General features: G+C 51.2%; 209 protein-coding genes, 2 tRNA genes, 2 other RNA genes and 4 pseudogenes (2 of these 217 only partly in view). 119 read left to right on the forward strand and 98 right to left on the reverse strand.

Going from position 1 to position 230686, the window contains the following annotated elements:
• Window positions 1-706, forward strand: the 3' portion of a protein-coding gene (locus BKD14_RS10650; protein ID WP_075655945.1) for an HlyD family secretion protein. Its footprint begins 527 nt before the window's first position; only the last 706 of its 1233 coding nucleotides appear in the window; its start codon lies off the left edge, out of view; its stop codon occupies window positions 704-706.
• A gap of 469 nt (window positions 707-1175) precedes the next feature.
• Here the strand turns inward: BKD14_RS10650 and BKD14_RS10655 are convergent, their stop codons facing one another.
• Window positions 1176-2393, reverse strand: a complete 1218-nt coding sequence (locus tag BKD14_RS10655) for a site-specific integrase (protein ID WP_022709084.1) — start codon at window positions 2391-2393, stop codon at window positions 1176-1178.
• A gap of 3 nt (window positions 2394-2396) precedes the next feature.
• On the reverse strand, window positions 2397-2936 hold the full coding sequence (locus BKD14_RS10660) for an Arc family DNA-binding protein (protein ID WP_116087857.1): 540 nt from the start codon (window positions 2934-2936) through the stop codon (window positions 2397-2399).
• A 26-nt stretch (window positions 2937-2962) separates the two neighbouring features.
• Here BKD14_RS10660 and BKD14_RS10665 point away from each other — a divergent pair, with 26 nt between their 5' ends.
• The 4 genes from BKD14_RS10665 to BKD14_RS10685 all read left to right on the forward strand — a co-directional run bounded on the left by BKD14_RS10665 (window position 2963) and on the right by BKD14_RS10685 (window position 7291).
• Window positions 2963-3151, forward strand: a complete 189-nt coding sequence (locus BKD14_RS10665; RefSeq protein WP_022709082.1) for a hypothetical protein — start codon at window positions 2963-2965, stop codon at window positions 3149-3151.
• Complete coding sequence (locus tag BKD14_RS10670; RefSeq protein WP_139316400.1) at window positions 3148-3552, forward strand: hypothetical protein; 405 nt, start codon at window positions 3148-3150, stop codon at window positions 3550-3552. Before BKD14_RS10665 ends, BKD14_RS10670 begins: the two co-directional genes overlap by 4 nt.
• Before the next feature lie 100 nt (window positions 3553-3652).
• The gene (locus BKD14_RS10675; RefSeq protein WP_075655949.1) at window positions 3653-4468 is read left to right on the forward strand and encodes a hypothetical protein; all 816 of its coding nucleotides are present in this window, start codon (window positions 3653-3655) and stop codon (window positions 4466-4468) included.
• An 879-nt stretch (window positions 4469-5347) separates the two neighbouring features.
• Window positions 5348-7291: a cation-translocating P-type ATPase gene (locus tag BKD14_RS10685; protein WP_075655953.1), complete on the forward strand. Its 1944-nt coding sequence runs from the start codon at window positions 5348-5350 to the stop codon at window positions 7289-7291.
• Between the two features lie 90 nt (window positions 7292-7381).
• Here BKD14_RS10685 and BKD14_RS10690 read toward each other — a convergent pair whose 3' ends face one another.
• The 3 genes from BKD14_RS10690 to BKD14_RS10700 are packed head-to-tail and all read right to left on the reverse strand — an operon-like array spanning window position 7382 to window position 9067.
• On the reverse strand, window positions 7382-7795 hold the full coding sequence (locus BKD14_RS10690) for a DUF2177 family protein (protein ID WP_028233176.1): 414 nt from the start codon (window positions 7793-7795) through the stop codon (window positions 7382-7384).
• Window positions 7796-7835: 40 nt separating this feature from the next.
• Window positions 7836-8492 carry a ChrR family anti-sigma-E factor gene (locus BKD14_RS10695; RefSeq protein WP_075655955.1) on the reverse strand — a complete coding sequence of 219 codons (657 nt, stop codon included), beginning with the start codon at window positions 8490-8492 and terminating at the stop codon, window positions 7836-7838.
• Window positions 8489-9067, reverse strand: coding sequence for a sigma-70 family RNA polymerase sigma factor (locus tag BKD14_RS10700; RefSeq protein WP_051138947.1), 579 nt, complete (start codon window positions 9065-9067; stop codon window positions 8489-8491). Before BKD14_RS10700 ends, BKD14_RS10695 begins: the two co-directional genes overlap by 4 nt.
• A gap of 221 nt (window positions 9068-9288) precedes the next feature.
• Between BKD14_RS10700 and BKD14_RS10705 the strand changes: the two genes are divergently transcribed.
• The 3 genes from BKD14_RS10705 to BKD14_RS10715 are packed head-to-tail and all read left to right on the forward strand — an operon-like array spanning window position 9289 to window position 12720.
• Complete coding sequence (locus BKD14_RS10705; RefSeq protein ID WP_022709073.1) at window positions 9289-10638, forward strand: NAD(P)/FAD-dependent oxidoreductase; 1350 nt, start codon at window positions 9289-9291, stop codon at window positions 10636-10638.
• A 2-nt stretch (window positions 10639-10640) separates the two neighbouring features.
• Complete coding sequence (locus BKD14_RS10710) at window positions 10641-11483, forward strand: DUF1365 domain-containing protein (RefSeq protein WP_075655957.1); 843 nt, start codon at window positions 10641-10643, stop codon at window positions 11481-11483.
• A gap of 7 nt (window positions 11484-11490) precedes the next feature.
• On the forward strand, window positions 11491-12720 hold the full coding sequence (locus BKD14_RS10715) for a cyclopropane-fatty-acyl-phospholipid synthase family protein (RefSeq protein ID WP_075656354.1): 1230 nt from the start codon (window positions 11491-11493) through the stop codon (window positions 12718-12720).
• On the opposite strand, the gene BKD14_RS10720 is transcribed toward BKD14_RS10715, so the two are convergent.
• Window positions 12717-13496 carry an SDR family NAD(P)-dependent oxidoreductase gene (locus tag BKD14_RS10720; RefSeq protein WP_238481779.1) on the reverse strand — a complete coding sequence of 260 codons (780 nt, stop codon included), beginning with the start codon at window positions 13494-13496 and terminating at the stop codon, window positions 12717-12719. The two genes, BKD14_RS10715 and BKD14_RS10720, sit on opposite strands and share 4 nt — an antisense overlap.
• Window positions 13497-13576: 80 nt before the next feature.
• On the opposite strand from BKD14_RS10720, the gene BKD14_RS10725 reads away from it, so the two are divergent.
• A complete protein-coding gene (locus BKD14_RS10725) occupies window positions 13577-14995 on the forward strand; it encodes a deoxyribodipyrimidine photo-lyase (RefSeq protein WP_075655959.1) in 1419 nt (472 codons plus the stop codon).
• A 178-nt stretch (window positions 14996-15173) separates the two neighbouring features.
• On the forward strand, window positions 15174-16220 hold the full coding sequence (hemH, locus tag BKD14_RS10730) for a ferrochelatase (RefSeq protein ID WP_022709068.1): 1047 nt from the start codon (window positions 15174-15176) through the stop codon (window positions 16218-16220).
• A 570-nt stretch (window positions 16221-16790) separates the two neighbouring features.
• Here hemH and BKD14_RS19535 read toward each other — a convergent pair.
• The 7 genes and pseudogenes from BKD14_RS19535 to BKD14_RS10765 form a co-directional block, all read right to left on the reverse strand.
• Window positions 16791-16921 (reverse strand): annotated as a pseudogene (locus BKD14_RS19535) (transposase); the annotation flags it as partial.
• A 66-nt stretch (window positions 16922-16987) separates the two neighbouring features.
• Complete coding sequence (locus BKD14_RS10740) at window positions 16988-17311, reverse strand: ribose-phosphate pyrophosphokinase-like domain-containing protein (protein WP_075655961.1); 324 nt, start codon at window positions 17309-17311, stop codon at window positions 16988-16990.
• An 80-nt stretch (window positions 17312-17391) separates the two neighbouring features.
• Entirely contained in the window at window positions 17392-19782 is a 2391-nt protein-coding gene (locus BKD14_RS10745) for a phosphoketolase family protein (protein ID WP_075655963.1), read from the reverse strand.
• A gap of 16 nt (window positions 19783-19798) precedes the next feature.
• Complete coding sequence (locus BKD14_RS10750) at window positions 19799-20983, reverse strand: acetate/propionate family kinase (protein ID WP_075655965.1); 1185 nt, start codon at window positions 20981-20983, stop codon at window positions 19799-19801.
• Window positions 20984-21045: 62 nt separating this feature from the next.
• On the reverse strand, window positions 21046-22158 hold the full coding sequence (locus BKD14_RS10755) for an ABC transporter permease (RefSeq protein WP_075655967.1): 1113 nt from the start codon (window positions 22156-22158) through the stop codon (window positions 21046-21048).
• A 1-nt stretch (window position 22159) separates the two neighbouring features.
• Window positions 22160-24943: a ribosome-associated ATPase/putative transporter RbbA gene (gene rbbA, locus BKD14_RS10760; RefSeq protein WP_139316412.1), complete on the reverse strand. Its 2784-nt coding sequence runs from the start codon at window positions 24941-24943 to the stop codon at window positions 22160-22162.
• A gap of 2 nt (window positions 24944-24945) precedes the next feature.
• On the reverse strand, window positions 24946-26025 hold the full coding sequence (locus BKD14_RS10765; RefSeq protein ID WP_083647043.1) for an HlyD family efflux transporter periplasmic adaptor subunit: 1080 nt from the start codon (window positions 26023-26025) through the stop codon (window positions 24946-24948).
• Window positions 26026-26316: 291 nt separating this feature from the next.
• On the opposite strand from BKD14_RS10765, the gene BKD14_RS19115 reads away from it, so the two are divergent.
• From BKD14_RS19115 to BKD14_RS10780, 3 genes are all read left to right on the forward strand, one after another.
• Window positions 26317-26541, forward strand: coding sequence for a hypothetical protein (locus BKD14_RS19115; protein ID WP_139316401.1), 225 nt, complete (start codon window positions 26317-26319; stop codon window positions 26539-26541).
• Window positions 26542-26750: 209 nt separating this feature from the next.
• Window positions 26751-27290 carry a hypothetical protein gene (locus BKD14_RS10775; RefSeq protein ID WP_075655971.1) on the forward strand — a complete coding sequence of 180 codons (540 nt, stop codon included), beginning with the start codon at window positions 26751-26753 and terminating at the stop codon, window positions 27288-27290.
• Between the two features lie 98 nt (window positions 27291-27388).
• Entirely contained in the window at window positions 27389-27799 is a 411-nt protein-coding gene (locus BKD14_RS10780; protein WP_022709461.1) for a hypothetical protein, read from the forward strand.
• 1236 nt (window positions 27800-29035) lie between these two features.
• On the opposite strand, the gene BKD14_RS10785 is transcribed toward BKD14_RS10780, so the two are convergent.
• Window positions 29036-29112 (reverse strand) — tRNA-Met (locus BKD14_RS10785).
• Between the two features lie 171 nt (window positions 29113-29283).
• Between BKD14_RS10785 and BKD14_RS10790 the strand changes: the two genes are divergently transcribed.
• The 3 genes from BKD14_RS10790 (at window position 29284) to BKD14_RS10800 (ending at window position 32990) form a co-directional block, all read left to right on the forward strand.
• The gene (locus BKD14_RS10790; protein ID WP_075655973.1) at window positions 29284-30243 is read left to right on the forward strand and encodes a Gfo/Idh/MocA family oxidoreductase; all 960 of its coding nucleotides are present in this window, start codon (window positions 29284-29286) and stop codon (window positions 30241-30243) included.
• Between the two features lie 361 nt (window positions 30244-30604).
• Window positions 30605-31723: a DegT/DnrJ/EryC1/StrS aminotransferase family protein gene (locus tag BKD14_RS10795; RefSeq protein ID WP_075655975.1), complete on the forward strand. Its 1119-nt coding sequence runs from the start codon at window positions 30605-30607 to the stop codon at window positions 31721-31723.
• Window positions 31724-31904: 181 nt separating this feature from the next.
• Complete coding sequence (locus tag BKD14_RS10800; protein WP_075655977.1) at window positions 31905-32990, forward strand: siderophore-interacting protein; 1086 nt, start codon at window positions 31905-31907, stop codon at window positions 32988-32990.
• 91 nt (window positions 32991-33081) lie between these two features.
• Here the strand turns inward: BKD14_RS10800 and BKD14_RS10805 are convergent, their stop codons facing one another.
• A complete protein-coding gene (locus BKD14_RS10805; RefSeq protein WP_075655979.1) occupies window positions 33082-34041 on the reverse strand; it encodes a hypothetical protein in 960 nt (319 codons plus the stop codon).
• A 197-nt stretch (window positions 34042-34238) separates the two neighbouring features.
• Window positions 34239-34823, reverse strand: a complete 585-nt coding sequence (locus tag BKD14_RS10810; protein ID WP_075655981.1) for an EipA family protein — start codon at window positions 34821-34823, stop codon at window positions 34239-34241.
• Between the two features lie 517 nt (window positions 34824-35340).
• Between BKD14_RS10810 and BKD14_RS10815 the strand changes: the two are divergent.
• A pseudogene (locus BKD14_RS10815) lies at window positions 35341-35967 on the forward strand (histidine phosphotransferase family protein); the annotation flags it as partial.
• A gap of 224 nt (window positions 35968-36191) precedes the next feature.
• On the opposite strand, the gene ctrA reads toward BKD14_RS10815, so the two are convergent.
• Window positions 36192-36893, reverse strand: a complete 702-nt coding sequence (gene ctrA, locus BKD14_RS10820) for a cell cycle two-component system response regulator CtrA (RefSeq protein ID WP_022709454.1) — start codon at window positions 36891-36893, stop codon at window positions 36192-36194.
• 446 nt (window positions 36894-37339) lie between these two features.
• Here ctrA and BKD14_RS10825 point away from each other — a divergent pair, with 446 nt between their 5' ends.
• Entirely contained in the window at window positions 37340-37726 is a 387-nt protein-coding gene (locus BKD14_RS10825) for a hypothetical protein (protein WP_022709453.1), read from the forward strand.
• Between the two features lie 409 nt (window positions 37727-38135).
• On the opposite strand, the gene BKD14_RS10830 is transcribed toward BKD14_RS10825, so the two are convergent.
• Window positions 38136-38411, reverse strand: coding sequence for a DUF1153 domain-containing protein (locus tag BKD14_RS10830; RefSeq protein WP_075655983.1), 276 nt, complete (start codon window positions 38409-38411; stop codon window positions 38136-38138).
• A gap of 309 nt (window positions 38412-38720) precedes the next feature.
• Here BKD14_RS10830 and mnmA point away from each other — a divergent pair, with 309 nt between their 5' ends.
• On the forward strand, window positions 38721-39932 hold the full coding sequence (gene mnmA, locus BKD14_RS10835) for a tRNA 2-thiouridine(34) synthase MnmA (RefSeq protein ID WP_175576091.1): 1212 nt from the start codon (window positions 38721-38723) through the stop codon (window positions 39930-39932).
• Window positions 39933-40442: 510 nt separating this feature from the next.
• Here mnmA and BKD14_RS10840 read toward each other — a convergent pair.
• From BKD14_RS10840 to BKD14_RS10850, 3 genes are all read right to left on the reverse strand, one after another.
• Window positions 40443-41270: an RNA methyltransferase gene (locus BKD14_RS10840; RefSeq protein WP_075655985.1), complete on the reverse strand. Its 828-nt coding sequence runs from the start codon at window positions 41268-41270 to the stop codon at window positions 40443-40445.
• Between the two features lie 9 nt (window positions 41271-41279).
• On the reverse strand, window positions 41280-41615 hold the full coding sequence (locus BKD14_RS10845; protein WP_022710093.1) for a metalloregulator ArsR/SmtB family transcription factor: 336 nt from the start codon (window positions 41613-41615) through the stop codon (window positions 41280-41282).
• Between the two features lie 468 nt (window positions 41616-42083).
• Window positions 42084-42581 carry a pyridoxamine 5'-phosphate oxidase family protein gene (locus BKD14_RS10850; protein WP_075655987.1) on the reverse strand — a complete coding sequence of 166 codons (498 nt, stop codon included), beginning with the start codon at window positions 42579-42581 and terminating at the stop codon, window positions 42084-42086.
• A 342-nt stretch (window positions 42582-42923) separates the two neighbouring features.
• Between BKD14_RS10850 and BKD14_RS10855 the strand changes: the two genes are divergently transcribed.
• The 5 genes from BKD14_RS10855 (at window position 42924) to BKD14_RS10875 (ending at window position 48215) form a co-directional block, all read left to right on the forward strand.
• The gene (locus BKD14_RS10855) at window positions 42924-44531 is read left to right on the forward strand and encodes an ABC transporter substrate-binding protein (RefSeq protein ID WP_075655989.1); all 1608 of its coding nucleotides are present in this window, start codon (window positions 42924-42926) and stop codon (window positions 44529-44531) included.
• Window positions 44532-44594: 63 nt separating this feature from the next.
• The gene (locus BKD14_RS10860) at window positions 44595-45602 is read left to right on the forward strand and encodes an ABC transporter permease subunit (protein ID WP_022710096.1); all 1008 of its coding nucleotides are present in this window, start codon (window positions 44595-44597) and stop codon (window positions 45600-45602) included.
• Window positions 45603-45610: 8 nt separating this feature from the next.
• A complete protein-coding gene (locus BKD14_RS10865) occupies window positions 45611-46519 on the forward strand; it encodes an ABC transporter permease subunit (protein WP_028233427.1) in 909 nt (302 codons plus the stop codon).
• Between the two features lie 2 nt (window positions 46520-46521).
• Window positions 46522-47376 (forward strand): ABC transporter ATP-binding protein, encoded by an 855-nt coding sequence (locus BKD14_RS10870; RefSeq protein WP_075655991.1) that lies wholly within the window; start codon window positions 46522-46524, stop codon window positions 47374-47376.
• Window positions 47373-48215, forward strand: coding sequence for a dipeptide ABC transporter ATP-binding protein (locus BKD14_RS10875; protein ID WP_022710099.1), 843 nt, complete (start codon window positions 47373-47375; stop codon window positions 48213-48215). Before BKD14_RS10870 ends, BKD14_RS10875 begins: the two co-directional genes overlap by 4 nt.
• 73 nt (window positions 48216-48288) lie before the next feature.
• Here the strand turns inward: BKD14_RS10875 and choV are convergent, their stop codons facing one another.
• From choV to BKD14_RS10890, 3 genes and pseudogenes are all read right to left on the reverse strand, one after another.
• Window positions 48289-49326: a choline ABC transporter ATP-binding protein gene (gene choV / locus BKD14_RS10880; protein WP_075655993.1), complete on the reverse strand. Its 1038-nt coding sequence runs from the start codon at window positions 49324-49326 to the stop codon at window positions 48289-48291.
• Between the two features lie 2 nt (window positions 49327-49328).
• The gene (gene choW, locus BKD14_RS10885; protein WP_022710101.1) at window positions 49329-50165 is read right to left on the reverse strand and encodes a choline ABC transporter permease subunit; all 837 of its coding nucleotides are present in this window, start codon (window positions 50163-50165) and stop codon (window positions 49329-49331) included.
• 123 nt (window positions 50166-50288) lie between these two features.
• Window positions 50289-51167, reverse strand: a pseudogene (locus BKD14_RS10890) (choline ABC transporter substrate-binding protein); the annotation flags it as partial.
• Window positions 51168-51878: 711 nt separating this feature from the next.
• Between BKD14_RS10890 and BKD14_RS10895 the strand changes: the two are divergent.
• Complete coding sequence (locus tag BKD14_RS10895; RefSeq protein WP_075656364.1) at window positions 51879-53120, forward strand: DUF2333 family protein; 1242 nt, start codon at window positions 51879-51881, stop codon at window positions 53118-53120.
• 168 nt (window positions 53121-53288) lie between these two features.
• A complete protein-coding gene (locus tag BKD14_RS10900; RefSeq protein ID WP_075655995.1) occupies window positions 53289-54260 on the forward strand; it encodes a small ribosomal subunit Rsm22 family protein in 972 nt (323 codons plus the stop codon).
• Between the two features lie 52 nt (window positions 54261-54312).
• Here BKD14_RS10900 and BKD14_RS10905 read toward each other — a convergent pair whose 3' ends face one another.
• On the reverse strand, window positions 54313-55011 hold the full coding sequence (locus tag BKD14_RS10905; RefSeq protein WP_075655997.1) for an OmpW family protein: 699 nt from the start codon (window positions 55009-55011) through the stop codon (window positions 54313-54315).
• 148 nt (window positions 55012-55159) lie between these two features.
• Window positions 55160-56140 (reverse strand): glutathione S-transferase family protein, encoded by a 981-nt coding sequence (locus tag BKD14_RS10910; protein ID WP_075655999.1) that lies wholly within the window; start codon window positions 56138-56140, stop codon window positions 55160-55162.
• Between the two features lie 398 nt (window positions 56141-56538).
• Between BKD14_RS10910 and BKD14_RS10915 the strand changes: the two genes are divergently transcribed.
• The gene (locus BKD14_RS10915; RefSeq protein WP_075656001.1) at window positions 56539-57063 is read left to right on the forward strand and encodes an N-acetyltransferase; all 525 of its coding nucleotides are present in this window, start codon (window positions 56539-56541) and stop codon (window positions 57061-57063) included.
• Between the two features lie 203 nt (window positions 57064-57266).
• Here the strand turns inward: BKD14_RS10915 and BKD14_RS10920 are convergent, their stop codons facing one another.
• Genes BKD14_RS10920 through BKD14_RS10935 form a run of 4 tightly spaced genes read right to left on the reverse strand, consistent with a single transcriptional unit; the run spans window position 57267 to window position 64161 of the window.
• Window positions 57267-59354 carry a glutamine amidotransferase gene (locus BKD14_RS10920; RefSeq protein ID WP_075656003.1) on the reverse strand — a complete coding sequence of 696 codons (2088 nt, stop codon included), beginning with the start codon at window positions 59352-59354 and terminating at the stop codon, window positions 57267-57269.
• 2 nt (window positions 59355-59356) lie between these two features.
• Window positions 59357-62242, reverse strand: coding sequence for a DUF4159 domain-containing protein (locus tag BKD14_RS10925; RefSeq protein ID WP_075656005.1), 2886 nt, complete (start codon window positions 62240-62242; stop codon window positions 59357-59359).
• Window positions 62243-63157, reverse strand: a complete 915-nt coding sequence (locus BKD14_RS10930; RefSeq protein ID WP_075656007.1) for a DUF58 domain-containing protein — start codon at window positions 63155-63157, stop codon at window positions 62243-62245. It lies immediately after the preceding gene.
• Window positions 63157-64161 (reverse strand): MoxR family ATPase, encoded by a 1005-nt coding sequence (locus BKD14_RS10935; protein WP_075656366.1) that lies wholly within the window; start codon window positions 64159-64161, stop codon window positions 63157-63159. The genes BKD14_RS10930 and BKD14_RS10935 overlap by 1 nt, the downstream gene beginning before the upstream one ends.
• A gap of 253 nt (window positions 64162-64414) precedes the next feature.
• On the opposite strand from BKD14_RS10935, the gene BKD14_RS10940 reads away from it, so the two are divergent.
• From BKD14_RS10940 to blaOXA, 4 genes are all read left to right on the forward strand, one after another.
• The gene (locus tag BKD14_RS10940) at window positions 64415-64978 is read left to right on the forward strand and encodes a DUF1285 domain-containing protein (protein WP_245293630.1); all 564 of its coding nucleotides are present in this window, start codon (window positions 64415-64417) and stop codon (window positions 64976-64978) included.
• Between the two features lie 16 nt (window positions 64979-64994).
• Window positions 64995-65669 (forward strand): CoA pyrophosphatase, encoded by a 675-nt coding sequence (locus tag BKD14_RS10945; RefSeq protein ID WP_075656368.1) that lies wholly within the window; start codon window positions 64995-64997, stop codon window positions 65667-65669.
• A gap of 20 nt (window positions 65670-65689) precedes the next feature.
• Window positions 65690-66931 carry a CCA tRNA nucleotidyltransferase gene (locus BKD14_RS10950; protein ID WP_075656370.1) on the forward strand — a complete coding sequence of 414 codons (1242 nt, stop codon included), beginning with the start codon at window positions 65690-65692 and terminating at the stop codon, window positions 66929-66931.
• Between the two features lie 128 nt (window positions 66932-67059).
• Entirely contained in the window at window positions 67060-67869 is an 810-nt protein-coding gene (gene blaOXA / locus BKD14_RS10955) for a class D beta-lactamase (protein ID WP_075656012.1), read from the forward strand.
• A gap of 55 nt (window positions 67870-67924) precedes the next feature.
• Here the strand turns inward: blaOXA and hemF are convergent, their stop codons facing one another.
• Window positions 67925-68839, reverse strand: coding sequence for an oxygen-dependent coproporphyrinogen oxidase (hemF, locus tag BKD14_RS10960; protein WP_075656014.1), 915 nt, complete (start codon window positions 68837-68839; stop codon window positions 67925-67927).
• Between the two features lie 336 nt (window positions 68840-69175).
• On the opposite strand from hemF, the gene BKD14_RS10965 reads away from it, so the two are divergent.
• Window positions 69176-69436 carry a hypothetical protein gene (locus BKD14_RS10965; protein WP_022710117.1) on the forward strand — a complete coding sequence of 87 codons (261 nt, stop codon included), beginning with the start codon at window positions 69176-69178 and terminating at the stop codon, window positions 69434-69436.
• A gap of 145 nt (window positions 69437-69581) precedes the next feature.
• On the opposite strand, the gene BKD14_RS10970 is transcribed toward BKD14_RS10965, so the two are convergent.
• Window positions 69582-70040, reverse strand: coding sequence for a tRNA (cytidine(34)-2'-O)-methyltransferase (locus tag BKD14_RS10970; protein ID WP_028233436.1), 459 nt, complete (start codon window positions 70038-70040; stop codon window positions 69582-69584).
• Between the two features lie 216 nt (window positions 70041-70256).
• Between BKD14_RS10970 and BKD14_RS19315 the strand changes: the two genes are divergently transcribed.
• The 7 genes from BKD14_RS19315 (at window position 70257) to BKD14_RS11005 (ending at window position 78804) form a co-directional block, all read left to right on the forward strand.
• On the forward strand, window positions 70257-70409 hold the full coding sequence (locus tag BKD14_RS19315) for a hypothetical protein (protein WP_175576092.1): 153 nt from the start codon (window positions 70257-70259) through the stop codon (window positions 70407-70409).
• Between the two features lie 353 nt (window positions 70410-70762).
• Window positions 70763-72631 (forward strand): ABC transporter ATP-binding protein, encoded by a 1869-nt coding sequence (locus BKD14_RS10980; RefSeq protein WP_022710120.1) that lies wholly within the window; start codon window positions 70763-70765, stop codon window positions 72629-72631.
• 213 nt (window positions 72632-72844) lie between these two features.
• A complete protein-coding gene (locus tag BKD14_RS10985; protein ID WP_075656018.1) occupies window positions 72845-74722 on the forward strand; it encodes an ABC transporter ATP-binding protein in 1878 nt (625 codons plus the stop codon).
• A 581-nt stretch (window positions 74723-75303) separates the two neighbouring features.
• On the forward strand, window positions 75304-75867 hold the full coding sequence (gene petA / locus BKD14_RS10990) for a ubiquinol-cytochrome c reductase iron-sulfur subunit (protein ID WP_028233437.1): 564 nt from the start codon (window positions 75304-75306) through the stop codon (window positions 75865-75867).
• Window positions 75868-75887: 20 nt separating this feature from the next.
• Entirely contained in the window at window positions 75888-77165 is a 1278-nt protein-coding gene (locus BKD14_RS10995; protein ID WP_022710124.1) for a cytochrome b N-terminal domain-containing protein, read from the forward strand.
• Between the two features lie 29 nt (window positions 77166-77194).
• Entirely contained in the window at window positions 77195-78055 is an 861-nt protein-coding gene (locus BKD14_RS11000) for a cytochrome c1 (RefSeq protein ID WP_022710125.1), read from the forward strand.
• A 203-nt stretch (window positions 78056-78258) separates the two neighbouring features.
• Window positions 78259-78804, forward strand: a complete 546-nt coding sequence (locus BKD14_RS11005; protein WP_022710126.1) for an adenine phosphoribosyltransferase — start codon at window positions 78259-78261, stop codon at window positions 78802-78804.
• Window positions 78805-78988: 184 nt separating this feature from the next.
• Here BKD14_RS11005 and BKD14_RS11010 read toward each other — a convergent pair whose 3' ends face one another.
• From BKD14_RS11010 to rplY, 5 genes and pseudogenes are all read right to left on the reverse strand, one after another.
• Window positions 78989-79474: a MaoC family dehydratase gene (locus tag BKD14_RS11010; RefSeq protein ID WP_075656373.1), complete on the reverse strand. Its 486-nt coding sequence runs from the start codon at window positions 79472-79474 to the stop codon at window positions 78989-78991.
• 2 nt (window positions 79475-79476) lie between these two features.
• Window positions 79477-79944, reverse strand: a complete 468-nt coding sequence (locus tag BKD14_RS11015; protein WP_075656020.1) for a MaoC family dehydratase — start codon at window positions 79942-79944, stop codon at window positions 79477-79479.
• Window positions 79945-80114: 170 nt separating this feature from the next.
• Window positions 80115-81218, reverse strand: a complete 1104-nt coding sequence (gene ychF / locus BKD14_RS11020; protein ID WP_075656022.1) for a redox-regulated ATPase YchF — start codon at window positions 81216-81218, stop codon at window positions 80115-80117.
• Between the two features lie 194 nt (window positions 81219-81412).
• A complete protein-coding gene (pth, locus tag BKD14_RS11025; RefSeq protein ID WP_075656024.1) occupies window positions 81413-82153 on the reverse strand; it encodes an aminoacyl-tRNA hydrolase in 741 nt (246 codons plus the stop codon).
• 124 nt (window positions 82154-82277) lie between these two features.
• Window positions 82278-82571: pseudogene (gene rplY / locus BKD14_RS11030) on the reverse strand (50S ribosomal protein L25); the annotation flags it as partial.
• Between the two features lie 373 nt (window positions 82572-82944).
• Between rplY and BKD14_RS11035 the strand changes: the two are divergent.
• Window positions 82945-84459, forward strand: coding sequence for an ATP-binding protein (locus BKD14_RS11035; RefSeq protein WP_075656028.1), 1515 nt, complete (start codon window positions 82945-82947; stop codon window positions 84457-84459).
• Here the strand turns inward: BKD14_RS11035 and BKD14_RS11040 are convergent, their stop codons facing one another.
• The 7 genes from BKD14_RS11040 to lgt form a co-directional block, all read right to left on the reverse strand.
• Window positions 84460-85080, reverse strand: coding sequence for a glutathione S-transferase family protein (locus BKD14_RS11040; protein ID WP_075656030.1), 621 nt, complete (start codon window positions 85078-85080; stop codon window positions 84460-84462).
• Window positions 85081-85188: 108 nt separating this feature from the next.
• Window positions 85189-86121 (reverse strand): ribose-phosphate pyrophosphokinase, encoded by a 933-nt coding sequence (locus BKD14_RS11045; RefSeq protein ID WP_075656032.1) that lies wholly within the window; start codon window positions 86119-86121, stop codon window positions 85189-85191.
• A 396-nt stretch (window positions 86122-86517) separates the two neighbouring features.
• Window positions 86518-87018: a hypothetical protein gene (locus BKD14_RS11055; RefSeq protein WP_139316402.1), complete on the reverse strand. Its 501-nt coding sequence runs from the start codon at window positions 87016-87018 to the stop codon at window positions 86518-86520.
• Window positions 87019-87123: 105 nt separating this feature from the next.
• Entirely contained in the window at window positions 87124-88275 is a 1152-nt protein-coding gene (locus BKD14_RS11060; RefSeq protein WP_075656377.1) for a Xaa-Pro peptidase family protein, read from the reverse strand.
• 90 nt (window positions 88276-88365) lie between these two features.
• Window positions 88366-89145, reverse strand: a complete 780-nt coding sequence (pgeF, locus tag BKD14_RS11065) for a peptidoglycan editing factor PgeF (protein WP_075656036.1) — start codon at window positions 89143-89145, stop codon at window positions 88366-88368.
• Between the two features lie 25 nt (window positions 89146-89170).
• Window positions 89171-90271, reverse strand: a complete 1101-nt coding sequence (locus BKD14_RS11070; RefSeq protein WP_075656038.1) for a class I SAM-dependent methyltransferase — start codon at window positions 90269-90271, stop codon at window positions 89171-89173.
• Between the two features lie 3 nt (window positions 90272-90274).
• The gene (gene lgt / locus BKD14_RS11075) at window positions 90275-91117 is read right to left on the reverse strand and encodes a prolipoprotein diacylglyceryl transferase (protein WP_075656040.1); all 843 of its coding nucleotides are present in this window, start codon (window positions 91115-91117) and stop codon (window positions 90275-90277) included.
• A gap of 263 nt (window positions 91118-91380) precedes the next feature.
• Between lgt and BKD14_RS11080 the strand changes: the two genes are divergently transcribed.
• The 3 genes from BKD14_RS11080 to BKD14_RS11090 all read left to right on the forward strand — a co-directional run bounded on the left by BKD14_RS11080 (window position 91381) and on the right by BKD14_RS11090 (window position 93358).
• Window positions 91381-91674 carry an accessory factor UbiK family protein gene (locus BKD14_RS11080; protein WP_022710141.1) on the forward strand — a complete coding sequence of 98 codons (294 nt, stop codon included), beginning with the start codon at window positions 91381-91383 and terminating at the stop codon, window positions 91672-91674.
• A gap of 462 nt (window positions 91675-92136) precedes the next feature.
• Entirely contained in the window at window positions 92137-92637 is a 501-nt protein-coding gene (locus tag BKD14_RS11085) for a YbjN domain-containing protein (RefSeq protein ID WP_022710142.1), read from the forward strand.
• Window positions 92638-92995: 358 nt separating this feature from the next.
• Entirely contained in the window at window positions 92996-93358 is a 363-nt protein-coding gene (locus BKD14_RS11090; protein WP_075656041.1) for a tRNA-binding protein, read from the forward strand.
• Between the two features lie 46 nt (window positions 93359-93404).
• Here the strand turns inward: BKD14_RS11090 and BKD14_RS11095 are convergent, their stop codons facing one another.
• From BKD14_RS11095 to BKD14_RS11105, 3 genes are all read right to left on the reverse strand, one after another.
• Window positions 93405-94700 carry an ATP-binding protein gene (locus tag BKD14_RS11095; protein WP_075656378.1) on the reverse strand — a complete coding sequence of 432 codons (1296 nt, stop codon included), beginning with the start codon at window positions 94698-94700 and terminating at the stop codon, window positions 93405-93407.
• An 89-nt stretch (window positions 94701-94789) separates the two neighbouring features.
• Entirely contained in the window at window positions 94790-95497 is a 708-nt protein-coding gene (locus tag BKD14_RS11100; RefSeq protein ID WP_022710145.1) for a response regulator transcription factor, read from the reverse strand.
• Window positions 95498-95636: 139 nt separating this feature from the next.
• Window positions 95637-96140 (reverse strand): MarR family transcriptional regulator, encoded by a 504-nt coding sequence (locus tag BKD14_RS11105; protein WP_022710146.1) that lies wholly within the window; start codon window positions 96138-96140, stop codon window positions 95637-95639.
• Window positions 96141-96468: 328 nt separating this feature from the next.
• On the opposite strand from BKD14_RS11105, the gene BKD14_RS11110 reads away from it, so the two are divergent.
• Window positions 96469-96750 carry a hypothetical protein gene (locus BKD14_RS11110; RefSeq protein WP_022710147.1) on the forward strand — a complete coding sequence of 94 codons (282 nt, stop codon included), beginning with the start codon at window positions 96469-96471 and terminating at the stop codon, window positions 96748-96750.
• 364 nt (window positions 96751-97114) lie between these two features.
• Window positions 97115-97756: an MBL fold metallo-hydrolase gene (locus tag BKD14_RS11120; protein WP_075656045.1), complete on the forward strand. Its 642-nt coding sequence runs from the start codon at window positions 97115-97117 to the stop codon at window positions 97754-97756.
• 75 nt (window positions 97757-97831) lie between these two features.
• On the opposite strand, the gene BKD14_RS11125 is transcribed toward BKD14_RS11120, so the two are convergent.
• From BKD14_RS11125 to BKD14_RS11155, 8 genes are all read right to left on the reverse strand, one after another.
• A complete protein-coding gene (locus BKD14_RS11125) occupies window positions 97832-98323 on the reverse strand; it encodes a BA14K family protein (RefSeq protein WP_075656380.1) in 492 nt (163 codons plus the stop codon).
• 530 nt (window positions 98324-98853) lie between these two features.
• Window positions 98854-99069 (reverse strand): cold-shock protein, encoded by a 216-nt coding sequence (locus tag BKD14_RS11130; protein WP_022710150.1) that lies wholly within the window; start codon window positions 99067-99069, stop codon window positions 98854-98856.
• Window positions 99051-99386: a hypothetical protein gene (locus tag BKD14_RS19120; RefSeq protein WP_139316403.1), complete on the reverse strand. Its 336-nt coding sequence runs from the start codon at window positions 99384-99386 to the stop codon at window positions 99051-99053. The genes BKD14_RS11130 and BKD14_RS19120 overlap by 19 nt, the downstream gene beginning before the upstream one ends.
• 309 nt (window positions 99387-99695) lie before the next feature.
• Window positions 99696-100619 carry a transglycosylase SLT domain-containing protein gene (locus tag BKD14_RS11135; RefSeq protein ID WP_075656047.1) on the reverse strand — a complete coding sequence of 308 codons (924 nt, stop codon included), beginning with the start codon at window positions 100617-100619 and terminating at the stop codon, window positions 99696-99698.
• Between the two features lie 239 nt (window positions 100620-100858).
• Window positions 100859-103627 carry an excinuclease ABC subunit UvrB gene (gene uvrB, locus BKD14_RS11140; protein ID WP_083647052.1) on the reverse strand — a complete coding sequence of 923 codons (2769 nt, stop codon included), beginning with the start codon at window positions 103625-103627 and terminating at the stop codon, window positions 100859-100861.
• A gap of 209 nt (window positions 103628-103836) precedes the next feature.
• On the reverse strand, window positions 103837-104376 hold the full coding sequence (locus tag BKD14_RS11145) for an SH3 domain-containing protein (protein ID WP_075656049.1): 540 nt from the start codon (window positions 104374-104376) through the stop codon (window positions 103837-103839).
• Between the two features lie 358 nt (window positions 104377-104734).
• Window positions 104735-105910, reverse strand: coding sequence for an alpha/beta fold hydrolase (locus tag BKD14_RS11150; protein WP_022711702.1), 1176 nt, complete (start codon window positions 105908-105910; stop codon window positions 104735-104737).
• Window positions 105911-106103: 193 nt separating this feature from the next.
• Window positions 106104-107030: a DMT family transporter gene (locus BKD14_RS11155; protein WP_075656051.1), complete on the reverse strand. Its 927-nt coding sequence runs from the start codon at window positions 107028-107030 to the stop codon at window positions 106104-106106.
• 808 nt (window positions 107031-107838) lie between these two features.
• Here BKD14_RS11155 and greA point away from each other — a divergent pair.
• Window positions 107839-108312 (forward strand): transcription elongation factor GreA, encoded by a 474-nt coding sequence (greA, locus tag BKD14_RS11160; RefSeq protein ID WP_022711704.1) that lies wholly within the window; start codon window positions 107839-107841, stop codon window positions 108310-108312.
• 3 nt (window positions 108313-108315) lie between these two features.
• Entirely contained in the window at window positions 108316-109395 is a 1080-nt protein-coding gene (locus tag BKD14_RS11165; RefSeq protein WP_075656053.1) for a glycosyltransferase family 4 protein, read from the forward strand.
• A gap of 49 nt (window positions 109396-109444) precedes the next feature.
• Here the strand turns inward: BKD14_RS11165 and BKD14_RS11170 are convergent, their stop codons facing one another.
• Window positions 109445-109915 carry an Lrp/AsnC family transcriptional regulator gene (locus tag BKD14_RS11170; protein WP_022711706.1) on the reverse strand — a complete coding sequence of 157 codons (471 nt, stop codon included), beginning with the start codon at window positions 109913-109915 and terminating at the stop codon, window positions 109445-109447.
• A 253-nt stretch (window positions 109916-110168) separates the two neighbouring features.
• Window positions 110169-111569, reverse strand: coding sequence for a TrkH family potassium uptake protein (locus tag BKD14_RS11175; RefSeq protein WP_075656384.1), 1401 nt, complete (start codon window positions 111567-111569; stop codon window positions 110169-110171).
• Window positions 111570-111946: 377 nt separating this feature from the next.
• Between BKD14_RS11175 and trxB the strand changes: the two genes are divergently transcribed.
• Window positions 111947-112906: a thioredoxin-disulfide reductase gene (gene trxB / locus BKD14_RS11180; protein WP_022711708.1), complete on the forward strand. Its 960-nt coding sequence runs from the start codon at window positions 111947-111949 to the stop codon at window positions 112904-112906.
• A 340-nt stretch (window positions 112907-113246) separates the two neighbouring features.
• Window positions 113247-114152: a LysR family transcriptional regulator gene (locus BKD14_RS11185; RefSeq protein WP_022711710.1), complete on the forward strand. Its 906-nt coding sequence runs from the start codon at window positions 113247-113249 to the stop codon at window positions 114150-114152.
• Between the two features lie 417 nt (window positions 114153-114569).
• Here the strand turns inward: BKD14_RS11185 and BKD14_RS11190 are convergent, their stop codons facing one another.
• Together BKD14_RS11190 and BKD14_RS11195 are read right to left on the reverse strand one after the other, a co-directional pair.
• A complete protein-coding gene (locus tag BKD14_RS11190) occupies window positions 114570-115772 on the reverse strand; it encodes a pyridoxal phosphate-dependent aminotransferase (RefSeq protein WP_075656055.1) in 1203 nt (400 codons plus the stop codon).
• A gap of 475 nt (window positions 115773-116247) precedes the next feature.
• The gene (locus BKD14_RS11195; protein ID WP_022711712.1) at window positions 116248-116457 is read right to left on the reverse strand and encodes a cold-shock protein; all 210 of its coding nucleotides are present in this window, start codon (window positions 116455-116457) and stop codon (window positions 116248-116250) included.
• A gap of 70 nt (window positions 116458-116527) precedes the next feature.
• On the opposite strand from BKD14_RS11195, the gene BKD14_RS11200 reads away from it, so the two are divergent.
• A complete protein-coding gene (locus BKD14_RS11200) occupies window positions 116528-116827 on the forward strand; it encodes a hypothetical protein (protein WP_210215509.1) in 300 nt (99 codons plus the stop codon).
• Between the two features lie 15 nt (window positions 116828-116842).
• Here the strand turns inward: BKD14_RS11200 and carB are convergent, their stop codons facing one another.
• Window positions 116843-120334, reverse strand: coding sequence for a carbamoyl-phosphate synthase large subunit (carB, locus tag BKD14_RS11205; protein WP_075656059.1), 3492 nt, complete (start codon window positions 120332-120334; stop codon window positions 116843-116845).
• A 322-nt stretch (window positions 120335-120656) separates the two neighbouring features.
• Between carB and BKD14_RS11210 the strand changes: the two genes are divergently transcribed.
• Window positions 120657-121568, forward strand: a complete 912-nt coding sequence (locus BKD14_RS11210) for a neutral zinc metallopeptidase (protein WP_075656061.1) — start codon at window positions 120657-120659, stop codon at window positions 121566-121568.
• A gap of 334 nt (window positions 121569-121902) precedes the next feature.
• On the opposite strand, the gene carA is transcribed toward BKD14_RS11210, so the two are convergent.
• Window positions 121903-123123 carry a glutamine-hydrolyzing carbamoyl-phosphate synthase small subunit gene (carA, locus tag BKD14_RS11215; protein ID WP_075656063.1) on the reverse strand — a complete coding sequence of 407 codons (1221 nt, stop codon included), beginning with the start codon at window positions 123121-123123 and terminating at the stop codon, window positions 121903-121905.
• A 719-nt stretch (window positions 123124-123842) separates the two neighbouring features.
• Here carA and BKD14_RS11220 point away from each other — a divergent pair.
• Complete coding sequence (locus BKD14_RS11220) at window positions 123843-124298, forward strand: GatB/YqeY domain-containing protein (protein ID WP_022710976.1); 456 nt, start codon at window positions 123843-123845, stop codon at window positions 124296-124298.
• Window positions 124299-124353: 55 nt separating this feature from the next.
• On the opposite strand, the gene BKD14_RS11225 is transcribed toward BKD14_RS11220, so the two are convergent.
• Window positions 124354-126030 carry a Na/Pi cotransporter family protein gene (locus BKD14_RS11225; RefSeq protein WP_075656065.1) on the reverse strand — a complete coding sequence of 559 codons (1677 nt, stop codon included), beginning with the start codon at window positions 126028-126030 and terminating at the stop codon, window positions 124354-124356.
• Between the two features lie 530 nt (window positions 126031-126560).
• On the opposite strand from BKD14_RS11225, the gene dnaG reads away from it, so the two are divergent.
• From dnaG to BKD14_RS11255, 6 genes are all read left to right on the forward strand, one after another.
• Window positions 126561-128534, forward strand: coding sequence for a DNA primase (dnaG, locus tag BKD14_RS11230; protein ID WP_075656067.1), 1974 nt, complete (start codon window positions 126561-126563; stop codon window positions 128532-128534).
• A 459-nt stretch (window positions 128535-128993) separates the two neighbouring features.
• Window positions 128994-131015, forward strand: coding sequence for an RNA polymerase sigma factor RpoD (gene rpoD / locus BKD14_RS11235; protein WP_022710979.1), 2022 nt, complete (start codon window positions 128994-128996; stop codon window positions 131013-131015).
• Between the two features lie 159 nt (window positions 131016-131174).
• Window positions 131175-131468, forward strand: a complete 294-nt coding sequence (locus BKD14_RS11240; RefSeq protein WP_022710980.1) for an HlyU family transcriptional regulator — start codon at window positions 131175-131177, stop codon at window positions 131466-131468.
• Between the two features lie 89 nt (window positions 131469-131557).
• On the forward strand, window positions 131558-132028 hold the full coding sequence (locus BKD14_RS11245; RefSeq protein ID WP_245293624.1) for a YcgN family cysteine cluster protein: 471 nt from the start codon (window positions 131558-131560) through the stop codon (window positions 132026-132028).
• Window positions 132029-132140: 112 nt separating this feature from the next.
• Window positions 132141-132506: a hypothetical protein gene (locus BKD14_RS11250; RefSeq protein WP_075656386.1), complete on the forward strand. Its 366-nt coding sequence runs from the start codon at window positions 132141-132143 to the stop codon at window positions 132504-132506.
• 248 nt (window positions 132507-132754) lie between these two features.
• A tRNA-Ile gene (locus tag BKD14_RS11255) sits at window positions 132755-132831 on the forward strand.
• Window positions 132832-133064: 233 nt separating this feature from the next.
• Here the strand turns inward: BKD14_RS11255 and BKD14_RS11260 are convergent.
• From BKD14_RS11260 to BKD14_RS11275, 4 genes are all read right to left on the reverse strand, one after another.
• Complete coding sequence (locus tag BKD14_RS11260) at window positions 133065-133397, reverse strand: DNA adenine methylase (RefSeq protein WP_348625524.1); 333 nt, start codon at window positions 133395-133397, stop codon at window positions 133065-133067.
• A 216-nt stretch (window positions 133398-133613) separates the two neighbouring features.
• A complete protein-coding gene (locus tag BKD14_RS11265) occupies window positions 133614-134009 on the reverse strand; it encodes a hypothetical protein (RefSeq protein WP_175576093.1) in 396 nt (131 codons plus the stop codon).
• The gene (locus tag BKD14_RS11270) at window positions 133970-134182 is read right to left on the reverse strand and encodes a hypothetical protein (RefSeq protein WP_175576094.1); all 213 of its coding nucleotides are present in this window, start codon (window positions 134180-134182) and stop codon (window positions 133970-133972) included. Before BKD14_RS11270 ends, BKD14_RS11265 begins: the two co-directional genes overlap by 40 nt.
• Window positions 134182-134547, reverse strand: a complete 366-nt coding sequence (locus BKD14_RS11275; RefSeq protein ID WP_075656069.1) for a hypothetical protein — start codon at window positions 134545-134547, stop codon at window positions 134182-134184. The genes BKD14_RS11270 and BKD14_RS11275 overlap by 1 nt, the downstream gene beginning before the upstream one ends.
• Before the next feature lie 235 nt (window positions 134548-134782).
• Here BKD14_RS11275 and BKD14_RS11280 point away from each other — a divergent pair, with 235 nt between their 5' ends.
• On the forward strand, window positions 134783-135148 hold the full coding sequence (locus tag BKD14_RS11280) for a hypothetical protein (protein ID WP_075656071.1): 366 nt from the start codon (window positions 134783-134785) through the stop codon (window positions 135146-135148).
• A 33-nt stretch (window positions 135149-135181) separates the two neighbouring features.
• Here the strand turns inward: BKD14_RS11280 and BKD14_RS11285 are convergent, their stop codons facing one another.
• Entirely contained in the window at window positions 135182-135670 is a 489-nt protein-coding gene (locus BKD14_RS11285) for a hypothetical protein (protein WP_075656073.1), read from the reverse strand.
• 114 nt (window positions 135671-135784) lie between these two features.
• Here BKD14_RS11285 and BKD14_RS19320 point away from each other — a divergent pair, with 114 nt between their 5' ends.
• Window positions 135785-136048 (forward strand): hypothetical protein, encoded by a 264-nt coding sequence (locus tag BKD14_RS19320; RefSeq protein WP_075656075.1) that lies wholly within the window; start codon window positions 135785-135787, stop codon window positions 136046-136048.
• 147 nt (window positions 136049-136195) lie between these two features.
• Here BKD14_RS19320 and BKD14_RS11295 read toward each other — a convergent pair whose 3' ends face one another.
• Window positions 136196-136375: a hypothetical protein gene (locus tag BKD14_RS11295; protein WP_075656077.1), complete on the reverse strand. Its 180-nt coding sequence runs from the start codon at window positions 136373-136375 to the stop codon at window positions 136196-136198.
• Entirely contained in the window at window positions 136372-136701 is a 330-nt protein-coding gene (locus BKD14_RS11300) for a helix-turn-helix domain-containing protein (protein ID WP_075656079.1), read from the reverse strand. Before BKD14_RS11300 ends, BKD14_RS11295 begins: the two co-directional genes overlap by 4 nt.
• A 107-nt stretch (window positions 136702-136808) precedes the next feature.
• Here BKD14_RS11300 and BKD14_RS11305 point away from each other — a divergent pair, with 107 nt between their 5' ends.
• Window positions 136809-137309, forward strand: coding sequence for a helix-turn-helix transcriptional regulator (locus tag BKD14_RS11305; protein ID WP_075656081.1), 501 nt, complete (start codon window positions 136809-136811; stop codon window positions 137307-137309).
• Between the two features lie 556 nt (window positions 137310-137865).
• Here the strand turns inward: BKD14_RS11305 and BKD14_RS11310 are convergent.
• Complete coding sequence (locus BKD14_RS11310) at window positions 137866-138111, reverse strand: hypothetical protein (RefSeq protein ID WP_175576095.1); 246 nt, start codon at window positions 138109-138111, stop codon at window positions 137866-137868.
• A gap of 27 nt (window positions 138112-138138) precedes the next feature.
• On the reverse strand, window positions 138139-138339 hold the full coding sequence (locus BKD14_RS11315) for a hypothetical protein (RefSeq protein ID WP_075656085.1): 201 nt from the start codon (window positions 138337-138339) through the stop codon (window positions 138139-138141).
• Window positions 138340-138463: 124 nt separating this feature from the next.
• Here BKD14_RS11315 and BKD14_RS11320 point away from each other — a divergent pair, with 124 nt between their 5' ends.
• Window positions 138464-138823: an MmcQ/YjbR family DNA-binding protein gene (locus tag BKD14_RS11320; RefSeq protein WP_075656087.1), complete on the forward strand. Its 360-nt coding sequence runs from the start codon at window positions 138464-138466 to the stop codon at window positions 138821-138823.
• A 29-nt stretch (window positions 138824-138852) separates the two neighbouring features.
• Here the strand turns inward: BKD14_RS11320 and BKD14_RS11325 are convergent, their stop codons facing one another.
• The 6 genes from BKD14_RS11325 to BKD14_RS11350 all read right to left on the reverse strand — a co-directional run bounded on the left by BKD14_RS11325 (window position 138853) and on the right by BKD14_RS11350 (window position 144727).
• Window positions 138853-139224 carry a hypothetical protein gene (locus BKD14_RS11325; RefSeq protein WP_075656089.1) on the reverse strand — a complete coding sequence of 124 codons (372 nt, stop codon included), beginning with the start codon at window positions 139222-139224 and terminating at the stop codon, window positions 138853-138855.
• 229 nt (window positions 139225-139453) lie between these two features.
• Window positions 139454-140140 carry an outer membrane protein gene (locus BKD14_RS11330; RefSeq protein ID WP_075656091.1) on the reverse strand — a complete coding sequence of 229 codons (687 nt, stop codon included), beginning with the start codon at window positions 140138-140140 and terminating at the stop codon, window positions 139454-139456.
• A gap of 179 nt (window positions 140141-140319) precedes the next feature.
• Window positions 140320-141501, reverse strand: a complete 1182-nt coding sequence (locus BKD14_RS11335) for an NAD(P)/FAD-dependent oxidoreductase (protein ID WP_075656093.1) — start codon at window positions 141499-141501, stop codon at window positions 140320-140322.
• Window positions 141502-141609: 108 nt separating this feature from the next.
• Complete coding sequence (gene pncA, locus BKD14_RS11340) at window positions 141610-142224, reverse strand: bifunctional nicotinamidase/pyrazinamidase (RefSeq protein WP_022710989.1); 615 nt, start codon at window positions 142222-142224, stop codon at window positions 141610-141612.
• 67 nt (window positions 142225-142291) lie between these two features.
• Complete coding sequence (locus BKD14_RS11345; protein ID WP_075656095.1) at window positions 142292-143374, reverse strand: hybrid-cluster NAD(P)-dependent oxidoreductase; 1083 nt, start codon at window positions 143372-143374, stop codon at window positions 142292-142294.
• Between the two features lie 108 nt (window positions 143375-143482).
• The gene (locus BKD14_RS11350) at window positions 143483-144727 is read right to left on the reverse strand and encodes an aromatic ring-hydroxylating dioxygenase subunit alpha (protein WP_075656097.1); all 1245 of its coding nucleotides are present in this window, start codon (window positions 144725-144727) and stop codon (window positions 143483-143485) included.
• A gap of 373 nt (window positions 144728-145100) precedes the next feature.
• Here BKD14_RS11350 and BKD14_RS11355 point away from each other — a divergent pair, with 373 nt between their 5' ends.
• Window positions 145101-145790, forward strand: a complete 690-nt coding sequence (locus tag BKD14_RS11355; RefSeq protein WP_075656099.1) for a D-lyxose/D-mannose family sugar isomerase — start codon at window positions 145101-145103, stop codon at window positions 145788-145790.
• Window positions 145791-145797: 7 nt separating this feature from the next.
• On the opposite strand, the gene BKD14_RS11360 is transcribed toward BKD14_RS11355, so the two are convergent.
• The gene (locus tag BKD14_RS11360; RefSeq protein ID WP_075656101.1) at window positions 145798-146727 is read right to left on the reverse strand and encodes an alpha/beta hydrolase; all 930 of its coding nucleotides are present in this window, start codon (window positions 146725-146727) and stop codon (window positions 145798-145800) included.
• 258 nt (window positions 146728-146985) lie between these two features.
• Between BKD14_RS11360 and ettA the strand changes: the two genes are divergently transcribed.
• From ettA to BKD14_RS11375, 3 genes are all read left to right on the forward strand, one after another.
• Window positions 146986-148635: an energy-dependent translational throttle protein EttA gene (ettA, locus tag BKD14_RS11365; RefSeq protein ID WP_022710994.1), complete on the forward strand. Its 1650-nt coding sequence runs from the start codon at window positions 146986-146988 to the stop codon at window positions 148633-148635.
• Window positions 148636-148900: 265 nt separating this feature from the next.
• Window positions 148901-149674 (forward strand): trans-aconitate 2-methyltransferase, encoded by a 774-nt coding sequence (tam, locus tag BKD14_RS11370; protein WP_075656103.1) that lies wholly within the window; start codon window positions 148901-148903, stop codon window positions 149672-149674.
• Window positions 149675-149681: 7 nt separating this feature from the next.
• Entirely contained in the window at window positions 149682-150296 is a 615-nt protein-coding gene (locus BKD14_RS11375; protein ID WP_075656105.1) for a hypothetical protein, read from the forward strand.
• A 39-nt stretch (window positions 150297-150335) separates the two neighbouring features.
• On the opposite strand, the gene BKD14_RS11380 is transcribed toward BKD14_RS11375, so the two are convergent.
• The 3 genes from BKD14_RS11380 to BKD14_RS11390 are packed head-to-tail and all read right to left on the reverse strand — an operon-like array spanning window position 150336 to window position 151848.
• Complete coding sequence (locus BKD14_RS11380) at window positions 150336-150923, reverse strand: hypothetical protein (RefSeq protein ID WP_075656107.1); 588 nt, start codon at window positions 150921-150923, stop codon at window positions 150336-150338.
• A gap of 31 nt (window positions 150924-150954) precedes the next feature.
• Window positions 150955-151476: a hypothetical protein gene (locus BKD14_RS11385; RefSeq protein WP_075656109.1), complete on the reverse strand. Its 522-nt coding sequence runs from the start codon at window positions 151474-151476 to the stop codon at window positions 150955-150957.
• Window positions 151477-151530: 54 nt separating this feature from the next.
• Window positions 151531-151848, reverse strand: a complete 318-nt coding sequence (locus BKD14_RS11390) for a DUF2293 domain-containing protein (RefSeq protein WP_075656111.1) — start codon at window positions 151846-151848, stop codon at window positions 151531-151533.
• Between the two features lie 142 nt (window positions 151849-151990).
• On the opposite strand from BKD14_RS11390, the gene BKD14_RS11395 reads away from it, so the two are divergent.
• Window positions 151991-152977 carry a metalloregulator ArsR/SmtB family transcription factor gene (locus BKD14_RS11395; protein WP_022711000.1) on the forward strand — a complete coding sequence of 329 codons (987 nt, stop codon included), beginning with the start codon at window positions 151991-151993 and terminating at the stop codon, window positions 152975-152977.
• Between the two features lie 176 nt (window positions 152978-153153).
• Window positions 153154-154050, forward strand: coding sequence for a methylenetetrahydrofolate reductase [NAD(P)H] (metF, locus tag BKD14_RS11400; RefSeq protein WP_075656113.1), 897 nt, complete (start codon window positions 153154-153156; stop codon window positions 154048-154050).
• Window positions 154051-154415: 365 nt separating this feature from the next.
• Here the strand turns inward: metF and BKD14_RS19125 are convergent, their stop codons facing one another.
• The 3 genes from BKD14_RS19125 to BKD14_RS11410 form a co-directional block, all read right to left on the reverse strand.
• Window positions 154416-154658: a hypothetical protein gene (locus BKD14_RS19125; protein ID WP_139316405.1), complete on the reverse strand. Its 243-nt coding sequence runs from the start codon at window positions 154656-154658 to the stop codon at window positions 154416-154418.
• 148 nt (window positions 154659-154806) lie between these two features.
• Entirely contained in the window at window positions 154807-156081 is a 1275-nt protein-coding gene (locus BKD14_RS11405; protein ID WP_075656115.1) for a lytic murein transglycosylase, read from the reverse strand.
• A 160-nt stretch (window positions 156082-156241) separates the two neighbouring features.
• Entirely contained in the window at window positions 156242-157069 is an 828-nt protein-coding gene (locus BKD14_RS11410) for a GH25 family lysozyme (protein WP_022711005.1), read from the reverse strand.
• Window positions 157070-157385: 316 nt separating this feature from the next.
• Here BKD14_RS11410 and BKD14_RS11415 point away from each other — a divergent pair, with 316 nt between their 5' ends.
• The 26 genes from BKD14_RS11415 to BKD14_RS11545 all read left to right on the forward strand — a co-directional run bounded on the left by BKD14_RS11415 (window position 157386) and on the right by BKD14_RS11545 (window position 188953).
• Window positions 157386-157811 carry a hypothetical protein gene (locus BKD14_RS11415; RefSeq protein ID WP_022711006.1) on the forward strand — a complete coding sequence of 142 codons (426 nt, stop codon included), beginning with the start codon at window positions 157386-157388 and terminating at the stop codon, window positions 157809-157811.
• A 183-nt stretch (window positions 157812-157994) separates the two neighbouring features.
• Entirely contained in the window at window positions 157995-158732 is a 738-nt protein-coding gene (locus BKD14_RS11420) for a DnaJ family molecular chaperone (protein ID WP_075656117.1), read from the forward strand.
• Window positions 158722-159552 carry an N-acetylmuramoyl-L-alanine amidase gene (locus tag BKD14_RS11425; protein ID WP_083647055.1) on the forward strand — a complete coding sequence of 277 codons (831 nt, stop codon included), beginning with the start codon at window positions 158722-158724 and terminating at the stop codon, window positions 159550-159552. Before BKD14_RS11420 ends, BKD14_RS11425 begins: the two co-directional genes overlap by 11 nt.
• Window positions 159553-159795: 243 nt before the next feature.
• On the forward strand, window positions 159796-160497 hold the full coding sequence (locus BKD14_RS11430; protein WP_022711010.1) for a lytic transglycosylase domain-containing protein: 702 nt from the start codon (window positions 159796-159798) through the stop codon (window positions 160495-160497).
• A 214-nt stretch (window positions 160498-160711) separates the two neighbouring features.
• Window positions 160712-161124: RNase P RNA component class A (gene rnpB / locus BKD14_RS11435), an RNA gene on the forward strand.
• 394 nt (window positions 161125-161518) lie between these two features.
• Entirely contained in the window at window positions 161519-162613 is a 1095-nt protein-coding gene (rsmH, locus tag BKD14_RS11440; protein WP_280949119.1) for a 16S rRNA (cytosine(1402)-N(4))-methyltransferase RsmH, read from the forward strand.
• On the forward strand, window positions 162610-163047 hold the full coding sequence (locus BKD14_RS11445; RefSeq protein ID WP_075656119.1) for a hypothetical protein: 438 nt from the start codon (window positions 162610-162612) through the stop codon (window positions 163045-163047). Before rsmH ends, BKD14_RS11445 begins: the two co-directional genes overlap by 4 nt.
• Before the next feature lie 113 nt (window positions 163048-163160).
• Entirely contained in the window at window positions 163161-164858 is a 1698-nt protein-coding gene (locus BKD14_RS11450) for a penicillin-binding protein 2 (protein ID WP_033316096.1), read from the forward strand.
• An 87-nt stretch (window positions 164859-164945) separates the two neighbouring features.
• On the forward strand, window positions 164946-166400 hold the full coding sequence (locus tag BKD14_RS11455) for a UDP-N-acetylmuramoyl-L-alanyl-D-glutamate--2,6-diaminopimelate ligase (protein ID WP_075656121.1): 1455 nt from the start codon (window positions 164946-164948) through the stop codon (window positions 166398-166400).
• Window positions 166397-167836 (forward strand): UDP-N-acetylmuramoylalanyl-D-glutamyl-2,6-diaminopimelate--D-alanyl-D-alanine ligase, encoded by a 1440-nt coding sequence (locus tag BKD14_RS11460; protein ID WP_075656123.1) that lies wholly within the window; start codon window positions 166397-166399, stop codon window positions 167834-167836. The genes BKD14_RS11455 and BKD14_RS11460 overlap by 4 nt, the downstream gene beginning before the upstream one ends.
• Before the next feature lie 149 nt (window positions 167837-167985).
• Window positions 167986-169068, forward strand: a complete 1083-nt coding sequence (gene mraY / locus BKD14_RS11465; protein ID WP_022711362.1) for a phospho-N-acetylmuramoyl-pentapeptide-transferase — start codon at window positions 167986-167988, stop codon at window positions 169066-169068.
• A gap of 226 nt (window positions 169069-169294) precedes the next feature.
• Window positions 169295-170704 (forward strand): UDP-N-acetylmuramoyl-L-alanine--D-glutamate ligase, encoded by a 1410-nt coding sequence (gene murD, locus BKD14_RS11475; RefSeq protein ID WP_075656392.1) that lies wholly within the window; start codon window positions 169295-169297, stop codon window positions 170702-170704.
• The gene (ftsW, locus tag BKD14_RS11480; RefSeq protein WP_022711365.1) at window positions 170704-171855 is read left to right on the forward strand and encodes a putative lipid II flippase FtsW; all 1152 of its coding nucleotides are present in this window, start codon (window positions 170704-170706) and stop codon (window positions 171853-171855) included. The genes murD and ftsW overlap by 1 nt, the downstream gene beginning before the upstream one ends.
• Before the next feature lie 75 nt (window positions 171856-171930).
• Window positions 171931-173058 (forward strand): undecaprenyldiphospho-muramoylpentapeptide beta-N-acetylglucosaminyltransferase, encoded by a 1128-nt coding sequence (gene murG / locus BKD14_RS11485; protein ID WP_075656394.1) that lies wholly within the window; start codon window positions 171931-171933, stop codon window positions 173056-173058.
• Window positions 173055-174461, forward strand: a complete 1407-nt coding sequence (murC, locus tag BKD14_RS11490) for a UDP-N-acetylmuramate--L-alanine ligase (protein WP_075656127.1) — start codon at window positions 173055-173057, stop codon at window positions 174459-174461. The genes murG and murC overlap by 4 nt, the downstream gene beginning before the upstream one ends.
• Before the next feature lie 290 nt (window positions 174462-174751).
• Complete coding sequence (gene murB, locus BKD14_RS11495; protein WP_075656129.1) at window positions 174752-175717, forward strand: UDP-N-acetylmuramate dehydrogenase; 966 nt, start codon at window positions 174752-174754, stop codon at window positions 175715-175717.
• Window positions 175718-176264: 547 nt separating this feature from the next.
• The gene (locus BKD14_RS11500; RefSeq protein ID WP_075656396.1) at window positions 176265-177191 is read left to right on the forward strand and encodes a D-alanine--D-alanine ligase; all 927 of its coding nucleotides are present in this window, start codon (window positions 176265-176267) and stop codon (window positions 177189-177191) included.
• Between the two features lie 35 nt (window positions 177192-177226).
• Window positions 177227-178117 carry a cell division protein FtsQ/DivIB gene (locus BKD14_RS11505; protein WP_028233741.1) on the forward strand — a complete coding sequence of 297 codons (891 nt, stop codon included), beginning with the start codon at window positions 177227-177229 and terminating at the stop codon, window positions 178115-178117.
• Complete coding sequence (ftsA, locus tag BKD14_RS11510) at window positions 178114-179436, forward strand: cell division protein FtsA (protein WP_022711371.1); 1323 nt, start codon at window positions 178114-178116, stop codon at window positions 179434-179436. The genes BKD14_RS11505 and ftsA overlap by 4 nt, the downstream gene beginning before the upstream one ends.
• A 237-nt stretch (window positions 179437-179673) precedes the next feature.
• Window positions 179674-181437 (forward strand): cell division protein FtsZ, encoded by a 1764-nt coding sequence (ftsZ, locus tag BKD14_RS11515; RefSeq protein ID WP_075656143.1) that lies wholly within the window; start codon window positions 179674-179676, stop codon window positions 181435-181437.
• Between the two features lie 157 nt (window positions 181438-181594).
• Window positions 181595-182455, forward strand: coding sequence for a UDP-3-O-acyl-N-acetylglucosamine deacetylase (gene lpxC / locus BKD14_RS11520; RefSeq protein ID WP_075656145.1), 861 nt, complete (start codon window positions 181595-181597; stop codon window positions 182453-182455).
• 385 nt (window positions 182456-182840) lie between these two features.
• Complete coding sequence (locus BKD14_RS11525) at window positions 182841-183677, forward strand: outer membrane protein assembly factor BamD (RefSeq protein WP_051139041.1); 837 nt, start codon at window positions 182841-182843, stop codon at window positions 183675-183677.
• A 119-nt stretch (window positions 183678-183796) separates the two neighbouring features.
• Window positions 183797-185476, forward strand: a complete 1680-nt coding sequence (gene recN, locus BKD14_RS11530; protein ID WP_075656147.1) for a DNA repair protein RecN — start codon at window positions 183797-183799, stop codon at window positions 185474-185476.
• A 70-nt stretch (window positions 185477-185546) separates the two neighbouring features.
• Window positions 185547-187700: an NAD-dependent DNA ligase LigA gene (gene ligA / locus BKD14_RS11535; RefSeq protein ID WP_075656149.1), complete on the forward strand. Its 2154-nt coding sequence runs from the start codon at window positions 185547-185549 to the stop codon at window positions 187698-187700.
• Window positions 187701-187868: 168 nt separating this feature from the next.
• On the forward strand, window positions 187869-188654 hold the full coding sequence (locus BKD14_RS11540; RefSeq protein ID WP_075656398.1) for an AzlC family ABC transporter permease: 786 nt from the start codon (window positions 187869-187871) through the stop codon (window positions 188652-188654).
• Window positions 188654-188953 carry an AzlD domain-containing protein gene (locus tag BKD14_RS11545; protein WP_022711379.1) on the forward strand — a complete coding sequence of 100 codons (300 nt, stop codon included), beginning with the start codon at window positions 188654-188656 and terminating at the stop codon, window positions 188951-188953. Before BKD14_RS11540 ends, BKD14_RS11545 begins: the two co-directional genes overlap by 1 nt.
• Before the next feature lie 69 nt (window positions 188954-189022).
• Here BKD14_RS11545 and BKD14_RS11550 read toward each other — a convergent pair whose 3' ends face one another.
• The 4 genes from BKD14_RS11550 to BKD14_RS19655 all read right to left on the reverse strand — a co-directional run bounded on the left by BKD14_RS11550 (window position 189023) and on the right by BKD14_RS19655 (window position 192598).
• Window positions 189023-190846: an aminopeptidase P family protein gene (locus tag BKD14_RS11550; protein WP_075656151.1), complete on the reverse strand. Its 1824-nt coding sequence runs from the start codon at window positions 190844-190846 to the stop codon at window positions 189023-189025.
• A gap of 39 nt (window positions 190847-190885) precedes the next feature.
• Window positions 190886-191764: a 50S ribosomal protein L11 methyltransferase gene (locus tag BKD14_RS11555; RefSeq protein WP_075656153.1), complete on the reverse strand. Its 879-nt coding sequence runs from the start codon at window positions 191762-191764 to the stop codon at window positions 190886-190888.
• A 106-nt stretch (window positions 191765-191870) separates the two neighbouring features.
• Entirely contained in the window at window positions 191871-192458 is a 588-nt protein-coding gene (locus tag BKD14_RS11560) for an SCO family protein (protein WP_022711382.1), read from the reverse strand.
• A gap of 11 nt (window positions 192459-192469) precedes the next feature.
• Complete coding sequence (locus BKD14_RS19655) at window positions 192470-192598, reverse strand: hypothetical protein (RefSeq protein ID WP_255560626.1); 129 nt, start codon at window positions 192596-192598, stop codon at window positions 192470-192472.
• 159 nt (window positions 192599-192757) lie between these two features.
• Between BKD14_RS19655 and BKD14_RS11565 the strand changes: the two genes are divergently transcribed.
• From BKD14_RS11565 to BKD14_RS11575, 3 genes are all read left to right on the forward strand, one after another.
• Window positions 192758-193405, forward strand: coding sequence for a DapH/DapD/GlmU-related protein (locus tag BKD14_RS11565; protein WP_083647057.1), 648 nt, complete (start codon window positions 192758-192760; stop codon window positions 193403-193405).
• Between the two features lie 78 nt (window positions 193406-193483).
• Window positions 193484-193951 (forward strand): CreA family protein, encoded by a 468-nt coding sequence (locus tag BKD14_RS11570; protein WP_245293633.1) that lies wholly within the window; start codon window positions 193484-193486, stop codon window positions 193949-193951.
• Between the two features lie 210 nt (window positions 193952-194161).
• A complete protein-coding gene (locus tag BKD14_RS11575; RefSeq protein WP_075656400.1) occupies window positions 194162-195523 on the forward strand; it encodes an Nramp family divalent metal transporter in 1362 nt (453 codons plus the stop codon).
• 35 nt (window positions 195524-195558) lie between these two features.
• On the opposite strand, the gene BKD14_RS11580 is transcribed toward BKD14_RS11575, so the two are convergent.
• The 3 genes from BKD14_RS11580 to BKD14_RS11590 all read right to left on the reverse strand — a co-directional run bounded on the left by BKD14_RS11580 (window position 195559) and on the right by BKD14_RS11590 (window position 200938).
• Window positions 195559-196935 (reverse strand): dicarboxylate/amino acid:cation symporter, encoded by a 1377-nt coding sequence (locus tag BKD14_RS11580; protein WP_075656402.1) that lies wholly within the window; start codon window positions 196933-196935, stop codon window positions 195559-195561.
• A 190-nt stretch (window positions 196936-197125) separates the two neighbouring features.
• Window positions 197126-199744: a UvrD-helicase domain-containing protein gene (locus BKD14_RS11585; protein ID WP_075656159.1), complete on the reverse strand. Its 2619-nt coding sequence runs from the start codon at window positions 199742-199744 to the stop codon at window positions 197126-197128.
• 117 nt (window positions 199745-199861) lie between these two features.
• Entirely contained in the window at window positions 199862-200938 is a 1077-nt protein-coding gene (locus tag BKD14_RS11590; RefSeq protein ID WP_028233748.1) for a serine/threonine protein kinase, read from the reverse strand.
• 306 nt (window positions 200939-201244) lie between these two features.
• Here BKD14_RS11590 and BKD14_RS11595 point away from each other — a divergent pair, with 306 nt between their 5' ends.
• The gene (locus BKD14_RS11595; protein WP_075656161.1) at window positions 201245-205081 is read left to right on the forward strand and encodes an AsmA family protein; all 3837 of its coding nucleotides are present in this window, start codon (window positions 201245-201247) and stop codon (window positions 205079-205081) included.
• 39 nt (window positions 205082-205120) lie between these two features.
• Here the strand turns inward: BKD14_RS11595 and BKD14_RS11600 are convergent, their stop codons facing one another.
• The 3 genes from BKD14_RS11600 to BKD14_RS11610 all read right to left on the reverse strand — a co-directional run bounded on the left by BKD14_RS11600 (window position 205121) and on the right by BKD14_RS11610 (window position 206269).
• Window positions 205121-205393: a ribbon-helix-helix domain-containing protein gene (locus tag BKD14_RS11600; RefSeq protein WP_075656163.1), complete on the reverse strand. Its 273-nt coding sequence runs from the start codon at window positions 205391-205393 to the stop codon at window positions 205121-205123.
• Window positions 205390-205599 carry a DUF4169 family protein gene (locus BKD14_RS11605; protein WP_075656165.1) on the reverse strand — a complete coding sequence of 70 codons (210 nt, stop codon included), beginning with the start codon at window positions 205597-205599 and terminating at the stop codon, window positions 205390-205392. Before BKD14_RS11605 ends, BKD14_RS11600 begins: the two co-directional genes overlap by 4 nt.
• Before the next feature lie 73 nt (window positions 205600-205672).
• Complete coding sequence (locus tag BKD14_RS11610; protein WP_075656167.1) at window positions 205673-206269, reverse strand: SspB family protein; 597 nt, start codon at window positions 206267-206269, stop codon at window positions 205673-205675.
• Window positions 206270-206740: 471 nt separating this feature from the next.
• Here BKD14_RS11610 and BKD14_RS11615 point away from each other — a divergent pair, with 471 nt between their 5' ends.
• Window positions 206741-207958: a multidrug effflux MFS transporter gene (locus BKD14_RS11615; protein ID WP_075656169.1), complete on the forward strand. Its 1218-nt coding sequence runs from the start codon at window positions 206741-206743 to the stop codon at window positions 207956-207958.
• A 62-nt stretch (window positions 207959-208020) separates the two neighbouring features.
• Here BKD14_RS11615 and ssrA read toward each other — a convergent pair.
• Window positions 208021-208387: a transfer-messenger RNA gene (gene ssrA / locus BKD14_RS11620) on the reverse strand.
• A 280-nt stretch (window positions 208388-208667) separates the two neighbouring features.
• Here ssrA and BKD14_RS11625 point away from each other — a divergent pair.
• The 7 genes from BKD14_RS11625 (at window position 208668) to BKD14_RS11655 (ending at window position 214868) form a co-directional block, all read left to right on the forward strand.
• A complete protein-coding gene (locus BKD14_RS11625; RefSeq protein ID WP_022711394.1) occupies window positions 208668-208979 on the forward strand; it encodes a DUF2853 family protein in 312 nt (103 codons plus the stop codon).
• 132 nt (window positions 208980-209111) lie between these two features.
• Window positions 209112-209906 (forward strand): thymidylate synthase, encoded by a 795-nt coding sequence (locus BKD14_RS11630; RefSeq protein ID WP_075656171.1) that lies wholly within the window; start codon window positions 209112-209114, stop codon window positions 209904-209906.
• Window positions 209903-210415, forward strand: a complete 513-nt coding sequence (locus tag BKD14_RS11635) for a dihydrofolate reductase (RefSeq protein WP_175576096.1) — start codon at window positions 209903-209905, stop codon at window positions 210413-210415. The genes BKD14_RS11630 and BKD14_RS11635 overlap by 4 nt, the downstream gene beginning before the upstream one ends.
• 187 nt (window positions 210416-210602) lie before the next feature.
• Window positions 210603-211754 carry an FtsH protease activity modulator HflK gene (gene hflK / locus BKD14_RS11640; protein WP_075656173.1) on the forward strand — a complete coding sequence of 384 codons (1152 nt, stop codon included), beginning with the start codon at window positions 210603-210605 and terminating at the stop codon, window positions 211752-211754.
• On the forward strand, window positions 211754-212677 hold the full coding sequence (locus BKD14_RS11645) for a protease modulator HflC (protein ID WP_022711398.1): 924 nt from the start codon (window positions 211754-211756) through the stop codon (window positions 212675-212677). The genes hflK and BKD14_RS11645 overlap by 1 nt, the downstream gene beginning before the upstream one ends.
• A 15-nt stretch (window positions 212678-212692) precedes the next feature.
• Window positions 212693-212890, forward strand: a complete 198-nt coding sequence (locus BKD14_RS11650) for a DUF2065 family protein (RefSeq protein WP_022711399.1) — start codon at window positions 212693-212695, stop codon at window positions 212888-212890.
• A gap of 385 nt (window positions 212891-213275) precedes the next feature.
• A complete protein-coding gene (locus tag BKD14_RS11655) occupies window positions 213276-214868 on the forward strand; it encodes a Do family serine endopeptidase (RefSeq protein WP_245293625.1) in 1593 nt (530 codons plus the stop codon).
• A 110-nt stretch (window positions 214869-214978) separates the two neighbouring features.
• On the opposite strand, the gene BKD14_RS11660 is transcribed toward BKD14_RS11655, so the two are convergent.
• Window positions 214979-215536: a GNAT family N-acetyltransferase gene (locus BKD14_RS11660; RefSeq protein WP_075656175.1), complete on the reverse strand. Its 558-nt coding sequence runs from the start codon at window positions 215534-215536 to the stop codon at window positions 214979-214981.
• Entirely contained in the window at window positions 215533-216432 is a 900-nt protein-coding gene (gene serB / locus BKD14_RS11665) for a phosphoserine phosphatase SerB (RefSeq protein WP_075656177.1), read from the reverse strand. Before serB ends, BKD14_RS11660 begins: the two co-directional genes overlap by 4 nt.
• A gap of 37 nt (window positions 216433-216469) precedes the next feature.
• Here serB and miaA point away from each other — a divergent pair, with 37 nt between their 5' ends.
• Window positions 216470-217381 (forward strand): tRNA (adenosine(37)-N6)-dimethylallyltransferase MiaA, encoded by a 912-nt coding sequence (gene miaA / locus BKD14_RS11670; protein ID WP_075656179.1) that lies wholly within the window; start codon window positions 216470-216472, stop codon window positions 217379-217381.
• A 91-nt stretch (window positions 217382-217472) separates the two neighbouring features.
• Complete coding sequence (locus tag BKD14_RS11675; protein WP_075656181.1) at window positions 217473-218225, forward strand: GGDEF domain-containing protein; 753 nt, start codon at window positions 217473-217475, stop codon at window positions 218223-218225.
• 105 nt (window positions 218226-218330) lie between these two features.
• Here the strand turns inward: BKD14_RS11675 and BKD14_RS11680 are convergent, their stop codons facing one another.
• Window positions 218331-218567, reverse strand: a complete 237-nt coding sequence (locus BKD14_RS11680; RefSeq protein WP_075656183.1) for a hypothetical protein — start codon at window positions 218565-218567, stop codon at window positions 218331-218333.
• A gap of 131 nt (window positions 218568-218698) precedes the next feature.
• Between BKD14_RS11680 and BKD14_RS11685 the strand changes: the two genes are divergently transcribed.
• From BKD14_RS11685 to BKD14_RS11735, 11 genes are all read left to right on the forward strand, one after another.
• Window positions 218699-220513 (forward strand): acetolactate synthase 3 large subunit, encoded by a 1815-nt coding sequence (locus tag BKD14_RS11685; RefSeq protein ID WP_022711403.1) that lies wholly within the window; start codon window positions 218699-218701, stop codon window positions 220511-220513.
• A 22-nt stretch (window positions 220514-220535) separates the two neighbouring features.
• Entirely contained in the window at window positions 220536-221108 is a 573-nt protein-coding gene (gene ilvN, locus BKD14_RS11690) for an acetolactate synthase small subunit (RefSeq protein ID WP_022711404.1), read from the forward strand.
• Between the two features lie 86 nt (window positions 221109-221194).
• A complete protein-coding gene (locus tag BKD14_RS11695; RefSeq protein WP_075656185.1) occupies window positions 221195-221797 on the forward strand; it encodes a LysE family translocator in 603 nt (200 codons plus the stop codon).
• A 58-nt stretch (window positions 221798-221855) separates the two neighbouring features.
• Window positions 221856-222983, forward strand: a complete 1128-nt coding sequence (locus BKD14_RS11700; protein WP_022711406.1) for an ATP-dependent RecD-like DNA helicase — start codon at window positions 221856-221858, stop codon at window positions 222981-222983.
• Window positions 222984-223007: 24 nt separating this feature from the next.
• Window positions 223008-223745, forward strand: a complete 738-nt coding sequence (locus BKD14_RS11705) for a pyridoxine 5'-phosphate synthase (protein WP_075656187.1) — start codon at window positions 223008-223010, stop codon at window positions 223743-223745.
• Window positions 223746-224130: 385 nt separating this feature from the next.
• Complete coding sequence (locus BKD14_RS11710; protein WP_225688486.1) at window positions 224131-225975, forward strand: potassium transporter Kup; 1845 nt, start codon at window positions 224131-224133, stop codon at window positions 225973-225975.
• Between the two features lie 291 nt (window positions 225976-226266).
• A complete protein-coding gene (locus BKD14_RS11715; protein ID WP_028233755.1) occupies window positions 226267-226899 on the forward strand; it encodes a TetR/AcrR family transcriptional regulator in 633 nt (210 codons plus the stop codon).
• A 76-nt stretch (window positions 226900-226975) separates the two neighbouring features.
• On the forward strand, window positions 226976-227995 hold the full coding sequence (gene ilvC / locus BKD14_RS11720; protein WP_022711410.1) for a ketol-acid reductoisomerase: 1020 nt from the start codon (window positions 226976-226978) through the stop codon (window positions 227993-227995).
• A 193-nt stretch (window positions 227996-228188) separates the two neighbouring features.
• The gene (locus tag BKD14_RS11725) at window positions 228189-228695 is read left to right on the forward strand and encodes a GNAT family N-acetyltransferase (RefSeq protein WP_075656191.1); all 507 of its coding nucleotides are present in this window, start codon (window positions 228189-228191) and stop codon (window positions 228693-228695) included.
• A 206-nt stretch (window positions 228696-228901) separates the two neighbouring features.
• Complete coding sequence (locus BKD14_RS11730; RefSeq protein WP_075656193.1) at window positions 228902-230122, forward strand: PLP-dependent aminotransferase family protein; 1221 nt, start codon at window positions 228902-228904, stop codon at window positions 230120-230122.
• A gap of 276 nt (window positions 230123-230398) precedes the next feature.
• Window positions 230399-230686, forward strand: partial view of an ABC transporter substrate-binding protein gene (locus tag BKD14_RS11735; RefSeq protein WP_083647063.1) — the start only. 1335 nt of this gene lie beyond the right edge of the window; 288 of the gene's 1623 nt are visible here — the first part of the coding sequence; its start codon is at window positions 230399-230401; its stop codon lies off the right edge, out of view.

Consider the following 230686-nt stretch of genomic DNA (forward strand, 5'->3'; position numbering starts at 1 on the left):
TCGCCTGACATCCAGCCTTGAAGGGCGCAAAGGCGCACTGGCTGAGGCAATTGCCAGAAAGCAGACACTACAGACCAAGATCAGCACTTTATTGCCTGCGCAAAAAGCCAGTGCAGAGGCCGCACTGGAGGAAGCACGGGTGCAATTGGATAAAACCACTGTGCGTGCCGGTGTGTCCGGCACCGTGCAGCAGTTTACCTTGCGCACGGGTGAGGTGGTGAACCCGCTGCTGCGCCCTGCAGGAGTTCTGGTGCCGGATGATGCCGGACGGGGCAGGCTGGTTGCCGGTTTCAACCAGATTGAGACACAGGTCATCAAGACCGGCATGATCGCCGAAGTTACCTGTATCGGTCAGCCTTTTACCGTTGTGCCGATGGTGGTGACTGAGGTTCAGGATGTGATTGCAGGCGGGCAGGTGCGTGCCAGCGATCAGCTGGTTGATGTGCAGCAGCTGAGCCGTCCTGGTACGATTACCGCGACGCTGGAACCTCTTTATGAAAATAGTTTTGGCAATGTGCCTCCGGGCAGCAATTGCATTGCCAATGCCTATACCAGCAATCATGAAGAACTGCAGGCAGGCACAGCAGGGCCATTACGTTCGGCATTCCTGCACGCAGTGGATGCCACCGGCCTCGTTCATGCTGTCATTCTGCGCATTCAGGCGATTATGATGCCGGTACAGCTGCTGGTGCTCGGCGGACATTGATGCTGCTGAAAAAGACTAGAGCGGTTTACGTCCATGTTGGATCGCAGTGCTCGCTCTAGATTTCTTAGTTTGTCGCATTATCCCGGACTGTCCAAGTTAATCCAACTTGACTGTGAAATGCTCTAGTCAGCCGAAATGAAAAAACGGTGCCGGACTTATACTCCGGCACCGGTCTTGTGAAATTTACAGGTCTATCCGATTGATTCTCAAGTGATTCCCAAAACGAGAATAAATCGCTGATGCACGAGGCATTTTACAAAATGCCGTCGCAGTGAAGCAAATATCTCATACTTAAAACAGATGAGACATTCATAATATTGTTTTATGATTGGGAAAATTTGTTGGTAGCGGAGGACGGATTCGAACCGCCGACACAAGGATTATGATGCCTTATATCTTCATTGATTTTATAAGGTAATTTATATTCATGTTGCGCTCATGTCGCGTTTAATAGCTTTAACACCCGCAGTTAGCTTAAAAGGGCATGCTCGGCCGCTGCAAGCTCAGCAGCGTCATCACCACGGGGAAATAAGTGCCCATATGTATCTGCAGTCATGGTGACTGATGAGTGTCCCATGCGCTCTTGAACGACCTTGAGAGGTAATCCAAGGCCTCCATCTTCTAGGCGGTTAATGCACCACGACGCGTAGAAATGGCGCAGAGCATGAAGGCCTGTATATTTGGCTTTCACTTCCTGTCCGTCTTGTTGGGTGATGCCGGCTTTTATCTGAACGGGTATCAGGCCGCGATTGATGATGTTTGCGTGGCTCTCGATTTTACCTAAACCGTTCGGGAATACATAGTGAAGTTCCGTGACAGGATTGCCGTTAGGATCCAGTCTCACGGTTTCTCTGCGAGGGCAGGCTAATTTCCATTCACGCAATGTGTTTATGACAAGTGGTGGTACTGGAATAGTCCGTTCGCCTGCACCAGACTTCGGTCGACCAATTTCTCCAAATTCATCAGCGCGCTGATGTACATTGATAGCGCGCTTTTCAAAGTCCACATCCTGCCAGCGCAAACCTCGTAGCTCGGATGATCTCATGCCTGTAAAGATTGCAGTGATGAGCAATGGCTTCCAGCGGCCGTCTATGGCGTTAATAAGAGCTTTGATCTCTTCTCTGGTGGGAATGTCTATGCCGACCTTGATACGGCCATTCTGACGGCGCTCTGCCTGTCTATCTTTCCCCGTACGGCGTGTACCGCGCATATCTTTGACCGGATTGCGAATGGTAAGGCCGCGCTCCTGCGCATCGGCTAAGATTGAACCAAGAGAGCCAATGATTTTTTTAATCATGGCAGGCGATCGGTCTTCGTCGCGGAGCTTATCTTCAAACTCTCGAATAGCGGGAACATTCAAACGCGAAAGCAACGTATTGCCTATGAACGGGTCAATATGCAGTTTTACGTGTCTTTGGCGCTGGTTGATGGTGGAGCGCTCTAAGCTGTCATTTTCACCGCTAGCGATCCAGAAACCGCCTGCCTGTGCAACTGTTGCGCTTGCACTATCTGCAACGTGAACGCCTTCGCGCACTTCAATTTTAGCAGTGGCTGAGAATGCATCCGCTTCTTTTTTCTTCGCAAATGTTTTCAGGCGGCGTGTGCCCTGACTGTCAACGTAGTCGACAACCCACGCCTCTTTAATAATGCCTTTTGGGTTAGTCCATTTGCGTTTGCGTATCGACATTGCTTAATCAGTGAGGTCTGGATTTATTGTTTTGGGAGTATACTTCTCATCAATTTGATCGATGGAAAATTGAGCCTCTTCAATACGTGCAAGATGCCAGTCGTCGAGGCTTTCTCGAATGCGTTGTCGTGTTACCTCGTCGATGTCGGGGACACGGCCAGAGGCAATCCCTTCGACCGCTTCTAACAGACCGTCAGTTAATTCGTTGATAGCGTCTTCATGTCCTCTGACTTTACGAAGCGCTGTAAATAGGCCAAGCAACTCATTCAGTCTAACATCAAGAGGCATTGGCTCAGGGAACTCTTTTTCAAGAACACGCACTATTTCTGTGTTCATTGAGCGACCGTGTGCTTCCGCGAAGACTTTTATACGGTCTCTCAGCCCCGGAGGAAGTCGGAGTTGAAAGCGGTCAGCGATTTCACTTGGGTACTTATTTTTTTCATTCATTTGCAATGAGTGCAACTTGCCATCAAAAATGTCAAGAGTGCGACTTGATATCATGGTTAATTGATGGTAGCCATTGAATGTTGATGCGAGTTGCACCCATGAACATATAGGGAATTTAAGTCATGAGTAATAATACAAATTCAATGGAACTAATTTGGGAAGTTTCAGAAATTGGAAAGCTGATTGGGCGCAATGAGCGGCAGACGTTCCATTTGCTCAATACTGGCCAGCTTCCCGCGAAGAAGGTGGGTGGCAGATGGGTCGCTGAACGTAGCAAGCTGATTGCATTTTTCATGGATGATGCGGCATGAGCCAGAAATCAAAAGGCTCGGCAGAGGCGGCAACCTCAAAACCGAGCCAGAGTTCAAGCCAAACCATCGCAGGAATGAAGAACATGCAGAGGAATAACACAAAGGGTGTTCCGCAGGCAACTACGGGTGCAACGGTCAAGATAAACGAAGCTCTGTTCAATCTTGAGAATCCGATCAACGATTCAAAGAATATGGCTTCAATCCTCGGTGGGTTGCTCCATGATGTATTCGACAAAGATCATTCGTCCGTAACCGGCAATCGTGAGTTTTACTTTGTGTCTGAAAGTGATGCCTCGAATATCATTTTTGCGGCCGGCCAGCTGCAGCGCTTCATCAAGTCCAGTCTTGATACATGGAATGAAGCCCTTGATCACAGCGCGGGAGCAGGCCAATGCGCTTAATCCTCATTCTTATAGGTCGCGCTCACTTCGCTCTTGCCGATTGGCATCATAGACAGGCCACCCGCTGCGCCAAGTCCGCGCAGGCCAGAAAGAGGTCTGCATGAGTAAATCCGCAAAGGACTGGCTTAAGCGTCAAAAAATTGATGACAAGTCACTAAACACGATATTGGTAGGTTTGGTAGCCTCCTCTGTTGGTGGGGTATGTCAAATTACTCAGATGCGCCTTGCTAAGAAGGTCGGCATGTCCGAACGCCATGTTCGGCGTGGTCTGTCAGCATTAGAAGCGCTTGAAGTAATTGACCGATCAAAACAGTCTGAGTGGGGCAAGAGGGGGCGGTCGACAGACACGATTTACTTATCACTTGATCTCGACTTTAACCTACCGAAGGATGTCATTTTGTCCGCAAAAAACAACGCCGCATTAACCGGACATTTGTCCGGTGCTGCCCATGGCGTATTAAGCGGACAAATGTCCGGTGCGCCCACGATTTCCTATATAAGGAAGAATATATACGGTGATGACGGCGCACTACACCATCGCTGCATTGGGAGAATTTGGTGGGACAGTAATCGTGAACTTTGGCGCTCAATGCTTACGGTTGATGGCGAAGAACTTGACCTAGGACGGCACGAGACGAAAGGCCTCGCTGAAGCTGAAATTAACGTTGCTATTTGTGATTTAGAGTTCTGCTTCTCTCGCCCGGCAGGCACACCGGTAGATCCCCAAGTAGATCCTTTTCTCAAAAGCCTAACTGGTAAATGCCTTTGCGAGTTCGTGCTCGGTAGAAGCAAACACGCAGTCAACCAAAACGATCCGCGTAGCGGGTCGTCAGGGTCTGGGGGATTATCCCCCAGTCAGGAGTTTGAGGATGAAATCCTCATATTGCGAAGCAACAAGAACCTTGGTGCAGCATGAGTATAGATTTTTGTAAGATAATAATATTCCCACTCGATGCCAGAATTGGAAAGGTGCGGCGTACTGCCTCTCTGCTCTATAAAAAACATGGTGAAGATGCAGAGCTGTATTAGAAACAGGTCATTGCTGCTAACCGCAAACACCTCATCCGAATTGGTCTGACGGCCGAGCAGCAGCATGAACAGCTTTCAGGCTTTTCGCGCGCTGTCCAGCAAGAGTTGAATAGCATTGCAACATTATGGGGTGGAGGGTGGCATAATATTTATCAGTTTCATTGCCTTAGAAATGACAGCTTAGATTAATTAGAGTAAAACTCACCAATCCTTATAAAATTTGTAATTACAGTATTTAGGATGAGAGTTTTCCGCGGTTTAATCAACGTTGAAACTTCACCACAGATTGATCACAATCTACGCCGTAATATCCGCCCGTTATCATGGCGCAGGCAGGAATTAATGACTGCCACGAATGATAAAAAAATATTACGCACATTCTGAAATAACTATTAAATTTGAAGTCTCTTGCCAGTCATCGAGAGGTTTTGACCTGAAAAGGTCCTATCAGCAATTTTTCCAGTAACCGGTTTTGTTTTTGTTCTGCTTGCAATCAATGCAATAAAAAATATTCTGCATAATAAGTCCCGTTAACGGACGATGGCTGTGTTTCATACGACTTTATGGCAAACAACTAACCCTGTTGAATTTTTTAGTATGCTCAGTGACGCTGCGATTGCACTGTATGGTGTGATCATAGTCGCAGCCGGGATAACTTCTATGGAGTTGGTTCCAAAACGCCTTGCGGCGACTTTAGTTATGATAGGATCATTGGCGCAGCTGTTTGAACATTCTTAGTTCATTAGCGAAGTGGAGCAATGTATCAATGTATCGATTTTTAACTAATCCATCAGTTGCTCTTACTTCTGCAACCGTGTTGGGGCTTTTGTTGGCCTTGGTTGGGACATGGCTATTCAGTGGTGCATTGGCTTTCGCATTGACTAGTTTCGGCGTGGTATTGGTATATTTTGCTGGCGGTGTTCCCGCCGGATGGCGGGCGTTGAGTGTGTTGGTCCATGAGCGCGTACTCGACATCGATTTGTTAATGATTGTTGCAGCTATTGCTGCGGCGATTGTTGGTGCGTTTGTCGAAGGTGCTATTTTGCTGACGCTGTTTAGTTTGTCCACGACATTGGAAGAGCGTGCCATGGGGCGAGCGCGCCGCGCCATTGAAGCATTGATGGCGTTACGGCCTGAAATCGCTTTACTTAAACTAGCAGATAGTTCGATCAAAGAAGTGCAGGCAGCAAGTCTTCGTGTTGGAGATATTGTTATCGTTCGGCCTGGCGCACGAATACCCTCTGACGGAACAATAGCAAGCGGAAGTGGAGCGCTGGACGAGTCTACGATTACGGGTGAATCTATGCCTGTGCGCAAAGAAACTGGTGCTAAAGTTTTTGAGGCAACGGTCAATCTTGATGGCGTACTTGAGATTAGGATTACTAAAACTGTTGAACAAAGTACTGTGGCACGCATGATTGAGCTAGTCACACAAGCTCAGGCAGCGAAAGCTCCTTCAGAACGGTTCAGTGTTTGGTTTGGGCAACGTTATACAGTTGCCGTTTTAATGGTCTCGCTGATTGCTCTTGGCATTTTCTATTGGTTTGGGAATGACTGGGAAGCTGCATTATACTTTGCAGCAACTTTGCTTGTAGCCGCGAGCCCGTGTGCGATAGTCATTTCGGTGCCAGCAGCAATTTTGTCCGCTCTATCATCAGCTGCACGGGGAGGCGTTTTATTTAAAGGTGGGGCAGCGCTTGAGACACTTGCAGCAGTTAATATCTTTGCTTTCGACAAGACTGGAACGTTGACAACCGGGCGTGCAGAAGTAACTGGAGTTGTTCCTCTAGCTGATGATGAGATGAGTTTTTTATCCGCACTAGCTAGTATTGAAGCCAATTCCGAGCATCATATTGCCGACGCCCTGAGGCGCGAAGTGCTCCGTCGAGAGGTGAAACTACATGATGTTTATGATGTGAAAACAATTCCAAGCGCTGGCATTGTTGGACGTGATATGGACGGCCCTATTTGGGCAGGTAATCGTCGAATGGCCCATAATATGGGTGCTCTTCTTGATGATGAGCGCTTTAAAAACTTACAGGACGGAGCAGAGACAGTTGTTTATCTTGGGCGTGGGGCGCTTGTTTTAGGTGCGATCAGTATCGCGGACAAAGTACGTGAAACTTCAGCTGGAGCACTTGTCGCTTTGCGAGAAAACGGCGTTAAGACCATCGCAATGATGACAGGCGATAGACAGGCAGTGGCGCTGCGTATTGGCAAGCTGCTTGGATTCAAGCCAGATGAGATTCATGCCGAGATGTTGCCAGAGGATAAGGTGAGGCTGGTTGCAGAAATGGCTAGTGGTGGGAAAGTTGCATTTGTTGGTGATGGTGTGAATGATGCAGCGGCACTAGCGCGCGCCGATGTCGGCATTGCGATGGGGGCGGCAGGATCTGAAGTTGCTTTACAGGCTGCTGATGTCGCTCTGCTTTCAGAGAATATGGAAAGATTAGCGGCAGCCCATCGTCTTGCCAGGCGAACCGTATCAATAATTCGTCAAAATCTTATTTTTGCGATTTGTATGATGTGTGTTTTGGTTGTGGGTGCAGCTTTTTTTGAATTGCCATTGCCTTTGGCGGTACTTGGCCACGAGGGGGGCACGGTTCTTGTGGTGCTCAACGGGTTGAGACTCTTAAGCGACCCAATTAGAAGTACGATAAGCGTCTTTGCCGATCAAAATCTTCTGAAAGATAATACTCGTAATAAATAGCTGCGAAGATTGTTTAGGTCGGCGTCGGTTCACTCCACTAATGTTTTGGAATAAATAGTAATTCTGCAGCTAAAAAACACATCTAATTTGTTATATTTTGGGGAGAATAAACGATGTTGCAAAGTATCCTGCTGAACTAGCCATAGCAGTGAGAAGCAGACCCCACACCATATCAACTATACTTACTGATAAGGACCAATTTTTTAACGTAGCGAGATTTGTCATATCATAGGTGCCATAAGCAATAAGCCCAAGAATGGCACCATTAATAACAGCAGTAAGCCAGCTGTTTGAGTTGAGAGCAGGTATTACCGCAAAATAAATAATCCCGCCTACATAAACGAGATAGAAAAGACCCGCTACAGTGAAATTTGGCTGATCCATTAGGATGTTGGCCATTCGTGGGCGGTAAAACAAGCTTGTCATCTTTGACAGCCAGATAAAGTCAACAACAAAGAACACTATGGCAGTCGTAGTATATGCAATTATGGCCTGTTTTAACATTGCAGATCTCATCTTTGTTATATTCAGGATTCGTTAGCCGCTAAATTCCAAGCACAGGTTGCACTAAACGAACAATCCATGAGCGGAAACGTAACGGGGCATCTGTAACCGCCAGACAAATGCAATCAGCGTCCGATGTAGCTATAGGCTGATGAATAATATCGGAATTTGCCTCTTCGATATCGCCGCGAGTAAAACTCTCGTCGCCATCGATAAAACTTCCGCTAAGAACAAGTGTCAATTCCCGTCCGCCATGACCGTGCTCAGGAACCGGCTTGCCGGCAGGTATCTTGAGCAGGCGTACGGTTGATGAATTGTCGCTGGTCGGAATGACAATATGACTGGCTCCGCGACCAAGAGCGCGCCATTTCAGCTTATCGACATCTCCTCCGAGATAAGAGCGTAATGGCTGAGGTAAAACAGGTGCCTGAGGTTGTGGTTCCGGCCGTTCTTGCTTGGTCTTTAGTGATGTCTTTGCCAATCTCGACCGAACCGCCTCCCATGCTTTATCCACAGACGTATCAGCAGGTAGTTCCTCAAGCAATTTTCCGCCCAGACATTCATAGTTTTTAAGACGAAAACGGCATGAAGGGCACAATGATAAATGTGTGGCTACGGCAATGCTCCAGCCCTCGCTTAAGGTGCCGGCAGCATAGCTTTCAAGCAACGCATCGCTTAAATGATGATGTATATTCATGACGCTCTCCCTAAGTGTTTGAGGGAAAGACGCAATTTTTCAAATGCCAGTCGCATTCGTGATTTAACTGTACCAAGCGGAATATTCATTTTCTCGGCAATAGCACTTTGAGAGTGATTATCATAAAAAGACATTTTTATAAGCTCGAACTGTTCCTTCGGTAATTTTTCCATTGCTTGCTGTAATTCATTACTTGATTGCTGCATTATGATTAGAGCATCAGCGGGTATTGTTTCATCAGGAACAAAAGCCGGATCATCCGGGTCAAATTCGGGTCTTTTCTCTCGTCTTACAGCATCAATGCGCAAATTTCGTGCAATCGTAAAAATCCATGTTGAAAGCGCTCCTTTGAGCGGATCAAAACGGTCCGCTTTGTGCCATACAGTGATCATTGTTTCCTGCATCAGCTCTTCTGCGAGCTGTTCATCAGTCGTAAGCCGCAACATGTAAGATTTAACACGCGGCGCAAAGTATTTAAAAATCACCTCATAAGCATCAATATCGCGATCCAATGTGACAGCTTTCATTAATACTTCGAGTTTCCCAATCTCCGCATTGGGGGTGGTTTTTTTCATTTTGAAACATTCCCGCCTGAATCGGAGCAGCATAGATCTGCGCTCTGCAATTCCTTTGTATTTGTTGTGCCACGATTGCGGCTGGATGGAAATGTTTGTTTTCATGCCATCTTTACGGAGAAAATCAGCAAACGGATCACGACATCAAAATAATTTAAAAAAAGAGATCCGAAACGTCGTACGGCGCGTATTGGAATATATAAAAAACAAAAGGAATAGCCGTGAGCAGTTCTCACTCATTCTCTGAAAATAAAAAACACATTGCTGTCATCGGATCAGGTATTTCCGGATTGTCTGCAGCATGGCTGTTGAGCAAAACTGCGCGGGTCACCATTTATGAAGAGAATAACCGTTTAGGCGGGCATTCCAATACGATTATGGTTCCGTGCGGACAAAACGAGATTGCCGTTGATACGGGCTTTATTGTTTATAATGAGCGGAATTATCCCAATCTTGTCGCATTATTTGAAACATGCGGGGTTGAGACACAAAAATCCAATATGTCATTTGCCGTATCACTCAATGAGGGCGGGCTGGAATACTCCGGTTCTGGCATCAACGGTTTGCTTGGTCAGCGGCGTAATATCATTCGTCCCCGTTTCTGGTTTATGGTCAGGGATGTGTTGAGGTTTTACCGCGAGGCGCCTTCTGTTCTGGATAGTGAACATTACGCGCAGACTAGCCTTGGCGAATATCTTCGTTCTCATAATTATGGTAATGATTTTGTTGAAAATCATCTGCTGTCTATGGGGGCTGCAATCTGGTCTGCGGGCGCGGATGAAATGCGGGCTTATCCTGTGCAAGCCTTTGTGCGCTTTTTTGTCAGCCACGGATTGCTCAGTCTTAAAAATCGCCCGCAATGGCGCACTGTTACGGGTGGCAGCCGCCGTTATGTTGAGCGATTGGCACAGGCAATATCCGGTGACATCAGGCTTGATGCCAAGGTTGTGCGCATCAAGCGCACTCCTGACGGCGTCATGGTGACAGATAACAAAGGCCATACAGAGCGTTTTACCGATGTTGTTATTGCCGCGCATGCGGATCAGGCGCTTGCAATGTTGGATGATCCCAGCTTTGAGGAGCAGAAACTGCTTGGTGCTTTTCGTTACACAGCCAATAGCGCCGTTTTGCACTCCGATACGTCACTTATGCCAAGGCGCAGGCGGATCTGGTCGAGCTGGAATTATACCGGCGATCAAAAGAATGCAGAAAAGCAACCTTTATGTGTGACATATTGGATGAATAAGCTTCAATCTCTTGATAAGAAATACCCGCTTTTTGTTACGCTTAATCCGACTAAGCCGATCGTTGGTGAAAAAATTATCAAGGTGATTGATTATGAGCACCCGCTTTTTGACCTTCGAGCATTGGAAGCGCAGCGTGCGCTGCATGTCCTGCAAGGCAAGCGTAATACATGGTTCTGTGGTGCGTATTTTGGCTATGGTTTTCATGAGGATGGTTTGCAGGCAGGGCTTGCAGTGGCAGAAGGGCTGGCTGGTTTGAAACGACCTTGGAATGTACCAAACGCATCCTCCAGAATTTCACAGCCGTCTGAGAGTGAGGCATCATAATAATGCGCTCTAGTGAGAAGATACAGTCAGGTCTTTATATAGGCAAAGTTATGCATATGCGGTTGCGTCCTCAACGGCATCGCTTCACTTATCGTGTATTTTCATTGCTGCTGAATATTGATGAGCTTCCGTCATTAGACAAGGCAAAGCGTCTTTTTGCTTATAATCGCCGCGCAATTGTGAGCTTTCACGATAAAGATCACGGAGATGGCACAAAGGGCGGATTGCGCCATTGGGTTGAAGGGCAACTAGCCCGTGCTGGTCTTCAGGGGGCAGGGATGAGTATTTATATTCTCTGTTATCCGCGCATTTATGGCTATGTCTTCAATCCGCTGACACTCTATTTTTGTTATGACGCGCAAGGAGGGCTGCGCGCTGTTCTTTATGAGGTCAGCAATACATTCGCAGAACGTCATACCTATATTATGCGTGTTCTCGAGGGGAAGCTGACAGGACAGGGCTTTCACCAGCAATGTAAGAAGGATTTTTATGTATCTCCTTTTTTGCCGATGGACTGTTTCTATAATTTTTACATTGAGCCTCCCGATGAAAAGCTGCTGGTTCGTATCCATGAGGAAGATGCTGATGGCATGGTGCTTGTTGCAAATTTTGCAGCGACACGAAGCCCCATAAATGACCGCACGCTTGGTTTGGCATTGTTGCGTCACCCGTTGATGACCCTGAAAGTCAGCGCGAGCATTTATTGGGAGGCACTGCGCCTTTGGAGAAAAGGCCTTACCATTTATCGCTATAAGGCGGCGGCCAGCAAGGTCGACAGTACTGTTGTTTCAAACCCCACTCCGATCAATCAGCCCCGTGAGTTAAATCCTGATGAGCACCACTGAAGAGACAATGAACATCAAGAGGGAAGTCAAAGCAGGGCTCAACGAACGTCCGCCGCTATGGATGCGCATTGCGCAGAAATGGGCTGGCCGGATTGCTTTCGGCACACTGACTGTTGAGTTTCCTGATGGGCACAGTTTTTATGTCAAAGGCTCAAGACCGGGCCCTGATGCAACAATGATCATTCGTTCGCCGAAATTTGTGTGGCAAGTCCTCTCCGGAGGAAAACTCGGGCTGGCGCGCGCATTTATTGATAATAACTGGGATAGTCCAGATATTGGTGCTGTTTTGGATCTGGGAATTTTCAATGAGGATTATTTAAATTCGGTTCTCGCATTGCCGGCACTTGCAAGATTGATGACCAATTTGCGCCATCGTCTCCGTGCCAATACGCCTACAGGAAGCAAGCGCAATATTGCTTTCCATTATGATCTGGGCAACCAATTCTATGCTCAGTGGCTGGATGAGACCATGACATATTCTTCCGGCTTGTTCCAAACGGCCGGACAGTCCTTATCTGATGCGCAAAATGCCAAATATGACCGCATCGTCAGGCAATTGAATATTCAGAAAAATGACCGTGTTCTTGAGATCGGCTGCGGATGGGGCGGATTTGCGGAATATGCTGCGCGTAAAACCGGTTGCAGCATTGTAGCCCTGACACTTTCTCAGGAGCAGGCACATTTTGCGCGAGAGCGCATGATGAAAGCGGGCCTATCTGATCGTGTTGAAATTCGTATTGAAGATTACAGAAATTGTGAGGGGCATTTCAACAAAATCGTATCTGTCGAGATGTTTGAAGCTGTCGGCGAGGAGAACTGGTCTGTATATTTTGCAAGACTGCAAGCCTTGTTAGAGAGTGACGGCGAGGCTTTGCTACAGGTTATTACCATCGATGATAACCGCCTTGATGAATACCGGCGCAATGCTGATTTCATTCAGACCTATATTTTTCCGGGCGGTATGCTGCCTTCATGCAACGCACTTATTGATGTCGCACGAAGACATAATTTAAAGCTGACTGACCAGCTGATGTTTGGACGTGATTATGAGAAGACGCTGCTTCAATGGGATGATCAATTCATAAAGCAATGGTGCACTATCGAGCCACTCGGCTTTGATGCGCGTTTCAAGCGGATGTGGCGATATTATTTCCATTATTGCGCTGCCGGTTTCAGAGCGCAGCGCATTGATGTCGGGCAGTTTCATTTCCGTCAGCTCTGCGTCAATCAGGATTAACGTAACAATTTGCGCGTAATTGCAAATCGCAATCCAGCGGGCAGACATGCCAGACATTTGGTAAGCCAAACCATCTTCCACGGAAATGCAATTTCAAAACGATGTGAATTCAGGCCGCGAATGATGTGATCAGCGGCCTCATTCTCTGAAATTATAAAAGGCATAGGAAAGTCATTTTTTTGTGTGAGCGGCGTATCTACAAAACCGGGATTAACAACGCTGAGAAGCACATTCTTACGTCGCAGCTCAGGATAAAGGGCCTCACACATATTAATGAGACCGGCTTTGGTCGCGCCATATGCTGCTGCACCTGGCAGGCCGGTATATCCTGCAACGGAGGAGACGACCAATATGCGTCCCGATTGCCGCTTGAGCATGGGCTCCATAACGGCGCCCAGACAATAGGCAGTTCCTATAAGATTGACATTGACCGTTTCCTCAAAAAGCGCAGCATCAAAATTAAACGCATTGTCCCGCTTATATATGCCTGCATTGAGGATTGCGACACTAACAGGGCCAAGCTGTGCTTCAATCGCGGCATATGCAGCCGGTACCGCTGCGTGGTCCGTCACATCCATCGGAAAAGCAAAAATCTTGTCCGGTATTTGTGCGGCGACCTCTTCAAGATGCGCTCTTGTGCGGGCGCTGATTGCTACTTTCCAGCCTTGGCTGGCAAGCCTTATTGCCAAAGCGCGCCCCATTCCGGTGCCGGCACCCGTTATCCATACAAGTTTATTATGTATATGAGCTTCCATTACATTCACCTCATTAGACAAACTTTACATTCTCTATACGCAACAGGGGTGGCAGCGGTTCATCCATCATCCGCTCTTTCTCTTAGCTCTCAGGATTTTCTATGAAAAATCATAGTCTTATATGGTTGCGCAATGATCTTAGAATGCAAGATAATCCGGCACTTGATGCGGCATTGTTAGCGGGCGGATCTGTTACAGCCGTTTATATCCATGAGGAAACAGGAATTTCGCGCTGTTCTGGCGGCGCTGCGCGATGGTGGCTTGAGAGAAGCCTTGAAAAATTTGCTGCGCAATTGGCGCAAAAAAATATCGAATTAATAATTGAGACAGGTGATCCGGCGATTATCATAGAACATATCGTAACAACGGAGCATGTTAAAGCTGTCTTCTGGAACAGGCGTTATGCGCATACAGAGCGTGAATGCGACGCAGATATAAAACATAACCTCAAAGGCAAAGGTATCCATGTTGCCTCATTCAGGGGTAATTTATTGATCGAACCTTGGGAGGTTATGACTGGAAACGGTGACCCCTATCAGGTTTATACACCCTATGCCAAAGCCTTGCGCCGGCAAGGTGTTCTTCAGCCTCGTGCTATATCGGCTCAGATGGCAGCCTCCAGAAATTGCGTGCAGCACCAGCCGGTTATGATTTATAAACAACCGCACTGGTCACACACAATTGCCCAGCATTGGCAAACCGGCGAGGAGGTGGGTTACCAGCGTTTGACCGTATTTTTGAAAGATCTGGTCCGGTCTTATGCGGATGACCGCGACTGTCCTTCTCTTGACGGCACTTCAAAACTTTCGCCTTATATGCGCTTCGGGCAGATGAGTGTGCGCCAGATATGGCATGAAGTTGTTCAGTTCGCGCAGCAGCATCCGCATGTGGCAAATGGTGCTGATAAGTTTTTGTCCGAGTTGATCTGGCGTGATTTCCATTACCATCAACTTTATCACAGAGCAGATATTACCACGCATGATATGCGCCCGACACTTGAACCAATTGAGTGGCGCAAGGATCCCGCATCTTTCATTGCATGGACAAAAGGACAGACCGGCATACCGATTATTGATGCTGGAATGCGTCAATTGTGGGCAACAGGATGGATGCATAATCGTGTCAGAATGCTTGTGGCGTCATTTCTGACGAAAAATCTTATGATCGACTGGCGTCTTGGGGAAGAGTGGTTTTGGGATACGCTGGTTGACGCTGATGTGGCCAGCAATCCGGCCAGTTGGCAATGGGTTGCGGGATGCGGGATGGATGCTGCCCCGTATTTTCGGGTTTTTAACCCTGTGGTGCAAGGAAAACGCTTCGATCCAGAAGGTGATTACGTGCGTCAATGGGTGCCTGAACTGCGCTTATTGCCCTCAAAATGGATGCACAGTCCGGGGCAAGCGCCTGCTGATGTCTTGCGCGGAGCAAAACTGAAATTGGGCACCGATTATCCGTTGCCGATTGCGGATATTGCAGAAAGCCAGAGGTTCTTCAAGATGATTATGAAGAACGAGATTTAGAGCATAAAGCCTTATTCTGATTTCAGCTTAAGGTCGATTTTACGTAAATTTTAGTATGTCAGATGGGCGCACGGCACTCTGATTGTAATTATGCGTATTTTCCGGTGATCCGTTTTGTTCAGGCAAACGTAAAGGATGATTAGATAGTTACTTAACCAAAAAATCGGATGTATTTTCAGTGAAACATAGTCTTGTTTATAATGGCAATCCCGTACAACATCCTGATGTCAAAAACGGGAAAATCGGGGTTTTGCTTATTAATCTCGGCACACCTGAAGGGACAGACTACAAGTCACTTCGTGTTTATCTCAAAGAGTTCCTGACGGATAAACGGGTTATAGAATGGTCGCCTTGGAAGTGGTACCCAATTCTATTTGGCATTGTGCTCAATACGCGGCCGCAGAAGGTTGGCAAAGCCTATAAATCTATCTGGAATAACGAACTGAATGAAAGTTATCTTCGTACATTCACCAGAAATCAGGCAAGTCTTATTGCCGAGAAATTCAACGATAATGATAACATTATCATCGATTGGGCTATGCGCTACGGCAACCCTTCCATTGCAGACCGCATAGATGCACTGCAACGTGCCGGATGTGAGCGTATTATTATTTTCCCTCTTTATCCTCAATATGCGGCGGCTACAACAGCATCGGTTAATGATGCGGTGTATCGCAAATTATTAAATATGCGCTGGCAACCCGCCATAAGAACAGTGCCGCCTTATTATGATGATCCTGTTTATATTGACGCCTTGTATAATTCTGTAACTCAACACCTGAGCACTATTAGTTGGACGCCTGAGGTTATTGTAGCCTCTTTTCATGGCATTCCGCAGAACTACTTTGATAAGGGCGACCCTTATTATTGTCACTGTATGAAGACAGCTCGCTTACTGCGTGAAAGATTGGGCATGTCAAAACAGCAATTGATTGTTACCTTTCAGTCTCGCTTTGGGCCAGAAGAGTGGATTAAGCCCTATACAGACAAAACAATTCAGTCACTGGCTGAAAGTGGTGTTAAAAAAATCGCGGTTATTACCCCAGGTTTTGTTTCCGATTGTTTGGAAACACTGGAAGAAATTGCGGTGGAAAATCGGGAGTACTTTATGGAACACGGTGGGGAAGAATACACTTTTATACCATGTCTGAATGATAGTGAGGCGGGAATAAAGGTATTGGAATCTGTTCTATTAAAAGAAATGTGCAGTCTAGATCGGGTGTAAATGTAAAATTTATTCAGATTCCTATCTAGCAAGGTATCGTGATTTTTAGCGGCTTGCTCCGATGTTAAACAGACAATTGTAGACTGCATCAGGCAATCTTGCCTTCCTTTCAATCGTGTTCTACTTTGCGCCAAACACATTCTCTATCAAGTCGATTAGAAAAGCTATCAGCTAGATCAATATCGTGACAATTCCCAAGCCGGCTCATACTGTGCAGAAGTTGTGCTGTTTCAGGAATGAACCCAGTTCATACTTGTAAACAGGGAGCCTTGGTCGGAATGAATCAGTACTAGCTCTTTTGGTATACGTCGCCACACGGTAATCCAAAAAGCCTGTAAGACCAGGTCTGTGGTTTGGTGCGATTGTATTGAACAGCCAATAAAACGTCTGTCAAAATGTCGACTACGACAGCCAGAATAGCACCGTTCACATATGTTTTGATGTAGCCAATCTAAGCTACGATACCTGCCAGTCGAGTCAGTCTCGCAACTCGGTTTGGACAGCAAGTCCACTCCTGATCTCTGACAATTGATCATCCTGAGCAGCTGCTTTCTCAGGGGCGTTGTAATGCTTCATCCAGCTATAAAGTGAATGAGTGCTTACGCCCAAGCGACGCGAAACATCTGCTACGGAATAACCGCGCTCAGTTATTTGTTTAACAGCATCAATTTAAATTCGTCGGTGAAATTAGCTTTACTCATCGTAAGCTCTTTACCTTTTTTAAAGTCACAAGGTGTCTACAAATCTAGGGTTATTCAATGATCACATCACCGGATTTGAAGCGTTTGTCCTGTCGCAATAGGCCAGAAAGGGGGGGGCCAGATTGACAGAACGGTCTTTAAACTCGCGAGCTGCATCCGCCGCAAAAAATCACGATAGGAAGTTATGATTGGGATGTGCCGTGTGTAGATGAGATCCACATCGCGGCCTTCCACATCATCAAGAAACCGCAGATAACTCTCACCGTCCGGAAAATTGCGGGTTTCCAGCGATCCAAGCTGATAATTACCTGCGGCGGCAATCGCGCGTGCCAGATCTTCATTGCCGAACAGAGGAATGGTCAGACGTTTCTCAGCAGAGTGCAGAGCCATATTAACATATCCATTCACTGTTCATCAGAATAAAACTCAAAGACCGGAGGGGTATGTACCGCTCCGGTAAATATCTGCAATCAGCTCTTGGCTATGCGGCTATGCGGCCATTTCCAGTCACGGATTTCCGGCATATCCTCACCATACTCACGCACATAGTCATGATGCTGCTGAAGCTTTTTTTGAAGATACGCGATAATCGGGTCTGCTATACCGGCAGCCAAAGGTAGACGGTTAAGCGCTTCAATCGCCAGATTATAACGATCAAGTTCGTTCATCACAGCCATATCAAAGGGCGTTGTGGTTGTGCCTTTTTCGATAAAGCCACGCACATGGAAGTTCGGATGGTTGGTGCGCTTATAAACCAGCCGGTGGATCAGATACGGATAGCCGTGATAAGCGAAAATTACCGGACGATCAGTGGTGAAAAGCGCATTAAATTCACTGTCGGCAATACCATGCGGATGATGCTGCGGTGATTGCAGCGCCATCAGATCAACAATATTGACTACGCGGATGCGCAAATGCGGCAGCGCTTCACGCAACATTGCGGCGGCGGCCAGAGTTTCCATGGTCGGTACATCACCGGCGCAAGCCATCACCAGATCAGGCTCCATACCATCTTCGCTGCCTGCCCAATCCCATTTACCAAGACCGGCCTCACAATGCTTTTCTGCTTCATCCATGGTTAGCCATTGTGGTGATGGCTGCTTACCGGCAACGATCACATTCACACGGTTCCATGTTTTGAGACAGTGGTCACCCACCCAAAGCAGTGTATTGGCATCCGGCGGGAAATAAACGCGGACAATATCGGCGCTCTTATTGGCGACCAGATCGACAAAACCCGGATCCTGATGGGAGAAGCCGTTGTGGTCCTGCCGCCAGACATGGGAGGTCAGCAGATAGTTGAGCGATGAAACCGGTTTGCGCCATGGCAGTTCGCGCGCGACCTGCAACCATTTGGCATGCTGGTTGAACATTGAATCCACAATATGGATAAAGGCTTCATAGCAGGAGAAGAAGCCGTGACGACCGGTCAGCAAATAGGCTTCCAGCCAGCCCTGACACAAATGCTCACTGAGCACTTCCATCACGCGGCCGTCGGCGGCCAGATGATCATCACTGTTTAGCGTTTCAGCCATCCAGACGCGGTCGGTTGCCTCAAAAACACTGCCAAGGCGATTGGACGCCGTTTCATCTGGCCCGAAGACACGGAAGTTTTTATCCTCATCATTGAGGCGGAGGACATCGCGCAGATAATCACCAAGGATTTTGGTGGTTTGTTCCTGTACCGCACCCGGCACGCTAACATTGACTGCATATTTGCGGAAATCGGGTGTTTTCAGGTCTTTACGCAGCAAGCCACCATTGGAATGCGGAATAGCGCCCATGCGTTTTTCACCGCTTGGTGCGAGCGCGCGCAATTCCGGTTTCAGCTTGCCGCTTGCGTCAAACAGATCTTCGGGATCATAGCTGCGCATCCAGTCTTCAAGGATTTTGCGGTGGGCATCATCTGCGCGGCAATTGGCAACCGGCACCTGATGGGAGCGCCAATGGTTCTCCACCATTTTGCCGTCAACCACTTTTGGCCCTGTCCAGCCTTTGGGGCTGCGGAAGATAATCATCGGCCAGCGCGGACGCTCCGGAGATTTAAGATCGGCTTGCTCTTTAATGGCTTTGATACGATCAAAAGCACGGTCAAAAGTTGCAGCCATCAGTTGGTGCATGGCTTCCGGCTCGTGGCCCTCTACGAAAAATGGTTCATAGCCATAGCCTGTGAAAAGGCTGTACAAGTCTTCATCTGACATACGAGCAAGCAGGGTCGGATTAGCGATTTTATAGCCATTCAGATGCAGGATCGGCAACACCGCGCCGTCGCGCTTCGGGTTGAGGAATTTGTTAGAATGCCATGCAGCCGCCAAGGGGCCGGTTTCGGCCTCACCGTCACCGACAACACAGGCAACGACGAGATCGGGATTATCAAAAGCTGCGCCATAAGCATGCACAAGCGCATAGCCAAGCTCGCCTCCTTCATGGATGGAACCCGGAGTTTCCGGTGCCACATGGCTTGGAATACCGCCCGGGAACGAGAACTGGCGGAAGAGTTTTTGCATTCCGTCAACATCTTCGGTGATATCGGGATAGGTTTCCGTATAAGTGCCTTCCAGATAGGTATTCGCCACCATGCCAGGGCCACCGTGACCGGGGCCGCAGACATACAGCACATCTTTGTTGCGCTTTTTAATGATGCGGTTGAGATGTACATAGATGAAGTTCAAACCGGGTGTAGTGCCCCAATGGCCGAGCAAACGCGGCTTGACATGTTCAGGTTTTAAAGGCTCACGCAGCAGCGGATTTTGCATCAGATAAATCTGCCCGACGGAGAGGTAATTGGCCGCGCGCCAATAGCGGTCGGTCAGTTTCAGCTGATCCGGAGTAAGCGGCTGGGCGCCAGTCTGATTATTCATTCCAAAATTCCTTAACTTATTGGGAGGATTGGTTTAAAACAGTGAGGGTTTCCGCAGCAATCACTTGCTCTTCATCAGTTGCGAGCATGAAAGCCGCGATTTTGCTTGATTGTGTACTAATGCGGAAAGCATTTTTATCATTGGCCGCACCATCCAGTTCGACGCCCAGCCATTGTAATTTTCTGGCAATATGGGCGCGGATTTCGGGCTGATGTTCGCCAATACCTGCGGTGAAAATAATGGTATCCAACCCGCCAAGGCTGGTCGCCTGACGACTGATTTCACCGGCAATGCGTGTGGTGAAGAGATCAATAGCTTGCTTTGCTTCAGGTGCCTCACTTGCCAACAAGTCACGACAATCTCCGCTGATGCCGGATACACCGAGCAGACCGGAGCGATGATAAAGCATATCAGTCAACCCATCGGCGTTAATATTCTGCTGGCTCAACAGATGCAGCAGCACACCCGCATCTAGATTTCCGCAGCGCGTTGCCATCGGAATACCGTCCAGCGTGGAGAAACTCATACTGGTATCAACGCTTTTGCCTTCTCTAAGTGCGCAAAGGCTGGCGCCGCTGCCAAGATGGGCAACAACAAGTTTCTTACGGCCTAAATCCGGGTCAAGCTCGTTAAAATGTTGTGCAATGGATTGATAAGAGAGTCCGTGAAAACCATAGCGCTTGATGCCTTGGTCATGCATTTCCCGCGGAATGGCAAACCGGCGGTTCACATCCGGCATGGTGCGATGGAAGGCTGTATCAAAAGAGGCTGTTTGCAAAATATTAGGGAAAAGTTGGTGGATCGCTTTAATCAGCGCCAGACTTTTAGGCTGATGCAACGGCGCATAGGCCGACAAATCGTCAATGGCCTGAATTGAGCGTTCATCAATCAATGCAGGACCAGTAAAAACATCGCCGCCATGCACCACACGGTGACCAATGGCTTTGATACGGGTCAGGTCTATATGCGCAGAAAGCTTATCGAAAACCTCGCTCAACACGCTGACTATATCCGCAGAAGCCTCAGATTGCAGTTGCAAATCCAGCCGTTCTTTGCCGCGCTCCATATGAAAACTCAAAGGAGACGCGGCAAAATCAATGCCAGCCTTAGCGGATTTATGCAAAGACGAGCCGTTCCATTCAAAACTGCCGATTTTGACGGTCGATGATCCTGTATTGAATGTGAGAATTAAATCATTCATTCCAAGTCTTTCCATAATCAACAGCTTTGCAGGAAAAGTGAGGCAGGCTTTATTGTGTCAGCTCACCTCAGGAAGTTACGGAAACGTTTGAGTGCGAAGAAGAAGAGCACGGAACCGATAATCATGAGGGCGAGGAACTGCGGCCAGACCACGCTTAATCCTGCACCGCGGAACAGCACCGATTGCGCGAGAATCACAAAGTGCGTGTTTGGTGCTGCCAGCATGATATTCTGAATGATTTCCGGCATGCTCTCACGCGGTGTCATTGCACCGGAGAGAACCTGCAACGGCAGCAGGATCAGCACAATCAATAGTCCGAATTGCGGCATGGAACCGGCAATGGTTGCTAGATAAATGCCGAGACTGGTGGTGGCAAAAAGCTGGAGTGCCACCCCGAGCAGGAACAGGATGATCGATCCATTGATCGGTACCGACAGCACACCTTTGACGATGAACAGCAAGGACATTGCCGTGGCAACCAGCACCACAAGCCCCATAGACCAGACCTTACTGATCATGATCTCGATCGGGGTGACCGGCATCACCAGCAGATGTTCAATCGTGCCATGTTCACGCTCGCGAATGAGTGCCGCACCGGTCAGGATGATTGACAGCATCGTCACCGAGGCAATCACGTTGGTAACCGCACCGAACCAGCCTTTGTTCAGATCCTGATTGAAGCGCGCACGCAGGTTCTGCGCGACCGGCATTTTAGTGGCACTGCGATAATGATTGAGAAACTCGCTCACCTCATTGGTCACAATGGCCTGCACATAGCGCCCGCCGCTGAAGGCCTGACTCATACGCGTCGCATCAATATTCAGCTGAATAGTCGGATTGCGTCCGGCCAGAAGATCACGCTGGAAGTTCGGCGGAATATCCAGCGCAAATGTATCCAGACCGGTATCCATGCGCTTGTCCATCTCATAAGTGGAGATGAGTTTCGGCGGCACAAAATAAGGCGGATAAAATGCGGTGGTAATCCGGCCGGAGATCGGGGACTGATCCTCATCAATAATTGCGATCGCCGCATTGTTTAGGTTTTCCGGCATTGCTTTGGAAGCCGTATAGATTGCCAGTGTGAACGCATAAACAATCAGGATCATCAGCATCGGATCGCGGGCAAGACCGCGTAGCTCCTTGATGCCAAGACGGAATATATTGGAAATCCTCATCTCAGCGCGCCTGTTTCTTGAGAAGAACAATACCCAGCACCATCAGCACCGGAATGGTTATCAGCAACATCAGAAAAGGCATGCCCAGATCAGAGAAGCTGAGCGCTTTCGAGAACGTCCCGCGCGAGATGGTGGTGAAGTAGGTTGTCGGATAAATCTGACCGATCAAAGCCCCTGCACCACGCAAAGAAGAAACCGGATCAATGATACCCGAATATTGCACGGCAGGTATCAACGTCATCAAGGCGGTGCCGAAGATAGCGGCGATCTGACTGTTCATGAAAGTGGAGAGCACCAGTCCCATGCCTGTTGTGATAATCACATAGAGCAAGGCAGCCGTTGAATAGGTCAGAAAACTGCCGGTAAACCGCACCTGAAAGATGAACACTGCGAAGGCGGTCAGCATCAGGAAGTTGAAGAAAGCCAGCCCGATATAAGGCAGCTGCTTACCCATCAGAAACTCGAATTTCGTGACCGGTGTCACGTAGAAATTGATAATCGAGCCCAGTTCTTTTTCGCGCACAACACTCAGCACCGAGAGCATGGCCGGTATAACCAGCAGCAACAGCGGAATAACCGCTGGCACCATGGCTACCAGACTTTGCACATCCGGATTATAGCGATAGCGGATTTCCATATTGAAACTGGTGAGGGCCGTGGTGTTGCCATAGAGCTCGCGGGCTTTTTGCGACAACCAGTTGAGATGCGTGCCCTGCACATAACCCTGAATGGTTTCTGCCCGCGTCGGCATTGCACCGTCAATCCATGCGCCGACTTCAACAGGACGTCCATGTTCGACATCGCGGGCAAAGTTCGGTGGTATCTCAATCGCCAGACTGATCTCGCCGTTTCGCATGCGCCGGTCGAGATCGTCATAATCAAGGATCGGATCTTTTTCGATAAAATAGCGTGAGCCGGAGAATTGGAGGATATAGTCACGACTGATCGTTGTGTCGTCGCGGTCAATCACTGCAAAACTTAAGTTATTCACGTCGAGATTGATACCGAAACCGATCACAAACATCAGGATAACACTGCCAAGCATTGCCAGTGTGGCGCGGATCGGATCGCGCCGCAGTTCCAGCGTTTCGCGTCTGGTATAAGCGAGCATACGGCGCAGATCAGGCATCCAGCTTGCAGACGGAGCCGGAAGCTCTCGTACCCGTTTTACTGTTTGTGCTGTCTGTTCTGCAACTGCTGTATGGGCAGGTTGCGGCGCAGGTGCGGTTTCGCCAATGGCATCTTCAAGATAGCCGATGAACGCCTCTTCCAGTGTTGTTGCCGAACAGCTGGCAGTGATTGCAGCCGGTGTATCACTGATCAACACTTTACCGGCATGCATCAGGGAAATCCGGTCACAAAGCTCTGCTTCATTCATGAAGTGGGTGGAGACGAAAATCGTCACATTATCCTTGCGCGAAAGATCGGCGAGGATTTGCCAGAAGGCATCACGTGCCACCGGATCAACACCGGAAGTCGGCTCATCGAGAATGAGAATATCCGGCTGATGGATCAGGGCGACCGCGAGAGACAAACGCTGACGGATACCGAGCGGCATATCATCCGGATAAATATCCATCATCTCGGTCAGATCGAAACGCTGTGAAAGCTCTGTAATACGCTGTTTGGTTCTGGCCTCTTCCATGCCGAATAATTTGGCGTGGAGTTCCAGATTGTGATGCACAGTCAGTTCTGAATAGAGCGAGAAAGCCTGTGACATATAGCCGACACGACGGCGGATATCGATATCTTTGGTATCAACTTCACGGCCAAACAGGCGGGCAATACCATCACTTGCAGGCAGCAAGCCGGTCAGCACTTTCATGGTCGTGGATTTGCCGCAACCATTGGAGCCGAGGAAGCCGAAAATCTCGCCGCGCGGAATACGGAAGCTGACATTATCAACGGCTGTGAACTTACCAAAACGCACGGTGACATGCTCGGCTTCAATGGCAATATCCGTGATGCTTTCATCACGCGGCGGGATCACCACCTTATGATGGTCTTGGCGCAGTTCTTCCGGCAATAAGGCGATAAAGGCATCATCCACATTCGATGTGCCGGTTTGTTGCATCAGCTCTTTTGGTGTGCCACTGGCGAGGATCTGCCCGTCATTCATAGCAATAAGCCAGTCGAAACGCTCGGCTTCTTCCATATAGGCCGTGGCAACAATCACGCTCATACCCGGGCGATCTTTGCGGATATCGTCGATCAGCTCCCAGAACTGGCGGCGCGACAGAGGATCAACGCCGGTGGTCGGCTCATCAAGAATCAGCAGGTCAGGATCATGGATCAGCGAACAGCAAAGACTGGTTTTTTGCTTCATCCCGCCGGAGAGTTTGCCGGCAGGACGATCCGCAAAGGGCGACATGCCGGTGCGTGCCAGCAAATCCGTAATTCGGCGCTCACGTTCATGCTTGTTATGGCCGAATAATCTGCCGAAGAATTCAATATTCTCAAAGACCGACAGGGTCGGATATAGGTTTTTACCCAGCCCTTGCGGCATATAGGCAATACGAGGAAAAGCGGACTGGCGATGGCGCTTGTCAGCAATATCCCCGCCCAGCACGTCAATGCGCCCTTGCTGCATAATACGCGCACCAGCAACCAGTGACAGCAAGCTGGATTTCCCCACACCGTCAGGGCCAATGAGGCCGATCATGCGACCAGTCGGAATATCCAGCGTCAGATCACACAGGGCTTGTTTGGCGCCATAGGTCAGGCTGACATTCTGTATGCGGACGACAGGTTCATCGTCCGCGCTGTTATCGCTCGCCAGATCCATGTTCATTGTACAGGTTCCGCAAGGTTCTGTGGCCATGTGGCTTCAGAGTTCAGCTTAACATAGACAGTGCCCGGCAGACCGGTTTTGACCTGCTGAATATGTTTTTGCAGCAGTTCCTGCGGGATTTTGGCTTTTACGCGAAACACCAGCTTCTGGCGCTCTTCTTCCGTTTCAACGGATTTCGGCGTGAACTGGGCAACGTCGGCAACAAAACTGATTTTGGCCGGAATAACAAATTGCGGTGCAGCATCCAGAACGATACGGGCTTCAGCACCGATTGCGACCTGTCCGGCCTGTGCAGTTGGCAGGAAGAACGTCATATAAACATCGCTCAGGTCAACCAGATTGAGCACACGGCCACCGGCAGCAATCACTTCACCCGGCTGGGCAATACGATATTGAACGCGACCCGGTTTGGGTGCTTTCAAACTGGCATCATTGATCTCAACGGCAATTGTTGCAATCGCGGCTTTAGCAGCATCAACGGCTGCTTCCGCATCAACAACCTGCGCTTTGGCGGCGCTAATACCGGCTTCAGTTGCTGCCAGCTGCGCTTTGGCAGCACTTACGGCCGCTTCAACGCCACGGGCATTGGCACGGTCATCATCGAGAATTTGCTGGGAGACAGTACGGGATTCATTCAGCTGCTGCGAGCGTATCAAGCGGCGCTGCGCGGCATCTAGTTGTGCTTCGCGTTGTGCGATGATGGCAGCAGCTGCTTTTTGTTCTGCTTCACGCTGTGCTACAAGGCTACGGGTTGTTTCAATACTGATTTCTGCACGGCGCAACTGTGCTTCAGCCTGACGACGCTGGCTTTCGGCCTGATCGGTATCCATCTGCGCCAGAACATCGCCGGCATTCACAAAATCACCCTCATCCGCCAGAATTTGACGAATACGACCGGCACTTTTGGTGGAAATGTCGACCTCAACGGCTTCAATACGTCCATTTCCGGAGGCAATGCCTTCGGGTAGGTTGTCATTATTCAGTTGTTGCCATGTATAATATCCGCCTCCAGCAAGCAGGACTGTAACGACAACAAAAGTGTATTTCTTAAACCGAATCAATTTGCTTTTGATCATTTACTATGCCTGAGTTTATATGAAACTTTGTCTATGAGGTGTTATATGAATCAATAAATGTCATTGATTGCAGTCAATACTGTTTATTTCTTTTTGTTGTAATAAAAGTTACATTCTGCCCCAAAAAGCATCATTTTTTATTTATGTTGGTTCCAGTCTAAATCGGACAATATCTGTGCTATTATGGATTGAGTTTCTTCTTTTTTGACGCATGACGTGATCCTAGGCAATAATGGAAGCGATATTTGGATTTGAATTTTGCAAGACCAATTAAAGGCCAAGGTAGATCAAATGATTGCCGATCTGGACTTTAATGGCGCAATGACCTTCGCCGAACAGCATACAGCGAGTCGTGCGACTCTACATAAACGTCTTGAACTTGAACCTCAGGAGGAAGTTCTTATTGTTGTGACTGAAGTCAGTGGATGGCCAGTTACTCGACATGTCGATCTCTATCCGCGCACCCTTACTCGAATTGAACAATCCAACAACAAGCTTGCCCATTTGTGCGATTGAACGGGCTGTACAAGCGCGGAACGGTTCATGGTAGTAAATCATTCATTTGCCTCCCCCCCCTCTGTGCGCCTCTGCATCGCGACGTCAAGGGGCAAAGAAAAGGTACCTTACCCCATAGGCAAGCTGTGCGGTCACGCTGCACCCCTGAATATGAGCGTTTTCCAAATTTGGAAAATCGGAGTTTGCTTTGCATTTTGAGGAAAATCGAAATGGCAAAAAAGGCCACAACAACTTCGACCTCGTCCGCAATCATCGACCTTACGGGTGAAGAAATGCTGTCAACGAGTGGGGCATCTTCACTGTTGGGTATTACATCTCAATGGCTTCGTCAGCTATCGGCGAATGGTTATATCCCCGTGGCAATCAAGGGAAAGTACCCACTGGTTGCTGTAGTTCAAGGTTATGTCCGCTCCCTTAAAGACGAGGAACGGAGGTCGTCTAAAGTAGCGGCCGACAGCGGCCTTAAGGCCGCACGGCAAAGAGAGGTCGAACTCCGGATCGGGAAAGAGGAAGGTCGTCTCGTCGATATGGAAGACGTTGAAGCCATCGTCTCAAATGTTTTTGCAACACTACGCGCAGAACTTACCGGCATCCCCGCAGCGGTAACGCGCGATGTGAAATTGCGCGCGGAGATTGAGAAGGGATTAAATGGGGCGTTTGCTCAATCACAAGGCAAGTTCAGAGAAGCGGGTGAGGCTTTACGATCTGGCAGCGATCTTTTGGGAGCCGGCGGAGAAAACGACTCCTGACAAATGGGGGGGGCGGAGAACTGCGTCTATCCGTCAGCATAACAATATCCTAGAAGGTGGGAATACTGCCTGTAATAAACTAATATGAGAGGTGCTTTATGGCTAAAGGTCGTCTTGATAGTTTAATGGATCAATTGGGCGTTAAATTGGTGCCTACCTACCGGCGCAGAGCGCGCGGCCAGAGCCATGCACGGGGCACAATGAAAGCCATAAGGGACGCACACGGCGAAGGTCATTTGGTCTTTGTTGTGAAAACCATAAAGCAAAGCGCCGGTAATATTGATGAGCTGTGGTCTGAAACAATCGGTGCAGTCTCAGACATAGTGCTGCAGCGCCCAGATTGGGCAGAGAGGCGTGCTGGTGACTTTATGGCGGCTTTTGATCAGATAGACCTTGCCGTGCTCCGTGGTCGCTCTCTAGCGCTCAGGCCGTGGCCGGTACGCGGGACACTACGCACATTGATACTTTCGGAGCTTGAAGGATTGCTTGCGCCAGTGTGTGCGGCGTAGTTTATTCTGTAGCCAGTCGCCCCAACTGAAAGCACTCATGCGACCTACAAAAGCGAGAAAGCACGCCACACGGCAACCTCGAAGGAACCAGTCGCCATTTCAGACGAGAGGCCTATATTCCAGCCCTATACGCGCCACACAGAAGCGGAGCTGATCGAGATAGGGCAATTCTCATCCAGAATAAGCTATCGCTTCCGCACGGCGAATTTGGGCCGTGGGTACGCGATAAGACCGGACTGCCATATGAGACCGCGCTGAATGCCATGAGACTGGCGCAAGTGGCTTAAACGGCGTTCGTGGCTTTCTGATCGGTGAAGGCTTGAAGTTGCTATGACCGGTCAGCAATAAAAAAGCCGCCCGACTGGAACAGGGCGGCTAATCAGTTATTTATTCTAAGGCCGTTCCACTTTGGTAATAAGAATATTCTTTAACGCTCCGTACTGCTAACAAATTTGAAAGCACTACATGAGATCCGACCATCGGGTGATATTCTGTCTCTATTGTTTGCGCGCAGGCTCGAAACAATCAGATTTCTTGTGGCAATATCTCGGCACATATCTACTAAAATAAACGGGGCTGGTCTTTTCTCATCTTCGAGAAATATCCGTCCTTTGTATGTGTTGATGTTATAGCTACTGATCCGGCCGAACATATCATTTTGGTTATCGGAAGTCAGGAATGGGCGAAATTCGTACCAACCTTGGACGCATCTCCCACTCCATCATTTTATGGTGCGGACTTTTACTGAAATTTGAGTAAAAGGTATCACTGAATTGATGATGCCCCAAATTTAGGGCACGTCCACAAATTGTGGATGAACAATTCAACTTCCTTAAATTGAGGAAGTTGAATTACACTATTCGTTGGGCAGGTGAATTCCGCAAGCAGATTGTGCCGCAATAGGGGACTCGAAATGATCTTGTAACTTCTGATAGTCGCCGCCCCAAGTTATCCGCCAGCAAGTTGCCGCTCAAGCTGGCATGTCAGGCCAAACCAAATCTGGTTCGGCTGAATTCAACCCTTCGATTTGAGCGAAAGGTTGCTCAGTCCAAATCTGGGCTGAGTGTCACAACGATTCGACGGGGCATGTTGCACGGCATGTCGCGTGGAGCTACCGTGTACCAGTGTAACTCATTGAAATTTATAGAATGCCATTTGCAACACGATGCGACATGAAATTTACATCATGTTCCAGCTACGTGCTTTATAACTATTTGATTTTGTTTTGTAATTTTTTGGTAGCGGAGGACGGATTCGAACCGCCGACACAAGGATTATGATTCCTCTGCTCTAACCTACTGAGCTACTCCGCCCCACGATGCTTCAGAGCTTTTCAGCTGCTTCGCGAAGCAATGTTCTCGTTGGGAACGGGGGTCGTATAAGTCGGTATGCGCATAGCTGTCAAGCACTGTTATGCATTAATCGGTATTGAAATCCAACTTTTGCAAAGTTATTGAGTTTTCAACAAGCAAAGGCAGGAAAATATGGCACCGCGTATCGCAGTTCTCGGTTGTGGCTATTGGGGCAACAATCATATCCGCACTCTTAAAGGTCTGGGCGCACTCGTTGCTGTCAGTGATATTGACCCGGCACGCTCCGCAAAATTTGCTGCGGATTATGATGTGGCGCAAATCAGTGTTGATGATCTTTTTGTTTCAAAAGACATTGATGCGATTGTTATGGCACTGCCTGCGCAGTTCCATGCGCAATATGCCATCCGCGCGGTTGAAAACGGCAAGGATGTGTTGGTTGAAAAGCCGATCGCTCTGACTGTTGCTGATGGTGAGGCCGCAATACAGGCGGCTCAGAAACATGGCCGTGTGTTTATGGTTGGTCATATTCTGCGCTTTCATCCGGCATTTGAGAAATTGCTGGAACTGGCACAAAGCGGTGAACTCGGCAAAATCGGTTATATTCAGGCGCATCGCATTGGTCTTGGCAAATTCCACGGCCAGAATGATGCTCTTTGGGATCTCGCACCACATGATTTGTCGATGATTCTGGCACTGACCGGCTCTGAACCTACTGAGGTACGTGGTGAAGGTGCGGCAATGATCGATCATTTAAGCGATTTTGCCCATCTGCATATGGAATTCCCGAACGGTATTCGCAGCCATTTGTTTGCGTCACGCCTGAACCCGATCATGGATCGCCGTCTTGCGGTTGTCGGCGACAAGGCGATGGCTGTTTTTGACGATGCTGAGCCGTGGGAACGCAAGCTGACCTTGTATCGTCATAAGGTCTGGCAGGGGAACGGGCAGATTGCTTTCACCAAGGCTGATCCGGAATATGTGCCGGTACAGGAAGGCATGCCGCTGACCCGTGAGCTGGAACATTTCATTCATTGCATTGAAACGCGTGAAACACCGCGCACCAATGGTGAAGAAGCTGTGAGTGTGTTGCGGATTTTGACCAAAGGCACTGTGAACCATCCGGTTCGCTAACCAGAATCACAGATATTTGAGATATCCGGCTCTTTGTCATGCTGACGGTACTGATAGATTGGCCCATAGTCTGAGGGGCTGAACGGGATAATCAGACCGTATCCATGTGGACAGACTGCAGGATGCGAATAAAACAACGCGATTGAGCGGCTTTTCTGGTATAAGCACCGGCGAGCCGGTCTTCGCGACTGCTGTGCGGAACAAGGGAGACGCGATGTTCCGCCATTGCTTCAAGCTGTGTTACATTGTTTGCCAAACAGTGAAGAATGCACCATGGCGAAGTCTCTTATGAGGGACTACATACTACTCGATTCGCGGGTGTGCGCGTGCATGATGCGGATCAATTGATATTGGAGCCGACATGCAATTCATTGATCTTGTGAGCCAGCGCGCTCGCATTGAAGACCGTCTTAACGCTGCTGTTCTTAAAGTGGTCGCGGAAGGCAAGTATATTCTCGGACCTGAAGTTGCTGAGTTTGAGAAGCAGCTTGCTGATTATGTTGGCGTCAAACATGTTCTGGCCTGTGCCAATGGTACAGACGCATTGCAGATGCCGCTGATGGCTATGGGCGTCGGCCCCGGCGATGCAGTTTTCTGCCCGAGCTTTACCTTTGCAGCAACCGCTGAAGTGGTGGCGCTGGTTGGTGCGGAAGCGGTTTTTGTGGATGTCGAAGAAGACACCTACAATATGAATGTGGAACAGTTGCAGGCTGCTATTGATGCAGTGCGCAAGGAAGGCCGTCTGACACCAAAGGCGATCATTCCGGTTGATCTGTTCGGTCTGCCTGCTGATTACCGTGCCATTATGGCAATTGCTGATAAAGAAGGCCTCAAGGTTATTTCCGATGCTGCCCAGTCGATCGGCGGCAAGCGCGACAATGCCATGTGTGGTTCTTTCGGTCATGTCGGTGCAACCAGCTTCTACCCTGCCAAGCCGCTCGGCTGCTATGGCGACGGCGGCGCAATCTTTACCAATGATGACGAGCTGAACGATGTTCTGCGCTCCATCCATTTCCACGGTAAAGGCGAAACCCAGTATGACAATGTGCGCATTGGTCTGAACTCCCGTCTGGATACAATTCAGGCTGCGGTTCTGCTGGAAAAAATGGCTATTCTCGAAGACGAAATGGAAACCCGTCAGAAGGTTGCCAATCGTTATGCCGAAGGTCTGGGTGACATTGTTAAAGTAACCCGTCCGGCTGCCGGTATCCGTTCCGCATGGGCGCAATATTCGATTGAAACCGAACGCCGTGATGAGCTGAAAGCCCATCTGCAGGCGAAGGGTATTCCTTCGGTTATCTATTATGTGAAGCCGCTGCATTTGCAGACTGCTTATAAGCATTACACGATTGCACCGGGTGGTCTGCCGGTGTCTGAAGCTCTGCCTTCACGCATTCTCAGCCTGCCGATGCATGCTTACCTCTCCGAGGAAGATCAGGAACGCGTTATCGCTGCGATTCGTGAGTTCCACGGTAAATAACCGGAATTTTTCGGTTTTAGTTATGATCTTAAAGGCCGGATGGAAACATCCGGCCTTTTTGCTGTTTCAGACGGGCAGTCAGTGTGACTGCAAATTAAAATATGAATTGAAAATTCATATTATCAGGTATTAGCTGCATGTCACCAGCTGGTTCTAACCGGCAGAGATTGCAGGAGAGATGATGAATAAGCCTGTATTTATTGCGCAAACGGAAGTTTCCTCCGCGCAGGCAGAGATAATTTTCGAAAATCTGCTACGTGTTTATGGCGAACATTATGCCGTGGTGCGCACAGAGAATGAAGGTACAATTCCGCTGCTGATGGGTGTGGCAAAACTCAGGCTGGAACAGGAGCGTTTTACCGTAACCGCCGAGGCTGCCAATGAAAGCGATCTGTCTTATCTGAAATTTGCTGTCGCGGAAGGTATTGTCCACCATGCGGGTGCCGAAGCTGTGAGCTTCCGCTGGGAAGGCGATGGCGCAGGCGAGGGCAGTCTGCCGCCGTTTTTTCGCGAAATGAAGGTCATTGCCGTGCGCAATATTACGCCGCATATGCGCCGGATCAGATTGCAGGGCGATGATCTGGGACGCTATGCCAGCGGCGGGCTTCATATCCGCCTGATATTGCCGCCTAAACCGCCGCTCAAGCCGATATGGCCGCATCTGGGGGCTGATGGTCGTCCGGTCTGGCCGGATGGTGAGCACCGTCTGCAAAACCGTGTCTATACAATCCGGACCATTGATGTTGAGCAGGGCTGGGTTGATATTGATATGGTCGTGCATCCCAGCACGGTTGAAGCACCGGGAACAGAATGGGCCACGCAGGCGCAGACCGGTGATATTATCGGCATGACCGGCCCCGGTGGCGGGGATATGCCTGCGGGTGAAGATTTTATTCTGGTCGGCGATGAGACTGCCTTACCCGCTATTTCCCGTATTCTGGAAAGACTGCCGGCGACGGCATCGGCAATCGTGCGTATTGAAGTAGCTGACAGTGCGGAAGAGCAGCTACTGGAAACTCAGGCACAGCTTGATCTGAAATGGTTGCATCGTAATGGTGCGGAAGCCGGAACGACAACGCTGCTGATTGATGCGGTAAAACAGGCCATGCCGGTGCAAAGCGAAGGGCGCCGGTTGTTCGCATGGGCTGGCTGTGAGTTCGATGCTTTTAAAGCTATTCGCGGCTTCTGGCGTAAAGAATGCGGCCTGAAACGCGATGACCACATGGCGGTTGCCTATTGGCGGCGTGGCGTTACGGATGACCATTAAGCGGATGGCTTTGGCTGTGCGGTTTTAAGAAAAGCTACTGCCTGACGTTAGGGCGACCTATGTGCCAGGTCTGGCACACGGCGCTCTCAAGTCAGGCCGTGATCTTTTTAATGCGTCCGGCCAGACTTTTCTGTTTTGATGCTTTTGCTCTTTTGGTGCTTTTGGCTGGAGCATCCGGTTCTGTGTCCGGTTCTTTCAGCAATGTGTGGATAGGAGAGGTTTCACCTTCCTGAGCTGCCGTTCTGGCAACCATTTCAGCAGCGAGATCGCTGATGGTTTCCCGCAGCTGATTATCTTCGTCACTCAGCGTCCGGCTTTCATTCTCAGCGGACTTTTCGCCGGAGCGCATGGTTTTACTCTGTCGTTCGAGTTTTTCCTGCGTATCAGAGAGTTCTGAAATCAGACGATGCAGTTTCTCCTCAAGCGCCTGATTACGCTGTTTCTCGCTTTCAAGAGATGTTTTCAATGATGCCACCTGAGAAGCCAGTTCTGACTTCAAGCTGTTAAGTTGTTTCTTTTCCTGCCGCAGATCGCTTGCCTCACGCCGCAACCGGTCTGCTTCGCTTTCACGACGGGAGACCTCTTCACGCAGCGTATCACTGAGATGGCTCAATGCTTCATTCTGGCGTTGCATCCGGCCGTTTTCCTCAAAGGACGCCTGCTGTTTCTGCTGAAGCTTTTTCATCTGCTCCTGCGCAGCGTTTAAAGTCTGCCGGTCGTCTTTCTGCTGTATTCTGGCAATTTCAAGCTCCTGCTGCAAAGGCAGAATCTTCTCAATTTCATGACGATCCGTGCTGATTTTCAACAATGCCTGAGTGTGCTTCTCACGGATTTCCGAGGCTTGCATTTCCGCTTTACGGAGCGCGGCCGCATGGGATGCACGCAGCATATCCCTGTCGGCTTCAATAGCTGTCAGCGAAAGCGGCAGCTGGGCATTCATCTGTTTTTGCCACAGATAATTTGCGCGTCGCCAGAACAATGGCGCTGCCAGCAAAATCAGAAAGACTGCGCATAAAAAGCCCAGCAGGAAAACCAGTACGGATTGTATCACGATCTGCCGATCTCCGGTGCTTTCAGATTATGACATGAATGCATGAAATTTAAATCATTCAGAGTGCATTCCGGTCTGATTTAACCGGATTACTGCTCTGTCCCTTTGACTGAATGCGCATCTGATCCGCAAAATATACGGGATGCGTCTGTAAAAGAGAGAATTTTCCAATTCTCTCTCCGGTCATATGTCTGCGATCAGAACGGATTCCATGTCGCGCTTGGTGTCAGCTTGAGATAGCCGATATTGACGCCGAGACGGCCACCGACACCGGTACGGATTGGTACCAGCAGAATATTGCCGCGCTTCAGTACATTAAAACCTGCACCGGCAATAATATAGGCAGAGCCGGAAACGCCCGCATAGCGGCCATAGAGCATGTTTACATCATCAAGATTGTAAACGAGCATCATAACGCGCGAACCCTGACCGCCGAAATCCCAGCCAAGGGAAGGCCCCTGCCAGTAGGTTTTGTGATCGCCGGCATTTTTGGTGTAGAGCGTGCCTTCACCGTAAGTGAGGCCGCCTACAAAGGCGCCGGAACCTTCTTCACCCAGAATATAGCCGTTTGGCAGGCCGTAACTCTGGAACGCTTTTTCAATGGCGGAGGCAATGCCGCCTGAGGTTGAGCCAAAGAAACGGTGGCCGGAGGCAACAATTTCCTCCATGCTGAAGCCTTCATTGGCTTTGGCCTGCTGCGGTACGACGCTGATCAGAGCCAGTAATCCTATTATGACCGATGCAATATGCACACGGAAAGAGGACAGGTTTAGGGTAGCCATAAAAAAATCCTTCTGGCTGCTTGGCTCATTCTGTCTGACGGGACAATGAGCACCCTGAACAGGTGCTGTTGTCCGTATTTCCAAACATGCGCAAATGATTGCTGCACATGTTTAAATCCCTGTCCGGAGCAGCAATTCTGATGATTGCTTTGTCCGGTATGTATCTTGCCGGAACAGCAGGATACGGTGGTTTGGCGAAACGGCTGTTTGATTTTTAAAGTCTTCCGCACGGATATGACCCTTATTGTAGCGTCAAAAACCTTGTCGAATTGTTTATATGAAAAATTGTCCTTTCAATGGCTTAATGAAAAAGCATTAAAGCTGTTTTTGTCCTGTTATTTGGTAATCATTAAGCCTATTGGCGCATAATCACGGCACAAGGATGCCATGGCGTCCTGTTATCAGTTTATGTTCCGGTGATTCGTTTTGTGATGTGCCAGATTTTGCCCGCAAGGCTGAGCCGGAACTTTGATCGAAGCCTGCCGGCAGGCAGATATGAAATTTGGAGATGCAATCAATGTCCTTGCCTGTTGTTCTTTCTGCGGTTGATCTCGGCGCATTGCTGTGCAGCCGCATTTGCCATGACATTATTTCACCGGTCGGTGCGATTAATAATGGTCTGGAATTGCTGGAAGAGGGCGGTGCGGATGAAGATGCAATGGCGCTGATCGCTGCCAGCGCGCGCAATGCGTCTGCCCGTCTGCAATTTGCCCGTATCGCTTTCGGTGCTGCCGGTTCTGCCGGAGTGCAGATCGATACCGGTGATGCGCAAAATGTTGCCACCGCTTATATGGCGAATGAAAAGCCTGAATTTACCTGGACCGGCAACCGCGCTTTCCTGCCTAAAAATCAGGTGAAGCTGCTGCTGAACCTGATACTGATCGGTATTTCTTCCATTCCGCGTGGCGGAAATCTGGATGTGGTGCTGGAAGATGCGGAAACTGATCCGAAAATCAGCATTAAAACACGCGGCCGTATGCTGCGCGTTTCGCCGAAATTTAAGGAATTGCACGACGGTATCATTCCGGAAGAGGCAATTGATGCGCATTCCGTGCAGCCTTACTACACGCTGTTGCTGGCACAGGAAGCCGGTATGGAAATCATTATTGATGTGAGCGAAGAAGAAATCGTCTTCCGTGCGCAGAAAGCAGAAGTTGAACCGGCTTTTCAGGGGGATGTTCCTGAAGCCGATGACGGCACACTCGCTGCAGACGCCGGTACACTGGCTGACGATTAATCAGCTCTGACTATCAGTTGAATTTGAAAGCCGCGCAGTTTTGAATTGCGCGGTTTTTTAATATTGCTGACGCAGGGCAATAAAAAACCCCGCAGAAGCGGGGCTTTTTGAAACCTGAATTGCATAAGAACTTATGCGATTTCGCGGTGATCCATGCTGTCCTGATCGCGCAGCACATAGCCACGACCCCAGACAGTTTCGATATAGTTCTGGCTGCCGGAAACAGCATCGAGCTTCTTGCGCAATTTGCAGATGAAAACGTCGATGATTTTCAGTTCCGGTTCGTCCATGCCACCATAGAGGTGGTTGAGGAACATTTCCTTGGTGAGGGTTGTGCCCTTACGCAGGGAGAGCAGCTCCAGCATCTGATATTCTTTGCCGGTGAGGTGAACGCGCTGGCCGCCGACTTCAACAGTCTTGGCATCCAGATTAACGATCAGATCACCGGTGGTGATAACAGACTGTGCATGGCCTTTCGAGCGACGAACGATTGCGTGAATACGGGCAATCAGCTCATCTTTATGGAAAGGTTTGGTCATATAGTCGTCAGCGCCGAAACCGAGGCCGCGAACCTTATCTTCAATGCCAGCCATACCGGACAGGATGAGGATAGGTGTCTTTACCTTGGACAGGCGCAGTGTACGCAGCACTTCATAACCTGACATATCCGGCAAGTTCAGATCGAGCAGAATGATATCATAGTCATAGAGCTTACCCAGATCGATGCCTTCTTCGCCCAGATCTGTCGTATAAACATTGAAGCTCTCTGACTTGAGCATCAACTCGATGCTTTGTGCGATTGCACTATCGTCTTCAATCAAAAGAACGCGCATCTTCAGAATCCTTTTTTCCGCCGCTTAACCTGATCCAGCAGTTAATTGCCTAACAGCACTCGCTTTGAACCAAGTCTGCCACCGAATGGTTAACAAAATATGATTCTCATTGGCAATAGTAAATATGAGTCTTATAGAATTTTCAGTTAACTAATTGAATTTACAGGATGATCACTCGAAAAGTTTCTTAACAAATTAGTTTAAGAAATCGTTATAAGTGACTCATTGGATTCAAAGTTTTAATGTTGCTGAAAAAACACAGTTAATTTACCTAGCCTTAAGTCCTAACGGCTATGATTAACGCTGTACGTAAAGGAATGGTTACCAAAAACCCGAAATCTTAATTTTTTGTTTCGAAATTAAGTGATTTCTTTGCGTAGAGGGTGGTCGCAGGCAGCAAGTGTTGAAAAATTGCCTGGGAACTTGGTGTTCAAGGAGTAATGCGTATGAAGCCACGTGAGAGTCTTGTCCGGCTGAAACTGTTTCAGGTTAAAGAAAAGCGCCGGCAAATTGGTCAGCTGGACCTGATGATGGGCGAGTTTGAGCGGATGGCCGGTGAGCTTGATGCGCAAATCCAGTCAGAAGAGCGTAAAGCAGGGATTACGGATACCACGCATTTTGCTTATCCGACCTTTGCCAAAGCTGCCCGTCAGCGCCGCGACAATCTTTTTGATTCGATCCGCGATCTGATGTCTCAGAAAGAAGCCGCCGAAGCCGAACTTCTGGAAGCCGAAGCCGATCTCTCCCGCGCCGAAGCCCTCGAAACCCGTGACGGCAAGCTCAAAGAGATTGAAGAGGCACCTGTCTATGATCGTCGCGTCATGATCGGATAAAGATTTCGGCTCTGATGGCCTGCAAATGGCAATTTTCTCCGCTTCCGATGCTCACGTACTGTAAGTACGCTCCGCTTCGGGGCTCGAAAATCACCATTTTCGTCTCATCATAACCAAAATCTGACCGGTTCTGCTTCGTCGGGCATGATGAGAACCGCAGCCTCTGCGTTCTGATCAACAGGTCTCAGTTTTACAAATGCATAATTCCTTAAACCACGCGGTCTAAGGAATTATGCATTTTTGTTTTTAGGCTGGTGTTGGTGAAGGGGGGGAATGAGGCGTGGCGTTCTAAGCCCCTGAAAACAAAGAAAGCCGGAGAGCAGAACTCTCCGGCTTGATCTGTAGAATGCGCCGCGTACGGCATATCCTTATTTTGTTTTCATCAGCCCTTTAAAGAGGGGCGATGAATTTAGTGTCTGTATTGTTGAATGCGTGTTGTCCGCAAACCGGCGAGACCATGCTCGTCGATGGACAACTGCCAAGACAGAAACTCTTCGACTGTCAGCGTATAACGCTGACAGGCTTCCTCAAGACTGAGGAGGCCGCCGCGTACAGCGGCAACAACTTCAGCCTTGCGGCGGATAACCCAGCGCCGTGTATTAGACGGCGGAAGATCAGCAACGGTGAGCGGACTTCCGTCCGGACCGATGACGTACTTTACTCGTGGTCTTACCAGATCGGTCATTGTACTCTCTACACAACACTCAAGGACCTAATCACGCTTCACGATAGCGTCACAGCTTTAAAAAAGAGCTAAGCACTCGGTAAGGCTCTGGTAATAAATAATAATTTTCATTAAAGATTATGTAGAAAGAGCTTGAAAACGCCATATTTAAGCCGTTTTGAGGCTTTTTTACTCGTTTTCAGCTCAAAATATTTTATTAAAAAATCTCCTTTGCCCTGCGGCATCTTGGCAAGGCGGGTCACAATGGCCTATATAAGGGGAGAATTTGAAGCAAGATATCGGGTTTTGACCCCGGATATGGACCTAATCATGAAACTGAACAGCCTCGATTTGCCGGGAAAGCCGGAAGATACGCGCATTGTTGTTGCAATGTCAGGGGGCGTTGATTCTTCGGTTGTTGCCGGTATTCTCAAGCGTGAAGGCTATGATGTTGTTGGTGTAACCCTTCAGCTCTATGATCATGGCGCTGCCGTGCACCGTGCCGGTTCCTGCTGCGCAGGACAGGACATTGAAGATGCGCGCCGCGTTTCCGAAAGCCTTGGTATTCCGCATTATGTACTGGATTATGAAGCGCGCTTCCGTGAAGCGGTTATCAATCCTTTTGCCAACAGCTATGTAAGTGGTGAAACGCCGATCCCGTGCGTTGCCTGTAATCAGACTGTAAAATTTGCTGATCTGCTGGCCACAGCGCGCGATCTGGGCGCGGCAGCGCTTGCGACGGGGCATTATATCCGCAGCGGTGCAAACGGTGCTCACAGAGCTCTATTCCGCCCTGTTGATGCGGATCGCGACCAGAGCTACTTCCTTTTCGCCACCACGCAGGAGCAGATCGATTATCTGCGCTTCCCGCTTGGTAATCTGCCAAAAGCGCAGGTTCGTGAAATGGCTGAGGAAATGGGGCTGACTGTTGCCAAGAAGCAGGACAGTCAGGACATTTGCTTTGTCCCGCAGGGCAAATATTCCGATATTATTTCACGCCTGAAGCCGGAAGCGGCGACACGCGGCCATATCGTGCATATTGACGGCCGTGTTCTGGGTGACCATGACGGTATTGTTCATTACACGGTTGGCCAGCGCCGGGGTATTGGTATTGCCACCGGTGAACCGCTTTATGTTGTGCATCTCGATGCTGCCCATGCGCGCGTTATTGTCGGCCCGCGTGAAGCGCTTGAAACACATAAAGTATTTCTGCGTGATATGAACTGGCTTGGTGACGGTCCGCTTGCTGATCTGCCAGCGGAAGGTATGGAAGTCTTTGCCAAGGTGCGTTCAACGCGTCCACCAAAGCCTGCTGTTTTGCATCATGCAGACGGTCAGACCTGGGTTGAGCTGATTGATGGTGAGAGCGGTATCGCTCCGGGACAGGCCTGTGTGCTCTATTCCGACGACAGCAATACGGCGCGCGTATTCGGCGGTGGTTTTATTGCCCGTTCCGAACGTGCTCCGGAAGCAGAAAAAATGCTTCGTGAACTGACCGGCAATGGCGCAGGAGCGACATCAGGCTCAGTGTCCGCAGCCTGAGCTGCATATAAGTGTTGAAGACTATGATCCGGAGTAAACAGATGAATGATACATTTGTTTACTCCGGATTATTTATGTACTAAGCTTATCTTCAGAATATATATGCTTGCAAAGCTGTGTTTTGGATATATTCATCGCTCCTGTGATTGCGATAACCTGTCAGATAAGTATTTCATCTTGATCTGATATAACCGGCATCAAAAAACTCCTGAAATACACGGCACTGGAGCAGCAGCCAGAAGCTGAAGCCAATATTTTCAGAATTGATACGGTTCATCAATAAAATTGAGCTTAGATTCTCACTCTGAAAAGAGTGTTGAAATTCATATATTTGATGATTTATTGAACTGATAATTTAGAATTTAATAATTCTATTTCAGGTTGTATGTATCCAGTATTCTGTTCAGTCAATTGATGCTGAGGTTTTGCGGCATTGCCCGCGTTACAGTGAAATGATTTGTTTGTTTCCGGTGGTATGAAACGAGCGGCTTCAGTTTGAAATCAGGCAGTTTAATCAAAATTTGCGCGGCTCAGGCAGGATAATGCGATGCCGGAGGCTGTCGCTACATTCAGGCTGTCAAACCGGCGGGACATAGGAATGCGGGCGCTTTGCAGGGAGGTAAGCAGATGCTGCGGCAGTCCTTCGCCTTCAGTGCCCAGCAAAAGCGCGGTTCGCCCATGTACAGGCAGATCATAGAGCGATTGCGGGCTTTGCGGTGACAGTGCAATGAGGTTGATGCCCGCTTCGGCAACGGTTTTAACAATATCGTCAATCTTGCCGTTATGGGCATAGGGAACTTGTAATGTTGCGCCGACCGAAACACGGATTGCTTTACGGTAAAGCGGGTCGCAGCATGTTTCATCCAGCATTACACAACTGGCTTCAAAGGCGGCGGCATTGCGGAAAATTGATCCGATATTGTCATGGTTGGATATGCCGCAAAGGATCAGGATAAGGGCATTATCCGGCAAATTCTCTATGAGATTCTGGATGTTATGAAGGGTTTTTCTTTTCCCTACAGCGAGAATGCCACGATGGACATTGAAGCCCGCAATCTGATCCATATCGGATGGCGAAACTGCATAAACAGGGACGTGATCAGGAACCAGAGGCAAAATATCCTGAAGGCCGGCCAGTTTGTTTTCGGTGATAAGAAGAGATTCAGCTTCAAACTGAGATGAATTCAGCAGAACGCGTAAGACGACCTTGCCTTCTGCAATGAAGCGGGACTCGCGTCCTGTAAGGTCTTTTTCTTTAATATTGAGATAAGCGCCGAGGCGCTTATCTGCTAAGTCATTAATAAATATGACGGAATTATATTTAGTCTGATTATGCATCAGTTTAGTTTAAGCAAACGCTTCCCGTCTTTTCTCGCTGCGTGCCAGATACAGACTGCCTAATGTTGAAAGCACCAGCTCAATATGCGGAGATGAAACAACATAGTAGATTGTCTGGGCATCCCGTCTTGTGGAAACAAGATTGAGTGCGCGCAGTTTTGCAAGGTGCTGTGATAATGCAGACTGGCTGAGGTCGATTGCTTTTGCAAGACTCCCCACAGACATTTCATTATGCAACAGCTTGCAAAGGATCAGCAGCCTTTTATTGTTGGCGAGAGCCGACAGGAAGTCGGCAGCCTGATCCGCGTTATCGACAAGATTTGCGTAGATATTATCATGTTTCATGTGCAGTCCTACCCCCGTATGACAGCAATTTTGATAGTGCGCTTATAAGAAAGAAATCAGCGCACTATTACAACTACCAATAGAATTGATATTTGCAAGAATTATTTTAAAACGTACAGAATAATTACTCTTTTAGGGAGTGATAAATCGATTTCAAAATTATTTGTTTATTTTACATTTAGCGATTGCTAAAATATTGAAAATGTCATTTTAAACTAAAATATTAATAATAAATATTGGTCGCTTTTGTAAAAAAATAATCGTTGAATTTCAAAATTTATGAGCAGGCTTTTGAATAAGTACACATTTTTGTGATCTTGTTAATTTAGAGTATTGATAGAGAAAAAATCTAAGTCAAACACAGGCAGATAAGACGAAGCTCAATCAGATTGTGCTTCGCCGTATCATTCAAAAACTATTATATAAGTCGCAAATGTCGCAGGCTGGGCAGCGGGAAATCGTCGATATTTATTGCGGCAGTACAATATCTTCGGTTTTTAGATGGAAAGCTTTTCCGAAACCACCGTTGAGACCGGCACTTTCCACATTGAGGCGGAAAATAACAAAATCGCCGAGATCAATATAAAGTTTAACTTTAGGGCGTTTTTCGAGGAACAAATCCCGCAGGCGCTGATATCCCTCCTGACCACGCATGAATTTCTCTGCTGAACAGGCAAGGGTAATGCGCGGATGAACCAGCGGGTCACCTTTATCGGCCGGTTCGCCAAGCAGTAGCGAACAGACAGGATTGGCATCCAAGGCCGGTGTATGGGTGGCAAGGCCCGATGCCAGAAGCAGGGGGGTGTTATCCGTATCAGTGGTGATTGCAACGCGTGTTACACTCGGACGACCGGTTGCCGGATCAAGCACTGCGAGTGAGCCGTAAGTAGCATTTGAAATCAGCTGAACAGCGAGTACACGTGCTTCCTCTGTTGTCTGCTGGATGACGTCTTTCTTTTCACTCATAATCCTGCCTCATTTTCCGTGTCTTGTCCTGATCTATCAATAGCTTGCGTAACGTCCGGTACTGTTCCGATTCTGACAGGAACGGGCGCAAACAGGCTGATTACTAGCAGCTAATCACAAAAAAATCCTGTGTGCTTTGTGAAATTGAAACGGTTGAAAAGCCGAAATTATCATTAAAAATCAAATATATATTTTTTATGTCTAATTATGGAGCGGAATTATTTTTTCTGCGCCGTTGACCAAGACGTAAATTCAACTTGCCTTTTTGCCGCGCAAAATGCTTCTTTACGCCTCAGACTGCGACGTGAGGCGTTGCAGCTTGTTATCGGGTGGAGGCCTATAATGAAATTTCACACTAAACTTCTTGCTGCGACTGCGCTGACCGCTGCCATGATGGCGGGTTTTTCCGGCGCTGCATCCGCAAAGACGCTGGTATATTGCTCGCCGGCATCGCCGGAGGGATTTGATCCGGCACCTTACACTGGTGGTGATACTTTTGATGCGTCTGCGCATCCGGTTTATAACCGTCTGGTTGAGTTTGAGAACGGCACAACTGTTGTTGAGCCAGGTCTTGCTGAGAAATGGGAAGTGTCCGAAGATGGTCTGGAATATACATTCCATCTGCGTAAGGGCGTAAAATTCCAGACAACGGATTATTTTACACCGACCCGTGATTTCAATGCTGATGACGTTCTGTTCTCATTCGACCGTCAGCGCAACAAAGACAATCCTTGGCACCAGTATACTGCCGGTATTTCCTACGAATATTTCGACAGTATGGAAATGGGCACACTGATCAAGGATATCGTCAAGGTTGACGATAATACTGTTAAATTCGTGCTGACACGTCCTGAAGCACCATTCCTCGCCAATATTGCGATGCCTTTCGTATCCATTATGTCGAAAGAATATGCAGACAAGCTGGACGCAGATGGTAAAAGAGAAAACCTTAACCAGTTCCCAGTGGGTACCGGTGCGTTTACTTTTGTAGCCTATCAGAAAGATGCGGTTATCCGCTTCAAAGCGAATCCTGATTACTGGGGTGAAAAGCAGAAAATCGACGATCTGGTTTTCGCAATCACAACCGATGCTGCAGTTCGTGCGCAGAAGCTGAAAGCCGGCGAATGCCATCTGATGTCTTATCCGGCTCCGGCAGATATCAAAGGCCTGCAGGCTGACAGCAATCTGAAGGTTGATGAACAGGCCGGTCTGAATATTGCATATTTTGCATATAATACGCTTGTTGCACCTTTCGATAAGCCGGAAGTACGTAAGGCACTCAATCAGGCTGTGAACAAGCAGGCGATCATTGACGCTGTGTTCCAGGGTTCCGGTCAGGTTGCCAAAAACCCGATCCCGCCGACAATGTGGGGTTACAATAACGCGATTGAAGACGACAAATATGATCCTGAAGCCTCGAAAAAGGCTCTGGAAGCTGCCGGCGTTAAAGATCTGAAGATGAAGCTTTGGGCTATGCCTGTAAGCCGTCCTTATATGCCGAATGCACGTCGTACAGCTGAGCTGATGCAGGCCGATCTGGCCAAAGTGGGTGTAACAGCTGAAATCGTTTCGATGGAATGGGGTGAATATCTCAAGAAGTCGGGCGAAAAGGATCGTGACGGTGCGGTTATCCTCGGCTGGACCGGTGATAATGGTGATCCGGATAACTTCCTCGGCGTTCTGCTCGGCTGTTCCGGTGTTGGCAGCAACAACCGTGCACAATGGTGCTACCAGCCATTTGAAGATCTGATCCAGAAGGCTAAAGTGACTTCCGATCAGGCAGAGCGCGTTAAGCTTTACGAGCAGGCACAGGTAATTTTCAAGGAGCAGGCTCCTTGGAACACACTGGCACATTCCACAGTTTATGTGCCGATGTCTGCCAAAGTTACGGGCTTTAAGATGAGCCCGCTCGGTGATTACCGTTTCGACGGTGTTGATATTTCCGAGTAATTCTTAAAAGGAGAATGACCGGGCGCTGGATGAAATATTTCAGCGCCCGGTCTTGCTATATTCATGATACGATTCATTTTAAGCAAAATTGCCTATCTGATACCGACATTTTTCGGCATCACTATTCTTGCTTTCGGCTTCGTACGCGTTTTGCCGGGTGATCCGGTTCTGCTGATGGCAGGTGAGCGCGGCGTATCGCCGGAGCGACATGCGGAGCTGATGAAGCAGTTCGGTTTTGACAAGCCGATGTGGCAGCAATATCTGGATTATATCTGGAATTTGCTACACGGCGATTTCGGCATGTCCATGGTTACCAAAAAACCGGTTATTACCGAGTTTTTCACGCTTTTTCCGGCGACAGTCGAACTGGCGCTGTGTGCTATTGTGCTTGCGGTTCTGATCGGTATTCCTGCCGGTGTTTTCGCGGCGGTTAAGCGCGGTTCGTGGTTTGATCAGACATCGATGGGCGTAGCACTGGTCGGCTATTCCATGCCGATTTTCTGGTGGGGCCTGCTGCTTATCATTCTGTTTTCGGGTATTTTACAGTGGACACCGGTTTCCGGCCGTATTTCACTGATGTATTTTTTCCCGCCGGTTACCGGTTTTATGCTGATTGACAGTCTGCTGTCGGGACAGAAGGGGGCTTTTACCTCTGCGCTTTCGCATCTGATCCTGCCGACAGTCGTATTGGCAACAATTCCGATGGCGGTGATTGCACGTCAGACCCGCTCGGCTATGCTTGAAGTCTTGGGTGAGGATTATGTCCGCACAGCGCGCGCCAAAGGCCTTGGCCAGCGTCGTGTTATCGGGCTGCATGCTCTGCGCAATGCGCTTATTCCGGTTATTACCACAATCGGTTTGCAGGTCGGCGTTTTGCTTGGTGGTGCTATTCTGACTGAAACTATTTTCTCCTGGCCGGGGATCGGCAAATGGATGATCGACAGTATTTTCCGTCGTGACTATCCATCTGTTCAGGGTGGTTTGCTTCTGATCGCCATCCTTGTGATGGTCGTTAATCTGGCTGTTGATTTGCTTTACGGCTTAATCAACCCGCGCATCCGGCATAAGTGAGGCTTCCAATGAGTAATTCTACTGTACCAATGGAAAAGTCAGTTGATGTGTCTTTGCGACGCCAGCTTGCCGATTTCTGGTATTATTTCAGCGTGAACCGCGGTGCGGTTCTCGGCCTGATCGTTTTCGTAGCGCTGGTTCTGGTGGCTGTTTTTGCACCTTTGCTGGCTCCCCATGATGCGACACAGCAATATCGTGACGCATTGCTGACCCCTCCGGTCTGGCAAGAGGGCGGTAAAGCCGCATTTCTGCTCGGTACAGATGCGGTTGGCCGCGATGTTCTGTCCCGTCTGATTTACGGCTCGCAATATTCGCTGTTTATCGGTCTTGTGGTTGTTGTTCTGTCGCTGGTTTCCGGTGTGACCGTTGGTCTGATCGCCGGTTTCTTCGGTGGCGTGGTTGATACAATCATCATGCGCGTGATGGACATCATCCTGTCCTTCCCGTCGCTTATTCTGGCGCTGGTTCTTGTGGCAATTCTCGGACCTGGTCTGATGAATGCGATGATCGCTATCGCGCTTGTTTTGCAGCCGCATTTTGCGCGTCTGACCCGTGCGGCCGTGATGGCGGAAAAGAACCGTGAATATGTGATTGCTGCCCGCTTAGCCGGTGCCAGCCGTCTGCGTCTGATGTTCAAGACCATTCTGCCGAATTGCATGGCACCGCTGATCGTGCAGGGCACTTTGTCCTTCTCCAATGCGATCCTTGATGCTGCTGCTCTGGGCTTTCTTGGTATGGGAGCACAGCCACCGACACCGGAATGGGGTACAATGCTTGCTGAAGCGCGTGAGTTTATCACCCGTGCATGGTGGGTTGTTACATTCCCGGGTCTTGCTATCCTGATTACGGTTCTCGCGATCAATCTGGTTGGCGATGGTCTGCGCGATGCGCTTGATCCAAAACTGAAGAGGAGCTGATAATGGCTCTTTTAGAAATCAAAAACCTGACAGTTGCCTTTGATACGTCAACAGGTGCTTTCAAAGCCGTAGACGGCATCGATATTTCTGTCGATGCCGGTGAGGTTCTGGCTATCGTTGGTGAATCCGGTTCGGGTAAATCCGTTGGTATGCTGGCGGTGATGGGATTGTTGCCGAAGACTGCAACAGTCACTGCGGACAAGATGCTGTTTGACGGCCGTGACCTGCTCAATATGAGCGATAAAGAACGCCGCGCGATTATCGGTCGTGAAATCTCCATGATTTTTCAGGAACCGATTGCTAGCCTCAACCCGTGCTTTACCGTTGGTTTCCAGCTTGAGGAAGTTCTGCGCTTTCACCTGAATATGGGTAAAGCACAGCGTCGTACCCGTGCGATCGAGCTTCTGGAACTGGTGGGCATCCGTGATGCCTCTGAGCGTCTGGGCAGCTATCCGCATCAGATGTCCGGTGGTCAGTGCCAGCGCGTGATGATTGCCATTGCGATTGCCTGTAATCCGAAATTGCTGATCGCGGATGAACCGACAACTGCGCTTGATGTGACCATTCAGAAACAGATCCTTGATCTCTTGATGCGTTTGCAGGAAGAGCACGGTATGGGCCTGATTATGATCACGCATGATATGGGTGTTGTGGCAGAAACCGCAGACCGCGTTATCGTGCAGTATAAAGGTCATAAGATGGAAGATGCGGATGTGCTCTCATTGTTTGAGAATCCGCAGAACCCTTATACAAAAGCACTGCTTTCAGCCCTGCCGGAAAATGCAACCGGTGACCGTCTGCCAACGGTTTCGGATTTTGTCTTGCAGAATGCCGCATCGTCAGGAGCTGCCCAATGAGTGAGATCGTTCTTGAAGCCCGTAATATTGTGCGGGATTATCACACTGGCGGCGGTTTGTTTTCCAAGGCGAAAACTGTGCATGCGGTGAAAAATGTCAGCTTCTCGGTCGAGAAGGGCAAGACACTGGCTATTGTTGGTGAAAGCGGTTGCGGCAAGTCAACACTTGCCCGCATCCTGACTTTGATTGACCCGCAGACATCCGGTGAATTGCTGATTGACGGTCATCCGGTGAATATTGCCACCGATGGTCTGACCCGCGAAATGCGCCAGCGTGTGCAGATTGTGTTTCAGAACCCGTATGGCTCGCTCAATCCGCGTCAGAAAATCGGTGATGTGCTGGCGGAACCTCTGCTGCTGAATACCAATATGACAGCGGAAGAGCGTCAGGAAAAAGCGATGCAGATGCTGCTCAAGGTCGGTCTTGGCCGCGAGCACTTCAATCGCTATCCGCATATGTTCTCCGGCGGTCAGCGTCAGCGTATTGCGATTGCCCGTGCATTGATGCTCAGCCCGCGCCTTCTGGTGCTGGATGAGCCGGTCTCGGCACTCGATCTCTCGGTGCAGGCGCAGGTGCTTAATCTTCTTGCGGATCTGCAGGAAGAGTTTGAACTGACCTATGTTTTCATCAGCCATGATTTGTCTGTGGTACGCTATATCGCCGATGAGGTGATGGTGATGTATTACGGTGAGGTTGTTGAATATGGCACACGTGACGAGGTGTTTAATCATCCGCGTCATGACTATACGAAGAAACTGTTCGGGGCCACTCCGCGTTCGGATATCGAAAGCATTCGTCAGCGTGTGACTGAACGTGCGAAAAAACGTTCAGCAGCCTAAACCGCGATTACAGTGATAATAAAAACGCCGCGCTGATGAGATCAGCGCGGCGTTTTTGTTTGCAGGTTTTAAATTATCTTCGGTGGCGGGTGAGGCTGCGTACCACATCATCAGCCGAGATTTTGCCGACAATCGCACCATTATGCACAACGCCGACATCGCCATTATTGCGCACCATCGCCTGCATAATATCCTGAATTGCGGTTTCCGGTTTTGCCGTTGCTGCAAAAGGGCGGGGTGGCGCACTGCGGTCAAGAGGAGACATGATATCAGCCGCAAGCAACACACCCAGAGGGTTCATATTGGCCACAAAATCCGCCACATAATCATTGGCCGGATTAAGCAAAATATCCTGTCCGCTGCCGCATTGAATAATACGGCCGCCTTCCATGATCGCAATGCGGTTACCGAGTTTCATTGCCTCATCCAGATCATGGCTGACAAAGACAATGGTCTTTTTCAGATGATCCTGCAAATGCAGCAACTCATCCTGCAAGCGCGCGCGGATTAACGGATCGAGCGCGGAGAATGGCTCATCCATCAGCAGGATCGGTGCGCCGGTTGCAAAGGCACGGGCAAGACCGACACGCTGCTGCATGCCGCCGGATAATTCACCGACCTTGCGCTTTGCCCAATCCTGCAATCCGACCAGTTCCAGCTGGTTCTGTACCGCTTCCTTGCGTGCCTGTTTGTTTAAGCCTGCAATTTCAAGGCCGAAGCCGACATTGTCCTCGACCGTACGCCATGGCAACAGGCCGAATTGCTGAAACACCATGGAAACCACATGGGTGCGCAGAGCGCGCAATTGTGCAGTGCCGGCTGCGGTTACGTTGATTTCGTCACCCTGATTATAGACCGTGACGCAACCGCGGCTGATCGGGTTGAGGCGGTTAATCGCGCGCAAAAGCGTGGATTTTCCGGAGCCGGACAATCCCATCAGGACAAGCAGCTCACCCTCGCGGATATCGAGCGAGCAATTATGTACGCCGAGAATATGGCCGGTTTCTGCCTGAATTTCCGAGCGGGTAAAGCCCTGATCGGCAAGATCCAGTGCCTTGTCCGTTTTATTACCGAAAACAATACTGATATTCTGAAGACTGATAGAGGCCATGATTATTTTTCCCTGCCCGGACGGAAAATGCGGTCGAGGATAATGGCGACAACAACAATCACCAGACCAGCTTCAAAACCGAGCGCGGTATTGACCGAGTTAAGAGCACGCACAACCGGCACGCCCAGCCCGTTGGCTCCGACAAGCGCTGCAATCACCACCATCGACAAAGACAGCATGATGGTCTGGGTGAGACCAGCCAGAATTTGCGGCATGGCATAGGGCAGTTCAATCTTCCAGAGCAACTGGCGGCGCGAAGCGCCGAAAGCCTCTCCGGCTTCTCTCAGATGCTCCGGCGTTGAGGAAATACCGAGATGGGTGAGGCGGACAGGGGCGGGCAGTACAAAAATGGCTGTTGCCAGCAGACCCGGCACCATACCAATGCCAAAAAACACAATCGCCGGAATGAGATAAACAAAGGTCGGCAATGTCTGCATCAGATCAAGGATCGGGCGCACCACCGCATAAAGCTTTGGCCGGTGTGCCGTTGCGATGCCTAATGGTACGCCAAGCGCCATACAGATGAAACAGGCCGACAGAACCAGCGTCAGGGTTTCCAGCGTCTGATCCCAATAACCCTGATTGAGGATGAATAAAAACCCGATAATCGTCAGAATGACAGTCGAGATTTTTCTTTGCAACCCCCATGCGATCGCGGCAAAAATGGCAATCAGAATAAAGGGGTGCGGAAATTTGAGTGCGGCCAGTAAGCCGTCAATCAATGTCTGCATAATGGCGGCAATACCATCAAACAGCCAGCTCAGATTTTCAGTTAACCAGGTGACAACATTCTTCGCTGTACGCCCGACGGGAATTTTTTGTGATGTCAGCCAGTCCAAAAGTCAGGTCCCCGTTTTCCTGTCAGTCTATTTTTCAATCGGGTTTGGTTTGTGAAAACCATGAATAGTCGTACGGTAAATCTGCTGCCGGTGTGATACCGGCAGCAGATTGTCTGTGTGCGGTCAGAGACCGAAAGTTTGTTTGACAGCTGCAAGGCCGTCTTTACCGTCCAGAGTGGTAACGTCTTTCAGCCATGCATTCAGCGCATCCGGATTGGCTTTGATCCATGCCGTTGCCGCTTTGGCCGGATCTTCACCATCATCCAGAATTTTGCCCATGATCTGGTTTTCCATTTCAAGGGTGAATTCAAGATTGGTCAGGAACTTTCCGACATTCGGGCATTGTTCCGTATAGCCGTTCCAGACATTGGTCTCGACCTTCGCGCCACCGAGATTAGGGCCGAAAAAGTCGTCGCCGCCCTCCAGATAACGCATTTCAAAACGGGAATTCATCGGATGCGGTTCCCAGCCGAGGAAAACGACCGGTTTCTTGGCTTTAATATCTTTGGCAACCTGCGCCAGCATGCCCTGTTCGGAAGACTCCGCCAGTTCAAAGCCCTTCAGATCAAAAGCGCCTTTGGAAATCATGTCGAGGATCAGGCGGTTGCCGTCATTGCCCGGCTCAATACCGTAAATTTTATTGCCGAGCTGATCTTTGAATTTTGCAATATCGGCAAAGCTTTTCAGACCTTCATCATAGGTGAAAGCAGGCACTGCCAATGTGTATTTCGCGCCGGTCAGATTGGTGCGCAGGGTGATGACGGTCTTGTCATCAAGATATGGCTGGAGATCAGCGGCCATGGACGGATTCCAGAAACCGAGGAAAACGTCGATATCTTTTTTGCTGAGCGAAGCATAGGTCACCGGCACAGACAGGATTTTGATATCTGTTTTATAGCCAAGACCTTTGAGAATTTCTGTGGCAACGGCTGTGGTCGAGGTAATATCTGTCCAGCCGACATCAGAGAAGCGGATTGTGGAACAGGCTTCAGGTTCTGCCGCCCATGCACCGCCTGCGCTGCCCGCCATAAGAGCGGCACAGGTAAGCGCCAGCACGGATTTGCGGCTTTTGGCTAAGGACAGGTTGGCAGGGTACAGATGTTTCACTGGCAGAAAACGCATGAATATCTCCATTGACCGGATTATATTTATTTATAGCAGAGCATTTCCGCTTCCCCGAAACTGCTCTGTTGTTTGTTTTTATGCAGTTTGAACAGAAAACCGCAGCACTGTTTTGCGCGACATGTCCCGGCCCCAAATCTAAACAAGCATCAAAGTCCGGAGTCTTCAAGCAGTTTTGTGATCCTAGAATCCGCAAACACGACAATTAACGTCGGAATGAGGCAGGCTAAAAATAATATGCAGTAATTTCAAGGCTAAAGCTGAAAATTAAATTCAGACTCACCGGTTGAACCTGCGCTGTTGCGGTTTATATCAAAGTCGTAATGGCATTATTTATTTGTAAGGCGCCGGTGCCGGTTATGCGGAAGCTGCTTGTGCCGGTTTCAGGTAAAGCGTGCTGAGCGGCTTGTGCCGGATTGAATGATTGCTGTTTAAAAAATCCGGCGCTGTTGCGTATTTCTTTGAAACTATGCAAGGGTTTACAGGAAAAATACCTTTCGGGCTGCGTTCTGTTCAGGATGCGGGGCAAGAGCTGACACAAAGGACAAGATCGTGACGGTCATCGGAAATATCTTTGCTTTTATAGGGCGCATGATTGCAGCGCTGTTGCGGCTGATCGCTGTACCTTTCGGCGCTTTGTGGCGCGTTTATCAGAGCCTCAGCGTCTTGTGGAAAACCCTTATCGCCGTAGCCGTTATCGGTTGGGCGGGCCTGTATGGTTATTTCGTAGTGCAGACACAGGTCTGGACGAATTTTGATCCGGATTATCCGGCAAAATATGCCTATCAAAGTGCTGTCACACCCGGTGAAATTGTTGAGCCGTCAAAAGCGCTTACATCACCGGCAGCCCCATTACCATCATCGGCAGAAAACACATCGCCTGCCGATCCGACGGCACTGCCAGCGGAAGGTGCCACGGGGAGTAATGATAGCACGACAAATAATGCAGCGCCTTCGACTGAGCCAGCCAGCCAGCAGCCTGCGCCGCAAATGGCCTTATCTCAGCCCGCAGGGGCGCGGGTTTGTGCACCATCGGCTCTGGCTGAAGTGACCGCTGAACTGACGGATTTCAATGTGAACCAGAATGCATGGGTCTCTTCCATGCTGTTCTATAAAACAGGTTTCTTCGGACTGGATTGGGACCGGACACCGTTTCTGGATAATAAAGCCTCGTTCCAGCGCGGTGTGCATTCGGCAGTACGCCGCACAACGATTGAACTGGTGGATTCTCTCGGCCGCCTGCGCGGCACCTCGCAGATTGATAATGATCTGCAAAAAGCCCGCGGTAATATGCAGTTCCGTGAGGATACATGGTATTTCGGCTTAAGCCCGTTTGGCCCGAAAACGCCGACACCGAGCTATTATCGTTCCGCTATTAAAGAGCTGCGTGCTTTCAATGCGCGTCTTGAAAAATGCGAGGCAACTTTCGATGCCCGCGCAGACAATCTGATCCAGTATGTAGATCGTATTGCCAGCGATCTCGGTTCGACATCTGCCATTCTGAAAGACCGCTCTGATAATTATCATGCAGGCTGGTTTGACACACGGGCCGACGACCGGTTCTGGTTCGCCTATGGTCAGCTCTACGCTTATTACGGTCTGATCCGCGCAACGCATTCCGACTTTAAAGCCGTTTTGGCTGAGAAACATCTCGATGGTTTGTGGGATACAATGGAGCAGCAATTGCGCTCGGCACTGGATATGCAGCCAACCATCGTTTCCAATGGTCGTCAGGATGCATGGTTCACACCGTCCCATCTGACGACAATGGGTTTCCACATTCTGCGCGTACGCTCCAATCTGGTGGATATCCGTCAGGTTCTTGAACGCTGATTATCAGAGCAGATATGTTTTAAATCACTCTGCCGCGTGTTAGAGCGGTTCCCTTAAACAGGAACCGCTCTATTTATTTCTTTGTCGCATTATCCTACGCAAAACCGTTTCACACTTTTGCTGGAAATGCTCTATAGCGCGGCAGAGTTTTTTACGTGAGATAGAATTATGGAATTATCGGCAGCATTGAGACAGGCTGTAGATGCGCAGTTGCAAGGCGTGGCGCTGGCGGATCTGCAGCGGGCTTCCGGCATCCTCAGCCGTCGTTACCGTGCCGAGACGCGCGATGGAAAATGGCATCTATCCGATGAACTGGCAGCACATGCCTATCTGGCCGCGCGTTTGCCTGCTACTTTTGCTGCTGTGACCTCTGCTTTGCAACATGCGGCTGATATCATCCCAGACTTTGCCCCGCGCAGTCATCTGGATATTGGTGCAGGACCCGGAACCGCATTATGGGCGGCATCTGCCGTCTGGCCGGAGATTGAAACATCGCTTCTTCTGGAAGGCAGCAATGCAATCCGTGCTGTGGGCGAGAAGCTTTCCGCTCATGCACCGGTGGCCGATGTGCAATGGCGTGCCGCCGATGTGACAACGGGGCTGAAAGATGCCAAAGCTGCAGAACTTGTGACACTGGCCTATGTGCTGGATGAACTGAATGAGCCTGCGCGGCAAAAGCTGATTGCGCAATTATGGAACCTGACGGAAGGTATGTTTGTGATTGTGGAGCCCGGAACACCGGCAGGCTGGCAGCGCATTCTCGATGCCAGAGCACAATTGCAGGTTCTGGGCGCGCATATTGCAGCGCCTTGCACTCATAGTCAGGCTTGCGCTGTGCAGGCACCGGACTGGTGTCATTTCTCCCGCCGCGTGGCACGTTCCAAAATCCACCGTCTGACCAAAGAGGCAGATGTGCCTTGGGAGGATGAAAAATTCAGCTATCTGGCTGTCAGCCGTCAGCCGGTATCCCTTTCAGGTCAGCGGGTGCTGATGCAGCCGAAAACCGGTGGCGGGAAAGTTATTGCTAAACTATGCAGCACTGACGGACAGGTTGCAGAACATCTGATTACCAAACGGGACAAAGCCCTGTTTACGCAGGCTCGCCGTGCCGACTGGGGTGATCTGATCGGTGCGGAATAAGATTTGAGATACAAAAAAGCCCGCTTTTCAGCGGGCTTTTTAATGACACATATCAGAAGCGGTAGGTGATACCGGTACCGATCAGCCATGGGTCAAGTTTGGCTTTGCCGCTCATCTGTGCGCCGCCAACGGTTACATCAAAATCAGGACGCAGATAGAGTTTCTTCACGTCGAAGTTGAAGCCCCAATGATCGTCGATCATATAGTCGAAACCAACCTGTAATGCGCCGCCGAAAGTGTTTTTAACTTTCAGATAATTGGCATCATGAGATTTCTGGTTGTAGAAGATGCTGTAATTCACACCGGCACCGACATAAGGCTTGAATGCGCCGAAATCAGTGAAGTGATATTGCAGGGTCAGAGTTGGTGGCAACAGCCAGACTTTACCGACATCCAGACCGTCGATCGCGCCTTTACCGTCAACATTGGCATAGGTCGTACCGAGGATCAGTTCAGCTGCAATATTATTGGTGAAGTAGTAGGAAATATCGAGTTCAGGCACCACTGTGTTGGAATATTTCAGGCCGGAACCCGGAACTTCATTCACATGGCCTTTGTTTTCTGTGATGACGCCAAGCGCACGCACACGAACCTGCCACGGGCTGAGCGCTACCGGGAGCGGTTCCGATACCTGCGGTTCAACCGGTGCGATAACCGCATCTGCGGCCAGTGCAGGCTGCATAGCGATAGCGGTGAGAGCAGTTGCGGCCAGAAGAGCACATGTATGACGATTTGCCGGGAGGATAGCCATGTCTGTTTTCCTTAAAGTCTGAGAATGAAGGCAAACTGACAGCGGGCAGGCGGCTTTCCATTGATTGAAATCAATTGCAGATAATAAAACACCGCATAGCGGGATGTTCGCTATGCGGTGTGATAAAACTGTCACTTAATATGTGAGCTTAGCTGAAACGGGTACGGTCATGCGGTGCATCATAATCAAGCTGCGGGCCGAGAGGGACAACACCGGTCGGATTGATTGTCTTATGGCTCATATAATAGTGGTTTTTGATATGTGTGAAATTCACCGTACCGGCAACGCCCGGCACCTGATAAAGCTCACGCACATAGTTTGAGATATTCGGATAGTCGGCAATCCGTGCTTTGTTACATTTGAAGTGACCGACATAGACCGGATCAAAACGGATCAGTGTGGTGAACAGACGCCAGTCCGCTTCAGTCAGACGGGATCCGGTGAGATAGCGTTGTTTGCCAAGAATGGTCTCGATCCTGTCCAAAGCATCAAACACATTGCTATAGGCTTCTTCATAGGCCTCCTGAGAGGTGGCAAAGCCTGCACGGTAAACGCCGTTATTGATGTTCGGATAGACGAACTCATTCATTGCATCAATTTCTGCGCGGAGATCTTCCGGATAGAAATCAAGCGACGCGTCACCGAATTCATTGAAGGCGGTGTTGAGCATACGGATAATTTCAGCGGATTCATTGGAGACAATGGTCTGCTGCTGTTTGTCCCAGAGAACCGGAACAGTCACGCGGCCGGAATAGTTCGGGTCGGCACGGGTATAGATTTCATAGAGACGTTTGGCACCATAGAGATGATCCGGCGTTGCGCCGTCTTTGCCGGTCAGCGTCCAGCCTTCTTCCGCCATCAGATAATCAACAACTGAGACGCTGATGACATTTTCCAATTTTTTCAGCGCGCGGAAAATCAGTGTGCGATGCGCCCACGGACAGGCCAGCGATATATAGAGGTGATAGCGTCCGGCTTCAGCTTTGAAACCGTCGGTGCCGCTGGGGCCTGCGCTGCCATCTGCTGTGATCCAGTTGCGGAATTGCGAAGCGGAGCGGACAAAGCGGCCGTCTGTGGCTTTCGTATCATACCATTGGTCGTGCCATTTGCCGTCAACTAAGAGACCCATAAGAATATTCCTTATATTGGCCGCGTTAATCCGGATAACTCAACGGCAGCGGCAGAGAATTCTGATCCTTAATGTAATACATAATGCCGGAAAGTCTCGCCTGATCTGGCTGTTTTTGCGAAACACGCTGTCCTGAAAACAGGACGATGTTTTGTTTGGGCTGTTTTTCGGCGCGGCTCTTTACGATCAAAAAAAATGATGTTAAGCAAACACACCGCATCAGTTTGCGGCTATTCACCTTTCAGGAGAACGGAATTGACAGGTCTGCAGTTCATCCGACGATGAAATTGTAAACGGTGCGCGGCACCGGTGGATACCTGTTTGCGTTTTTATGCCCCATAGCGGCGACAAAACACGCGATAATTCTGAAGTCTAAATCTCTGAAATAGTGATGTGCCATGTTGCAGTCTGAACTGACTTACACGCAGGAAACCTGCGCCCACGATGCGGAAATCGAAGAAATCAATGCGCTAGCTTTTGGCCCAGGCAGATTTGTCCGCGCGGCAGCGCGTATCCGCGAGGGCGGGGCGCATGATCGCGATTTGTCTTTTGTGGCTCTTCATGGCGGCAGACTGATCGGCTCCATCAGAATGACACCGATTGCTATCGGTGCAACACCTGCGTTGCTGCTGGGGCCGCTGGTTGTGCGGGATGGCTGGAAAAGCCGCGGCATTGGCCGGATATTGATGAACCAGTCGATGGAAGCCTCAGCAAAAGCAGGGCACAGGCTGAGCCTGCTTGTCGGCGACGCACCTTATTATAATGCTTTTGGCTTTGTGAAAGTGGATGCCCATAAGGTGATTATGCCTGCACCGGTTAATCCGGAGCGGCTGCTTGCCTGTATTCTGCCGGGCGCTGAAACTCTGTCAGGCCCTGCGCTCAATGAGCTTGCGGGGCAGGTTAAGCATCTCAACCAACTTTGATGTAAAAAGCGGTTTCAGTGATCTGAAGCCGCTTCATTTCCTTATTTGCCGCGTATCTTTTCCGATCGAAGCAGGACGAGAAATCAGTCCAGTGAACTGATTTCCCTGCGTAGGCGCTTCACACTTTTCGGGATACGCTCTGGATTCTTGAGCGGTCGCATTATCACTGCCGTCAAGTTGATTCAACTTGACTGTGAAATGCTCTATCGCCCTTCACGATACCATGTGCCGCCGAGAATAAGCAGCAGTGCCGCTAAAGCCAGCAGGCTGGTGAAAAGCGGAATGCGATGCACCGCTACCAGACTTGTATCCTGAGTAGGTCGCAGCCCCAGAAGAGTGGCAGGGCTTTGTTTTTGCGACGGATTCATCAGCGAAACATCGGGCACGGAGATTGCAGCCTGTTCAGCCGTTTCTTTCAGACGCAGAACATTGCCGCCGCTGGCCTGCGCCACAGGCAGCAATTTTTGTGTTGTAGAAATACTGTCGCGCAGTTCCGGCGTGTCCACATTGCCGACATGGGCAAGCACGGAATAATCGCCGTTCTCAATCTTATACAGTCCCTGTTCATCGGCCGGTAATTGCGCTGTAAACTGTCCGGCAACGGATTGTGTCAGCGGCACTTCAATGATTTTGCCGGATGGCGTGGTGACTTTGGCCGGAGCGGCCTTGTCGCTCATGGTCTGGCGGGTAATCTCCAGACGATCCGCTGTGCCTTTGGCCGTCAGCGCTTCTTCTTCCAGCTCCGGTTCCTGCATCAGCCAGTGTGCCATACGGCGATAGAGCGATGCATAAGGTCCGCCACCTTCAAAATCGCGCGCCCAGAGCCAGCCCTGATCGGACAGTAACATGCCGACACGACCTTTGCCCTGATGACCGAGCACCATCAACGGCTTGTTGTCAGGCCCCTGCATGACAGTTTCGCCTTGCGGTGTGGCAATATCAATCGAGCGGAACCAGCGCCCCCATTGCGGCGGTTCCTGTTCACTGCCTTCCAGCCCGCGTGTAACAGGATGGCGTTTTCCGGCTTCAGTCAGACGCGGATAAAAGCCTTTTTCCGTGACATCACCGGTTGGCAATGCAGGCAAAACGCTGAGCAGCGGCGTGCGTGCAATCGACATACTGTCTGCATATTCAGGGCCTGCGGCGATCAGCAGAGCACCGCCATTTTGCACATATTGGGCGATATAATCATAATAGAGCAGCGGCAGCACATTCCGGTGCTGATAGCGGTCGAAAATAATCAGATCGAAATCTTCTACCTTATCGACGAATAATTCGCGCGTCGGAAACACAATCAGCGATAATTCATTGATCGGCGTGTCATCCTGCTTTTCCGGCGGACGCAGAATGGTGAAATGCACGAGATCGACAGAGGTGTCGGATTTCAGCAGGTTGCGCCATGTGCGTTCGCCATTATTCGGTTCACCGGATACCAGCAGCACACGCAGATTTTCGCGAATTGCATCAATCAGTGCAACGGCCTGATTATTGGCGGCGGTGACTTCACCACTCAGCGGTTCTGTGGCGATTTCCACAATATTGCGACCGGCATGGGGCAGGGTGATCTCGGTTTTGACATCCTGACCAATGGCTGCCGGAACTGTGGCGACCAGTTCGCCATTGATACGGATGGTGACGCTGGACTGTGATGCATCCACCGGAATTTTTCCGGCATCTTCCACACGGAAAACCAGTTCCTGCGGCTTGCCGCTGAGGCCGAAGCGCGGCACACGGATGAAGCGGATACTGCGGTCGAATTCATCGCCGGCACCGGTAATCAGCGCATGAAGCGGTGCCTTAAAGTTCAGCTCGTCTGCTTTCGCAGGCACATCATGCACCTGACCATCGGTAATCATAACCGCACCGCCGATGCGTGACGGCGGTACGTCGCGCAGGCCTTCATTCAGGGCTGTAAATAAGCGTGTATTGTCGCGGTTTTCCGTACCGGAACCGGCTTCGATAATCCGTGTTTCAATACCGGATTGTGCGCCGAGCTGTTGCTTTAAAGCTTCAAGCGCGGCATCCGTATCCTGTGTGCGGTTGCCCTGAGACTGGCTGGCGCTGCGGTCAACCACAATGCCGACAATGGTTTTGAGCTGCTCGCGCTGCTCACGTGTGATCTCCGGATTAAACAAAGCCAGAGCAAGCGCTGCAAAACCGCCAAAACGCAACCAGCTGCCGCGTTTGCATAAGAACAAGCCAGCCAGAGTAATGAGAGCCAGCGGAGCCAGACAAAGTCCGAGCCAAAGCGGTGAGAGCAGGGGTGAGAAATGCAGGGAAAACAGGCTCATTATCAGTTCCCCAGCCGTTCGAGCAAAGCGGGCACATGCACCTGATCTGCTTTGTAATTACCGGTCAGCACATACATAACCATATTCACACCGCCACGCAGCGCATAAATGCGCTGCATCGGATCATTCGGCACGGTCGGATATAGCGGTTGCCAGTTTTCATCCATCGCCCATGCACCGGCCAGATCATTGGCGGTGATAAGGATCGGGCTGACACCATCACCATTGCGCACAGGCCTGTCGGCGGGCTGGTCAGCAGCATCCGGATTATCGACAGGGGCTTCCGCCCAAAGCGGGCTGCCACGATAGCGTCCGGGAAAATCCGGCATCAGAAAGAAAGTTTTGCTCAGCACATGATTATCAGCAACGGGTGCAAGAGGCGGAACATTCATCGCATCCAGCATATCACGCAGCCGCTGCGTGGCAGGACTGGTGCCATTCAACCCACCGGTATCGCCGGAGAGCTGGTCGCGGGTGTCGAAAATCACCGTGCCGCCCTGCTGCATATAGGCATCAATGCGCTGCAGCGCTTTTTCACTCGGAAAAGGTGCTTTTTCATCAACCGGCCAATAGATCATCGGATAGAAAGCGAGCTCATCTTTTTCCGGATTAATACCGACCGGCGCACCGGGTTCCAGTGAGGTTTTATCCGCAACAAACTGATTGAGACCGCTAAGCCCGATACGGCTTACATCATCTGTCGCTTTGTCGCCGGTAATCACATAAGCCAGATGTGTGACATCCAGCACGTCAATCTTTGCCTGATCGTCGGGCTTGCTATCGTCTCTGGCCTGCGCTTCCTGTGCCATAACCGGCTGAACTATGAAGGGCATAGCTGTCAGACTTGCGGATAAAGCGAACAGGATAAGCAGGGATTTCACGGCGCCGGACGCTTTACCGGTGAAATTGCGCGATCTGTTCCGCGAGAAAGTGCCGCCGATCCACAAAATCAGCAAACCATCTAGCGCCAGCAATATTGCGGCCAGCGCAAAGAGCGAGCCTTGCAGATTAACGGTCTGTGCCTTGGTGGCTGGTACCATTGCAAGATTGGTCGTCATTTCCGGTTTGGTAAGCGGGTTCAGAACTGTGTCACTCTTCATCAGGTTCAGTGCTTTATAAGCCTGTTCTGTGCCGTAAAGTCCGGGCGGATTAAGCAGGGATGCTTCCGGTGTTTTACCTTTTTCAATCACCAGCGGCTGCGCAGCTGCGGGCTGGCCTGTCAGATTACCTGCGGCATCCAGCAGGCGATAGGCAGGTAGTGTCACTGTTTGCTCACCGGCTGCATTGGCAGCCTGTGCGCCGGATGTTTCGGTAAGCCTGCGCAGAAGATCAACAAATCCGCCTGAGAGCGGCAGGTTAGACCAGCCGATATCCGGTGCGATATGAAACAGAACCAAGCGCCCCGCGCCACGGTTTTCACCGGTAATCAGCGGTGTACCATCGGCAAGATTGAGCCAGCTTTTTTGCATCAGATGCGGTGACGGCTCTGCCAGAACCTGTCGCAATACTGTGACATCATCGGGCAGCTGAATATTGCGGAACGGGCTGTTTTCCGGTGCGGGAGCGACGGGTTGCGGCGTTGACCATGATAAAGTGCCGCCAAGATTGCGCTGACCGCTGCGCAACTGTACCGGCAGCAGCGGATCGCGTTTGGTGTCCGTATCGCTTTGTGCTGCCGCCAGACGCGGGCCGGCAAAGCGCAGCAATGTGCCGCCGTTTTCAACCCATTGCATCAGTTTTGCAGCTGTGCTTTCCGGTAGTCTGCCGATATCCGACAAGACAATGACGGAGGGTTTCTGCTCCAGCAGACGGTCAACTGACTGGCTCAGGTCGCGGTCATTGGCGTTGATAAGATCGGCAAAAGGTGCCAGTGCCGAGGAAATATAATGCAATGGCGACAACAGCGAATGTGCTTTGTCAGCATTGCTTGCATCCAGCAGGCCGACACGGCGGCGGCGGTTATTCTCATCCAGTAACCATGTGGCTGCGGCATGGCGCATCTGGTCTGCCCGCACCATGGCAATATCATTGCGCAACTCAACCGGAATGGTCATTTGCGCTATGGTCTTGGTTTCTTTCTCGGCAAAATCCGCCTGTGTCTGGGCTAAGACGCGCCCCTGATTATCATAGGCGCTGAGCTGAACTTTGGCTGCCTGCACATCATTGGACGGGCGCAACAGATCAATTACCAATGCATTCTGCTGATTGGCTACACCCTGAACGGCAAAAAGCTGCTGACTGTCCGGCATAATCAGCTGAATAGTTGTGGCTTTCAGCTTGTCGAGAGCCGTAAAGGCTTGCTGATCCTGCGCAGTCTCCAGTCCGTCATTCAGATAAAAAATACGGCTTTCCGGTGTATTGTTCAGAGCAGTGCCAAGACGTTCAGCGGCAGCCAGACGTTCAACCGGAACAGCACGCGGCTCCAGTGCCTGTAGACGTTCCAGCGCCTGCGCAGCGGTGAAAGGCCCGCTTGCTGTGTTTTGCGGGTCGGCGGTGGCAATCAGATAGACCGGAGCATCATTTTTCTCAGCATTGGAGATCAGCCATTGCGCCTGATTTTCATAGGCTGCCCATTGCGGGGCAGAAGCCCAGCCATTGTCGATCATGATGACAACCGGCTGCGCGCCGGTGAAAGTGATCGGCTGTGGTTTCCATACCGGCCCTGCAACGGCGAAGATCACCAGAGCGGCCAGAACCAGACGCAGCAGCGTCAGCCACCACGGGCTTTTGCTGGCTTCCTGATCGTGACGGGCAATTTTTGCCAGAATGGCCAGTGGCGGAAACGGTTCCTGTGCCGGTTTCGGCGGCGTTGCACGCAACAGCCACCAGATAACGGGCAGAGTGAGTAGACCGGCAAGCAGCCACGGGGCAGTAAAAATCAGCGGCATTTACGCGGCGCCTCCGCCGGTGGAAGAATGATGTCCGAGAAAGCCATGGAGTGTGGTCAGAGCCTGTGCTGCCGGTTTATCTGTGGTGCTGGTGATAAAACTCCAGCCAAAACGGGTACAGGTTTCACGCAGAAAATCGCGCTGTGCCTGATAGAGCCTGCGATAATCTTCCGCATAATTCTGCGCCCGACCGGCGACGAGAATTTGACCGGATACAGGGTCTCTGAATTCTGTGCGGCCGGAAAACGGAAAATCTGCCTCCGCAGGATCGGCAACGGCGATGAGATGCGCACGGATACCGCGTCTGGCAATCTGGTCAAGCTTCGCGCTGAGTATATCGGCAGGCTGCAGAAAATCGCTGATGAGCACCAGTTCATTAAAACGCTGCAAAGGCTGAAGATCAGGTTGCGCTGCTAAAGTACCGGTTTGCAACAAGGCTGTTGCCAGACGCTCTGCACCATTGCGGGCGAGCAATGGCGGCAGCACATCAGGATAGGCAATACGTTCACCGGAGCGGCTGAACAGTTCTGCCAGCGCCAGCGTCAGCACCAATGCGCGGTGCTGTTTGGAAACCGGACTGAAACGGGATTGATAGAGCATAGATGGCGACGGGTCGCACCACAGCCAGATCGTATGAGCGGTTTCCCATTCACGGTCACGCATATAGGTATGATCGTCACGGGCTGAGCGCCGCCAGTCAATGCGCGAGAGCATATCGCCCTGCGCATAAGGGCGGAACTGCCAGAAATTATCGCCGGTGCCGCGTTTGCGTCTGCCATGCCAGCCATTGATGACAGAGCCGGCAATATGGCGTGCCTGCGTAATCAGATCAGGCATCAGTGCCGCCTGCCTGCGCGATGGCGCCAGCAGGTCAACGGCCTGTTCAGAACGGGTTATGGCACCGGTTGCTGTCATCAGTTGAGCGCCTGTGTCAGTTTGGCAATCACATCACGCACGCCCACACCATCGGCACGTGCGGCAAAATTGAGAGCCATACGATGCTGGAGAACCGGTTCTGCCAAGGCTTTCACATCATCAACAGAAGGAGCAAGGCGTCCTTCATAGAGTGCGCGCGCACGGGTGCAGAGCATTAGTGCCTGACCGGCACGCGGGCCAGGGCCCCAGCTGATATGGTTTTTCGCATGGTCATTATCGGCATCAGGACGGGCTGAGCGAACCAGTTTCAGAATAGCTTCAAGCACAGTTTCCGGCACCGGCATCTGACGGATCAGCTGCTGGATTTCCTGCAGGCGTGTGGCTTCAATCACTTTGGCTGGCCGTGCCTGCATTGTGCCGGTGGTATTGAGCAGCACCGCACGTTCCGCATCAATATCCGGATAATCCAGATCAATCTGCATCAGAAAACGGTCGAGCTGTGCTTCCGGCAGCGGATAGGTGCCTTCCTGTTCCAGCGGGTTTTGCGTTGCCAGCACATGGAACGGGCTTGGCAGATCATGGCGCTGACCGGCTACGCTGACATGATATTCCTGCATTGCCTGCAACAAAGCAGACTGCGTGCGCGGCGATGCACGGTTGATCTCATCGGCCATCAGCAGCTGTGCGAAAACTGGCCCTTTAATATAACGGAAAGAACGGCGTCCGTCGCTGTCCTGATCCATGACTTCAGAGCCGATAATATCGGACGGCATCAGATCAGGTGTAAACTGGATACGTTTTTCATCAAGGCCGAGGACAGTGCCCAGCGTTTCTACCAGACGGGTTTTGGCAAGCCCCGGCACACCGACGAGCAGGGCATGGCCACCGGCCAGCAATGCGACCAGCGTATTTTCAACCGCTTGCTCCTGACCGTAAATAACCTGTCCGATTTGCTGACGGATCAGATTAATGTCACTGGCAGCCTGATCGGCAGCCCGTATCACGGCATCAGGATCAATTTTCGACGCAGCGGTAAAATTCATGATGTCCTCTTTATTCCAGATCAGATGCTTTATCTGGTTTACTTGAATCATCGGGCAAGACTATGTCATGCTGACGGGAGCGTAAATGGCACAGTTCGCATTAACCGGAATGCACCGGACTGTCAGGCACAGGTCTTAACAGGAAACTGAAATGAACAGCGGTAATATATCGAAAAATAAGGAAACTGCTGATGTTGATGCCGGTTCTGTCACCAGTTCTGCCACGAGCTCTGCAAGCGGGCTTGATGCGTTGATGCGCCGTGCCGCCAGCCAGTTGCCTGAAGGCAAAGAAGGCAAAGGTCTGCCACCGGTGGAGCGCTGGGAGCCGGATTTTTGCGGCGAGCTGGATATGGAAATCAAAGCCGACGGCACATGGTTCTATATGGGCACGCCGATCGGCCGCCCTGCATTGGTGCGTCTGTTCTCAACCGTGTTGCGCAAGGATGCCGACGGTAAAACCTATCTGGTAACACCGGTGGAAAAAATCGCCATCCGTGTGGAAGATGCGCATTTCAATGCCGTGGAGATGCATGTTTCCGGCGAGGGAGAGGCGCAGGTTCTCACTTTCCGCACCAATGTCGGCGATGTGGTTGAGGCGGGAGAGCAGCATCCGCTGCGTTTTGTAACGGATAGTGAAACCGGCGGTTTCAAACCTTATATATTGGTGAGAGGGCGGCTGGAGGCGCTGGTCAGCCGTGCGGTCATGTATGATCTGGCAGCACTCGGAGAAGAACTGATGATTGACGGAAAGCTGATGTTTGCCTTGCGCTCCAATGGCCGGATATTTCCGGTGATGCCGGTTGAACAATTACAGTGATACAATGAAAAACTTGATGACTGATACAGGTTTTACCGCACAGGATCTGATGCGGAGAGTTGAACAGAAACAAAGCTTTATGACGGTTGCTGATGAATTTGATTCAGGCGGCCTGCCTTTGTCCGGCGATCATGCACTCAATCCCCAATGGACTGCCTCTCATGTGATGGCGGGAGCTGATCCGCGGCTGAAAATTAAACTCAAACCGGCGGCGGTGCTGATCCCCGTGGTGGATCACGGCGACCATGCCAGTGTGTTGCTGACCACGCGCAATGCGCAAATGCGCAGCCATTCCGGTCAGGTTGCTTTTCCCGGTGGCAAGATTGATGCTGAGGATCTGAGTCCTGAACATGCGGCTCTGCGTGAAGCCCATGAAGAAATCGGACTGGATGCACGGCAGACGCAGACACTCGGCCGTCTGCCGCAATATATGACCGGCAGCGGCTATACGATTACGCCGGTGCTGGCAGTGATACGGACACCATTTGAGCTCCATGCCAATCCCGATGAGGTGGCGGATATTTTTGAAGTGCCGCTGCATTTTCTGATGGATCCTCAGCAGCATCAACGTGAGAGCCGGATGTTTGCGGGGCATGAGCGGTTTTTCTATGCCATCCATTATCAGAATCGGAATATCTGGGGCGCAACAGCGGGGATTATCCGCAGCCTCTATGAAAGGCTTTATGCGTGAGTGAAAAGACAACAACTGTGCTGAATATTGCAGATCGTGCGGAGTGGCTTGCCGTGCCGTCTTTGCAGCAATTGCTGGCAGCACTGGCTGAAGATGGTGAAGAAGCGCGGGTGGTTGGCGGTGCCGTGCGCAATACCCTTCTGGGCGAACCGGTGGGCGATATTGATATTGCCTCCACAACCCTGCCGGAAGAGACCAAAGCGCGTGCCGAGAAATGCGGTTTTAAAGTCGTGCCGACCGGCATTGACCATGGCACAGTGACTGTTGTTGCCCATGGTGTGCCCTATGAGGTGACAACTTTGCGCGCCGATGTGGAAACGCATGGACGGCAGGCCACGGTCGCTTTTGGCCGTGACTGGCAGGTTGATGCCGAGCGTCGGGACTTTACCGTCAATGCGCTTTATGTGCGTGCCAATGGCGATGTGGTGGATCATGTCGGCGGGCTTACGGATATTGAAAAGCGCGAGTTGCGTTTTATCGGCGATGCCGAGACACGGATTACGGAAGATTATCTGCGTATCCTGCGCTTCTTCCGTTTCTTTGCGTGGTATGGCTCGGGGCGGCCGGATGCGGCGGGGTTGAAAGCCTGCGCCAAGCTGAAAAGCCATTTGCAGACATTGTCCGCTGAACGGGTATGGTCAGAACTGAAGAAGCTGCTTTCTGCTCCCGATCCGTCACGTGCCTTGCTATGGATGCGCCAGTCCGGTGTGCTGACCCAAATTTTGCCGGAGAGTGAGAAATGGGGCATTGACGCTATTCATGCGCTGGTGCGCAGTGAACGCGATCTGGGCTGGAAGCCGGATGCTCTGCTGCGCTTGCAGGCGATTGTGCCGCCGGATGCAGCGCGCATGGCCGAGCTTGGCAAGAGACTGCGCCTGTCCAATGCCGATAAAGCCCGTCTGGAAAGCTGGGCGCTGGTTGATCTGCCTAAGCCGGAACTGTCGGAAACAGGTTTGATTAAGCTGATTTATAGCGGCTCACGGCAGGCTTTAGTTGACCGGATTAAGCTGGCGCTGGTGTCAGCGCGTGCAGAGGCTGAAAATGATAATCAGGCGATGATACGCGCAGGTCAGTACAGCCGTTTACTGGATGTGGCAGTGCAGGCTGAAATACCGGTATTTCCGGTCAGCGGAGCTGATCTGATGAAGCTGGGTTTTGAGAAAGGCCCTGAGCTTGGCAAGCAACTCAAAACACTGGAGGCGGCATGGCTGGCTTCCGGATTTGAGCTCAGTAAAGAAAATTTGTTAGCAACATTATCCTGACATATCGGGGCGGAAATTCCGCCCCGTTTTTGTTTTTAGCTGCCGGTTCAGATGATTAATGCGATTTCTGCAGGTCATGATTCATCTGAGGTGATTTAAATATTTTCAGAATTCCGGAGTTGCGTATCATGGATAAAAAATTGCGATCAGCGGCATTATTGGCTTTTGCGCTGACAAGCGTAGCGAGTTTTCAGGTTCAGGCCGGAGAGAAGGGGATTGTAACGGAATGTGCTGTGGTCATGGATGCCGCAACGCAGAAAATCCTTTCCCGTAAAGGTGTTTGCGACAAACGCTTTACACCGGCATCGACGTTTAAAGTGCCGCTTGCCGTGATTGGTTATGACAAAAATATCCTCCGCTCGGAGCATGATCCGGTCTGGCAGTGGAAGCCTGAAATGGAAGCGCCGGAACGTGACCGGATTGCAGTTGATCCGGCGCGGTGGCTGGAGCAGTCGGTTGTCTGGTATTCACGTGAGATCACAAAACAGTTGGGACAGAAGCAGTTTTCCGAAGCTGTTGCAGCGCTTGATTACGGGAATAAGGATGTTTCTGGCAGAGCCGGAAAACAAGACGGGCTGACAGGTTCATGGATCGGCTCTTCACTGGAGATTTCACCGGACGAGCAGGTACAATTTCTGAATAAGCTCGTGCATGAGACTTTGCCGGTTTCCAAGCAGGCGCAGCAGAAAACCAAAGCTGCCATGACGGTTTTTACATCGGAAAAAGGCTGGAAAGTTACCGGCAAAACCGGCGCTGCGCGGTTGCGTGATGCAAATGGCAAATTTGCAGGGGAGCAGCGCTTAGGCTGGTTTGTCGGTTGGGCGGAAAAGGATGGCCGTCAATTGGTTTTTGCCAATATGCAGGTCTTTGACAAGGCATTAAAGACCAGCCCTGGACTACTGATCCGCGGGCAGTTCCTGAAAAATTTTGATCAATAAAGAACGGCGCTCTCATAAAAAAAACGGGGGCTGGTGCCCCCGTTCTGATTTTATATTAAGGCCATTTCACCACTGGCGGCATGGAAGACAGGATCGAGGCGATATTACCGCCGGTCTTGAGACCGAAGATCGTGCCACGGTCATGCAGCAGGTTGAATTCTACATAGCGGCCGCGACGGATCAGCTGTTCCTCGCGGTCAGCATCTGTCCATGGCTGATTGAAGTTCTGGCGCACAATATGCGGATAGACCACGGCAAAGCAGCGGCCGACATCGCGGGTAAATGCAAAGTCTGCATCCCAGCCGCCCTGTTCATCGCCTGAATGCAGCCAGTCATAGAAGATGCCGCCAATACCGCGCGGTTCCTGACGATGCGGCAGATAGAAATATTCATCGCACCATTGTTTCATGCGGTCGTAATCGGCAATGCCTGCATGTTTGTTGCAGACGAAATTCAGCGCCTTATGAAAAGCCTGACTGTCGGTATCTTCCTGCGTGCGGCGACGGTCAAGCACAGGGGTCAGATCGGCACCACCGCCGAACCACTGGCGTGTCGTCACAACCATACGTGTATTCATATGCACTGCCGGTACATTCGGGTTTTGCGGATGGGCAATCAGCGAAAGACCGCTCGCCCAGTAGCGCGGATCTTCATCGGCACCCGGAATCTGGGCGCGGAACTCCGGCGAAAACTCGCCATAGACAGTGGAGACATGCACGCCGACTTTTTCAAAAACGCGGCCATGCATCATCGACATAACACCGCCGCCGCCACGGCCTTCGTCTTTTGCCCAAGGGGTGCGGACAAAGCGGCCAGCTTCACGGTCGCTGAGCGGGCCTGTCAGTTCGTCTTCAAGGGTTTCAAACAGGGAGCAGATACGGTCACGTAATTCTTCGAACCAGTTTTGTGCCAGTTGTTTTTTGTCTTCAAGATTATCTGGAAGATGAGCTGGAAGATCCGGACGTTGCATGCTTGGTTCCTTATTATGTTTTGGGAGCTTTGGGCGAAGCCGCAGCGCCAGCATATCAGCAGCTGTCAACAGGTTATATAGTCTTCATAAACCGGATTATGTTTATGAAAGCTTTCTGCTTTTCGGAAAATGACAGATTTCGTTCATACTTTACAGCGATAACAGGCGCGGAAATGACTCGTTTCGGATGAGATTCTGCTGTAAATTGCACTATAGAGTTGTAAGTCTCTGTGCAGCTTCTGCTTGTAGTGTGTGTAAACATATTTGAGTGTTGAGCGTGATGCTTATTCTGCTTTGTCTTTTTGCCCCATACGGGCGCTGTAAAGGAGATCGCTTATGACATCCATTCCGCCGAAACCGCCATTGGAAGGTTTGCGCAGGCAGATGCGCAAAGCAGCATCCGGCGTGAAGCCGAATATCAGCGACGGCTATATTCGCGAAACATTTTCACTGCCACGCAGCATAGCGCGGGTTAAGGCGCGGGAATGGTTTGAAACCTATCCGAAAGCTGCTTACTGGACAGAGATTGAAAGCTGGTATGTGCGCCCGAATGATGTGATTGAATTCACGATCAGACGTCTGCCAAGCTCGGACTAAGCAAGTTACCGCTGTTTGCTCATGTTCTGATTCAAGAGGGTCAGAATATGATTCCGCTTTTCTTTTTAATTGGCTGATATTTAAAGATTTATTCTAAATTTTACCCTGTCGAGCAGCCTCTAGCTTTTATTTTGTCGAATAGCTTCTAGCCTTTAACCTGTCGAATAGCTTCTCCGGCGGCCATCGCCACCGAAAGCGCGAGGTTGAGTGAGCGTGCGCCTTCGACCATCGGGATGATAATCCGCTCTTCACAGGTCTCATGTACGTAATCCGGCACGCCGGCAGATTCACGGCCAAACAGCAGAATGTCATCCGGCCGGTAGCTGAAATCCGTATAGGGTTGTGCTGCCTTGGTGGAAAGCAGCACCAGCCTGCGGTTTTCAGACAAGCGCCAGTTGTTGAAATGCTCCCAGTCGAGATGGCGGGTCAGCGCTGCCTGTTCCAGATAATCCATGCCCGCCCGTTTCAGCCCGCGATCGGAGAGGTCAAAACCGGCTGGTTCAATCACATGCACGGCCAGTCCGAGACAGGCTGCCATGCGCAAGATGGTTCCGGTATTGCCGGGAATGTCAGGCTGGAAGAGGGCGATATGTATTGTCATCAGGCTTTTGCTTCTGTTTCGGGTGGCATCAGATAAGCGGCCTATAGCATATAATTTCAAACAATAAGAATTGTGTGCAATCTGTCACAGTTTAATGTGTTCTCGGTAAAGTGAAGAGAAAAGAACGAGCAGTGACTAGCCGGTAAAATAACATGGTGCTATACGGATCATCCATTTTATCAGATTGGCCATGCCAGATTGACCAAGAAGGAGGCTGTGATGAATATTAAGATTTCTTTGAATCTTTGCCCAGTTGCAGCCGCACCTGTATCCGGCGTGATTAACCCCGCTCCGGTAGCTTTCATGGCGGGTACCGCACCAATCGAAGCTGTGGTATCTTCTCCCGAATTGTTTTTGCGGGCGTTGCGCTGAACGGGACTGTTAAAATGAGCGTATATATCAGATTGCTGTAGCAAACCACCTGATAGCCTGAAACCGATGATGAGTTGTGCCGTCGGATCCGCAGGTCAAATACGATTCTTCCATCTATCTTCCGGTTAAGTGTACTCACGCATTTAATCCTCAAACCGCATCTGAGTGTTTCGGGTTCTGTGCCCGTTGATTTTCCGATGCTTTAAAAATGCTGAAATTCTGCCTCATATTCAGTTGCTGAAGTGAATGGCAGAACCCAAATGAATCAAAACTGACCCCTGCCGTCTTCGTTTTACGAAAATGATGCGGGGGAATTGGTTTTCGCACGGGATAGCCCGTATTTGAGGTCGAAAATGTTTCGTTGGTTCGAAAAGAAGCTGAACGCCTATCCGGATGTTCCGCTTGAACAACCGCCGAAGGGCTTGTTCAAATTCTGTATGTATTACAGCCGCGGCGCGTGGGGCTGGATTATTGTGATGGCCTTTCTGACAGCGCTGATCGCAATCTTTGAAGTGTCGCTGTTTGCTTTTCTCGGTAATGTCGTGGACTGGCTGAGTGAGCATAATCGTGAAACCTTCCTGCAGCAGGAGGGCTGGAAACTGGCGCTGATCGGCGGCGTTGTTCTGGTGATTTTGCCATTGATTGTTTTGCTGCAATCTCTGGTTCTGCACCAGACACTGATCGGGAATTTCCCGATGCGCATACGCTGGCTGATGCACCGTTATCTGATCCGTCAGTCGATGACATTCTTTCAGGATGAATTTGCCGGACGTATCTCCACCAAGCTGATGCAGACAGCACTGGCTGTGCGTGAAACGGTTATCAAACTTGCGGATGTGATGGTCTATGTAGCGGTCTATTTTACCGGTACAATTTTCATCGCAGCCACGGCTGACTGGCGCCTGATGATCCCGTTCATTGTCTGGCTGCTGGCCTATGTCGGTCTGCTTCGCTATTTCATTCCGCGCCTGCGGGTGATTTCCGAAGCACAAGCCGATGCCCGCTCCGAGATGACCGGCCGTATCGTTGACAGCTATACCAATATTGCCACGGTCAAACTGTTCTCGCACACACAGCGCGAGGAAGGGTATGTCCGTGACAGTCTTGAGCAGTTTCAGGGTACAGTAAACCGCCAGATGCGTATGGTGACGCAGTTCTTCGGTTCACTCTATTTCATGAACTCTTTGCTGCTGTTCTCAGTCGGTGCATTGGGTATCATGCTGTGGATGGATAATGTTGCATCGGTTGGTGCGGTGGCCATCGGTATTGCGCTGTGTTTGCGTCTGAACGGTATGTCCCAGTGGATCATGTGGGAAATGTCGGCACTGTTCGAAAATATCGGCACAGTGGAAGACGGTATGCGTTCGATCGCGCAGCCGCGCAAAGTGATCGATCATGAAGGTGCAAAGCCGCTGCATGTGCGTTCCGGTGAGATCACCTTTGACCGCATCGGTTTCCACTATGGCAAAGGCAAAGGCATCATCAATGATCTGTCGCTGAATATCCGTCCGGGTGAGAAGGTTGGTCTTGTCGGCCGCTCTGGCGCGGGTAAGTCCACACTGGTCAATCTGCTGTTGCGTTTCTACGATCTGGAGCAGGGCAAAATCCTGATCGACGGTCAGGACATTTGCAAAGTCACACAGGACAGCCTGCGCGCCAATATTGGTATGGTGACGCAGGATACCTCGCTGCTGCATCGTTCCGTCAGGGATAATGTCGGCTATGGTCGTCCTGATGCAACGGATGAAATGATGCTGGAAGCGGTTGCACAGGCGCAGGCCGATCAGTTCCTGCCGCATCTGACTGACCCGAAAGGCCGTCAGGGCTTTGACGCGCATGTCGGTGAACGTGGTGTGAAACTGTCCGGCGGTCAGCGCCAGCGTGTGGCCATTGCTCGTGTGATCCTGAAGGATGCGCCGATCCTTATTCTGGATGAAGCGACATCTGCGCTTGATTCCGAAGTGGAAGCGGCAATTCAGGACAGCCTGTACAGGCTGATGGAAGGCAAGACTGTGATTGCCATTGCGCATCGTCTGTCGACCATTGCCGCGCTCGATCGTCTGATCGTGATGGATCAGGGACGCATTATCGAAGACGGCACCCATGAAGAGCTGATTGCGCAGGGCGGCATTTATGCTTCGCTTTGGGCGCGTCAGTCCGGCGGGTTCCTCGGCTTTGATGATGAAGAAGAAAAACAGGCGCTGCCTGAGCCTGCTGAATAATCACTGTTCAAGTAGAGAAAAACACCCGCCGCCGTACTACCCGAGCGGCGGCGGGTACGTTTTCAGTCTTTTAAATATGACGTCCGGCGTTAATCGCGGACGGAAAGTTTTTTATTTTATATATTAAAAACATCAGCAATTTGCTTGCCGATTCTGTTTGCATGCGCCTTCCTGCCTGTAATTATTGCGGGATGCTGCGGAAAGGCCTTCCCGATGAATATGATTTACCGTCTGTTTGAAAACTGGATTGATCCGTTGCAGGATTTCGACGGTAAACGCCCGCCGCAAACCACAATGCGGTTTCTCTGGCATTATATTTATCAGGCGCGCTGGCCTTTGCTGCTGGCTCTGATCGTTGGTGGTATTCTGCCGCTTCTGGAAGCCGGCCTGTTTTATTTTACCGGACGCATTGTGGATATTCTTGACCAGAGCGCAATGGAGCGTAGCTGGCACGGTCTTTATATCAGCGCCGGTTATGAATTGCTGGCGATGGGGTTTATCGTGCTGGTGGTGCGGGTGCTGATGACCGCGCTCAGCTCCTTGCTGGATGATCAGACAATTACGCCCGGATTTTACAATCTGATCCGCTGGCAGGCCAATTCCTATGTGTTGCGTCAGTCCTATGCGTTTTTCCAGAATGATTTTTCAGGCCGTATCGCTACCAAAGTCTGGCAGGCAGGGCAGGCGGCCGGTGATCTGATTACCAGTTTCATTCAGGTTGTCTGGTTTATGATTATTTACAGCATCACAACATTGCTGCTGTTCGGTCAGCTCGACTGGCGGCTTGCGGTACTGGTGGTGGTGTGGATGGTGTTATTCGCGTGGATCGCACGCCTCTATCTGCCGACCATGCGTAAACAGGCCGAGGCCAGTGCTGAGGCCGGTTCGCTGATTAACGGTCGTATCGTCGACAGCTACACCAATATTCAGACCATCAAGCTGAATACGCCGGATATGGATCAGGCCTATCTGCGGTCAGGCTTTGCCAGCTATATCAAGACCATGCTGCCTTTCATGCGCACGCTGACAGGAATGCGCGTTTCCATGACTGCACTTTCCAGCCTGATGATTGTGCTGGTTGCGGCATTCTCGATTGATCTGTGGACCAAAGGTCAGGCGACAGTGGGTGAGGTGGCTTTCACGCTCGGTCTGGTTCTGCGTTTGAATATGCTGCTTGGTCGTTTGATGATGCAGATGAACGGTATGCTGCGTTCCTATGGTGTGATTGAAAACTCCATGCGGCTGATCTCTGCACCGCTCGGCATGGAAGACAAACGCGATGCCAAACCGCTGCAGGTGACCTCCGGTGCCATTGATATTGAGCATGTGACTTTCCGTTATGGCTCCGAGAATGAAAACAAGGTGAAGGCCGGTGTGCTGAGTGATATCAGCCTTGCCATTCGCGGCGGCGAGCGTGTCGGTCTGATCGGTCATTCCGGCGCCGGCAAAACCACGCTGATCAATCTGATGCTGCGGCTCTACGATGTTGATACCGGCTCTGTGCGCATTGACGGGCAGGATGTGCGCGATGTGACGCAAAGCTCATTACGTGCGGCTTTTGCGGTGGTCAGTCAGGAGACAGCACTGCTGCACCGCTCTTTGCGCGACAATATTATGCTGGCGAAAGCCGATGCATCTGAGGAGGAGCTGCGTTTTGCCGCCAGTCAGGCCGAGGCTGAGGAATTTATCGGCGCGTTGGAGGATTACAAAGGTCGTAAAGCCTATGATGCTTTTGTCGGCGAGCGCGGCGTTAAATTGTCCGGCGGACAGCGGCAGAGAATCAGTATTGCCCGTGCCGTTTTGAAAAATGCGCCGATTCTTATTCTTGATGAGGCCACATCAGCTCTCGATTCAGAGGTCGAGGCAGCCATTCAGGAAAATCTGACGCGGCTGATGGCGGGTAAAACCGTGATCGCTATTGCGCATCGCCTGTCGACAATTGCACAGCTGGATCGTCTGGTTGTGCTGGATCATGGCCGGATTGCCGAAAGCGGTTCGCATGACGAACTGATTGCTTCGGGTGGTATTTATGCCGGTTTATGGGCGCGTCAGTCCGGTGGCTTTCTTGGTGAGGCCGATGAGGAAATCTGAATAGCGGGGAGAATTCTCCCCGCGTGAACTTTGCGCGTGATCGGTCAAAACAGAGTTCTTATGCCGGTTGATGACGGAAATGCAGTGTTTTATGACGTTTTTGTAACTCTTTATGCGGTTGTTGCATCTGCGACCTGCCGGTTCTTGTTTTATATTGCATATCAGTAAACCGGGTTTCCTGACCGGTTCGGGCAGAGCGCGGTTTTATTTTAAAAACTGTTCGCAGGTAATTTTATACAGGTGCGGAATGGCCGTTTGCCTGTTCTGCCCCGTGTGATTTTGCACGAAATGGTCACAGGTGCTTTGCCATTGATACGGGTGAGGAAAGCCGTTTTTTGACCATAGTGCGGCCTTCACTTTGCCGGTTTCCATGCCTGCGACATGGTGCCGTAAGTGCCTCAGATGACTGGACAAGCTTTTTTATCATGCCTAAACCTTGAACAAGGTGGGGGAGTTATGTCCGGTTTGTATCTGTTTTCAGGTCTTACAGCTCTCAGCACAAAACGTCACATAATTACGGACGAATGTGCTCGCGGACAACAGAGGACAGTTCAACATGCAAGTCAAAAAGGAAGTGGTACGTGAGCGCACACGACACAGCTGAGCCGACACGGCGTGATTTTCTGTACATAGCGACGGGAATGGCCGGCGTAGTCGGTGCTGCCGGCTTGGCATGGCCATTTATCGACCAGATGCGGCCGGATGCTTCAACCCTTGCGGCGGCATCCATTGAAGTGGACGTTTCGTCCCTCGCGGAAGGCGGATCGCTGACAGTAAAATGGCGCGGTAAGCCGGTATTTATCCGTAACCGTACGGCTAAAGAAATCGAAGATGCCAAAAACACGCCGATGTCTGCATTGAAGGACCCTCTGGCGCGTAATGCCAATCTGGCAGCAGACGCACCGGCTTCGGATCTGGAACGCACTGCCGGTGAAGGCAAAGAAAACTGGATCGTCATGATCGGCGTTTGCACCCATCTGGGTTGCGTGCCGCTTGGTGAAGCCGGTGAATTCGGCGGATGGTTCTGCCCGTGCCACGGTTCGACTTATGATACGGCTGGCCGTATCCGCAGCGGTCCGGCACCGGAAAATATGCACATTCCGGAATTTGCATTCATTTCCGATACCGTCATTAAAGTCGGTTGAGTGGTCTGAGGAGAAATTTTATGAGCGGCGGACACTCTTCATATACGCCAAAGACCGGTATCGAAAAATGGGTTGACGCAAGGCTGCCTCTGCCGCGCCTCGTCTATGACTCGTTTATTGCTTATCCGGTTCCGCGTAACCTGAACTATATGTATACATTCGGCGGCATTCTGGCCTTCATGCTGATCGCTCAGCTGTTGACCGGTATTGTGCTGGCTATGCATTATGCAGCATCCACCCAGCTGGCTTTCGGCTCGGTCGAAAAGATCATGCGTGATGTCAATTCCGGCTGGTTGCTGCGTTATATGCACTCCAATGGTGCATCCTTCTTCTTTATTGCGGTTTATCTGCATATCGCCCGCGGTATGTATTACGGTTCCTATAAGGCTCCGCGTGAGCTGTTGTGGATCCTCGGCGTGGTCATTTTCCTGCTGATGATGGCAACCGCATTCATGGGCTATGTGCTGCCATGGGGACAGATGTCCTTCTGGGGTGCGACCGTTATCACCGGCTTCTTTACGGCGTTTCCGATTATCGGTGAACCGATCCAGCAGCTGCTGCTTGGCGGTTTTGCCGTGGATAATCCGACACTGAACCGCTTCTTCTCGCTGCACTATCTTCTGCCGTTCATGATTGCCGGTGTTGTTGTGTTGCACGTATGGGCACTGCATGTGACCGGTCAGACCAACCCGACCGGTATTGAAGTGAAAACGAAGACAGATACACTGCCGTTCACACCTTATGCGACGATCAAAGATGCATTCGGCGCGGTCGTGTTCTTCATATTCTTCGCCTATTTCGTCTTCTATATGCCGAACTATCTCGGCCATCCGGATAACTATATTGAAGCAAATGCGATGGTAACCCCTGCGCATATCGTTCCTGAATGGTACTTCCTGCCGTTCTATGCGATGCTGCGTGCGATTACCTTCAATATCGGCCCGATCGACTCCAAGCTCGGCGGTGTTCTGGTGATGTTTGGTTCGATTGCTATCCTGTTTGTGCTGCCATGGCTTGATACATCGAAGGTACGTTCGGCGGTTTACCGTCCTTGGTTCAAGATGTTCTTCTGGGTATTTGTCGCCAATGCGATTTTCCTCGGCTGGCTCGGTTCCCGTCCTGCTGAGGGTGTCTATACCCTGATGGCACAGATCGGCACGCTGTATTATTTCGCATTCTTTATCATCATTCTGCCGGTACTCGGTTTGGTTGAAAAGCCGAAGCGTATACCAAACTCCATCACTGAAGCGGTTCTCGGTTCGGATGATGAAGTTGCAAAAGCAGATGCTAAAGCCTGATTGCAGCACCAGATAGGAAGAGTACAGTTATGAAAATGTTCTTTACCGGTCTTGCTGCTTTCGGTCTGGCCACAGCGCTCACACTGGGCGCTGTACAGGCTGAGACTGCGGGCAGTGAAGCAGAACCGGCACATTACCCGATCAAGCATCCGACACAGGAAAGCTGGTCATTCGCAGGGCCTTTCGGCACCTATGACAAGGCACAGTTGCAGCGCGGCCTGAAAATCTACAAGGAAGTCTGCTCCGCCTGTCATTCGATGAAACTGGTACCGTTCCGCACGCTGAGCGATCTTGGTTATAATGATGACCAGATCAAAGCTTTTGCTGCGGAATATGAAGTGCAGGACGGCCCGAATGCTGACGGTGAAATGTTCACCCGTGCAGCTCGTCCGGGCGATTATTTCCCGTCACCTTTCGCGAATGCGGAAGCCGCGGCCGCTGCCAATAATAATGCAGTCCCGCCGGATTTCTCGCTGATCGCCAAGGCGCGTGGTGTTGAACGTGGTTTCCCGACATTTGTGTTTGATATTTTCACACAATATGCGGAAGCGGGTCCTGATTATATTCATGCCCTGCTGACCAGCTATGATGAAACACCGCCTGCAGGTATGCAGATTCCTGAAGGTACGCATTATAACCCTGCCTTTATCGCCGGTAAGTCGCTTGCTATGGCCAAGCCACTCAGCGATGGTCAGGTGACCTATGATGACGGTTCGCCGGAAACAGTTGAACAATATTCGCGCGATATTTCTGCCTTCCTGATGTGGGCTGCTGAGCCGCATATGGAAGATCGTAAGAAAACCGGTTTCCGCGTTATCGTGTTCCTGCTGTTGCTGGGTGCAATTGTTTACGCAACGAAACGTCGTGTTTTTGCGGGTATTAAGCACTAATTGGCTTCACACTGATCGTGTGATCCTATAAATAAGAAAAAGGGCGCTTAGGGCGTCCTTTTTTATGTGAAGTTTGATCTGTTTTATCTGCTTACTGTGCGTAGCCGGTAAACAGAGCGCTATAACGCCGGATGGCGATTATCTGTCTCAACAGAGGATTGAACGGATAGAGCCAACCAGAGAGTTACAAATGAGGATTTGCCATGAATGATGAAACCAAAGAGTTTCTGAAGGCTTCGTTGCGTACAATTCCGGACTATCCGCGTCCGGGCGTAATGTTTCGCGATGTAACGACACTGATGGGCAATCCTCAGGCTTTCCGCCGTGCGATTGATGAACTGGTATTTCCTTTTGCCGGTGGCAAAGCTGACAAGATTGCCGGTGTAGAAGCCCGTGGCTTTATTCTCGGTGGCGCAATGGCGCATCAGTTGTCGGCCGGTTTCGTGCCGATCCGCAAAAAAGGCAAGCTGCCTTATGAGACTGTGCGTATTGCCTATAGTCTGGAATATGGCCTTGATGAAATGGAAATGCATAGCGATGCGATCCATCCGGGCGAACGGGTCATCCTCGTTGACGATCTGATCGCAACCGGCGGTACAGCTGTTGCTGCGGTCAATCTGCTGCGTCAGATGAAAGCTGAAATTGTTGCTGCCTGTTTCATTATCGATCTGCCTGATTTGGGCGGACGCAAGAAACTGGAAGAGCTTGGTGTGCAGGTTCGCACCTTGCTGGAATTTGAAGGCGATTAAATCTGCTTATCTCTGAGATGAGAGCATAATTTCTTCAACTTGGATCAGTTTAAGGTAAAAATTATGCTCTCATTTTTAAGTGTTAGAGCGACCTTGTGTAGCGCCCAATCGGGCGCACGGCGCACTAATAAAAAGCCTGCCTGAGCAATCAGGCAGGCTTTTTATATTTCTAATGTGCTTACGATCAGGGCAGCTTCACCAGAGCGGCACCGTCAAATTGCATCACACGCTCGCCATGCTGGTTTGTGCCTGTGGAGTGATGGCTGAGCATAGACCAGCCCGGTTTTGTCGCCAGCGGGCGAATGCCGGTAATCTGTGCTGTATAAGCGATCACATCACCTGCAAAGACCGGATGCTCCCAGCGCAGGTTTTCAAAACCGGGTGAGGGGCCGAAAACCGGCGGCGTTTCTCCGCGCTCCATGCAGGTTTTAATTATACCAATCATGGATTGCACATTCAGGCGCATCCAGACCGCAGTGGTGTGCCAGCCTGAGGCGCAGAGGGCGCCAAAGAAACTTTCTTTGGCTGCAACCGGATCAGTATGAAAGACCTGCGGGTCATATTTTTCTGCAAAGCGGATAATCTTCGCCTCGGTAAATTCATAAGAGCCGATGGTAACTGTTTTGCCGATATTCTCTTCAAGAATGGATGGCTTGCTGGTCTTTTCCATCATCACGCCTCCTGAATATTTACGCGCATGAAAATTGAACCCTGTGCCTCACAAACCGGAATGTCGTTCTGGTTGGTGATTTTGTGGTTCAGCCGGATGATGCCGAGTGCAGGTTGTGAGCGAGAGATACGCTTTTCCAGCACTGTTGTGGTTGCGCTGATTGTGTCTCCGGCCAATACAGGTTTCAGCCATTTGACATATTCCACGCCGGGTGCACCCTGACTGTCGGAATTGCTGATAAACCGGTCAGCCATCATGCGCATCAGCATGGCACAGGTATGCCAGCCGGAAGCGGAGAGGCCGCCGAGAATTGACGCTTTGCCTGCTTCTTCGCTCATATGAAAAGGCTGTGGGTCAAACTCGCTGGCAAAGGCAATGACTTCTTCCGCCGTCACCAGCCTGGAGCCGAGTTGCAGGCTGTCGCCGACGATAAAATCATTATAGGTGAAATGGGGCTGGCTCAACGGCACTCTCCTCCGTTTATATGACAAGCTGCCGTGCAATAGTGATATGTGGCTGCTTTGTTTTCGGTGTTGTATCCTATGATCTTTTACGTAAACGTCAAATGATGTTTTGTTAAATTACACAGATACAAAAAAAGCCCTGCAGAGCAGGGCTTTAAATTCGGTGATATATAAAATCAGGTGTTGAATTTGAACAGCATCACATCGCCGTCCTGCACCACATATTCCTTGCCTTCATCACGGGCTTTACCGGCTTCTTTGGCGCCGACTTCACCTTTGTAGGTAACGTAGTCATTAAACGCGATAGTCTGCGCGCGGATGAAACCGCGTTCAAAATCAGTATGGATCACACCGGCTGCCTGCGGAGCTTTAGCACCGCGATGCACAGTCCATGCACGGGTTTCTTTTGGTCCGGCAGTGAAATAAGTAATCAGATCAAGCAGGCTGTAGCCCGCACGGATCAAACGGTCGAGACCTGGCTCTTCCAGACCCATTTCACCAAGGAACAGCTGTGCATCTTCATCCGGCAGCTGCGAAACTTCCGCTTCAATCGCTGCGGAAATGATAACAGTTTCCGCACCCTGTTCTTTTGCCATTTTGGCGACAGCTTCGGTGTGCTCGTTGCCGTTTGCTGCATCGCTTTCTGCAACATTGCAGACATAAAGCACAGGCTTGGAAGTCAGCAGGTTCAGGCCTTTGAGGATCAGCAGATCGTCCGGTGCAATGCCTTTCAGCAGCATACGGACAGGCTCACCATTCTGAAGCAGCTTCAGGGATTCTTCCATCATCGGCAGAACGGTTGTTGCTTCTTTGTCTTTGCCGGTGGCGCGCTTGCGGATCTGGACGATGCGGCGCTCAAGGCTTTCGAGATCGGAGAGCATCAGTTCGGTTTCAACGGTCTGCGCATCGGAGACCGGATCAATACGGCCTTCAACATGGGTGATGTCATCATCTTCAAAGCAGCGCAGCACATGAACAATCGCGTCGACTTCACGGATATTGGCGAGGAACTGGTTGCCCAGACCTTCACCCTTGGAAGCGCCGCGTACCAGACCGGCAATATCAACAAAGTTGATACGGGTCGGGATCAGTTCTTTTGAACCGGCAATGTCTGCGATCTGGCGCATACGGCTGTCCGGCACTGCAACTTCACCGGTATTCGGCTCAATGGTGCAGAAAGGATAGTTTGCAGCCTGTGCGGCAGCTGTTTTGGTCAGTGCGTTGAAGAGGGTGGACTTGCCGACATTCGGCAGGCCAACGATACCGCATTTGAAACCCATGGTAGAACCTTATCCGGTCTGGTGCGAATTTTAAGAACGACCGGCAATGGCGCGGTTCAGCCCTTATCCTTCAGCATGAAACGTAATGAATATTGCCATTGCCTATGCGCTATGGGGCAAGCACAGGTCAAGGGCAGTGGTGTAAATTGCAGGAAAAAGCCGCTGAAATTTGCAGCTTGCAGCGCGTTTTGTGTTTAGTCGCCCTTTTTGCCGAAGAGTTTGGCCAGCATATCGGCCATAGGGCCGGTTGTTGGAACGTTGGGGGCAATCGTATTATTTTGCCGTGCCTGACGGATATGACTCTGGGCTTTGGGCGCAGCTTTTACCGGTGCCTCTGCTTTGGCATCCTGCTTGCCGCCCATGACAAGCGAGAGCTTATTCATGAAGCCGTTATCGTCTTTTTTGACGAGATAGGACAGATTGTCAGCAATGCCGGTAAAGAGCAGATCCAGCCATTCATTGTCGGCTTTGGCAAAATCACCCAGCACATAATGATGCACCAGATCTTTCGAACCCGGATGGCCAATGCCAAGGCGCATACGGCGATATTCCTTGGAGTTCAGCAACCCGTGCATATGCTGGTCGATGGACTTGATGCCATTGTGACCATTGGCACTGCCACCGGCTTTGACACGCAATTTAGCTGGCGGCAGATCAAGCTCGTCATAGACTACAATGAGATCGCTGATTGCCAGCTTATAGAAACGCATCGCTTCGCCGACAGACTGACCGGAAAGGTTCATAAAAGTTTGCGGCTTGAGCAGCAATACTTTCTCGCCGTCGATCATGCCTTCGGAAATCAAACCCTGAAACTTTTTCGACCATGGCGAAAAGCGATGGCGGGCATGAATTTCATCCACGGCCATAAAACCGATATTGTGACGGTTTCGCGCATATTGCGCACCGGGATTGCCGAGGCCGGTTATCAGCAGCATGGTCGTCTCCGAGAGTAAGATATGGCAAGCGTTTTATCAGGCTGTGCTGGTATCACAAACAAAAACATCTCCGGTTTGCACCGGAGATGTTTGATAAATCAGAAGCCGGAAGGCTCGAAATTTATGCTACGCGGATGAAGTCTACGTGCAGAGGCGTGTCTTTAACGCGATCCATCTGGTAGTCTTTAGGCTGAACTTTGATGGTCTGGCCGTCAACATCAATGTTGAAAACGGTAGACTTGAAGCCGCCGCCATAGATCAGGTAGTAAATGGTTTTATAGTCGATAGCGACCGAAATAGCAGGCTGCTTGTCACCATAGATGACTGCTGGAATCTGACCGTTGTCGCGAAGTGCACGGGAGGACCCCTTACCAGCCCGTTCGCGTTTTACGGCCTTGAGAGTTTTAACTTCGCTCATGGCTTTTCCTTATCAAGTAATTTGGAGTGTTCCGCAAAATCAGGTGAGATTCCGAAACATGATATATCCGCGAAATACGCAGCAAAAACAGCGATGATGCGGGCATATCATTCCGCGTTGCCTCCAAGGGTGTCTACGCGGATGCGCTCTCATAAGCGATAAAACCTGTGAGTGCAAGTTTTTGTGCACAAGACAGGCATTTTTGAGCCTTATATGGCCTGTCGCTGTGTATTCCGCCGCAGCCGTGATAAATGCGCGCGCTTCGTGACTTGGTGTTATGATACATAGCTGATAGACAAGTTCCATATCCCGAATCTTATTTTATCACACCCGTTCATCAGGGTGTTTTTTCACGTGTATTTCAGGAGGTCATATGAAGGTCGGCATCGACATGGGAGCCACAACGAACGGCACCGCGGCTATGCTCGATCTCGAAGAGCTTCTGGCCACACGTCTGCTGGTTCAGGGTAATTCCGGCTCCGGTAAATCCTATCTGCTGCGCCGCTTGCTGGAGCAGAGCGCACCGTGGGTGCAGCAGTGCATCATTGATCCTGAAGGCGATTTTGTCACGCTGGCCGATGTTTACGGCCATGTGGTGGTTGATGCTGCACGTACCGAGGCTGAACTGACCCGTATTGCCCAGCGTATCCGTCAGCACCGTGTGTCTGTGGTGGTTAATCTCGAAGGCCTGGATATTGACCAGCAGATGAAAGCCGCTGCGGCATTCCTCAATGGTATGTTCGATGCCGACCGTGATTATTGGTATCCGATGCTGGTGGTTGTCGATGAAGCGCAGCTTTTTGCACCTTCTGTCGGTGGTGAGGTTTCGGATGAAGCGCGTAAAATCTCGCTGAGCGCCATGACCAACCTGATGTGCCGTGGCCGTAAGCGCGGACTGGCCGGTGTCATTGCCACGCAGCGTCTGGCAAAGCTTGCCAAGAACGTGGCGGCTGAAGCTTCCAACTTTCTGATGGGGCGTACCTTTCTTGATATTGATATGGCGCGTGCGGCCGATCTGCTGGGTATGGATCGCCGTCAGGCAGAACAGTTCCGTGATTTGCAGCGCGGCCATTTTGTGGCGTTGGGGCCTGCCTTGTCGCGCCGTCCGCTGCCGGTGAAAATCGGCAAGGTGGAAACTTCTGCGCGCTCATCCAGCCCGAAACTGATGCCATTGCCGGATTCTCCGGTTGATGCGGCTGATCTGATTTTTACGCCAAGTGCGGCTGAAGCGAAGATGATTGTGCGTCGTCCGCCGCCACCGCCACCACCGCCGCGCCCGATTGCAGAAATTCTGGAACAGGTGGTGAAAGCCAAGCCGGAAGCCGAAGTGCCGGATGAGCCGCTGTTTCCGGGCTTGGTGGAAGCCGAGCGTGAAGAGCTGTTGGATAAGGTGATGACCGAGATCATCGAAGATCCGGAAGCCGCTTATCGCACTGTGGCAGTACTGTATCAGGATTTTCTGGTGCGCTGCCGTATTCATCGTGTACCGGGGGAACCGCTGGCGTTACCGGCATTCCGTCGTCGTCTTGCTGTGGCACAGGCCAGCGGCGGGGATGAGCTGATTGATGATGAGAAGTGGCAGACTGCGCTGCAATTGTCAGAAAGCCTGACCGATGATGTGCAGGGCGTGTTTCTGATTGTGGCGCAGGCTGCGGTTAAAGCTGCGCCATGCCCGTCTGATGCCACGCTGGCGCGTGCCTATGGCAGTCACTCCACCAGCCGCGCCCGTCGTCTGCTGACTTATTTTGAAGAGCGCGGCCTGCTGGTTGTACGAAATGACTTCAAGGGCATGCGTATTGTTGCATTTCCCGATATGGGCTGTGAAACCGCAGCCGGTGATCCGAACGGGCCTGATGAAAGCGCAGACAGCGCCGAGGCTGCGGAATAATCAGGTTTTCATTTTCGCCATATCGGCATCATCGAGCGCTGTTGCCCGTTGCAGGGCAGGGCGTTCCAGTAGTCTCTGGCTGTAAGCGATAAAGCTCGGGCGTTTTTCAATTGTATTGAACCCCAGACCGAAATTCACTTGCGCACCGACATAGACATCGGCTGCGGTAAAGCGGTCGCCGGTAATGTAAGGCGTTTCTGACAGCGCCTGATCCAGCACATCCATAACAGTTTCATAGGAGCCATAGCCGATAAACCGACCCTGTTCTTCTGTCGGATTAAAGCCGCTGGCATGGTTGCTGACAGCCGCTTCCACAGGTCCTGCGCCGAAAAACAGCCAGCGATAATATTTTGCCCGCTCGTCTGCGGTTGGCGCCAGTTTGGCATCCGGAAAAACATCAGCCAGATAGGCGATGATCGCAGCTGTTTCGGTGATGATATGATCGTTATGCTGCAATGCCGGTACTTTGCCCATCGGATTGATTGACCGGTATTCCGCATCTTTCATAACCGGACCGAAAGGGACGATCTGTGTAGTGTAGGGAGAGCCGGTTTCTTCCAGCATCCAGCGGGCAATGCGTCCGCGCGACATCGGATTTGTATAGAGTATGGGATCTGACATGATGCATTCTCCTCCGTTTGAGAAAAAGAATGCACTGTCTTTGTGAAGAAGAAAACAAAAAAGCCGGATCAATGATCCGGCTTTTTCAATTCAGATAACCAGCAGTTTTTAGTCAAACAGGCTGGATACGGATTCTTCCGCAGCGGTACGGGCAATCGCTTCACCGATCAGGCCGGAGATCGACAGGACGCGGATGTTGTGTGCCTGATCAATTGCAGCGGTTGGCTGAATGGAATCGGTGATAACCAGCTCTTTCAGCTTGGAATTGGTGATACGGGCAATCGCGCCGCCGGAGAGAACACCATGGGTGATATAGGCGGTAACGCTGGTTGCGCCTTTAGCCAGCAGAGCTTCAGCCGCATTGCAGAGTGTGCCGCCGGAATCAACGATATCGTCGAACAGCAGGCAGTCTTTGCCGGTTACATCACCGATGACGTTCATAACTTCCGATTCACCCGGACGGTCACGGCGCTTGTCAACGATTGCCAGCTGCGCATCAATGCGCTTGGCCAATGAGCGGGCGCGTACCACACCGCCAACGTCCGGCGAAACCACCATCACATTGGATGTATCGTAATTGGCTTTAACATCGCGGGCGATAACCGGAACAGCATAGAGATTGTCGGTCGGGATATCGAAGAAGCCCTGAATCTGACCGGCATGAAGATCAAGGGTCAGAACGCGGTTTGCACCGGCTTCAGTGATAAGATTGGCAACCAGCTTGGCGGAAATCGGTGTACGCGGGCCTGGTTTACGATCCTGACGGGCATAGCCGTAATAAGGCAGCACTGCAGTGATGCGGCGTGCTGAAGAACGACGGAATGCATCGATCATGATCAGCAGTTCCATCAGGTGGTCATTGGTCGGATAAGAGGTGGACTGCAGAACGAAAACGTCCTCACCACGCACATTTTCCTGAATTTCCACGAAGATTTCCTGATCGGCAAAACGCTTCACAACGGCTTTGCCGAGCGGAATATTCAGATGTTTTGCGACGGATTCTGCTAGGACACGATTGGAGTTGCCCGCGAAAAGTTTCATGCTTTTTTGCCTCTGGCGCTGGTTTGCCTAGCGCATAAACCTTGAATGCATTTTGCATTGGTCATGCGCGGATTCCCTGTATCCGGGTTTGATTGTGAGAGTTCAGGGTCTGCAACCCGTCCGTCTCATAGAATTTCAACTTCAGCAGCTATGCATCATTTCTTCATACAACACTGGCTGGATGAGCGGCCTTTTACAAAGCTTGGCCAGTATTGCAAGGGTACAAAAGCCGCAGGGCAGCATTAATGCCCCGATATTTCACAAAAGCTGCATTTTCATGCTCTCTATAGGCCAAAAAGACACGTTTGTGTGAAGTTTCTGAGAACAGGCTTAACATGACCGGCAGGATCAGGTGAAACTGAGTCTCACCTGATGTTTGATTGCGATTGAAGCTGTTTACGGAGCGTTGGCCGAGACCCAGCGGAAATAGTCTGCCAGCGTATCATCGGCAATTTTGCCCATCACAGTCGCAGGAACAGACGACCAGCCGTTTTTGCCGGAGACTTTCTCCTGACCTTGCAAGCGATGTACGCGATTGCCCTGCTTATCCATGACATCCCAGACATAAAGCACAGAAGTCTGATTATTCTCGGTGAGGTTGGACAGATAGCCTTTGAGAATATAATCGGCTTCGGTTTCCATATTCGAGGCGAGAGTGATGGATTGCGTTTTTATGATTGTGTCAAAACGCAATGAGAGCGGTGTCACAATCTCCAGCGGTGCGCCGATGATCGGTGCAATATAGAGTTTGTAATTACGCACCTTGGCCATATTCAAAGGTGCCTGAGCAGCCTGTGCGGGCTGACCAAAATCAGAGGTCAGCGGGGCAAGCGCCACGCTTTTCTCACTGGTCGTCTGCGAGGAGCAACCAGCCAGCAGAAGGGCTGATACCAGCAACGGTAATGTTGCGGAAGACTTAAAAAGCAACGGTAATGTTGCTTTCCGTTTTAAAGAAGCATCAACAGAGGCAGATAAAGTAACCGGCATCGGCTTCAGTTCCCGTTAAATAATCACCAGATCAAGGCTGCTTTTCGACAGGCTTTCGGCAGGGCCGTTGGTGGTCAGATAGGTCTGGCCTAAAGTCATGGCCGTATTGGTTTCAGAATCCATAATAATCATATGGGCAAACAGCGTCATATCCGGCTCAATGCGCTCGGCATTACCCGCATAGAACATCTGCGGATCCATCCATGACGGCGTAAAACGTGCACCCACGGAATAGCCGCAGGCATTGAGGCGGTGCCGCGTCAGGGAATGCGCTTCCAGTGCCTTGGCATGGGCTTCAAAAACATCGCCGAATGTCGAGGCAGGGGTGAGGGCGGCTTCAACAGCCATCAGGGCTTCATGTGCCGCCTGATACAGTTCCTCATGACGCTTGGTGGCTTTGCCGGTCAGTACCGTGCGCATCATCGGCGCGTGGTAATGGCGGTAAACGCCGGACCATTCAAGGGTCAGCTGGTCGTTTTTGTGTAATTGTCTGCGGCCGGATTTATAACGGCAGAGAAGAGCATCGGGGCCGGAGCCGATAATATATTCATTGGCCGGAAAATCACCGTCACCGAGGAAATTGGCTTCCATCATCGCGGCAAGAATATTCGCCTCATTGGCATTCTTACGCGTCTGATCAAGCGCAGCATCATAAATCGCATCGCTCAAGGCTGCGGCCTTGCGGGCATAATCGGCTTCCGCAGGGCTTTTCAGCAGACGCAGACGGTCAACCATGCCGGAAGCATCGATGACTTTGGCAAAGCTGTTCAGCTGCTCATCCAGTTTGCGGCCATTGGCGGCGGTCAGCCCGTGGGTCTGATATTCGACACCGATGCGGGCACCAAGCAGATCCATGTCATTGAGCAGATTGCGCAGATCAATCGCAGGATTGGCGTTTTCGCGATCTGTCCATTGCACGATATGTTCAATCGTAGAAGTGTGGCGCGCCTGACGCAGATCAGCGGAGCGCGTCATCAGCACCATGCTGCCGTCCTGCTTGACGACCAGACACTGGAAAAAACAAAAGCCGAAAGTGTCGTAGCCGGTCAGCCAATACATGCTTTCCTGAGAAAACAGCAGCAATGCATCAAGCTTGTTCTCAGCCATGCAGAGCATCAGCCGGTCACGGCGTGCCGCAAATTCTTCCGGTGCAAAGTGAAGTGCCATAATTATCTCCGCATTGAACAAACGACCGTGCCGGTTACCGCTCTGCGAGCAGTCCGGCAGGATCATGCATGTTTTCAGAACCGGAAGCGCTTACTTCCGGATGGCAATCGCGGCGATCTGGCGTCCGTAATCCGGCTCCTTGCGATGGGTGGTGCGGCGATAAGAGAAAAACCGCGCTTCATCGGCATAGGTACAGAGATCAAGAGACGCTGTCTGGATACCGCAGGCTGACAGACGATCAACGATAAAGCTCCAAAGATCAAACATTTTACGCGCCGGATCGCTTGAAGGGCGGAAATATTGTTCATAAGTCTGATCGCGGGCAGTGAATTCCGCAACGAATTCAGCGCCGACTTCATAATTGTCCTGACCGATGCACGGCCCCAGAACTGCGCGGATTTTTGACCTTTCACCACCCAGATTAATCATGGCTTCCACGGTGTTTTCCAGAACACCGGCAAGCGCACCGCGCCAACCGGCATGAGCGGAGCCGATAATGCCCGCTTCCGGCTCACAAAACAGCACAGGACCACAATCGGCGCTCAATGCACCCAGAATCAGTCCCGGCACATTGGTCACCATCGCATCCGCCTGCGGGCGTGGCGAAGGCAGGGCTTCGGTGATAGTCAGAACGGTTGGTGAATGCACCTGATAGAGAGTTTGCAGATCTTCCGGCTGGAGGTCGAAATAGGCTGCTACGCGACGGCGGTTTTCAGCTACAGCATCAGGATCATCTTTAGAACCTGCGCCGACATTGAGGCTGTCATAAATGCCGGAAGATACGCCGCCGAGACGGGTGAAAAACCCATGCGCGATGCGGTCATTGGTTTCGAGCAAAGGAGAGCGGATCGGATCAGGCATATTGGTCATGATAGTCTCTCTGGATAATGAAATATCAGATTGTTTTCAGGTCGGGATAAGTGACGCTTAAGACTTTAAACAGGCTGCCCATCTGGTTTGGTGCAGCCAGCCGCTCCACATCATCACGGATTTGTTCCTGCACACTGGCAGATTTACCGGCACCAAGCTGACCGGCGCGGCTGAGCAGCCCCATTCTCAACAGGAAATCGCCCTGTTCTTCAGCTTTTGTCGTGCAGCCGAGGGCGGAAGCGATTTGTGCGAGAGCGGCAAAATCTACATGTGTAGTAATATCGGCCTGACCGGGAGCGGTAAAAACATCCTGATAGGCATGCTGATAGAGCGCCTGCAAAGTGTCACCAAAACCGGCTTCATGAGAGCCATAGTCAATCAGCAGCGCTGCGCCTTTGTGCTTGCTGATATGTTCGCTGATCTGCTGCATCAGCGCAGAACGCGCCGGTGAGGCCTCGAAAATTGTACCTTCCGGTGCTGTTTCATGGCCTTGAGGCAGAAGGGCGGGATCAATGCCGCCGGTTCCGGTGGTAAAGCAGAGTTCCGGTGCTGCCTCATTGCGGGTCGCTACCATGCGCTCAACAAAGCGACCCTCATGTTTGACATATTGATGATCCGGCAGCGCGTCGAACAATTCATTGGCGACGAGGATCAGCGTATTTTGCGGGATTTCCCCGAAGCTTTTGTACCAAGCCATGTGAGGGGCGGCACCCTCAAGTTTTTTCTTTTGCACGCCTGTCAATCGGTCGCTGGTTTCCACCATCGCGATATGGGCGGTACGCAGCAGTTCCGGTGCCAGTTTGCCAGCCGCGCGCAGCAGATCGCTCATCAATGTGCCGCGACCACCGCCAATTTCGCAAATGGTGCAGTTTTCCGGTTTACCCAGAGCTTCCCAATGGCTGACGACCCAAATGCCGATCAGTTCACCAAACATCTGACTGACTTCCGGCGCGGTGATGAAGTCACCTTTCGCCCCGAACGGCTCACGGGTCATGTAATAGCCGCCGTCATGATCGGCGAGGCAGAAAGCCATATAATCTGCCACGCTGATCGGCCCGCCATTGCTGATAAGACGGATCAGACGCTGCTTCAGTCTGTCTGCGGCGGGGATTCTCGTTTCTGCCATTGTTTATGCCTTTGCCGCAGCGCGGTTTCCGCGCCACATTGCCCAGACACCAAGCAGTACCATCGGAACAGACAGAACCATGCCCATGGTCATCCAGCCGCCGACGAGATAGCCGAGCTGTGCGTCCGGTTCGCGGAAGAATTCCACCAGAATACGTGACAAGCCGTAACCGGCGACAAAGGCACCGGCGATGAAACCCGGAGCTTTGAGTTTATTGCCCTTCCAGATCAGCAGAGCCAGCACGAAGAACAATACAAAACCTTCGAGCGCTGCTTCATAAAGCTGGCTCGGATGTCGTGGCAGCGGGCCGCCATTCGGGAAATAGACCGCCCATGAAACATCGCTGACACGACCCCAGAGTTCTGAATTGATGAAATTGGCAATGCGCACGACGCCAAGGCCGATCGGCACACCGGCGGCGATAGTGTCGAACATGCTCCAGACAGGAATGCCGCGCTTGCGTGCAAACAGGATCATGGCAACGGTCGTGCCGAGAATGCCACCGTGGAAAGACATGCCGCCGTCCCAGACGGCCGGTATTTCCAGCGGGTTGCTGATATAGAAACCGAAATTATAAAACAGCACATAGCCGAGACGTCCGCCGATTACGACACCAAGCGCCGCCCAGAGTACAAAATCGTCCAGAGCCAGCGGATCCATCGGCGCATTATTATTCGGCCACAGACGCGCTGTGTTTACGAGTTTCTTGCCATACCACCACGCAAACAGAATGCCGATGACATAGCCGATACCATACCAATGCACGGAGAGCGGCCCTATGGAAAACAGCACAGGATCAATATTCGGGAAGGGCAGTGCAGCCATCATGATCTGCGGTTCGGTCATTCTTCACTCCGTTATGGCTGCGTATGCTATTATGCGTTCAGCACTGGTTGATGCTGTTGTTAATGAGGCATAGCGAATTTTTGTTCAGGATAAAAGTCCGTTGCTTTTATGGCTTTATTCGGGTTTTAGCCTTAAGCTGGTCTTAAATCTCCGGCAAAGTCGTTTTGTTTTTAAAGCTTCGCAGTCTTGCATCATTTATAATGCGGGCTTATCTCAGAAGCAGAAATTATTTCCGCCTGTGGCGGCTAAAAAGAGGTGATCTAATGAGTAATGCAACCGGTAAAGTTCTTGATGAACTCGCAAAACTCGTCACTGATGCTGCGGGTGCCGCGCAGGGCGTGCGTCGTGAAGTCGAGACAGCAATGCGCTCTCAGGGTGAAAAGCTGCTTAACACTTTGGATGTTGTGCAGCGTGAAGATTTTGAAGCCATGCGTGAAATGGCCGTTAAAACCCGCACCGAAAACAGTGCCCTGACGGTCAAAATTGCCGAGCTCGAAGAGCGTATTGCTAAAATCGAAGCAGCACTGGCAGAAAAACCAGCGAAAAAAGGCGCTTAAGGTCTAAAAATCTCAAAGATTTTTTAACTTTTTATTCACAGGGGCGAATGCCTAAAAGCCCTTATTCCAGAATCGGTTACAGCGGCGCCCACTCGGGTGCCGTTTGTTCTTTCCACATGGTTTCTTAGAGTTTTGACAAAAAGGACTGGTACTCTGACTCAGCATCAATAGACTGAAAACACTGCATGATTCGTAATTGAGTCATGAAGCATGGCAGAAGCGGGGAGTGGCAGGGCAGTGAGTTCAGCCGCACAGATCCGGTTGATGTGCCAGTGTAACAGTCATGTGTTTGCGCGTGTGTTGGAGGCGGGGTTGCAGCGTTTGGCAACATTTGTCTCGGCCTATTAACCAGTGTGTCTTTTTTGTGGCGATTGCTGCGGGGGATACATTCCGGCTGCGTGTTTATGACAGCCGGAATCCGGGTTTTACTCTTGCGGGTAAGCCCAAAAACAGGGAACGAACATGAACCTTCTTGAGCTCGATATCGCTCGCGATGCACATCCGGTGGATGTCATTGAACAGGTTGCGCATGCCAATGACTGGGCTTTTGACCGTACCGGTGACGATGAGATTGCTGTCTCTGTTGTCGGTAACTGGACGGATTATCATCTTTCATTCTCGTGGATGGAAGAGTTTGAAGCGCTGCATCTGGCCTGCGCCTTTGATGTAAAGGTGAGTGAGCCGCGCGTGAATGAAGTCATGCGTCTGCTCTCGCTTATTAATGAGCAGCTGCTTATGGGGCATTTTGATCTGTGGCGTCAGGAAGGGGCGATTATGTATCGCCAGTCCCTGTTGCTGGCGGGCGGCGCTAAGCCAACCAGCCGTCAGGTCGAAGTATTGCTGGCCAGCGCGCTGGAAGCCTGTGAATGCTATTATCAGGCTTTCCAGTTTGTGGTCTGGTCGGGGGTGCCGGCGAAAGAAGCTTTGCAGGGCGTGCTGTTTGAAACGGTTGGCCGGGCTTAAGGTGATAAAACAAGCGCTGCCTGTTTAAAATGGCAGCGGTAGAGCGGTTTACGTCCAGATTGGATCACAGTGCTCGCTCTAGATTCTTTAATTTGCCGCATTATCACGGGCGTCAAGTTTATCTAACTTGACTGTGAAATGCTCTAGAGCGCCGTGTGCCAGACTTGGCACACAAAATTCGCTCTAACACTTTAAAATTAGAGCATAATTTTGTCTTAAACTGATCTAAGTTTAAGGAATTATGCTCCAGAGCATGTCGCGGAAAAGCGGCTACCGGTTTTCCGATAGTGACATGTGTAAAAACTTGGAGACAGAGCGGGCGCAGTGGATAAAATTACACGCGACACGCTCTACAAGTATGGGCGAGGGTGTCGTGTCTGAGCAGCAGGAAATCAGTTTTGCGGATTTTGAAAAAGTCGACATCCGCACCGGTACGATTATTGAAGCGGAAGTTTTCGCCAAAGCCCGCAAGCCTGCCTATAAGCTGAAAATTGATTTCGGTGATGTGATCGGTATTAAAAAATCATCCGCACAGATTACTGTTCATTATACGCCGGAAACGCTGGTCGGCCGTCAGGTTCTGGCCGTTGTCAATTTCCCGCCGCGCCAGATCGGTCCGTTTATGTCCGAAGTTTTGACGCTCGGATTTGCCGATGAAAATGGCGATATTGTCTTGGCGGCAACAGAGCGGAATGTGCCGAACGGGCAGAAGCTGATCTAGTCTTATACCGCGTTACGCTGTCTCATTTAAACCGCTTGAGAATGCATCAGGCAGGAATACTGACAATGGCGCGCAGACCGCCGGTCGGACTGCTGTCCAGTGTGATATCGCCGCCGTGATTGCGGGCGATGTCGCGGGCAATCGCTAGACCCAGACCAGTGCCGCCTGCATCCTGATTGCGGGCTTCATCCAGACGGACAAAGGGTTTGAAAACTTCTTCCCGCTTGTCTTCCGGTATGCCTGCGCCGTCATCATCGACAACAATGGTCAGCCAGTCATTCTCATGGGTTGCCGTTAAATGCACGGATTGCGCATAGCGGAAAGCATTGCCGACGAGATTGCTGACCAGCCGTGTGAACGCATTCGGGCGGACGTGAATATTGCTGTTGCCGTGTATCTCGGCGGAGAAACCGCGATTGCGCAGCCGTGCTTCTTCTTCCAGTTTTGTGATGAGGATTTGCAGATCCAGAACGCCTTGCTCCTCACTGCCTTCACCGCGTGCAAAAGCCAGATAGCCTTCCAGCATATTCTGCATGTCGGTAATATCCTGATTAAGCGGCACCGTATCAATCTTGCTGCCTGCAATGGCCAGCTGTAATTTAAAGCGCGTGAGAATGGTGCGCAGATCGTGGCTCACGCCGCTGAGCATGGCTGTACGCTGTTCAATCTGCCGTTCAATGCGTTCGCGCATCTGGATGAAGGCAATGCCCGCCTTGCGCACTTCTTCAGCACCATGGGGACGGAAACCGGCAGGCATCGGCTGGCCTTTACCGAAACTTTCCGCCGCTTCTGACAATTGCTGGATCGGTTTGATCTGATTGCGCAGGAAGGCAATCGCAATGGTCAGCAAAACCAGTGCCGTACCGATCATCCATGTAAGGAAGATCAGCGTATTGGATGCATAGGCCTGACTGCGCTTGGCAAAAACACGTAAGACTTTGTCATCCAGCTGAATGCGGATTTCTACCAGATCAGAATCCCCGACCGTATCAATCCAGAACGGACGATTGATCTGGCGGGTGATTTCCTCATTGAGAAAATAATCAAGGATGGAGAAAAACGGTTTTGGCCCCGGCGGCGGCAGCGGCGAGGGTGGCAGAACAGATACGTTGAGATCCAGCCGCTGTTGCGCAATACGGATGATATTCGCGTAATCGGGTTCCTGCGGATAGGTTTCCAGAATATCAATAATAGCAGAAATATCGCGCACAACCGCAGTGGACAGACGCTCTGTGACCATCTGCCAGTGCCGCTCCATAAAAACGAAGGCAATAACCGACTGCAACAGCACCATCGGAGCGATGATGATGATGAGCGAGCGCGCATAAAGCCGCTTGGGCATACGCAATGCCAGCCAGTCGGAAAACCTTTTCCAGAGCAACTGCTATTTTCTCCTGTCCGTCAGGATTATGTTATTGGCGACGAGCGCTTTTATTGCTCAATGCTCAGCTTGTAGCCGATGCCGCGCACTGTTTGCAGCCAGATCGGATTGGCAGGATCAACTTCAATCTTGCGGCGCAGACGGTTGATCTGCACATCGATTGTTCTTTCTCCAACTTCCCCGTCCTGACCTGTCAGTTCATGACGCGGTACTGTCTCACCGGCGCGTTCAGCGAAGATCGTCATAATATCCTGTTCACGATCTGTCAGTTTGATAACTTCGCCGCCCTGTTTGAGTTCCTTGCGCGGAATGGAAAAAGTGTAGGGGCCGAAAACAATCTGCTCAATAATATGCTGTGTCGGCTGGGCACCGCGGCGCAGAATATTATTGATACGCAGGGTCAGTTCACGCGGATCAAACGGCTTGGAGAGATAATCATCGGCACCGGCTTCGAGGCCGCTGATACGGCTGTCAGTTTCTGAAAGCGCGGTAAGCATCAGAATGGGCACATTCTTCTGCTCTCGCAGCGAGCGGGTCAGCTCCACGCCGCTTTCGCCCGGCATCATAACGTCGAGAATAATGAGATCGAAATCAATGCCTTCGAGCTTGCGGCGGGCTTCCTGTGCATTGGCTGCCATTGTGACACGGTAACCGGTGGTGCTCAGATATTGCGAGAGCAGGCTGCGGATACGGGTATCATCATCAACCACCAGCAGGTGCGGGGCATCGTCGGACAGAATTGTGTCTTCGCTGGTCATTGGTTTACCCTTTCAGTACAGAGCTTTTCCTGCCTCAGGCGAGGCGTGTATTCAGCTTGTTATCTCGGCTTCTGCAGTCTGTTTATCTGTGTGCACGGCCTTCGGATATACACACTATGTGAATGAAGGCTGTTTATATTTACCGGCTGAGCGGCAGGCTGTCGATCTGATCGCGCTGGTCGCTGTTGACCATGGCTTTCAGGAAATTCTGGATAATTTGTTTTTCCGTGACATTGCTTTCAGCCAGAGCGGCGGCAATGCGGTTTGACTGTGGTTGTGTCAGAGAAAGAATAAGCTCGCGGCCGGAAACAGTCGGATATAATTCCCGCTGGCGGCGGTCGGTTTCACCGGTCAGCTGAATAATATGGCCGTTATCAACCAGTTGTTTCAGAACGCGGGCAAGGCTTTGCTTGGTGATTTTTAAAACATCCAGCAGTTCCGCAACACTCATGCCGGGCTTGCGGTTGACGAAATATAACACACGGTGATGCGCGCGGCCGAAGCCCATGGTTTCAAGCTGCTTATCGGGATCAGCTGTAAAATCACGATAGGAAAAGAACAGAAGTTCAATGATGCCCAGATCGTTGACCTCATCTTCTGAGAGGGCAGCACGAATAGTAGTATCATTGTGATTGAAACGCACGTCCGGTCTCCGGTTCATTCATATTTCAGCCTGCTAGTTCTATCAGCCTGTTTGCTATGCGGATAGATTATCTGCATCTTACTTTCCATTATCTGCTTTAGAAACAACCATGGCAATATTTTGCGGCGCAACATGCTGCATTTTCACACTATCTGCCGTTTAAATCTGATTCTGTGTGAAACCGCATGATTGCGGGCAGCGCCGAGGGATGAAACATGCTGAATTTATCAGGTAATAATTATAAGAATTGACAGTCTCCTTTTTCTTGTCATCATCAAGATGTCAAGGCGTTCTACTTTGATGTTTAACATTAATTGGGGTGACAATTATGGATGCCATTATTCCTATTCTTGTACAGTTAGTCGCCGGTGCTGTCGGCGGCAATCTGGCCGGTGCAGTTAAGAATCTCAGCCTTGGAACAACAGGCAATACAGTTGCCGGTGGTATCGGCGGTCTGATCCTCGGTCAGCTTCTGCCAATGCTGGCCGGTGGCGGTGTCGATTCTGCTTTGAGCGGTATTGTCGGGCAGCTGATCGGCGGCGGTGCCGGTGGTGCCGTTCTGACAGCCGTGATCGGTCTGATTAAAAACAGCATGGCTAATAAAGCCTGACATAAAAACTCGGGATTAATTACCTTATGACCGGCAGGGCGGGATGTCATGCCGGTCTTATGAATATGTTTTTTCTTCAGGCGGTGCGCGATGCACTGCTTTTTTGATTTATCCGGCCTATATAAAGGACAGCTACGGCTGTCCTTTTTGTTTGCACCAGAGTGTGCCGCGCTTAATTATTCGCATGGCACTTACTCTGGATCCTTCTGTGGCGCATGTTCGCGGGAACTCAAATGAATCCATTTGAACCAGACATGTACGAATTTTAAAGTGTTAGAGCGTCCTTTGTGTGCCAGATCTGGCACACGGCGCTCTAGGCAAAACGAAAACCGGTCAGAGCACGCAAACGATAATCGGGTGATAAATGAGCAAGCTTCAGGCAATCATAGTGGCAGTCACGCCTTTTCGGCAGAATTGCACAATCCTGTTCGATAAGGACAGTAAAAAAGGCGTTGTTGTTGATCCGGGCGGTGATGTTGATGCGCTGAAAGAAGTGATCGAGAACAATCAGCTGAAGATCGAAGAGATCTGGATCACCCACGGTCATGTCGATCATATCGGTGCTGCTGCTGATCTGCGTGATGCATTGCAGGTGCCGATCATCGGCTCTCAGGAAGAGGATGCGTTTCTCTACGACAATGTGGAAGCCTCGGCGGCCAAATTCGGTCTGGGAGAGGGCTTCCGCAATTTTCAGCCGGATCGCTGGCTGAAAGAAGGTGATGTTTTACAGGTTGCCGGTGAGAATTTTGAAGTCCTGCATTGTCCGGGACACTCACCTGGGCATGTGGTTTTCATCAATAAAGCCATGCATTTTGCAATTGTCGGTGATGTCTTGTTCAACGGATCAGTGGGGCGTACGGATTTGCCGGGCGGAGATCATGATACATTGATCCGCTCCATCAAGGAGAAACTGCTGCCGCTTGGTGATGAATTCAGCTTTATCTGCGGTCATGGTGCAGGCAGCCGCTTTGGCGATGAGCGCAGAGGCAATCCGTTTCTGGTGTGAATGAGTTGCCACAGGCACTCAAAACTCTAATAAAAAACCGCCGGAGTGACCGGCGGTTTTTTCATCTGAACGGGATCAGTTTGCGACGCAGAAGTGATCCTGACCATCATAGCCACGGAATGTACCGGACTGGGCATTAAAGGAGCGGTATTTCTGGGAGCACCAGTTATACCATTCGCGTGTCCATGGCTGGTAAGAGCCACGGTAGTCGCGGCCATAATTTCCGCGTGCCGGCTGGGCAGGGTAGAAAGTCTGCGGTGGCGGTGCGTTGTAAATCGGTTCACGATAAACAGGCTGCGGTTGCGGCTGCGACATGGCACCGGCGATAATCGCACCGGCTGCAAGCCCAAGCACGCCTGCGGCTATCGCATTGTTGCGATCACGGCGGCGGTCGCGGCGATCCCAGTCTCTGTCACGATTGCGCCAGCCATTATCATGATTCCAGCCGCCATTGTTCCAGCCCCCGTGGCGGCGTCCCCAGTCATCAGCGGATGCAACTGAAAGATTGCCGGCTATCGTGGCAATGGAGAGGCCTGCGATCAGAGCGGTCTTGGTCAACTTATTCATCATAATCTGTGCCTCCTTACGAAGCTATACGCATTCGATAATGCCGGTTTTGGTCTTCTCTCAGCAGCAACTTTATGTGCTGTGATAAGATGATGACCAATCATTAGAGCAGGGCATATGAATGCTTGCTGAACAGAAAATAGGGGGAATGTTCAGCTTTTTAAATATCTCCGTATGTCACGATTAATGACAGGCAGCGTGGATTTGAAAACATGGCTTCATGTGCCTTGAGAGTGTGCGGACACATTGCTTAGAGGGAGGCGGGCTTCAGCTGTAAGACATTCATGAAAACAACGGGATAGGAGACTCTCTAATGAAAGGATCAATCCCGTAATGCTCTGCGTGCTGGTTTGAACCGTCTTTTTTGGTTTTCAGACTGTATCAGAAAGTGAACAGCGAGCGCTCACAGGAGCCGCTCTGCAGATAATAAAAAACCCCGGCGTAACCGGGGTTTCTGGATAAAGCACTGCTTGCAATCTGACTTCTGTGAGAATGTCACGCAGAAATCCTATATAGGCAGTTGGTGCTTTTTACTCGGTAATGCTGATGTCTACAGCTTTAGGGCCTTTGCCGCGACGATCCGGTTCAGTTTCGAAAGAAACTTTCTGATTGTCAGCGAGGTTTGTGAGGCCGGAAGCCTGAACAGCAGAGATATGTACGAAAATATCTGGTCCGCCATTATCCGGTTTGATAAAGCCAAAGCCTTTTTCACCATTAAAGAATTTGACTACGCCGGTTTGTGCCATGGGATACGTTCCTTTTCCTTGGCGCCGTCTTGGCCTTTCAGCCGCAACGGAATTTTTCGAACCGCTATGCGCACCACACGCCCAGCGGTAGGGGTATGCAGGCAGTTATCGAAATCAGGAAAGGAGCCGATCATTGTCAGTTGCCTGACCCGGAGCTTATAGCGGTTCCGGCGCGCCGTTCTTCCAGTCTTCCATTGTTCGCCAAATGCCCGAACATTTGAAGACTGATCTATAGAGAGGTATTTGGCAAGCAAATTTTTGTTATGACGCTGTTTTTTCTTTGCCAAGATGGGCTGTAATAAAAAATAAATAGTCATAAATACAAAGATACTTCACTAAAAAGAAATTCAAGATGACTTAAGTTTTATTTAGTTTTGAAAATTGTTGTATAATAACTGAATTATGTAGTTCTTTATGGTTGGAAGAAGTCGGATCACTTAAAAAATCGCATATTTTGAGAAAAAAATACACGAAAAGGCTGCTTTCGATTTTAAAGAGCGTTGTTTTCACTGCTGAAATTGAACAATTGCTGGCATTCCGGTTGTGTATTCGCGTTGTCGCTTATTCCGGAAAGTGATGCAGCCCCGTGTATTTCACTTTCATTGTCGCCAAAGGCTCTGAAAGTTTCAGCGGTTTCTGCGAATGATGCACGAGCCGCCACTGATTCTGATGGTCTGGCAGAGATTATCCGCTGTCTGACGGCTGTTCGCACCGAGGCGGGCGACATAGATTCCTCTTCTGCCGATCGGGCTGCGCACACGCGATATATAGATTTCCCGACCGGCGAACAGTTTCGGATTCTGTTTGCGCAAACGGTTCCATTGCGCGCTGACAACACTTTGACGGAAATTCCCTGCCACCTGAACCGCCCATGGAAACGGATTAAGCTGTGCCATAGAGATTGAGCGGGATTTGATGACGGGTAAAAGCTGGCAGGCTTGCTGAAAGGGCAGCTTGTCATCCAGCGGCGTGTCAGTCAGCTCTTGTCCGGTGCTGAAATGATCCACGCTTTTGCCGGTAATGGAGAGAACATAATTTTCTGTCTCCAATGGCAAAAATCCGCCATTCTTCATCCAGTTGGACAGGCGTGTCGGCCCTGCATTATAGGCTGCTGCTGCCAGCCCCCAATTGCCGAAACTGCCATGTAAATCTTTCAAGAATGATGCCGAGGCGGGCAGAGCCAGTTCAATATTAAAAGCATCGGTCAGGCCGCGTTCTTTGGCTGTGTAAGGCATGAATTGCGCAATGCCCTGCGCACCGACAGGGCTGACAGCCAGATGGTCAAAACGGCTTTCTTTCCAGATCAGGCGAGCAAAGAAATTCGGTGGGATGCCATGTTTTTCAGCCGATCCAGCGATCAGGCGGCAGATTTGCGCAACATCCGGGGCAGGTTTCGCAGCGGTGTCAGACTTCTCGCGCTGTTTTTTCTCCGTTACGGGAGGGGCGGATTCGGTTGGTTTTTCCTGCTGCTCCTGTGCAAAGGCAACAGACAGACCAGAGACCGGAACAGACAGCATGAGTGCAGCAAATAATCCGGCCGGAAGGCGCATAGGCTGATCCTGTCAGAATATATCGCAAAAGTCCTGCGCGGGTTTTGAGACATATGTTAATGCCAGAGCATAATTTCTTAAACTTGAATGAGTTTAAAGTGAAATTATACTGCAAATATAAAGTGTTAGAGCGATTTTTGTGCGCCAGAATGGGCGCGCGACGCTCTCAGAAATGGAAAACGCACATCGCTTTCATGCGTTTTCCGTCTTGTGCTGTCAATACGGACAAGAAGCAGACGTTATTTGCCGGGACGTCCGGTCTTGCCGGAGCGGCGGGTTTTACGCTTTACATCCACCGGATCTTCATAGGAGCCTGCAGCGGCACGATGCCGTCTGACCGGAGTCGGATCGTCGTCGCTCTGCGGGCCGAGCGGTTTCGCCATATCTGTTCCCGGTCCCATATTGTCGAGCGACGGTTTTTTAAACAGTGATGGTGACGGTGATGTTCTGCCACCTCTGGATGGTCGTTCAAGGGACAGCTCCGCTTCTCGTGCCAGCGGATCATCGGCAATAGCCAGTTCTTTTTCTCGCAGACGTTTGATTTCGTCACGCAGTCTTGCAGCCGTTTCAAAGTCGAGATCGGCCGCGGCGTCACGCATCTTCTTCTCAAGATGTTCAAGATGCGCGCCGAGATTATTGCCGACCATGCCGCCTTGTTCGGCAAAGCCGCTGATATCCGCGCGCACATGATCCCGCTCATAAACGGAATTGAGAATATCAGAGATATTCTTGCGCACTGATGCCGGTGTAATGCCGTGTTCGGTATTATAAGCGACCTGCTTCTCACGGCGACGGCTGGTTTCCTCCATCGCGCGTTGCATAGAGCCGGTGATCGTATCCGCATAAAGAATAACGCGGCCATCGACATTTCGCGCTGCACGGCCGATTGTCTGCACCAGTGAGGTTTCCGAACGCAGGAAGCCTTCTTTATCCGCATCGAGAATAGCGACAAAGCCGCATTCCGGAATGTCCAGACCTTCGCGCAGCAGGTTGATACCGATCAGCACATCAAATGCACCAAGGCGCAGGTCGCGGATAATCTCGATACGCTCCAGCGTATCAATATCCGAGTGCATATAGCGAACGCGTACGCCCTGTTCATGCAGATATTCTGTCAGGTCCTCGGCCATACGCTTGGTCAGCACTGTGACCAGCGAGCGGTAACCGTTCTTTGCGGTTTCTCGGATTTCTCCCAGCACATCATCGACCTGCGAACGGGCTGGGCGCACTACAACCGGCGGATCAATCAGGCCGGTCGGGCGGATCAGCTGCTCGGCAAATACACCGCCGGATTGCTCCATTTCCCACTTGCCCGGCGTTGCCGATACCGCAATGGTTTGCGGGCGCATGGCATCCCATTCTTCAAAGCGCAGCGGGCGGTTGTCCATGCAGGATGGCAGGCGGAATCCGTATTCCGCGAGCGTTGCTTTACGACGGAAGTCGCCGCGATACATGCCGCCGATCTGCGGAACGGTAACGTGGCTTTCATCAATGAAAACCAGAGCATTATCCGGAATATATTCGAACAAAGTCGGTGGCGGCTCACCCGGCTGGCGGCCGGTGAGATAACGCGAGTAGTTTTCAATACCGGCGCAGGAGCCGGTTGCCTCAAGCATTTCCAGATCAAAGGTTGTGCGCTGGTCAAGACGCTGAGCTTCGAGCAGACGTCCGGCATTATTCAATTCGACGAGGCGGTGCTTCAGTTCTTCCTTGATGGATTTGATCGCCTGATTAAGGGTAGGGCGCGGCGTTACATAGTGCGAATTCGCATAGATTTTTACGGATTTGAGATCGCCGGTTTTCTGACCGGTCAGCGGGTCGAATTCGGTGATGGTTTCAATCTCATCGCCAAAGAGCGAGATACGCCATGCACGGTCTTCCAAGTGGGCAGGGAAGAGTTCAATCGTATCGCCGCGCACACGGAAAGAACCGCGCACGAAATTGATATCCTGCCGTTTATATTGCTGCGCCACCAGATCGGCAAGCAACTGACGCTGATCGAGACGGTCGCCGATCGTCATTTCAAAGGTCATTGCCGTATAGGTTTCGACCGAACCGATACCGTAAATACAGGAGACCGAGGCGACGATAATCACATCATCGCGTTCCAGCAGTGAGCGGGTTGCGGAGTGGCGCATCCGGTCGATTTCTTCATTGATCGAGGATTCTTTCTCAATGAAGGTATCGGAACGCGGCACATAGGCTTCCGGCTGATAATAGTCATAATAGGAAACGAAATATTCAACCGCATTATTCGGGAAGAAGCTTTTGAACTCGCCGTATAGCTGGGCTGCCAGTGTCTTATTCGGTGCGAGGATCAGAGCAGGGCGTTGCGTGCGTTCAATAATATTGGCAACGGTAAAGGTTTTACCCGAACCGGTCACGCCAAGCAGAACCTGTGTCTGGTCGCTGTTTTCAATACCTTCTACCAGATCGGCAATAGCTGTCGGCTGGTCACCGGAAGGGGTATATTCGGTTTCCATTTTAATCTGGATGCCGCCCTCAGATTTGGCAGGGCGTTCCGGCCGGTGCGGTGTCCAGAGTTTACCGTTTTTGAACAGCGGATTGCCGGATTCAATCAAGGCAGACAGAGCTTCCACGGTTGCGGTGGCACCGCTGGAAGGCATGTTGGCTGCATCTTCCATGGTGATATCCATGCCGGAGACAGGATTAAGTCCTGCCGCGACGCGTTCTTTCAGCGTGGCGGCTTTGGCTCTGGAAGACGGTGTTTTTTTGGTTTCTGTCTTTTTTGCTGCCGGTTTTTTAGCGGCTGGTGCGGAAGGCAAAGCTTCCGGCTGTTCAGCCATTTCGCTGATCATACGCGACCAGTCACCAACCGAAGAGGAGAGCGGAATGCCTGAAAATTCTGCCTGAGGCGCTTCGCCGAAACCTGAGCTATGAGGTGTTTCACCGAAACCATCAACTTGCGGTGCTTCGCCGAAACCAGCGTCCTGTTGCTGCTTGTTCAAATCAGCAGGGGGCTGTGATGACTTATCTTTTTTGGACATGTCAGAACTCTCTCGGCAAGCAGAAGCGAAGGACAGGTGATGGATACAGCCAGTCTGTAACCCGATCAAAAGAAAGCGGGTAGCCCGACATTAGCGAATATAGGCATATAAGTATAGAACGAAAAGGGTACGTTTTCATTCTGGTCGATAATTATCAGAAACAAAAAACGCCGCAGAAAATCTCTGCGGCGTTTTTAGAGGCTCAGCTCTTACTGGCCGTGCGGACCATCACCGCCGCGACGCGGGCGATTCCAGTGCGGACGTCCCGGACGATGGCCGTTTTCCCAGCCCGGACGACCCGGACGGTATCCATCCCAGCCCGGACGATAATTCGGCCGGTAATATGGGCGGTGCGGGCGATAATACGGACGATCCCAGCGGTCATACCTGTCATTGTTGATCGCCGAGCCGATAACTACACCGGCAATCAGCGGAATGCCGATGGCGGCAGCTGTGTTGCCGAAATTATTATTGCTGTAGTTACCGGATGATCCTTCACGCACTGCGAGATAGCGTGAAGATGCCCAGCCCGAGCGCCCTGCGTAATTGACCCGACACCAGCCATAGCCGCTGGTGCAGCCGTTCACATCAACGCGTGCACCGTTCGGAATAGAGCCGAGCGTACGATAATTCGTGCCGGGGCCGGTACGCAGATTAAGATTGGTTGTTACAATCGCATTCGCAGCCTGTGCGGCTGTGGCGGAGAATAAAGCAAGGGCAATAATTGCCGATTTGATACCAAGTTTCATTTTTCGGTCTCCCCGTGATGAATTGTCTGTTTTTGCAGCAGAACAATCTGCGCGCTTTTCATGTCAGAGGCTTTCTGAGCTCAGAGCATCAAAGGGCGCCATGAATTATAAACGAATAAGCACCTGTTCCGGTTCCGTCATACATCCATTCGGAATGTGGACGGACGGATAGCGGAGCTTTTTCGTTTGTCAGAATCTATACGGAATTATGTGAATGCAGCCTGAATGCTTACCGGCTCAATATAGGTTTTTATTGATAGGGATAAAATCAAAATTGCAAAATGTGGTTACTGCAGAAAACAGATTTTACACCACCCCCGAAGTCAAAACAGGTCGGGGATGGTGTGAGAGCTTGACACTATTGCTGAAAGCCTGTGGCAGCCGCAGTTAAAATACGTCCCGGCAGATAGATAACCATAGAAGCGGCACCTGTAATCACATTTGTACCATCGGCCAATATGGCCTGACCGGATGTCTGACCTTCGCCTTTCAAAGTATTGAAGGACAGGCTGCCATCACTAACCAGTGCCATCAGCGTTGGCGAAGAGGCAAAGACACTGTGATCTCCGCCGTCAACCGTGCTGGCATCCAGCACGGCAATGCCATATTTCTGCAGCGTTTCAATGCTGGAACCGTCGCCGACGCGGGAATGTCCGCCGGTAATGCGGCCTGAAATATTCAGCGCGCTGTCATTGCGCGAAACCAGAACGGCCATAGGAGGCAGAGGCTTCACATCTTTGACCTGCTTTTCAAACACATCCAGATCAATATCAGGGGCGGCCAGCAGAACATTGGTCAGGCGATTCAGTGCAGTCCGTTCTTCATTCAGTGCCAATGTGCGCAGGGCTTCCATGGTGACGAAACTGCCCATGGAGTGCCCAACCAGCAAAATCCGTTTGGCTTTGGTCTTTGATGCCAGTTTCAGCAATTCTGCCAGACCGTCACGCGCAAAATTGGCACTGTCGCGGTCATAAACATAAAGGCCGAGCGAGGCCGCAGACGGCCATGCATAATGCACGGTCACGGATTTTAACCCGTAATCATGGGTAAACTGGGCAGCGCGGAACGTGCTGTCCGCAAAATTATTGTTATAGCCATGCACAAAGATCAGCAGTTCCTGATCTTTTGCCGAGTGCTGATCCAGAGCCTGATTCAGCTGATTGACGAATATCTGGCTGTTATCAAAAGGCTGGAAGCTGACTGCTGCGAAATGCTTGGCCGGATCCGGCTTGTAGCCGGTCTTTTCCACAACGCCTTTCACATGGGATTTCGGGATGCCGATATCAACGCGTGAAAAATTCAGCTTATCTGAACGTTTCGCATTGTAAGGCATTGAAAAATCATCACTGCGCTGACGGCTTGTGGCTACATAAACAGGGACGACGGAAGCTGGCTGAGCCGGTTTGATGATGGCGGCATTGGCCGCAGCTACAGAAGCCGGATTGGAATTGGGGCCGTGCCAGAGCACTGCGCGGGAGCCGGTGCAGCCGCTGATAATGATGGAAACGAATGCCAGAAACAAAATACGAGTCATTCGCTGCTCTATCCTTGCCAAGCCTGTTACTGTTCAACCAAGCGGAACATCTTCCGTGTACGTAACCGGATGTTCAGTGTTTTTAAAAGCAGTAATTAACAAGTCTGGCAATCTGTAAAACTAAACCGCACAGATAAATCCGGCGGTTTAACGCGCTGTCGTGTCTTTTAAACCATAGCTGTGATGGCTTGGCTTACAGGTTTTCTGCCGGAACCTCTGAAAGACTTGTCTTGCCGGTTGCCGGTTTTTTGAAGCGCAGACGGGGTACAATTTCGACCATCAGCATAGACAGGAAAATCAGCGCACAACCGGCAAGGCCGATGAATGGCAGACGTTCGCCAAGCAGAATTGCACCGAACAGGGCTGCGAATAAAGCTTCGGAAGACAGGAAAATAGCTGCCTGCGGTGCGCTGGTGTAACGGGTGCCGATGGCTTGCAATGTAAATGCCACGCCAGATGAGAACATGCCGGTAAACAGAATTTCCGGCGCTGCGGCCTGAATGGTCTGCCATTCGATCTGTTCAAAAATCGCAGCGCAAACAATGCCGGCAAATGCAACGACCGCGAACTGAACGCAGGCCATAGTGACTGGTCTGCCGATGCGCAATGCATAGCGGGCAATGAACAGTCCCTGCAAAGCCCAGAAAAATGCACCGGCAATCATCATCCAGTCGCCCTGACTGAAACCGTCAAGCGAACCGCCGGACAGCATGAATATGCCTGTAAGGCTGAGCACGGCGCAAATCCAGACGACCGGATGCGGCCATTGGGAAAACAAAATCACGCCTAAAATCGGCACCAGCACAACATAAAGGCCGGTGAGAAAGCCTGCATTGGTGACGGAAGTGGTGAGCAGGCCGGTTTGCTGCAGAACCATACCGGAAAACAACATGCTGCCGAGAATCATGAAGGCTTTATGATCGGAAAAGGAAAGCGGTTTGGATGCGCGTCCGGCTTCCATAAAGGCAAAAGGCGCAACTGTTGCCGTGGCCACGATAAAGCGCAGGCCGATAAAGGTCAGCGGGCCGATATTTTCCATGGCGGTTGACTGGGCAACAAAGCCAAGACCCCAGATCAGGCCGGCAAAAAGAAGCAATAAATTAGCGCGTGACTGGGTCATGATATGCCTGCGGAATGCAATAAACGTGGATCGTTACAGTTCAGATCATGTTTGTCTTGCGGGAGACGGAACTGTCCGGCAGGCCGGAACTGCTTTTCTCTGTATGCTACGCGACAGAGCTGAGGGCAAACCGGATCTGAGCAGGCTGAGACTATGTGCTGAACCGCGGTCACTATGCTGTATTATTGCAGGAAAGCAAGCCGGATTTCAGCATAATATATGATGTTACAACGTATATCCGAAATGATTCTCACGCTGTCAGCTGTAGTTTTTTTGAAATTTTCGGACTTATAATACTTTATACTGAAGTCTTATATATTGTTTCAGCGTTTTCATGCTGTTGTGTTCATGTAAAAGCTGTCACAGGTTTTCAGTAAAAAAGATCTGTTTTTTTTAAAAAATGTTTCAGAAAAGCTTGGCGCGGGGCGGGCAGGCTCCGAGTTTTTCACAAGTTTTTTGCCGATGCTTTTTGCTCTTTCTTTTTGTTTGCAAAGCTGGCACGATAACTGAAACAGATGATGAATGATGAACGGTTCCGAAGCACCGCTTCGGCGACCGTTTTATTTTTGAGTCTCGGGGGTGTTCTCCGGCTGCTGCAGCATAATTTCTTAAGCCTGAAACAGCTTAGGGTAAAATTACGCTGTAAATATAAATGTTAGAGCAACCTTTGTGCGGCCAGCAGGGCGCATGGTGCTCTGCTAGCCGGAAGATAGTCTCATTTTTTGTTTCTGCATTTTCGTGGTTTTATGACTGCGGAGTGCTTTAGCGCGATTGAAGACCGCGCATCAGGCATGAGAAAGGACAGGGCATGGAAAAGTTCCCTATGACACAGGCTGGCTTCGATCAGCTGAAAGAGGAACTGCGCTGGCGTCAGCAGGAAGAGCGTCCGCGCATTATCGAGGCGATTTCGGAAGCGCGCGCGCACGGCGATCTTTCTGAAAATGCCGAATATCATGCAGCCAAAGAAGCGCAGAGCCTCAATGAAGGCCGTATCGGTGAAGTTGAAGACTTCATCGCCCGTGCTGAAGTGATCGATATTTCAAAGCTGACAGGCACGACCATCAAATTCGGCGCGACTGTTACGCTCATTGATGAAGACACCGAAGAAGAGCGCATTTATCAGATCGTCGGCGATCAGGAAGCGGATGTTAAAAAAGGCCGCATTTCTATCTCGTCACCGATTGCGCGTGCCTTGATCGGTAAAAGCGCAGGCGATACTGTGGAATTCAATGCACCGGGCGGCGCCCGTTCCTATGAAATCCTTGGTATGAGATTTATTTAACCAGTGCGCGTATCCCTTTCTGACACTGATATTCTGGCTCCGAATTTTAAAAAGCGTCTCTCCGGCGTCACCTCGACGATTGTCCAGCTGGTGCCGGTGCAACGCAAAATGGGGATCAGGATTGCAGCTGTCGGGCGGGGATTGCCGGATGATCTTCCGCATGTGAATTTGCGTGATCTTGCCGGATTGTGGCGCAGGCCTGCGTCCGGCAAAAAATTCCGCATCTGGCATGCCCGCCGCAATGTTGAAATGCTGGCCGGTATTGTGATGCGCGATGTGCTGCGGATGAAGCTGAAGGTGATTTTTACCTCGGCTTCACAGCGCCATCATAAGAATTTCACCAAATGGCTGATCCGTCGTATGGACGGTGTTCTGGCAACCAGTGGCCGCACGGCGAGCTACCTGGAAGTGCCGAATACTGTCAGCATGCACGGTATTGATCTGGAACAGTTCCGCCCGCCGCAAAGCGCGCAGGATCGTTTCGCGGCAACCGGTCTGCCCGGAAAATATGCTATTGGCTGTTTTGGCCGTGTGCGGCATCAGAAAGGCACAGACCTTTTTGTCGATGCGATGATTGAACTGCTGCCGCGCTATCCTGACTGGACGGCCGTGGTGGCAGGGCGTGCTACAGCTGAGCATGTTGGCTTTGAAAAAGAACTGCAGGAAAAGGTCAGAAAAGCGGGTCTTGCTGACCGGATTATTTTTCTGGGTGAGGTGCCGTTTGTCAGTGCCGATCCTGCGGGCGACAGTATCAGTGCATGGTATCGCCGTCTGGATGTTTATGTGGCGCCGTCTCGCACCGAAGGTTTTGGCCTGACGCCGCTTGAAGCCATGGCTTCACAAACCGCAGTGGTGACCAGCGATGCCGGTGCCTATCCGGAAATCGTGATTGAAGGTGAAACCGGTTATGTTGTGCCGTCCGGTGCGACTATGGCACCTGCGATTGAAAATTATCTGCGTGACCCCGCACTTGCCGCACAACATGCGGAAAAAGGCTTGCAGCGTGTGCGTGAGTTTTTCCCGCTGGAACGCGAAGCGAAGACGATTGGTGATTTCTACCAACGGATTTTCGAGCAGACATAAATAAAGCCGGTTTTCACCGGCTTTTTTAATATTCAGAGATATGTCGCTTTTAAATTGCGATCAGAACTTCGTCTTTGACCGGCTTGATGGTCAGTGCTGTGCGCACGGAATCCACATTCGGCGTCGCGGTCAGTTCTTCAATCACAAAAGTCTGGAACGCGTTGAGATTTGGTGCAACGCAATGCAGCAGAAAATCGGATTCACCGGACACCATCCATGCGCGGCGCACCAGCGACCAGGATTTGGTTTTCTCGGCAAAGGCTTTCAATTCGCCATCGGACTGGTGTTTCAGACCGACTGAGCAGAAAGCCACCAGATCCTGACCGACAGCTTCACCTTTAATGATCGCCTGATAGCCCTGAATGATGCCGCTTTCTTCAAGCTTGCGTACACGGCGCAGGCATGGCGGTGCCGAGATACCGACGCGTTCCGCCAGCTCGACATTTGTCATCCGCCCGTCATTTTGCAGTTCCCGCAGAATTTTCCAGTCAATATCATCAAGATCAACCTTAATCGGCATAGGAACTCCGTAAGAGGGGGGCAATAAAAGGGCTGTGAACTGCCGGAGGCAGAATGGAAGTCTCAGAAGTGCATAAAGCAATTATATAACAACAATGCAAGGCTCAGTGCCTGTGACGGGCTTTCCAAGAATTGCTTTAGAGTCATTGCATTATATCATGAATGAAACAATGAGAATGGTTAATTGAAATTATCAACCATTCTGCATCATTTTCTTTTCCGGAACCGGATCAGTTTTTCGTGATTGTCACTGTTCAGCGTACCCAAAAGGCACGGGTGAACAGAATGACCACAGTAATCAGTTCCAGACGTCCGGCGAGCATCAGATAGCTCAGCACCCAGAGCGCATTGTCATTGATGGTGGAGAAGTTGCCTGCAGGGCCGATGGTTTCGCCAAGGCCGGGGCCGACATTGGAGAGGGCGGTAAGCGCGCCGGTAAAGGCGGAGACAAAATCCAGCCCGAAGATGGACAATGCCATCGTGCCCAGCACCAGCGAGGCAAAATACAGAAACAGATAGAGCAGGGCGCTCTGGGCAATATCCGGTGTGATTTCCGATGAGCCGTAGCGGGCTTTGACGACGGCGTGAGGCATGACCAGACGGGTGAGGCTGGCTTGTGTGGTGCGCCACAAAATGATGATGCGGTTGATTTTCATACCGCCGGAGGTGGAACCGGCACAGCCGCCGATAAAGGAGGCAAGAAAGAATACACCGACAGCCGCAGGGCCCCAAAGTGTGTAATCTTCCATTGCAAAACCGGTGGTGGTGATAACGGAAATGAAATGAAAGCCTGCGGTCAGCAAAGCAGTACCGAAAGGCATATCGGAGCTGATGCGCAGCATCACTGCCAGCCCGAATGTGAAGATAAGGATCAATGACAGGAAAAGCTTGACCTGCGGATCAAGCAGATTGGGCATTTGCTGCGGAATGACAGCTTTGATGAAAAGAATGAACGGCAGGGAGCCGAGTGTCATAAAGACCATAGCCACAATCAGGATGGCTTTATTACCGTCAAAAAAGCCGAAAGAACTGTCATGAGTCGAATAACCGGCCGTGGAGATCGTGGTCAGCCCGTGATTGATGGCATCAAACATGCCCATTCCGGCGGCAAAATATGCAACAATGCACAGGATAGTCAGGCCGCAATAAGCGACAATGATGCCGATCGCCAGCTGATTGACGCGTGGCAGAATTTTCTCGGATTTGTCCGAGGATTCCATATGGAAAAGCTGGACGCCGCCGATACGCAGAGACGGTAGCAGCAACAGCGCCAAACCGATAAACCCGATACCGCCGATCCAGCATAGCAATGAGCGCCAGATCAGAATGCCGCGCGGCATCTGGTCGAGACCGGTCAATGCTGTGGAGCCGGTGGCGGTAATGCCGGATGTGGATTCAAACAGGGCTGTCGCAAAGCTGATCGGCAGATGGGAGAAGTAAAACGGAATCGAGCCGAGCAGGGCAGCCGTTACCCAGAGCGAGACAGTGAGCAGAAAGCCGAGACGCGGCGAAAAGCGGATATGGCTGTTTTGCGTGGAGAGAAAGACCAGTGACGATACAACGGCGGTAAACAGGGATGAGCGGATGAAAATCAGCCAGTCCGGTGTGCCGTCGCGCAAGTCAAACATTGCAGGAAACAGCATGGCGACGGCCATCATCATGCCTAAACGCGCGCAAATATTACTAACGAAGCGAAATATGATCCTGCCCTCTCGGCTGTAATAACTCTTCCCGTCAGCAGGACTGCCTGTTTATGCGTAAAGGAGCACGGGTTTGGTAACTCTATAGGAAAACTATAGGAATCTAGCAAAATTTTTATGCATTTCCTATGGGGGGCAGACACAAAAGCCGATTTGTGACTTCTCAGAAACACAAGCGCGGTTTTCTGACCGATGGATAAACTTGCCTGTGATTAAGCCCCGCTTCAGCTTGTAATCGGAGACTGCGAAACCTAGTTTCACACTATCTGGGTGCAATACGGATTTTATTCTGTAATGCGCGGCAATGAAGTTACGCGGAAAGAGAAAAGTCTATGACACAGCGCCATGTTCCTGTCCTCATTATCGGTTCAGGACCTGCCGGTTATACGGCAGCTATTTATGCGGCTCGTGCCATGCTGAAACCGGTTATCATCACCGGTCTGGAGCAGGGCGGTCAGCTGATGATTACCACCGATGTTGAAAATTATCCGGGCTATGCAGAAACCGTGCAGGGGCCGTGGATGATGGAGCAAATGGCCAAACAGGCTGAAAATGTCGGCGCTGAAATTGTCTATGATCTGGTGTCGGAAGTTGATCTGTCGAAGCGCCCGTTCACGGCGAAAACCGACAGCGGTGCGGTGTTTACCAGTGATGTTGTGATTATTGCGACCGGGGCTCAGGCCAAATGGCTTGGTCTTGAAAGTGAACAGCATTTCATGGGCGGCGGTGTGTCTGCCTGTGCAACCTGTGACGGCTTCTTCTACCGCGGCAAGGATGTGATTGTTGTCGGCGGCGGTAATACTGCTGTCGAAGAAGCACTGTATCTTTCGCATATCGCTCAATCAGTTACTGTTGTGCATCGCCGTGACAGTTTCCGTGCCGAAAAAATTCTTCAGGAACGTCTGCTGAAGCGCGAAAATGTAAAAATCATCTGGAATCATGCAGTTGAAGAAATCACCGGTAATCCTGCCAATCCGCCTATGGGGCCGGTTGTAACCGGCGCAAGGCTTAAAGATACGGTGAGCGGTGCGATTACCGAGGTGAAAACTGATGGTGTGTTTGTCGCAATCGGTCATGCACCGGCGGTGTCATTGTTCAAAGATCAGCTGAAGATGAAGGATAGCGGTTATTTGTGGACTGCACCGGATTCAACCGCGACAAGCATTGAAGGTGTATTTGCTGCCGGTGACGTGACGGATGATATTTTCCGTCAGGCTGTAACTGCGGCAGGTATGGGCTGTATGGCTGCGCTTGAAGCTGAGCGCTGGCTGGCAGCACAACCGGAAGCCTGAGCCGTTAAGCTCGTGGTTTAAACAACCGGCACCTGATAATTCTGCACTGCAGAGCGGTTTTGAATGACCCTGAATCGCAAAATCGCTTTGTTTCTTTGTTTCGGCTACATTTTCTTTGCAAAACCGGTTTTCGTTTTTGTTGAAAATGCTCTGGCTCTTTAAAGTTGCCACAAAATTTAGTTCTTTGTCTTGTGGCAGTTATAAGCTGATTCTGATTTACTGTCGGACATCGGCGAGAAGTTGAAATGGGAAGTGCATAGCGGATGAACCGCATTGTGCCGGAGGATGAAAAGCAATGTCCGTTGCTATAAAGGCGGGCATTGTATGAAAAGGGGATAGTGTGGTGGCACCACTTGACTGGGATAAGCTACGCATTTTTCATGCCGCTGCTGAGGCCGGCTCGTTTACCCACGCGGCGCAGACATTGCATTTGTCGCAATCTGCGATCTCGCGTCAGGTCAGCGCGCTTGAGCAGGATGTCGGTGTGGCGCTGTTCTATCGTCATGCGCGTGGCCTTATTCTGACTGAACAGGGCGAAGTTTTGTATCGCACAGCACATGATGTGCTGATGAAGCTGGAAAATGTCCGCTCCAAACTCAATGAAAACCGTGAAAAGCCTTCCGGTCGCCTGCGTGTGACGACAACGGTCGGGCTTGGTTCCGGCTGGCTGATCGAGCGGATGGAAGAATTTGCCGATCTCTATCCGGATGTGCAGGTGCAGCTCATTCTCGATGATGAAGAGCTTGATCTGACCATGCGTCATGCGGATTGTGCTTTGCGTTTGCGCCAGCCGCAGCAGCCGGATCTGATCCAGCGCCGCATGTTTACCGTGCATATGCATGTTTATGCATCTGAAGGCTATATTGCCAAATATGGCAAGCTCAATGCTATTGAAGAGCTGGATGAGCATCGCATTGTAACTTTTGGTGAATCTGCGCCGTCCTATCTGATGGGGCTGAACTGGCTGGAAACAGCAGGCCGCACTGATGGCGGTGCGCGCATTCCGACCTTGCAGGTCAATAATCTGCTTTCCATTCGCCGCGCGGTTCTCAGCGGTGTCGGGATCGGGGTTCTGCCGGACTATATGGTTGATAAAACATCAGGGCTGGTGCGTTTGCTGCCGGCTTTGGGAGAGATTCCTTCCTTCGATACATTCTTCTGTTATCCGGAAGCGTTGAAAAATGCGGCCAAGCTGCATGTTTTCCGTGATTTCATTTTCTCCAAAGCGAGAAACTGGTCCTTCTGAAACAGACCAATTGACGTTAAAAAGAGCCGGTTTTACCGGCTTTTTTGTTGTTTAACGCCCATCTGTGCAGAAAAACCGGTTTCAAGATGCTGAGCTATCTGAAAATGCATGGCTGCTTTGCAATATCGGGCGTTGTGAAATCAGGCTTAAAGGAGCATATACAACTCATCTTAGTGATGCGTCTCCTCCTCCCATTGCGCATCCTAAGTGTTCCCCTCTGAAGGCTTGTCCATATGACGCCTTCAAAATTCCAAGCCGGGCTTATGTCCGGCTTTTTTTTGTCCAAATTTCAGGGCGACAAAAGCCATCCCTTTTTCCGTATTCTATGTGAGCCTGCTTATGCAGGCAGAGTTTTGTGCGCAATAAAAAAGCCCCGAACGATATGTTCGGGGCTTCAGGCACTTTATGTGTTTCGTATTAGCGCAGGGAAGCGCAGAAACGCTGAATGCGGATGCAGGCTTCTTCCAGCAACTCTTCGGAAGTTGCATAGGAGATACGGAAGTTTGGTCCGAGACCAAAGGCTGAACCGTGAACAACGGCTACGCCTTCAGCTTCCAGCAATTCGGAAACGAAATCTTCGTCGGTTTCGATAACCTTGCCCGAAGGTGCGATTTTGCCGATCAGACCTGCACAGGACGGATAGACGTAGAATGCGCCTTCCGGTGTCGGGCAGGTGATGCCGCTGGCCTGATTGAGCATGGAAACAACGAGATCGCGGCGACCCTGAAAGATTGCCTTGTTCTTTTCGATGAAATCCTGCGGGCCGTTGAGAGCTTCAACCGCTGCCCATTGTGCGATGGAGGAGGCACCGGAGGTCTGCTGACCCTGAACCATATCCATAGCTTTAATCAGCTGCAGCGGGCCAGCTGCATAACCAATACGCCAGCCGGTCATGGCATAGGCTTTGGAAACGCCGTTCATAGTCAGTGTGCGGTCATAGAGCTTTGGCTCAACCTGCGCAGGGGTCATGAATTTGAATTCGCCATAAACGAGATGCTCATACATATCGTCGGTCAGGATCCAGACCTGCGGATGACGCAGCAGCACATCGGTCAGCGCTTTGATTTCGCTTTCAGAATAAGCAGCACCTGTCGGGTTGGAAGGCATATTGAGGATCAGCCATTTGGTTTTTGGTGTGATCGCAGCTTCCAGATCGGCAGCCTGCAGCTTGAACTGGTTATCCATTGTGGTTTCAACAGTCACCGGTGTTGCACCGCACAGAGCAACGATTTCCGGATAGCTTACCCAATAAGGCGCAGGGATGATAACTTCATCACCCGGATTGAGGGTTGCCATCAATGCATTGAACAGGATCTGCTTGCCGCCGGTACCGACAATGGTCTGTTCCCAGGTGTAATCCAGACCATTTTCACGCTTGAACTTTGCAGCAATTGCCTTGCGCAGTTCAGGAATACCGGAAACAGGGGTGTATTTGGTTTCGCCGCGGGTGATTGCGTCGATGGCTGCCTGCTTAATATTATCAGGGGTATCAAAATCCGGCTCACCTGCACCAAGGCTGATAACATCTTTGCCCTTAGCTTTCAGCTCACGTGCTTTCTGGCTGACAGCGATTGTGGCAGATGGTTTTACGCGGGACAGTGCGTCGGCGAGGAATGCCATGATCATTACTCCTGAATGGAACTGGCGATCCGGCTGAATAGCCGGAGGATAAAAGAAAACCTAAAACACAGCGCAATCTCCTCAACCGCGTGTGTTTAAGCGTTGCTGCCGGTGCCTGAGCAGCCGCTATAGCGACGTTGTTGAGCCCTTCGCGAGCGCAGATTGATCTGGTCGCATATGATATCCGGGGAGTTTACAGTTTTGAGGCTGTTTATGCCGGTGGGGAGCAACGCTGATATAGAGCCGGACTGTTCAGTCAGAGGCTACAGCTTTATGTCGCAATCACAGGCAAAGTGCAAGGAAAGCTTTTGCGTCACAGCGTAATTGCGGTGTTTTATATTTGGGATGGACAGAAAAAAGAAAAGGCGGGAAAACCCGCCTTTTATTCGATCCCAGATTGTCAGTCAGTGTGACCTCAACGCCCTGTATCTCAACCCTGAGCCGCATGAAATGCAGCTCTTAACCTTATCGCAAATTACATTGCAACGAGGTTGTCGGCAGATGAACGACCAGAGCGGCGGTCCTGCACGATTTCATAGGTGACTTTCTGGCCTTCATCGAGCTGAGCCAGGCCAGCGCGCTGTACAGCGGAGATATGAACGAACACGTCTGTGCCGCCCTGATCAGGCTGAATAAAACCGAAACCCTTGGTCGTGTTGAACCACTTAACTGTTCCCGTAGCCATGGGAAATTCCTTCAAGTTCATAGTAAATTCAGGTTCGCCTTGCGACGTTCCCGGTGGATCGAAGTTGTTGATGGAAGATCATGAGAAGCAAGGCGTTGCCGTGCGGGCCGCAAAATCACTCGACCGAAAATTCGATGAACTCAACATATGCGACATTTTTGACCAATACAAGGCAGCTTCTCAGGAAATCGCACATGGACAGAGAATAAATCTCCGGGAAACCTTTACAACGCGTGAGAATATTTCTGCAAATCACCGCTCTCCGAAAAGTATCTCTGTAGAGTTCAAAGCAGAGATACGATGTATCCGGAGCAGGAATTACAGTGCTGAAAACACAAAAGGCAGCCTTATAAGACTGCCTTTTGCTTGATTGTTTATGTGCTTATCAGGCTTTCTTGAAGTAATCCTGCAATGGACGAACTTCCAGTGATCCGGCCTTGAGTGCGGCAATCGCTTCAGAAACCGCCTCTGCACCAGCCAGTGTGGTGTAATATGGCAGTTTGTGCATCAGGGTCGCACGGCGGATCGACTTGCTGTCGGAAACCGCGCTGACACTGTCTGTGGTGTTGAAGACAATATGCACCTGACGGTTGCGGATGGCGTCTTCAATATGCGGACGGCCTTCCAGAACCTTGTTGACCTTGGTGGCTTCGATGTCCTGTTCAGCCAGATAGCGCTGTGTGCCGCCGGTTGCCAGAACTTTAAAACCGAGGTCTGCCAGACGCTTAACAGGCGCTACGATGCGTGCTTTGTCTTCATCGCGGACGGAGACAAACACTGTACCATCGCGTGGCAGATCAACGCCTGCGCCGAGCTGTGATTTTGCAAAGGCCAGTGCATAGTCATAGTCGAGACCCATGACTTCACCGGTCGAGCGCATTTCAGGTCCGAGCAGGGTGTCCACACCCGGGAAGCGGGCGAACGGGAACACGGCTTCCTTCACGGCGATGTGGCGCTGTGCTTTCACATCAGGCTTGCCGCCATAGGCAGCCAGTGCCTGTTCGAGGCTTTCACCGGCCATAATGCGTGCTGCAACCTTGGCAATCGGTGTGCCGTTGGTTTTAGCCACGAAAGGCACGGTACGCGATGCACGCGGATTGACCTCAAGCACATAGACCACATTGTCTTTGATCGCATATTGCACGTTCATCAGACCGCCGACATTGAGCGCTTTGGCCATGGCAATGGTCTGGCGTTCAAGTTCAGCAACGATTTCATCGCTCAGAGTGTGAACCGGCAGGGAGCAGGCTGAGTCACCGGAGTGAATACCGGCTTCTTCAATATGTTCCATGATACCGGCAACATAAGCGTCTTTACCGTCGCAGAGACAGTCCACATCCACTTCGATAGCATCGGTCAGATAGGTATCAAACAGCAGCGGATTTTTGCCCAGCAGTGTGTTGATCTGGCCGGTTTTATCATTCGGATATTTGGCTTTAATATCTTCGGTCACCAGTTCAGGCACAGTTTCCAGCAGATATTTCTGCAGCATGCGCTCGTCATGAATGATCTGCATGGCGCGGCCACCCAGAACATAAGACGGGCGAACCACCAGCGGGAAGCCGAGGTCAGCAGCGATCAGGCGAGCCTGTTCAACGGAATAGGCAATGCCGTTTTTCGGCTGGTTGAGGCCGAGCTTGATCAGCAGCTTCTGGAAGCGGTCACGGTCTTCCGCCAGATCGATCGCATCCGGTGAGGTGCCGAGGATTGGAATATTGGCTTTTTCCAGTGCATTGGCGAGTTTCAGCGGGGTCTGACCGCCGAACTGTACGATCACGCCGTGCAGAGTGCCTTTTTCCTGCTCTTTACGCAGAATTTCGATCACATCTTCATCGGTCAGCGGCTCGAAATACAGACGGTCTGACGTGTCATAGTCCGTGGAAACCGTTTCCGGATTACAGTTGATCATGATCGCTTCATAACCGGCATCGCTCAGCGCGAAAGCCGCATGGCAGCAGCAATAATCGAACTCGATACCCTGACCGATACGGTTAGGACCACCGCCGAGGATCACAACCTTTTTGCGCTCGGATACATCCGCTTCACAGGCTTCAACACCTGCAAACGGCGTTTCATAGGTCGAATACATATAAGCCGTTGGCGAAGAGAATTCCGCAGCACAGGTATCAATGCGCTTGAAAATCGGATGCACGCTCAGTTCTGCACGATGTTTGGCAACATCCTTGGCATCTTTGCGGATCAGACTTGCAAGGCGGCTGTCTGAGAAGCCCATGGCTTTCAGATAGCGCATATTTTCCGCATCCTGCGGCAGACCATGTTCACGGACACGATCTTCAGTCGCAACGATCTCGGCCATCTGCTCAAGGAACCAAGGATCGATCTTGCAGGCTGCATGAATTTCATCAAGCGGCATGCCGAGGCGCATGGCCTGTGCAACCATACGCAGACGATCCGGTGTCGGTGTGCCGATAGCTGCGCGGATTGCGCCTTTTTCATCGCCGTCTTCAATATTCGGGATTGCGATTTCATCAAGACCGGTCAGGCCTGTTTCCAGACCGCGCAGAGCTTTCTGCAGGCTTTCCTGGAAGGTACGGCCGATAGCCATCACTTCACCGACCGATTTCATCGCGGTGGTCAGAACATTATTGGCGCCCGGGAATTTCTCGAAAGCGAAACGCGGGATTTTAGTAACAACATAGTCAATGCTTGGTTCAAACGAAGCAGGTGTTGCACCGCCGGTAATATCGTTTTCCAGCTCGTCCATGGTGTAGCCGACAGCCAGTTTGGCGGCGACTTTAGCAATTGGGAAGCCGGTTGCTTTGGAGGCCAGTGCTGACGAGCGGGACACGCGCGGGTTCATTTCAATAACGATCAGACGACCGTTTTCAGGATTAACCGCGAACTGTACGTTCGAACCACCGGTTTCAACGCCGATTTCGCGCAGCACTGCGATCGAGGCATCGCGCATGATCTGATATTCTTTATCAGTCAGCGTCAGAGCAGGGGCAACAGTGATACTGTCACCGGTGTGAACGCCCATTGGGTCGATATTTTCGATCGAGCAGATGATAATGCAGTTGTCCGCTTTGTCGCGTACAACTTCCATTTCATATTCTTTCCAGCCGAGCACGGATTCTTCAATCAGTACTTCGGTGGTTGGCGAAGCATCAAGGCCGCCTTCGACGATTTCAAAGAATTCCGAACGGTTATAGGCAATGCCGCCGCCGGTGCCGCCGAGGGTAAAGCTCGGGCGGATAATGGCTGGCAGACCAACATGATCGAGCGCCTGTGCTGCCAAACCCATAGCATGGGTCATGTAGCGCTGCTTGCGGTCGGTTTCGCCGAGCTGCCATTCGGTTTCCAGCTTGTCGAGTGCTTTGTCGAGATCGTCGCCGGAGAGCTTGGCTTTCAGCTCTTCACGTTTGATCTTATGGGCTTTGCGGTCTTCATCTTTTACATCCGTGGCATTGGCCAGCATGGACTTTGGAGTTTCAAGGCCGATTTTTGCCATGGCTTCGCGGAACAATGCGCGGTCTTCGGCTTTATCAATGGCTTTGGCGTCTGCGCCGATCATTTCCACATTGTAGCGGTCAAGCACGCCCATGCGCTTCAGCGACAGCGCGGTGTTCAGTGCAGTCTGGCCGCCCATGGTTGGCAGCAGCGCATCAGGGCGCTCTTTGGCGATGATCTTGGCAACCACTTCCGGTGTGATCGGCTCAATATATGTAGCATCCGCCAGATCAGGATCTGTCATGATCGTGGCCGGATTGGAATTCACCAGAATGATCCGGTACCCTTCTTCTTTCAGGGCTTTACAGGCCTGTGTGCCTGAATAGTCAAATTCACATGCCTGACCGATAACAATTGGTCCCGCTCCGATAATCAGAATCGATTTGATGTCTGTGCGTTTTGGCATGGTCTCATCCTGTGTTTAGCGCTTATTCGGCTCTGCGACAAAAGCCCGAACGGTATGACCGTCGGGTTCAGAGGCTATATGATGCGTCTGGGCTAAGCGTGTCTTATAGGTAATCAATTTGCGGAAAGTAACCCCTTAAATACGTTATTTGGGAGAAAATATGCGTTTATAACAATTCTTATTGAAATTTGACCGGTTGTCAGCCTGTTTTGAAATGTCCTGTGTTTTATCTTTGCTAAATAGACCGCGGGCAGAGTAGCGGGCAGAGCATTTCCGTTTTATTATAGCTGCCAAAGAATTATGTAAAATAAGGAGAGCGCTGATGCGCTGGCAAGGTCGCGAAGAGAGTGACAATGTTGAGGATCGCCGTGGGAATGGCGGCGGTGGTCTGAGAGGTGGTGGCGGACTCGGCGGGCCGGGTTTCCGTGTTGTGCGCGGCGGCGGGCTTTCCGGCATTCTTATTCTGGGTGTTATGGCACTTGTTTTGTGGATGGCCGGTATTAATCCGCTGCCTATCCTGTTCGGTGACGGCTCCATCCAGAGCACACAGACATCCAGTGGTTCTTCCAATATTGGTGCTTCCACGCCGCGTGCCGATGATGAAGCGGCCAGTTTCAGTCGTGTTGTCTTGAAAGAAACAGAAGAAGTCTGGAGCGGTATTTTCCAGTCTGCCGGTCAGACCTATAAAAAGCCGGTTCTGGTGCTGTTTGACGGTCAGGTAAGATCTGCCTGCGGATTTGCTTCTGCTGCCTCGGGACCTTTCTACTGTCCGGGCGACCAGAAAGTTTATATCGATCTGAGTTTCTACCGTGAACTGGACAAGCGTTTCGGCGCTTCCGGTGATTTTGCACATGCCTATGTACTGTCGCATGAAGTCGGCCATCATGTGCAGAACCTGCTCGGTATTCTGCCGAAATTTAACCAGATGCGTCAAAGCATGAGTGAAGCGCAGTCCAATGCCATGTCCGTGCGCGTGGAATTGCAGGCCGATTGCTTTGCCGGTGTCTGGGGTAAATTCACCGAGCAGAAGGGACTGCTGGAACAGGGGGATCTCGAAGAAGCTCTGAACGCCGCCCATCAGATCGGTGACGATACTTTGCAGAAGCGTTCGCAGGGCTATGTCGTGCCGGAAAGCTTCAATCACGGTACCTCTGAACAGCGTGCCAAATGGTTCAAGCGCGGCTTCGATACGGGACGGGTTGATGCCTGTGATACTTTCAACAACCCCATTTAATATATTCGGGTGCTGACGGTCTGCAAATAGCGTCTTCCTGTGCTTCCGGTACTCACGTACACACGGCACCGCACGTCCAATAGGACGTGCAAAGGTTGCCGTGATCTTTAAGGCTGCATAATCTTATCTTTCATCAGCCGATGAAAGGATTATGCAGGGTACGCTCCGTTCCGGTTCTCGTAAGACACTATTTTCGCCACGTCATCATCCCGAATATGACGTAGCGCTTGATAGAAAAATCAAACTACGAGTATAGAAAAAGGCCGGTGAAAATCACCGGCCTTTTATTTTGTCTATGAATATTTATCTCAGGCCGCTTCGCGCCCTTTTAAGCTCAGGCCGCTTCGCGTTCCGGCAGAGGTTCCTGACCCTTGCGTGCGCGGATCAGGTTGATAAAGCGGCGGAACAGGTAGAACGAGTCTTCAGGACCCGGAGAAGCTTCCGGATGGTGCTGTACCGAGAAGACCGGCTTGCCGATAATCCGCAATCCGCAATTTGTACCGTCAAACAGCGAGATGTGAGTTTCTTCCACGCCTGAAGGCAGGCTGTCCGCATCCACCGCAAAGCCATGGTTCATCGATACGATTTCAACTTTACCGGTTGTGTGGTCTTTCACCGGATGGTTGCCGCCGTGATGACCCTGATGCATCTTCACTGTCTTACCGCCTGTTGCCAGTGCCAGCATCTGGTGGCCGAGGCAGATACCAAACAGCGGAATGTCGGTTTCAATCAGTTTTTTAATGGTTGGTACTGCATATTCACCGGTAGCCGCCGGATCGCCAGGGCCGTTGGACAGGAATACACCGTCCGGATTGTGCGCCAGAATATCTTCAGCGCTTGCTGTCGCCGGAACAACCGTTACCTTGCCGCCGAGATCTGCAAACAGACGCAGAATGTTACGTTTGATACCATAGTCAACCGCAACGACATGGAACTGTTCTTCTGTCTGACTGCCATAGCCTTCATTCCAGACCCATGATTTTTCTGTCCATACAGATGACTGGCCGGAAGTAACATCTTTGGCGAGGTCGAGGTCTACGAGACCTGCCCAAGCGCTAGCGCGTTTTTTCAGAGCCGGAATGTCGAAATTGCCGCTCGGATCGTGAGCGATCACGGCATTGGCTGCGCCTTTTTCACGGATCAGGGCGGTCAGTGCGCGTGTATCAACATTGCTGAGGCCGATAATGCCGTGCTGCTTCAGCCACTTGTCGAAATCCTGAGTGGCGCGGTAGTTTGAAGGGGCAGTAATATCAGCCTTAATAATTGTGCCGACTGCGCCGGAGCGGCTGGCCGGATTTAGGCGCTCGCTGTCTTCTTCATTGGTGCCGACATTGCCGATATGCGGGAATGTGAAAGTCACGATCTGGCCTGCATAGGACGGATCGGTCAGAACTTCCTGATAACCGGTGAGGGAGGTGTTGAAGCAGACTTCCGCTTCAATCGCGCCGACTGCGCCGACACCTTTGCCTTCGATCACTGTGCCATCCGCCAAAACAAGAACAGCTGTTGGCTTGGAAGTCGTCCAGGGTGCGGTTTTGGGTGTGGTTTCGGTCATTGAGGCACTCCTGATCAAAATTGCGCGCTGTGCTGTTAGAGCATAATGCCTTAAACTTGAATCAGTTTAAGGATAAATTATGCTCCAATTTTAAAGTGTTAGAGCGAGTTTTGTGCGCCCAACAGGGCGCACGGCGCTCTAAGTATGTCGCGTCCGGAACCGGCTTTGTGGTCGGCCATCTGAACGGCAACTATGTGTTATATGTGCAGATGCAACCCGGTATGATAAACACCAGATGTGCAAAAACGCGCCGGATACAATGAGCTCCGTCGCGAGAATGAAAAAAATCTTCTGCTAAGATTAATAATGTAAAGAAATCTTGCCCTGCGGTCAATTGCTGTGACGGATATTTTCGCGGGAAAAGCGGCGGTCAATATGCGGCTAGTAATTTGGGCTTATCAAGACAGCCAGAAAAAGCCGGTTTCTGCTTGCATATTGCGGAGGCATAATGGGGTTGCGGGAAGAAAATAATCTGATGGTTTTGCCAAGACTGCAAATTGCGCTATAAGGCCTTTGATTTGCTTATTCCGGCCAGCTTTATTGCATTCAGGAGCGTATCGCCTTTATTCTGTTTTGTGCGCACGCTCTGATTTCTGTAAAATTTGCATCATGCGCGTGTTTATAAAAAGACAACTGACCGCGCCTTGCTCTGACCGGATTTTATAAATTTAACAGGCCGGATACGAATATATAATGCTGTCCTGCCAAGGAGATAAGAAATGCTGCGTCAGGAAATTTCGCAAGCTCTGACAACGGCTATGAAAGCCCATGAAAAAATGCGTGCTTCAACGCTGCGCCTGATTATGGCTGCTCTGAAGGATCGCGACATTGCCAATCGCGGTGCAGGCAAAGACCCTGTATCGGATGATGAAATTCTGGCAATTCTTGCCAAGATGATCAAGCAGCGTGAAGAATCTGCCAAAATGTACGAAGAAGGCAATCGTATTGAACTGGCTGAAAATGAACGTGCTGAAATCGAGATCATCAGAGAGTTTCTGCCTCAGCAGTTGAGCGATGAAGAAATCCGTGCCAACAGCGCCGCTGCCATTGCCGAAGTCGGTGCAGAAGGCCTGCGCGATATGGGTAAGGTAATGGCGGTTCTTAAAGAACGTTATACCGGCCAGATGGATTTCGCCAAGGCCAGCGGTGTGCTGAAAGAACTGCTCGGTAGCTGATCCTGAATAATTGAGAAAAAAGAAAAAGCCCGCGATTAACGCGGGCTTTTTTGTTTCAGCTTTCCGTTACCGTTTTCAGGCGGGTGCCGCCGAGCATGCCTTTTTCTTCCAGTACCGGATAGGCCATTGAAGCCAGCAGCGAATTGATCTGCTTGAGATCGCGGATCGTATCCAGATGGATCGAACTGGTCTCGACACTGCGCACAGTTCCTTCACGCAGGCGCTGGAAATGCATTTCGCTGGTGCGTTTCTCCATGTCACGCAGATGGTCTTTTTCATGCACGAGCTGGCGCGCCGTATAGCTGTCACGCGATACCAATACGTTGAAGGCCAAATGCGCATTGGAAACAACCATAGCGTGGAATTCGGTCAGTTCGTCCCAGCCTTCTTCTGTGAACTCCAGCTTACGATCCATCTTCTTCTGCACATGGGCAAGCATATTGCGCACAATAATATCGCCGACCTGTTCCAGTTTAACGCAGGCGCCGAGCAATTCCTGCGTGCGCAGAGCTTCATCTTCGCTCAGGTTTTTGGTCGCCAGTTTCGCCAGATAAAGCTTGATGGCGGCATGGCGGGCATCCAGACGATCATCCAGTTTTGCCAGTTCATTAATGCCGACCTGATCCGGTTTTTCATAAAGGTCCATAATCCGTCGCAGCATCACGTCAACGGTTTCACAGGTGCGCACAACTTCACGGGTTGCATTGCCGAGGGCAAGCGGCGGGGAGTTGATGACACTCATATCCAGCGCGCTGATTTCCTGTGTGAAAACAGTTTCTGCCGGTGCTTCCGGTTTGGCTTTAAGATTGACCAGTGCTTCTGTAGCGCGCAGCACAAGTCCTGACAGCGGAATGCCTGCAATCAGAATAATCGTATTGAACAGGATATGCGCATTCACAACCTGACTGACCGGATCGGAGCCGAGAAACTCGACCGGAGGCTTAAAGGACAGAAACAGGATCAGGATAACGAGAGAGCCTGCGCCGCGCATCAGCAGATTGCCGAGCGGTACCACGCGGGTTTCCGGCGGGGCATTGCGTGTGAGCAGGGGGGCGATGATAGAAGAGCCAAGATTGACGCCAAGCACCATTACCACAGCCAGATCCGGCTGAATGAGGCCGCGTGAAGCGAAAGATGTCAGCAAGATGATTGCGGCAATTGATGAATGGAACAGCCATGTCATCAGCGCTGCAAGCAGATAGGTGGTAACCGGATCGCTCGCCAGATAATTGACAATCACCGGCAGCAGCTGACTGTCGCGCAATGGCGTTGTCGCTTCCCCTGTGAGTTCAAGCGAGAGAATAAGCAGACCAATGCCGACCAGAATCTTACCATTCTGTCGCCAGAACAAGCGCTCGGAAGACATAGAAATGAATGTGCCTGCCACAAGTGCCAAAGGCACCAGCAAAGTCAGGTCATAGCTCAGGATTTTAACGACAAGGGCAGAGCCGAGCTCGCCGCCGCGCACGGCCATAAGGCCTGCCACACCGCTGACAAAGCCTGCGCCGACAAAAGAGCCGACCAGCAAAGTGACTGCCGTGGAGCTTTGAAGGGATACAGCCAGCAAAACACCGAAGCTGACCGCCAGAAGCGGTTTTTGCATATATTTGCGCAGTCGTCGGCGTAAGCGGTCGCCATAGGCGCTTTCAACGCCTGCCCGAACCATACGGGTTGCCCATAAGAGCAACGCGACTGCCCCTGCAAGATGCAGGAGGACGACTGAACCATTCAAATGCGTATTCCTTTTTTATTACCGGATGATTAGCTCATCCTTTGTGGTTCCCCGGATTGTCTCCGGATGCTCCGTTCCTGTTCGCGCATGCACAGCATTGCTGCAGTGATTTCGCGGAATGATCAGGACGGATAAAAGTGCAGTGCGAAAATCATGCACTGGCTAATCAATCTAGGCACATTATGCTTAATTTGGAAGAGGAATTTTACCTCTAACAGATGGTATTTAAAGTTTTTATGACAAATTTATGACAGTTAGCCGACTAAATCAAAATCCTGCATTTTCAGGTGCTGAAGGATAATATTGCTGTCCCGTTGTATAAGATGATAAGCGATAATTATGACAACTGTGCTACCCGCTTATAGGAGAGGCTGCACTTGCACAGGAACCGGCATGTGAGTATCGGGGAAAGATGCGTTGTTGAGGCGTGTTTTTCTGTATTCCGTGCTATTAAGGTGAGGGGACAAGTCTGATGTCCCCCGAAGTCAGTATTGTTCTGGCAAGAGAACTGAGAGAGAATTTAAAGGCGCATGCGTTTCCCCCCGTCCTTCCTTGATGAAATCCGCGACCGCGTTCCGATATCGTCTGTGATCGGGACACGCGTGAGTTTTGATCGCAAGAAAACCAATGCGTCCAAGGGGGATTTCTGGGCGTGCTGTCCTTTTCATGGTGAAAAAAGCCCGAGCTTTCACTGTGAGGATCGCAAAGGCCGCTATCATTGTTTCGGCTGTGGTGTGACGGGCGATCATTTCCGTTTTCTCACCGAGCTTGAAGGTTTGAACTTTCCCGAGGCTGTCGCACGTATTGCCGATATGGCCGGTGTGCCGATGCCGGTTATGGATGCCGAGCAGCAGAGACGCGAGGAAAAGCGCGGCACGCTCTATGATGTGATGGAACTGGCCGCAGCATTTTTTGAAGATCAGTTGCAGGCATCAGTTGGTGCCAAAGCCCGCTCTTATTTGCGCGACCGCGGCTTAAATGCGCAGACGCAGGCCGAGTTCCGTATCGGTTATGCGCCGGAAGGCCGCAATATTCTGAAAGAATATCTGGCCTCAAAAGGTGCAACCCGTGAGCAGATTGAAGCCTGCGGCATGGTTGTGCATGGTGAAGGTATTGCAGTGTCTTATGACCGTTTCCGCGACCGCATCATGTTTCCGATTACCGACAGCCGCAATCGCGTGATCGCCTTTGGCGGACGTGCAATGTCACCGGATGCGCCTGCGAAATATCTCAATTCGCCGGAAACCGAACTGTTTCACAAAGGTCGGGTGCTTTACAATATGGTGCGCGCGCGCCGTGCCTGTCAGGCGCAAAATGGCGAAGAAGCCAAGCCGGTCATTGCCGTTGAAGGCTATATGGATGTGATCGCACTGGCTCAGGCAGGTTTCAACGAGGTGGTGGCGCCGCTTGGCACGGCACTGACCGAGGAGCAGATGGCTTTGCTTTGGCGGATCAGTTCTGAGCCGGTTTTGTGCTTTGACGGCGATCAGGCCGGTCTTCGCGCAGCCTATCGTGCGGTGGATACCGGTTTGCCGAATTTGCAGCCGGGTAAATCGCTGGCTTTTGCTCTGTTGCCTGAGGGCAAGGATCCTGACGATCTGGTCAAGGAGCAGGGTGCTTCCGCATTTCGTGTCGTGTTGCAGGATGCCAGGCCGCTGGCGGAAATGCTGTGGATGCGGGAAACTGCTGGCGGGAATTTTGAAACGCCGGAGCGCCGTGCTGAACTTGATGCACGGATGCGCACCCATGTGGCGCGTATCAAGGACGAGAGCGTTAAGCATTATTACAGCCAGCATATGCGTGAGAAATCGCAAAGCTTCTTCGGCCCTAAATGGGGGCGGCAGAATGCCGGTAAGCAGGCAGGTGGCTTCGGCGGCAAGGGTAATTTCCAGCCGCAGCGCGGTAAAGGTAGCGGTTTCGGTGGTGGCTTTGGCAATGCGGCCTCAACCAAGGCTTCTGACAGTCTGACCCGTTCCGCGATTGTGAAGGGCGGTTCATCCGCACCAAGTCTGCGCGAGGCGACGATTGTTCTGACGCTGATTAATCATCCGGCACTGATCGATGAGAATTTTGAGGTTGTAGCTACGCTGGAACTGACCCATGCGGGGCTGACGGCGCTTCATGCCGCGGTTCTGGATGTGATGGCCAGCCATCTTGCCGAAGACGGTAAGATGATGCGTAAAATCCTCAATGAAAACGGTTTTTCTGAATTGCTGGATGAGCTGGAACTGGTGGTACGCCGTGCGCGTCTGTGGCCAGCAACACTGCTGGCTGCCGAAGATGATGCCCGCGAAGCCCTCAAACAGGCGATGCACTTGCATCTGCGCGCACGGACACTACATAAGGAACTAAGAGCTGTAGAAGAGGCTCTTTCCACTGAAGCGTCAGCCGAGGTTTTTGCGCGTTTGATTGATATTCAGAGCGAAATTCGCAAGGCCGATGCAACCGAAGCGCTTATTGAAGGTTTCGGTCAGTCTTCAGGACGCCCGCCCGGCGGTTTCTGAGGATAAGCAGATACGTGAATAAGGTCGCCAAACAGAGATAATTTGAACAAAAACTGCTCAGAACTGCATTGTTCGGTGCTTAACCGGCGTCACTCTGTCGCGAATCTGCATAAATGATTCGCTTTTTCCATGCGAATCATATGAGTCGCATTCTTTAATTGTATCGGTGAGAGCTTGTCCGTCGCTGAAAGGCGATAATACACAGCATCTGAACAATGTCATGACCGGAGCTTATGACCGGTATGAGGTCAATACGGGGCTGAGAAGGCTCTGTAAATATGAAATTTGCAAACCGTTGTTTTAATTGCCGCAGCCGGTAATCAGCACGGTTAATCCGGTTTTAACGCGAAAGCGCTATTGCCGATACTATCGATAGTCACGGGGCATAACGCGAATCGTTTGTTTTGTTGTTCATTCTGCCCGATGGACAAAACAAACCGATCGTCTGGAGATAAATATATGGCAACGAAGGCAAAGGAAAACGAAGAAGCTGAAGTCGAGCGCGATGGCGCGACCGATGGGCCGCTTCTCGACCTTTCGGACGACGCTGTCAAGAAGATGATTAAGCTCGCCAAGAAGCGTGGCTATGTCACGATGGACGAGCTGAATGCCGTGCTGCCTTCTGAGGAAGTCACATCCGAGCAGATCGAAGATACAATGTCGATGTTGTCCGATATGGGCATCAATGTTGTTGAAGATGACGAGCAGGATGCCGACGCAGAAGAGCGCGACGATGACAGCGAAGAAAGCGGCGGTGATCTGGTAGAAGCCGGCGGTACCGCGCTGGCGACAACGACCACCAAAAAAGAGCCGACAGACCGTACCGATGATCCGGTGCGTATGTATCTGCGCGAAATGGGTTCGGTTGAACTCCTGTCGCGTGAAGGTGAAATCGCGATTGCCAAGCGTATTGAAGCTGGCCGCGAAACCATGATTGCAGGGCTTTGCGAAAGCCCGCTGACATTCCAGGCTCTGATTATCTGGCGTGAAGCACTGAACGACCAGCAGATTTTGCTGCGCGAAATCATTGATCTTGAAACCACTTATGCGGGTCCTGAAGCCAAACAGGCGCCGGTTATCGAGCGTGTGGAAGAGCAGCCTGCGCGCGGTGATGACAAGGGTGGTCGCCGTTCACGCGATGACGATGATATCACCAATGTCGGCGGTGAAATTCAGGAAGAATATGACGAGGATGAAGACGATGAGGCCAATCTGTCGCTTGCTGCGATGGAAGCCGAATTGCGTCCTCAGGTCATGGAAACCCTCGATCTGATCGCTGATACCTATAAGAAACTGCGCAAATTGCAGGATCAGCAGGTTGAAGGCCGTCTGGCTGCTGCCGGTGAATTGTCGACCTCGCAGGAGCGCCGCTACAAGGAACTGAAAGATCAGCTGATTAAGGCCGTTAAGTCGCTGTCGCTGAACCAGAACCGTATTGAATCGCTGGTTGAGCAGCTCTACGACATTAACAAGCGTCTCGTTCAGAACGAAGGTAAGCTCCTGCGTCTTGCGGAATCTTTCGGCGTGCGCCGTGAAGAATTCCTCAAAGAATATCAGGGCAATGAACTTGACCCGAACTGGACTGACCGACTTGCAACCCTGACAGCCCGCGGCTGGAAGGACTTTGTTGCCAAGGAAAAACGCGGCATTGATAATCTGCGTTCGGAAATTCAGAATCTGGCCACTGAAACCGCGATTTCGATCGGTGAATTCCGCCGCATCGTTAATCAGGTGCAGAAGGGCGAGCGCGAAGCAACCATTGCCAAGAAGGAAATGGTTGAAGCAAACCTGCGTCTCGTGATTTCCATCGCCAAGAAATATACCAACCGTGGTTTGCAGTTCCTTGATCTTATTCAGGAAGGCAATATCGGCCTGATGAAGGCGGTTGATAAGTTCGAATATCGCCGTGGTTATAAGTTCTCGACCTATGCGACATGGTGGATCAGGCAGGCGATTACCCGTTCTATCGCGGATCAGGCACGCACTATCCGTATTCCGGTGCATATGATCGAAACGATCAACAAGATCGTTCGTACATCGCGCCAGATGCTGCATGAAATCGGCCGTGAACCGACACCGGAAGAACTGGCTGAAAAGCTGGCTATGCCTTTGGAAAAAGTGCGTAAGGTTCTGAAGATTGCCAAGGAGCCTATCTCCCTTGAAACGCCGGTGGGTGATGAAGAAGATTCACATCTGGGCGATTTCATCGAAGATAAGAATGCGCTGCTGCCGATTGATGCAGCCATTCAGGCAAACCTGCGTGATACCACGACCCGCGTTCTGGCATCGCTGACCCCGCGTGAAGAACGTGTTCTGCGTATGCGTTTCGGTATCGGTATGAACACCGACCACACGCTGGAAGAAGTCGGCCAGCAGTTCTCGGTTACCCGTGAGCGCATCCGTCAGATCGAGGCGAAAGCACTGCGTAAGCTCAAGCATCCGAGCCGTTCGCGCAAGCTGCGCTCGTTCCTGGATAGCTAATAAGCATAAGAAAGTGCCGTCATCCCTGTGGTGGCGGCATTTTTTAGAGCGTGTCGTGTTTAATACTAGCCGCTGGGCTCACTCTAAATTCTTTTAACTGTCGCATTGTCGCGGACGTTAAATGATCTCATTTAACTGCGAAATGCTCTAGGGGATAGAATGTCTTTTCTTAAACGCCTTTTTGGGTTTGGTGGTTCTGAAGCTGCTGATAGCAAGGCTCAGGCTGAGCCGGTCAGCAGTGAGCATAAGGGCTTCATCATTCTGGCAACGCCGTTTGCCGAAGCCGGACAGTTTCAGACCTGCGGCCTGATCCGTAAGGAAATCGCTGGCGAGATGAAAGAACATAAATTCATCCGCGCAGATCGTTTCGCAACCATGGATGATGCGGTAAATATTACCCTCATCAAAGCCCGTCAGATTATTGATGAGCAGGGCGACAATTTATTTCGTTAAACCGAGGCGAAATTGACGAGACATAAGGCCCGGTTTACCGGGCCTTTTATTTTGAAATTGATTTATCCGGCCGCAGTAAGTTTGCTAAAATGCTGCGGGAAGGTGAGGGCGTTATGAAGAAACCATTCTGGCAAACCAAAACATTGCGTGAGCTGAACAAGCAGGAGTGGGAAAGCCTTTGTGATGGCTGCGGCCAGTGCTGCCTGCATAAATTGCAGGATGATGATACTGACGAAATTTATGGCACCAGTGTTGCCTGTACTTTGCTGGACGGCACAAGCTGTCAGTGCTCGGATTATCCGAACCGCAGAAAAACCGTGCCGGATTGCGTATTTCTGACACCGGAAATCATTGAGACCGTGCGCTGGTTGCCGGAAACCTGCGGTTATCGCCGTGTATCAGAGGGCAGGGATCTGGAGTGGTGGCATCCGCTTGTTTCCGGCTCCAAAGAAACAGTGCATGAAGCCGGTATTTCCGTGCGTGGCAAGATCACTGCTTATGATCATGATCTGCCGGATGAAGAGGCATATCTGAAACATATGACCGGTCACATTGCCTGATAAAAAGTGATCAGATGAACTGCAAATGAATGATTGATTGCTGCTGCATTCAGAAATAGCCTGCTAAATATTGGATATCGCAACAAGCAAAGAATTATCCAAGGAGGACAATATGTCGGGTTTCTCAATGAAGGCAGCAATTGTTTCCGGCCTGATTGGTCTTGCCGGTGTTTTCTCGGCCGGTGCATCGGCACAAGCCGCATCGCCTGCAGTATCGCTCACAGTCAGCGGTGTGGCGGCAACCGGTGCGCCGGTGGTGCAGGTGAACCATCGTCATGGCCATTATAACCGTCCGCAATATCGTCCGAACCGTTATGCCTGCACACCGCGCAATGCGGTCTCCAAAGCATCGCGTATGGGCATTCGCGGGATGCGCGTGCATAGCAACCGCTCAACGATCCGCGTCTCCGGTTATCGCCATGGCCGTCCGGTGAGTGTGCTCTTCGGTAAAGCGCGTGGTTGCCCGATCTTGCGTTAATCCGGCATTGACCGGTTGAATTGATTTCCTGTCAGGCTGTGAATCGAACAGATTCGCAGCCTGATTTTTTATGCGGATGAGAAGGCGGCTTTTGGCGCTAAAATTACGGAAATATCTTGTTTTACAGAATGATATGCTGTGCCGTCCTTAATATCCGGTATGTCTTTAAACACTGATTGATAATGTTTTGGCTGATAAGCGAGTTAGTCTTGCGATCATGTTTCGATTCAGGTAGATCGGGATTGCGTGGGCCTGTAGCTCAATTGGTCAGAGCCGGCGGCTCATAACCGCTTGGTTGGGGGTTCGAGTCCCTCCGGGCCCACCATCCTCACTTGGGTTTGTTAGCGTTATTATTGTAGCGTGACGCGATTTTTCGGAATTTTGTCATGAAGCACTGGAATTTTTTAAATTCCAATCATGGTGTCAAATCATCTTCAAAGGGTCTTTAAAGGAACTTCAAAGCTGTAGCGCTCAATATCGCGTGGCAGTGAGTGCAAGATCAAGTGGCAACAGTTTTATGAACTATAGCTGCCACTTGATCGCTACTTAACAGCCTCTTTAACGACCTGTAATGATCAGCTCTTTTGCGGCAGTTCCCTTACCAGAGATCGAATAGGTCAGGCCAACTTCACGGAAGTCAAACGCGATGAAGATTTCCCTTATCTGCGGCACATCATTAATCGACATAATAAACCGGCCTTTGATACGTCCCAGACGATCAGCCATCAGGGCAAACTGATCTCGGCCGAATAAGGTTTTGCCGTAGTCATCTTCTGATCCCCAATATGGCGGGTCGAGATAGAACAGCGTTTCCGGCCGGTCATAGCGATCAATGAAAGCCTGCCAATCCAAGTTCTCAAGCACGACGCCAGATAGCAATGCGATGTGCATCTTCCGCAGCTATGCGTGCAAGCTTTGCCTGTGCCAGTGATGGCAATAGAGATATGTGGTACTCAAAACCTCTATTAGAATCTGTAGCTTTGCGTACTTGATCAGCACCTGCATTATTCCATCTCTCGTGTTTGATGAGATCGTATAATGTAGCCCTAGCAGTCGGTAATCTCGGAAGCTTAAGCGCGATAAGGTCAGATGCTGTGAGCCAGTCCTTCATCGACGCATCCTTTCCGGTACATCAATATGTGCTGTAAGCAGGGATTTGAGTTCACGGGCAACGCGTTTCTTTTCCCGCTCCAGCATGCCGATCTCAGCAAGAATGGCTTCTTTTCCAACAAGCATGGTCACGCCCTGCATGGCAGCGGCTTCATCCCATAACCAAGGGGCTGCTGTGGCATGCACAAATGCGGCAAAACGTGGAATGGTAATGTCGTGAGCACGTTTGCTTTCTGCCGTCCATGTATCAAGCATGGACTTTGAAACATTCACTCCGAGATAGAGCGACATGCGTGCGGCGATTGTTGGCCGGTCATACTGGCATTCGCGTATGGCTCGTGCCATTGCCTGTTTCATGCGGGCACGGTAGCGATCAAGATCAATCTGCTGCACAGGTAGGGTGTTTTCCCGTTGTTCATGGCTGGTGTGGAGCGTACCGTAATTGGATTAATCAAGCCGCGCTCAGCCATAGAGGCCGTAATCGCAAGGGCATGATCTTCATCGACCGGCCGTGCACGTTCACCAATATGAATATCTTTAAGAGGAAGGGTTTTGAACGTAGCCATTATGCTGCCTCGGTATTGTCTGTCTGTGTGGAGTGCATGAAAAGAAGGCTGCGGGCGCGTTCAGCCATAACCATGTAGTGGCTGGCAAAACGATCATGCTGCATGCGATCGTCGATGGTACGCAGAGCGCGATTAATTGCTTCGCGTGAACGGGCTTCTTGTTCAACAACACGGCGTTTTGGCCAACCAAACTCACGAATTAGAATGTGCATGACAATCTGACGGGCAAGGGCTGCATCAAACCACTGATGTGGTGGCTCGACGATGTCGCGGATAGTCAGGTGCGGAAATCCCTCGCGTACGGCGCACAGGCTGGCATGTACGCTTGCTTCATAAACCTGTGTCTGATCGTAAGGGTTGAACATGATAACCTCGTTTCATCTGGGGAACGATATCGGGACGGCGGGGGGCTTGCCGCCCCGATATCGATTGTCGCCGGACGGGGGATGGCGACAATTTGAATGGGTTAGGGACTTTTAAAAACGCCCTTAGAAGTAGCTATTCTTAAAGAATCTTGATTAGTTGGCCGGTGCCGGACGGTCTGACCCACCGTCCGGCACCTTCATTCCCTTATGCAAACCCCACAAAGGAACGATTTGAATGGATCCCGAAGTAGATTCCGAGTTGGTTGCTTTACAAAGCATGTTCGAAGGAACAAACATGACATTATTGGCGCTCTCGTTAGCGCTGCTGGATGCGGGCGTTATCAATAAGGAACGACTTATCGAAATCATCGATAGCCTCCACGGAATCTTGGCTGCTGAGTTCGTTGGAAAATTTGGCGATTTAAGTGACGCTGAAATTGCCCTGAACTCTCTACGTGGATGGCTAGACGGTTCAGAGTGGAAGCAGGGACTTGTTGTTGAGCATCTCCACAAATTAGAGAAATCAGAGTTTTTTCGCAGCCAGATGCGGTTAGTAAATTCGAAACATAACCAGCAACGATTTCAGGGCGATGATGAATAAACGGATCGAATTTACAGGTCATAACAGCATCCATTATTGTCGCTGAATAAGATCAGTTACGCGCGCCGGTAACGCTTCATCAAACTCATTGAGTGCTAGCCTCATGCCCTTGCATGCGGCTTCAGCAACGTTTGTGCGCTCACGGACAAGCAGGTGAATATGATGTGTTTTTGCGCACATCTGCACCGTGACTTCGGCAGGAATAATCATGCCGTTCACATTGTGCATGAACAGACCGCAAGTGTGCTGAATAGCAGGAGTGCTGTGAGTTTTATGACCTTCACCGGTCTGTGGATGCTCAATTTCGCCGTTACGAACCCGCCAGTACCATTCGGTAAACTCGGCAATGTCTGGCACATCCACATGGCTTACCGTCAACTCAGTAGTCAAAAAGCGATATGCGATTTCAACAGTCCAAGACTTGTCGATAATGCCTTCAAAGGCACTGCAAACCACCTTTTTAGCGCGTGTCGGTACCCGTTCAAAAAATGGAATGGGAATATGATTAAGAATGCCAGTCATAACATAACTCCTGAATATCGGATCAGAGCAAGAAAAACGGCTGACACTCCTGCCAACGCAAAACTAAAGACAAGCAGGAGGCCAGCCATATGACGCACAGGATCGTGCGCCGGTATGAATGGATTTCTGTCTATTTCGGAACGCTTTTTCGACATTGGCGATGCTCCGGAAGCGCGTAATGATGATCCTGTCATCAACGAGTACAGGAATGATGGAATGAGCGAGAAAGCGCTAAACTTGAAACCGGACAGCATAACCGAACGTCTCAAACGGCTTGAAGACTGGGTCGGTCTGGACAAACACGGATATCCGGAGCCGGATGCTGTTTCAGTCGCTGAAAAATGGTGGGAACACAGATCATCATCTCGCATCTTTTGAAGCTGCTCGACTTTATCTTTCCGGACTTCTCCAGTGATCGCTTCCAAAGATCAGTCCACCAGTCTTTGGCGGACTTAGTGACCAGGTTAGAACCGGATGAGGAATTCATTGATGAACCTGAACGGGTGCACGAAGTCATAGACATGCTCATTGGGAATCTCCCGAAGCATAAGACTGAGCAGCTGTAGCCTTATAAATGGCACCGATTTCCTGAACTGACAGCAACCGATGCATAGCGCTCAAGCTCTTGAAATTCGGCTCGGATTGCGTTTTGGCAGCGCTATTGCGGCTATCGTCAATAACTGTGAGCTGTGCTTTCATCGTCATGCTGCGACCTGCTTTTCAGCGAGCGCACGGCGACCGTTACGATAGTTTTCAGCTGGTTGCGGGCTTATTCTGCGACCATCAGCATGATAGCGGCTAAACCAAAGCAGGTGCGGAAGGCGTCCTAATGCAGCAGCAATCGCACGCTCACCGGCAACATGTGGCTCATAAAGAGTGTTTCCGGCTGTGCCGGTTGGAAGGTTATATTCCTCGTCAATTTTGACGAGTGTAATCTTTGCAATAATCAGCGCGCTTTTAATGCGTGCAATTTCGGCAAGCCTTCTCCGTTCGGCCCGGCTGATCTTGCCGCCGTCATCGTTCCGGTGCATAAAGGATTCCTTCCAGAGGGAGGCCGGGCATGGCCTCCTTTTTTGGGATGTTAAATTCTGCGAACACAGAAAGGAATAACTAGAAAAATGGTTATTTATGAAAATAGATGAAAAACCCTAATAGCGTTGGCGCAAGGGCTCATGAGGTACGCAAAGAAACAGGAAAAACTCAGGCTGAAATGGCTAAGTTTTTGGGTCTTGCTATAGCCACTTGGCAAAAAATTGAGCGCAATGAAGGTTTACCAAGCGGTGAAACGCTTTTGCTATTTGAACAACTAGGTATTAATGCAGGTTGGATTCTTACAGGATTAGGCCCGAAACACCTTAAGGATCGATCACCGGCGCCAAGCATTGCAGTCGATCCGCAATTGCTCAGAAAGCTGCATCGGGCTGCCAGATTGGCGTACAAAGAAGAAGGCTTTCATATCCCTGACGAAGACAGCATCGCGATTGAAGCGGGCAACCTATATAACCAGCTATTAGAGAGCGTTTCTGATGTAAGGGACACAAGAATAGTGGATGCTATTATTCCGGTTCTTATTGAAGAATTAAAAGCTAGGCTTGGACAAGCCAAGGCAGAACCAGGCACTGGCAAACGTTCGGCCTGAGGGTCGTACAGATCGCAGCCTCTGTATCATATGTGATAGAGTCGTTTTGGGGCTTCATTGACCGTAGTCAATTTGCCACGTTTTTGATTGAGATTTTGTAACAAACCTGTTTCAAAACTTTGCCTCTGCAGCTTCTCATTTTTTATACGAGCTGATTTTCTTCTCGGAATCTTAAAATTGCTTATTTTCTTAGTAACTAATTGATTTCAAACTATAATCACCCAAATTTCGAAATCTGGAATTTGAAATTTGGATTTTATGGGTAAAATTACCTGTAACAGCAGCAATCGTCGAAAAGCCTTAAAGGCTCATCAATTGTTATTTATCAATGGTTTGAAGATGCCTTAAAGGCTTTTGGAAGTTTTCTGAAGGGTTTCTTAAAGGCAGAACGTGTTATGCTGCCATTTGACAAAATTTGAGCGATTTTGCTTCATTCTCGTGTCAAAAATGGCTAAACACTGTTCCTGACACTTTTCGCACAAGTCGCTGAATTATAATCAGTTTTCACGAGTTCCTAAGCGTTCTCAGTTATTCCCATAAATTCCGGTACTATCTGTCAAACAACACTGGTGATTGTTGCTGCGGCTAAAATCCAGTTGGTCACTGTGATTGTGAGTTCCTGCTTCTGGAGCAATCTTAAAACAATCCAGACCACAACCCATGTTACGGCAGTGCCGATAAATATGGTTCCGGTGAAGCTGATTAGTATTTCAGAGACATCTGTTCCCGAAACAACCTTCCCGAGAGCTTTGCTGCTTCCGTGCAGCAAAGCCAATATTATAAGAGTTGCAGCCGAGTTCATAACTGGTTTCATGGAGACGGCTTTTGCTTAAAGCGCGTCGTCCTCGTTTTCATCATCATCATCATCGGATTCAACAACATCCCATAGAAAGGCGCGCAAGCGTTCCTCAATGTTTTTTCGTGAAGCGCCGGATGCTTCCATGTCGCGCTTAATTTTGAAGAAACGGCCTTTGTCGGTGGGTGAAAGATATTTTGTTGCGGATTCTAGATTTGATAATTCACTGGCCATAAATGTCGGATGCTTCTTAAATGGTGAAAAGGACGGAAGTGCGTAGTTTAACATCTTGGTGTTTAAAAACAGTAAGATATTATCTCTGCTCTGTGCAGATCATTTTTTGATGTGGTGAGTAGCTATGACTTATGACGAATATAATGCCTTTTGCGGCAGCTTGCCGGCAACAACTTATGTTGTTCAATGGGGTGGTTCACATGTCTGGAAAGTCGGCGGCAAGGTTTTTGTCATTGGCGGCTGGCATAATGACCAGCCGAGTTTCAGTTTTAAAGTCAGTCATATTGCATTTGAAATGCTGCAGGAGCAGCTGGGGTTGCGCCCTGCGCCATATCTTGCCTCGCGCGGCATGAAGTGGATACAGCATTATGCGGAACCGGGTCTCAGTGACGATGAGCTGAAGGATTATATCCTGCAATCCTACCATCTTGTTGCGCAGGGACTGTCAAAGAAAAAGCAAAAAGAACTCGGCTTACTGATATAGGCCTTGTGTTCGGGAAATTTGCGCCGATATTACCGCAGAGACCTTTTCATAATCAGTGGCTCATTGGATCTTGGCGCGGTGTAATTCATGACCACCCGTATTGTTCTGGATTTAACATCGGTTCTATTGGCGCAATCCAGAAGTGCCTGTTGTGCACTGAGAGCAAAGACTTTGCCCGCTTCCCGCACAGGGCGATATTCGACAGTGATGATCTCCAATAACTCACCATCCGCATTATAAGTGACTTCAAAAATGGCTGATGCTTTTTGATAGTCAATTTTCTCCGGCAATTTCCAGCATTTACCTGCCATTTCGGCAATCACTTCGCCGATAGGGGCGGCATGAAGTGAGGACGGAAACAGGCTGCAAGCCAGAAGAATTGCGAAACAGGACTTACTCATATCTCTCCCGATACATCATAGTGCTGATGTATAGATAAGCATAAACCATGCCGAGGGGTAGGTGCGGGGGATTATAATATGGGTATGGTGATAAAGAATACGGACTGACCACCGGCAGGGAATTGCAAGACCTTTTGTGACGGTGTCTTTGCTGCTGTTTTGAGTTTGGCTGTTCAGAAATAAAAAAGCCCCGCAATGCGGGGCTTTCTTTTTAGTTCGCCAGTATGGATTAGAACTTGTAGTTCACACCAACGCGTACTGTGTGGAACGGAGCCTTAACTTCACCGAAGCGAACGCCGTTAACATTATCCAGTTTCAGCTTGCCGAGGTCGGTGTAGAGGTATTCGGTCTTCAGAGTTACGTTGTTTGTAACAGCGTATTCTGCACCGGCACCTACAGTGTAACCAACTTTAGTGTCGGACTGGGAGAAGCTTGTTGTGCCATCAAAAGCGGAAGCTTTGATTTTACCGTAAGCAACACCACCTGTTGCGTAAACCATGAAGCGGTCAACCGGTGTGTAACCGAGACGAACGCGGGTTGTACCGAACCAGTTGATTTTGGCTTCTGCACCGTATGTGGTCGCGCCGTAAGTTACTTCAGCGTCGGATTTCAGGTTGCCGCCCTGGAAGTCAGTTTCGATACCAACGATGGTCTGGTCGAACTGCCAGTTGTAACCGGCCTGAATACCGCCGAGGAAGCCGCTTGCATTGTCTTTAGCGGATACTGCAAAGTTGTCGTAACCGTTGAACTTGTTCTTGCCGCCTGCATAACCGGCGTTAAGACCGATATAGCCGCCTGTCCAGGAGAAAGTGTCAGCTACAACAGCAGGAGCTGGTTCGTTGTAAACGATAGCATCAGCTGCGAAAGCGCTTGTGGAGGAGAGAAGCAGAGCAGCTGCCAGAGTTGTATATTTCATGTGATGAACTCCTTTTAGATTTCGTTAGAAACATAAAATATACCCTCGGAAATGTCTGTCACAAATATGCAACAGCAAGTTCTTATCGACTTGAAGTAAATGTGATCGCATTGACACTTTTCCGCCATAATGTAACTGTGCGCGCCGCTCACGAAAACGTGTGATTTGTCACGTAAATATTATGCGGCCTGACCTGCGCTGTGGCCCGATGCCCATGCCCATTGGAAGTTAAATCCGCCAAGCCAGCCGGTTACATCCACACATTCTCCAATGAAATAAAGACCTTGTACCTTTTTGGATTCCATCGTCTTTGAGTCGAGCTCATCAGTGCTGATACCGCCGAGTGTAACTTCCGCCGTGCGATATCCTTCGGAACCTGCCGGTTTGATATGCCAATCCTGAATTGCGGCAACGAGATTTGTTAAGATCTTGTCGGACAAATCAGCCAGAGGCTTGTTCAATTGTGTCTTTTCCGTGAAAAACTGGGCTAAACGGCGGGGCAGCTTTTCTGCAAGGGCCGTCTGGACAGATTGTTTGCCATTCGTTTTTCGTGCATTTTTTAACAATGTGAGGAAGTCAAAGTCCGGTTCAATGGTCAAAACGACCTCATCGCCCTCGCGCCAATAGGATGAAATCTGCAGAATCGCAGGGCCGCTCATACCGCGATGGGTGAAAAGCAGTGCTTCGCGGAATCGGGTTTTGCCATGTTTAAGCTCGGCATCGACGGCTATCCCTGAAAGCGGGCTGAGCTGTTCCAGCAGATTGGGTTCCAGCGTCAAGGGTACAAGACCGGGGCGGGGTTCAATCATGCTGTGCCCAAACTGACCGGCAATAGTGTAAGCAAAACCCGTGGCTCCCATTTTCGGGATGGATTTGCCGCCGGTGGCAATAATCAGCGATTGCGCTTCGATTTTGCCATAGCTCGTCGTAACTATAAAACCGTCTGTGGTTTTGCTGATGTCCGAAACTGTGGTGTTGAGGTCGAGCCGCACATTCGCCTGCTGCATTTCCGTGCGCAGCATATTGATAATGTCTTTAGCACTGTGGTCGCAAAACAGCTGCCCCAATGTTTTTTCATGCCAGCTGATGCCGTAGCTATCGACCATGGCGATGAAATCCTGCGGCGTGAAGCGTGCTAGTGCGGATTTACAAAAATGCGGATTGGCGGACAGATAGTTTTTTGCCGTTGCATGAATATTGGTGAAGTTGCAGCGGCCGCCGCCGGAAATGCGGATTTTGTCACCAGGGGATTTCGCATGGTCAATCAGTACGACGGAGCGACCCCGCTGACCGGCACGGATTGCACACATCATTCCGGCTGCGCCTGCACCGATAATTACAACGTCTTTTTTCTCAATCACGGTGAGGCTTTCTGTTCCGGAAAACGGGTAGGAGGATAAAGGCGTCTATATAAAGCAAAAAAGGCAGCCGTCGAGCGCTGCCTTGTTGATTGCGGGGAGAATGCAGTTTTAACGGAACGCTACGCCCGCATTGCGCATCTGGCTCATCATGGTTTGCAGCGAGCCGCCAATATCAATCGCGCGGCTTAAATCCGGCAACACAGTGACTTTGAAACCTTGTGCCGCTGCATCCAGAGCCGAATAGGCCACACAGAAATCGGTGGCCAGACCTGCGAGTGTTACATGTTTAATGCCGCGCTCGCGCAAATAGCCGCCAAGACCGGTCGGGGTCATGTGGTCATTTTCGAAGAAAGCGGAATAGCTGTCGATAGCTTTACGATAGCCTTTGCGGATCACCAGCTCGGCTTTTGTCCATTGCAGGTCTTTATGAAACTCCGCGCCATGGGTTCCCTGTACGCAATGATCCGGCCACAAAGTCTGTTTGCCATAGGACATTGTTACCATTTCATAAGGCTCGCGGCCTTCATGGGTCGAAGCGAAGCTGGAATGACCTGCGGGATGCCAGTCCTGTGTCAGGATGACATGGTCAAAGTGCTCAATCTCCTGATTGATGCCTGCAACGATACTGTCCCCGCCGGCTACAGCCAGCGCGCCTCCGGGGCAAAAATCATTCTGAATATCAATCACAATAAAGGCGGAGTTTTTCTGATCGTGTTGTGGCATCCCATTCTCCCGCTGCGTCACGTCCGAGAGCGATCAGTGACGAAAGCACGCGGAAAGGTCAAGAGGATCAGGCTTCGATTTCCACCCGACCCAAAGGATGAGAGCAGCAGGCAAGAATATAACCTTCTTCAATTTCATCATCGCGGATACCGCCATTATGATTCATGACGGTTTCGCCGCTGAGGCATTTGACTTTGCACGTACCACAAACACCAAACTCGCAGGCGCTTGGTATTTTCAACCCGCCATTACGCGCTGCCAGCAATACGGTGTCGGTCGGGCTGCACTGCACTTCCATGCCGGATAGTGTGAAAATAACGCTCGGCGCTTCTGTCTCTGCATCACCGGCTGCGGCTTCAAGTGCGGCAGGCACCGGTATGGCCGGAGCTTCCGAGGCGGGCTGAAAGCTTTCCTGATGATAATTGTCCATGTTGAAACCGTTGGCCTCAAGCATGTCACGCACAGCGCGCATAAACGGCTCTGGGCCGCAGCAGAAGACTGTGCGGTCTTTGAAGTCCGGCGCGGAAATATCAATAATACTATGGCTGATACGGCCATGAACGCCGCTCCAGACATTGCGGGCGATGGAACGCTCAACAACCAGTTGCAGGCGCAGGTTATCCATGCGGCTGGCAAGCAGTTCCAGCTCTTTGCGGAAAATGATTTCATCCGGTGAGCGGGCGCAATTGAGAAAAACCACATCGCTGGCCGGTTGCGTATCATAAAGAAAACGCGTCATCGACATCATCGGCGTGATGCCGGAACCGGCTGAGATGAACAGGTATTTTTTGCCCGGATGCGAAACGAGCGAGAAGTCACCGGCAGGACCAAAAGCTTTGAGCTGCATGCCCGGACGCATATTATCCAGCATCCAGCGGGTACCGATACTGCCTGCCTGTGCCTTAATGGTGATGGATACGGAATAAGGGCGCGACGGCGTGGAAGACAGCGTATAGGTGCGCATGACCGGTTCCGGTGCGGCCGGTATCTCAATCGTGATGAACTGACCCGGCATATAGCGGAACCAGTTATTATTCTCCGGCGTGCGGAACGAGAAAGTCATCACGTCCGGCGCTTCTTCAATCGCCGCATCACATTCCAGAACCTGAAGCCTGTCGTTCCACGGCAGCATTTCATCAAGATATTTCATTCGTGCTGCTCTTCACCTGAAGGGGGCTTGAGGTGGGTTCATAGTGAACCTGCCTGTCATGATATTGTCCGGAGCGCTGTGTTGCGCTCCGGGATATTGCGTTGAATATCAGGCCACGCGGCTGAGTTTTGCAACTTCACCTTGCAGACGGGGGGTGATGAAATTGGCGTACCATTCAATAAATTGCATGACGCCGCCTTCATGCTCCACGGAATAAGGTCCCGGCTGATAGGCCGGTGAGCGGATGCCGCGAGCGTTTTCTTCCACAATCCGGCGATCCTGATCATTGGTCTCGATCCAGACATGGGTCAGCTCATCAAGATTGTAATCAACGCCTTCAACCGCATCTTTATTGACCATCCATTTGGTGGTGACCATGGTTTCCTCGGCGCTGATCGGCAGCACGCGGAAGGAAATTGCATGATCGATCATCACATGGTTCCATGTCGACGGATAGTTGAACAGCAGCATCGCGCCGATTTTGGATGCTCTGACTTCAGAGCTCAGGCTTTTCGCCACAGCGGGCTTGCCGGACATTGTATAACTGTCGGCATCGCGCAGCAGCGGAATGCGGGCAATACGATACTGACCGTTCTCGGACATATTGAATTTGGCAGGCAGGCCGGTATCTTCACAGCGCTTCCAGAGCTGGTTGGTTTCCTCATCCTCCATCATGCCCTGTACGCCGGTGGCGCTTGGTGCTTCAGGATAGGTGCGGCACAGTTCCGGATGGTTGGCGGCGCAATGGTAGCATTCGCGGTTGTTTTCCCAGACCAGCTTCCAGTTGCCTTTTTCAATGATCGTGCTTTCAAAGGCGATCTTGGCATCTTTAATCTGGTGCGGAGCCAGATAAGGCTCAACCGTTGCGCGGAAAGCGTTGAAATCCGGTGCTTCATCCGCGACACATATATAAATGTAACCGGCGACAGTTTCGCAATGCACGGTTTTCAGGCCGAAATCCGCCGGTTTGAAATCAGGGCCAACCTGACGGGCAAACAATAACTTACCATCCAGATCATAAGTCCACTGATGATAAGGGCAGACGAGACGGGCAGCTGTACCTTTTTCCGCAGTGCAGATACGTGAACCGCGATGGCGGCAGGTATTGTGAAAAGCGCGGATGCCGCCCTGACTGTCACGCACGACAATCACCGGATAATCACCGATCTGCACAGTGATATAGCTGCCTGCTTTCGGCAGTTCACAATCATGGCCGACAAAAACCCATTCACGGTACCAGATATGTTCAAGATCCAGCTTGTAAAAGTCGGGATCTGTGTAGAATTTCTGTCCGAGACTGAAATTCGGGTCGCGCCCCAACAAGTCACTCAGCATCTGATTGCGGACGTCCATAATATGCCTCGCATAGCGTTGTTCATCGGGGGTGCCGGACTTTAAAATATGTCGCTGCCGGAGTGGCTTATGTGCGACATGAAAAAGCCTGATCCCGTATGGGTATTAAGATTGACGACAAGAGTTAAGTCTCAGAATATTTCTCAAAAAATCTGCTCTGATTATCCGTATTCAACCATTGAAATATGGCGGACGCGCATACGAAAACGACATGGGCTTCGCGTAAAGACGACACGCCAAACCGCCGCATCCGGAAATTTATCGGCGGCAATATTTTGTAACCGAAAAGGGACTGGTCAGACGGGGCAGGCCGTGCTTTTCTGTTGCGCAGACAAGACCCGTATCAAACGGATGACCGCTGGAGGAAACATTTATGAAACGCTCGGAAATTAATGAAATTATCCGTGAAAGTGATCGCTTTATCCGGTCTTTCGGTTTTGTCATGCCGCCTTTTGCCTATTGGTCGCCGGAGGAAATGCGCACCCGTGTGAGCGATGACAGTGCAGCAATCCGCAATGCGCGTCTCGGCTGGGATATTACTGATTACGGGCAGGGGCGTTTCGATGAAATGGGGCTTTTCCTGTTTACCGTGCGCAACGGACAGGCCGAAGATCTGCAAAAAGGCACTGGTATGCTTTATGCAGAAAAGATCATGATCTCGCGCGAGAACCAGTTGTCGCCGATGCATCGCCATATGGTGAAAGCTGAGGATATTATCAATCGCGGTGGTGCCAAACTGGTGCTGGAAATGTTCAATTCCAATCCAGATGGCTCGATTGATGATAAAAGCGACGTGGTTGTTGCCTGTGACGGGCGTATCAAACGGCTGTCTGCCGGAGGTTTACTGAAGCTTGATCCGGGGGAGAGTGTAACTCTGATGCCCGGTAACTGGCATGCTTTCTGGGGTGAGGGTGGTGATGTGCTGATCGGCGAGGTTTCAACCGTCAATGATGATCTGACGGATAACATCTTCCGTGAACCGATCGGCCGGTTCTCCGATGTGGAAGATGATGTCCAGCCACTGCATTTGTTGGTGTCTGATTATGACAAGTGGCTGGCTTAAAGTTCTGTCAGGCGATTGCCTTTAATGCCCATGACGTAAAGTTCTGCATGAAACGCGCGCGATCTGTTTCATGCAGGCTTTCATGACGCATATCCGGATAAATCTGTGTGGTGATATTGCTGAAACCGGAAGCTTTCAGTCTTTTCTCCAGTGCAAGCAGGGATTTGCCACCTTCTGTTGAAGGGTCCTGTCCGCCACCCTGTAAATAAAGCGGCATATGCAACGGTATCGCTTGTTGCGGTGCAGGATTGTTGCAGCGACGCATAAAGCGGAAAACATCGATCCACATACTGACTGACGGATCATAGCCGCAGAGCGGATCATTATTATAAAGCGCAACCTCCGCTGTATCATGGGACAGCCAGTCAAATTGTGTCTGATAATTTTTCACCTGTTTCGCCCATGTGCGGAAAGTCATGGCTGGCAGGAAATGGCTCGGAACATCGGAGCCGAGAAACATGCGCTCGGCTTTGAGTAAAGTGAAAGCCAGTGTTTGATTCAGCACATTGGCAAAATTGGAATTGCAGATGGCTGCCGCATCGGGCGTGCAGAATTTTCCGCATAAAGCAGCGAGTGTTACCAATCCCCCCATGGAATGGCCGAAGAGAATGAGCGGCAGTTGACCATGTCTTTCGCGGATTGTCTTTTCAACAAAGCCGATATCCTGCAGAGTTTTTTCATCGCCATCTTTGATTGCAAACTGGCCGAGCGGTGCATCCGGTGCGCTGGTCAGCCCGTGTCCGCGATGGTCATGGGCATAGACGTTAAAGCCGTGCTCCGCGAGATAATCCGCAAAGTCATGATAGCGGGCAGCATGTTCAGCAAGGCCGTGGCTGATCTGTATATTGCCGATTGCCGTTTTCTTCGCCGGTTGAAAACGCAATGCCAGTTTTGCACCGCTCGGACTTAACAGGATTTCAGGATTATCAAACGGCATTGTGAAACCTTGTTTCGGGAGTGCGGAGACTATACTTGTAACAATAATAGCTATTCAGTGTCTGATCCAAAAGTCGCCCACTTGGCTGCAAATGGTGATTTTTTATTCAGACCCTCAGAGGTTAAACAGGGGAAGATGCTTATCGCGCCGGCTTCGCCTCTGTTCTGGCATTGCCCCTGCGCAATATTTAGCCTAAATAGCGCATCAAAGCGAATTCCCACACATTACGGGCTCAAATTCTCGGAGAACAGCCACCCAATGGCACGTCAATTTATTTATCATATGTCGGGTTTGAATAAAAACTACGGCACAAAGAAGATTCTCGAAAATCTGCACCTGTCATTTTATCCTGATGCGAAAATCGGTATTCTCGGCCCTAACGGTGCCGGTAAATCGACAATCCTCAAGATTATGGCTGGTCTCGATAAAGAGTTCACCGGTGAAGCCTGGCTCGCCGATGGTGCGACCTGTGGTTATCTGGCTCAGGAACCGCATCTTGATCCTGAAAAGACTGTTTTCGGCAATGTGATGGAAGGTGTGGCTGACAAGCAGGCCATTCTTGACCGTTATAATGAGCTGATGATGAATTATTCTGATGAAACCGCTGACGAAGGTGCGGCACTTCAGGATATTATCGACAGCCAGAATCTCTGGGATCTGGAAAGTCAGGTTGAAATGGCGATGGAAGCTCTGCGCTGCCCGCCTGCCGATGCTGATGTAACAACCCTGTCTGGTGGTGAGCGCCGCCGCGTTGCACTTTGCAAGCTGTTGCTTTCCAAGCCAGATCTGCTGCTGCTCGACGAGCCGACCAACCATCTGGATGCTGAAACCACTGCATGGCTTGAAAAGCACCTGCGTGAATATAAGGGCGCTGTGCTGCTCATCACGCATGATCGCTACTTCCTTGACAATGTGACCGGCTGGATTCTCGAACTCGACCGCGGTCGTGGTATTCCTTACGAAGGCAACTATTCTGCCTATCTGGAAGCCAAGGCCAAGCGCATGATTCAGGAAGGCCGTGAAGACGATTCCCGCCAGAAAGCGCTTGAGCGTGAACGTCAGTGGATTGCAGCGAGCCCTAAGGCACGTCAATCCAAGTCGAAAGCCCGTATTAAGGCCTATGACAAGCTGGTTGAAGCGGCTGAAAATCAGCGTCCGGGCGATGCGCAGATTCTCATTCCTGCGGGTGAGCGTCTTGGTCAGGTGGTTATTGAAGTTGAAAACCTGTCCAAATCCTTTGGCGATCGTCTGCTGATCGACAATCTGACATTCAAACTGCCTCCGGGCGGTATCGTTGGTGTGATCGGGCCAAACGGTGCAGGTAAATCGACCCTGTTCAAAATGATTACCGGTCAGGAACAGCCGGATACCGGTAGTGTGCGTATCGGTGATACTGTTAAGCTCGGTTATGTTGACCAGAGCCGTGACCACCTCGACCCGAACAAGAATGTCTGGGAAGAAATTTCCGGTGGTAACGACATCATCAAGCTCGGCAAATTTGAAATGAACTCCCGCGCTTATTGCGGTGCGTTCAACTTCAAGGGCGGCGATCAGCAGGCTAAAGTCGGCAATCTTTCCGGTGGTCAGCGTAACCGCGTGCATCTTGCCAAGATGCTGCAGACGGGCGGCAACGTGCTGCTCCTCGACGAACCGACCAACGATCTGGATACAGAAACGCTGGCGGCGCTTGAAGATGCGCTGGAAAAATACGCTGGTTGCGCCGTTATCATCTCGCACGATCGTATGTTCCTCGACCGTCTGGCCACGCATATTCTGGCTTTTGAAGGCGACAGCCATGTGGAGTGGTTCGAAGGTAACTTCGAAGATTACGAAGCAGATAAAGTACGTCGTCTCGGACCTGAAAGCGTCAATCCTAAACGGGTGACCTATAAGCCGTTGACACGCTAAAATTTCGGGGTCAAAAGCCGCATGCAGGGCTGCAAATGGCGCTTTTCTCGACTTCCGGTGCTCACGTACTATAAGTACGCTCCGCTCCGGTTCTCGAAAATCACCATTTTCGCCGCTGCCTGCAACTTTTGACTACAGAAATTGTTGCAGATTTGAAGTTATAGAAACGCTCTCCGAAAGGAGGGCGTTTTTGTTTGTAAAGTGCTTGGCAAAATGCACCGGTGCTATAGATTGTCTGTTATAGGTAAGGCACAGGAGCATCACGATGAAAGACTGGTCGGCACAGCAATATCTGAAATTTGAGGATGAGCGCACAAGACCGGTTAATGATCTCATCGCCCGTATTCCGTTGAAAGATCCCGCCGTCATTGTTGATATTGGTTGCGGGCCCGGCAACTCCACTGAGGCCTTGAAAAAGCGCTGGCCGCAGGCGCAACTATCCGGTTTTGATGCGTCGCCGGATATGATTGAAAAGGCGCAGAAACGGTTGCCTGATGTGCCGTTTTATTTAAGCGATGTAACGCAATGGCAGCCGGATGCGGATGTTGATCTGCTATTTTCAAATGCGGTGTTCCAGTGGATTCCTGAGCATATCCAGCATTTACAACGCTTGTTGAAGGGGCTGAAATCAGGTGCCGCACTGGCTGTGCAAATGCCGGATAACTGGAATGAACCGTCCCATCGCATGATGCGGCAAGTGGCAAAAGACAGTCGCTGGATTGAACGTCTCAATAAAGCGCCCCGTCCGCCAATGCCAAGTGTGAATGCTTATTATGATGCTCTGATACCGCTCGCATCCCATATTGATATCTGGCACACGATTTATAATCACCCGCTTGATGGTCATGCGGCAATTACTGAATGGGTGAAGAGCACCGGCCTGCGTCCGTTTTTAAATCCGCTCAATGAAGAAGAGCAGCGCGATTATCTGGAGGAATATACGGAACGCTTGGCAGAGCATTATCCACTGACAGTGGATGGTAAAGTGCTGCTGCACTTCCCGCGCGTATTTATGGTTGTTGTGCGCGGTCAAGATTGAAACTGTGATGACAGATTTGTTTGATAACATTCATGGCAAACGCATAGCGGCACGCAAGGTTACAGGTCGTGTCTGTGGACTTTATATTGCTTCAGGGCAGGATTTTGTCACGCAAGCAGTAGATAAATTGCAATGTGACCATGGTGGTATTATCGGTGATTATCATTATGGAATGACGCGTAGAGCTGGTGGCCGCGAGCCGTGGTATGAGCGGGGTACATTAATCCGGAATGACCGTCAGCTCTCTCTGATTTCTCTTGAAGAACTGGAAAAGATTGCTGTGGCAATGGGGCTTGATGCGATCAGGCCGGAATGGATCGGGGTCAATATTCTAGTAGAGGGCATCGCAGATTTCACGCTTTTGCCTGCCGGTACAGTGCTGTTTTTTGATGGTGGTCTGACACTGAAGCTGAACGGGCTGAATGCGCCGTGCAAAATCGCCGGAACATCAATTGCGCAGCATATTGGCGCTCAGAATGAGGCGATGGTGGCGCTTAATTTTGTAAAAGCAGCAAAATATCTGCGAGGTCAGACCAGCTGGGTGGAACGGGAAGGTGCAGCTGAGGTTTCAGATAAGATCACCGTACGGATGCCGGAACAGTTGTGCTACGCGCCGGATTGAAGCGCGTAGCTTATAACATTATCGTTGAGAATGGATTTTTTAGGCAGATGGAATTGCAGCCGTAGCTACTTTTTCAAATTTCCATTCCAAAAAGTACTGTACTCCTGAGTTATCAGGGGTAGCTGTTGGGTAGTAACAAATTGTGTGATTTACCTCATCATATGCAAGGTAATGTTTGGTATCAATCGTTCCGTTATTTGCTGCATTTGGGGTTTTTACAATCTTATAAATATAGCAAGCTCCAAAAGCGTTCAGAGCAAAAACATTGAATTTATCAACACTGTTCGGGGATAAGAACGTCGAGCTTCCTACAATGGTTCCGTTAGCATTTGTTGCGTCACCTGTCTGCTGGCCTGTTGTGTTTAAGAAGCCGCCAGACCAAGGATTATAAAGCGGGAATTCAGGAATATTTACTCTTTCATTAAAGGTGACAGTGTTCCAATCCGGGAAACTGTCAACCACAAAATACTGTCCCTTATCTGTGGCGTCAGGATAAAACGGGGATACTGCTTCGGCTTGATATTCCATTAAAAGCAGATTGTTGCCGTCGCCAATATAATCGATAGCAAGCTGGTATTTGCTGATTGCTCTATCGTCGTTCAGAAATATATTTAAATATTGTGACATTTAAAAAGCCTTTTATTTAAAAAAATAAGAATTAAGAAACAATCGTGACTATCCATTTGTCATCGACATTAAGTCCGTCGTGAAGTATTTCTGCGTCTGTAATTAATACTCGGTTTGAATTGGTTTTATCCATAACAAGTTTTTTTGTAAGCGTTGTTTTATCTGTTATGCGGTAGTCATCGATAAAAATTTCGTATTGTGAACCTACAAGTTTGAAAATAAATCTTGGCGATATATCCGAGGTTGTAAAATTAAAGGCGCCAGCAACCGATCCAGTTTTTCCTTGGTTAGGGGATTTCATAGGAATTATTTGCTCGCTATCACCAAAGAAAAGATTTTTGTTTGGGTTGTACATGAGTACTGGTTGACTTAATTCTGCTGTTTGAAGCTTTGGATTTGTCTTTGAAACCCAGTATGTTTCTGCACTTTTATTGTTGTTTGCTTTATCTGTTCCCTGTATTGTGTAATTAATAAAGCTGTTTTTTAAGGCGCTTGTGTTAGGAATAATATAGTTTTGATTTAATGATGACTGTATTTGGAATGTATAAGGCATTTAAAAATCCTTTTAGTGATTTAAATTACATTTTTAATCTCCCACATATTTTTTTTACTGGTCACTGTAATTACTGTCAGGCAATAAGTTTAATGCTTGCCACTCTCTGAGTTTTTCTGAAATCTGATCCTGAATCCAATAAAGTGCGCTGTCTTTATCCAGTCCTTCATCGCGTAATCTGTCGTAGTCGGTGTAGGTGTGGCGGATATAGGCGAGCAGTGTCAGGCGCGCAGCATTTTGTGCAGTGAGGTTGCGCATATGCGGCGCGGCAGCTGCTTCGCGGATTTGCTCCGCATCAAAATAAGGCGTATGTGGTGCCAATAAGCGGAGCGCCAGTTCAATCTCTTTGCGGCGTTTTGCGGATGCGGCCATGGAAGCTTCCTGTGATGTGCTTTGCCGTGATTATGCTTAAATCAAATATGGTATTTTAAAACTTTTATCAGTCGATTTTAGTTGCAATAATCGCATAGATCACATAAACATATCTTTATGTGTTTTAAATGCGGAGTGCGGTATGACTGGCAAGCCTTTGGCTCTTGAAGAAATGGTGGAAGTGCTGAAGGCTGCGGCAGAACCAAGCCGCTTGCGTATTTTGACGCTGCTTGCGGGCGGTGATCTGACCGTCTCTGATCTGACATCCATTCTCAACCAGTCTCAGCCGCGTGTATCCCGCCATCTCAAATTGCTGAGTGAAGCAGGGCTGATCAGCCGCTATCAGGAAGGGTCATGGGCCTATTTCCGCCTGTCGGAAACACCGATCCATCAGGGGCTTTCCCGTGCACTGATCGGTTGGCAGGATAATCAGGATCCGCTGCTGCTGCGCGATCAGGAGCGTCTGGCACAGGTGAAAGCCGAGCGCCATGAGCGGGCAACTGCCTATTTCAGCGCCAATGCAGAAAGCTGGGATCAGATCCGCTCGCTGCATATTGACGAAACAATGGTTGAAGATGCGCTGCGTGGTATTGTCGGCGAACAGGCTTTTCAGTCTATGCTGGATATCGGCACCGGTACCGGCCGTTTGCTGGAAATGTTCAGCCCGCTTTATGTGCGCGGTGTGGGCATTGATATCAATCGCGATATGCTCACAGTTGCGCGCACCAATCTGGATCAGGCCGGTGTTGCCCATGCACAGGTGCGTCAGGGCGATATTTATGCGCTGCCGGTTGACCGCGACGGTTATGATCTGGTGACAATCCATCAGGTGCTGCACTTCCTTGACGAGCCGCAATCGGCCATTCGTGAGGCTGCGCGTGCGCTGCGCCCGCAGGGGCGTTTGCTGGTGGTGGATTTTGCGCCGCATGATCTGGAATTCCTGCGTGACGAACATGCCCATTTGCGGCTTGGTTTCAGCGATGAGCAAATGACCGGCTGGATGAGAGCCGCAGGGCTTGAGCCGGAGAAGATTGAAGCGCTTGAGCCGCAGGGCGGGCAGGCTTCCGGACTGGTGATTAAACTGTGGCTTGCGCGTGATCCGCGAATGCTGATCGCCGATGCTGCCTGAGGCGCACTTTGAGGTGCATTTAGAGGCACACCGGCATTATTGAGTAGCATTCTAATGTTTAGCTTTGCGCCATTCAGGTGCGGGCAGGCGCAGTTTTGATTTTCTTCATGGTGACGTGACCATGAATATTTGCCCCATGGTGCAAACTATGACGGCAAGAATAACGGAGATTTCCGATGTCTAGTTTTGGCCAGCAGCGCCGTTCCGAGAGCGCGCATCCGATCCGTGTATCCTTCGAGTTTTTCCCGCCGAAAACCGAAGAGATGGAAGATCGTCTTTGGGAGACAGTGACGCGTCTGGCACCGCTTAATCCGGCTTTTGTTTCGGTGACCTATGGTGCGGGCGGTTCGACCCGTGAGCGCACCAATAAAACCATTGCCCGTATCATCAAAGAAACATCCATTACACCTGCCGCGCATCTGACCTGCGTGGATGCAACCAAGGAAGAGGTCAATTCTATCGTCCGCTCCTTTGCTTCTTTGGGTGTGACGCGCTTTGTGGCGCTGCGTGGCGATCCTGCAAGCGGTATTGGTGAAGTCTATCAGCCGACACCGGGCGGCTATCAGAATGGTGCCGATCTCGTGGCCGGTCTTAAATCCATTGCCAATTTTGATATCAGTGTCTCTGCCTATCCGGAGAAGCATCCGGAAAGTCCGGATTTTGCTACTGATATTGAGATGCTGCGACGCAAAGTCGATAATGGTGCAACCCGCGCGATTACGCAGTTCTTCTTCGATAATGATCTTTATGAGCGTTATGTGGAGCGTGTGCGCCGCGCAGGCATTTATATTCCGATTATTCCGGGTGTGCTGCCGATCCATAATTTCAAACAGGTGGCGAATTTCTCCAAACGTGCAGGAACGCGCATACCGGCATGGCTGGCAGATCGTTTTGACGGGCTGGAGAATGATCCGCAGACACATATGCTGGTGTCAGCGGCGCTTGCAGCCGAACAGGTGAATGATCTGATTGAGCGCGGGGTGAATGATTTTCATTTCTACACGATGAACCGCTCGGATCTGGCTTTCGCGATTTGCCATTTGCTTGGGGTGAGGGCGCCGGTCGCAGCTTAAAATATATGGGATGAAACGAAAAAGCCCTGCGGAAAAATGTTTCCGCAGGGCTTTTCGTTTTTAAAAATGACAGGACTTGATTTATCTACTTTTGCGGAATGCCAAATATGCCGGTGGTATCTGTAAAAGTGATGCCTGCAAAATGTCTCTGATTAAGACCGTAATCTGTATATTTTCTGATTATGAAACCGAAATGCAGATATCAGGTCAGCATCTGAAATTCAGATGGTGAATATGCGAGGTCAGGGAAATACACCGACAATCATTGCTGCGACAAAAACAAAAGCTGCGCAAAATACCAAGGCATTGATTGAACGCGTTAAACCCATATGGATTGCCTCCTGAGCAGGTTGTAAGTTCAGTTTTCAAATGCCGTATGAACAACATTCAAAGGCCGGAAAGTCACTCCTGACAGAACCCGATCTGAGGGAATATGCCGGAGCCGCTTCTCTTAACTCTAAACCGGAAATGCCGCTTCCAGTCTCTTTAACCACCCATGCAAGAGGCATGGTCTCACGATCAAATTGACTGTTTTTTAACTGTGTCAGCACATTTCCCGTTTGTGTCATTTTATCGACATAAACGGCCAAAGAAAAGTCTAATTTCATGGGAGGGCGCTGGGCGGAGCGGCGAAGGAAGCTTTCGCAATCAATGCAGAATTTTAAACTTGTAAAAAATACAATATGTTAGGCAGGTGTCAAAAGTTTTGATGCCGCCGTAAAATTTTTTACAGACGGCATCAAAATCCCACTAAATTTATAGCTTTTCGAGCAATTCACGTGTCGGCCATGAATCGGCAGGCATGCCTAAACGCAGCTGTTCAGTGCGCACAGCATCTCTGGTCATGGTGCCGAAAACACCATCGATTCGACCCATGTCATAGCCGCGTACAACGAGCTTGTTCTGCAGTTCTTTCAGCTCTTCTGTTGAAAGACCGGCTTCCGGTGTGCCGAGCAGGAACGGCTCACCGCCAGCCAGACGCGCTGCGAAATAAGCGGCGGTCGTGGCATAAACGATGGATTTGTTCCATTCGACGAAAATATCAAAATTGCGGTAGGAGAGGAATGCCGGTCCTTTGCGTCCCATAGGGATGAGCAGGGAGGCGTCACCGTCATCAGCGCCAAGTGCATTGCCATTGACGGACTTTACACCCCAGCCGCTCCATTTCGAATGGGGCAGGCGATAGGTGCGGATGGAATTTTCCCATGGCAGATCCTGTGTCAGCTGCACGGTTTCCAGCCAAGGCTCGCCGCGCTGCCAGCCGAGTTCAGACAACATACGGGCTGCGGTCATCACCGCATCAGCCACGCTGTTGCGCAAATCCACTTTGCCGTCATTGTCGCCATCGACACCGCGTTCCAGATAATCTTTCGGCAGCAACTGCATCTGGCCGATTTCGCCTGCCCATGCGCCCATGGTACCGGCATCAACAACGCCTTTATCCATCAGTTTCAGCAAAGCGATGAGCTGCGGACGGAAAAGCTCCGGACGGCGGCAATCATGAGCCAGCGTAACGAGCGAGTTCAGCGTGTCAAAATCGCCCTGAATAGCACCGAAGTCTGTTTCCAGCCCCCAGAATGCAGCAATCACCGGTCCCGGAACACCATAAGTGTCTTCGGCCTTTTTGAAGACATCTGCATATTTCACGAGATTTTCGCGGCCTTTTTTCAGGCGCTGTTCGGAAATCAGACGTTTGGAGAATTCGGCAAAGGTCAGGTTGAAAACGGTCTGCGTGCGGTCACGCTTCAATGTGCGTTCATCAAGCCGGGCTTTATGCAGCTCTGTAAGTGCCTTGTCTGAGATGCCTGCGGCTTTGGCTTCAGTCACCACGCCTTCAAGCCAGACATTATAATCACCGCCGCAGGCCGGTTTTTCAATCGCGACAGCGGCCGGTGCGGATGGTGCTGCCGAGGGAGCCGCAGGCTGCGTTGCTGTAGCAAAAGCAAAGCTTGCAGTAGAGAGAAGAGTAGCGGCAGTCAGCAGTGGTTTAAAAACTGATCTGAAGGCAGACAGGGAGGCAGGGCGTGACATAACTCAGTTTTCTTTCTGCAGCAGGCCTCGGTAAGGTCTTGCTGTTTTGGTTGATCGGGCCGGTTTTGACCAGAGCGTTCAAGTTTTCTGAATTATGTCCTGCATAAACATTTTGTGAAAAAGAAGATGGTAAAGTCAGATTCACGCCGTAAAGGCGATTTTATCTGACTTTGTTGCTTTCCAGCCACTTTCTCCACTGGGCATGATTGCCTGCGAATACGTTAATATCAGCGTCACCCTTGATGCCGGGAATTGTACCTGTTCCGGTATATTGCCAGAAGACCCACGGGTGAGGGCCGTATTTTTCATCCGGATGACCGGCCGTAGAGCGCAACCAGAACGGATAATCGCTGAAACTGCGCAGGTCATTGTCATCGAAGAAATCAACCGTTGTATAGATGACCGGCTTCTTGCCGTAATGACGCTCGATCATGGTCAGGAATGTGCGCATTTCCTTGCGCACAACAGCCGGATCAGGACGAAGTTTACAGGATGGTGACAGCGGGTTCCATTCCATATCCAGAACCGGCGGCAAGGCGTTCGGGTCTTTCGGTACATTGCGGATATACCAGCGTGCCTGATCGGCTGCACTGCGGCAGAAATAATAGAAATGATAGGCGCTGCGCGGAATTCCGGCTGCGCGTGAACCTGCCCAATGTTCCGCAAAGCGGTCATCAACGCGGTCGCCGCCTTCTGTCGCTTTGATAAAGACAAAAGAAATGCCGCTGTTGCGCACCTGCTGCCAGTCAACTTTGTCCTGATATTTGGAGACATCCGTACCATGGACCGGATAATGCCACGGGGTTTTACCGGTATAGTCATGGGGCTTGCGATCATAGAAGCGCGGCGCCTTGGCACTGGAAGAAGGAAGAGCAATCCCTGTGCCGGAGACAGAACCTGCCGACGGTTTTACATCTGAAAAATCATAATCCACAGATGTACATGCACTCAGCACAAGGCTGAGAACGGCAAGTGCTGCTGGCTTCATCGGGTATCATCTCACAACAATCACAGGGAAATCATGAATGCTTTCTTACTGCAAAAGGTTAAATTTTTCCTTTAGAGGAATAAGGATAATTCGTGCCACCAGCGGGATGCAGACGGGCGCATCTTGTCTCAGCCGGTCAATGCCTTGTGCCAAACTGTTTGATTTATAAATATTTTTTGATTAGTTGGGTCATAACTTATACAGGTTTGACGGGGATACTGTCAGAATTGCCGGAATAAAAAGCGGGACAATTAAATATTTCCGGCATTAACGAGAGATTGTAAGCCGCCTTGCTGAAGGCGGTTGAGGAGGTCAAATGTATCGTCTGCTGGCTTTTATCCTTGCTGTCGGTGTGCTGACCGGTCTGGTCTTTTCCGGCGGATTTTTAACGCATGACAAGACTGCACAAAAACAACCTGACAGTGTCGCAGCCGTTATTGCTCATTCGGAGCAGGAATTGCAGTCAAAGGCCGATCAGGAACTGGCTGAAATTGACGCCAAGGCTGCACAGAACAGTGTTGCAGGCCCTGCTGTGCTTTTGCCTGAGCTGAAGAAACCACTCACAGAAGAAGATGTGAGAGTTGCGGTGCAAAAAGCAGGTGAAGATGCAGAGAAAACCGCTCTGAGTGTCGGTCAGACTGCAGATCAGGCGGCGGCAGCTAAGAAAACTGCAGAAGACTTCGTGCGTGTGCGCATGGAAAGTCAGATGCGTGCGGAACAGTCATCTGCAAACTCCATGTAAAATTATAAGAGCATTCCGGCTTTCGTTTGGTTTCCGGAAATGCTTGTTCTTTATGCTGTATCCATCTCATTCTGTGCAATGCCGTAGCGTGCCGGTGCTGGCTGTCAGCAATGTCAGCTGAATTTCATTCAACTCTTTGCGCTTGATGGTTTTCATCAGAGTTGTTTTGAATTACATAAGCTTATGTCGATTTGGTCCAGTATCGCTGATTTTTTAACGCAGACGGCTTACAGTGCGTTTTCCGGAGTGATTGAAGCCGTCCGTACCTATTTTGAGGGCGATGCGGAAACGCGCCGCCGTGTTGCTTTTTCCATCGCTATGATCGCGCTGTCTGCCAAAATGGCAAAAGCTGACGGCATTGTCTCGCAGCATGAAGTGCGGGCTTTTCAGGATATTTTTGAAGTACCGGAAAAAGAGGCGGATCACGTCTCAAGACTATATAATCTTGCCAAGCAGGATGTGGCCGGTTTTGAGAGCTATGCCCGTCAGATTGCTTCGCTGTGCCGCTCCTCCCAGCAAAACGGCGCGGAAGAGCCTTGCGGTGCGCTTGCCGATGTTCTCGATGGTTTGTTCTATATCGCCAAAGCCGATGGCTATGTGCATGATAAGGAAATGCAGTTCCTGCGACGTGTGGCGGAAATTTTCGGTATTGAAGAAGACGAGTTTTTGCTGATCGCCGGAAGGCACGTCAATCTCGGCCCTTCCGATCCCTATGCCGTTCTGGGTTTGACGCGCGGCGTAGGATTTACCGAGGCCAAGCAGCATTACCGCAAACTTGTGCGTCAGAACCATCCGGATCTGGTGATTGCCCGCGGTATGCCCTATGAATTTCAGAAAATAGCCAATCACCGTCTGGCTGCAATCAATGCGGCCTGGGCGACACTTGAGAAACAATTGGGTCAGCATGACTATGCAGGATAATTCAACACCGGAAGCCGGTTTGGCGCAGAATAATCAGGCCGCCCCGCGCGCCTTGCTGAGCAAAACTGACTATGAGGGCGCTGTTATTGATGCATCTGCAAATTTCGGCCCGCGCAAAGACGGTAAAGAACCGCGTTTTCTGATCCTGCATTATACGGGGCTTGCGACTGCGCAGGAGGCTCTGGATATTCTCAAATGTCCTGAACGTGAAGTCTCGGCACATTATCTCGTGCATGAAGATGGTCAGGTTGTGCAGATGGTCGCGGAAAGCGAACGCGCATGGCATGCAGGGCAGAGCTGCTGGAAAGGGGAGCGGGATATCAATTCTGCTTCTATTGGCATCGAGATTGTCAATCCGGGTGTGCTGGAGAATTTTCCGCCTTTTCCAGATGCGCAGATTTCCTCGGTGATCTCTCTCTGCCGCTCGATTTGCGAACGCTATAATATTGCGCCGGAGAATGTGCTTGCCCATTCGGATATTGCGCCGGAACGCAAGATTGATCCGGGCGAGAATTTTCCGTGGGAGACCCTGTTTAAAGCAGGCATCGGTCATTGGGTTGAACCGGCACCGATCCGCGGCGGACGGTTTTTTGCCATGGGCGATCAGGGGCAGCCGGTTGAGGCTTTGCAGTCCATGCTGGCAATGTATGGCTATGATATCACCATCAATGGCGAGTTTAACGAACGGACCAAAGTGGTGCTGAGTGCATTTCAGCGCCATTTTCGCCCGATTCAGATTGATGGTGTGGCGGATATCTCGACAATTGAGACACTGCACAGGCTTATTTCGACGAATTTGCGTGAAACCGTAACCAGCTGATTTTTCAAAAGACCTTATTGTTGGCAGCAAGAAATAGTCCGCTAATGTTACAGGTTTTTGCAATCTGTGACTTGCCCCGACAATCTTCGGCTGCATTTCCTCGTCAGATACAACCTCAATTTCCTTGAGCAAGTCTGGTGATGGGGCGGACTGTTTCCCAAAAGGAAGGGCGTTGAAAGCTGGTTTTGCATGTCTTGCAAAACCTTTCGACGGATTATGCAACAGTTCCAACGGTTAAGGTTTATGATTAAAAAAATTGGATTTTTATGCGCTCTCAGCGGGGCGGTGGTTTCGTTCGGTCTGACACCAGCCATGAGTGCACCGGTACTTGAAAAAACAAATCTTGTAGACATCCTGAAAGCAAAAAAAGAAGCTTCAGAAAAGACTGCAACAAAGAAGAATGAAGCGACTAAAAACAAGGCTGATACCAGCCGTACTGCCTATCAGAAACAGGCTTCCGGTACTGCCAAAATGCCGGTTATTGAACGTCGTTCCGCTCGCACCCGCATTGATCTGAATAATCAGATCAGCGGCAAAGCAGAAACCAAGCAGGCGCAGACAGACAAATCAGGCAAGCCTTATTCCGGCATCATTGCCCGTTATGCATCTTCCTATGGCGTGCCGCTGGCACTGGCTCATGCGGTTGTACGCAATGAAAGCAATTATCAGGCACATGTTCGCGGCAGCGCCGGTGAAATCGGTCTGATGCAGATCAAGCTCGGTACTGCACGTGGTCTGGGTTATACCGGTTCGGCAAAAGGTCTCTATGATCCGGCAACCAATGTGCAATATGGCATGAAATATCTTGCGCAGGCACAGAAGCTCGGTGGTGGTTCAACCTGCGGCACAATTCTGAAATATAATGCCGGTCACGGCGCCAAGCGTATGAACCCGACATCTGCAAAATATTGCAGCAAAGTTAAAGACTTCATGCGTTCATTCTAAGAGCACAATTGCGACCGTTAACTGAGGTCAGTTAACTGCAAATGCTCTATGCCTGTTTATATTCAGGCTCTGGCGGGATATTTTGTACGCCATAACCTAAATCTAAACAGCCCTTACACAGCAGGGCTGAGATTTTATACAAAAGCTGGGTTTCCGTCGCCGGAGCCCAGCTTTTTTATTGCGTTTTATGACAGATCAAGCCTATAGACGCATGTCAGCCGGTCGGGCAGCCGCGCTTGTTCAATACCGAAAGGTGGCAAGTGAGGAAAGTCCGGGCTCCATGGAAACACGATGCCGGGTAACGCCCGGCGAGGGTGACCTCAGGGAAAGTGCAACAGAGAGCAGACCGCCTGTCATCGCCCGTAAGGGCATCGGGCAGGTAAGGGTGAAAGGGTGGGGTAAGAGCCCACCGCGCTGCCGGTAACGGGAGTGGCACGGTAAACCCCATCGGGAGCAAGACCGAATAGGGACGGCGCATCAGGCTTCGGTCTGGTAATCAGTTTCCGGATAGCCGTCCGGGTGGGTTGCAAGAGGCGGGTGGCGACATCCGTCCCAGATGAATGGCTGCCGCGTCGGGCTGGAAACAGTCCGGCCATACAGAACCCGGCTTACAGACCGGCTGACAATTCTGTTTAAATTATTTCGGCATAAGATGCTGCACAAAGCGCCATTTTAACCGCTGATAAATCATAACTGTGCCCGTATAATAACCCTTCCTTAATATTAATATTGGATAAATTTATTCACGGCGTATTGCGTGTCCGGCCGGCTGCGCAGTCGCAAAAATCGATAATATGGCAACGTTCGGAGCGGTTTTTGCGCCTGCGTTGACGCCTACCTTACCCCGGTGGTATTTCTTAATGCAGTTTGTTGCGTCCAGACTTTGTTCAGTTTCCAGACATTTTGTGCTGCATCCGGCATTGGCCGGTATGCAAAATGCTGAAATCTGCAGCCGCGGTTTAACCGCTGGCGGGCAAGGATCTGCCGTTCTCACGCTGGGTCCGCTGAAGAAAGCAAAACAATGACAGGACCGAAGGAAATTATGGTTCCGGAAGCGCAGGCAGACAAACTGACACAGCACGCTGATACTCCGGCGGGCGCATCAGAGCATGAAGACTATTCCCGCCATATTCCGGTTATGCTGGAAGAGGTTGTCAGCGCTTTGCAGCCTGAAGCCGGTAAGCTTTATGTGGACGGCACTTTCGGTGCCGGCGGCTACACAAAACGAATTCTCAAGACCGGTGCCGAAGTTCTGGCCATTGACCGCGACCCGAATGCAATTGCTGCCGGACAGGCGGTGGTTGCAGAATATCAGGGACGTTTGCGTCTGGTGCAGGCACGCTTTTCCCAGATGGAAGATGTGCTGAGCGATGTGCAGCCTGACGGTGTTGTGCTGGATATCGGCGTTTCCTCTATGCAGATTGACGAGGCCGATCGCGGTTTTTCTTTCCAGAAAGACGGGCCGCTGGATATGCGCATGTCCTCGCAGGGCCTGAGCGCTGCTGATGTGGTCAACCAGTATAAAATGGGAGATCTGGCACGCATCTTTAATTTTCTCGGTGAGGAACGTCATGCCGGACGCATTGCGCGCATGATCGAAAAGCGCCGTGAGAGCGAACCGTTCAGCCGCACCCGTGATCTCGCCAATGCGATTGAGATGCTGGTCGGGCGTCATCCGAAAGACCGTATTCATCCGGCGACCCGTGTTTTTCAGGCGCTGCGTATTTATGTGAATGACGAGCTGGGTGAACTGGCGCGTGCATTGATTGCTGCAGAACGCTCGCTGAAGCCGGGTGGTCGTCTGGTTGTTGTGACATTCCACTCGCTGGAAGACCGTATTGTGAAGCGTTTCTTTGCAGACCGTGCGGGCGGCGGCGGCGGCTCGCGCCATTTGCCGGAAGCGCATATGCGTCAGGGCAGTTTCACGCCTGCAGTCAAAGGCGCGGTGGGTGCCAGCGAGGAGGAGGCGGAGCGCAATCCGCGCGCGCGTTCGGCCAAGCTGCGCGCCGGTATCCGCACAGAATATCCGCCGCTTAAAGCGGATTACAGTATTTTCGGCCTGCCAACTCTGCCTGTTCTGCCAGAAACTGATAATGCGAAGAGGAAATCATCATGATGCGAACTATAGATATTATATTGATCGCAGTCATGCTGGTGGCGGCAACCGTGACCTATAAGATCAAACATGATGCTGAAAAGCAGGTGGTTGAGATCAAGAAAATTCAGCGCCAGATCGCCTTTGAAAAAGACACGATCAATCTGCTGAAAGCCGACTGGAGCCTGATGACCCAGCCGAACCGTTTGCAGCGTTTGTCTGATATTTATCAGTCACAGCTGAAACTGCAGCCGGTTGATGTGACGCAGATCGGTTTGTTCGATGATATTCCGATGAAACAGGCTGATGATATTGAAAAGCTGATCGGCGGCAGCGCCGATCTGATTGCATCTGTTGATACGATGAGCACAGGCAGTGTTGCGCAAACTGCACCGGCCGGTGCAATTTCAAATGCGGCACCGATGCGTGTTGTGGTTCCGGGAGTGCGGCCATGAGCGGAAAAAGCAGCTGGTTCCGGCGTAAAAACAAAAAATCTTCATCAGATGATGCTCCGGTTCTGGGGCAGGCACCTGAATTTGACAGTGCCGCGCTCGAGAGTGAGCGCGGCATTGCCACGTCTCCGCTCAATGACAGTGTTGCCTTTGCCGGAAACCGCAAAAAACACGGAAACCGTGCGCGTAATCGTCTGATTATGGCGATTTCCTGCTTTGTCGGTATTTATGCGGTGATTGGCGGCCGTCTTGTTTATTACGGTATGCAGGGCGGCGATAATGAAGGTTATCGCGCCGGTGCGGCCAGCACGCTTGCAGCACGGCCGGATATTCTTGACCGCAATGGCGAAGTGCTGGCGACGGATATTAAAACCGCTTCGCTCTATGCCGAGCCGAAAAAGATTGCCGATCCGGACGAAACTCTGGAACTGCTGGCAACGGTTCTGCCTAATCTTGACTGGGAAAGCACCTATCGCCGTCTGAAAAGCGGTGCGGGCTTTGTGTGGATTCAGCGCGGTCTGACACCGCGTCAGCAGAGCCAGATTATGGCGCTGGGTGTGCCGGGTATCGGCTTTCGCACAGAGAAATCCCGTTTCTATCCGGGCGGGCCAACGGCTTCTCATATTGTCGGTCTGGTCAATATCGACAATCAGGGCATTGCCGGTATGGAAAAATATATCGACAGTCAGGGCTTAAGCGATCTGCGTATGGCAGGCCTTGCCCAGCCGGATAATCTCGAGCCGTTCCGCCTGTCGATTGATCTGCGTGTGCAGCATATTATGCGCGACGAACTGGTGCGCGCTGTTGAAAAATATCGTGCGATTGCTGCCGGTGCTGTAGTGCTGAATGCCAAGACCGGTGAAGTGGTTGCTATGGCATCGGTGCCGGATTTTGATCCGAATAATCCGTATAATGCGCTGGAAAAAGATCGTCTGAACCGGATGTCAGCCGGTACTTATGAAATGGGCTCGACGATCAAGAGCTTCACCACAGCGATGGCGTTGGATTCCGGTAAATTCAATTTGGAAAGCAAGTTTGATGCGACCCGCCCGATTACGATCGGTCGTCAGACCATCCGCGACTTCCACGGTAAGGCCCGCTGGCTGACACTGGCAGAAGTGTTTATTTATTCCTCCAATATCGGTTCGGGTAAAGAAGTTGATGCGATTGGTATTGAAGGCCATCGCGAGTTTCTGAAGCGCGTCGGTTTGCTGGATCGTATGCAGACCGAACTGCCGGAAGTGGCACGTCCTGTTGAGCCGCGCGTGTGGAAGAAGGTACACTCCATTACCATTTCCTATGGTCACGGTATGATGACCACACCTTTGCAGACGGCCGTTGCTGCTGCGGCGCTGGTCAATGGCGGCAAGCTCATTCCGCCGACATTCCTGCCGCGCACACAAGACGAGGCCAATGCTGTTGCCACGCAGGTTCTGAAGCCTAAAACCAGCGATGATATGCGTTATCTCTATCGTCTCAATTCCGAGATCGGTTCCGGTCGCCGTGCTGAGGTAAAGGGCTATCGCGTTGGCGGTAAAACCGGTACAGCGGAAAAGGTTATTAACGGCCGTTATTCCAAAGATGTCCGTTTTAATGCGTTTCTTGCTGCATTCCCGATGGATGACCCGACCTATGTGGTTCTGACCATTATCGATGAACCAAAACCGGAGGAAGGCAAACTTTCTGCGACCGCCGGACTCAATGCTGCCCCAATGGTTGCAAATATCATCCGCCGGTCAGCATCATTCCTGGGTGTGTCGCCTGATTTTGCGCAGGATAATGCACCAATTCTGGCAGCTTATGAGAATGACTGATCTGAGCAGGGGATCAATGTGACGTAATAATGCCTTGAGCACTTATTATGTCACATGAAATGAATTCAAAATCGGGATCTGAATGGCATGAAACTTCAAGATATCGCAGCCTATGTAAATGATATGACGGACTCAGTCGCGCAGACTGAGATTTCCGGATTGAGTTCCGATTCCCGTAAGGTACAGAAGGGCAGCTTGTTTGCGGCTCTGAAAGGCGTGAAAAATGACGGTTCGGCCTATGCGGCTGATGCTGTCAAACGCGGTGCAGTTGCAATTCTGGCCGATGAAGACATGAATGCCGAAGGCATCACTGTGCCTGTGCTGCGCAGCAAAGACCCGCGCCATGCGCTGGCAATGGCAGCTGCAACATTCTATGGCAAACAACCGCAGATTATGACTGCCGTTACCGGCACCAGCGGCAAAACCTCTGTGGCTTCCTTTACCCAGCAGATTTGGGCCTATGCAGGTTTTGCGGCCGCAAGCATTGGTACAACCGGCGTTTTCTCCCCGACACGGAATGAATATGGCTCGCTGACAACACCGGATCCGGTGGAGCTGCAGAAACTTCTCGCAGAACTGGCGGATGAAGGTGTGACCCATGCCTGTATGGAGGCCTCATCGCACGGGTTGGATCAGCGCCGTCTGGACGGCGTGAAGCTGACAGCCGCAGCTTTCACCAATCTCGGCCGCGATCATATGGATTATCATCCGACGGTTGAAGATTATCTTGGCGCAAAAATGCGCCTGTTTGATACGCTGCTGCCAAAAGGTGCTCCGGCGATTATTTTTGCCGATGATGTCTTTTCATCGCAGGCGATTGCAGCCGCAGTTGCTGCCGGTTCTGATGTGAAAACCGTTGGCCGTAAAGGCGATTTCATTACGCTGAAACGCGTGGAACACGAGCGCCATCGTCAGCATGTTGAGCTGAGCCATGCCGGTAAGATTTACGAATTTGCTTTGCCGCTGGCCGGTGATTTTCAGGTAGCGAATGCGCTGGTTGCAGCCGGTCTGGCAATTGTTTCCGGTGTGCCTGCGGATGCGGCTTTCCGTGCATTGGAGCGTCTGAAAGGTGCGCCGGGTCGTCTGGATCTGGTCGGCTCCACTGAAGACGGCGTGCCTGTCTATGTGGACTATGCCCATAAGCCAGACGCGCTGGAAAATGTGCTGACTTCTGTTCGCCCGTTTACCACCGGTCGTGTGATCGTAGTATTTGGCTGTGGTGGTGACCGCGATAAAGGCAAGCGTCCGATCATGGGGGAAATTGCCACCCGTCTGGCCGATGTGGTGATTGTCACTGATGATAATCCGCGTTCGGAAGTACCGGCTACTATCCGCTCAGAAATTCTGGCTGCGGCACCGGATGCACTGGAAATCGGTGACCGTCATGAAGCTATCCGCCATGCTGTGCTGCTCGCACAGGCAGGCGATACAGTTATTATTGCGGGCAAGGGGCATGAAGAAGGGCAGACCATCAATGATGTGACGCTGCCATTCTCCGATCATGCAGAAGTTGCCCGTTCGCTTGAGGCGCGTTTTAAATGAGTGATTTGCTTTGGAAATCATCTGACATGGTAAAAGCGATGGAAGGGCGGCCGGTCGGTCACCTTCCTGAAGGTATTACCGGTATTTCGATCGATTCCCGCACGCTGCGAAAGGGTGAAGCCTTTTTCGCGATTAAAGGTGATGTGTTTGACGGGCATGATTTTGCAACCGCTGCTATGGCTGCCGGTGCAGGCCTGCTGGTTGTGACCGAAGCGCGTTTACCTGCTCTGGGTAAATTACAGGTGCCGATGATTGTGGTGGATGATGTGCTGGCCGCACTGACCCGCCTTGGCATTGCTTCCCGCGCACGCTCCAAAGCGCAGATCATTGCTGTTACCGGTTCTGTGGGTAAAACCACCACCAAAGAAGCTCTGCGCCATGTTCTGTCTGATTGCGGAAAGGTTCATGCTTCCGCCGCTTCTTTCAATAATCATTGGGGTGTGCCGCTGACTTTGGCACGTATGCCGGAAGATACCGATTATGGTGTTTTTGAAATCGGCATGAACCATCATGATGAAATTCGCCCGCTGGTAAAAATGGTTCAGCCGCATGTGGCTGTCATTACGCTGATTGCGCCTGCGCATCTGGGGCATTTTGCTAATCTCGAAGAAATTGCTGTTGCCAAAGCGGAGATTTTTGAAGGCGTGCTGCCCGGTGGTTATGCATTGCTGAACCGCGATGACAAACGCTTCAAACAGCTGGAAGCGCTGGCAACAGCTGCCGGTATTGAGCACATCACCACATTCGGTGAAAATGCCCGTTCAACCTACAAGCTGCGTGATCTGGTGATGAAGACGGATTGCTCCTGCATCACGGTTTCACTCGGCGGTCAGGAAGCGGCTGTGAAGATCAGCGCTCCCGGCCGGCACATCGTACAGAATATGCTGGCGGTGATGGGCGCTGCACATCTGGTCGGCGCGGATATGACGAAAGTTGTGCTGGCGCTGGCAAGTCTGCAGGCTGAAGCCGGACGCGGTGCGCAATATCGTCTGCGCCATGGTGACGGCACATTCACGCTGATTGATGAGAGCTATAATGCCAATCCGGCATCCATGCGCGCTGCACTATCACTGCTTGAGACTACAGAGCCGCAAGGCGAGGGGATTGAGAAGGGACGGCGCATTGCAGTGCTTGGCGATATGCTGGAACTGGGCAAGCAATCTTCCAAGCTGCATGGTGATCTGGCACGCCCGATTGTGGATGCGCATGTGAATATGCTTTTCATCGGCGGCGCGCATATGAGTGCCCTGAAATCCGCAATGCCTGCAGAAATTCAGGTTGAGTATCGGGAAAGCGTTGACGAACTGCTTCCACTTGTAGTCAAAGCAGTGCGTCCCGGAGATGTGGTGATGATTAAATCGTCAAAGTCGATCGGCTTTGTGAAAATCGTCAATGCGTTGCTGAAAAAATATGCCGTCTCTGAGGCCGCAGAATAAACAGGCCGGTTTTATGCGCAAAGTATAAAACCGGATTTTCCATATACAGTCATAGCTGACTGCTAAAGAATAACAGGAACTAAGCACTGCATTTCTTGTGTAATGCGATGTGTTAAAGTGCCGATACCGACCTGAAGGGCATTCACCCGATGCTGATGTTATTAGCCAATGCTGCGGATCATCTGTCGTTTTTCAACGTATTCCGCTATATTACTTTCCGCACCGGCGGTGCACTGATTACATCAGCTTTGCTGGTCTTCTTACTTGGGCCACGCATTATTGACAGTCTGCGCGTCCGGCAGGGGCGTGGTCAGCCGATCCGTGCTGACGGCCCGCAGACTCACTTCAAAAAAGCCGGTACGCCGACCATGGGCGGTTTGATGATCCTGTTCGGAACATTGGCTTCGGTCATGCTCTGGGGCAATCTCAAAAGCGTTTATGTCTGGGTTGTGCTGCTGGTAACAATCAGCTTCGGTGCTATCGGTTTCTACGATGACTATCTGAAAGTGACAAAACAGTCGGATAAAGGTTTTTCCGGCAAGGCGCGTCTCGGACTTGAGTTCATCATTGCTGCAATTGCTGCCTATGTCATCATGCGCACCGGTCAGGAGCCGTTTTCGTCCTCGCTGACATTCCCGTTCCTGAAAGGCATGTTGCTGGATCTGAGCTGGTTCTTCATTCCTTTTGCCGCTTTTGTCATGGTTGGTTCCGGTAATGCGGTCAACTTTACCGATGGTCTTGATGGGCTGGCGATTGTGCCGGTGATGGTTGCCGCGGCTTCTTTCGGCTTTATTGCTTATCTGTCGGGTAACGCGATTTTTGCTGATTACCTGCAAATCCATTTTGTGCCGGGCACCGGTGAGCTGGCTGTTATTCTTGGTGCGGTTATTGGTGCCGGTCTGGGCTTCCTCTGGTTCAACGCTCCGCCTGCCGCGATCTTTATGGGTGATACCGGTTCGCTTGCGCTGGGCGGTATGCTGGGTGCGGTTGCGGTTGCGACCAAGCACGAAATCGTGCTGGCAATCATCGGCGGCCTGTTCGTTATGGAAGCATTGTCGGTGATTATTCAGGTCGGCTGGTTCAAGCTGACCGGCAAGCGTGTGTTCCTGATGGCACCTATCCATCACCATTTTGAGAAAAAAGGCTGGACTGAGAGTCAGGTGGTTATCCGCTTCTGGATCATCGCGATTATTCTGGCGATGATCGGTCTTTCAACGCTGAAACTGCGTTAAAACTGAAAACAGATGAGCTGCCCGTAGAGCATTTCCAGTTTTGATTGAATCAGGAGAAATGCTCTATCTCTTTGTTTTACGCATCTCCTGACGCAAAACCGGTTCCCACTTTTGCTGGAGATGCTTTTAGTGGCAGCTTCATTGTTTATAAAGATGCCGGAGCGATAATCCGGCGAAGTTGTTTTTACATTATTGACTGAACGCATTGTCGACTGGCGGCCTGATCATGATCCCAACCCTGACCCTCAAAGATAAGACTGTTGCGCTATTTGGCCTTGGTGGTTCCGGTATTGCAACGGCGAAAGCTATGATCGCCGGCGGCGTGAAGGTTGTGGCATGGGATGACAACCCGGACAGTGTTACCCGTGCGGTAGCGGAAGGCATTTTCACACAGAATTTGCGCGAGGCAGACTGGTCAGGTTTCAGTGCATTTATCCTCTCTCCCGGCGTGCCGCTGACCCATCCGCAGCCGCATTGGAGCGCGGAACTGGCACATCAGGCGCAGGTGCCGGTTATCGGTGATGTCGAACTGTTTTGTCGTGAGCGTAATGCAGTGCTGGCTGCAGGCGATGATGTGCCATTTGTCGCCATTACCGGCACCAATGGCAAATCCACCACAACCGCGCTGATTGCCCATATTATCAAAGCCTCAGGCCGTGATATGCAGCTCGGCGGCAATATCGGTACTGCTGTATTGTCGCTTGAAGTACCGGCAGATGGCCGTAATTATGTGGTTGAATGTTCGTCCTATCAGATTGATCTGGCGCCTTCGCTCAATCCCACTGCTGGTATTTTGCTGAACCTGACGCCCGATCACCTCGACCGTCACGGCACGATGGAAAATTATGCGGCCATTAAAGAACGTCTGGTTGCAGGCAGTGATACGGCGATTGTCGCCATTGATGATGCTTATTGTGTTGCCATTGCTGACCGGCTGGAAAAAGCTGGCAAAAAGCTGATCCGTTTTTCCAAAGATCAGGTTTTGCAGGACGGTTATTATGCGCAGGGCGCACAGATTTATCGTGCACAGAATGGTAAGGCTGAATTGCTGTTGTCGCTGGAGGGCATCGGTTCTCTGCGCGGTGCGCATAATGCACAAAATGCTTTGGCCGCAATCATCGCCTGCCTGACTGTCGGTCTGAGCCTTGACCAGATCCGCGCCGGTCTGCGCAGTTTTCCGGGGCTTGCTCATCGTATGGAGCAGGTCGGCCATCAGGGTAAAACCCTGTTTATTAATGATTCAAAGGCAACCAATGCGGAAGCAACTGCGCCCGCGCTGTCGTCTTTCCCGCAACTTTACTGGATTGCGGGCGGGCTGCCGAAAAGCGGCGGCATTGAAAGTCTGCGCACCTTCTTCCCGCGCATTACCAAAGCCTATCTGATCGGTGAAGCGGCAGCGCAATTTGCGGCCACTCTGGGCAATGATGTGCCGTTTGAAATCAGCCATACGCTGGATGCCGCGATTGATCATGCAGCCTTGGATGCGGCACAGGATGCGGCTGATGAGCCGGTTGTGCTGTTGTCACCGGCCTGTGCCAGCTTTGACCAGTTTCCGAACTTTGAAAAGCGCGGCGCAGCATTCCGCGATAAAGTTATGACGCTGCAGGGATTTGCACCGATCGGGAGGGCAGATTGATGGTTAGCCGCGTAGACAGAGGCCCTGTCGCCAATTGGTGGTGGACGATTGACCGTTATTTTCTGGCTGCCTGTCTGGCACTGATGGGGCTTGGTATTTTGCTGTCTTACGCCGCCAGTCCTGCGGTGGCGGAGCGTATTGGTCTCGACAGCTTTCACTTTGTTGAGCGCCAGATCTTTTTCATGATCCCTGCGCTGATCGCTATGATCGGTACGTCATTTCTCAGCCCGCGTCTGGTGCGCCGTTTTGCATTGGCTCTGCTTGGTATTTCTCTGTTGCTGATGGTTGCAGCCCTGTTTTTCGGGATTGAAGTCAAAGGTGCGCGGCGCTGGGTCTCTCTGGCCGGAGTTTCCATCCAGCCGTCCGAGTTTATGAAGCCTGCTTTTGTGGTGATTTGTGCATGGTTGTTCTCCGAACAGGAGCGCAGCGGCGATATGCCGGGCAGTTTCATGGCGCTTATCCTGTTCGGTCTGGTTGCAACACTGCTGATGGCACAGCCGGATTTCGGGCAAACCACGCTGACCGCTGTGAGCTGGGGCGCTATGTTCTTTCTGGCGGGCATGTCATGGATGTGGATTGTCGTCTTTGGTGGCGGTGCAGTCGTGCTGGGCTTGGGTGCCTATACATTCCTTCCCCATGTGGCGGGTCGTATTGACCGCTTTATGACCGGTGAAGGTGATACGTTTCAGGTTGATACCGGCCGCGAAGCGATTATCAGCGGCGGCTGGTTCGGGCAGGGGCCAGGTGAAGGCACGATTAAACGTATTATTCCTGACAGCCATACGGACTTTATTTTCTCGGTGGCTGCGGAAGAATACGGCATTATCCTGTGTATTCTGATTATGCTGCTATTCGCCTTTATCGTTATTCGCGGGCTTGTTGTTGCCATGAGAGAGCGTGATGCTTTCTCGCGCCTGGCAATTTCCGGCATTGTGATTTTGTTCGGCTTCCAGTCGATCATCAATATGGCTGTGAACCTGCATCTGATGCCTGCCAAGGGGATGACACTGCCGTTTATTTCCTATGGCGGTTCATCGCTGGTGGCAATTGCAATTACGATGGGTTTCCTGCTGGCGCTGACACGTCAAAATCCTGAGCGCCGTATGTCTGCCTCGCTGAAAGGTGCAGGCGAACGTATTCCTGTGCTTTAAACTATAAGACGAATTGCGCAGTTCCGGAGAATGATTATTCGGGACTGCCTGTTAAAAAATACAGAACGGATGATGATGACAAAAGGTGTTATCGTTTTGGCAGCGGGTGGTACCGGCGGGCATTTATTTCCTGCTGAGGCGCTCGCGCATGAACTGACAAATGACGGTTATGATGTGCATCTGGTGACGGATAAACGTGCGCAGCGTTTTGTTTCCGGTTTTGATGAAAACCATGTCCATGTCGTGCGCTCCGCAACCATTGCCGGTAAAAATCCGATTGCACTGGCGAAGACATTTTACAGCCTGTGGCAGGGCAATCTCGATTGCCGCAAGCTTTTCCGCCGTCTGAACCCAAAACTGGTTGTTGGTTTCGGTGGCTATCCGACCCTGCCGCCGCTCTATGCGGCATCGCGCATGAATATTCCGACCATTATCCATGAGCAGAATGCGGTGATGGGACGTGCCAATAAAGGCCTGTCCGCCCGCGTGACAGCGATTGCCGGTGGTTTCTTGTCGGCAGAGAGCGGTGCTCATGCGGCTAAAACGGTGCAGACAGGCAATCCGGTGCGCCCGAGCGTTATGGCGCAGACCAATGTGGCTTATAAGCCTTCTGCAGAGCCGGATGTTTTCCGCTTGCTGGTTTTTGGCGGCAGTCAGGGCGCGCAGTATTTTTCTACTGTGGTGCCTGCCGCGATTGCTCTGCTTGAGATTGACGAGCGTGAAAGACTGTTTGTCACTCAGCAGGCACGCCCTGAAGATGAAGTGATTTGCCGTAAAGCCTATGAAAAGCTCGGCGTTAAAGCGCAGGTCGCGCCTTTCTTCGGCAATTTGCCGGAGATGATGGCGCAGGCGCATTTCGTTCTCTCCCGCTCCGGCGCTTCTACCGTTTCTGAAATCGCTGCTATCGGCCGTCCGAGCCTGCTGGTGCCGTTTCCGTTTGCGCTTGACCACGATCAGGCTGCCAATGCTGAAGCGCTGGCAAAAGCCGGTGGTGGCGAGGTTATCCGTCAGGCAGAACTGAAACCGGAAAAACTGGCAAAAATCCTGATTGCAGCGCTGAATGAGCCGCAACGGCTGGCAGATATGGCAGCACGGGCAAAAAGTTCCGGTCGTCCTGATGCAACACGGTTGCTTGCTGATCTTGTCGAGGCTATTGCAGCAGGATTGTCTGTTTCTGATTATAAGCAAGGAAAACGCGTATGAAAATGCCTCTGAATATTGGTCTGGTTCATTTTATCGGGATCGGCGGCATTGGCATGAGCGGCATTGCGGAAGTGCTGCATAATCTGGGCTACAAAGTTCAGGGCTCAGATCAGGCTGACAGCGCCAATGTGCAGCGTCTGCGTGATAAAGGCATTGAGGTTTTTGTCGGTCATAAAGCTGAGAATATCGGCAAGGCTGATGTGGTGGTGGTTTCCACCGCTATTCGTCCGAATAATCCGGAGCTGGTCGAAGCGCGGGAAAATCTGCTGCCGATCGTGCGTCGTGCGGAAATGCTGGCCGAGCTGATGCGCTTCCGTCAGGCAATTGCCATCGGCGGTACCCATGGCAAAACCACCACGACCTCGATGGTTGCAACGCTTCTGGAAGCCGGTCATCTGGACCCGACCGTCATCAATGGCGGTATCATTAATGCCTATGGCACCAATGCCCGTATGGGGGAGGGTGAGTGGATGGTGGTTGAGGCCGACGAGAGCGACGGTACTTTTCTGAAGCTGCCTGCGGATATTGCGGTTATTACCAATATTGATCCTGAGCATCTCGACCATTACGGCTCGTTCGATAATGTACGCGCAGCTTTCCGCCAGTTTGTTGAGAATGTGCCATTCTATGGTTTCGGCGTTATGTGCCTTGACCATCCGGAAGTGCAGGCACTTGTCAGCCGTATCGAAGACCGCCGCGTGATCACCTATGGTGAGAATCCGCAGGCCGATGTGCGTTTCTCCAACCATCATATGGATGGTGCCGTATCTGTTTTTGACGTTGTCATTCGTGACCGCAAGGGCGAAGTCGTCGAGATCAAGGATCTGCGTCTGCCGATGCCAGGTCGTCATAATGTGTCCAATGCGACTGCGGCCATTGCTGTTGCGCATGAGCTTGGTCTGACTGCTGATGATATCCGCAAAGGCCTGTCGGGCTTTGGTGGTGTTAAGCGTCGCTTTACCCATACCGGTTCGTGGAACGGCGTTGAAATCTTTGACGATTACGGCCACCATCCGGTGGAAATCAAAGCTGTGCTGAGAGCTGCCCGTGAGGCCGCGCCGAAGCGCGTGATTGCGATTGCCCAGCCGCACCGCTTTACGCGTCTGGCGAGCCTGTTCGACGATTTCTCCACCTGCTTCAATGATGCGGATACAGTGATGATTGCGCCGGTTTATACCGCTGGTGAAGATCCGATTGAGGGCGTGACCTCGGAAGCCTTGGTCAGCAAGATCAAAACTGCCGGTCACCGCGATGCACGCTATCTGGAAGACCCTGCGCATTTGCCTGAAGCGATTAAAGCACTGGCACAGGAAGGCGATTTTGTCGTGTTCCTCGGTGCCGGTAATATCACGCAATGGGCATATGCATTGCCTAAGCAATTAGGTGGTACAAGCGCAGCCTGAGTGTCCGATCCAAAAGTCGCCCGACTTGGCTGCAAATGGCAATTTTCTCCGCTTCCGTACTCACGTACAATATGTACGCTCCGTTCGGATGCTCTAAAATCACCATTTTCGCTTGCGTCTGCCGCTTTTTGATTCAGACACTGAAATGTAGCGGACTTAAAAAAATACCGGTACGGGTCAGGGATAATGCCTTGATCCTGCCGCCTTTCTCCTGACCTTATCCGAATTGTTGCGATGCTTATAATCCGGAAAATTTGAAGTCCGGATCGATTTAAGAGAGATGGTTGAAAATGGCTGTAAAGCTTGATGGTGAAGCGCTGTTAAAGCAGCTTGAGAAACCTTTGTCCGGTATTCGCGGACGCCTGACACCAAATTCCGGCATGGATAAGATCACATGGTTTCGTGCCGGTGGCCCTGCGGAAGTTTTGTTTCAGCCTGCCGATGAAGAAGATTTGGCAATTTTTCTGCAAAATGTGCCGGAAGAAATTCCGGTGATGACTGTCGGTATCGGCTCAAATCTGCTGGTGCGTGAAGGCGGTATTCCGGGCTTTGTGGTGCGTTTGTCTGCCAAAGGCTTCGGCGAGGTTAAGCAAGTGTCGGAAACCCAATTATGGGCTGGTACTGCGACACCTGACAAGCGCGTAGCTGCGGCTGCGCTTGAAGCTGAAATCGCCGGTTTCCATTTCTATCACGGTATTCCGGGCGGCATCGGCGGTGCATTGCGTATGAATGCCGGTGCCAATGGTGTTGAAACCTGTGAACGTGTTGTGGAAGTGCGTGCGCTCGACCGTAAAGGTCATCTGCATATTTTGAGCAATGCGGATATGGGCTATGCCTATCGCCATTGTTCTGCGCCGAAAGACCTGATTTTCACCAGTGCGCTGTTTGAGGGACCGCGCGGCGAAGCGGCTGCAATCCGCGCTGCCATGGATGAAGTGCAGAACCATCGTGAGACTGTGCAGCCGATCCGCGAGAAGACCGGCGGCTCAACTTTCAAAAATCCTGAAGGCACATCTTCGTGGAAAGAGATCGATAAAGCCGGTTGCCGTGGTTTCACTGTCGGCGGTGCGCATATGTCGAATATGCACTGCAATTTCATGATTAATGGCGATAATGCCACCGGTTATGATCTGGAGCTGCTGGGCGAGACTGTGCGCAATAAAGTGCGTGCGAATTCCGGTATTAATCTCCATTGGGAAATCCGTCGTCTCGGCCAGTTCCTCGAAGGACGCGAAGTCACCGAATTTCTCGATTAATCTTTTGCGCTTTTGCATTGATCGTTCTGTTTTTGGGAAGGCCGCTGAAGTTCTGTAAAATCACCGCTGTTTTCTCTGATTTGGGAGGGCGGCGGTGATTTGTTTTTGAGGGGCGTTTTACGCGGTTTTGCGGGTGATTTGCCCCTGTCAAGAGTCCTGTCTTTGCATTTTGCTAAAATAAATTTCCGCGCAAACTAATTATCAAAAAACCATAATAAATCAGTAGTTTCACCCGAATCTGATTCGGATCTTGCAGGTGTAATTTTTTGTAAGGGCTTGCCATAGAATCAACTCTCTGATTCTTATAGTGAACAAGCGTTAGTGATTTGGGTCGGCAAGTTAATTTTGCCTTGGGGTTCTGCGGAAATCTTCCGCCGGAGCGCTGTATGATTGTCTGAATTTTGGTTCAGTTTTTTGATTGTGCGGCGTGCCAGGGAATATTTTTAATGTGTTTTGCGTGTCTGTTCGACATGCGGCTCAGCTCCGGCGGGCTCAGAGTTTTTGTTTTATGTGTATCAGCGTTGCTGGCAGAGGGGACATGGTTAAAATGACAGGTAAACATGTTGCTGTCTTGATGGGCGGGTTTTCATCGGAGCGTCCGGTCAGTCTTTCCTCGGGTGCTGCCTGCGCCAAAGCGCTTGAAGAGCAGGGCTATCGTGTGACGCGTGTTGATGTCGGCCGCGATGTGGCTGCTGTGCTTGCTGAATTGAAGCCTGATGTTGCGTTTAACGCATTGCACGGTCCTTTTGGTGAAGACGGTGCCATTCAGGGTATTCTCGAATATCTGCAAATTCCTTACACGCATTCCGGTGTGCTGGCCTCGGCGCTGGCAATGGATAAAGGTCGCGCCAAGCTTGTTGCCGGTGCTGCCGGTGTGGCTATTGCACCATCGCGCGTGATGAATCGTTTTGATATCGGTAATCAGCATCCGATGCAGCCGCCTTATGTGGTGAAGCCGGTGCGTGAAGGTTCCAGCTTCGGCGTGGTGATCGTGCGCGAAGGGCAGAGTGCTCCGCCGCAGATTCTCGGCTCGGATGAATGGAAATACGGCGATGAGGTTATGGTCGAGCGCTATGTCGCCGGACGTGAATTAACCTGCGCTGTAATGGGCGATCGTGCCCTTGGTGTGTGTGAAATCATTCCGCTGGCACATTCCTTCTACGATTATGACTCAAAATATGCAGATGGTGGCTCGCGACATGAATGTCCTGCGAAAATTTCACCAAATATTTACCAAAAAATACAAATAATGGCACTTCAGGCACATCAGGCAATCGGATGTCGCGGCGTGAGTCGTTCCGATTTCCGTTTTGATGAGAACGGCTCCGGTGACGGTGAGCTGATCTGGCTTGAAGTGAATACGCAGCCGGGCATGACGCCGACCTCTCTGGTGCCGGATATTGCCAAGGCTGAAGGGTATTCATTCGGTGAGTTGTTGAGCTGGATGGTGGAGGATGCCTCGTGCATGCGATAAAGGCGAGATCTGACAGAAGTAATCGTGATGCGATGATGTCCCGTACATCACTTTCGCACGGTGGTGCTTTTGTTCTTCCGCGTTTTCTGCGCAAGCCTTTCCGTATTGCCTCGCGCCTGTTCGGCGGCGGGGTAAATGTTCCGCGTTATGCGGGCACTTTCGGCATGATCGGTTTTCTGAGTGCGACCGGTATTTACGGTATGGTCATCGGTAACCATACACATGAGGTTGTGAAAGCAACGGCATCAACTTTCGGTTTTGCAATCGAGAAGGTGAGCGTTGCCGGTAATAATGAAACCTCTGAAATTGATATTCTTGAAAAGCTCGGACTGGACGGAGAGACATCTCTGATCGGTTTCAATGCGGATGAGGCACGTCAGGCGATTGAAACCTTGCCTTGGGTGGCCGGTGTTGAAATCCGCAAAGTCTATCCGGGTTCTGTTGTGGTTTCTCTGCAGGAGCGTAAGGCATTTGCAGTCTGGCAGTCCGGCCGTGATTTGCTGCTGGTGGATGAAGAAGGCAAGCCGATCGTTCCGCTGAACGGTTCCCGTTATGCCTCGCTGCCGCTGGTGGTGGGTGAAGGTGCGCAGAAGCGCGGTAAGGCTTTTATTGAAACAGTCGCAGCCTATCCTGATCTGGCCGCCAAGGTGCGTGCCTATGCGCGGGTTTCTGACCGCCGCTGGGATCTGCTGTTTGATAATGGTGTGCGGGTTTTGTTGCCTGAGCAGGATGTAAAGCGTGCTCTGGCAGAGGTTGAAACCCTGCAGCGGACTAAAAATATTCTTGGTCGGGATATTCTCAGCCTCGACATGCGTCTGGATGACCGTGTGACTGTACAGCTCACACCGACCGGCATGGAAAGCCGTGAGAAAATGCTGAAAGACCGTGAAAAAGCTGCCAAAGCGGCAGCGGGTAGGCGCGTATGAGTATCTGGTCTGCAAAAAACACTTCCGGTTCTTCCTCTTCAGGTCGCCGCACGCGGCTTCTGACAGTGCTTGATGTCGGATCGAGCAAGGTTTCCTGTGTGATTGCGCGTCTGCGTCCGCGGGATGAAAGCGCGTTTCTGCCGGGCCGTACGCATCGTATGGATGTGCTGGGTATCGGCTATCAGAAATCCCGCGGTGTTAAATCCGGTGTGGTGATTGATCTGGATGCGGCTGAGCAGTCGATCCGTCTGGCCGTTGATGCGGCTGAACGTATGGCCGGTCTGACCGTTGAATCGCTGATCGTCAATATTTCTTCCGGTCGCCTGAAAAGCGAAACCTTCAATGCGAGCATTGATCTGGGCGGCCATGAAGTAGAGAAAACCGATATCCGCCGTGTGCTTGCTGCCGGTGCCAAACAGGCGCTGCAGGCTGAGCGTCATCTGGTTCACTCGCTGCCGATTGGTTACACGCTCGACAGTGAACGCGGTATCCGCGATCCGATGGGTATGCTGGGTGATTCACTCGGCGTTGATATGCATGTACTGACCGCAGACAGCGCACCTTTGCGCAATCTCGAATTGTGCATCAATCGCTGCCATCTCTCGGTTGAAGCGATTGTCGCCACCCCTTATGCGAGCGGTCTGGCGGCTCTGGTGGATGATGAAGCGGAAATGGGCGCGGCCTGTATTGATATGGGCGGCGGCACCACAACGATTTCCGTATTCTCGGAAGGCAAATTTATCCATGCTGACGCCATTGCCATTGGCGGTATGCATGTAACAATGGATGTGGCACGCGGGTTCTCCACCCGTATGGAAGATGCTGAACGTCTCAAGGTTATGTATGGCTCGGCGCTGCCAAGCGCTGCCGATGACCGCGATCTGATCAGCGTTCCGCCGATCGGCGATGACGATCGTGATGTGCCGAACCAGTATCCGCGTTCAGTTCTCACCCGTATCATTCGTGCCCGTGTTGAAGAAACACTGGAGCTGGTTCGTGACCGGCTGAATGCTTCGGGGCTGGGCCATATTGTCGGTAAGCGTGTTGTGCTGACAGGTGGCGCAAGCCAGCTGACCGGTATGCCGGAAGTTGCCCGCCGCATTCTGGCGCGCAATGTCCGTATCGGGCGGCCTTTAGGAATTGCGGGATTGCCGGAAGCTGCAAAAGGTTCGGCATTCTCGGCAACAGTAGGCCTGCTGATTTATCCGCAGGTAGCAGGCATTGAAGAACGGTCTGTTCGTGCTGCCTCCGGTGGTCGTCTTATCGGCTCCGGCGGACGTATTTCACGGGTCGGCCAATGGCTGAAAACAAGTTTTTAGTAAGAAAGAGCTGCAGCTTTCCTGAGGAGTAAAATTGAAGGAAAGCAGTTTTGAAACAAGGGTTTGAGATTTTTTATTTCTGACCCGATTACACTCTGGGCTTTTTGCCAAATCATGGTAAATGACCGGATAATTTCAAAATGATAACGCGGTTCCTTCCGGGGTATGCGTACAAAAAATAAATCAGAATACGGCACCGCGGCGGCGAAGCGGTGAAAGGCAAAAGGAACGAAACTGATGACAATCAATCTGCAAAAGCCGGATATCACCGAGCTGAAGCCGCGCATCACCGTTTTCGGTGTGGGCGGGGGTGGCGGTAACGCTGTCAACAACATGATTAACGCCGGTTTGCGTGGCGTAAATTTTGTTGTGGCCAATACCGACGCCCAGGCTCTGACTATGTCCAAGTCTGAACGTATTATTCAGCTCGGTGCAGCTGTGACCGAAGGTCTGGGTGCAGGTTCGCAGCCGGAAGTCGGCCGCGCAGCCGCTGAAGAGTGCATTGATGAAATCATCGATCACCTGAACGGCACACATATGTGCTTTGTAACCGCCGGTATGGGCGGTGGTACAGGTACCGGTGCCGCGCCGGTTGTTGCCCGTGCAGCGCGCGAAAAAGGTATTCTGACCGTTGGTGTTGTCACCAAACCTTTCCACTTCGAAGGCCAGCGCCGCATGAAAACGGCTGATATGGGTATCGAAGAACTGCAGAAGAATGTCGATACTCTGATCGTCATTCCGAACCAGAACCTGTTCCGTATTGCCAATGACAAAACCACTTTTGCCGACGCTTTTGCGATGGCCGATCAGGTGCTGTATTCCGGTGTTGCCTGCATCACCGACCTGATGGTTAAAGAAGGTCTTATCAATCTTGACTTTGCTGACGTTCGCTCGGTTATGCGCGAAATGGGCAAGGCCATGATGGGCACCGGTGAAGCTTCCGGCGACGGTCGTGCGATTGCCGCTGCTGAAGCCGCTATTGCGAACCCGCTGCTGGATGAAACCTCCATGCGCGGTGCGCGCGGCCTGCTGATCTCGATCACAGGTGGCCGTGACATGACACTGTTTGAAGTTGACGAAGCTGCTACCCGTATCCGTGAAGAAGTCGATCAGGATGCTATGATCATTCTCGGCGCGACCTTCGATGAAGGTCTCGAAGGTGTGATCCGTGTTTCTGTCGTTGCTACCGGAATCGATAAGCAGATCGGAGACGCGGCGCCTGCGCCGCTGGAATTTCGCCAGCCAGCGAAACCAGTAGCTAAACCAGCTCCGCAGCCAGCCGCTCAGGCTCCTGTTCAGCAGCCTGTTGCTCAGGCTAAACCTGTTGAACACGCCGCTCCGGCTCAGCAGTCCCTGCATCTGGGTGAAGGTGAGCAGCGCTCTTATGCGCCGCCAGCCGCTACCAATGATGCTGCTTTCCAGCCGCAGAGCCGTATTTTTCAGGCACCTGCACCGGATATGATGGAAATGCGCCAGCAGCCAGCAGCTCCGCGTCCGCAGATGCAGGCTCCGGTTCAGCCGCAGATGCAGCAGCCAGCGCATAATCTGGCACCTCAGCCGCAATTCCAGCCACAGCAGCACATGGATCCGGCTCTGGCTCCGCAGCAGCCGCGTCAGGCTCCGCGTATGCCAAGCGTATCGGACTTTCCTCCGGCTGTTCAGGCGGAAATGAATGCCCGTCGCGCACCGGCTCCGCAGCCGGCACAGCAGGCACATGAAGAACGCGGTCCGCTTGGTCTGCTGCGTCGTCTGACTGCCAGCCTGTCCCGTCGTGATGATGAACAGCCGACTGCCCGTCTGGAACCGGCTCAGAAACGCGAAATGCCGGCCGCTCCGATGCAGGCTCGTGCCCCTGAACAGCGTCGTCCGCTGTCGCAGGATGCCTCGATCTACGCACCGCGCAACGGTCAGCTTGACAGTCAGGGTCGTGCACAGCCGCGCATGGCTTCTGAAGATGATCAGCTTGAAATTCCGGCGTTCCTTCGCCGTCAGGCCAACTGATCTGATAAAATACCTTTTGCTTAAATTTCACCGCGTTCTCATCAGGGACGCGGTGTTTTTTTGTTTTAAGGCTGGGGTTTTATCGGGGAACAAGATTGAGCCTTGGGGCTGAGCGTCCTATATGAAACTGGCAGATAAGACAGGAAACAGGATTGTTATGAAAACTATGCAGCAAACAATAGCCGGTTCATTCCCGCTCTCGGGATTTGGTGTGCATGGCGGCAAACCTGTTACGCTGGATATCAGTCCGGCGCCTGTGAACCACGGTATTGTTTTTATTCGTCACAATAGTGAGGGGCGGCGTGAGAGCATTCCTGCATTGTCTGCCTCGCTTGGTTCGACAACACTGAATACGTCTATCGGTTCGGCTGATTTCGGTGTCAGCACGATTGAACATTTGATGGCAGCGATTGCAGCGCTTGGCATTGATAATCTGACTATTGCAATTGACGGCCCTGAAGTGCCGATCCTCGGTGGCGGTTCGGCTGAATTTATCAGTGCATTCCGCAAGGCCGGATTAGTGAAGCAGGATGCCCCGCGTCAGTATCTGACTATTTTGAAACCCGTGCGTGTGGAAGACGGACAGAACTGGGCAGAGTTTATACCGCATAACGGTGCCCGCTATGAGGTGGAAATTGATTTTCCTGTCGCCTCTATCGGCCGCCAGTCTTTCAGCTTTGACCTTGATGCGGATGTCTTCGAGCGTGAAATCGCTAAAGCACGTACCTTCGGCTTCATGCGCGATGTAGAAAAGCTGCGCTCCATGGGACTGGCGCTTGGCTCGTCGCTGGAAAATTCCATTGCTATCGGCGATGAGGGGGAGGTGCTTAATCCTGACGGGCTGCACTATCCGGACGAATTCGTGCGCCATAAATTGCTGGATTCTGTTGGTGATCTGGCATTGGCAGGTCATCCGTTTCGTGGCCTGTTCCGCTCCTATCGCGGCGGTCATAAGCTGAACGCGCTTCTGGTAAAGGCATTGCTGGAAAAACCGGATCACTATCGGTTGGAAAGCTGAGTTTTTGTTATCTGAAGAACACAGCACACAGCTATAAATGATAATCAGGACAAATTACTCAATGATTCTTTGAGAGTCTGTTCTGTCAGCCTTAATTGAGCCGCGAACACATGCAGTGTGATGGCGGTTTGTAAGAGATTTTGCTGTTTTATGACTGTACGGGTTGAAAAAGTCGTGTCTGGCAGGCATTGCAGTCTCGAAGCCGTGCGAATAAACTTGTATTAACATTGCCGATTGTTCTCAGCTATGGTTTATGAACCCTCTGACACAGGAATGATTTGCCCATGATTTGTGTTGCCGAAACACCGGAGACAGCATGACGATTTCTAAATTCCCAGATACTGCAGCCAATGTTACTGGTGCTGAGGGTTCTCAAATTCGTAAAATGACCAAGCTGGCTATGGCGACCAGTGCTGTCGTGCTGACAATGGCGCTTGCAGGTTGTGCCTCCGGTGACAAAGATGTTGACCTGTCCAAATATGTCGAGAGCATTGATCCGGCTGACAAGCTTTATAATGAAGGTCTTGCCAATCTCGAAGCCGGACGTCTGGACGAAGCGTCGAAGAAATTCGCTGCTGTTGACCGTCAGCATCCTTACACAGAATATGCGCGCAAATCGCTGGTGATGTCCGCATTCACCAATTACCGCAAAGGTAATTATGAAGAAGCCATTTCAATGGCCAAGCGCTACAACACGCTTTATCCGACTTCGGATGAATCCGCTTATGCCTATTACATCATCGGCCTGAGCTATTTCCGTCAGATTCCGGATGTAACGCGCGATCAGGCGGCAAGCCGCCGTGCGATTGCTGCGATGCAGGAAGTTGTCGATCGTTTCCCGAAATCGGAATATGTTGAAGACGCCAAGACCAAGATCCGCTTTGCCCGCGACCAGCTCGCCGGTAAGGATATGCAGGTTGGCCGTTACTATCTTGAGCGCAAGGAATATCTCGGCGCGATCAAGCGTTTCCGCAATGTGGTTGAGGAATATTCCAACACCCGTCAGGTGGAAGAAGCGCTGGCTCGTCTGACCGAGGCTTATTTTGCACTGGGTCTGACCTCTGAAGCGCAGACTGCTGCTGCGGTTCTGGGTAAGAACTTCCCGGACAGCCCTTGGTATAAAGATTCCTATAAGCTCTTGCAGGGTGGTGGTCTTGAGCCGCGTGAAAACACCGGTTCGTGGCTTTCCAAAGCATCTTCGCTCATCACTGGCGGCGCTTAATGAAAACAGAGCAAGTTGTGATTATAAGATAATTTCAGCTTGCTCTGCTTTATTGTTTCCCCGCATTTATACGATGCCAAATGTGGCCATTTGACTGTAAAATGCTATAAAAGGCAGCCATGCTAGCGCAACTGTCGATCCGCGATATTGTCCTGATTGAGAAACTCGATATCGAGTTTCAAAAAGGTCTGTCTGTCCTCACCGGTGAAACCGGTGCGGGTAAATCTATTTTGCTCGACAGTTTGTCTCTGGCACTTGGTGCCAGAGGCGATGCTTCCCTTGTGCGCCATGGTGCGGAGCAGGGGCAGGTGACGGCGGTGTTTGATGTCGGCATCAATCATCCCGCCCGTAATTTTCTCAAGGATAATGAAATCAATGATGACGGCGACATTATTCTGCGACGTGTGCAGAATAGTGACGGCCGTTCGCGTGTCTTCATCAATGATCAGGCAGCAAGCGTTGGTTTGCTGCGTGAGCTTGGCCGCCATCTGGTGGAAATCCACGGGCAGCATGATGACCGTGCGCTGATCGATACAGATTTGCATCGCACATTGCTGGATGCATTTGGCGGGCTGGACGGGCAGACTTTGCAGCTGCGTCGCTTGTACAAGCAATGGCGCGACAGTGAGAGTGCTCTGGTCAAGCATCGCGCTAAAGTGGAAGCCGCAGCGCGTGAGGCCGATTATCTGCGTGCCTCGGCTGAAGAGCTAGATAAGCTCAATCCGCAAGAAGACGAAGAAGATGAGCTGGCTGAAAAGCGCTCTATCATGATGAAGTCCGAGAAGATTGCGACCGATGTGAGCGAAGCCAATGACCTGTTGTCCGGTCATGAATCGCCGGTGCCGACTTTGGCCGCATTGGTGCGCCGTCTTGAGCGCAAAATGCCGGAAGCACCGCATCTGCTGGAACCGGTGATTAAAGCGATTGACGAGGCGCTGGATCGCCTAGGTGATGCGCAGAGCGGTATTGATACGGCAATGCGCGAGATTGATTTTGATCCGCGTGTGCTGGAGACAGTGGAAGAGCGTCTGTTTGCGCTGCGTGCAGCTTCACGCAAATTCTCTGTGCCGGTGGCCAATCTGGCTGCATTGCGCGACAAGATGGATGCGGATTTGCAGGATCTTGATGCCGGTGCGGAAAAGCTGGAGCAGCTGGAGAAGCAGGCTCAGGAAAATCGTGCAATCTACGATGCGGCGGCGTCTGCATTGTCGGCAGAGCGTGTAAAGGTTGCACAATCGCTGACGCAGGCTGTGATGCAGGAATTGCCGGCGCTGAAGCTGGAACGTGCGGAATTTATCGTCAATATCGAAACCGATGCGGAAAACCGCAGTGCTGAAGGTATTGATGTTGTTGAATATTGGGTGCGTACCAATCCGGGAACACGCGCAGGGCCAATGATGAAAGTGGCCTCGGGCGGTGAATTGTCCCGTTTCCTGCTGGCGCTCAAAGTGGCTCTTGCTGATCGCGGCTCAGCACCGACACTGGTGTTTGACGAAATTGATACGGGTGTGGGCGGTGCAGTGGCCGATGCGATTGGTCAGCGTCTCGCACGACTGTCCTCCAATGTGCAGGTGCTTTCTGTGACCCATGCGCCGCAGGTTGCCGCCCGTGCGACAACGCATTTCCTGATCGCCAAGGCGCAAGGCGAGAGCGAACAGATGCGCACCTCTATCCGCACGATGGAAGTGGCCGAGCGTCAGGAAGAAATAGCGCGTATGCTCGCCGGTGCCAGTGTGACTGATGAAGCCCGTGCTGCTGCCGAGCGCTTGCTGCGGGAAAACGGTGCTCTGACTGCATAAAATTCAGTCTTGAGCGTTTGATTTTCATCACCTGTGTTATATTGAATCCGTAAACGGAGACGGGTTGAATATGAGTGAAATCAGCGTTGAAAATTTGAGCGAAGAACAGGCCGCAGCTGAGCTTGAATTGCTGGCTAAAACCATCGCTGAGCATGATTTTCTCTATAATACGCAGGATGCGCCGACAATTTCCGATGCGGAATATGATGCTCTGCGTCGCCGCAATCAGGCAATTGAGCAACGTTTTCCGCATTTGATCCGCGAAGATTCGCCGTCGCTGAAAGTCGGTGCAGCGGTTTCCGAGAAATTCTCCAAAATCACCCATAATGTGCCGATGCTGTCGCTGGATAATGCGTTCAGTGATGAGGATGTCGGCGAGTTTGTCGGGCGTATTTACCGTTTTCTCAAGCTCTTTCCGGGCAGCCCGCTCGGTATTACCGCAGAGCCGAAGATTGACGGGCTGTCGCTCTCGCTGCGTTATGAGCAGGGGCGGCTGGTGAGTGCTGCGACACGCGGCGATGGCTCTGTAGGCGAGAATGTCACCAATAATGCGCGTACAATTGCCGATATTCCGCAGGTGTTGAAAGGCGATGCGCCGGATGTGCTGGAAGTGCGCGGTGAAGTCTATATGAGCCATGCCGATTTTGCGGCGCTTAATGAAAAACAGGAAAAAGACGGTAAACCGGTTTTTGCCAATCCGCGCAATGCGGCAGCAGGATCGCTGCGCCAGCTGGACAGCAAAATCACCGCCAGCCGTGTGTTGCGTTTTTTCGCCTATGCATGGGGTGAGGTGAGCGAAATGCCTGCCACTACGCAAATGGGTATGGTGGAAAAGCTCAAATCCTATGGTTTTACCATTAATCCGCTGATGCGCCGTTTTGAGAGTGTGCCGGAGCTAGTTGCTCACTATCATGCGATTGAAGAACAGCGTGCCACGCTCGGTTATGATATTGATGGCGTGGTCTATAAGATTGACGATCTGGCCTTGCAGCAGCGTCTTGGTTTTATTTCGCGCAGCCCACGCTGGGCAATTGCCCATAAATTTCCGGCAGAGCGTGCTTTCACCATTCTCAAAGGCATTGATATTCAGGTCGGCCGTACCGGTGCGCTGACGCCTGTTGCGCGTCTGGAGCCGATCACGGTCGGAGGCGTGGTCGTGACCAATGCCACACTGCATAATGAAGACTATATTCGCGGCTTTGACCAGAAGGGCAATGCGTTGCGTGAGGGGCGTGATATCCGCGTCGGCGATACCGTCATAATTCAGCGCGCCGGTGATGTGATCCCGCAGATCGTGGATATTGTTGCAGATAAACGTCCTGCGGAGAGTGTTGCCTATGAATTCCCGCGTCTGTGCCCTGTCTGTGGCAGCCATACGGTGCGCGAAGAAGGTGAGGCGGTGCGCCGTTGCACCGGTGGTCTGATCTGCGAGGCGCAGGCAGTCGAGCGTATCCGCCATTTCGTTTCGCGTAATGCTTTTGACATTGAGGGCTTGGGGGAAAAGCAGGTTGAGTTCTTCTTCAATGCCGAAGATGAGAGTTTAAAAATCCGCACGCCTGCTGATATTTTCACGCTGGAAAAGCGGCAAGCTGCATCACCGCTGAAGAAGCTGGAGAATATTGAAGGTTTCGGTGCGACATCGGTGAAGAAACTCTATGCCGCGATTAATGAGCGGCGTGAGATTGCCCTGAGCCGTTTTCTGTTCGGGCTTGGTATCCGCCATGTCGGTGAGGTCAATGCCAAGAAACTGGCACGCGCCTTTGGTTCTTATGCCAAGCTGGCAGAAGTGGCGTTGGCCGCTCTGGTGCCGCAGGATAAGGGCGACAAGGGCAATGATGCATGGCGCGAGCTGACGGATGTGGAAGGCATCGGCACAATTGTTGCTGAAGCGATTGTGGACTTTTATCAGGAGCCGCATAACACAGAAGTGCTTAGCGCATTGCTGGCAGAGGTAATACCGCTGGATGAAGTTCACGAAATCGTGAGCGGCTCACCGGTTGCCGGTAAAACCATCGTTTTCACCGGATCGCTGGTGCGCATGTCGCGTGATGAAGCCAAGACCATGGCGGAGCGCTATGGCGCAAAAGCATCGGGTTCGGTTTCAAAAAAGACAGATCTGGTGGTTGCAGGGCCGGGGGCAGGCTCAAAACTCACCAAAGCTGCGGAGCTGGGCATTGAGGTGATCGACGAAGATGCGTGGTTTACGCTTGTTGGTGCGGATTAAATATTACCTTTTATGACAGGGCAGGTGTGTCTGCCCTGCACTTGATTGGTTTTATGCATCAGCCTATTCATAACCAGTGTGGGAACGGAGAGCAGTTTTCTGCTTTAGTCCATTCCTCAAATGTAAACGCGGGCTTTAAGGCGCGTTTGAAAAATACTGGTAATGATGATGGATGGATGTAATCCAAAAATCCTGTCTGGTACCCAGACAGGTAAACTTGCACAATTCTGGGATGGTGCAAGACGCGGCGGGCCGGTTATGGCGGCGGTCGCGCCTTTTGGCATTTTGTTTGGTGTTGTTGCCGTTGATAACGGCCTGAATGTCAGTGAATCGGTATGGATGAGCGCGGCACTGTTTGCCGGTGCCAGCCAGCTGGTGGGTATGGAGCTGTTTGGCAAACATGTTGCACCATGGATGATCCTGCTGTCGATTTTCGCGGTGAATTTCCGCCATGTGCTCTATTCTGCAGGCACAGGACGGTTGATTAAGCATTTCACGCCGTTGCAGCAGATTGTGGCCTTCTTTTTCCTGACCGATGTTCAATATGCGGAAAGCGAAAAGCAGGCGGAGCAGAAAAAGCCGATTACCTTTGTCTGGTATATGGGGCTGGCCATTCCGCTTTATCTGTCATGGGTAATTGAAGCTTATATTGGTGCGACTTTCGGCGGGATGATCGGTGATCCGAAAGCCATCGGTCTTGATATGCTGCTGCCAATTTACTTCCTCGGTCTGGTGATGGGCTTTCGCTCCCGTACAAACTGGTTCCCGATTGTTGCGGCGAGTTCCGTGACTTCCGTTGCTGCTTATTTCTGGATCGGCTCGCCGTGGCATGTCACCGTTGGTGCAATCGGCGGTATTGTCATGGCTGTTGTGATTGCCAAGCCGCTGTCTAGTCGTGAAACCGTGATTACGCTGGATGATGAACCGGTGAAAACTGTGAAGGACGTGCAGTAATGTCTTCAACTGTTTGGATTATTTTTGGCGCGGCTGTGCTGACCTATATCACCCGTATCGGCGGGCATCTCATTCTTTCGCAGTTTGAGCGTGTGCATTATCGCGTTGAGGCTGGTCTCAATGCCGTGCCTGCGGCAGTGCTGACAACGCTTGTTGCTCCGGCTGCTTTCAATGCGGGGTGGAAAGAGTTTCTGACCATGGTGCTCTGCACATTGGCGGCATTCCGCATCGGTATTATTCCACTGTGTATTTTTGGTGGTGTGCTGATTGTGCTGCTGCGCCAATATATGCCGTTCTGAGATCGGTATGATATTGATAATAAAAAACCGGCGATTTCGCCGGTTTTTTTATGTCTGTATGGCAGGGCTTTACAGGGTTTCGGTCGCAGCAATCAGCCAGCTCTTTTCGTCTTCCGAGCAATGCGGCAGTAATTTGTCGCGTGTCTGTGCATGATAATCATTGAGCCATGTCAGTTCATCCGCATTGAGCAATGAAACATCGATGAGGCGACGATCAATCGGGCAGAAAGTCAGTGTTTCAAACTCATGCATTGCGATATCGCCGCCATCAATTGCTTGCGGCTCTTTGACGATAATCAGATTTTCAATACGGATGCCGAACTCGCCCGGACGATAATAGCCCGGCTCATTGGACAGGATCATGCCGGTTTTGAGCTCCTGCGCACCGCGCTTGGAAATGCTCTGCGGCCCCTCATGCACAGCGAGATAAGAACCAACGCCGTGGCCGGTACCATGTGCATAGTCATAGCCATGCTGCCAGAGAGCGGCACGGGCAAATGCATCAATATCCTGACCGCGTGTGCCGACAGGAAAACGCAGGCGGGACAGTGCGATAACGCCTTTCAGCACCAGCGTGAAAGTCTTCTTTTCAAAAGCAGAGACTTCACCAATCGCCACGGTACGGGTGATATCCGTAGTGCCGTCACGATATTGCGCACCGGAATCAATCAGATAAAGCTCGCCATCTTTGAGCTTGCGATTGGTATCGGTATTGACGCGGTAATGGATGATTGCTCCGTCAGACCCTGCGCCGGAGATACTGTCAAAAGACAGGTCTTCCAGAGGCTTCTGGAACATTTCGCCGACTGTGCGACGGCTTTCTTCCAGCTGCTGAGCGGCGCTGATTTCGTCCACGCTGCCGGCAGGCTGGCTGTCGAGCCATGAGAAAAACTTGACCATGGCCACGCCGTCACGCTCATGGGCGGCACGGGAGCCATCCAGTTCGGCTTTGTTCTTCATCGCGCGGGGCAGGCGGGCAGGGTCGGTGCCTTCAACCACTGTGCCATTGGCCTGCGTGATAATCATGCGCAGCTTTTCCGCAGCCAGTGCAGGATCAAGCATGAAGCTTGCACCTTCACCTGCCAGTTGAGCCAGCGTGTTTTCCATCAGATTTGGCGCAGTGATTTTGGTCAGCTGCGTCAGATAGGCTTCGGTTTCAATCGGCAGCTTACGCTTATCAATGAACAGAATGTGCTGGCCGTCAGCCGCAATCAGTGCAAAGCTCAAAGGCAGCGGTGTATTGCTGACATCGCGGCCGCGAATATTGAACGCCCATGCGATGGAGGCGGGGTCTGTCAGAATAGTGGCTGAAGCACCGCTTTTCTCAACTGCTTCACTCAAACAATTCAGTTTGGCACGTGGCTCCTGACCGGCATATTGCAGCGGCTGAATAGTCACTGGTTCCAGTGGGGCGGCAGGCTGGTCAGTCCAGACCAGATCAACCAGATTGTCCTGCACCGGCACGAGCTGGCCGCCCTGTGCTTCAAGGGCAGCTTTCAGCGCGCGAGTTTCTGCAATTGTATGCAGCCACGGATCAAAGCCGATGACCAGACCTTTGCCGTTTTTCTCCAGCCATGAGGCAGGCGGATTGTCGACCAGACTTTCAATGTCGAACACGGCCGGATCTGTTTGAGTGCGCACCTGCAATGTGTAACGCCCGTCAACAAAGACATAGGCTTTATTCTTCAGGATCAGCGCTGCACCGGCAGAACCGGTGAAGCCTGTCAGCCAGCCAAGGCGCTGAGCACGCAGCGGCACATATTCGCCCTGATGCTCATCGGCGCGCGGCACAAGAAAACCGTCCAACTGAAGACGGTTCAGTTCCTCGCGCAATTTGGCTACACGCGGCGCACCGGTTGCCGGATTGCTGCTGACTTCAAAGTTCTGAAACATGAGATTCTGATCCTGAAAAAGGTTAGACCCTCATTATAATCAGAGCTTTGGCTTGAGGTGAAGAGCAACCCAGCTTTCTTTGTAAATAGTTTTGTGATGCTCGATGCCAGCCGCTTCATAAGCTGCAATAACGCTGTCGCGCTGGGTTTCCAGAATGCCGGAGAGGATCAGCGAGCCATTATCTTTCATATGGGCGCGCATCTCGCTTGCCAGTTCAATCAGCGGATTGGCAAGAATATTGGCTACGATCAGATCAAATGGCGCACGCGCCTGCATTTCCGGATTGTCAAAACCGGTGGCGGTGAGGGTGGAAACCCATTTATCCGCACCGTTCTTCTCCACATTTTCCTGCGCCACATCGACCGCAACAGGATCAATATCGGTGGCCAGAACCGGAATATCGCGCAGCTTGGCAACTGCAATGGCGAGAACCGCACTGCCTGTGCCGAGATCAAGCACATTCTTAGGCTCTTCAAGCGCAACAATTTCTTCGATCATCTCAAGGCAGCTGGCGGTGGTGCCGTGATGACCGGTGCCAAAAGCAAGACCTGCATCGATTTCAATGCCGATATCGCCATCCTGCAGCTTGTCGCGGTCATGGGAGCCGTGAACAAAGAAGCGACCGGCTCGAACAGGCTTCAGACCTTCGAGAGAATGCAGAACCCAGTCAATATCCGGCAGTTCTTCCACACCGATTTCTTCCGGATTCAGACCCAGACAAGCGGCCATGCGCGGCAGGGCTTCATCGGCACCGGCTTTGTCTTCGGTATAAAGCGAGATTTCATAAATCTGCTTGTCTTCATCAATTTCAGTATTGGCCAGCGGCAGACCGTCTTCTTCAAATACCGGTTCCAGCAGATCGAAAATCTGCTCAGCCTGATCTTTGTCCCGTGTGAGATATAAGCGGTACTGTGCCATGTGGGGTCTCTGAATTGGAGTTATAAAAAAGAATAGAGCAGTTTCCTTACTCAGGAAAACTGCTCTATCACGAAGCTTAGTCAGATGCGAATGCTATCCGCTATAATCAGCCTGCTGCCAGACGTTTCAGCTTGGAAATTGCTGTTTCTGACGGTTCGCCATAGGCGATGGTTGAGCGCAGACGGCCGTTCTTGTCGAGAAGCAGGATAGATGCAGTGTGATCCATCGTGTAATTCTCGCCGTCTTCATCAACTTTCTTGGCATAGATATTGTAGGACTTCAGCATTGCAGCAATGTCCTTCGGGTCGCCAGTAATGCCGGTGATACGGTCGGAGACATTGGTAATGTATTTCTGAATATATTCCGGTGTGTCACGCTCAGGATCAACAGTGACCATATAGCCGCGAATAGCCGCGCCTTCAGGGCCGAGCTCTTTCAGCCAGCTGTCGAGATCGAAGAGGGTGGTCGGGCAGACAACCGGACAATGGGTATAGCCGAAAAACACGACTGAAGGATTGCCGCGCAGAGACTGATCGGTGATCTCACTGCCATTCATAGAGACAAGCTTGAATGCGCCGCCATAAGGGCTCTCTTCGCCGGAGGCCATTTGTTTGTCGCGATAGGCCTGAAAGCCGACAATGCCGATTGTGAAAGCGGCAACAAACAGCACCAGAACGGGAAGATATTTACGCATAAATCAGATCCTCAGAAGCACCATGAAATACCATCCATGAGCATGGTCATGAATATGGTGTCGCTGTAATTCATCCAGCCTGCAAACAAAGCGCCAGCGGCCAGAGCGGTGATTAATACCACGCCGCTAATCCAAAGCAATTTTCTGCTCTCGTGTCCGTTGGCCTGTCTATCAGCTGTCGTCATAATAATGTTATAGCTGGCTTGTGGCAGTTTGGCAAAGGCTGTCTGTATGATTTTCCCATCTTTTATGAAATTTCAGAAATTTTTGAAATTGAACTTATGCAGGAATAAAACGTGATGAGTGAGGATGTTTTGCAGTTTTCGCGTGATGTGCAGCCGAAAATTCATCCGAGCGCGCAGCTGAAATCCGTTAAACTCGGACAATATACCGAAATCGCCGAACGGGTGATCCTGCGTGATGTGCAGATCGGTAATTTCACCTATCTGGAGCGCAACGGAGAGGGGATTTATGCCGAGATCGGGCATTTCTGTTCCATTGCTTCCAATGTGCGGATCAATGCGCTGGAACATCCGATGCAGCGCCTGACTATGCATAAAATGACCTACCGGCCGAATGAATATTTTCGCAATATCGGCGTGGATATGGATTACCGTGCACACCGTTCCTCAAGACGGGTGACGATCGGTAATGATGTCTGGATTGGTCATGGTGCGGTGATTTTGCCCGGTGTGAGCATTGGCACCGGTGCCGTGATCGGCGCAAATGCAGTGGTTTCTAAAGATGTGCCACCCTATATGATTGTTGCCGGTGTGCCTGCAAAAATTCTGCGACAGCGTTTTGATGAAAAGACGGTTGAGCGCCTGTTGCAGAGTGCATGGTGGGATTGGCCGGTGGAGCTGATTTATAAAGCGCTGCCGGATATTCAGACCATGGAGATTAATGCTTTTCTCGATAAATGGCTGCCTTTGGCGGGGGATGCGTAAGTCACTCCATATTTGATTCAAATCTGAATGCAGGAGATGTTTATGAAGCAATTTCTGACCGTTACAGCTCTGGGCGCAATGTTGGCCTTGTCTCCTTTGACAAGCTTGAGCATGGTGCAGGCGGAGGAAATCGGCAAAGTTGGTGTGGACTGGCTCGGCAATGATATTGTGATTGATGCGGTCAGCGATCCGAAAGTGCAGGGTGTGACCTGTCATCTGGCATCTTTCTCTCGTGGTATGATCGACCGGCTGCAGAAAGGGAATTGGTTTGAAGACCCGTCCAATGCGTCGATTTCCTGTGAGCAGACAGGGCCGATTACCATCGGAGATATCAAGCTCGGCAAAGGCGGTGAGCGGGTATTTTCCGAGCGCACCAGCCTGATCTGGAAGAAGCTGGTCATTACCCGTATTTACGATCAGACCAATAATACGCTGATTTATCTGGCGCATGCCTCACAGGTGCAGGATGGTTCTGCCAAAACATCGCTCTCAACTGTGCCGCTCTATCGCGGTGATGTGATGTGGGAAAAAGGTAAGCCGCAATAAGCGCTTTTTTAAATGCCGGTTCTGAAGCGTAATTTTTAAGTGTTAGAGCGACCTTCGTGCGCCCAATGGGGCGCACGTCGCTCTAAGCTGCATTTTTTATGCCTGTATTTCCCTGTTACGATACGGGGAATTGTTTTTTCTTGACGACAGGAAAAATCAGGCATTTAGTTGCAAATGAGTTTCATTGTCATTTGTGCGCGAAGATTTTTCATGAAGAAAAATGAATTTCCACTGGCAGAGGGTGCTGACAATTCCGGCGCATGGCGTCAGGAACCGGCAGCGAAATCGCTGGCTGAGGTCAATGGTTCCATTGCAATTCCGCGTCATGGCACGCGGTGGAGAAAATTTGCCGCCTTTGCAGGGCCGGGCTATCTGGTGGCAGTCGGCTATATGGATCCCGGCAACTGGGCGACGTCTATCGCCGGTGGTTCGCGCTTTGGCTATACGCTGCTGGTTGTGGCGCTGGTTTCCAACATCATGGCTATTTTGCTGCAATCGCTTTGCACGCGTCTGGCTGTGGCAACGGGGCGCGATCTGGCGCAGGCCTGCCGCGATGCTTATTCTCCGGCGATGGCATGGTTCTTATGGATCGGCGCGGAGATTGCGATCTGTGCCACCGACCTTGCCGAAGTGATCGGCACGGCGATTGCGCTTAATCTGTTGTTTGGTATGCCGCTGGAACTCGGTGTGTTGCTGACCGCGCTCGATGTTTTTGTCGTGCTATATATGCAGAGCAAGGGTTTCCGCTGGATTGAAGCCTATGTGCTGGTTTTGCTTTGCATTATTGCTTTGTGTTTTCTGGTGCAGATTGCGCTGGCTGATCCCGACTGGGGCGCTGTAATCCGTGGCTTTGCACCGACCACTGAAATCGTGACCAATCCGGAAATGCTGTATCTGTCGCTGGGGATTATTGGCGCAACGGTGATGCCGCATAATCTCTATTTGCATTCAGGCATTGTTCAAACGCGTAAATATGGCGGTAATTTAGAGGAAAAACGCGAGGCTATTACCTATTCCACATGGGATTCCACCATTGCGCTGATGCTGGCTCTGGCCGTCAATGCGTCTATTCTTATTCTGGCCGCAGCGACTTTTCACAAGGTTGGACGTACTGATGTGGTGGAGATTGAACAGGCGGAAGCCCTGATCGCGCCTCTGCTCGGCAGCACGCTGGCACCAATCCTGTTTGGTGTTGCGCTGCTCTGTGCGGGATTGAACTCGACAGTAACGGCGACGCTGGCGGGGCAGATCGTGATGGAAGGTTTTATCAATTTTCGCATCCGGCCATGGCTGCGACGGCTGATTACGCGTGGTATTGCTATTATACCGGCGATTATTGTGACGATGCTCTATGGCAATAAGGGAACTGCCAATCTGCTGATCCTCAGTCAGGTGGTGCTGAGTTTGCAGCTGCCATTCGCCATTGTGCCGCTGATCTTGTTCACATCAGACCGTAAAAAGATGGGTGCTCTGCGCGCGCCTTTATGGCTGACAGGGGCGGCATGGATTGTGGCGCTGATCGTGATCATGCTGAACCTGAAACTGATCTATGATGTGGTGACCGGCGGATAATAAAAAAAGCCGGAGTTTCCTCCGGCTTTTTTGTTTTAAGCAGCAACGCCTTGCGCTGTCAGATGTGACGGATCGATATCGTCGATATTCTTTTCGCTGTTATAGACAGCTTCATCAAGAATACCTTCGCGCTTGGCAACAACGGCTGGTACCAGTGCCTGACCGGCAACGTTAACAGCGGTACGTCCCATATCGAGGATAGGGTCAATCGCCAGCAACAGGCCGACACCTTCCAGCGGCAGGCCGAGGGTGGAGAGTGTGAGGGTGAGCATCACTACCGCACCGGTGAGACCGGCAGTTGCAGCCGAACCCAGTACCGATACAAAAGCGATCAGCACATATTCCTGAAGGCCGAGCGGCAGGCCGAAATATTGCGCAATAAAGATCGCCGAAATCGCCGGATAGATTGCAGCACAACCGTCCATTTTAGTGGTGGCACCAAGAGGCACAGCAAAAGCTGCATATTCACGCGGCACACCCAGATTACGCTCGGTCACGGCTTCAGTTACCGGCAGTGTACCGACGGAAGAACGGGACACGAAAGCCAGCTGGATTGCAGGCCATGCACCGGCAAAGAAACGGGATGGTTTCAGACCGTGGAAGATCAGGATTGCCGGATAGACCACGAACAGCACGATTGCCAGACCGATATAGACGGCTGCGGCATACCAGCTGAGCTGAACCAGAGTTTCCCAGCCATATTGAGCAACAGCGCGGCCAAGCAGGCCGATGGTGCCGAGCGGGGTGAGGCGGATAACCCACCACAGGATTTTACGCACCACAACGAGCAAAGACTGGTTGAAGGCGAGGAAAGGCTTGGCAGCATCACCGGCTTTCAGTGCCGCAACACCGAAAGTAATGGCGATAACAAGGATCTGCAGCACGTTGAAATTGAGCGAAGTGGTGGCAGCATCTTTGCCAAGTTTGGTGCTGGCTTCAAGGCCGAGCATATTGGCAGGCACCAGACCTTTAAGGAAGTCGAGCCATGAGCCGGAAGAGGCAGGCGCTTTGGCAGCTTCTGCGGCAACACCGGAACCGATGCCCGGCTGAATAATCAAACCCAGAGCAATACCGATCAGCACAGCGATAAGGGATGTGATGGCGAACCACAGCAGGGTCTGCCAGACCAGTTTGGCGGCATTGTTAAGCGCAGCCAGATTGGCGATAGAGGCCACAATCGCGGTGAAAACCAGCGGCGGCACAAGCGCACGCAGCATCTGCACAAAGATAGAGCCTATTGTCTGCAGGGTGACAGACAGCCAGTTGGCATTGCCGTTGATATCTGGCCCCATATTACGGGCAACGAGACCGAGCAGCAGGCCGATAACCATCGCCGTCAATACCTGAAAACCGAAATTCAGATAGAGTGGCTTGGCCTGCGCAGAAGATTTTTTCACATGAGCGACGGACATGAATTTTTCTTTCAAAACAAGTGAAGCGAAGGGGCAAATTTGCTCCTTCGCTCGTTGGTTCGAAATTTAACGGAGATTCATGGCTCGGTTAAGCAATGTTATGCTGCGTTGCGTAGCGCCTTGATGAAGTTATACTCTCATACATATTAATGTTAGAATATTATTTCTAAACTCAAGCGTCAGCAGATTTTTATACCCGTTTCACAAAGCTGTCGATGACGCGTTTTTGTCCGGCATGGTCAAAGTCGATGGTCAGTTTGTTGCCATCAATTGAGGCGACATTGCCGTTGCCGAATTTCATATGGAAAACACGGTCGCCGACCTTAAAGTCTGACGGCGTTGAGGAAACGGATTTTGCCACCAGCTCGCCGTCAATCACTTTGCCTTTGACCGAGCCGCGACCGGCACCGAAGCCGGAATCTGTTTCGCCATAACCGATGCGCTCAACATTAGCACCGGAGCGGGAGCCCCAATTGTTGCGCGTGGCATCGGAGCGGTTTTGCTGCGCCCGCTGCCAGCCCGGTGTGGAATAGGAATTGGCAAATGGATCACCGCGTCCCACGGCATCAAAGCGTGACTGACCATAACCGCCGCCATAGGAACTGTCGGATTCCGCAATATCCACATGCTCTTCCGGCAATTCTTCCAGAAAGCGGGACGGGATCGTGGTCTGCCACATGCCGTGAATACGGCGGTTGGACACAAACCAGATATGCAGATTTTTCTTGGCGCGGGTCAGGCCGACATAGGCCAGACGACGTTCTTCTTCCAGCCCTGAGCGACCGCCTTCATCCAGCGCACGCTGATGCGGGAACAGGCCTTCTTCCCAGCCCGGTAAGAACACAGTTTTAAATTCCAGACCTTTGGCCGAGTGAAGGGTCATGATGCTGACAGCATCCATGCCTTCATTCTGTTCCGTATCCATCACCAGCGCCACATGTTCGAGAAAGCCGCGCAGGCTTTCATATTCTTCCATGGAGCGGATGAGTTCTTTGAGGTTTTCCAGACGCCCCGGTGCTTCGGCAGAGCGGTCATTCTGCCACATCGCCGTATAACCGGATTCATCGAGAATGATCTCTGCCAGTTCTGTATGAGACTTGTTATCCAGCAGTCCCTGCCAGCGCCGGAAGTTCTCGACCACTTCACGCAGTGCCGAGCGGGCTTTTGGTTTCAGCTCTTCCGTTGCAATTAGATCTTCCGCCGCCTGCAGCATCGGCATATTTTTTGCGCGTGCATAATCATGCACCAAACGCAGGCTGGCTTCACCAAGGCCGCGTTTCGGCGTGTTGACGATACGTTCAAAAGCCAGATCATCGGCAGGCTGGGCAACAACGCGGAAATAGGCCATTGCATCACGGATTTCCTGACGCTCATAGAAGCGCGGGCCGCCGATAACGCGGTAATTCAGGCCGAGTGTTACGAAACGGTCTTCAAACTCACGCATCTGGAACGAGGCACGCACCAGAATAGCCATATCATTAAGCAGATGACCGCGACGCTGCGCTTGTTCTATCTCTTCACCGACCGCACGGGCTTCTTCCTCTGAGTCCCAAGCCGCATGCACATGCACTTTTTGATCATCTTCACTGGCTGCCTGCGGCAGCAGTGTTTTGCCAAAGCGCCCTTCATTATGGGCGATCAGATAGGAAGCTGCACCAAGAATATGCGGTGTGGAGCGGTAATTGCGCTCAAGACGGATAATTGTTGCGCCCGGAAAATCTTTGTCAAAGCGCAGGATATTGTCGACTTCAGCCCCGCGCCAGCCATAGATCGACTGATCGTCATCGCCAACACAACAGATGTTAATCTGTTGTGTTGTTTTATTTGTGCTCACGCTGTCGCCGCTAGCGCGGCTGCGCTCCGCAGGGGCGGCTGAAAAGTCAGCCGACGACCAGTCGGTCGCGTTGGGAGTGCTATGTGGTTGTGTTGATGCTGATTGGGTGTTTGCGTTAGAGCTAGGCCTTTGCGCCAGCAGTCTCAGCCACATATATTGTGCGGTGTTGGTATCCTGATACTCGTCCACCAGAATATAGCGGAAACGTGCATGATATTCGCGCAAAATGTCCGGATGTTTGCGGAAAATCCGGATCGGATGCAGCAGAAGATCACCGAAATCACAGGCATTCAGCGTTTTCAGCCGTTCCTGATAGGCATAATAAAGTTCACGTCCTTTGCCATTGGCAAAAGCACGGGCATCACCCTCCGAAATTTCAGACGGGCCATAGCCTTTATTCTTCCAGCCATCGATCATCATCGAGAAAGAACGCGGCGTCCAGCGTTTGTCATCCAGCCCTTCAGCCTGAATAAGCTGCTTGAGCAGGCGGATCACATCATCCGTATCAAGAATGGTAAAGTCAGAGCGCAGTCCGGCCAGTTCCGCGTGGCGGCGCAACATCTTCACCCCGATAGAGTGGAAAGTGCCGAGCCATGGCATGCCCTCAACCGCACCGCCAAGAAGATGACCGATACGCTCTTTCATCTCGCGTGCGGCTTTATTGGTAAAAGTCACTGCGAGGATCTGACTTGGGAATGCCAAACCCTGCTGAATAATATGCGCAATACGCGTGGTCAGAACACGGGTTTTACCGGTGCCCGCACCGGCCAGAACCAGAACCGGCCCTTCAGTCGTTTCGACCGCCTGCCGCTGCTCAGGGTTTAGCCCTTGCAGATAATCTGGTTCACCGCGCTGCTGGTTGCGCGCCTGCATAGCCCGCGCGGCAATCCCGGCTTTTGGACCAGATTGCGGTTTAGGTGTAGCCGGTACATCCGGCTCCCCGAAGAAGGGAATATCGTCTGGAAAGTCTGACATAGTTCCGAATGTAATGATTCTTAAGCGAAACGCCATAGACCAGAACAAATAAAGTACCTGCAGAGCTTACAGGCACTTCATTCGTTGCGTTTTTTAAAATTTACAGGCTGGAAAATCCTATTCCATCTGCGTGATACGGCGATCCGTGAAGTTAAGACGATGCGCGGCGAGCGCTTCCACCAGCGGGCGCATATCCGGCTCGCGCAGCAGAAGATCGTCCAGTTCTGTCATCTGGTTCATGGCAACAAGGCGCAGAATATCTTCGCGCACAGTGCCGTCCTCACGGCGCGGCAAATGGGCAACCGGCTGGATCAGTTCGACTTTATAACCTTTAAGGCGTGCACGCAGTGACTTTTCGTCCGCATTCAGTGTTTCAACAAAAGCATAAATCCCCACACCTTTTGCAGGCAGGGAATAGAGACTCAGAGACACATCTTTCACACGTGGATCGGATTTCAGCGCCGCAATAATTGCCGGACCTTCATTATCAATACGGTCGCCCGTACCTTCACCGTCAGACCAGTTGAAAATGCCACGGGTAACAAAATTATAGACTTTTTTGCCTGTTGCCAGCCAGATACGTGACGGCAGTGACCGGCGTGCCAGAATGCGCTTTTCCGTTGGTGTCATCAGATCAGGTGCGAAATTGCGCTTCTGTTTGATGAGGTGGCGGAAATCCTCATAGGCCATCAACCGGTAATAAGCGCCACGGCGGCGATGCACGGAAGCCAGCTGAAAGTCGATCACAGCGGCTTCGCCTTCCGGCGTCATCAGCCAGTTTTGCGGCTTTTGCAGATCATTATGGGTAACGCCCATGCGGCGCATATCGCGCAGAATACGATGGGCAGACAAATACCATTCACGATGGGACGGGCGTGCCAGATGCAGCGGTGTGCCGTCCGTCCATGTGCGGAACAAGCCGTGTTTGTCTGTTGCCAGAAGCTGAGGTGTGCCTTTGATGCCGCGCACTTTTTTGAGGCCGCGGATTTCACGGCGCGCCAGCCACCATGCCAGCGGGCTTGACCACCACGGAGCTGCGCTGACAACGCGGCGGATGATACGGGTTTCCGGCTCGCCGACAAAATAGCCTGCACGGGTTTCCGAGAAAATATCCCGCTTGAAAACGGCTGTCTCATAGAAATCAGGAATGGTTTCCATAAGTTGGGAATTGGTCTCGGACGTTGAATAATTCATGATAATGTCACAGATATAAAGTCAATTCGGGTGTGAAGCGTAAGCGGCCGAAGATATGAAAACAAAATGATATTGGCTGTCATGTGACAGCTGTAGCGGTTAGATACCAGAGGATCAAGCCGTGTCCTTATCTTTGGACACGAGTTTACGGCTCTATTCAGGTGCATACAGCCTTTGTCATGGTGAAATTACCTTGTTGTCGCAGGCTGCGAGCCGCTATGGTGCGCGCTGAAATGTGATTCATAAATGACAATGACTGCAAAGCAGTTTTGTTAGCAGATGGCTGTACTCAGCCGGAGTGAGACTTTGGGGCGTTTGTTCGTTGCTATTGGTGGTTTGCTGGTACTGGTGCTGACTTTGGCGCTGGTCGTACCGCCTTTTATCGACTGGACAGGCTATCGCGACCGTTTTGAACTGGAAGCCAGCCGGATTTTAGGCCGGCCGGTGCATGTGAACGGGACAGCAAAAGCACGGCTTTTTCCGTTTCCGTCCGTTACTTTTTCCGATGTGCGCGTTGAAGGGAGAAACGGTCAGAGTGCCCTGACCATGGATCAGTTTTCCATGGATGCGGAATTAATGCCCTTCTTGCGCGGTGAAATTCTGATCTTTGATATGCGGATGGAAAAACCGCATCTTTTTGCAGGGCTGGACAAGCAGGGACATCTCAATTGGGTTTTACCGGAGAACAGTGATCTGGCCGGCTCCAGAATAAAGCTGGAAAAGCTGACTTTACGCGACGGGCAGATTACGCTGCAGGATGAAGTGCGCGGGCGTCGTCAGGAGTTGCAGACCATCAATGCTACCCTGTCTGCGGACAGTTTGATGGGGCCGTGGCGTATCAACGGCACATTGCAGGCCGACGGGCAGGTTTTCAATGTTGATATCAATACGGCCGAGAAAAAGCCTGATAATCCGCTGCGTTTGCGCATCGGCCTGCGTCCTTCTGATCTGCCGCTGACGCTGGATACAGAAGGTGATGTAACGGTTGCGGACGGCAAGCCTGTTTATAAAGGGCAGTTTTCATTTCTTACTTTGAGCGATGAAGAGCGGAAAAAGCAAGGTATTACCTCTGCCGTTACCCTTGATAAGTTGCGGCTGACCGGAAAATTCGAAGCACAGAACAGCGGCTTCAATATTGAAGAATTCCGGATGGAGCAGGGTGATGCCGATGCTCCTTATGTGATTAACGGTAAGGCACAGCTTGATCTGGCAGAGAACCCGCATTTCATGATTAGTGCGGATGGCCAGCAGGTCTATCTTGACGGGATGAAGCCGGATGTCAGTCTCAAAGATGAGACTGTTGCACCGACGCAGCCGGTGATGTCCTTCCGGCAGAAAATTGATTTCTTGCAGACATTGCTGGAGCGTGTACCGGTGCCGGATATTCCGGGCAATATTGATCTGCGACTGCCAGCTATTGTGGCAAGCGGAACAACCATCCGCTCTGTGATTATCCGTGCTGAACCGGATAAGGATTCATGGAATATCAGTCAGTTACAGGCAGATCTTCCGGGGCGTACCCAGATTGAAGCCAAGGGCAAATTGCAGCTCGGGGCAAATTTCGGTTTTGACGGCAGTTTCCTGCTGGCGTCACGCCAGCCTGCCGGATTTGCTTCATGGTTGTCCGGCGATAGCGGCAAAGCGCTGGCGGGGCAGGTTCCTGCCGCCGGATTTTCCGGCAAGATTAATCTGAATAAAGATGCCCAGAGTGTCGATGATCTGGAAATTGTGCTGGGCGAAACCGTTCTTCAGGGTAGTTTTGAACGCAGTGGCGGTGAAAGCCGCGCGGCATCTTCGGTACTGAATATTCAGGGCAAGGCTCTGGATGCAGGCACAATGCAGTTGCTGAGTGGGATGTTCCTGCGGGAAGGCGACCTGTCGGCACTTGCCGGTGAAAATCTGACGGTTAATCTCAAGGCAGGCCCCGTTAAATTTGCAGGGCTGGAAGCGGAACAGCTGGATACCGCATTTCGTCTGAGCAATGGCAAGCTGGATTTTGACAGGCTGCTGGTCAGCGGTCTGGAAGGCGCAACTGTTTCGGCAACCGGATCATTGCGGCCGTTTGATAATTCGGTCAATGCGTCTCTCGATGCGACAATTCTGGCTGATGATCTCAGCCCTGCCTTGCGCCAGCTCGATGCAGTTTTCCCGCGTGAGCCGCTTATTTCTGCGCTTTCCGCCAGAGCCAATGCTTATCCGGATTTGTTCTCCGGCACCAAGCTCGATCTGCTTGTGAATGCGGTTAACCTGTTCGGAGACGGAGCGCATGCGCAGAAGACTGACGATGCCGGAACCGAGAAAACGGAAGCAAAAGATACCAAAGCACGGGGCAGCCGTGTCAAGGCGGGAAGCAATCCGGCAGATGGTGCAAAATCCGATATTGCCGAATTTTCTTTCAGCCTGAATGGTCAGAGCGGCGCGCTGATCCTGTCTGTTGCCGGATCCTCAAAAGGGACACTGGCCGGTTCCGAGCCGATGCAATTATCGCTGACGGCCAATGCCAAAGCGGCCTCGGGTGAAGCTGCCTTGGCGCTGCTCGGCCTGCCTGTTGTGCCGCTGGGTCTGATGGGAGAGGCGGAGATTAATCTGCAGGCGCAGGGTGCGCCGGTTGCCGGTATGAAAACCGCGCTGGAAATCAGCGGTGATGATGGCAATGCCCGTCTTGATGGTGTGATTACACTGACCGGCGATGAACTGACAGCCAGCGGCAAAGCCGTGTTGAAAAGTGATGATCTGGAGCCGTTTCTGGCCACTGCCGGTTATGCCCTGCCATTTGGCCGTGGTTTTGGCTCAGGTTTGCCGGTGGATATCGTCAGCGATTTTCAGTTCGGGAAAAATATCGTCCGGCTGCCGAATTTGCAGGGTAAGCTGGATAATGAGACTGTAAACGCCAGACTGGACGGATCGCTCAGCGATCAGTCGGTTGCACAATTGCGCGGCGAGATAAAGCTGGAGCGTTTTGATCTGGCTGCATTATTTGCGGCGATGAGCGGTCTGTCGGTTGCAGATATCACGGGCGCTGACGGCCGGAGCTGGTCTGAAACCGGCTTTGGTAACAGAACCAATCTTCCGCTGGGTATGGATTTGAAAGTCAGTGCCGCACAGGCTGCGCTGACTGATGCAGCGACATTCAGCGATTTTTCTGCGCGTATCATCAAAAACGACCAGCAATTACAGCTCAGTGATATTGGCGGTGAGTGGGCCAATGGCAAACTATCCGGCAAACTGGAGCTGAATAATGCCAATGGAACCTTGCTCACCAACGGGGATTTGCGTCTTTCCGGCGGGGATATGCAGGTGCTCTATCAGCCGGAAGATATGCAGCCGCCAGTGAGTGGGGCCAGTGATATCAAGCTGGGCTTTACGGGCAGCGGCAAGTCGATGGCTGATCTGGTGCATTCTCTGGCCGGTGAGGGGGCGGTGACTGTTGAGCAGCCTGTTATTGCAGGATTTAATCTCACAGCTTTACCGGATTTGTTGCGACGCTCCGATGAATTGTCGGATACGGCTCTCTCTCAGGTTGAGCCGAAACAGGCCGAAGCCGAGCGCAGCACATTGTCGAAAAGCCTGACGCAGGACGGACAAATAAGCACTGCCCGGATTCAGGCTCCGTTGTCGCTTGCCGGAGGGATTATCCGTGCGCCGTCTGTTAAGGCAGAGAATGAAAGAGCCATAGTGCAGGCGGATTTGCAGTTTGACCTGAACCGCTTTCTCTGGGGCGGCAGCGGGCGGCTGGATCTGGTATTGCCGCAGCATGAGCGGAATGATGTGACCCCGCAATTGCAGTTCACGGTTTCCGGCGGATGGCAGCAGCCGCAATTGCAGTTCGATTATCAACCGATGGTACAGTTCTTGACCCAGCGCGGCTTGTTGCGGGAACAACAGCGGGTAGAGGCGGCACAGGCTTTGATTATTGAAAAGCAGCGTCTGAAGCGCGAGGCTGATTATTATACTGCGAAAGCAGAAGCCCGCAAACGCGAGCGTATTGAAGCTGAAGAAGCCTTGCGCAGACGTGCGGAAGAAGCTGCGGGTGCAGGAACAACACTTCCGCAGGAAACACCGCAGCGGCCAAATATTGCGCCTGATTTCAAACCAAGCCTTGATGAATTTCTGCAAACTCTGCCTGAAACGCAGTTACAGTAAAATTACCGCCGTTTTGGATTTTAGAGCATGTCGCAGCTATTAAGGTGCTTTGATGCTTAGCACCCAATCCAGCGCATAAAGACGCAGGCTGGAAGACAGATTGCTGTTGCGGTCGCGTTCATCATCAATCATGGCAATGAGTGAAGCCAGCGACTGACCGTTCTGCGCTGCAATCTGCACGATGATGTCATAAAATGCATCTTCCAGCGAAAAGCTGGTGGCATGGCCGTGCAATGTGATCGAATGTTTGCGCAGACGTGCTTTGCTGCGTGCTGCTGTGCTCAATGGCTGACGGGCAGTTTTATCGCTCATTCTTTTTCATCAACAGATGAGGTGGAGCTGCGTGGTTCCAGCCTGTTCTGGTCAAGGAACCGGACTTGCTTATCGTTCTGATTTTTATCGAAAGATTTTTCCGCTTTGGTACGACCGAACAGGATGCGATTGGCATCCGCTTCAACTTCTTTCGTCGCGCGGGCTTTGCGTTTTTTGAATTGTTTGAGATTGATAATGTCACTCATGACTATGCCCTCTCAAAATAGAATATTCTCATGAATATATTCCGGCCGCTGCCGGCCGGAATATTGCATCTGTTTATTTTTTGCGGAAAGCATCCAGCGATACAACATCGGCAGAAGGCTTCGGAGCCTCTTCCTTATCTGTAGTTTCGCTGCTGTCTTCCTTGGCCGTTGTCTTGCTGCGGTCAGCCTTTTTGGCTGGCTTTTTAGCAGGCTTGGCCGGAACGTCTGCTTCATCTTCTTCCGCATCATCCTGCAGACGCAGTTCCGATACGATTTCCAGATCATCCGTGTCATTGTCACCGGTCGGCAGCGCAACAGACACATCAAATTCCAGTTCGAAATTCACTGACGGATCGTAGAAGCCGCGGATTGCGGAGAACGGAATGACCAGCTTTTCGGCGATTTCACCAAAGGAAAGACCGACTTCAAAAAACTGCTCGGTAACCACCAGATCCCAATACTGGTGCTGCATAACAATTGTCATCTGTTCAGGATATTTTTCCTTCAAACGAGATGAAATGCGAACGCCCGGTGCCTCTGTCAGAAAGGTGATGAAGAAGTGGTGATTGCCGGGCAGACCGGCCTTGTTCACTTCCATGAGCACTTTGCGGATAACGCCGCGCAGCGCATCCTGAGCAAGAATATCGTAACGGATAAGATCCTGAACCATTAAATCCTTATCCCGCGGATTCGAGGAGTGTTGTCATATATGTTGTCTAAGTCAGCATTGCCGTATGATCAATTGATAATCAAGGATCAGGCATTTCCGTTGAAATGAAATGCGCCGGTCATTCTGGCCGAGACAATATAATCTGATGGATTAATACAGCAGCTTTTATCGCTTGTGCGAGAAAAATGCTGCAACCCTGTCTCATTTATCAATATACCGCTGTAATGAAAGGTGAAAGAACTTTCTCAAATAATTGCCGTTCAGATCCGTGTGTTACAGGATAAATCGCCTGAAATTGACGGTTGACCATTTTCCGCTTCACTTCTATTTTTGCGCTCCCGTCAGTCCGGATGATGTGACAAATCCGAATGCGATGACAAGCATCTGATTTATCTCGTGGATAATGATCTCTGCGCAGAGGCGGAGAAATAATCTGTCTTCATTTTTATTGCGCTTCTGAAAGTTAAACGCATGTCCGCTCGTTTGTACCGCACAGCTCTTGTGCTCGGTTTTATTTCGGCTATCGGGCCGTTCGCTATTGATATGTATTTGCCGGCACTGCCGACAATTGCCAAAGATTTACACGCCAATGATGCCGCCGTGCAGATGAGCCTGATGGTGTTCTTTCTGGCGACGGCTTTGATGCAGATGTTTTGCGGGCCGTTTTCGGATATTTACGGTCGTAAACTGCCGCTTTATCTGGGGCTTGCACTCTTTGCTGCGGGCAGTGTCGGTTCGGCAATGGCGGCCAATATCGAGATGCTGATTTTCTTCCGCTTTATTCAGGGTGTGGGGGCGAGTGCGGGTATGGTTGTGCCGCGTGCGATTGTCCGCGATCTTTATACCGGTGTGGATGCGGCACGGCTGATGTCGATGCTGATGCTGGTTTTTTCGATTTCACCAATTCTGGCACCCTTGACCGGCAGTTTCATCATTGAAGATTTTGGCTGGCGCGGCGTGTTCTGGGCTGTTCTGCTGGCGGCTATTCTCGGTCTTGCGCTGGTCTTTTTCGCGCAGGAAGAGACGCGTCCCGTTGAACAGCGTATTTCCGGCGGGGTAGGGCGTGCATTGCGCGGCTATGCATTTCTGATCCGCGACAGCAAATTTATCGGCCTGACCTGTATTGGCGGCTTCTGCATGGCCGCATTCTTTGTCTATATCGCCAATTCATCCTTCATCTTCATCGAGAAATACGGCCTGACCCCGCGCGAATATTCGCTGGTGTTCTCACTCAATGCGATTTCGTTTTTCGGTGTTTCGCAGCTCAATGGCATGCTGGCGAGCCGTTACGGGCTGGGTAAGGTCGTTTCCTATGCGGTAACCGGCTATCTGGTGACGATGGTTATCATGGTTCTTGCAGCCATATTCCTCACACAGAGCCTGTGGATGATTATGACCTTCCTGTTCATCGGTAATGGTTTTCTCGGACTGGTATTGCCGGGCACCAGTGTTCTGGCACTGGATGATCATGGTGAGATTGCCGGAACGGCAGCAGCTTTGCTCGGTACATTGCAATTGCTGGTCGCAGCGGCTGCTATGGCGCTCAGCTCATTCATTATGACAGGGAATGTTCTGCCGATGCTGGTCGCCATTGCGCTTTGCGGTTTTTCCGGCTGGGTACTGACCTATCTGACCATCATGCGGCACGGGCTTAAAAAGCCGTCATCGCATGTGACGGAAATTCACTGAGTGACTAAAATAGGGCATCGGAAATTCCGGTGCCTTTTTCATACCATCTTGTAAAGGGGAGAAGTGGAGGCTTCTGTTGCCAGGTGCCTCCGAACCCCGCCTTAAGGGGCTAACCCTAAGGACTTAGGTTGGGTTTCCCGCACCGCCATTAGGCAGCGAGAGCATAACCCTGAGCTTTGTTGTCATTTGCAACTACTCAATTAGCCCGATAACGGTGGTACAATGCCGAGTGAAAGATCAACCTTTACGCCCTTGTCGATCCTGTTTCGCCCCCGCCACAATACAGCCGTTTCAGTTTAAGCTGTATTCTGGTGGAGGCGCCGGGTACCGCCCCCGGGTCCAATAGGTTTATTACGCAGTCCATTTATCACCATAGCCGGTCAAGCCGACAAGGTTTATATAGGTGGCTTCCGTGCGCTTGAAAAGAGGGGAAAGGGCTTTCCTGAGTTTTCAGCTGTGAAAAATATAAAACTCCGGCGATTTTGTCGGGCAATCATTTATTGAAAAAGACTGAAATAACAGTTTGGTGTGTTTTCTGAAAGAATAGAGGTTTTACGGCATTGACAGGTTTTGTCTGCTGGTCAATCTTTCCATAATACAGAGGTAAATAGGCTGAATGTCGATTCAGCTATGATATTGAGCAATTGTCTTATTTACTTTTTCTGGTTTAACGGCCGTAAAAGCGGTCAGATTGAAGGAGACTGGTTTCATGACTGATTATCTAGCCGACGTACGCCGTTACGATGCTGCTGCCGATGAGGCTGTTGTTGCTAAAATTGTAAAACATCTTGGTATTGCTCTGCGCAGCCGCGATGCATCGCTGGTTGCTGCATCCGACCCTGAAGAACTGGCGCGTGTACGTACCAGCTGGATCGGCAAAAAGCTCGGTATTGAAGATGCTGAAAAAGCAAATGCGGTTATCGCCAGTGTGGCTGAAACCATGAAGGGTGACCACAGCAAGCAGCGTGTGACCTTCTATTACCTGACTGCAAAAGCACTCGGTAAGCTGGAAAGCCTCTGATAAGTTTAAAAAGCCCCGCATTCAGCGGGGCTTTTTTTATGGCTGCTGCGATCAAATAACTGTGCGTGCCCACGCTGTGCATTGCCGCAGATTGCGCGTGATATTTTCGCTGAAAAAGGCTAAAGACCATCTATGCGTACATATCTTGATCTTCTTCAGCACGTTCTCGACAATGGCACTGACCGCGGTGATCGCACCGGTACCGGCACACGTTCGGTTTTCGGTTATCAGATGCGTTTTGATCTCGCACAGGGCTTTCCTGTTCTGACAACCAAAAAGCTGCATCTGCGCTCTATCATCCATGAATTGCTGTGGTTTTTGCGTGGCGACACCAATATCTCCTATCTCAAAGAGAATGGTGTGAGCATCTGGGATGAGTGGGCAGACGAGAATGGTGATCTCGGTCCTGTCTATGGTGCGCAATGGCGTTCATGGCCTAAACCGGATGGTACGCATATCGACCAGATTGCGAATCTTATGAGGGATTTGCAGAAGAATCCTAATTCAAGACGTTTGATTGTATCTGCATGGAATCCGGCGCTGGTTGATGAAATGGCGCTGCCGCCATGCCATTGCCTGTTCCAGTTTTATGTGGCCGACGGCAAATTATCGTGCCAGCTTTATCAGCGTTCAGCTGATATTTTCCTTGGCGTGCCGTTTAATATTGCATCTTATGCGCTGCTTACCATGATGATTGCGCAGGTTGCCGGTCTGAAACTGGGGGATTTTGTGCATACGCTTGGTGATGCGCATCTTTATCACAATCATTTCGATCAGGCGAAGTTGCAGCTGACCCGCGAGCCGAAAGCGCTGCCGGTGATGGAAATCAACCCGCAAGTAAAAGACCTGTTTGCCTTCCGCTTTGAGGATTTCAAACTGGTTGGCTATGAGGCCGAACCATCTATCAAAGCGCCGATTGCGGTGTGATGACCATGATTATTTCTTTTGTAGTTGCCGTTTCTGAGAATGGTGTGATCGGGCGTGACAATGGCATGCCATGGCGTCTTTCCACGGATTTGCAGCGCTTTAAAAAACTCACACTGGGCAAGCCGGTGGTGATGGGGCGCAAAACATGGGAATCCCTTGGTCGCCCGTTGCCGAGCCGCACCAATATTGTGATTACCCGTGATGCCGGTTACAGCGCGGAAGGTGCGCTGGTTGTGCCCTCAATTGATGAAGCACTGATTGCCGGTGAAAAAGCAGCACGCGAATCCGGTGCCGATGAGATCTGCATTATCGGCGGTGCGCAGATTTATGCGCAGGCAATGGACAAGGCCACGCGCCTGCATGTGACACATATTAAAGCCAGCATAGATGGTGATGCTTTTTTCGGCCCTGTTGATCCGCAAGTCTGGCAGATCACCAGCGAAGATGACGTACCGGCGGGCGAGAAAGATAATTACCCGACCCGCTATGTGGTTTACGACCGGCGTTAAACGAAAAGACAGCTGCATAAAAAGCTGTTTTTTACCATGTCGATCAACTATTTTGCCAGAAAATTACAAAAGCGTGATGAATCTGCGTGTCCTGCGTTGAAAGACTGCTTTTGCGTACCTATAAACGGAACATACTGATTGATGAATAGAGGTGTTCCGCCTCTGACATCTGGCACGAGAGGTGAGGATGCCCTGGAGTAATCAAAATGGCGGCGGCCCATGGGGCGGCGGCGATAAGAATGGCGGATCCGGCAACGGCGGTTCCAATAATGGCGGCTCTAATCAGGGCGGACCATGGGGACAAGGCCCTAAAGGACCGCGCGGCGGGCCTGGCGGCTCGGGCGGAACGCCTCCGGATCTCGAAGATATTTTGCGCAAAGGTCAGGATCGCCTTAAAAAGGTGATGCCGGGCGGTGGCGGCGGTGGCGGCGGCCCTGCTTTGTATATTGTTGGTGCGCTTGCGCTCGCCGGTTTCTGGCTGTTCCAGTCCATGTATACCGTGCAGCCGGATGAGCTTGCGGTTGAAATGCGCTTCGGTGTGCCGAAAGAAACCATTTCCGAGCCGGGTCTGCATTTCCATCTCTGGCCGATTGAAACTTATGAAAAAGTTTCGACCGGTGAACGCCAGATCAATATTGGCGGTCAGGGCACTCGCGGTGCCACACAGGGGCTGATGCTGACCGGTGACCAGAACATTGTTAATGTTCAGTTCTCCGTGCTTTACCGTGTTTCCGATCCGCGTTCTTACCTGTTCAAGGTACAGGATCCTGACAATATGGTTCGTCAGGTTTCTGAAAGCGCGATCCGTGAAATCGTCGGCCGTCGTCCGGCACAGGATGTATTCCGTGACAACCGTGCGGCAATTGCCCAGTCGGTGCGTGATATTGTTCAGGATACGCTGAACGGTTATGGTGCCGGTATTCAGGTAACTGCTCTTTCCATCGAAGATGCTGCACCGCCGCGTGAAGTGGCTGATGCCTTTGACGAAGTGCAGCGTGCTGAGCAGGATGAAGACCGCTTTGTAGAAGAAGCCAACCAGTATTCCAACCAGAAGCTGGGTCAGGCACGCGGTGAGGCTGCGCAGGTTCGTGAAGATGCTGCCGGTTATAAAACCCGTATGGTTCAGGAAGCGGAAGGTGAAAGCCAGCGCTTTAACTCTGTCCTGAATATTTACAAAGAATCTCCTGATGTTACCCGCGACCGTCTCTTCATTGAGACCATGGAGCAGGTGCTGAAAGACAGCAATAAAGTGATTATCGAAGGCGGCAATAATGTCATGCCATATTTGCCTTTGACTGAACTGATGCGTCAGCAGGGCAAAGCAGGAGGCAACCAGTAATGAATCAGAATCGTTTGCCTTTTATTGTTGGTGCGATCGCTGTGGTCGCATTTCTGGTTTATTCCTCGGTTTTCGTGGTGAATGAACGCCAGCAGGCTATTGTCTTACGTTTCGGTCAGATCGTTGACGTGAAAACAGAGCCTGGTCTCTACTTCAAACTGCCATTTGCTTTCGCTGAAGCAGACAATGTGCAGATCATTGATGACCGCATGCTGCGCTTTGATCTGGACGATATCCGCGTTCAGGTTTCCGGCGGTAAATTCTATGATGTGGATGCGTTCCTCGTTTACCGCATTACCAATGCCCGTAAATTCCGTGAGACTGTTTCGGCAAATACAATGCTTGCTGAACAACGTCTGCGTACCCGTCTCGATGCGGCTCTGCGACAGGTTTATGGTCTGCGCGGCTTTGAATCGGCTCTGTCGGAAGAACGCGGCAGCATGATGCGTGAAGTACGCGACCAGCTGCGTCCGGATGCGGAATCCCTTGGTCTGACCATTGAGGATGTACGTATCCGCCGTACGGATTTGACCGCTGAAGTTTCCCAGCAGACCTTCGACCGTATGAAGGCCGAGCGTCTTGCAGAAGCTGAGCGTCTGCGTGCCCGTGGCCGTGAAGCAGCGCAGCGTATCAAAGCTGTTGCTGACCGTCAGGTTGTGGAAATCGTTTCCGAAGCCAACCGTGATTCTGAAGTACTGCGCGGTGAGGGTGAAGGTGAACGTGGTCGTATCTTCGCGGAAGCTGCAAAACAGGATCCTGACTTCTATGCATTCTACCGTTCGATGAATGCTTATCGTCAGTCCTTGCAGGCTGAAGGCACAACCATGGTTCTGTCGCCGGATTCCCAGTTCTTCCGCTTCTTTAAGGATGCCGCCGGTAAACTGCCGCAGCAGCCTGCGAATGCCGGTCAGAGCGTACAGTAAGGACCGGATGCCGCTGTGAGTGACCTGATTACAGCCATAGGATTGCTCCTCGTTTTAGAGGGACTTCTCTATGGCGGCTTCCCGCACTTTGCCAGACGTATGGCTAAAGACGTGTCAGAAGCTCCGGAAAATTATCTGCGAATAGCAGGTATTGTTGCACTGGCGCTTGGCGTCGGGGTGATATGGCTGGTCAGAGGCGGATCTGCCGGATAAAATTACAAAGAGGCGTATGATATTTCATACGCCTCTTTTTTTCAGAATTTGCAGCATTAAATCATAGCGACTGCTTGGGCTTCAAACTTCTGATAATGTGCTTCAGAGCACCGCGTGCCCGATTGGGCGCACAAAGGTCGCTCTAACACTTTAAAAGCAGAGCATAATGGGTTTAAACCTGAGCGTATTGCATTCAGGCAGCTCATAGAGGTGCTTCGGATTGCAGGTGAGTGTATGTTGCGGATATTAAATGAAGACATTTAACTGCGACATGCTCTGGCCGTATTTTGCTTGCAATCCGTTGTAAGTATCAGAGTTGGAACGACCTTTGTGCGCCCGATCGGGCGCACGGCGATCTAAATAACAAAAACAGGCGGAGTTTCAGATGGTTCGCAATCAGACTAAAAGCACGGTTTCATTTCCCCTGCGTACCGCACTTGCCACCTTGTCTGTGAGCACGGTACTGCTGGGCGCCATGACAGCTCAGGCGCAGCAGCAGACCGCTGCAAACCCGCCGCAGGCACCACAGCCTGCCATTACCGGCAAGCTGGCGCCGCTCGGACTGGCTGCCGGAACTGCCACTGCGGGACCTGCTTCTATTGCCGATCTGGCGCAGGGCTTGCTGGATTCTGTTGTCAATATTTCCACATCCCAGACCGTGAAAGATGAAAACGGAGAGGAAAAGGCCGAGCCTGCGCCGCAATTGCCGGAAGGCTCGCCGTTTCAGGAGTTTTTTGACGATTTCTTCTCTGAAGAAAATCAGAAAGACGGTGGCAGTGCTGCCCGCAAGATGCAGTCGCTCGGCTCCGGTTTTGTGATCGATGCGGAGAAGGGGCTGGTTGTCACCAACAATCACGTCATTGCAGATGCTGATGAAATCGAGGTGAATTTCACCGATGGTAAAAAGCTGAAAGCAGAACTGCTCGGCACGGATACCAAAACTGATATTGCACTGCTGAAGGTTGATCCGACGAAGCATAAGCTAACAGCAGTCGGATTTGGCGATTCAGAAAAATCGCGGATCGGTGACTGGGTGATGGCAATCGGTAATCCGTTCGGCCTTGGCGGTACTGTGACCCTCGGTATTATTTCTGCCCGCAACCGCGATATTCAGGCGGGACCTTATGATAATTTCATTCAGACCGATGCGGCGATTAACCGTGGTAATTCCGGCGGCCCGCTGTTTGATATGAACGGCAAGGTCATCGGCATTAACACCGCGATTATTTCACCGACCGGTGGCTCTATCGGTATCGGTTTTGCTATTCCGTCCGAACTGGCTGTTTCTGTGATCCAGCAGCTGGAAGAATTTGGTGAAACCCGCCGCGGCTGGCTTGGTGTGCGCATTCAGCCGGTAACAGATGATGTGGCTGAGAGCTTTGGTATGAGTGAGCCTAAGGGTGCGCTGGTTGCCGGGCTGATTGCCAATAGCGGTGTTGAGAATAAAGAACTGATGCCGGGCGACATTATTCTGAAATTTGACGGTAAAGATGTGGAAAGTGCCCGCGACCTGCCGCGCGTGGTGGCCGAAAGTCCGGTTGGCAAAGAGGTCAGCGTTCTGGTGCTGCGTAAAGGCAAAGAGCAGACTGTGAAGATCAAACTCGGTCGCCTTGAAGATTATGAGAACAAGGATAAAGCTGCGGCTGCCAAGGACAGTACTAAGGCCAAAGAAGCTGAGACAGTAAAGGTGCTCGGCATGACACTTGGCAAGCTGGATGACACGCAGCGCAAGCAGTATGAAATCTCCGCCGATGTGGAAGGTGTGGTGATTAGTGCTGTTGAAGGTAAATCCGCCGCCGAAGAAAAGCGGGTTAATGCAGGCGATGTGATTGTTGAATTCGCACAGGAAGTTGTGAAAGCGCCTGCCGATATTCAAAAGAAAATCGAAAAACTGCGTCAACAGGGACGTAAAAATGCATTGCTGATGCTGGCTGCGCCAAGCGGTGAGCTGCGCTTTGTAACCCTGCGTATCGATTGATCTGACATCAACAAGAATGCAGAAAAGGCCGGAGGATGTGTACATCCTCCGGCCTTTTTATTTGTAAAAACTTGAATCAGATGAACGGATTAGACGCCGGACTTACCATGTTAATTCAAACATTGCTCTTTGTTGATCGTGTAGAGCACATGACGTTTCAGTTGCGGATGTGTATCCGGTACTTTCGGATGGTCAAAGTCGCGTTCCGGATTATTGACCATGCCAATGCGCTTCATCACCGATGTTGAGCGGTGATTATTATGCACGGCAAAGGACACAACCTCATCCTGCCCGCGCTCATCAAAAGCATAGGCAAGAGAAGCAAGCGCTGCCTCGGTGACATAACCTTTGCCCCAATAGCGTTGTGCTAAGCGCCAGCCGATTTCCAGCACACCCTTTGGTACAAATGGAGGGATATCAGTTTTCATCAATCCGGTGAAACCGACGACATCACTGCTTGCTTTTTCCTGCACGGCATAAAAGCCAAAATTGTCTTCCCTGACCATGGCCACAATGCGATCCATCAGTGCATCGGATTCCTCACGGCTGCGCAGGGCAGGGAAGAATTCCATTACCACCGGATCGGAATTGATCTCGTGAAAAAATGCACGGTCATCTTCCTGCCAGTTGCGCAGGATCAGGCGGGGCGTTTCAATAATAGCGGTCATATTACAAAATCCGTTTTTCGATAGCCCTGAATATAGAGCAGGGCCGTCAGATCGCCATGATCGATACGGATGCGCGCCTGCGCTGCAACAGCAGGCTTGGCATGGAGTGCCACGCCGCTGCCTGCATGTTTAATCATCGGCAGATCATTGGCACCATCGCCCACGGCCATTGCTTCCTGCTCGGTAATGCCAAGTTTGGCACAGATATCATCAAGGCTGAGTTTCTTGGCATCGGCACCGAGGATCGGTTCTTCAACCAGACCGGTGAGATGTGCACCATCATCCAGCAGAATATTGGCGCGGTTTTCATCAAAGCCGAGCATAGCGGCAATCTTGGAGGTAAAGCTGGTGAACCCGCCTGAAACCAGAGCCGTATAGGCACCGTGTTTTTTCATGGTTGCGATCAGCTCTTTACCGCCGGATGTCAGAGTGATGCGGTTGGCGATAACCTGATCAATAATGCTGACCGGCAAACCCTTGAGCAGGGCAACGCGCTCACGCAAGGCCGGTTCAAAAGCGATCTCACCATTCATTGCACGGGCGGTGATACCGGCAATATGCTCGCGCAGGCCAACTTCTTCGGCCAGTTCATCAATGCACTCCTGCTGGATCATGGTGGAATCCATATCCGCAATCAGCAGCTTCTTGCGGCGGCTATCCTGCTCCTGAATAACGATATCCACAGGGGCGTCGCCCAGAGCGGCTCTGATTTTTGTTGTTGTTTCTGTGATATCTGTGCCGGTTTTCAGCGGCAGATCACAGGCAATACCATCTGCCAGCCAGTAAAGGGCTTGCGTATCAGCCGCCTCGCAGGCTTTATGCCCCAATTCAGGTGTCAGAACCGGATTGGCAGGATTGCAGATCAGTGTGGCAACAAGTGAGGCTGGCTGGGACATAATACCGGTTCCGCTTTGTGCGTTTGGAGAATGATGAGTGGTAGAGCAGAGAGACAGGCAAAAGACAATTCTGATCGCGGGGCCGACTGCCAGCGGTAAATCAGCATTGGCACTGCGTCTCGCACGGGATTGCGGCGGCTATATCATAAATAGTGATTCCATGCAGGTTTATGATGTGCTGGATCAGCTGACAGCGCGCCCGCAAGCTGATGATCTGCAAATTGTTTCGCATTATCTTTACGGCCATGTTTCGCCATTGCAACTTTATTCCACCGGCCGCTGGCTTCAGGAAGTGGAAGCCCTGCTGGCAAAGCCTGAATTGCAGGGGCGTGTCGCAGTCTTTACCGGCGGTACCGGATTGTATTTTAAAGCGTTGCTCGGCGGCCTCTCGGATATGCCGCAGGTGAAAGACGAAGTGCGCGATTACTGGCGCAACCGCATGGCGCAAGATGGTGCGCCGCTTCTGCATGAGGAATTGCAAAAGCGCGATCCGGCAATGGCGGAACGGCTGAAGGCGGGAGACAGTCAGCGCATTGTCCGTGCGCTGGAGGTTGTCGACAGCACCGGACGCTCTCTCATTGAATGGCAAAACAGTACAGGCAGGGCGTTGATTGATCCCGACAGCGCAGAGAAATTGGTGCTTATGCCGGACAGAGCATGGTTGCGTCAGCGTATTGCGCAGCGTTTTGATCTGATGATGCAGGGTAATGCTGTTCAGGAAGTGCAGTCGCTGCTGGCTTTGCAGCCGGATGCGGCTCTGCCGGTGATGAAAGCCATTGGTGTGCGCGAGATCGAAAGCTGGCTCAAGGGTGAGATAACGCGCGAACAGGCGGTGGAACTGTCAGTGATTGCCACGCGCCAATATGCCAAGCGGCAGATGACATGGTTCCGTAACCAGTTTGGGGATGACTGGCGGCGGCTGGAACGGGCAGAAGATTACTTCGCCTGAGCAGGCTTTGTTGTTAACGCAGGTGAAACACTTAAGATTTAATCTCCCACCTAAATCTGTTGTTGTGATACAACGGGTCAACGGGGGGATCATGCGTTATCTGCGGGCTGAACTGTTTTTCATCATCATGATTGTGCTGCTCTGCGGCGCAGGCCTGATGCTGTTTATGCAGTACCGGCTGATGCATGATCTTGGTGAGCCGTATAAATCCGGTTCCCTGTCCGATACGCCTTTGGGCATTGCTTTGCTGTTGCTGGTGGCTGCGGGGGCAGCCGGTGGCCTGATGCTGTTGCCGCAAATCCGTATGCAGGTCAAAAACAAAGGCCAGCTGAAAATCATCACATGGATGATTGCGCGCAACTCCAAAGATTTGGATCAGATCAGTTTCAATGATCCTTTGACGGGGTTGCAAAGCCGTCCTTATTTCGATGCCGCTCTGCACGAATATTTGCTGCAATTCGGCAAGATCAATCACCCTGTTACCGTTTTGCTGATTGGTATTGAGAAACTGCAATTGCTCTGCGAGCAGCGTGGCCGTGATACTGCTGACCGCTTGCTGATGGAAGCGGCTTTATGTATCCGCAATTGCACCCGCTATCATGATGTTCTGGCGCATATGGGCGATGGTGAATTCGCATTGATCGTGCCGGATCTGCAGGAAGGGGATGCTTCGAGGATGGCTGCGAGAATCTGCAAGGAGCTGGAAGCCTGCGAATTGCGGATGGGGCATGACAGCCATATTATTCATGCGGTGTCTGCGGTTGCCGAATGGAATGGTAAGGATAAAGCACCGGCTCTTTATAAAAAGGCGCGTGTCGCTTTGCAGAAAATGACCGGCCGCTGATTTTTCTTTAGAGCGCCGTGTACCAGACTTGGCACACGGCGCTCTAACACTTTAAAATTAGAGCGCAATTTTACCTTAAACTGATCCAAGTTTAAGGAATTATGCCTAATATTTTTCAATGGCTTGCGGGTCTTGTTTGTCTGTTAGATTCATGAGGGACGCAGGCTTGGCATCAAACGGTGCTTTTCTGCCCGAACCGGCAAAGAAAATAACAAGATTACGTTTTTTGCCATTGACGTGAAAAAAACAGCTGTTTAATCTCCCTTTATGGCTAAGAAAATTATTCTCGTGGTGGGTAAGCGTATGGGCAGGATGGTGTAACCATCCGGCGAAAGCTCCCATGCGCGAAACACAGGCTCCCTCAGGGGGCCTTTTTTATTATCTTCACACAACGAATATAGCTAAACAGTACGGGACTTCCGGTGGATATCAGGGAGTAATCACCGGAACAGCAGACGGGACATCGAAAGACAATGAGTACAGATACAAGTGGCACCACAGCCGCAGCGCAGAACGAAACCGGCAAACGGGAAATGACCGGTGCGGAAATGGTTGTGCAGGCACTGATCGATCAGGGCGTTGAGCATATTTTCGGCTATCCGGGCGGTGCGGTACTTCCGATCTATGACGAGTTGTTTCAGCAGGAAAAAGTTGAGCATATTCTTGTGCGTCACGAGCAGGGCGCCGGCCATGCGGCTGAAGGCTATGCCCGCTCAACCGGCAGAGTCGGTGTTATGCTGGTAACCTCCGGTCCGGGTGCCACCAATGCGGTAACACCTTTGCAGGATGCGCTGATGGATTCCATTCCGCTGGTTTGCATCACCGGTCAGGTTCCGACCAGTCTCATTGGTACAGATGCGTTTCAGGAAGCGGATACGGTCGGCATTACCCGTCCTTGCACCAAACATAACTGGCTGGTTAAGGATGTGAATGATCTGGCACGCGTTCTGCACGAGGCATTCCATGTTGCGCGTACCGGTCGTCCGGGTCCTGTTGTTATTGATATTCCGAAGAACATCCAGTTTGCCACCGGCATGTATACGCCACCGGCAACCAGCCCGCGCACCAGCTATAATCCGGTTCTGAACGGTGATCAGAGTGCTATCCGCACTGCGGTTGAACTGCTGGCCAATGCGAAGAAGCCGGTTATCTATTCCGGCGGCGGTGTTATCAATTCCGGTCTTGAAGCCTCGAAACTGCTGCGTGAACTGGTCGAAATTACCGATTTCCCGATCACATCGACCCTGATGGGGCTGGGTGCTTATCCGGCATCGGGCAAGAACTGGCTGGGTATGCTCGGCATGCATGGTACATTCGAAGCCAATATGACCATGCATGAATGTGATGTTATGCTGTGTATCGGTGCGCGTTTTGATGACCGTATCACCGGTCGTCTTGATGCTTTCTCGCCGAATTCCAAGAAGATTCACATTGATATCGACCCGTCGTCGATCAACAAGACCGTTCGCGTTGATGTGCCGATTATCGGTGATGTTGCCCATGTTCTGGAAGATATGGTGCGCCAGTACCGTGCCTCTGCCCAGCGTCCTGATAAGAAGGACATGAGCGCATGGTGGCAGCAGATCAATAAATGGCGTGCGCGCAATTCGCTGGCCTATAAGCACAGCCGCGATGTGATTATGCCGCAATATGCTCTGGAGCGTCTGCAGGAACTGACTAAAGATCGCAAGACCTACATCACGACAGAAGTTGGCCAGCACCAGATGTGGGCTGCTCAGTTCATGAAATTCGAGGAGCCGCATCACTGGATGACTTCCGGTGGTCTGGGCACCATGGGCTATGGTCTGCCTGCGGCTCTGGGTGTGCAGATTGCTCATCCGGATGCGCTGGTTATTGATATTGCCGGTGATGCTTCGGTACAGATGTGTATTCAGGAAATGTCAGCGGCCATTCAGCATAATGCGCCGATCAAGATTTTCATTCTGAATAACCAGTATATGGGCATGGTGCGCCAGTGGCAGCAGCTGTTGCATGGTAACCGTCTGTCGCATTCTTATACAGAAGCGATGCCGGACTTTGTTAAACTGGCTGAAGCCTATGGCGGCACAGGTATCCGTTGCTCCAAGCCGGATGAGCTGGATGATGCAATCATGAAAATGATTGAAACAGACGGTCCGGTGATTTTTGACTGTCACGTTGCCAATCTGGCGAACTGCTTCCCGATGATCCCTTCAGGCAAGGCGCATAATGAAATGCTGTTGCCGGACGAAGCGACGGATGAAGCTGTTGCCAATGCTATCGACGCCAAAGACCGTCACCTCGTCTAATACCGGAACAAGGATATTCATTATGAACGCACAAAATGCAGCTTCCGGTTCAGCTTACTTTCTGACCGAAGAAACCCAGCTAGTTGAAACACATACACTATCGGTACTGGTTGATAACGAGCCGGGTGTTCTAGCCCGTGTTATCGGCCTGTTTTCCGGCCGCGGTTACAATATTGAAAGCCTGACGGTTTCTGAAACCGAGCACGAAAAGCACCTGTCGCGTATTACGATTGTGACACGCGGCACTGCCAATGTTCTGGATCAGATCCGTCACTCGCTGGAACGCATTGTTCCGGTGCACCGCGTGGTTGATCTGACCTATCATGCCCAGCAGCTTGGTCATGAGCGTCCGGTCGAGCGTGAACTGGCGCTGATCAAAGTGGTTGGCAAAGGTGATGACCGTGCAGAAATGCTGCGTCTGGCTGATGCTTTCAAAGCCAAGGTTGTGGATGCAACGGTCGAGCATTTCATTTTTGAAATTACCGGTAAGGGCGCGAAGATCGATCAATTTATCGCGATTATGAAGCCGCTCGGTCTGATTGAGGTTTGCCGCACCGGCGTAGCTGCTATGATCCGTGGTGCAGAAGGAATGTAGTTCTTTCTGATAAGTGATTGAAAGCAGCACCGCTGTTCTCTGTCTGAGGCAGCGGTGTTGTTTTTTGCAACGAGAGCGTTTTCAAGATGTTGCTTTCTTATGATGTTTTTATGGCCTTGGTGGTGTTTGCCTTTGTGACATCCATCACACCGGGGCCGAATAATCTGATGTTGCTGGCTTCCGGCGTGAATTTCGGTTTCCGCCGTACCATTCCGCATATGCTGGGAATTGGCATCGGCTTTCTGTCGCTTCTGCTTGGCGTCGGCTATGGTCTGGGCGCTGTGCTCGAAACCGCACCGGCGCTGTATGTGGGACTGAAATTCGCCGGCGGTGCCTATATGCTCTATCTGGCCTATAAAATCGCCACATCGACGTCTGTCGGTCGTGTCGATGATGAGAGTGCTCAGCCGATGAGTTTCATGCAGGCATGGCTGTTTCAGTGGGTGAATCCAAAAGCATGGGTGATGGCCGTGACAGCAATGGCGAGCTATACAGTGCATGATGCTTATTCGCTTTCCGTGCTGCTGATCGGTGTTGTGTTTGCAGTCATTAATGTGCCGAGCGTGTCGTCATGGGCAGCCTTTGGCAGTTTGTTACGCCAATGGCTGGAAGATCCGGTGCGGCTTAAATGGTTCAATCTGACGATGGCTGCTCTGCTGGTGGTCAGCCTGTGGCCGATGCTGAAGTGATAAACCTTGCTCTTTCGGGACGAATCCGGTCAATGGAAGGCATGATGGCAGAGGCATAATGGAATTTTCACCGGAACAGGACAACGCGCTGCAGGCTGTGGCGCAATGGTTGGCTAAAGGCCGTTCACCGATTTTTCGCCTTTTTGGCTATGCGGGAACGGGTAAGACGACGCTTGCGCGCTATTTCGCCGAGCATGTGGATGGTGAGGTGCAGTTTGCGGCCTTTACCGGTAAGGCTGCACAGGTCTTGCGCTCTAAAGGCGCAAGCAATGCCCGCACGCTGCATTCGCTGATCTATCGTCCGAAAGGTGAGGAAGCGATTGAAGACGAAACAACCGGAAAGACCTCAATCTCGCCGACCTTTTCGCTCAATCGTCAAAGCCCTGTTGCCAAAGCTGCGCTGATCGTTGTCGATGAATGTTCGATGGTCGATGAGCAACTTGGCCGCGATCTGATGACATTCGGCACACCTATTTTGGTGCTCGGTGATCCCGGTCAGTTGCCGCCGATCAGCGGTGGTGGCTTCTTTACCGAACATGAGCCGGATTATCTGCTGACAGAAATTCACCGTCAAGCTCAGGATAATCCGATTATCCGTTTGGCACTGGACGTGCGTGAAGGCCGCGAAATCCCTTATGGCGATTACGGTGCCGCACGGGTCATCAGCAAGGCGGAAGTTAATCAGGAACTGGTGCTGGATGCCGATCAGGTGCTTGTCGGCACCAATCGCACCCGCAAGCGTTATAATCAGCGGCTGCGTGAGCTCAAAGGTTTTACGGCAGAATATCCGCAATCCGGTGACAAGCTGGTTTGTCTGCGCAATGATCCGGCCAAGGGGCTGCTCAACGGTTCGCTCTGGAAGGTGATGACATCTTCCAAGGAAACCGTGAAGCCCGGCATTAATTTGCTGATTGCACCGGAGGATGAAGAACCGGGTCGCGGCGTTGCCAAGATCAAGCTTCTGAAGGCGCAGTTTGAAGATCCTGATGCGGAAATTCCTTGGCAGACTAAAAAGCGTTTTGATGATTTTGACTATGGCTATGCGCTGACCACCCATAAAGCGCAGGGTTCGCAGTGGAATAATGTGGTGTTGTTTGATGAGAGCTATGCTTTCCGTGATACGCGTGAGCGCTGGCTCTATACGGCAATTACCCGTGCGGCGGAAAAACTAACAATCGTTCGCTAATAAATATAGCAGGGAGCTCGGATTATGGTTGCAACTCTGTCGGTTAATCTTAATGCGGTGGCAATGTTGCGTAACCGCCGTGATCTGCCTTGGCCGAGTGTGACCGGTCTGGGACGTATTGCGCTTGATGCCGGTGCTTCCGGCCTGACCGTGCATCCGCGCCCCGATCAGCGTCATATCCGTTTTTCTGATCTGGCAGATATCCGCGCATTGATTGATGATGAATTCCCTCAGGCTGAATTCAATATTGAAGGCTATCCGTCTGAAGAGTTTCTGGCTCTGGTGGAACAACACGAGCCGGAACAGGTGACACTGGTGCCGGATGATCCGGCGCAGAATACCTCGGATCACGGCTGGGATTTTGCCAAACATAAGGTGATGCTGAGCGAAGTGACCAAGCGGCTGAAAGCACGCGGTATGCGTGTTTCAATGTTTGCTGATCCGACACCGGATGGTCTTGAGATTGCGAAAGAGACCGGTGCCGACCGCGTGGAATTTTTCACCGGCCCTTATGGCGGTGCTTATGCGGATCCTAAAGCGCAGGCGCATGAACTGGCATTGCTGGAAAAGGCCGCATTGAAAGCTGCGGAACTCGGGTTAGGCATTAATGCGGGGCATGATCTGACGGTTGCCAATCTGCCTCCACTGGTCAAAGTCATGCCGACACTGAGCGAAGTTTCCATAGGTCATGGCCTGACAGCAGATGCACTGGAATATGGTATGCGCCAGTCGGTGCAGCGTTTTATCAAAGCACTCGGCTAAAATGCTTTTTGTGTTTTGATTCAGTTTTCTCTTGTAATATTTTGATTTTATTTAATTTCTGCCCTGATGAGCTATCCGTATTTGTGATGCCTCATCAGGGCAGTTATGCATTGATGCACATTGTTTTTGTGCAAAATTGAGCATTTATATACGGCCTTTCCGGCAGTTTTCTTTATGGCCGGAACATGGTTATACTGAGCACCGGATCAGCCTGTTTTCTTGTCTTCATATCCGGCTATCTGTGCTCATTCTGTATCAAAAGGTATTTAAAAGGTATTTTATGAATCAGGCGCAGCGTGAAGATATTGCCAATCAGGATGCGCCGGTCAGCGCAGATGAGGAAATTCTTGATCCTCATAATCATACGGGAAATCTGAAGCTTTTAATGATGGGCGCGCTTGGCGTCGTCTATGGCGATATCGGCACCAGTCCGATTTATGCATTTCGTGAAGCACTGCACGCTTCAATCACCGACGGCAATTTGCTGCGCACTGAAATTCTTGGCGTGATCTCTCTGATCGTCTGGTCGCTGGCGCTGATTGTGACCGTGAAATATGTGTTGTTTGTGCTGCGTGCGGACAATAACGGCGAGGGTGGTATTCTCTCGCTGATGGCGCTGGTGCGCTCCAGTTTTGCCAACCGACCGGATATTATTCTCGGTATCGGTATTGTCGGTGCGTCGCTGTTCTTCGGTGATGCGGTGATTACACCGGCAATTTCTGTGCTTTCCGCGGTGGAAGGGCTGGAAATTGTTGCGCCGGATATGACGCCCTATGTGGTGCCGATTACGATCACTATTCTGGTTGTGCTGTTTTTTGTCCAGAAGCACGGCACAGGACGCATGGCGAGTATTTTCGGACCGGTGATGCTGGTCTGGTTTCTGGCGCTTGGCCTCACAGGCTTTATCCATATTTTTGATGATCCGGGTATTCTGGCGGGGCTTAATCCTTATTACGCCTTTGCATTTCTTGGCGGTAATCCGGCTACGTCCTTTGCCACGATCGGTGCAATCTTTCTGGCGGTTACCGGTGCCGAAGCGCTTTATGCCGATCTCGGTCATTTCGGCCGCAAGCCGATCGTGCGGGCATGGCTGTGGGTTGTGTTTCCGAGCCTGATCCTGAATTATTTCGGGCAGGGTGCTTTCATCCTGACCCATAGTGCTGCGGGCGGCGAGGAAGTGCGCAATCCGTTTTTCCAGATGATGCCGCATTGGGCACTGCTGCCAATGGTACTGCTGGCAACTGTTGCCACAGTTATCGCCAGTCAGGCAGTTTTAACCGGTACTTATTCGCTGGCGCGGCAGGCTGTGCAGCTGAATATTCTGCCAAGGCTTGAAGTGCTGCATACATCAGAAACATTGCACGGCCAGATTTATATGCCGCGCATTAATATGCTGCTTGGTATTGCCGTTGTTCTGCTGGTGGTGACCTTCCAGAAATCGACAAATCTGGCGGCTGCCTATGGTATTGCGGTTACCGGTAATATGCTGGTGACAACAACTCTGCTGTTCTTTGTTATGCGTCGTCTCTGGAAATGGAGCCTGCCGGTTGTGGTGCTGACGATTGCCGGTTTCGCCATTGTTGATTTGATGTTCTTCAGTGCTAATCTGGTCAAAGTGCATCAGGGCGGCTGGGCGTCAATTGTTGTGGCCGCGCTGGTGCTGCTGGTGATGTGGACATGGGTGCGCGGCAGCCGCCATCTGTTCCAGAAAACCCGCAAGACAGAAGTGCCGCTGGATATTATCGTCAGTCAGATGGCGCGTAAGGAGCCGGTTATCGTGCCCGGCACAGCGGTGTTCCTGACCGGTGATCCGTCCAGTGTGCCGACGGCTCTGATGCATAGTCTCAAACATTATAAGGTTCTGCACGAGAACAATGTGATCCTGACCGTGGTGACAGCACCACGCCCTTGGGTGGATGAGGATGACCGTGCTCGCGTCTCGCAATATAGCGACCGGTTTATGCAGGTGACACTGACTTTCGGTTATATGCAGTCGCCTAATATTCCGCGTGCGCTGGGGATTTGCCGCAAGCTTGGCTGGAAATATGACATTATGACCACGTCATTCTTCCTGTCGCGACGCGTCTTGCGTATTTCTCCGCGTTCACCAATGCCACTCTGGCAGGCGAAATTATTTATTACGCTTGCCCGCAGCGCATCTGATGCCACGGAATATTTCCAGATTCCGACCGGTCGTGTGGTTGAAATCGGTACACAGGTCAATCTCTGAGTGTCTGACCCTAAAGACACCGGACATGGTTGCAAACAGCGATATTGGCCTCGGGCATGAACCGGCCTTTGCGGTGTTTAGAATGCTGTATTATTTCCTCTGTCTGTAGCGGGCAGGGGAAATAGCCTATAAAATTTGTTTCGACATAAAATCCCTCTTGCATTGTTGGTAAACTGGCGGCATAGTCCGAACCGTAACGTACGGTACGCATGATGAGAATCTCGTCAGGCTGCTGTTCAGACAAGAATTAAGGAGCGTGGAAGCGTGCAGTTGCAGCAACCTGAGAATGTCGTGAGCAATGTCGGAACCGGCACAGAGCTGACAGATCGTCAGAAGGATGTGCTGAACGCCGCGCTGGAACTCCTCGTTGAGGGTGGTGACAGTCTTACGATGGCGGGTGTTGCACGACGTGCAAGCTGCTCCAAGGAAACGCTGTATAAATGGTTCACCGACCGTGACGGTTTGCTGACTGCAACTGTGCAGTGGCAGGCGTCGAAAGTGCGTGTTGTGCCGGTGGCGCGGGAAGGGCTGGATGAAGAATCGCTCTTTACCAGTCTGGAGCATTTTGCCCGCGACTGGTTGCTGGTTCTGTCCGGAAGCACATCCATCGCGCTGAACCGTTTAGCGGTCAGCCATGCGGGTTCCGGTAAGTCGGATCTCGGTGAGATCGTGCTGAATAATGGTCCGATCGCTATGGCGCGTCGTCTCAAGCCGGTGCTTGAAACCGGACGCGATGCAGGCCTGCTGGACTTTGATGATATTAATGAGGCTTTTGCCTCGTTCTTCGGCCTTGTGGTGCGCGATATGCAGATCCGTCTGCTGCTCGGCGACCGTCATGAGGTCAGTGATGCAGAAATTATCCGCGATGCCAGAACGGCAACACGACAATTTTTTGCACTTTACGGAAATAAAGCCGGCGCCTGATTTTGCCGGTGTGGAATAGTGCCGGTTTTGAGGAAAAACGGCACAGACTAATAGCATAGAAGGAAGGGAATATCCTATGCGCGTTTATTATGACAGTGATGCAGACGTAAATCTGATTAAAGGCAAAAATGTTGTTATCGTTGGTTACGGTAGCCAGGGTCGCGCTCATGCGCTGAACCTGAAAGATTCCGGTGCCAAGCATGTCCGCATCGCGCTGCGTATGGATTCTGCCACTGTTAAAAAAGCTGAAGCTGACGGTTTTGAAGTTCTCAGCGTTGCAGATGCTGCTAAATGGGCAGACCTGATGATGATGGCAACCCCTGACGAATTGCAGGCTGACATCTATAAAGAACACATCCATGACAATCTGCGCGACGGCGCTGCCATTGCTTTTGCTCATGGTCTGAACGTTCATTTTGGTCTGATCGAAACCAAAAAGACTGTTGACGTTGTGATGATCGCGCCAAAAGGCCCGGGTCATACCGTGCGCGGCGAATACCAGAAGGGCGGCGGCGTACCTTGCCTGATCGCTATCCATCAGGATGCTTCCGGCAATGCCCATGATCTGGCTCTGTCTTACGCTTCGGGCGTTGGCGGCGGTCGTTCCGGCGTTATCGAAACCACATTCAAGGAAGAGTGCGAAACCGATCTGTTCGGTGAGCAGGCAGTTCTCTGCGGCGGTCTGGTTGAACTGATCCGCGCCGGCTTTGAAACGCTGGTTGAAGGCGGTTACGCACCTGAAATGGCATATTTCGAGTGCTTGCACGAAGTGAAGCTGATCGTTGACCTGATCTATGAAGGCGGTATCGCCAACATGAACTACTCGATCTCCAACACTGCTGAATGGGGCGAATATGTAACCGGTCCGCGCATCATCACTGCAGAAACCAAAGCTGAAATGAAGCGCGTTCTGCACGACATTCAGACCGGTAAATTCACATCCGACTGGATGCAGGAATACCGTGCCGGTGCTGCACGCTTCAAGGGTATCCGTCGTATGAACGACGATCACCAGATTGAAGAAGTTGGTGCCAAGCTGCGCGGCATGATGCCTTGGATCTCCAAGAACAAGCTGGTTGATAAGGCTCGCAACTAATTTGCTAAGCTTTTTGGCGATCCAAGTTTTCTTTTTCTCGGCATAGCCGAGGGGGAATCTCCAAAATCAAGCTGGTTGATAAGGCTCGCAACTAATCTGGCATTGCTTAATCACTGAATATCAGGCCCGCACAAAGTTTTGTTTGTGCGGGCCTGATTATTTATGGCAGTACTGCTGACGGGAGGAGTGAAATATGAGTGAAATTACTATCCGGCAGCTGGTGCCTGATGATTTTGCAATCATGCGCGAGATCAGGTTGGAGGCATTGCAGTTGCATCCGGAGGCTTACAGTTCGGCCTATGAGGACTGGGTAAAGTTCTCTGAAGCTGATTGGCGTGCAAAGTTAAATGCACCGGTTTTTGCTGCTTTTGACGGCGAGAGGCCGGTGGGACTCATCGGCCTGTGGCCGCAGGCTGGTGCGCGAACGGCTCACCGCGCCATTGTTGTGATGGTTTATGTGAAAAGCGAGATGCGCGGGCAGGGCATTGCGCAGAAATTAATGCAGGTTGTTGAAGCCTATGCGCGAGACAATGGCTTTACCCAGCTTGAGCTGAGTGTGCTGGCAGAGAATAAAACGGCATGGCAGCTTTACCTGCGCGAAGGATATACAGAATTCGGCCGCAGACCGAACTGGATTTCTCTCAACGGAGAAATGTTTGATGAGGTGATGATGCTGCGGTCAGTTGCTGAAAATGCATGATTGTTAGTTTTGTGCGGCTTATTTTGTTCGAATGTAACGAAATTATCCGTCAAATCGCAATAAAATGAATAAAGGTCAGCATTGCTGACATATTTTGCTTGTTTTGTTGTGAAATACGCATAAGGTGATAACCAAAGGCACACAGCTTTTAGTTAAGTTTTATGTTCTATTTCACGGCATCTCTTTTGACTTTATGAGGACCCCCCATGCTGGATTGGGAAAAAATATTCGCAACACGTTCATCGCGTATGAAAGCGTCGGAAATTCGTGAATTGTTGAAACTGCTTGAGCGTCCGGATATTATTTCTTTCGCGGGTGGTATTCCTGATCCGAAACTGTTTCCGGCAGAAGAATTCAAAGAAGCCTATGCCGATATTTTCGCCACGGGCAAATCCGATGCCGCGCTGCAATATTCGGTAAGTGAAGGCTATAAGCCGCTGCGCGAATGGCTGCAGGGTGAAATGGCAAAAATCGGCGTGCCTTGCACTGCTGAAAATATCTTCATCACTTCCGGTTCGCAGCAGGCGTTGGATTATCTCGGCAAGCTGTTTCTGTCGCCGAATGATACGGCGCTGGTTGTGCGTCCGACCTATCTCGGTGCGCTGCAGGCTTTCAATGCCTATGAGCCGACCTATGATACATTGCAGCCAAACGGCAACCGCACTCCGGCTTCCTATGAAGAAGCGGCAGAGAAGGCTGGCGGTAAGGTAAAATTTGCCTATTTCTCAGCAGATTTCAGCAATCCGACCGGTGAAACCATTGATCGTGAAGGCCGTGAAAAGCTGATCGATCTGGGCGATGAAATGGATATCGCGCTGATCGAAGATGCTGCCTACCAGTATCTGCGTTTTGACGGCACACCAATCCCGCCGGTTCTGGCGCTGGAAATTGAGCGCAAAGGCTCGATTGAAAATACCCGCACCATTTATTCCGGCAGCTTCTCCAAGACACTGGCACCGGGTTTGCGCGTTGGTTATGTCGTTGCCAATGCGACAGTCATCCGCAAACTGGTACTGATGAAACAGGCTGCTGATCTGCATTCCTCAACCATCAATCAGCTGGCTGTGCATCATGTTGCTGCCAATGGTTTTGATGCGCAGATTGCTAAAATCCGTTCTGTCTATTCACACCGCCGCAATAAAATGCTGGAAGCGCTGGATAAATATATGCCGAAATCGGCCACATGGACAAAGCCTGAGGGCGGTATGTTCGTCTGGGTCAATCTTCCGGATTATATGAATGGTGCTGATCTTCTGGCCGCTGCGATTGAAACCGAGAAAGTGGCTTTTGTTCCGGGTAAAGCATTCCATGCGGATGGCACCGGTGCCAATACGCTGCGCCTTGCTTATTCCTGTGCCAATGACGAGATGATTGAAGAAGGCATCAAGCGCCTTGGCAATCTGATCCGTGCCCATGAGAAAAATTGAGAATAAGCAATCTCACTGAATGAAAAAAAGCCGGAGCCCGCTGCTCCGGCTTTTTTATATCTTCACGGCCGGAGTTTCATCTGAAGTATATCACCGTTAAATGGATGTATTTAATTGCGATATGCTTTGGTGCTTAACCTGCTGAATTTACGGCTTTCTTTGCAAAAAGACGCTTGGCTTTGTCCGGCAATCCTGTAGCCTGACCTTGTTATAATTTTATAAATCTGAGTCCTTATACAGCGACAGGATTCAGGCGGAGAGATTGAGGGGAAACTCATGACTATAATTAAAAAATACACGCTGGCTCTGGCCTGTGCGTCGGTGCTTGGTCTGTCAGCGGTTGCTGCACAGGCGGCAACGCCGGCGGATACGCTGGTTGTGGCAATGGCCATTGATGATGTGATTTCTCTCGATCCGGCAGAAATTTTCGAGATCACCACATCGGAAATTCTGACCAACACCTATGAGCGTCTGGTGACCACAGATCCGAAAGATCCGACCAAGATCATTCCGCAGATTGCGGAAAGCTGGGTGGTCTCGGAAGATGGCAAGACCATTACTTTC

Origin of the sequence: Pseudochrobactrum sp. B5, assembly GCF_001939785.1 — a bacterium.
GTDB lineage: Bacteria > Pseudomonadota > Alphaproteobacteria > Rhizobiales > Rhizobiaceae > Pseudochrobactrum > Pseudochrobactrum saccharolyticum.

Bases quoted from the DNA above. Each gene is read 5' to 3' on its own strand.
- BKD14_RS10655 (WP_022709084.1), bottom strand. From the start codon at position 2,393: ATGTCGATACGCAAACGCAAATGGACTAACCCAAAAGGCATTATTAAA.
- BKD14_RS10665 (WP_022709082.1), top strand. From the start codon at position 2,963: ATGAGTAATAATACAAATTCAATGGAACTAATTTGGGAAGTTTCAGAA.
- BKD14_RS10670 (WP_139316400.1), top strand. From the start codon at position 3,148: ATGAGCCAGAAATCAAAAGGCTCGGCAGAGGCGGCAACCTCAAAACCG.
- BKD14_RS10675 (WP_075655949.1), top strand. From the start codon at position 3,653: ATGAGTAAATCCGCAAAGGACTGGCTTAAGCGTCAAAAAATTGATGAC.
- BKD14_RS10685 (WP_075655953.1), top strand. From the start codon at position 5,348: ATGTATCGATTTTTAACTAATCCATCAGTTGCTCTTACTTCTGCAACC.
- BKD14_RS10690 (WP_028233176.1), bottom strand. From the start codon at position 7,795: ATGTTAAAACAGGCCATAATTGCATATACTACGACTGCCATAGTGTTC.
- BKD14_RS10695 (WP_075655955.1), bottom strand. From the start codon at position 8,492: ATGAATATACATCATCATTTAAGCGATGCGTTGCTTGAAAGCTATGCT.
- BKD14_RS10700 (WP_051138947.1), bottom strand. From the start codon at position 9,067: ATGAAAAAAACCACCCCCAATGCGGAGATTGGGAAACTCGAAGTATTA.
- BKD14_RS10710 (WP_075655957.1), top strand. From the start codon at position 10,641: ATGCGCTCTAGTGAGAAGATACAGTCAGGTCTTTATATAGGCAAAGTT.
- BKD14_RS10715 (WP_075656354.1), top strand. From the start codon at position 11,491: ATGAACATCAAGAGGGAAGTCAAAGCAGGGCTCAACGAACGTCCGCCG.
- BKD14_RS10725 (WP_075655959.1), top strand. From the start codon at position 13,577: ATGAAAAATCATAGTCTTATATGGTTGCGCAATGATCTTAGAATGCAA.
- BKD14_RS10740 (WP_075655961.1), bottom strand. From the start codon at position 17,311: ATGGCTCTGCACTCTGCTGAGAAACGTCTGACCATTCCTCTGTTCGGC.
- BKD14_RS10745 (WP_075655963.1), bottom strand. From the start codon at position 19,782: ATGAATAATCAGACTGGCGCCCAGCCGCTTACTCCGGATCAGCTGAAA.
- BKD14_RS10750 (WP_075655965.1), bottom strand. From the start codon at position 20,983: ATGAATGATTTAATTCTCACATTCAATACAGGATCATCGACCGTCAAA.
- BKD14_RS10755 (WP_075655967.1), bottom strand. From the start codon at position 22,158: ATGAGGATTTCCAATATATTCCGTCTTGGCATCAAGGAGCTACGCGGT.
- rbbA (WP_139316412.1), bottom strand. From the start codon at position 24,943: ATGGATCTGGCGAGCGATAACAGCGCGGACGATGAACCTGTCGTCCGC.
- BKD14_RS10765 (WP_083647043.1), bottom strand. From the start codon at position 26,025: ATGATCAAAAGCAAATTGATTCGGTTTAAGAAATACACTTTTGTTGTC.
- BKD14_RS19115 (WP_139316401.1), top strand. From the start codon at position 26,317: ATGATTGCCGATCTGGACTTTAATGGCGCAATGACCTTCGCCGAACAG.
- BKD14_RS10775 (WP_075655971.1), top strand. From the start codon at position 26,751: ATGGCAAAAAAGGCCACAACAACTTCGACCTCGTCCGCAATCATCGAC.
- BKD14_RS10780 (WP_022709461.1), top strand. From the start codon at position 27,389: ATGGCTAAAGGTCGTCTTGATAGTTTAATGGATCAATTGGGCGTTAAA.
- BKD14_RS10790 (WP_075655973.1), top strand. From the start codon at position 29,284: ATGGCACCGCGTATCGCAGTTCTCGGTTGTGGCTATTGGGGCAACAAT.
- BKD14_RS10795 (WP_075655975.1), top strand. From the start codon at position 30,605: ATGCAATTCATTGATCTTGTGAGCCAGCGCGCTCGCATTGAAGACCGT.
- BKD14_RS10800 (WP_075655977.1), top strand. From the start codon at position 31,905: ATGAATAAGCCTGTATTTATTGCGCAAACGGAAGTTTCCTCCGCGCAG.
- BKD14_RS10810 (WP_075655981.1), bottom strand. From the start codon at position 34,823: ATGGCTACCCTAAACCTGTCCTCTTTCCGTGTGCATATTGCATCGGTC.
- ctrA (WP_022709454.1), bottom strand. From the start codon at position 36,893: ATGCGCGTTCTTTTGATTGAAGACGATAGTGCAATCGCACAAAGCATC.
- BKD14_RS10825 (WP_022709453.1), top strand. From the start codon at position 37,340: ATGAAGCCACGTGAGAGTCTTGTCCGGCTGAAACTGTTTCAGGTTAAA.
- BKD14_RS10830 (WP_075655983.1), bottom strand. From the start codon at position 38,411: ATGACCGATCTGGTAAGACCACGAGTAAAGTACGTCATCGGTCCGGAC.
- mnmA (WP_175576091.1), top strand. From the start codon at position 38,721: ATGAAACTGAACAGCCTCGATTTGCCGGGAAAGCCGGAAGATACGCGC.
- BKD14_RS10840 (WP_075655985.1), bottom strand. From the start codon at position 41,270: ATGCATAATCAGACTAAATATAATTCCGTCATATTTATTAATGACTTA.
- BKD14_RS10845 (WP_022710093.1), bottom strand. From the start codon at position 41,615: ATGAAACATGATAATATCTACGCAAATCTTGTCGATAACGCGGATCAG.
- BKD14_RS10850 (WP_075655987.1), bottom strand. From the start codon at position 42,581: ATGAGTGAAAAGAAAGACGTCATCCAGCAGACAACAGAGGAAGCACGT.
- BKD14_RS10855 (WP_075655989.1), top strand. From the start codon at position 42,924: ATGAAATTTCACACTAAACTTCTTGCTGCGACTGCGCTGACCGCTGCC.
- BKD14_RS10860 (WP_022710096.1), top strand. From the start codon at position 44,595: ATGATACGATTCATTTTAAGCAAAATTGCCTATCTGATACCGACATTT.
- BKD14_RS10865 (WP_028233427.1), top strand. From the start codon at position 45,611: ATGAGTAATTCTACTGTACCAATGGAAAAGTCAGTTGATGTGTCTTTG.
- BKD14_RS10870 (WP_075655991.1), top strand. From the start codon at position 46,522: ATGGCTCTTTTAGAAATCAAAAACCTGACAGTTGCCTTTGATACGTCA.
- BKD14_RS10875 (WP_022710099.1), top strand. From the start codon at position 47,373: ATGAGTGAGATCGTTCTTGAAGCCCGTAATATTGTGCGGGATTATCAC.
- choV (WP_075655993.1), bottom strand. From the start codon at position 49,326: ATGGCCTCTATCAGTCTTCAGAATATCAGTATTGTTTTCGGTAATAAA.
- BKD14_RS10895 (WP_075656364.1), top strand. From the start codon at position 51,879: ATGATTGCAGCGCTGTTGCGGCTGATCGCTGTACCTTTCGGCGCTTTG.
- BKD14_RS10900 (WP_075655995.1), top strand. From the start codon at position 53,289: ATGGAATTATCGGCAGCATTGAGACAGGCTGTAGATGCGCAGTTGCAA.
- BKD14_RS10905 (WP_075655997.1), bottom strand. From the start codon at position 55,011: ATGGCTATCCTCCCGGCAAATCGTCATACATGTGCTCTTCTGGCCGCA.
- BKD14_RS10910 (WP_075655999.1), bottom strand. From the start codon at position 56,140: ATGGGTCTCTTAGTTGACGGCAAATGGCACGACCAATGGTATGATACG.
- BKD14_RS10915 (WP_075656001.1), top strand. From the start codon at position 56,539: ATGTTGCAGTCTGAACTGACTTACACGCAGGAAACCTGCGCCCACGAT.
- BKD14_RS10920 (WP_075656003.1), bottom strand. From the start codon at position 59,354: ATGAGCCTGTTTTCCCTGCATTTCTCACCCCTGCTCTCACCGCTTTGG.
- BKD14_RS10925 (WP_075656005.1), bottom strand. From the start codon at position 62,242: ATGCCGCTGATTTTTACTGCCCCGTGGCTGCTTGCCGGTCTACTCACT.
- BKD14_RS10930 (WP_075656007.1), bottom strand. From the start codon at position 63,157: ATGACAGCAACCGGTGCCATAACCCGTTCTGAACAGGCCGTTGACCTG.
- BKD14_RS10935 (WP_075656366.1), bottom strand. From the start codon at position 64,161: ATGAATTTTACCGCTGCGTCGAAAATTGATCCTGATGCCGTGATACGG.
- BKD14_RS10940 (WP_245293630.1), top strand. From the start codon at position 64,415: ATGCGCCGTGCCGCCAGCCAGTTGCCTGAAGGCAAAGAAGGCAAAGGT.
- BKD14_RS10945 (WP_075656368.1), top strand. From the start codon at position 64,995: ATGACTGATACAGGTTTTACCGCACAGGATCTGATGCGGAGAGTTGAA.
- blaOXA (WP_075656012.1), top strand. From the start codon at position 67,060: ATGGATAAAAAATTGCGATCAGCGGCATTATTGGCTTTTGCGCTGACA.
- hemF (WP_075656014.1), bottom strand. From the start codon at position 68,839: ATGCAACGTCCGGATCTTCCAGCTCATCTTCCAGATAATCTTGAAGAC.
- BKD14_RS10965 (WP_022710117.1), top strand. From the start codon at position 69,176: ATGACATCCATTCCGCCGAAACCGCCATTGGAAGGTTTGCGCAGGCAG.
- BKD14_RS19315 (WP_175576092.1), top strand. From the start codon at position 70,257: ATGAATATTAAGATTTCTTTGAATCTTTGCCCAGTTGCAGCCGCACCT.
- BKD14_RS10980 (WP_022710120.1), top strand. From the start codon at position 70,763: ATGTTTCGTTGGTTCGAAAAGAAGCTGAACGCCTATCCGGATGTTCCG.
- BKD14_RS10985 (WP_075656018.1), top strand. From the start codon at position 72,845: ATGAATATGATTTACCGTCTGTTTGAAAACTGGATTGATCCGTTGCAG.
- BKD14_RS10995 (WP_022710124.1), top strand. From the start codon at position 75,888: ATGAGCGGCGGACACTCTTCATATACGCCAAAGACCGGTATCGAAAAA.
- BKD14_RS11000 (WP_022710125.1), top strand. From the start codon at position 77,195: ATGAAAATGTTCTTTACCGGTCTTGCTGCTTTCGGTCTGGCCACAGCG.
- BKD14_RS11005 (WP_022710126.1), top strand. From the start codon at position 78,259: ATGAATGATGAAACCAAAGAGTTTCTGAAGGCTTCGTTGCGTACAATT.
- BKD14_RS11010 (WP_075656373.1), bottom strand. From the start codon at position 79,474: ATGGAAAAGACCAGCAAGCCATCCATTCTTGAAGAGAATATCGGCAAA.
- ychF (WP_075656022.1), bottom strand. From the start codon at position 81,218: ATGGGTTTCAAATGCGGTATCGTTGGCCTGCCGAATGTCGGCAAGTCC.
- pth (WP_075656024.1), bottom strand. From the start codon at position 82,153: ATGCTGCTGATAACCGGCCTCGGCAATCCCGGTGCGCAATATGCGCGA.
- BKD14_RS11035 (WP_075656028.1), top strand. From the start codon at position 82,945: ATGAAGGTCGGCATCGACATGGGAGCCACAACGAACGGCACCGCGGCT.
- BKD14_RS11040 (WP_075656030.1), bottom strand. From the start codon at position 85,080: ATGTCAGATCCCATACTCTATACAAATCCGATGTCGCGCGGACGCATT.
- BKD14_RS11045 (WP_075656032.1), bottom strand. From the start codon at position 86,121: ATGAAACTTTTCGCGGGCAACTCCAATCGTGTCCTAGCAGAATCCGTC.
- BKD14_RS11060 (WP_075656377.1), bottom strand. From the start codon at position 88,275: ATGGCACTTCACTTTGCACCGGAAGAATTTGCGGCACGCCGTGACCGG.
- pgeF (WP_075656036.1), bottom strand. From the start codon at position 89,145: ATGACCAATATGCCTGATCCGATCCGCTCTCCTTTGCTCGAAACCAAT.
- BKD14_RS11070 (WP_075656038.1), bottom strand. From the start codon at position 90,271: ATGGCAGAAACGAGAATCCCCGCCGCAGACAGACTGAAGCAGCGTCTG.
- lgt (WP_075656040.1), bottom strand. From the start codon at position 91,117: ATGACCGAACCGCAGATCATGATGGCTGCACTGCCCTTCCCGAATATT.
- BKD14_RS11080 (WP_022710141.1), top strand. From the start codon at position 91,381: ATGAGTAATGCAACCGGTAAAGTTCTTGATGAACTCGCAAAACTCGTC.
- BKD14_RS11085 (WP_022710142.1), top strand. From the start codon at position 92,137: ATGAACCTTCTTGAGCTCGATATCGCTCGCGATGCACATCCGGTGGAT.
- BKD14_RS11090 (WP_075656041.1), top strand. From the start codon at position 92,996: ATGGGCGAGGGTGTCGTGTCTGAGCAGCAGGAAATCAGTTTTGCGGAT.
- BKD14_RS11095 (WP_075656378.1), bottom strand. From the start codon at position 94,700: ATGCCCAAGCGGCTTTATGCGCGCTCGCTCATCATCATCATCGCTCCG.
- BKD14_RS11100 (WP_022710145.1), bottom strand. From the start codon at position 95,497: ATGACCAGCGAAGACACAATTCTGTCCGACGATGCCCCGCACCTGCTG.
- BKD14_RS11110 (WP_022710147.1), top strand. From the start codon at position 96,469: ATGGATGCCATTATTCCTATTCTTGTACAGTTAGTCGCCGGTGCTGTC.
- BKD14_RS11120 (WP_075656045.1), top strand. From the start codon at position 97,115: ATGAGCAAGCTTCAGGCAATCATAGTGGCAGTCACGCCTTTTCGGCAG.
- BKD14_RS11125 (WP_075656380.1), bottom strand. From the start codon at position 98,323: ATGAATAAGTTGACCAAGACCGCTCTGATCGCAGGCCTCTCCATTGCC.
- BKD14_RS11130 (WP_022710150.1), bottom strand. From the start codon at position 99,069: ATGGCACAAACCGGCGTAGTCAAATTCTTTAATGGTGAAAAAGGCTTT.
- BKD14_RS19120 (WP_139316403.1), bottom strand. From the start codon at position 99,386: ATGACTATTTATTTTTTATTACAGCCCATCTTGGCAAAGAAAAAACAG.
- BKD14_RS11135 (WP_075656047.1), bottom strand. From the start codon at position 100,619: ATGCGCCTTCCGGCCGGATTATTTGCTGCACTCATGCTGTCTGTTCCG.
- uvrB (WP_083647052.1), bottom strand. From the start codon at position 103,627: ATGTCCAAAAAAGATAAGTCATCACAGCCCCCTGCTGATTTGAACAAG.
- BKD14_RS11145 (WP_075656049.1), bottom strand. From the start codon at position 104,376: ATGAAACTTGGTATCAAATCGGCAATTATTGCCCTTGCTTTATTCTCC.
- BKD14_RS11150 (WP_022711702.1), bottom strand. From the start codon at position 105,910: ATGACTCGTATTTTGTTTCTGGCATTCGTTTCCATCATTATCAGCGGC.
- BKD14_RS11155 (WP_075656051.1), bottom strand. From the start codon at position 107,030: ATGACCCAGTCACGCGCTAATTTATTGCTTCTTTTTGCCGGCCTGATC.
- greA (WP_022711704.1), top strand. From the start codon at position 107,839: ATGGAAAAGTTCCCTATGACACAGGCTGGCTTCGATCAGCTGAAAGAG.
- BKD14_RS11170 (WP_022711706.1), bottom strand. From the start codon at position 109,915: ATGCCGATTAAGGTTGATCTTGATGATATTGACTGGAAAATTCTGCGG.
- BKD14_RS11175 (WP_075656384.1), bottom strand. From the start codon at position 111,569: ATGGCCGTCGCCATGCTGTTTCCTGCAATGTTTGACTTGCGCGACGGC.
- trxB (WP_022711708.1), top strand. From the start codon at position 111,947: ATGACACAGCGCCATGTTCCTGTCCTCATTATCGGTTCAGGACCTGCC.
- BKD14_RS11190 (WP_075656055.1), bottom strand. From the start codon at position 115,772: ATGGCATTCCTCGCCGACGCACTGTCCCGCGTAAAACCATCTGCCACA.
- BKD14_RS11195 (WP_022711712.1), bottom strand. From the start codon at position 116,457: ATGGCTACGGGAACAGTTAAGTGGTTCAACACGACCAAGGGTTTCGGT.
- BKD14_RS11200 (WP_210215509.1), top strand. From the start codon at position 116,528: ATGGAAGATCATGAGAAGCAAGGCGTTGCCGTGCGGGCCGCAAAATCA.
- carB (WP_075656059.1), bottom strand. From the start codon at position 120,334: ATGCCAAAACGCACAGACATCAAATCGATTCTGATTATCGGAGCGGGA.
- BKD14_RS11210 (WP_075656061.1), top strand. From the start codon at position 120,657: ATGCGCTGGCAAGGTCGCGAAGAGAGTGACAATGTTGAGGATCGCCGT.
- carA (WP_075656063.1), bottom strand. From the start codon at position 123,123: ATGACCGAAACCACACCCAAAACCGCACCCTGGACGACTTCCAAGCCA.
- BKD14_RS11220 (WP_022710976.1), top strand. From the start codon at position 123,843: ATGCTGCGTCAGGAAATTTCGCAAGCTCTGACAACGGCTATGAAAGCC.
- dnaG (WP_075656067.1), top strand. From the start codon at position 126,561: ATGCGTTTCCCCCCGTCCTTCCTTGATGAAATCCGCGACCGCGTTCCG.
- rpoD (WP_022710979.1), top strand. From the start codon at position 128,994: ATGGCAACGAAGGCAAAGGAAAACGAAGAAGCTGAAGTCGAGCGCGAT.
- BKD14_RS11240 (WP_022710980.1), top strand. From the start codon at position 131,175: ATGTCTTTTCTTAAACGCCTTTTTGGGTTTGGTGGTTCTGAAGCTGCT.
- BKD14_RS11245 (WP_245293624.1), top strand. From the start codon at position 131,558: ATGCTGCGGGAAGGTGAGGGCGTTATGAAGAAACCATTCTGGCAAACC.
- BKD14_RS11250 (WP_075656386.1), top strand. From the start codon at position 132,141: ATGTCGGGTTTCTCAATGAAGGCAGCAATTGTTTCCGGCCTGATTGGT.
- BKD14_RS11260 (WP_348625524.1), bottom strand. From the start codon at position 133,397: ATGCACATCGCATTGCTATCTGGCGTCGTGCTTGAGAACTTGGATTGG.
- BKD14_RS11270 (WP_175576094.1), bottom strand. From the start codon at position 134,182: ATGGCTACGTTCAAAACCCTTCCTCTTAAAGATATTCATATTGGTGAA.
- BKD14_RS11275 (WP_075656069.1), bottom strand. From the start codon at position 134,547: ATGTTCAACCCTTACGATCAGACACAGGTTTATGAAGCAAGCGTACAT.
- BKD14_RS11280 (WP_075656071.1), top strand. From the start codon at position 134,783: ATGGATCCCGAAGTAGATTCCGAGTTGGTTGCTTTACAAAGCATGTTC.
- BKD14_RS11285 (WP_075656073.1), bottom strand. From the start codon at position 135,670: ATGACTGGCATTCTTAATCATATTCCCATTCCATTTTTTGAACGGGTA.
- BKD14_RS19320 (WP_075656075.1), top strand. From the start codon at position 135,785: ATGAATGGATTTCTGTCTATTTCGGAACGCTTTTTCGACATTGGCGAT.
- BKD14_RS11295 (WP_075656077.1), bottom strand. From the start codon at position 136,375: ATGACGATGAAAGCACAGCTCACAGTTATTGACGATAGCCGCAATAGC.
- BKD14_RS11300 (WP_075656079.1), bottom strand. From the start codon at position 136,701: ATGCACCGGAACGATGACGGCGGCAAGATCAGCCGGGCCGAACGGAGA.
- BKD14_RS11305 (WP_075656081.1), top strand. From the start codon at position 136,809: ATGAAAAACCCTAATAGCGTTGGCGCAAGGGCTCATGAGGTACGCAAA.
- BKD14_RS11310 (WP_175576095.1), bottom strand. From the start codon at position 138,111: ATGAACTCGGCTGCAACTCTTATAATATTGGCTTTGCTGCACGGAAGC.
- BKD14_RS11315 (WP_075656085.1), bottom strand. From the start codon at position 138,339: ATGGCCAGTGAATTATCAAATCTAGAATCCGCAACAAAATATCTTTCA.
- BKD14_RS11320 (WP_075656087.1), top strand. From the start codon at position 138,464: ATGACTTATGACGAATATAATGCCTTTTGCGGCAGCTTGCCGGCAACA.
- BKD14_RS11325 (WP_075656089.1), bottom strand. From the start codon at position 139,224: ATGAGTAAGTCCTGTTTCGCAATTCTTCTGGCTTGCAGCCTGTTTCCG.
- BKD14_RS11330 (WP_075656091.1), bottom strand. From the start codon at position 140,140: ATGAAATATACAACTCTGGCAGCTGCTCTGCTTCTCTCCTCCACAAGC.
- pncA (WP_022710989.1), bottom strand. From the start codon at position 142,224: ATGCCACAACACGATCAGAAAAACTCCGCCTTTATTGTGATTGATATT.
- BKD14_RS11345 (WP_075656095.1), bottom strand. From the start codon at position 143,374: ATGAAATATCTTGATGAAATGCTGCCGTGGAACGACAGGCTTCAGGTT.
- BKD14_RS11350 (WP_075656097.1), bottom strand. From the start codon at position 144,727: ATGGACGTCCGCAATCAGATGCTGAGTGACTTGTTGGGGCGCGACCCG.
- BKD14_RS11355 (WP_075656099.1), top strand. From the start codon at position 145,101: ATGAAACGCTCGGAAATTAATGAAATTATCCGTGAAAGTGATCGCTTT.
- BKD14_RS11360 (WP_075656101.1), bottom strand. From the start codon at position 146,727: ATGCCGTTTGATAATCCTGAAATCCTGTTAAGTCCGAGCGGTGCAAAA.
- ettA (WP_022710994.1), top strand. From the start codon at position 146,986: ATGGCACGTCAATTTATTTATCATATGTCGGGTTTGAATAAAAACTAC.
- tam (WP_075656103.1), top strand. From the start codon at position 148,901: ATGAAAGACTGGTCGGCACAGCAATATCTGAAATTTGAGGATGAGCGC.
- BKD14_RS11375 (WP_075656105.1), top strand. From the start codon at position 149,682: ATGACAGATTTGTTTGATAACATTCATGGCAAACGCATAGCGGCACGC.
- BKD14_RS11380 (WP_075656107.1), bottom strand. From the start codon at position 150,923: ATGTCACAATATTTAAATATATTTCTGAACGACGATAGAGCAATCAGC.
- BKD14_RS11385 (WP_075656109.1), bottom strand. From the start codon at position 151,476: ATGCCTTATACATTCCAAATACAGTCATCATTAAATCAAAACTATATT.
- BKD14_RS11390 (WP_075656111.1), bottom strand. From the start codon at position 151,848: ATGGCCGCATCCGCAAAACGCCGCAAAGAGATTGAACTGGCGCTCCGC.
- BKD14_RS11395 (WP_022711000.1), top strand. From the start codon at position 151,991: ATGACTGGCAAGCCTTTGGCTCTTGAAGAAATGGTGGAAGTGCTGAAG.
- metF (WP_075656113.1), top strand. From the start codon at position 153,154: ATGTCTAGTTTTGGCCAGCAGCGCCGTTCCGAGAGCGCGCATCCGATC.
- BKD14_RS19125 (WP_139316405.1), bottom strand. From the start codon at position 154,658: ATGAAATTAGACTTTTCTTTGGCCGTTTATGTCGATAAAATGACACAA.
- BKD14_RS11405 (WP_075656115.1), bottom strand. From the start codon at position 156,081: ATGTCACGCCCTGCCTCCCTGTCTGCCTTCAGATCAGTTTTTAAACCA.
- BKD14_RS11410 (WP_022711005.1), bottom strand. From the start codon at position 157,069: ATGAAGCCAGCAGCACTTGCCGTTCTCAGCCTTGTGCTGAGTGCATGT.
- BKD14_RS11415 (WP_022711006.1), top strand. From the start codon at position 157,386: ATGTATCGTCTGCTGGCTTTTATCCTTGCTGTCGGTGTGCTGACCGGT.
- BKD14_RS11420 (WP_075656117.1), top strand. From the start codon at position 157,995: ATGTCGATTTGGTCCAGTATCGCTGATTTTTTAACGCAGACGGCTTAC.
- BKD14_RS11425 (WP_083647055.1), top strand. From the start codon at position 158,722: ATGCAGGATAATTCAACACCGGAAGCCGGTTTGGCGCAGAATAATCAG.
- BKD14_RS11430 (WP_022711010.1), top strand. From the start codon at position 159,796: ATGATTAAAAAAATTGGATTTTTATGCGCTCTCAGCGGGGCGGTGGTT.
- rsmH (WP_280949119.1), top strand. From the start codon at position 161,519: ATGACAGGACCGAAGGAAATTATGGTTCCGGAAGCGCAGGCAGACAAA.
- BKD14_RS11445 (WP_075656119.1), top strand. From the start codon at position 162,610: ATGATGCGAACTATAGATATTATATTGATCGCAGTCATGCTGGTGGCG.
- BKD14_RS11455 (WP_075656121.1), top strand. From the start codon at position 164,946: ATGAAACTTCAAGATATCGCAGCCTATGTAAATGATATGACGGACTCA.
- BKD14_RS11460 (WP_075656123.1), top strand. From the start codon at position 166,397: ATGAGTGATTTGCTTTGGAAATCATCTGACATGGTAAAAGCGATGGAA.
- mraY (WP_022711362.1), top strand. From the start codon at position 167,986: ATGCTGATGTTATTAGCCAATGCTGCGGATCATCTGTCGTTTTTCAAC.
- murD (WP_075656392.1), top strand. From the start codon at position 169,295: ATGATCCCAACCCTGACCCTCAAAGATAAGACTGTTGCGCTATTTGGC.
- ftsW (WP_022711365.1), top strand. From the start codon at position 170,704: ATGGTTAGCCGCGTAGACAGAGGCCCTGTCGCCAATTGGTGGTGGACG.
- murG (WP_075656394.1), top strand. From the start codon at position 171,931: ATGACAAAAGGTGTTATCGTTTTGGCAGCGGGTGGTACCGGCGGGCAT.
- murC (WP_075656127.1), top strand. From the start codon at position 173,055: ATGAAAATGCCTCTGAATATTGGTCTGGTTCATTTTATCGGGATCGGC.
- murB (WP_075656129.1), top strand. From the start codon at position 174,752: ATGGCTGTAAAGCTTGATGGTGAAGCGCTGTTAAAGCAGCTTGAGAAA.
- BKD14_RS11500 (WP_075656396.1), top strand. From the start codon at position 176,265: ATGACAGGTAAACATGTTGCTGTCTTGATGGGCGGGTTTTCATCGGAG.
- BKD14_RS11505 (WP_028233741.1), top strand. From the start codon at position 177,227: ATGTCCCGTACATCACTTTCGCACGGTGGTGCTTTTGTTCTTCCGCGT.
- ftsA (WP_022711371.1), top strand. From the start codon at position 178,114: ATGAGTATCTGGTCTGCAAAAAACACTTCCGGTTCTTCCTCTTCAGGT.
- ftsZ (WP_075656143.1), top strand. From the start codon at position 179,674: ATGACAATCAATCTGCAAAAGCCGGATATCACCGAGCTGAAGCCGCGC.
- lpxC (WP_075656145.1), top strand. From the start codon at position 181,595: ATGAAAACTATGCAGCAAACAATAGCCGGTTCATTCCCGCTCTCGGGA.
- BKD14_RS11525 (WP_051139041.1), top strand. From the start codon at position 182,841: ATGACCAAGCTGGCTATGGCGACCAGTGCTGTCGTGCTGACAATGGCG.
- recN (WP_075656147.1), top strand. From the start codon at position 183,797: ATGCTAGCGCAACTGTCGATCCGCGATATTGTCCTGATTGAGAAACTC.
- ligA (WP_075656149.1), top strand. From the start codon at position 185,547: ATGAGTGAAATCAGCGTTGAAAATTTGAGCGAAGAACAGGCCGCAGCT.
- BKD14_RS11540 (WP_075656398.1), top strand. From the start codon at position 187,869: ATGGATGGATGTAATCCAAAAATCCTGTCTGGTACCCAGACAGGTAAA.
- BKD14_RS11545 (WP_022711379.1), top strand. From the start codon at position 188,654: ATGTCTTCAACTGTTTGGATTATTTTTGGCGCGGCTGTGCTGACCTAT.
- BKD14_RS11550 (WP_075656151.1), bottom strand. From the start codon at position 190,846: ATGTTTCAGAACTTTGAAGTCAGCAGCAATCCGGCAACCGGTGCGCCG.
- BKD14_RS11555 (WP_075656153.1), bottom strand. From the start codon at position 191,764: ATGGCACAGTACCGCTTATATCTCACACGGGACAAAGATCAGGCTGAG.
- BKD14_RS11560 (WP_022711382.1), bottom strand. From the start codon at position 192,458: ATGCGTAAATATCTTCCCGTTCTGGTGCTGTTTGTTGCCGCTTTCACA.
- BKD14_RS11565 (WP_083647057.1), top strand. From the start codon at position 192,758: ATGAGTGAGGATGTTTTGCAGTTTTCGCGTGATGTGCAGCCGAAAATT.
- BKD14_RS11570 (WP_245293633.1), top strand. From the start codon at position 193,484: ATGTTGGCCTTGTCTCCTTTGACAAGCTTGAGCATGGTGCAGGCGGAG.
- BKD14_RS11575 (WP_075656400.1), top strand. From the start codon at position 194,162: ATGAAGAAAAATGAATTTCCACTGGCAGAGGGTGCTGACAATTCCGGC.
- BKD14_RS11580 (WP_075656402.1), bottom strand. From the start codon at position 196,935: ATGTCCGTCGCTCATGTGAAAAAATCTTCTGCGCAGGCCAAGCCACTC.
- BKD14_RS11585 (WP_075656159.1), bottom strand. From the start codon at position 199,744: ATGTCAGACTTTCCAGACGATATTCCCTTCTTCGGGGAGCCGGATGTA.
- BKD14_RS11590 (WP_028233748.1), bottom strand. From the start codon at position 200,938: ATGAATTATTCAACGTCCGAGACCAATTCCCAACTTATGGAAACCATT.
- BKD14_RS11600 (WP_075656163.1), bottom strand. From the start codon at position 205,393: ATGAGCGATAAAACTGCCCGTCAGCCATTGAGCACAGCAGCACGCAGC.
- BKD14_RS11605 (WP_075656165.1), bottom strand. From the start codon at position 205,599: ATGAGTGACATTATCAATCTCAAACAATTCAAAAAACGCAAAGCCCGC.
- BKD14_RS11610 (WP_075656167.1), bottom strand. From the start codon at position 206,269: ATGGTTCAGGATCTTATCCGTTACGATATTCTTGCTCAGGATGCGCTG.
- BKD14_RS11615 (WP_075656169.1), top strand. From the start codon at position 206,741: ATGTCCGCTCGTTTGTACCGCACAGCTCTTGTGCTCGGTTTTATTTCG.
- BKD14_RS11625 (WP_022711394.1), top strand. From the start codon at position 208,668: ATGACTGATTATCTAGCCGACGTACGCCGTTACGATGCTGCTGCCGAT.
- BKD14_RS11630 (WP_075656171.1), top strand. From the start codon at position 209,112: ATGCGTACATATCTTGATCTTCTTCAGCACGTTCTCGACAATGGCACT.
- hflK (WP_075656173.1), top strand. From the start codon at position 210,603: ATGCCCTGGAGTAATCAAAATGGCGGCGGCCCATGGGGCGGCGGCGAT.
- BKD14_RS11645 (WP_022711398.1), top strand. From the start codon at position 211,754: ATGAATCAGAATCGTTTGCCTTTTATTGTTGGTGCGATCGCTGTGGTC.
- BKD14_RS11655 (WP_245293625.1), top strand. From the start codon at position 213,276: ATGGTTCGCAATCAGACTAAAAGCACGGTTTCATTTCCCCTGCGTACC.
- BKD14_RS11660 (WP_075656175.1), bottom strand. From the start codon at position 215,536: ATGACCGCTATTATTGAAACGCCCCGCCTGATCCTGCGCAACTGGCAG.
- serB (WP_075656177.1), bottom strand. From the start codon at position 216,432: ATGTCCCAGCCAGCCTCACTTGTTGCCACACTGATCTGCAATCCTGCC.
- BKD14_RS11675 (WP_075656181.1), top strand. From the start codon at position 217,473: ATGCGTTATCTGCGGGCTGAACTGTTTTTCATCATCATGATTGTGCTG.
- BKD14_RS11680 (WP_075656183.1), bottom strand. From the start codon at position 218,567: ATGGGAGCTTTCGCCGGATGGTTACACCATCCTGCCCATACGCTTACC.
- BKD14_RS11685 (WP_022711403.1), top strand. From the start codon at position 218,699: ATGAGTACAGATACAAGTGGCACCACAGCCGCAGCGCAGAACGAAACC.
- ilvN (WP_022711404.1), top strand. From the start codon at position 220,536: ATGAACGCACAAAATGCAGCTTCCGGTTCAGCTTACTTTCTGACCGAA.
- BKD14_RS11695 (WP_075656185.1), top strand. From the start codon at position 221,195: ATGTTGCTTTCTTATGATGTTTTTATGGCCTTGGTGGTGTTTGCCTTT.
- BKD14_RS11700 (WP_022711406.1), top strand. From the start codon at position 221,856: ATGGAATTTTCACCGGAACAGGACAACGCGCTGCAGGCTGTGGCGCAA.
- BKD14_RS11705 (WP_075656187.1), top strand. From the start codon at position 223,008: ATGGTTGCAACTCTGTCGGTTAATCTTAATGCGGTGGCAATGTTGCGT.
- BKD14_RS11710 (WP_225688486.1), top strand. From the start codon at position 224,131: ATGATGGGCGCGCTTGGCGTCGTCTATGGCGATATCGGCACCAGTCCG.
- ilvC (WP_022711410.1), top strand. From the start codon at position 226,976: ATGCGCGTTTATTATGACAGTGATGCAGACGTAAATCTGATTAAAGGC.
- BKD14_RS11725 (WP_075656191.1), top strand. From the start codon at position 228,189: ATGAGTGAAATTACTATCCGGCAGCTGGTGCCTGATGATTTTGCAATC.
- BKD14_RS11730 (WP_075656193.1), top strand. From the start codon at position 228,902: ATGCTGGATTGGGAAAAAATATTCGCAACACGTTCATCGCGTATGAAA.